This is a genomic window from Halomonas sp. (genome assembly GCF_034520545.1).
Classification (GTDB): domain Bacteria; phylum Pseudomonadota; class Gammaproteobacteria; order Pseudomonadales; family Halomonadaceae; genus Halomonas.
Genome location: NZ_JAXHNN010000014.1, coordinates 1 through 188,182 on the forward strand (window position 1 = coordinate 1; position 188,182 = coordinate 188,182).

The 188,182-nt window shown below is 63.2% G+C and carries 168 protein-coding genes, 12 tRNA genes and 5 pseudogenes; 72 read left to right on the top strand and 113 right to left on the bottom strand.

Annotated elements, in window-relative coordinates; genetic code table 11:
- Positions 1-383 precede the first annotated feature (383 nt).
- Positions 384-460 (bottom strand) — tRNA-Ile (locus tag U5L98_RS15100).
- A gap of 158 nt (positions 461-618) precedes the next feature.
- Between U5L98_RS15100 and U5L98_RS15105 the strand changes: the two genes are divergently transcribed.
- Both U5L98_RS15105 and fhuF read left to right on the top strand, forming a co-directional pair.
- Positions 619-801, top strand: a complete 183-nt coding sequence (locus U5L98_RS15105; RefSeq protein ID WP_322559134.1) for a hypothetical protein — start codon at positions 619-621, stop codon at positions 799-801.
- Positions 802-909: 108 nt separating this feature from the next.
- Positions 910-1,626 (top strand): siderophore-iron reductase FhuF, encoded by a 717-nt coding sequence (gene fhuF, locus U5L98_RS15110; protein WP_322559135.1) that lies wholly within the window; start codon positions 910-912, stop codon positions 1,624-1,626.
- Here fhuF and U5L98_RS15115 read toward each other — a convergent pair.
- From U5L98_RS15115 to U5L98_RS15130, 4 genes are all read right to left on the bottom strand, one after another.
- The gene (locus U5L98_RS15115) at positions 1,546-2,232 is read right to left on the bottom strand and encodes a mechanosensitive ion channel domain-containing protein (protein WP_322559136.1); all 687 of its coding nucleotides are present in this window, start codon (positions 2,230-2,232) and stop codon (positions 1,546-1,548) included. The genes fhuF and U5L98_RS15115 overlap by 81 nt on opposite strands.
- Positions 2,233-2,265: 33 nt before the next feature.
- Complete coding sequence (locus U5L98_RS15120) at positions 2,266-2,400, bottom strand: hypothetical protein (RefSeq protein ID WP_322559137.1); 135 nt, start codon at positions 2,398-2,400, stop codon at positions 2,266-2,268.
- 60 nt (positions 2,401-2,460) lie between these two features.
- Positions 2,461-4,665 carry a TonB-dependent siderophore receptor gene (locus U5L98_RS15125; RefSeq protein ID WP_322559138.1) on the bottom strand — a complete coding sequence of 735 codons (2,205 nt, stop codon included), beginning with the start codon at positions 4,663-4,665 and terminating at the stop codon, positions 2,461-2,463.
- A 114-nt stretch (positions 4,666-4,779) separates the two neighbouring features.
- Positions 4,780-6,585, bottom strand: a complete 1,806-nt coding sequence (locus U5L98_RS15130; protein ID WP_322559139.1) for an ABC transporter ATP-binding protein — start codon at positions 6,583-6,585, stop codon at positions 4,780-4,782.
- Positions 6,586-6,731: 146 nt separating this feature from the next.
- Here U5L98_RS15130 and U5L98_RS15135 point away from each other — a divergent pair, with 146 nt between their 5' ends.
- The 11 genes from U5L98_RS15135 to U5L98_RS15185 all read left to right on the top strand — a co-directional run bounded on the left by U5L98_RS15135 (position 6,732) and on the right by U5L98_RS15185 (position 19,159).
- Entirely contained in the window at positions 6,732-7,502 is a 771-nt protein-coding gene (locus tag U5L98_RS15135; RefSeq protein ID WP_322559140.1) for an ABC transporter ATP-binding protein, read from the top strand.
- Complete coding sequence (locus tag U5L98_RS15140; protein ID WP_322559141.1) at positions 7,495-8,379, top strand: ABC transporter substrate-binding protein; 885 nt, start codon at positions 7,495-7,497, stop codon at positions 8,377-8,379. Before U5L98_RS15135 ends, U5L98_RS15140 begins: the two co-directional genes overlap by 8 nt.
- Positions 8,369-10,342 carry a Fe(3+)-hydroxamate ABC transporter permease FhuB gene (fhuB, locus tag U5L98_RS15145; protein WP_322559142.1) on the top strand — a complete coding sequence of 658 codons (1,974 nt, stop codon included), beginning with the start codon at positions 8,369-8,371 and terminating at the stop codon, positions 10,340-10,342. Before U5L98_RS15140 ends, fhuB begins: the two co-directional genes overlap by 11 nt.
- Before the next feature lie 116 nt (positions 10,343-10,458).
- Positions 10,459-11,031 (top strand): PRC-barrel domain-containing protein, encoded by a 573-nt coding sequence (locus tag U5L98_RS15150; protein ID WP_322559143.1) that lies wholly within the window; start codon positions 10,459-10,461, stop codon positions 11,029-11,031.
- A gap of 215 nt (positions 11,032-11,246) precedes the next feature.
- Positions 11,247-12,122, top strand: a complete 876-nt coding sequence (locus tag U5L98_RS15155) for an AEC family transporter (protein WP_322559144.1) — start codon at positions 11,247-11,249, stop codon at positions 12,120-12,122.
- A gap of 136 nt (positions 12,123-12,258) precedes the next feature.
- Positions 12,259-13,398 (top strand): PQQ-dependent sugar dehydrogenase, encoded by a 1,140-nt coding sequence (locus tag U5L98_RS15160; RefSeq protein WP_322559145.1) that lies wholly within the window; start codon positions 12,259-12,261, stop codon positions 13,396-13,398.
- Between the two features lie 277 nt (positions 13,399-13,675).
- On the top strand, positions 13,676-14,947 hold the full coding sequence (locus U5L98_RS15165; protein ID WP_322559146.1) for a glycine betaine/L-proline ABC transporter ATP-binding protein: 1,272 nt from the start codon (positions 13,676-13,678) through the stop codon (positions 14,945-14,947).
- A 5-nt stretch (positions 14,948-14,952) separates the two neighbouring features.
- Entirely contained in the window at positions 14,953-15,786 is an 834-nt protein-coding gene (locus U5L98_RS15170) for a proline/glycine betaine ABC transporter permease (RefSeq protein WP_322559288.1), read from the top strand.
- 75 nt (positions 15,787-15,861) lie between these two features.
- Complete coding sequence (locus U5L98_RS15175; RefSeq protein ID WP_322559147.1) at positions 15,862-16,734, top strand: glycine betaine ABC transporter substrate-binding protein; 873 nt, start codon at positions 15,862-15,864, stop codon at positions 16,732-16,734.
- A gap of 265 nt (positions 16,735-16,999) precedes the next feature.
- The gene (locus tag U5L98_RS15180; RefSeq protein WP_322559148.1) at positions 17,000-17,425 is read left to right on the top strand and encodes a universal stress protein; all 426 of its coding nucleotides are present in this window, start codon (positions 17,000-17,002) and stop codon (positions 17,423-17,425) included.
- 54 nt (positions 17,426-17,479) lie between these two features.
- The gene (locus U5L98_RS15185) at positions 17,480-19,159 is read left to right on the top strand and encodes a BCCT family transporter (RefSeq protein ID WP_322559149.1); all 1,680 of its coding nucleotides are present in this window, start codon (positions 17,480-17,482) and stop codon (positions 19,157-19,159) included.
- Between the two features lie 103 nt (positions 19,160-19,262).
- Here U5L98_RS15185 and U5L98_RS15190 read toward each other — a convergent pair whose 3' ends face one another.
- The 5 genes from U5L98_RS15190 to dctP form a co-directional block, all read right to left on the bottom strand.
- Complete coding sequence (locus tag U5L98_RS15190) at positions 19,263-19,988, bottom strand: 3'-5' exonuclease (protein ID WP_322559150.1); 726 nt, start codon at positions 19,986-19,988, stop codon at positions 19,263-19,265.
- 7 nt (positions 19,989-19,995) lie between these two features.
- Positions 19,996-21,900, bottom strand: coding sequence for a DUF294 nucleotidyltransferase-like domain-containing protein (locus tag U5L98_RS15195; RefSeq protein WP_322559289.1), 1,905 nt, complete (start codon positions 21,898-21,900; stop codon positions 19,996-19,998).
- A 152-nt stretch (positions 21,901-22,052) separates the two neighbouring features.
- The gene (locus U5L98_RS15200; protein ID WP_322559151.1) at positions 22,053-22,439 is read right to left on the bottom strand and encodes a DUF4168 domain-containing protein; all 387 of its coding nucleotides are present in this window, start codon (positions 22,437-22,439) and stop codon (positions 22,053-22,055) included.
- 145 nt (positions 22,440-22,584) lie between these two features.
- Positions 22,585-24,783: a TRAP transporter large permease subunit gene (locus U5L98_RS15205; protein ID WP_322559152.1), complete on the bottom strand. Its 2,199-nt coding sequence runs from the start codon at positions 24,781-24,783 to the stop codon at positions 22,585-22,587.
- A gap of 146 nt (positions 24,784-24,929) precedes the next feature.
- On the bottom strand, positions 24,930-26,099 hold the full coding sequence (gene dctP / locus U5L98_RS15210) for a TRAP transporter substrate-binding protein DctP (RefSeq protein WP_322559153.1): 1,170 nt from the start codon (positions 26,097-26,099) through the stop codon (positions 24,930-24,932).
- A gap of 419 nt (positions 26,100-26,518) precedes the next feature.
- Between dctP and U5L98_RS15215 the strand changes: the two genes are divergently transcribed.
- On the top strand, positions 26,519-27,433 hold the full coding sequence (locus U5L98_RS15215) for a DMT family transporter (protein ID WP_322559154.1): 915 nt from the start codon (positions 26,519-26,521) through the stop codon (positions 27,431-27,433).
- Here the strand turns inward: U5L98_RS15215 and mtgA are convergent.
- The 4 genes and pseudogenes from mtgA to U5L98_RS15235 all read right to left on the bottom strand — a co-directional run bounded on the left by mtgA (position 27,415) and on the right by U5L98_RS15235 (position 31,353).
- The gene (gene mtgA / locus U5L98_RS15220) at positions 27,415-28,116 is read right to left on the bottom strand and encodes a monofunctional biosynthetic peptidoglycan transglycosylase (RefSeq protein WP_322559155.1); all 702 of its coding nucleotides are present in this window, start codon (positions 28,114-28,116) and stop codon (positions 27,415-27,417) included. The genes U5L98_RS15215 and mtgA overlap by 19 nt on opposite strands.
- A 119-nt stretch (positions 28,117-28,235) precedes the next feature.
- Positions 28,236-29,090: an S-formylglutathione hydrolase gene (gene fghA, locus U5L98_RS15225; protein ID WP_322559156.1), complete on the bottom strand. Its 855-nt coding sequence runs from the start codon at positions 29,088-29,090 to the stop codon at positions 28,236-28,238.
- A gap of 103 nt (positions 29,091-29,193) precedes the next feature.
- On the bottom strand, positions 29,194-30,303 hold the full coding sequence (locus U5L98_RS15230) for an S-(hydroxymethyl)glutathione dehydrogenase/class III alcohol dehydrogenase (protein WP_322559157.1): 1,110 nt from the start codon (positions 30,301-30,303) through the stop codon (positions 29,194-29,196).
- Between the two features lie 95 nt (positions 30,304-30,398).
- A pseudogene (locus U5L98_RS15235) lies at positions 30,399-31,353 on the bottom strand (IS1595 family transposase).
- Positions 31,354-31,490: 137 nt separating this feature from the next.
- Between U5L98_RS15235 and U5L98_RS15240 the strand changes: the two are divergent.
- Positions 31,491-32,381 (top strand): LysR family transcriptional regulator, encoded by an 891-nt coding sequence (locus U5L98_RS15240; protein WP_322559158.1) that lies wholly within the window; start codon positions 31,491-31,493, stop codon positions 32,379-32,381.
- Positions 32,382-32,440: 59 nt separating this feature from the next.
- On the opposite strand, the gene U5L98_RS15245 is transcribed toward U5L98_RS15240, so the two are convergent.
- The 6 genes from U5L98_RS15245 to U5L98_RS15270 all read right to left on the bottom strand — a co-directional run bounded on the left by U5L98_RS15245 (position 32,441) and on the right by U5L98_RS15270 (position 38,876).
- On the bottom strand, positions 32,441-33,424 hold the full coding sequence (locus tag U5L98_RS15245; protein WP_322559159.1) for a branched-chain amino acid ABC transporter permease: 984 nt from the start codon (positions 33,422-33,424) through the stop codon (positions 32,441-32,443).
- A gap of 4 nt (positions 33,425-33,428) precedes the next feature.
- Entirely contained in the window at positions 33,429-34,316 is an 888-nt protein-coding gene (locus tag U5L98_RS15250) for a branched-chain amino acid ABC transporter permease (protein ID WP_322559160.1), read from the bottom strand.
- A 58-nt stretch (positions 34,317-34,374) separates the two neighbouring features.
- Positions 34,375-35,595, bottom strand: coding sequence for an ABC transporter substrate-binding protein (locus tag U5L98_RS15255; protein WP_322559161.1), 1,221 nt, complete (start codon positions 35,593-35,595; stop codon positions 34,375-34,377).
- A 90-nt stretch (positions 35,596-35,685) separates the two neighbouring features.
- Entirely contained in the window at positions 35,686-36,432 is a 747-nt protein-coding gene (locus U5L98_RS15260; RefSeq protein ID WP_322559162.1) for an ABC transporter ATP-binding protein, read from the bottom strand.
- On the bottom strand, positions 36,429-37,205 hold the full coding sequence (locus U5L98_RS15265) for an ABC transporter ATP-binding protein (RefSeq protein ID WP_322559163.1): 777 nt from the start codon (positions 37,203-37,205) through the stop codon (positions 36,429-36,431). The genes U5L98_RS15260 and U5L98_RS15265 overlap by 4 nt, the downstream gene beginning before the upstream one ends.
- Positions 37,206-37,496: 291 nt before the next feature.
- Entirely contained in the window at positions 37,497-38,876 is a 1,380-nt protein-coding gene (locus U5L98_RS15270) for an L-serine ammonia-lyase (RefSeq protein WP_322559164.1), read from the bottom strand.
- Positions 38,877-39,041: 165 nt separating this feature from the next.
- Here U5L98_RS15270 and U5L98_RS15275 point away from each other — a divergent pair, with 165 nt between their 5' ends.
- Both U5L98_RS15275 and U5L98_RS15280 read left to right on the top strand, forming a co-directional pair.
- A complete protein-coding gene (locus U5L98_RS15275; RefSeq protein WP_322559165.1) occupies positions 39,042-39,980 on the top strand; it encodes a LysR substrate-binding domain-containing protein in 939 nt (312 codons plus the stop codon).
- Between the two features lie 94 nt (positions 39,981-40,074).
- Positions 40,075-40,338: a hypothetical protein gene (locus U5L98_RS15280; RefSeq protein WP_322559166.1), complete on the top strand. Its 264-nt coding sequence runs from the start codon at positions 40,075-40,077 to the stop codon at positions 40,336-40,338.
- A gap of 94 nt (positions 40,339-40,432) precedes the next feature.
- Here U5L98_RS15280 and rpoD read toward each other — a convergent pair whose 3' ends face one another.
- From rpoD to rpsU, 3 genes are all read right to left on the bottom strand, one after another.
- Positions 40,433-42,274, bottom strand: a complete 1,842-nt coding sequence (gene rpoD / locus U5L98_RS15285; protein WP_322559167.1) for an RNA polymerase sigma factor RpoD — start codon at positions 42,272-42,274, stop codon at positions 40,433-40,435.
- Between the two features lie 250 nt (positions 42,275-42,524).
- Complete coding sequence (dnaG, locus tag U5L98_RS15290) at positions 42,525-44,351, bottom strand: DNA primase (protein WP_322559168.1); 1,827 nt, start codon at positions 44,349-44,351, stop codon at positions 42,525-42,527.
- A gap of 117 nt (positions 44,352-44,468) precedes the next feature.
- Positions 44,469-44,684: a 30S ribosomal protein S21 gene (rpsU, locus tag U5L98_RS15295; RefSeq protein WP_013333229.1), complete on the bottom strand. Its 216-nt coding sequence runs from the start codon at positions 44,682-44,684 to the stop codon at positions 44,469-44,471.
- Between the two features lie 278 nt (positions 44,685-44,962).
- Here rpsU and tsaD point away from each other — a divergent pair, with 278 nt between their 5' ends.
- Entirely contained in the window at positions 44,963-45,991 is a 1,029-nt protein-coding gene (gene tsaD, locus U5L98_RS15300) for a tRNA (adenosine(37)-N6)-threonylcarbamoyltransferase complex transferase subunit TsaD (RefSeq protein ID WP_322559169.1), read from the top strand.
- Positions 45,992-46,080: 89 nt separating this feature from the next.
- Here tsaD and plsY read toward each other — a convergent pair whose 3' ends face one another.
- Entirely contained in the window at positions 46,081-46,668 is a 588-nt protein-coding gene (gene plsY / locus U5L98_RS15305; RefSeq protein WP_322559170.1) for a glycerol-3-phosphate 1-O-acyltransferase PlsY, read from the bottom strand.
- Positions 46,669-46,840: 172 nt separating this feature from the next.
- On the opposite strand from plsY, the gene folB reads away from it, so the two are divergent.
- Complete coding sequence (folB, locus tag U5L98_RS15310) at positions 46,841-47,206, top strand: dihydroneopterin aldolase (protein ID WP_322559171.1); 366 nt, start codon at positions 46,841-46,843, stop codon at positions 47,204-47,206.
- Positions 47,206-47,724, top strand: coding sequence for a 2-amino-4-hydroxy-6-hydroxymethyldihydropteridine diphosphokinase (gene folK, locus U5L98_RS15315; protein ID WP_322559172.1), 519 nt, complete (start codon positions 47,206-47,208; stop codon positions 47,722-47,724). Before folB ends, folK begins: the two co-directional genes overlap by 1 nt.
- Positions 47,725-47,727: 3 nt before the next feature.
- Here folK and U5L98_RS15320 read toward each other — a convergent pair whose 3' ends face one another.
- From U5L98_RS15320 to U5L98_RS15355, 8 genes are read right to left on the bottom strand one after another with little or no spacing between them, the layout of a single operon-like run.
- Positions 47,728-48,888 carry a polynucleotide adenylyltransferase gene (locus U5L98_RS15320; protein ID WP_322559173.1) on the bottom strand — a complete coding sequence of 387 codons (1,161 nt, stop codon included), beginning with the start codon at positions 48,886-48,888 and terminating at the stop codon, positions 47,728-47,730.
- 3 nt (positions 48,889-48,891) lie between these two features.
- Positions 48,892-49,215 carry a thiosulfate sulfurtransferase GlpE gene (gene glpE / locus U5L98_RS15325; RefSeq protein ID WP_322559174.1) on the bottom strand — a complete coding sequence of 108 codons (324 nt, stop codon included), beginning with the start codon at positions 49,213-49,215 and terminating at the stop codon, positions 48,892-48,894.
- 27 nt (positions 49,216-49,242) lie between these two features.
- On the bottom strand, positions 49,243-50,067 hold the full coding sequence (locus tag U5L98_RS15330) for a symmetrical bis(5'-nucleosyl)-tetraphosphatase (protein ID WP_322559175.1): 825 nt from the start codon (positions 50,065-50,067) through the stop codon (positions 49,243-49,245).
- 57 nt (positions 50,068-50,124) lie between these two features.
- Positions 50,125-50,523: a Co2+/Mg2+ efflux protein ApaG gene (gene apaG / locus U5L98_RS15335; RefSeq protein ID WP_322559176.1), complete on the bottom strand. Its 399-nt coding sequence runs from the start codon at positions 50,521-50,523 to the stop codon at positions 50,125-50,127.
- Positions 50,520-51,338: a 16S rRNA (adenine(1518)-N(6)/adenine(1519)-N(6))-dimethyltransferase RsmA gene (gene rsmA, locus U5L98_RS15340; protein WP_322559177.1), complete on the bottom strand. Its 819-nt coding sequence runs from the start codon at positions 51,336-51,338 to the stop codon at positions 50,520-50,522. Before rsmA ends, apaG begins: the two co-directional genes overlap by 4 nt.
- A 16-nt stretch (positions 51,339-51,354) precedes the next feature.
- Positions 51,355-52,473: a 4-hydroxythreonine-4-phosphate dehydrogenase PdxA gene (pdxA, locus tag U5L98_RS15345; RefSeq protein WP_322559178.1), complete on the bottom strand. Its 1,119-nt coding sequence runs from the start codon at positions 52,471-52,473 to the stop codon at positions 51,355-51,357.
- A complete protein-coding gene (locus U5L98_RS15350; RefSeq protein WP_322559179.1) occupies positions 52,473-53,132 on the bottom strand; it encodes a SurA N-terminal domain-containing protein in 660 nt (219 codons plus the stop codon). Before U5L98_RS15350 ends, pdxA begins: the two co-directional genes overlap by 1 nt.
- Before the next feature lie 32 nt (positions 53,133-53,164).
- A complete protein-coding gene (locus U5L98_RS15355; RefSeq protein WP_322559180.1) occupies positions 53,165-55,612 on the bottom strand; it encodes an LPS-assembly protein LptD in 2,448 nt (815 codons plus the stop codon).
- Positions 55,613-55,778: 166 nt separating this feature from the next.
- On the opposite strand from U5L98_RS15355, the gene U5L98_RS15360 reads away from it, so the two are divergent.
- The 3 genes from U5L98_RS15360 to U5L98_RS15370 all read left to right on the top strand — a co-directional run bounded on the left by U5L98_RS15360 (position 55,779) and on the right by U5L98_RS15370 (position 58,100).
- Positions 55,779-56,804 (top strand): aminoglycoside phosphotransferase family protein, encoded by a 1,026-nt coding sequence (locus tag U5L98_RS15360; protein WP_322559181.1) that lies wholly within the window; start codon positions 55,779-55,781, stop codon positions 56,802-56,804.
- Positions 56,801-57,463: an N-acetylmuramate alpha-1-phosphate uridylyltransferase MurU gene (murU, locus tag U5L98_RS15365; protein WP_322559182.1), complete on the top strand. Its 663-nt coding sequence runs from the start codon at positions 56,801-56,803 to the stop codon at positions 57,461-57,463. Before U5L98_RS15360 ends, murU begins: the two co-directional genes overlap by 4 nt.
- Positions 57,464-57,680: 217 nt before the next feature.
- A complete protein-coding gene (locus U5L98_RS15370) occupies positions 57,681-58,100 on the top strand; it encodes an OsmC family protein (protein ID WP_322559183.1) in 420 nt (139 codons plus the stop codon).
- Between the two features lie 49 nt (positions 58,101-58,149).
- On the opposite strand, the gene coq7 is transcribed toward U5L98_RS15370, so the two are convergent.
- The 6 genes from coq7 to phaR all read right to left on the bottom strand — a co-directional run bounded on the left by coq7 (position 58,150) and on the right by phaR (position 62,380).
- The gene (gene coq7, locus U5L98_RS15375; protein WP_322559184.1) at positions 58,150-58,788 is read right to left on the bottom strand and encodes a 2-polyprenyl-3-methyl-6-methoxy-1,4-benzoquinone monooxygenase; all 639 of its coding nucleotides are present in this window, start codon (positions 58,786-58,788) and stop codon (positions 58,150-58,152) included.
- 47 nt (positions 58,789-58,835) lie between these two features.
- On the bottom strand, positions 58,836-59,177 hold the full coding sequence (locus U5L98_RS15380; protein WP_322559185.1) for a histidine triad nucleotide-binding protein: 342 nt from the start codon (positions 59,175-59,177) through the stop codon (positions 58,836-58,838).
- Positions 59,178-59,207: 30 nt separating this feature from the next.
- Complete coding sequence (locus tag U5L98_RS15385; protein WP_151443188.1) at positions 59,208-60,080, bottom strand: phosphoribulokinase; 873 nt, start codon at positions 60,078-60,080, stop codon at positions 59,208-59,210.
- Positions 60,080-60,514 (bottom strand): thioesterase family protein, encoded by a 435-nt coding sequence (locus tag U5L98_RS15390; protein ID WP_322559186.1) that lies wholly within the window; start codon positions 60,512-60,514, stop codon positions 60,080-60,082. Before U5L98_RS15390 ends, U5L98_RS15385 begins: the two co-directional genes overlap by 1 nt.
- A 38-nt stretch (positions 60,515-60,552) precedes the next feature.
- Positions 60,553-61,848: a phosphoribosylamine--glycine ligase gene (purD, locus tag U5L98_RS15395; RefSeq protein WP_322559187.1), complete on the bottom strand. Its 1,296-nt coding sequence runs from the start codon at positions 61,846-61,848 to the stop codon at positions 60,553-60,555.
- 70 nt (positions 61,849-61,918) lie between these two features.
- Positions 61,919-62,380 (bottom strand): polyhydroxyalkanoate synthesis repressor PhaR, encoded by a 462-nt coding sequence (phaR, locus tag U5L98_RS15400; RefSeq protein WP_322559188.1) that lies wholly within the window; start codon positions 62,378-62,380, stop codon positions 61,919-61,921.
- Between the two features lie 99 nt (positions 62,381-62,479).
- Between phaR and U5L98_RS15405 the strand changes: the two genes are divergently transcribed.
- A complete protein-coding gene (locus tag U5L98_RS15405; protein WP_322559189.1) occupies positions 62,480-63,193 on the top strand; it encodes a 16S rRNA (uracil(1498)-N(3))-methyltransferase in 714 nt (237 codons plus the stop codon).
- 15 nt (positions 63,194-63,208) lie between these two features.
- Here U5L98_RS15405 and U5L98_RS15410 read toward each other — a convergent pair whose 3' ends face one another.
- The 12 genes from U5L98_RS15410 to U5L98_RS15465 form a co-directional block, all read right to left on the bottom strand.
- Positions 63,209-63,763, bottom strand: a complete 555-nt coding sequence (locus U5L98_RS15410) for an ATP-dependent zinc protease (protein ID WP_322559190.1) — start codon at positions 63,761-63,763, stop codon at positions 63,209-63,211.
- A 22-nt stretch (positions 63,764-63,785) separates the two neighbouring features.
- Entirely contained in the window at positions 63,786-65,060 is a 1,275-nt protein-coding gene (locus tag U5L98_RS15415; protein WP_322559191.1) for a lytic murein transglycosylase, read from the bottom strand.
- A gap of 69 nt (positions 65,061-65,129) precedes the next feature.
- Complete coding sequence (locus U5L98_RS15420) at positions 65,130-65,585, bottom strand: DUF3429 domain-containing protein (protein WP_322559192.1); 456 nt, start codon at positions 65,583-65,585, stop codon at positions 65,130-65,132.
- On the bottom strand, positions 65,582-66,880 hold the full coding sequence (locus U5L98_RS15425; RefSeq protein ID WP_322559193.1) for a DASH family cryptochrome: 1,299 nt from the start codon (positions 66,878-66,880) through the stop codon (positions 65,582-65,584). The genes U5L98_RS15420 and U5L98_RS15425 overlap by 4 nt, the downstream gene beginning before the upstream one ends.
- On the bottom strand, positions 66,877-67,029 hold the full coding sequence (locus tag U5L98_RS15430) for a DUF2256 domain-containing protein (protein WP_322559194.1): 153 nt from the start codon (positions 67,027-67,029) through the stop codon (positions 66,877-66,879). Before U5L98_RS15430 ends, U5L98_RS15425 begins: the two co-directional genes overlap by 4 nt.
- A gap of 143 nt (positions 67,030-67,172) precedes the next feature.
- Positions 67,173-67,568, bottom strand: a complete 396-nt coding sequence (gene mnhG / locus U5L98_RS15435) for a monovalent cation/H(+) antiporter subunit G (protein WP_322559195.1) — start codon at positions 67,566-67,568, stop codon at positions 67,173-67,175.
- On the bottom strand, positions 67,561-67,797 hold the full coding sequence (locus U5L98_RS15440) for a monovalent cation/H+ antiporter complex subunit F (RefSeq protein WP_416208269.1): 237 nt from the start codon (positions 67,795-67,797) through the stop codon (positions 67,561-67,563). Before U5L98_RS15440 ends, mnhG begins: the two co-directional genes overlap by 8 nt.
- A 50-nt stretch (positions 67,798-67,847) precedes the next feature.
- Positions 67,848-68,321, bottom strand: a complete 474-nt coding sequence (locus tag U5L98_RS15445) for a Na+/H+ antiporter subunit E (protein WP_322559197.1) — start codon at positions 68,319-68,321, stop codon at positions 67,848-67,850.
- On the bottom strand, positions 68,318-69,835 hold the full coding sequence (locus tag U5L98_RS15450) for a Na+/H+ antiporter subunit D (protein WP_322559198.1): 1,518 nt from the start codon (positions 69,833-69,835) through the stop codon (positions 68,318-68,320). Before U5L98_RS15450 ends, U5L98_RS15445 begins: the two co-directional genes overlap by 4 nt.
- Positions 69,832-70,179 (bottom strand): Na+/H+ antiporter subunit C, encoded by a 348-nt coding sequence (locus tag U5L98_RS15455; protein WP_322559199.1) that lies wholly within the window; start codon positions 70,177-70,179, stop codon positions 69,832-69,834. The genes U5L98_RS15450 and U5L98_RS15455 overlap by 4 nt, the downstream gene beginning before the upstream one ends.
- A 9-nt stretch (positions 70,180-70,188) precedes the next feature.
- On the bottom strand, positions 70,189-70,623 hold the full coding sequence (locus U5L98_RS15460) for a Na+/H+ antiporter subunit B (protein ID WP_322559200.1): 435 nt from the start codon (positions 70,621-70,623) through the stop codon (positions 70,189-70,191).
- Positions 70,616-72,958 carry a putative monovalent cation/H+ antiporter subunit A gene (locus U5L98_RS15465; protein ID WP_322559201.1) on the bottom strand — a complete coding sequence of 781 codons (2,343 nt, stop codon included), beginning with the start codon at positions 72,956-72,958 and terminating at the stop codon, positions 70,616-70,618. The genes U5L98_RS15460 and U5L98_RS15465 overlap by 8 nt, the downstream gene beginning before the upstream one ends.
- 260 nt (positions 72,959-73,218) lie before the next feature.
- On the opposite strand from U5L98_RS15465, the gene U5L98_RS15470 reads away from it, so the two are divergent.
- From U5L98_RS15470 to U5L98_RS15495, 6 genes are read left to right on the top strand one after another with little or no spacing between them, the layout of a single operon-like run.
- Positions 73,219-76,053 (top strand): monovalent cation/H+ antiporter subunit A, encoded by a 2,835-nt coding sequence (locus U5L98_RS15470; protein WP_322559202.1) that lies wholly within the window; start codon positions 73,219-73,221, stop codon positions 76,051-76,053.
- Entirely contained in the window at positions 76,053-76,397 is a 345-nt protein-coding gene (locus U5L98_RS15475) for a Na+/H+ antiporter subunit C (RefSeq protein WP_322559203.1), read from the top strand. Before U5L98_RS15470 ends, U5L98_RS15475 begins: the two co-directional genes overlap by 1 nt.
- Entirely contained in the window at positions 76,394-77,902 is a 1,509-nt protein-coding gene (locus U5L98_RS15480; RefSeq protein WP_322559204.1) for a monovalent cation/H+ antiporter subunit D, read from the top strand. Before U5L98_RS15475 ends, U5L98_RS15480 begins: the two co-directional genes overlap by 4 nt.
- Positions 77,899-78,396 (top strand): Na+/H+ antiporter subunit E, encoded by a 498-nt coding sequence (locus tag U5L98_RS15485; protein WP_322559205.1) that lies wholly within the window; start codon positions 77,899-77,901, stop codon positions 78,394-78,396. Before U5L98_RS15480 ends, U5L98_RS15485 begins: the two co-directional genes overlap by 4 nt.
- Positions 78,390-78,659 (top strand): K+/H+ antiporter subunit F, encoded by a 270-nt coding sequence (locus tag U5L98_RS15490; protein WP_151443168.1) that lies wholly within the window; start codon positions 78,390-78,392, stop codon positions 78,657-78,659. Before U5L98_RS15485 ends, U5L98_RS15490 begins: the two co-directional genes overlap by 7 nt.
- A gap of 8 nt (positions 78,660-78,667) precedes the next feature.
- Complete coding sequence (locus tag U5L98_RS15495) at positions 78,668-79,060, top strand: Na+/H+ antiporter subunit G (protein WP_322559206.1); 393 nt, start codon at positions 78,668-78,670, stop codon at positions 79,058-79,060.
- Positions 79,061-79,066: 6 nt separating this feature from the next.
- Here the strand turns inward: U5L98_RS15495 and hemH are convergent, their stop codons facing one another.
- Complete coding sequence (hemH, locus tag U5L98_RS15500; protein WP_322559207.1) at positions 79,067-80,155, bottom strand: ferrochelatase; 1,089 nt, start codon at positions 80,153-80,155, stop codon at positions 79,067-79,069.
- A 107-nt stretch (positions 80,156-80,262) separates the two neighbouring features.
- Between hemH and U5L98_RS15505 the strand changes: the two genes are divergently transcribed.
- Entirely contained in the window at positions 80,263-81,849 is a 1,587-nt protein-coding gene (locus tag U5L98_RS15505) for a cryptochrome/photolyase family protein (protein ID WP_322559208.1), read from the top strand.
- Entirely contained in the window at positions 81,846-82,253 is a 408-nt protein-coding gene (locus tag U5L98_RS15510) for a DUF393 domain-containing protein (RefSeq protein WP_322559209.1), read from the top strand. Before U5L98_RS15505 ends, U5L98_RS15510 begins: the two co-directional genes overlap by 4 nt.
- 2 nt (positions 82,254-82,255) lie before the next feature.
- Here U5L98_RS15510 and U5L98_RS15515 read toward each other — a convergent pair whose 3' ends face one another.
- The 9 genes from U5L98_RS15515 to rnr all read right to left on the bottom strand — a co-directional run bounded on the left by U5L98_RS15515 (position 82,256) and on the right by rnr (position 90,006).
- On the bottom strand, positions 82,256-82,558 hold the full coding sequence (locus U5L98_RS15515; RefSeq protein ID WP_322559210.1) for a DUF6482 family protein: 303 nt from the start codon (positions 82,556-82,558) through the stop codon (positions 82,256-82,258).
- Positions 82,559-82,697: 139 nt separating this feature from the next.
- Positions 82,698-82,991: a hypothetical protein gene (locus tag U5L98_RS15520; RefSeq protein WP_322559211.1), complete on the bottom strand. Its 294-nt coding sequence runs from the start codon at positions 82,989-82,991 to the stop codon at positions 82,698-82,700.
- A 72-nt stretch (positions 82,992-83,063) separates the two neighbouring features.
- Complete coding sequence (gene dnaB, locus U5L98_RS15525) at positions 83,064-84,452, bottom strand: replicative DNA helicase (protein ID WP_322559212.1); 1,389 nt, start codon at positions 84,450-84,452, stop codon at positions 83,064-83,066.
- A 188-nt stretch (positions 84,453-84,640) separates the two neighbouring features.
- Positions 84,641-85,087 carry a 50S ribosomal protein L9 gene (gene rplI / locus U5L98_RS15530; protein ID WP_322559213.1) on the bottom strand — a complete coding sequence of 149 codons (447 nt, stop codon included), beginning with the start codon at positions 85,085-85,087 and terminating at the stop codon, positions 84,641-84,643.
- 16 nt (positions 85,088-85,103) lie between these two features.
- Positions 85,104-85,955, bottom strand: a complete 852-nt coding sequence (locus U5L98_RS15535; protein WP_322559290.1) for a hypothetical protein — start codon at positions 85,953-85,955, stop codon at positions 85,104-85,106.
- Between the two features lie 14 nt (positions 85,956-85,969).
- Complete coding sequence (gene rpsR, locus U5L98_RS15540; RefSeq protein ID WP_089712195.1) at positions 85,970-86,197, bottom strand: 30S ribosomal protein S18; 228 nt, start codon at positions 86,195-86,197, stop codon at positions 85,970-85,972.
- 33 nt (positions 86,198-86,230) lie between these two features.
- The gene (gene rpsF, locus U5L98_RS15545; RefSeq protein WP_322559214.1) at positions 86,231-86,608 is read right to left on the bottom strand and encodes a 30S ribosomal protein S6; all 378 of its coding nucleotides are present in this window, start codon (positions 86,606-86,608) and stop codon (positions 86,231-86,233) included.
- A 138-nt stretch (positions 86,609-86,746) separates the two neighbouring features.
- Positions 86,747-87,604: a 23S rRNA (guanosine(2251)-2'-O)-methyltransferase RlmB gene (rlmB, locus tag U5L98_RS15550; RefSeq protein ID WP_322559215.1), complete on the bottom strand. Its 858-nt coding sequence runs from the start codon at positions 87,602-87,604 to the stop codon at positions 86,747-86,749.
- Positions 87,604-90,006, bottom strand: a complete 2,403-nt coding sequence (gene rnr, locus U5L98_RS15555; RefSeq protein WP_322559216.1) for a ribonuclease R — start codon at positions 90,004-90,006, stop codon at positions 87,604-87,606. Before rnr ends, rlmB begins: the two co-directional genes overlap by 1 nt.
- A 235-nt stretch (positions 90,007-90,241) precedes the next feature.
- Between rnr and U5L98_RS15560 the strand changes: the two genes are divergently transcribed.
- From U5L98_RS15560 to U5L98_RS15570, 3 genes are all read left to right on the top strand, one after another.
- Positions 90,242-90,328, top strand: a tRNA-Leu gene (locus U5L98_RS15560).
- Positions 90,329-90,405: 77 nt separating this feature from the next.
- Positions 90,406-90,492, top strand: a tRNA-Leu gene (locus U5L98_RS15565).
- Positions 90,493-90,533: 41 nt separating this feature from the next.
- Positions 90,534-90,620 (top strand) — tRNA-Leu (locus tag U5L98_RS15570).
- Between the two features lie 80 nt (positions 90,621-90,700).
- On the opposite strand, the gene U5L98_RS15575 is transcribed toward U5L98_RS15570, so the two are convergent.
- From U5L98_RS15575 to U5L98_RS15585, 3 genes are all read right to left on the bottom strand, one after another.
- The gene (locus U5L98_RS15575) at positions 90,701-91,567 is read right to left on the bottom strand and encodes a DNA/RNA non-specific endonuclease (RefSeq protein WP_322559217.1); all 867 of its coding nucleotides are present in this window, start codon (positions 91,565-91,567) and stop codon (positions 90,701-90,703) included.
- A 43-nt stretch (positions 91,568-91,610) separates the two neighbouring features.
- A complete protein-coding gene (locus U5L98_RS15580; RefSeq protein ID WP_151443155.1) occupies positions 91,611-91,886 on the bottom strand; it encodes an Lrp/AsnC family transcriptional regulator in 276 nt (91 codons plus the stop codon).
- Positions 91,887-91,998: 112 nt separating this feature from the next.
- Positions 91,999-92,469, bottom strand: coding sequence for a methylated-DNA--[protein]-cysteine S-methyltransferase (locus tag U5L98_RS15585; RefSeq protein ID WP_322559218.1), 471 nt, complete (start codon positions 92,467-92,469; stop codon positions 91,999-92,001).
- Positions 92,470-92,687: 218 nt separating this feature from the next.
- Between U5L98_RS15585 and U5L98_RS15590 the strand changes: the two genes are divergently transcribed.
- Complete coding sequence (locus U5L98_RS15590) at positions 92,688-93,002, top strand: high-potential iron-sulfur protein (protein ID WP_322559219.1); 315 nt, start codon at positions 92,688-92,690, stop codon at positions 93,000-93,002.
- Positions 93,003-93,079: 77 nt separating this feature from the next.
- Here U5L98_RS15590 and U5L98_RS15595 read toward each other — a convergent pair whose 3' ends face one another.
- The 10 genes from U5L98_RS15595 to U5L98_RS15640 form a co-directional block, all read right to left on the bottom strand.
- Entirely contained in the window at positions 93,080-94,630 is a 1,551-nt protein-coding gene (locus tag U5L98_RS15595) for a SpoVR family protein (RefSeq protein WP_322559220.1), read from the bottom strand.
- A 30-nt stretch (positions 94,631-94,660) separates the two neighbouring features.
- Positions 94,661-95,947 carry a YeaH/YhbH family protein gene (locus U5L98_RS15600; RefSeq protein WP_322559221.1) on the bottom strand — a complete coding sequence of 429 codons (1,287 nt, stop codon included), beginning with the start codon at positions 95,945-95,947 and terminating at the stop codon, positions 94,661-94,663.
- Positions 95,948-95,962: 15 nt separating this feature from the next.
- Complete coding sequence (locus U5L98_RS15605) at positions 95,963-97,885, bottom strand: PrkA family serine protein kinase (protein ID WP_322559222.1); 1,923 nt, start codon at positions 97,883-97,885, stop codon at positions 95,963-95,965.
- Positions 97,886-98,150: 265 nt separating this feature from the next.
- Positions 98,151-100,163 (bottom strand): NADPH-dependent 2,4-dienoyl-CoA reductase, encoded by a 2,013-nt coding sequence (locus tag U5L98_RS15610; protein ID WP_322559223.1) that lies wholly within the window; start codon positions 100,161-100,163, stop codon positions 98,151-98,153.
- A gap of 176 nt (positions 100,164-100,339) precedes the next feature.
- Positions 100,340-100,416 (bottom strand) — tRNA-Asp (locus tag U5L98_RS15615).
- A gap of 3 nt (positions 100,417-100,419) precedes the next feature.
- Positions 100,420-100,496: transfer RNA gene (locus U5L98_RS15620), tRNA-Val, on the bottom strand.
- Between the two features lie 38 nt (positions 100,497-100,534).
- Positions 100,535-100,611, bottom strand: a tRNA-Asp gene (locus U5L98_RS15625).
- Between the two features lie 28 nt (positions 100,612-100,639).
- Positions 100,640-100,716, bottom strand: a tRNA-Asp gene (locus U5L98_RS15630).
- Positions 100,717-100,762: 46 nt separating this feature from the next.
- Positions 100,763-100,838 (bottom strand) — tRNA-Val (locus tag U5L98_RS15635).
- Between the two features lie 136 nt (positions 100,839-100,974).
- On the bottom strand, positions 100,975-101,565 hold the full coding sequence (locus U5L98_RS15640) for an alpha/beta family hydrolase (RefSeq protein ID WP_322559224.1): 591 nt from the start codon (positions 101,563-101,565) through the stop codon (positions 100,975-100,977).
- A 295-nt stretch (positions 101,566-101,860) separates the two neighbouring features.
- Between U5L98_RS15640 and ccoN the strand changes: the two genes are divergently transcribed.
- The 11 genes from ccoN to fnr all read left to right on the top strand — a co-directional run bounded on the left by ccoN (position 101,861) and on the right by fnr (position 112,885).
- Entirely contained in the window at positions 101,861-103,285 is a 1,425-nt protein-coding gene (gene ccoN, locus U5L98_RS15645; RefSeq protein ID WP_322559225.1) for a cytochrome-c oxidase, cbb3-type subunit I, read from the top strand.
- Between the two features lie 23 nt (positions 103,286-103,308).
- Complete coding sequence (ccoO, locus tag U5L98_RS15650) at positions 103,309-103,917, top strand: cytochrome-c oxidase, cbb3-type subunit II (RefSeq protein WP_322559226.1); 609 nt, start codon at positions 103,309-103,311, stop codon at positions 103,915-103,917.
- Between the two features lie 2 nt (positions 103,918-103,919).
- Positions 103,920-104,135 (top strand): cbb3-type cytochrome c oxidase subunit 3, encoded by a 216-nt coding sequence (locus U5L98_RS15655; RefSeq protein ID WP_322559227.1) that lies wholly within the window; start codon positions 103,920-103,922, stop codon positions 104,133-104,135.
- Positions 104,132-105,061: a cytochrome-c oxidase, cbb3-type subunit III gene (gene ccoP / locus U5L98_RS15660; RefSeq protein ID WP_322559228.1), complete on the top strand. Its 930-nt coding sequence runs from the start codon at positions 104,132-104,134 to the stop codon at positions 105,059-105,061. Before U5L98_RS15655 ends, ccoP begins: the two co-directional genes overlap by 4 nt.
- A gap of 136 nt (positions 105,062-105,197) precedes the next feature.
- Positions 105,198-106,631, top strand: coding sequence for a cytochrome c oxidase accessory protein CcoG (gene ccoG, locus U5L98_RS15665; protein ID WP_322559229.1), 1,434 nt, complete (start codon positions 105,198-105,200; stop codon positions 106,629-106,631).
- On the top strand, positions 106,631-107,143 hold the full coding sequence (locus tag U5L98_RS15670; protein WP_322559230.1) for a FixH family protein: 513 nt from the start codon (positions 106,631-106,633) through the stop codon (positions 107,141-107,143). Before ccoG ends, U5L98_RS15670 begins: the two co-directional genes overlap by 1 nt.
- A gap of 19 nt (positions 107,144-107,162) precedes the next feature.
- Positions 107,163-109,643 carry a heavy metal translocating P-type ATPase gene (locus U5L98_RS15675; protein WP_416208265.1) on the top strand — a complete coding sequence of 827 codons (2,481 nt, stop codon included), beginning with the start codon at positions 107,163-107,165 and terminating at the stop codon, positions 109,641-109,643.
- Positions 109,640-109,855, top strand: a complete 216-nt coding sequence (ccoS, locus tag U5L98_RS15680) for a cbb3-type cytochrome oxidase assembly protein CcoS (protein WP_322559231.1) — start codon at positions 109,640-109,642, stop codon at positions 109,853-109,855. Before U5L98_RS15675 ends, ccoS begins: the two co-directional genes overlap by 4 nt.
- Positions 109,855-110,553 carry a sulfite exporter TauE/SafE family protein gene (locus tag U5L98_RS15685; protein ID WP_322559232.1) on the top strand — a complete coding sequence of 233 codons (699 nt, stop codon included), beginning with the start codon at positions 109,855-109,857 and terminating at the stop codon, positions 110,551-110,553. Before ccoS ends, U5L98_RS15685 begins: the two co-directional genes overlap by 1 nt.
- 96 nt (positions 110,554-110,649) lie before the next feature.
- Positions 110,650-112,026 carry an oxygen-independent coproporphyrinogen III oxidase gene (gene hemN, locus U5L98_RS15690; RefSeq protein ID WP_322559233.1) on the top strand — a complete coding sequence of 459 codons (1,377 nt, stop codon included), beginning with the start codon at positions 110,650-110,652 and terminating at the stop codon, positions 112,024-112,026.
- Positions 112,027-112,141: 115 nt separating this feature from the next.
- Entirely contained in the window at positions 112,142-112,885 is a 744-nt protein-coding gene (fnr, locus tag U5L98_RS15695; RefSeq protein ID WP_322559234.1) for a fumarate/nitrate reduction transcriptional regulator Fnr, read from the top strand.
- A gap of 79 nt (positions 112,886-112,964) precedes the next feature.
- On the opposite strand, the gene ttcA is transcribed toward fnr, so the two are convergent.
- From ttcA to U5L98_RS15710, 3 genes are all read right to left on the bottom strand, one after another.
- A complete protein-coding gene (gene ttcA, locus U5L98_RS15700; RefSeq protein WP_322559235.1) occupies positions 112,965-113,885 on the bottom strand; it encodes a tRNA 2-thiocytidine(32) synthetase TtcA in 921 nt (306 codons plus the stop codon).
- Between the two features lie 81 nt (positions 113,886-113,966).
- Entirely contained in the window at positions 113,967-114,593 is a 627-nt protein-coding gene (locus U5L98_RS15705; protein ID WP_322559236.1) for a 3'-5' exonuclease, read from the bottom strand.
- Between the two features lie 43 nt (positions 114,594-114,636).
- Entirely contained in the window at positions 114,637-116,460 is a 1,824-nt protein-coding gene (locus tag U5L98_RS15710; RefSeq protein WP_322559237.1) for a putative nucleotidyltransferase substrate binding domain-containing protein, read from the bottom strand.
- Between the two features lie 530 nt (positions 116,461-116,990).
- On the opposite strand from U5L98_RS15710, the gene U5L98_RS15715 reads away from it, so the two are divergent.
- The 4 genes and pseudogenes from U5L98_RS15715 (at position 116,991) to U5L98_RS15730 (ending at position 123,698) form a co-directional block, all read left to right on the top strand.
- Complete coding sequence (locus tag U5L98_RS15715; RefSeq protein WP_040185430.1) at positions 116,991-117,251, top strand: DUF4212 domain-containing protein; 261 nt, start codon at positions 116,991-116,993, stop codon at positions 117,249-117,251.
- 6 nt (positions 117,252-117,257) lie between these two features.
- Positions 117,258-119,063: pseudogene (locus U5L98_RS15720) on the top strand (sodium:solute symporter family protein).
- 101 nt (positions 119,064-119,164) lie between these two features.
- The gene (locus U5L98_RS15725; protein ID WP_322559238.1) at positions 119,165-119,680 is read left to right on the top strand and encodes a hypothetical protein; all 516 of its coding nucleotides are present in this window, start codon (positions 119,165-119,167) and stop codon (positions 119,678-119,680) included.
- A gap of 76 nt (positions 119,681-119,756) precedes the next feature.
- Positions 119,757-123,698, top strand: a complete 3,942-nt coding sequence (locus U5L98_RS15730; RefSeq protein ID WP_322559239.1) for a NahK/ErcS family hybrid sensor histidine kinase/response regulator — start codon at positions 119,757-119,759, stop codon at positions 123,696-123,698.
- 162 nt (positions 123,699-123,860) lie between these two features.
- Here the strand turns inward: U5L98_RS15730 and U5L98_RS15735 are convergent, their stop codons facing one another.
- From U5L98_RS15735 to U5L98_RS15745, 3 genes are all read right to left on the bottom strand, one after another.
- The gene (locus tag U5L98_RS15735) at positions 123,861-124,523 is read right to left on the bottom strand and encodes a response regulator transcription factor (protein WP_322559240.1); all 663 of its coding nucleotides are present in this window, start codon (positions 124,521-124,523) and stop codon (positions 123,861-123,863) included.
- Positions 124,524-124,744: 221 nt separating this feature from the next.
- Positions 124,745-126,694, bottom strand: a complete 1,950-nt coding sequence (acs, locus tag U5L98_RS15740) for an acetate--CoA ligase (protein WP_322559241.1) — start codon at positions 126,692-126,694, stop codon at positions 124,745-124,747.
- Between the two features lie 179 nt (positions 126,695-126,873).
- Positions 126,874-127,422, bottom strand: coding sequence for a SprT-like domain-containing protein (locus U5L98_RS15745; protein WP_322559242.1), 549 nt, complete (start codon positions 127,420-127,422; stop codon positions 126,874-126,876).
- A gap of 76 nt (positions 127,423-127,498) precedes the next feature.
- On the opposite strand from U5L98_RS15745, the gene U5L98_RS15750 reads away from it, so the two are divergent.
- A complete protein-coding gene (locus U5L98_RS15750) occupies positions 127,499-128,155 on the top strand; it encodes a YecA family protein (protein WP_322559243.1) in 657 nt (218 codons plus the stop codon).
- Between the two features lie 68 nt (positions 128,156-128,223).
- Here the strand turns inward: U5L98_RS15750 and U5L98_RS15755 are convergent, their stop codons facing one another.
- Complete coding sequence (locus tag U5L98_RS15755) at positions 128,224-129,345, bottom strand: phosphatidylserine/phosphatidylglycerophosphate/cardiolipin synthase family protein (RefSeq protein ID WP_322559244.1); 1,122 nt, start codon at positions 129,343-129,345, stop codon at positions 128,224-128,226.
- Between the two features lie 127 nt (positions 129,346-129,472).
- Between U5L98_RS15755 and plsB the strand changes: the two genes are divergently transcribed.
- A complete protein-coding gene (plsB, locus tag U5L98_RS15760; protein ID WP_322559245.1) occupies positions 129,473-131,926 on the top strand; it encodes a glycerol-3-phosphate 1-O-acyltransferase PlsB in 2,454 nt (817 codons plus the stop codon).
- A 2-nt stretch (positions 131,927-131,928) separates the two neighbouring features.
- Here the strand turns inward: plsB and U5L98_RS15765 are convergent, their stop codons facing one another.
- The 6 genes from U5L98_RS15765 to ampD form a co-directional block, all read right to left on the bottom strand.
- Positions 131,929-132,687 carry a class I SAM-dependent methyltransferase gene (locus U5L98_RS15765; protein ID WP_322559246.1) on the bottom strand — a complete coding sequence of 253 codons (759 nt, stop codon included), beginning with the start codon at positions 132,685-132,687 and terminating at the stop codon, positions 131,929-131,931.
- On the bottom strand, positions 132,684-133,388 hold the full coding sequence (gene tsaB / locus U5L98_RS15770) for a tRNA (adenosine(37)-N6)-threonylcarbamoyltransferase complex dimerization subunit type 1 TsaB (protein ID WP_322559247.1): 705 nt from the start codon (positions 133,386-133,388) through the stop codon (positions 132,684-132,686). The genes U5L98_RS15765 and tsaB overlap by 4 nt, the downstream gene beginning before the upstream one ends.
- Before the next feature lie 105 nt (positions 133,389-133,493).
- Positions 133,494-134,150, bottom strand: a complete 657-nt coding sequence (gene adk / locus U5L98_RS15775; protein ID WP_322559248.1) for an adenylate kinase — start codon at positions 134,148-134,150, stop codon at positions 133,494-133,496.
- A gap of 235 nt (positions 134,151-134,385) precedes the next feature.
- Complete coding sequence (aceF, locus tag U5L98_RS15780) at positions 134,386-136,539, bottom strand: dihydrolipoyllysine-residue acetyltransferase (RefSeq protein ID WP_322559249.1); 2,154 nt, start codon at positions 136,537-136,539, stop codon at positions 134,386-134,388.
- A gap of 76 nt (positions 136,540-136,615) precedes the next feature.
- A complete protein-coding gene (aceE, locus tag U5L98_RS15785) occupies positions 136,616-139,288 on the bottom strand; it encodes a pyruvate dehydrogenase (acetyl-transferring), homodimeric type (RefSeq protein WP_322559250.1) in 2,673 nt (890 codons plus the stop codon).
- A gap of 335 nt (positions 139,289-139,623) precedes the next feature.
- A complete protein-coding gene (ampD, locus tag U5L98_RS15790; RefSeq protein WP_322559251.1) occupies positions 139,624-140,187 on the bottom strand; it encodes a 1,6-anhydro-N-acetylmuramyl-L-alanine amidase AmpD in 564 nt (187 codons plus the stop codon).
- 77 nt (positions 140,188-140,264) lie between these two features.
- On the opposite strand from ampD, the gene nadC reads away from it, so the two are divergent.
- Entirely contained in the window at positions 140,265-141,116 is an 852-nt protein-coding gene (nadC, locus tag U5L98_RS15795) for a carboxylating nicotinate-nucleotide diphosphorylase (RefSeq protein ID WP_322559252.1), read from the top strand.
- Positions 141,117-141,125: 9 nt separating this feature from the next.
- Here nadC and U5L98_RS15800 read toward each other — a convergent pair whose 3' ends face one another.
- On the bottom strand, positions 141,126-141,683 hold the full coding sequence (locus U5L98_RS15800) for a GNAT family N-acetyltransferase (RefSeq protein ID WP_322559253.1): 558 nt from the start codon (positions 141,681-141,683) through the stop codon (positions 141,126-141,128).
- Between the two features lie 93 nt (positions 141,684-141,776).
- Between U5L98_RS15800 and tsaA the strand changes: the two genes are divergently transcribed.
- Positions 141,777-142,523, top strand: a complete 747-nt coding sequence (tsaA, locus tag U5L98_RS15805; RefSeq protein WP_322559254.1) for a tRNA (N6-threonylcarbamoyladenosine(37)-N6)-methyltransferase TrmO — start codon at positions 141,777-141,779, stop codon at positions 142,521-142,523.
- A 41-nt stretch (positions 142,524-142,564) separates the two neighbouring features.
- Here tsaA and purC read toward each other — a convergent pair whose 3' ends face one another.
- The 4 genes from purC to dapA are packed head-to-tail and all read right to left on the bottom strand — an operon-like array spanning position 142,565 to position 146,009.
- On the bottom strand, positions 142,565-143,278 hold the full coding sequence (gene purC, locus U5L98_RS15810) for a phosphoribosylaminoimidazolesuccinocarboxamide synthase (protein WP_322559255.1): 714 nt from the start codon (positions 143,276-143,278) through the stop codon (positions 142,565-142,567).
- Between the two features lie 36 nt (positions 143,279-143,314).
- On the bottom strand, positions 143,315-144,109 hold the full coding sequence (locus tag U5L98_RS15815; RefSeq protein ID WP_322559256.1) for an MBL fold metallo-hydrolase: 795 nt from the start codon (positions 144,107-144,109) through the stop codon (positions 143,315-143,317).
- Positions 144,109-145,077, bottom strand: coding sequence for a lipoprotein, NlpB (locus U5L98_RS15820; RefSeq protein WP_322559257.1), 969 nt, complete (start codon positions 145,075-145,077; stop codon positions 144,109-144,111). The genes U5L98_RS15815 and U5L98_RS15820 overlap by 1 nt, the downstream gene beginning before the upstream one ends.
- Positions 145,078-145,124: 47 nt before the next feature.
- Entirely contained in the window at positions 145,125-146,009 is an 885-nt protein-coding gene (gene dapA / locus U5L98_RS15825) for a 4-hydroxy-tetrahydrodipicolinate synthase (protein WP_322559258.1), read from the bottom strand.
- 190 nt (positions 146,010-146,199) lie between these two features.
- Here dapA and U5L98_RS15830 point away from each other — a divergent pair, with 190 nt between their 5' ends.
- Positions 146,200-146,673, top strand: a complete 474-nt coding sequence (locus U5L98_RS15830; protein WP_322559259.1) for a peroxiredoxin — start codon at positions 146,200-146,202, stop codon at positions 146,671-146,673.
- 51 nt (positions 146,674-146,724) lie between these two features.
- Here U5L98_RS15830 and U5L98_RS15835 read toward each other — a convergent pair whose 3' ends face one another.
- Both U5L98_RS15835 and U5L98_RS15840 read right to left on the bottom strand, forming a co-directional pair.
- Positions 146,725-147,825: an AI-2E family transporter gene (locus U5L98_RS15835; protein ID WP_322559260.1), complete on the bottom strand. Its 1,101-nt coding sequence runs from the start codon at positions 147,823-147,825 to the stop codon at positions 146,725-146,727.
- Entirely contained in the window at positions 147,822-148,070 is a 249-nt protein-coding gene (locus tag U5L98_RS15840) for a sulfurtransferase TusA family protein (RefSeq protein ID WP_322559261.1), read from the bottom strand. Before U5L98_RS15840 ends, U5L98_RS15835 begins: the two co-directional genes overlap by 4 nt.
- Positions 148,071-148,214: 144 nt before the next feature.
- Here U5L98_RS15840 and U5L98_RS15845 point away from each other — a divergent pair, with 144 nt between their 5' ends.
- The gene (locus U5L98_RS15845) at positions 148,215-149,720 is read left to right on the top strand and encodes a M48 family metalloprotease (RefSeq protein ID WP_322559262.1); all 1,506 of its coding nucleotides are present in this window, start codon (positions 148,215-148,217) and stop codon (positions 149,718-149,720) included.
- A 6-nt stretch (positions 149,721-149,726) separates the two neighbouring features.
- Here U5L98_RS15845 and nadA read toward each other — a convergent pair whose 3' ends face one another.
- A complete protein-coding gene (nadA, locus tag U5L98_RS15850) occupies positions 149,727-150,755 on the bottom strand; it encodes a quinolinate synthase NadA (RefSeq protein WP_322559263.1) in 1,029 nt (342 codons plus the stop codon).
- Between the two features lie 429 nt (positions 150,756-151,184).
- Here nadA and U5L98_RS15855 point away from each other — a divergent pair, with 429 nt between their 5' ends.
- Positions 151,185-151,343, top strand: a complete 159-nt coding sequence (locus tag U5L98_RS15855) for a YqaE/Pmp3 family membrane protein (protein WP_322559264.1) — start codon at positions 151,185-151,187, stop codon at positions 151,341-151,343.
- Between the two features lie 158 nt (positions 151,344-151,501).
- Here U5L98_RS15855 and U5L98_RS15860 read toward each other — a convergent pair whose 3' ends face one another.
- Entirely contained in the window at positions 151,502-152,359 is an 858-nt protein-coding gene (locus U5L98_RS15860; protein ID WP_322559265.1) for an ion transporter, read from the bottom strand.
- A gap of 434 nt (positions 152,360-152,793) precedes the next feature.
- Between U5L98_RS15860 and U5L98_RS15865 the strand changes: the two genes are divergently transcribed.
- Together U5L98_RS15865 and U5L98_RS15870 are read left to right on the top strand one after the other, a co-directional pair.
- Positions 152,794-153,747 carry a peptidoglycan-binding protein gene (locus U5L98_RS15865; RefSeq protein WP_322559292.1) on the top strand — a complete coding sequence of 318 codons (954 nt, stop codon included), beginning with the start codon at positions 152,794-152,796 and terminating at the stop codon, positions 153,745-153,747.
- A gap of 10 nt (positions 153,748-153,757) precedes the next feature.
- Positions 153,758-154,126 carry a hypothetical protein gene (locus U5L98_RS15870; RefSeq protein WP_322559266.1) on the top strand — a complete coding sequence of 123 codons (369 nt, stop codon included), beginning with the start codon at positions 153,758-153,760 and terminating at the stop codon, positions 154,124-154,126.
- Positions 154,127-154,248: 122 nt separating this feature from the next.
- Here U5L98_RS15870 and U5L98_RS15875 read toward each other — a convergent pair whose 3' ends face one another.
- The 8 genes from U5L98_RS15875 to purL form a co-directional block, all read right to left on the bottom strand.
- Complete coding sequence (locus tag U5L98_RS15875) at positions 154,249-154,962, bottom strand: Crp/Fnr family transcriptional regulator (protein ID WP_322559267.1); 714 nt, start codon at positions 154,960-154,962, stop codon at positions 154,249-154,251.
- Between the two features lie 235 nt (positions 154,963-155,197).
- Positions 155,198-155,273 (bottom strand) — tRNA-Lys (locus U5L98_RS15880).
- A gap of 37 nt (positions 155,274-155,310) precedes the next feature.
- A tRNA-Lys gene (locus U5L98_RS15885) sits at positions 155,311-155,386 on the bottom strand.
- 70 nt (positions 155,387-155,456) lie between these two features.
- Positions 155,457-156,314, bottom strand: coding sequence for a 23S rRNA pseudouridine(2605) synthase RluB (gene rluB, locus U5L98_RS15890; RefSeq protein WP_322559268.1), 858 nt, complete (start codon positions 156,312-156,314; stop codon positions 155,457-155,459).
- A complete protein-coding gene (scpB, locus tag U5L98_RS15895) occupies positions 156,314-157,171 on the bottom strand; it encodes an SMC-Scp complex subunit ScpB (protein ID WP_322559269.1) in 858 nt (285 codons plus the stop codon). Before scpB ends, rluB begins: the two co-directional genes overlap by 1 nt.
- Positions 157,168-158,103, bottom strand: coding sequence for a segregation and condensation protein A (locus U5L98_RS15900; protein ID WP_416208266.1), 936 nt, complete (start codon positions 158,101-158,103; stop codon positions 157,168-157,170). Before U5L98_RS15900 ends, scpB begins: the two co-directional genes overlap by 4 nt.
- A gap of 77 nt (positions 158,104-158,180) precedes the next feature.
- Positions 158,181-160,055, bottom strand: coding sequence for a DEAD/DEAH box helicase family protein (locus tag U5L98_RS15905; protein ID WP_416208267.1), 1,875 nt, complete (start codon positions 160,053-160,055; stop codon positions 158,181-158,183).
- Entirely contained in the window at positions 160,055-164,008 is a 3,954-nt protein-coding gene (purL, locus tag U5L98_RS15910; RefSeq protein WP_322559271.1) for a phosphoribosylformylglycinamidine synthase, read from the bottom strand. Before purL ends, U5L98_RS15905 begins: the two co-directional genes overlap by 1 nt.
- Positions 164,009-164,164: 156 nt before the next feature.
- On the opposite strand from purL, the gene mltF reads away from it, so the two are divergent.
- Together mltF and U5L98_RS15920 are read left to right on the top strand one after the other, a co-directional pair.
- Complete coding sequence (mltF, locus tag U5L98_RS15915) at positions 164,165-165,628, top strand: membrane-bound lytic murein transglycosylase MltF (protein ID WP_322559272.1); 1,464 nt, start codon at positions 164,165-164,167, stop codon at positions 165,626-165,628.
- A gap of 79 nt (positions 165,629-165,707) precedes the next feature.
- A complete protein-coding gene (locus tag U5L98_RS15920; protein ID WP_416208268.1) occupies positions 165,708-165,983 on the top strand; it encodes a GGDEF domain-containing protein in 276 nt (91 codons plus the stop codon).
- On the opposite strand, the gene tadA is transcribed toward U5L98_RS15920, so the two are convergent.
- Entirely contained in the window at positions 165,975-166,445 is a 471-nt protein-coding gene (gene tadA / locus U5L98_RS15925; RefSeq protein WP_322559273.1) for a tRNA adenosine(34) deaminase TadA, read from the bottom strand. The two genes, U5L98_RS15920 and tadA, sit on opposite strands and share 9 nt — an antisense overlap.
- A gap of 85 nt (positions 166,446-166,530) precedes the next feature.
- Between tadA and U5L98_RS15930 the strand changes: the two genes are divergently transcribed.
- From U5L98_RS15930 to U5L98_RS19080, 5 genes and pseudogenes are all read left to right on the top strand, one after another.
- Positions 166,531-167,346: an acyl-CoA thioesterase II gene (locus U5L98_RS15930; RefSeq protein WP_322559274.1), complete on the top strand. Its 816-nt coding sequence runs from the start codon at positions 166,531-166,533 to the stop codon at positions 167,344-167,346.
- 42 nt (positions 167,347-167,388) lie between these two features.
- Positions 167,389-167,464, top strand: a tRNA-Thr gene (locus U5L98_RS15935).
- 397 nt (positions 167,465-167,861) lie between these two features.
- Positions 167,862-167,954 (top strand): hypothetical protein, encoded by a 93-nt coding sequence (locus U5L98_RS19075; protein WP_416208270.1) that lies wholly within the window; start codon positions 167,862-167,864, stop codon positions 167,952-167,954.
- Positions 167,955-167,999: 45 nt separating this feature from the next.
- A complete protein-coding gene (locus tag U5L98_RS15940) occupies positions 168,000-168,476 on the top strand; it encodes a transposase (RefSeq protein WP_322559275.1) in 477 nt (158 codons plus the stop codon).
- Positions 168,477-175,534: 7,058 nt separating this feature from the next.
- Positions 175,535-175,777 (top strand): annotated as a pseudogene (locus U5L98_RS19080) (DUF6957 family protein); the annotation flags it as partial.
- 181 nt (positions 175,778-175,958) lie between these two features.
- On the opposite strand, the gene U5L98_RS15945 reads toward U5L98_RS19080, so the two are convergent.
- Positions 175,959-176,222, bottom strand: coding sequence for a hypothetical protein (locus U5L98_RS15945; RefSeq protein ID WP_322559276.1), 264 nt, complete (start codon positions 176,220-176,222; stop codon positions 175,959-175,961).
- A 713-nt stretch (positions 176,223-176,935) separates the two neighbouring features.
- Here U5L98_RS15945 and U5L98_RS15950 point away from each other — a divergent pair.
- The 3 genes from U5L98_RS15950 to U5L98_RS15960 all read left to right on the top strand — a co-directional run bounded on the left by U5L98_RS15950 (position 176,936) and on the right by U5L98_RS15960 (position 179,325).
- Positions 176,936-177,250 carry a hypothetical protein gene (locus U5L98_RS15950; protein WP_322559277.1) on the top strand — a complete coding sequence of 105 codons (315 nt, stop codon included), beginning with the start codon at positions 176,936-176,938 and terminating at the stop codon, positions 177,248-177,250.
- Positions 177,251-178,531: 1,281 nt separating this feature from the next.
- Positions 178,532-178,768 carry a hypothetical protein gene (locus U5L98_RS15955; RefSeq protein ID WP_322559278.1) on the top strand — a complete coding sequence of 79 codons (237 nt, stop codon included), beginning with the start codon at positions 178,532-178,534 and terminating at the stop codon, positions 178,766-178,768.
- On the top strand, positions 178,765-179,325 hold the full coding sequence (locus U5L98_RS15960) for a hypothetical protein (protein ID WP_322559279.1): 561 nt from the start codon (positions 178,765-178,767) through the stop codon (positions 179,323-179,325). Before U5L98_RS15955 ends, U5L98_RS15960 begins: the two co-directional genes overlap by 4 nt.
- Before the next feature lie 764 nt (positions 179,326-180,089).
- Here U5L98_RS15960 and U5L98_RS19085 read toward each other — a convergent pair.
- A pseudogene (locus U5L98_RS19085) lies at positions 180,090-180,179 on the bottom strand (hypothetical protein); the annotation flags it as partial.
- Between the two features lie 892 nt (positions 180,180-181,071).
- On the opposite strand from U5L98_RS19085, the gene U5L98_RS15965 reads away from it, so the two are divergent.
- Together U5L98_RS15965 and U5L98_RS15970 are read left to right on the top strand one after the other, a co-directional pair.
- Positions 181,072-181,617, top strand: a complete 546-nt coding sequence (locus U5L98_RS15965) for a class I SAM-dependent methyltransferase (RefSeq protein ID WP_322559280.1) — start codon at positions 181,072-181,074, stop codon at positions 181,615-181,617.
- 102 nt (positions 181,618-181,719) lie between these two features.
- Entirely contained in the window at positions 181,720-181,944 is a 225-nt protein-coding gene (locus U5L98_RS15970; RefSeq protein WP_322559281.1) for an amphi-Trp domain-containing protein, read from the top strand.
- Between the two features lie 800 nt (positions 181,945-182,744).
- Here U5L98_RS15970 and U5L98_RS15975 read toward each other — a convergent pair.
- The 7 genes and pseudogenes from U5L98_RS15975 to U5L98_RS16000 all read right to left on the bottom strand — a co-directional run bounded on the left by U5L98_RS15975 (position 182,745) and on the right by U5L98_RS16000 (position 188,095).
- Entirely contained in the window at positions 182,745-183,386 is a 642-nt protein-coding gene (locus tag U5L98_RS15975) for an ATP-dependent endonuclease (RefSeq protein WP_322559282.1), read from the bottom strand.
- Between the two features lie 137 nt (positions 183,387-183,523).
- Positions 183,524-183,781 (bottom strand): annotated as a pseudogene (locus U5L98_RS19090) (ATP-dependent nuclease); the annotation flags it as partial.
- Between the two features lie 166 nt (positions 183,782-183,947).
- Complete coding sequence (locus U5L98_RS15980) at positions 183,948-184,166, bottom strand: hypothetical protein (RefSeq protein WP_322559283.1); 219 nt, start codon at positions 184,164-184,166, stop codon at positions 183,948-183,950.
- A gap of 154 nt (positions 184,167-184,320) precedes the next feature.
- Complete coding sequence (locus U5L98_RS15985) at positions 184,321-184,533, bottom strand: AAA family ATPase (RefSeq protein WP_322559284.1); 213 nt, start codon at positions 184,531-184,533, stop codon at positions 184,321-184,323.
- 412 nt (positions 184,534-184,945) lie between these two features.
- Positions 184,946-185,503 (bottom strand): hypothetical protein, encoded by a 558-nt coding sequence (locus tag U5L98_RS15990; protein WP_322559285.1) that lies wholly within the window; start codon positions 185,501-185,503, stop codon positions 184,946-184,948.
- Positions 185,504-185,995: 492 nt separating this feature from the next.
- A complete protein-coding gene (locus U5L98_RS15995; protein ID WP_322559286.1) occupies positions 185,996-186,277 on the bottom strand; it encodes a nuclease-related domain-containing protein in 282 nt (93 codons plus the stop codon).
- Between the two features lie 1,245 nt (positions 186,278-187,522).
- Positions 187,523-188,095 carry a hypothetical protein gene (locus U5L98_RS16000; protein ID WP_322559287.1) on the bottom strand — a complete coding sequence of 191 codons (573 nt, stop codon included), beginning with the start codon at positions 188,093-188,095 and terminating at the stop codon, positions 187,523-187,525.
- Positions 188,096-188,182 lie beyond the last annotated feature (87 nt).

The following is a 188,182-nucleotide window of genomic DNA, read 5'->3' on the forward strand; positions in this document are numbered from 1 at the left end:
TCCCCGCCAGGAGAGCCGCCACAACGTAGATCTGAATCCGTGAGACCGGGATCTCAAAACGCTTCAAACCTGCTGATGGTGATGAGTGCCAGCCATCATCCACAGCGAGGGGGTGGCCACTAAGTGGCCGGGAGGGACGAGAAGGTCACGCGACGCAGCCCAACATCAATTCGGTTTCTGGTCGTCCGAAAGCTGGTGATGAGGCTGTTCGGGTGCATTTTCGCCAATCAGTACCGGCTTATCATCCTGCCAGACGACCGCATAGTGGCCAAGGCGACGCTTGCGCTCGAGGATTTCGGCAGCGGTAGCACGCAGACATTCCAGCATTTCCTGGTTATCGGGGGAGAGCTGCGTTATGGGAGAAACGATAACGAGGTAGTCATTGGTGGGCCCAGCTGGACTCGAACCAGCGACCAAGGGATTATGAGTCCCCTGCTCTAACCAACTGAGCTATAGGCCCTTGCAGCGGATGACGCCGAGCGGCGCCGCCGTATGATAGCGAATGGCGAAGGAAGTGACCATAGCCGGCCGCCCTTTGCTGGCCGAATCTTCCGCTGTGGCACTTCCTCACCCCCCGGCCGTGGTCTGCAGGTGGCCTGTCCTTGTGGAGATCGACCGGTGCAACTTCGCCCCTTCTGCCGTTTCCCTGCCATTGGCACTGCCCTGTTCGCCCTGCTGCTGGCCCTGCCGGCAACTGCCGCCTGGGAGCTGGACCCCGAGCGCTCTTGGGTGGCCGCCACCGTGGTGCAGATCGCCGACGAGGTACCGGTCCTTCTCGATGCCATGCTGGTGCGGCGCTGAGGGCCTGCTCCGGCAGGCCGTGGCCTTCCCATGATGTCCGCATCGCCCTTTATCGATAATGATTATTGTTTGTATAATAAGGCTTTCCACGTATCCGGTGGTCTCGACATGCCCTCTTCCCTGGCCCGGCTCTATGTCGGCCCTCTGCAGCACCTCGCCCCGCCGGCAATCGCGACCGTGGCGCCCGCTGGCATGCCGGCCCGAGAACTGCTCGAACCGGCCTATCTGGATACGCTGCTCGAGCGGTTCGGCGCCCAGTACCCCCAGGGCGACCGCCGGGCGGTGGCCTCGCTGTGGTCCAAATGGCACTTCAGCAGCCTCTGCGGCCACGGCCTGGCGGCCAACCTGCTGCTCAAGCGCGACCTGCCGCTGGGCCTGGACGAGCTCCATCTCCAGCAATCTCCCGAGGGACAGACCACCGGCCTGGTGCTGCGCCATGCCGGCCGCCCCCTGGCCGAGCTCGACCCCGCCTCTCGCTTCGCGACCCTGCTTGACGGCCACCTGACGCCACTGGTAGAGGCGCTGACCGCAGCCACCGGCGCTTCGCCCAAGGTGTTCTGGAGCAACGCCGGCAACTATCTCGAGTACTTCGCGGGCGCTCTTGTGGATCACCCCATGGCCTCGCCAGGACTTGCCGAACCGGCCCGGGAACTGATGGAGAGCCGCACCCTACCCGACGGCCGTCGCAATCCGCTCTATCGCCCGGTGCGTTACGTCCAGGGCGATGATGGTACCCCCCGGCGGCTACGCCGCCTGTGCTGCATCCGCTACCTGATCGACGACCTGGGTGTCTGCGGCAACTGCCCGCTGGAGTGCCACGTGTAACGTCGCCACCTCTTGCTCCAGTGCCGGCAGCACAGATCGCATGTCCACATCGGGCTCCAGGACGACGCAGACTTCGAGATACACCCACTTCTTGAAGAAGTTCTGGTTCTGGACCGGGGTGGTCAGGAAAACGCTGTTGGGAACCACGATGGTCTTGCCCGAGTATTCAAAGCGTCCCACGGGCCCGCCGATTTCCTGCAGGGTCGTTGCCAGCATGGTCTCGTCGACCACCTGGCCACGCAGGTTGCCAATCTCGACCCAGTCTCCAATCTCGAAAGGCTGGTTGACAACGCGCAGTACGGTGCCCGACAGACAGAGGATCAGCTCCTTGGTGGCGATAACTAACGCTACGGCGAAGGCGGTGATGGACAACGCGAAGGCATGCAGAGAAGGCAACCAGATCAACACCAGGCCGACCAGGGTGAGAACCACAGTGGCGTTCCGGATCCGGGCTAGCCACACGCGGCGCGAATCGGACAGAATCTCTTTCCGGCCGCGTATGACGCGCACCGCAAGGATGCGCAACGTGACGAGAACAGCCACCAGCGCTACCGAACTCACCCCGCGGTTGCTCAGCAGTTCCACCCATAAGGAATCCTCAGGCATGGCGGTTTGGCTCTCCTCCGTGCAGATCAATGGTCAGACATGACTTTGGCATAGCGACGCTGCGGCGTCGATCGGCGGAGCCGGCAGCGCCTTCAGCGTGTTCGTGGCCACCGCTATCATCACGGGCAGGTCGAAACCGAGCATGGCCGGCAAAAGGGCGATGCCCATAGCGAGACCTGCCTGGTCGTCGATGGCGGCCTTGAGGCTGACCGCCAGGTCCGATGAGCTTCAGTAGGTCCAGGTCAGGTTGGCCATCACATGGCGCGGGGCGCCTTGGAAGGCCTGGTCCCACTTGAGGCTGGTCAGGTACTTTTCATCGGTGACGTTGTTTACGTTCAGTGAACCGGTCAGGTTGTCGCTGAAGTCGTAGCTGGCCATCAGGTCGATCAGGGCATAAGCATCCTGGCGGGTCTTGCCATCGTCGAAGTCGCGTTCGCGCTCGATATCGTCCTGCCAGCGCAGACGTGCACCCACCTTGAGGGCGTCCAGGGCCGCCGGCCGATAGCTGGTGGTGGCACGCACCAGGTGGCGCGGGATGTAGGTGTTGGTGGCCTCGCCGTCGGCGTCCTCGATCTCCAGGTAGGTATAGCCGACGCTGGCCTGCCAGCCCGGGGCCAGCTCGCCGGCGAGCGTGGCCTCCACCCCCTCGCTGGTGATGCCGTCTCCGCCCGTATAGAAGGCGGTGCCATCGGGCCGAGTGCCTGCCGGCTGGGCCACGTTGTTCTGCTCGGTACGGAACAGTGCCAGCGAGGCATCGGCGCCGCCTTCGAACAGCTCGGCCTTGAGGCCCACTTCCTGGCTCACCCCGTCGACGGGGTCGAGATAGTCGCCGTTGCGGTCGATCTCGGTCTGGGGCTGGAATATCTCGGTGTAGCTGGCGTAGAGGGACGCCCGGTCGGTGACGTCATAGATCAGGCCGGCATAGGGGGTCAGAACCCGGTCGTGGTCACTGGCCTGGGAGACACCGTACTGCTCGCCGGTAGTGTCGGCCCAGCTCAGCCGGGCGCCGGCGACGGCGGTCCAACGCTCGGCGAGGTCCAGCTTGGCGGCGCCATAGAAGCTGCGCTCCTTGACCGTGGCATCGCCCTGGGTGGTCGGGTAGGCGATCCAGGCATCGGGTTCGGGGTAGGAACCGTTCCAGTCGTCCAGCGGCGGAAGCCCCTGGCCGCCCGCATCGAAGTCCGCCGTGGGGTAGCGGGACTCCTGCTGGTTGCGGCTCTGGCTCCAGTCCGTGCCCACCACCAGCTGGTGGCTGCGCCCGAAGGCATCGACGTCGCCCTTGGCATGCAGGTCGGCCACCCACTGCTCAAGGTGGCGGTCGTACTTGCTCAGGGTCAGCTGGTCGTCGGCGATGCGTCCTGTCGTGGCATCCGGCGTCCTGTAGATATAGAACAGTTGGGTGTCGGAGAGCATGTCCAGGTGGGTCAGCGTCCCCTTCAGCGACCAGCGATCGCCGAGTGCCTGCTGCACCTCGAGGAAGCTGCGCCGGGTCTCCACGTCCCAGTAGGACCAGTCCGGCGCGGATGATGTGCTGCGATCATAGTCGGTCGGGTTGCCGGCCGAGTCATAGAGCGGCAGCGAGCCCCACATATTGCCGTCGGTGTTGTTCTGCTGCCAGGTGTGGCCGAGGGTCACCAGAGTGCTGTCCGTAACATCGGCTTCCAGCACGCCGTAGAGCAGCCCTCGCTCGCGGCTCAGCCGGTCCAGGTAGGAGTCGCTCTCCATCCCCGCGGCCACCAGGCGCCCGCGAACGCGCCCCTCACCGTCCAGCGGCCCCGAAACGTCGGCCTCCAGGCGCCGCTGGTCCCAGGAGCCGACGCTCGCCGAGACCGAGGCCTGGGGTTCATAGGTGGGCCGCTTGCGCACGAAGTTGACCGTGGCCGCCGGATTGCCCGAGCCGGACATCAGGCCGGTCGCGCCCCGCACCACCTCCACCCGGTCATAGATCGCGGTGTCCACGTCGCCGTGTACGTTGTTGTAGGGCATCGGCACGCGCACCCCGTCGACCTGGAAGTTGGAGATCTCGAAGCCCCGCGCCGTGTAGTAGGTGCGATCCGTCTCGAGGCGCTCCACCGTCACCCCGGGTGTGCTCTCCAGGACGTCGTTGGTGGTATCGAGGTTGAAGTCCTCGATCTGCGCCCGGGTCACGGTCGAGACGGACTGGGGCGTTTCGCGAGGCGTGAGGTCAAGCCGCGTGGCGGTACTGGTGAGCGGGACCCGGTAACGCTCCGTGCCCTCGGTGATGACCGACAGGGCCTCGGCCTCGACGGTAAGGGTCTCCAGATCGGTGGTCGTATCCGGGGCTGTGGTTCCCTGCTGGGCCAGGGCAACCGGGGCGAGCAGCAGGCTGCCGGCGGCGGTCAGGCCCAGGCAGCCACGGATGGCGCGGGTCAACGGATGGATATCGCCGCGGCGGCGGGAAGGGAACGGCATGGTGGGACGAGCCTCGTGTCATGGATTCGAATAATTATGATAATGATTCGCATCACATTTAACAACGATGATTCACGCACCTCGTGACACTGGGCCATGCCGGCCCCAGTGCCGTCATGCCAGGGGAACGTCCGCCGCCTCGATCTCGCCGGTCTGCACCCGCCACTGGGCGGCATAGCGCCCGTTGCGTGCCAGCAGCTCGCCATGTGTGCCGCGCTCGACCACCCGACCGCCGTGGACCACGGCGATCTGGTCGGCATGGACGATGGTCGAGAGCCGGTGGGCGATCATGATCACGGTGCGCTGGTGGGCAATTCGCTTGAGAGAGCGCTGGATGGCCGCCTCGGTCTCGTTGTCCACGGCGCTGGTGGCCTCGTCCAGTACCAGGATCGGCGGGTCCTTGAGCAGCGCTCGGGCCAGCGAGAGGCGCTGGCGCTGGCCGCCGGAGAGGCGCACGCCGCGCTCTCCCACCGGGGTGTCGAGCCCCTGGGGCAGCGCCTGAATGAAGTCCCAGGCCTCCGCCGTCTGCGCCGCGGCGATGATGTCGGCATCCGGGGCGTCGGGGCGGCCGTAGGCGATGTTGTCGCGCACCGGGCCCTCGAAAAGATAGACGTCCTGGCTGACCAGGCCGATGGCACGGCGCAGCGAGGCCAGCTCGAGCTCGCGGACCGGCTGGTCGTCGATGCGGATCTCGCCCGCCTGGGGGTCGTGGAAGCGCAACAGCAGCTTGATCAGGGTCGACTTGCCCGAACCGGTGGCGCCGACCAGCGCCAGGGTATGGCCCGCCGGCACGTCCAGCTGAATATCACTCACGCCCTCGCCGCTGCCCGGGTAGCGGAAGCTCACTCCGGCGAAGGCCACCTCGCCACGCACCGGCTCGGCCAGCGCCCGCCCGCCGTCGTCACGCACCTGGATCGGCGTGGCCAGCAGGTCGAGGATGCGCCGCGTGCTGGCCATGGCACGCTCGAAGAGGTCGATCACCTGGGCCAGGCCGGTCAGCGGCCACAGCAGCCGCTGGGTGAGGAACACCAGCACACCATAGGCGCCAACGTTGAGATCGCCCTTGAGCGCCATCATGCCGCCCACGGTAAAGGTGGCCAGGAAGCCGGCCAGGATCGCCATGCGGATCACCGGGATGAAGGCCGAGCTGATGCGGATGGCCCGGCGATTGGCCTCCACGTAGGCTTCGCTGGCCTGGCGCAGCCGCTCGGCCTCGCGGGCCTCGGCGGTGAAGCTCTTGATGGTGGCGATGCCGGCCAGGTTGTTGGAGAGCCGGCTCGAGAGGTCGCCGACCCGCTCGCGCACCTCGGCGTAGAGGGGCCCGGCCTTGCGCTGGAAGTAGAAGGCCCCCCACACGATCAGCGGGATCGGCGTGAAGGCAAGCAGCGCGATCAGCGGCGAGAGCACGAAGAACACCGCCCCCACCGCCACCACGGTGACGCCGACCTGAATCATGGCGTTGGCACCGCCGTCCAGGAAGCGCTCGAGCTGGTTGACGTCGTCGTTCATGGTCGCCACCAGTTGGCCGGAACTGCGCGACTCGAAGAAGCCCATGTCGAGCCGCTGGGCATGCTCGTAAGCGTCCTGACGCAGGTCGGCCTGCAGCCGTTGGGCGAGGTTGCGCCACAGCACCTGGAAGAGGTACTCGAACAGCGACTCCCCGACCCAGATGAAGAAGGTCAGCGCCCCCAGGATCAGGATCTGTTCCCGGGCCGACTCGAAGCCCAACCCCGCCACGAAGCTCTGCTCCTGGTTGACCACCACGTCGATGGCCACACCGATGAGGATCTCCGGGGCGATGTCGAACAGCTTATTGATGACCGAGCAGGCGCTGGCGGCGATGATCCGGCGGCGGTAGCCGCGGGCATAGCGCAGCAGGCGCGCCAGGGCCCGGAAGCTGGAGGTGGTGGCGTCTGGCATGGTGAACGGGGTCCTGAGCAATGAAACGCCACAGCATACCGATTAGATGGCCGCGCCGAAACGGATCATATTGATAACCATTATCACCGGAGGTAAGGTAGCGCCCACTTCCGCCCCATCCGGGGCCCGCCGAAGGAGCGACCTGCATGTTCGAACTGCGCGGAGCCGGTTTCAGCGTCGCCGACCAGTCGCTGCTCGCCGCCACCGACCTGACCCTCGAGGGCGGCCAGGTGCACGGCCTTATCGGCCATAACGGCTCGGGCAAGTCGACCCTGCTCAAGCTGCTGGCGCGCCAGCAGCCGGCGAGCCGGGGCGAGCTGCACTTCGCCGGTCGCCCCCTGGCCCGCTGGGGTCATCGCGAGTTCGCCCGTCGGGTGGCCTACCTGCCCCAGCAGCTGCCCGCCACCGAGAACCTGCTCGGCCACGAGCTGGTGGGCATGGGCCGCTACCCCTGGCGGGGCCTGCTGGGTCGCCACACCCGCGAGGACGCGGCGGCCATCGAACGGGCCATCGGCGCGACCCACACCGAGGCCTTCGCCGACCGCCTGGTCGATACCCTCTCCGGCGGCGAGCGCCAGCGGGTCTGGCTGGCCATGCTGCTGGCCCAGGGCAGCGACTTCCTGCTGCTCGACGAGCCCCTCGCCGCGCTGGACATCGCCCACCAGGTGGAGATGCTGGCGCTGATCCGCCGGCTCAGCCAGACGCTGGGGCTCGGCGTGGTGATCGTCCTCCATGATATCAACATGGCGGCGCGCTATTGCGACCACCTGATCGCCCTGCAAGGCGGGCGCGTGCTGACCCGGGGCACCCCGGCCGAGCTGATGGAGGAGGCCACCCTGGAGGCGATCTACGGCATCCCCATGCGAGTAATGCCGCATCCCGCCAGCCAGCATCCGGTCGCCCTGGTCCATGCATAACGTGCCCGCCTGCCGGCTTCGCGGCGTCCTCGCCGTGCTGCTTGTGTCCCTGACCCTGGTGCCGATACCTCGCGCCCTGGCCCAGCCGGCCATTGCCACCCTCGACTGGACCCTGGCCGAGACCCTGGTGGCGCTGGGCGCCACGCCGGCCGGCGTCGCCCAGGTCGATGCCTACCATGCCTGGGTGAGCGCGCCGCGCCTGCCCGCCGCGACCGTCGATCTCGGCCTGCGCAGCCAGCCCAACCTGGAGCTGCTGGCGAGCCTCGCGCCCGAGCGCATCCTGATCTCGCCGATGTTCGCCAACCTGGCACCGCGCTTGTCGCGCATCGCCCCGGTGACGACCCTGCCGCTCTACACCCCGGGGCGCGAGACCTGGCCCCAGCTACGCGAGCTGACCCGCGAGGTGGGTCGCCTGGCCGAGCGGGAAGCGGCCGCCGAGCGGCTGATCACCAAGACAGAGGAGCGCCTGGAAGCCCTGCGCCGTCGGCTGCCCGCGCAAGTGCCGCCGCTGCTTGTGGTGCAGTTCATGGACGAACGCCATGTAAGAGTGTTCGGCGCGGGCGGCCTCTACCAGGCCGTGATGGCACGCCTGGGGCTGGACAACGCCTGGCGCGGCGAGACCAACGCCTGGGGCTTCTCGCTGGTGGGCATCGAGCAGTTGGCCGGCCTTGAGGCGCAACTCGTGGTGGTCGAACCCTACCCGGTGGGCGTCGAGGCGGCGCTGGCCGACAGCGGCCTCTGGCAGCAGCAGCCCAGCGTGCGCGACGAGGCCCTGATCACCCTGCCGCCAGTGTGGAGCTTCGGCGCCCTGCCCTCGGCGCAACGCTTCGCCGATCACCTTGTCACCGCGCTGGAGGACACTGCCCATGGCGACTGAGGCTGTCCGCCGCAGCGCGCCAGCGCTGGTCTGCCTGCTGCCGGGCCTGGCGCTGCTGGCCCTGGTGCTGGTGTCGCTCGTCGAGGGCGGAGTGGTCGAGGGCCTGCGGGCACTGGCCACGGTGACGCCGGAGAATGCCGAGGCATTGGTGCGCCACTACAGCTGGTGGCCGCGCCTGGCCATGGCGCTGCTGGCCGGCGGCGGGCTGGCCTTGGCCGGGGTGCTGATGCAGCAGGTGCTGCGCAACCCGCTGGCCGCGCCCACCACCCTGGGGGTGGCCAGCGGCGCCAACCTGGCGCTGATGGCCGCAACCCTGCTCGCCCCGGGCCTGCTGCTGGCCGGGCGCGAATGGGTGGCCCTGGCCGGCGGCGGCGGTGCCATGGCGTTGGTCTTCGCGCTGACCTGGCGCCGCGGCCTCTCCCCGGCGGTGGTGGTGCTCGCCGGCCTGGTGGTCAATCTCTACGCCGGGGCCCTGGGCATGGTGCTGCTGCTCTTCCACCAGGAGACCCTCAAGGGGCTGCTGATATGGGGCGCCGGCTCGCTGGCCCAGAACGGCTGGGGCGACGCCGCTTTCCTGGCCCCGCGGCTGCTGCTGGGCGGCCTGGCGGCCTGGCTGCTGTTGCGGCCGCTGACGGTACTCGAACTCGACGACGCCAGCGCCAGGAGCCTGGGCGTCTCGCTGAAGCACCTGCGCCTGGCGGGGCTGGGCCTGGCGGTCTTCCTCACCGGCTGCGTGGTCAGCGTGGTAGGGGTGGTCGGCTTCATCGGCCTGGCGGCGCCCAATATCGTGCGCTTGGCCGGCGCGCGCCGCCTGGGGCCACGGCTTTTCTGGTCGACGCTGCTCGGCGCCCTGCTGCTGGCCACCACCGACCTGCTGCTGCAGCGCTTCGCCGGCACCCTGCCCACCTTGATCCCTACCGGAGCCACCACCGCCGCCCTGGGGGCGCCGCTGCTGCTGTGGCTGATTCCCCGGCTGCGCCTCGAGGCCGGCCGGCCACCTGCCGCCACGGCTCTGGCGCCGCGCCATCCCGCTCCCGGGCGTCTGGCCGCGAGACTGGCCCTGGGCCTCGCCGCCGCGACACTGCTCGCCCTGCTGCTGGGCCAGGCGGCCGGCGGCTGGTTCGCCACTATTGATGAGGCGGTGCTGGCGTGGCGCTGGCCGCGACTGCTGGCCGCCGCAGGCAGCGGCGTCATGCTGGCCATCGCCGGCACCCTGATCCAGCGCGTCACCGCCAACCCCATGGCCAGCCCCGAAGTACTGGGCATCAGCGGCGGCAGCGCCATCGCCCTGATGGCGGCACTCTTCCTGCTGCCTGCCCCCGGCAACCTGACCCTGGTCGCCGCCGGCACAATGGGGGCGCTTGCCAGCCTGGCGGTGCTGGTCCTGCTCAACCGGCGCAGCGGCTTCGTACCCGAGCGGCTGCTACTCAGCGGCGTGGCGATCACCGCGCTGTTCGATGCCGTGCGCGCCATCGTGCTGGCCGGCGGCGACCCCCGCGGCCAGCAGGTCATCGCCTGGCTCTCGGGCTCCACCTACTACGTCGATCCCGTCAGCGCGACGGTCGTCGCGGGGCTCGCCGTGGTGCTGGCACTGGCGGCTCGCCCCTTCGCCCGCTGGCTGGACATCCTGCCACTGGGCACCGCCACGGCCGCGGCGCTGGGGGTGCGTGTGGAGCGCGCGCGGCTGGCGCTGCTGCTGCTGGTCGCGCTGCTGACCGCCTGCGCCACCCTGGTGGTGGGCCCGCTCTCCTTCGTCGGCCTGCTGGCCCCCCATATGGCGCGGCTGGCGGGCTTCTCCCGGGCCCGCGCGCATCTGCTGGGGGCCGCGCTGATCGGCGCCCTGCTGATGGTGCTGGCGGACTGGCTGGGCCGCCAGCTGCTGTTTCCCGCGGAGATACCCGCCGGCCTGGTCGCCTCGTTGCTGGGCGGCGCCTACTTCATGTGGGGCCTGAGACGCCGATGACCGGCCTGCTGCGAGTCGACCATTGAACTCGCCGGCCGTTGACCACACTAACCGAGTGAGGCGTCGACAGGCGCCACCGATCACATGGACCTTCACGGGTCACAAGGAGTGAACGCATGGCCCAACGCAAACCGCTCAATCACGCCATCAAGCAGGCCACCCTCGGGGCGCTGATCGCCGGCGGCCTGGCCGTCTCCGGCAGCGCCATCGCCCAGCCCCAGGGCCTCTACTCGGCCGACGAACTGCTCGATGCCAGTGTCTATGCCACGTCCAGCAGCGACCAGATAGGCGAGGTGGAAGACATCCTGCTCGACAATGACATGCAGGTTCGTGCCCTGGTCATCGATACGGGCAATCTGCTCGACTTCAAGGGCGAGCAGCATTTCGTTATCGAATCCGAAAAGTTCAGCGTCGAGACCCAGGATGGCAACAGCCTGGAGGAGATCGAGTATCGGGTGAATGTCGATCTGAGCGAGGAAGAGATCGCCCAGCAGCCGCAATACACCAACGAATGGTGGGAGAATGCCCGTCAAGTTGCCCAGCGAGCCTGGGAGGACACCAAAGAGGGCGCCGCCAGCGCCTGGGAGACCACCCAGGAGGGGGCATCACGGGCCCTGGACCGCATCGGCGAGGCCCTGGAGAACGTCGGCCAACGCACCCAGGAGGCCGCCGACCGCTCCTCCGAGTGATGCCGAAATCACTATCCCCCCGCCAAGCCCGGTCATCGACCGGGCTTTTTGCTGGGTGCTCCCTGCGCGTCATCTATGAAAGCGCTGGCGTTTCAATCCTTGGCCCTGGGGCGTGCCGGGGCTTTTCATGCCGGCGAGGCGCCTGAGTTGCCCCAAGGGGCCAGCATTCATGACAATACGCGGCTTTCCCCCACCGCCACGCAAGGACGTCGCCCATGCTCGCCGAACTCTTCGCCGTGATGGCACCCGTGCTCACCGGGGCGGGGCTCGGTTTCGCCTGGGTGCGTCTCGGCCACGACTTCCCGGTGGCCTTCGTTACCCGGCTGGTGTTCAACATCGGGACCCCGGCCCTGGTGATCGCCTCGCTCGCCGGCGCCGAGATCGACGCCGGCAGCTTCGGGCGCACCATGCTGGCCACGGCGCTGGTGCTCACCGCCATGGCCGGCCTGGCCTTCCTGCTGGCTCGGCTATTGGGCAAGGACTGGCGGGTGCTGCTGGCCCCCACCATGTATCCCAACACCGGCAACATGGGTCTGCCGGTGGTGCTCTATGCCTTCGGCAACGCCGGCTTCGTGTACGGCATCACCGTGATGGTCACGGTCTCGCTGTTTCAGTTCACCCTGGGCACCGTCATGGCAAGCCACGGTAACCCGCTGAAGGCGCTGGCGAGAACACCGGTGGTCTATGCCATTTTGATCGCCCTGTGGCTGCTGCTCACCGATACCGACCTGCCACTCTGGCTCGCCAACAGCGTCGATCTGATCTCGGGTTTCACGGTACCGCTGATGCTGATCACCCTGGGCGTCTCGCTGGCGAGCATCCAGGTGAGGAGCCTGAAGTCCGGCATCGGCTTCAGTGTGTTGCGCACCCCGTTGGCCGCCGGAGTCGCCTGGAGCATTGGCACCCTGCTGGCGCTAACGCCCATGGCGCTGGCCATCCTGGTGCTGCAGATGAGCATGCCGGTGGCGGTGTTCAACTACCTGTTCGCCCAGCGGGCAAAGCGTGAGCCCGAGTACACGGCGAGCCTGGTCTTCTGCTCGACGCTGCTATCGCTGATCTACCTGCCGATCCTGCTGGCGATCCTGATGTAGCCCACAGCCCGGCGATGAACCGGCGGGGAACACCGCTATCCCGGTAGAGTCCTTGTGTAAGGTCTTTGCGTAGAGTCCTTGTGTAGAGTCCTTGTGTGGAGCCCTATCCGAGAACAACCTTCGAGGGAGAAACCGCATGCACACACCACGTCACGCACTTTCGACTGCCCTGCTGCTGGGCGGTGCGCTGATCACCGGCCCGGGTATGGCCGCCGAGGTGGTCGAGGAGCGCATCGCCACCGACCACCTTGAGCTGCGCCTGGAGCGTGTGGCCTCCGGTCTCGAGCACCCCTGGTCGGCAGCCGAGTTACCCGACGGCCAGTGGCTGGTCACCGAACGCCCCGGCCGCCTGGCACGGGTCAACGAGGATGGCGAGGTCACCCGCCTGTCGGGTCTCCCCGAGGTTTCCACGCGTGGCCAGGGTGGCCTGCTCGATATCAGCCTGCACCCCGACTACACAGAAGGCAGCGACTGGGTCTACTTCACCTGGAGCCAGGCCCGCGGTGGCGTCAGCGCCACCACCCTCTCCCGCGCAAGGCTCGAGGGCGACAGACTGGTTGATGTGAAGGAACTCTTCGTCCAGGACCGCTTCTCCCGGCCGGGCCGCCACTATGGCTCACGGCTGGCGTGGCGGGACGACGGCACTTTGTTGATGACCATCGGCGAACGCGGCAGCCCCGAGCGCGCCCAGGATCTCGGCGACCATGCCGGCAGCGTTCTGCGCCTGACCCAAACCGGCGGCGTCCCCGACGATAACCCCTTCGTCGGCGACGGGAACGCCTTGCCCGAACTCTTCACCTACGGCAACCGTAACCCCCAAGGGCTGGTAGTGAGTGCCGACGGCACCGCCTGGTCCACCGAACACGGCCCGCGCACCGGCGACGAGCTCAACCGCCTCGAGGCCGGGGTCAACTACGGCTGGCCCCAGGTGAGCCGCGGCAACGACTACGCCACCAACCTGCCCATCGGTCTCGACAGCGCCCCCGGCATGCGCGACCCCGTGCATGTCTTCGAGGGACGCTTCGCCCCCTCGGGCCTGGCCCAGGTAACCGGCGACGCCTTTCCCGAGTGGGAGCACGACCTGCTGGCCGGCGGCCTGGCCAGCGAGAAGCTGGTACGCCTCGCCCTGGACGGCGATGAGGTGATCGAGCGCGAGGTGATCCTTGAGGGCGAAATCGGCCGCATCCGCGACTTGCGCCAGGGTCGTGACGGCGCCCTCTACCTGCTCAGCGACCATGCCGATGGAGGGCTATATCGCCTGGCTCCCGCCGATTAGCCACGACGAGGGCCGCTGCAGACGCGGCCTATCGCGGGTCGAGAAGTTGTCAGATTCGACATGAAGCTCACCCTTGCGCCATCCTCCACGGCTTGGGTACCTCGCGCTTTAACTTGAATGGTCATTCAAAAAAAGCTAGGGTAGGATTCACTCCATCGTCATCCGATGCCGCTGTCAACGCTGCAGTGATGCATCGTGACGCCGTGTTTTATGTCACGACACTCGACCCTTCGGCGCTACCCGCACCACGACGGGGAGCCGACAAAAGGCAGAGCCAATGAACGAAAACCGAAACGTCAAGATTCGGGTACGCAACCTGAGCAAGGTCTTCGGCAACCAGCCGAAGAAAGCGCTCGAACTGCGCGAACAGGGGCTGAAGCGCCCCGAAATTTTCGAAAAGACCGGCCTGACGCTGGGTCTTTCGAACATCGACTTCGATGTCTATGAAGGGGAACTGCTGGTGATCATGGGGCTGTCCGGCTCAGGCAAGTCGACCCTGATCCGCTGCCTCAACCGCCTGATCGAGCCCACCGAGGGCGAGATCGTCATCGATGGCGAGAACATCCCGGCCCTCAGCGAAAAGGAATTGCTGGAGTGCCGCCGCCGTCACTTCTCCATGGTCTTCCAGAACTTCGCACTCTTCCCCCATCGCACGGTGCAGCAGAATGCCGAGTTCGGCCTGGAGATTCGCGGCGTGGACAAGGCAGAGCGGACCAAGGTCGCGCGCGATGCCCTCCACCATGTCGGCCTGGACGGCTGGGAAGATGCCTACCCCAATCAGCTCTCGGGCGGCATGCAGCAGCGGGTGGGGCTCGCCCGGGCACTGGCCAACGACGCCACGGTGCTGCTGATGGACGAAGCCTTCTCGGCGCTGGACCCCCTGATTCGCGGCGACATGCAGCAGGAACTGCTCGAACTTCAACATCGCATGCAAAAGACCACGGTGTTCATCACCCATGATCTGGACGAGGCGATCAACATCGCCGACCGCATCATCCTGCTCAAGGATGGCGAGATCGTGCAGATTGGCTCGCCGGAAGAGATCCTTACCCATCCCGCGGACGAATACGTGGCCCGCTTCATCGAGGGAGTCGACATGTCTCGAATCCTCACCGCCGAACATGCCATGCGCCCGGTGCGTGCCACGGCCCGTGAGGAAGATGGCCCGCGTACCACCCTGCGCAAGATGAATGAAAACGGCATCGACTCCATCTACGTCACGACCCGCGATCGCAAACTGATGGGCCTGGTCGAGGTGAACGCGGTGGAGCAGGCCGTAAAGGAGGGCAAGGAGAGCATTCGCGACTTCATGACCCAGGACTTCCGGAGCGTCGGTCCCGACGAGCCGCTACACAACCTCTTCGCCATGTTCAGCGAGAAGAGCTTCCCCATCGCCGTGATCGACGACAACCGCAAGCTGTTGGGCGTGGTGGTCAAGGGCGCCGTTCTCGACGAACTCGCCCGGGCCGCCGAGCCCAACAAGATGCTCGACGACACGAATGGGAACGAAGACGCGAGCGAGACCATGGCAGCGGCAGGAGACGCATGATGGCTATCGAGATTTCAAGCATTCCGCTGGGCGATTGGATCGAGGGCGGCCTCGACTGGCTGACCAGCGAATACTCCGTTGTCACCCGCGCGATCTCGCGGGTGACCCAGACCGGCATCGATGTCCTCAACGAGGGCCTGATGTGGCTGCCGGAGTGGGGCCTGCTGGCGATCGTCGTCGCGCTATGCTGGTGGGTGGCAAATCTTCGCCTCGGCATCGGTGCCGCCCTCGGCCTGGCACTGATCTGGAACCTGGGCCTCTGGGAGCCGATGATCGAGACCCTCACCCTGGTGGTGATCGCCACCCTGGTGGCAGTGGTATTCGCGCTGCCGGTGGGTATCGCCGCCGCGCTCTCGGAACGGCTCTACAAGACGATCATGCCGATTCTGGACTTCATGCAGACGATGCCGGCATTCGTCTACCTGATCCCGGCGATTCCCTTCTTCGGCATCGGCTCGGTATCGGCGATCTTCGCCACGGTGATCTTCTCCATGCCGCCGGCGATTCGCTTCACCACCCTGGGCATCCGCCAGGTACCGGTGGAGCTGATCGAGGCCGCCGACGCCTACGGCGCCACCCGCAGCCAGAAGTTGTTCAAGGTGCAACTGCCGATGTCGCTGCCTACGGTAATGGCCGGCATCAACCAGACCATCATGCTGGCACTCTCCATGGTAGTGATTGCAGCCATGATCGGTGCCGATGGGCTGGGCAGCGAAGTCTGGCGCGCCATCCAGCGACTGCGCCCGGGCGACGGCTTCGAAGCCGGTATCGCCGTGGTGATTCTGGCAATGCTGCTCGACCGCGTGACCCAGTCACTGCGCAAGGGCCGAAGAACCTGAACATTTAGGCGACTCCTTGAATTTACCAGGCGTTACCTCCAGTGTGGTCATTGAACTTCAATTAAAGGGAACACGATGAAAAAGCATCCGCTGAACCGTCGCATCCATCTCGCCAGCCTCGCCGTGGCCGTTGGCGCTGCGCTCACCGCCGGTGCCGCCCAGGCGCAGGACAAGGGCAACGTGCACCTCGCCTACGTGGAATGGGCCTCCGAGGTCGCCTCCACCAACGTGATGCGCGCCGTGCTGGAGCAGGAAGGCTTCGAGGTCGACATGACCTCCCTCTCCGCTGCCGCCATGTGGCAATCCGTGGCCACCGGCGATGCCGATGGCATCGTCGCTGCCTGGCTGCCCACCACCCACGCCGACTACATGGAGCGCGTGGGTGATGAGGTCGTCGACCTCGGGCCCAACCTGGACGGCACCAAGCTCGGCCTGGTGGTCCCGGCCTACAGCGACGTCGATTCCATCGCCGATCTCAATGCTCATGCCGACGCCTTCAACGGCGAAATCATCGGTATCGATCCGGGCGCCGGCATCATGGGCCTGACCGAAGACGTGGTCGACGCCTACGACCTCGAGCTTCGTCTGCGTAGCGGCAGCGGCGCTACCATGACCGCCGCACTGGACAACGCCATCAAGAATGAGGAAAACGTCGTGGTCACCGGCTGGACGCCGCACTGGAAGTTCGCGCGCTGGGACCTCAAGTACCTCGAAGATCCCAAGAACGTCTATGGCGGCGCCGAGCAGATCCACACCATCGTCCGTGAAGGCTTCGAGGAGGATATGCCGGAAGCCTATGCCATTCTGGATGCCTTCGAGTGGACCCCCGAGCAGATGGGCGAAGTCATGCTGATGAACCAGCAGGAAGACTCCGATCCCTACGAGAACGCCAAGCAGTGGGTCGCGGACAATCAGGACGTGGTTCAGCAATGGCTGCCAGAGTCGTAAAGGCGTAACAAGCCTCGCGATGATCGCGAGGCTTTCTGCCTCAAAGTCAGGGGGCCACCGAAAAGTGGCTCCCTTTTTTGATTGGCGCTTTGCGACACCCGCGCCTCTTGACACGACAGGTTAGCTGTAATTCTTAACCAGGATCAGTAGTATGGCGACGCAAGCCGCTCAGTGCCGCCGTTGAATCCTGGCCTGGCAAGCTGTCGCAGAACGACCACAATGCACTGAGGCGCTGCACCTCTGCGGCCAACAAGGAGATACAGGCATGTTCCACAAGATCATGGTGCCGGTCGATCTGGCACATCTCGATGTGATAGAGCCGGCACTGGAAAAGGTGGCGGACCTTGCTCGCCACTACGATGCCGAAGTCTGCTATGTGGGCGTTACGTCCAATGCGCCGAGTAGCGTGGCGAGAACCCCCCAGGAATACGCGCAGAAGCTCGAGGCCTTTGCAAAGGAACGGGCCGAGGCACATGGTCAGCCGGTCAGCACCAAGACGATCAACAGCCCCGATGTGATCGCCGATCTCGATGACATCCTGATCAAGGCCATCGATGAGGTCGGCGCCGACCTGGTCGTCATGCCGACCCATCCACCCAAGCACCTGGACGTCATCATGCCGTCCCACGGTGGCAAGGTGGCCAGCCATACCAAAGCCTCGGTATTCCTGATCCGACCCTCAGACGCCTAATACTGATGAGCTTACCGACGAAATCCAACCCGATGACAGCAAGGGAGATGTCTCGTGGCTAAAGATCCTCAAGATCAAGACGAGAAACCCCAGGAGCCTAACACCGGCTCCGAGGGCATTCCCGCCCCGCAGGGGGCGGCAAACCTCATTGATACCGACTACGTGATCGGTCAGGACAACATCACAACGACCAAGTTTGGCGTTGACTTGGACCTGCACGGCAAGGTCTTCCTCTTCTCCTCGATCGTGATCCTGCTGTTCGTGATCCTGACGCTGGCGCTGCAGGATCAGATGGAGCCGATCTTCAACAGCATGTTCAGCTTCCTGACCACCAACCTGGGCTGGTTCTTCATTCTTGGCGCCAACGTCTTCGTGGTCCTGGCGCTAGTACTGATCTTCACCCCCATGGGCAAGGTGCGCATTGGCGGCGCCGATGCCACGCCGGACTTCGGCTATCTGGGCTGGTTCTCGATGCTGTTCGCCGCCGGCATGGGCATCGGGCTGATGTTCTATGGCGTGTCGGAACCGCTGGGCCACTACGGCACCGCCTTTGGTGGTATCAGCATGGGCGAGGATGGTGTACGCACCGACTGGGCGCCGCTGGGTGCTGCTGCGGGAGACCAGGCCGGCGCCATTGACCTGAGCATGGCCGCCACCATCTTCCACTGGGGGTTTCACCCCTGGGGTGCCTACGCCATCGTCGGCCTGTCGCTGGCGATCTTCGCCTTCAACAAGGGCCTGCCGCTGACCATGCGCTCGATCTTCTATCCCATTCTGGGAGAGCGGATCTGGGGCTGGCCCGGGCACGTGATCGACATCCTGGCGGTGTTCGCCACCCTGTTCGGCCTGACCACCTCGCTGGGCATCGGCGCCACCCAGGCGGCCGGGGGCCTCGAGTATCTGTTCGGCATCCCCGCCGGCGATATTACCCTGGTGTTTCTGATCATGGGGATTACCCTCGTGGCCCTGGGCTCGATCATGCTCGGCGTGGACAAGGGCGTGCAGCGCCTCTCCCAGTTGAACATGGTGCTCGCCGCCCTGCTGCTGCTGTTCGTGATTGCCGTGGGTCCGACGCTGATGATCGCGACCGGCATCGTCGAGAATCTGGTTGGCTACGTGACCCACCTCCCGGCATTCTCCATGCCGTTTGGGCGCGAGGACGCCAACTTCAGCCAAGGCTGGACGGCCTTCTACTGGGCCTGGTGGATCGCCTGGTCGCCCTTCGTCGGCATGTTCATTGCCCGCGTCAGCCGCGGCCGTACCGTGCGTGAGTTCCTGATCTCGGTGCTGCTGGTGCCGACCATGGCCTCGGTGGTGTGGATGACCGCCTTCGGTACCACGGCCATCGACCAGGTGGTCAATAACGGCATCACCGAGGTGCAAGATGCCGCGCTGGAGCTGCAGCTCTTCACCATGCTGGAGTACCTTCCGCTGACCGCCATTACCTCCTTTGTCGGTATCACACTGGTGATCGTGTTCTTCATCACCTCCTCGGACTCCGGTTCGCTGGTGATCGACTCGATCACCGCCGGCGGCAAGGTGGATGCTCCCAAACCACAGCGCATCTTCTGGGCGCTGATCGAGGGGGCGCTAGCCATCGCGCTGCTGCTCGGCGGCGGGCTCGCCGCGCTGCAGACGGCCGCCCTCACCACCGGGTTGCCGTTCACCCTGGTGCTGCTGGTAGGCTGCTACGGCATCGTCAAAGGCCTGATGAGCGAGCCACGAGCCAAATAGTGGCAACGTTCATGCCGGCGCTAGAGGTGCCGGCCCGCAACCAGGAAGGCGGCCCAAGGGCCGCCTTCCTGGTTTTCGTTTATCCACTTCCCAGATACGGCCTTCAGCTCCAGAGAGCCCTCAGCGGGGTCTCAGGGCTGTAGTGGTGAGCCACCTGGGCCTGTAGCAGTTCGGCTGTGGCCAGTGCATCGCTCAGCGCATGATGCCCCGAATAGGGGGGCAGACCGTAACGCGCGCGGCTGTCGTAGAGGCGAATGGACGCTGGCGGCCGGCCGATCCAGCGCCTGAAGCGGGCCAGCATCGACTGGCGGTGGATGCGCGCCTCCAGCGACATCGTGTCGATCACCGGAAACATCACGCCCTCTCCCACCCGCGCCTTCACTGCGGCGTCCAGAAAGGGGCGCTCGATATGGCGAAAATGCACCACAACCAGACGACCCGCCAGGGCCTCGAGCAGTTCGTCCAGAATCTCGTCGAGGTCCGGAGCCTTGGCGATATCCGCATGGGTGATGTGATGGAAGGTCACCGATGTACCACTGAGCGGCCGTGGGGGGCGCAGAACCCAGTGATGACGACGCGCCAGAGCGATGCGTCCCAAGGTGAAGGGCACCACGCCGATGCTGACGATCGCGTGCTGCCGCTCGTCCAGGCCGGTGGTCTCCATGTCCATGGCCACCATCGGCACCTCGCCGATAGGGGTATCGGGGTCTGGCAGGCCGGCGGAGAAATAGCGAGCCAGGCGTGGGTCTCTGGCCGTTTCGGCGCGGCCAGCCAGATAATCCGGCCAGCCCGGCTTGGGAGGTGACGCTCGCGGACGCAGACGAATCATGGCCATCTCAGCGGGACCGTGACGGCATGGGGTAACGGAACTTGAGAAACTTCTGGGCGTTGCTCAACACCTGGAAGGCATCCTTGAGGTTGTGACGTTCAGTATCGGAGACGCTCTCGGGTTCAATGTTGTTGTCCGGGATCCGCTCGTGCTCGATATCGATCACATGGTGGCGGATACGAGATATCGACAGGAACTCGTGAGCGTAGCGCAGCTTCTGACTCACCCCGGTGGCCAGCAGCTGGGTTCGGTCGATGTCGTCGAGTCGTGCGAAACTGTTCTGGGCCCGCGAACCGCAGGCCAGGGCATGCACACGGATCAGATCGGTCATCGGCGCCGTACCGCGGCGCTTGAGGTTGATGGAGTTGTTCTGCTTGCCATCCTTCTCCATCACGAAGGTCCGGAAGAAGCCCAGCGGCGGGGTGCGGTTCAGGGCATTGCGGGCCATGGCGGCCAGGAACAGCGGGCTCTTCGGGGCACGGCTGGCCACCAGGTCCTGAAGCTCCTCGACGAAGGCATTCTCACCGTAGACGGCATCCAGATCGAAGAAGATCGAGCTATGCAACAGACGCTCCGGGGAAGGATTATCGATCCACTCCTGGAAGTACTGTTTCCACACCGAGAGGGGCTGCCGCCAGCGGGCATTGGTGGCCATGATATCGCCCTTGCAGTAGGGGTAACCGCAGGCATCGAGGCCGTCGCTGACCCGCTGGGCCAGCTTGAGAAAATAGGCGTCGTGGCGCTCAGGGTCGAAGTCGTCGGCGAGTACCAGGGCATTGTCCTGGTCGGTGACGATGGACTGCTCGTTACGGGCCATGGAGCCGTTGACCATGAAGCAGTAGGCTACCGGCGGAGGGCCCAACTCGTCCTCGGCCAGTTCCAGCAGCCGGCGCGTAAAGCTGCGCCCGATAGTGGAGAGCGCGCTGCCCACCATGCGCGAGTCGGCACCCTCCTCGACCATACGCACGAAAGCGGCACGCGCGTCGATCGTCAGCCGCGCCAGCCCCTCGACGCTGGACTGGTGAAAGATATTGCTCACCAGGTAGAGGCTGCTGCCGGTCTCGTAGCGAATGATGTCGGAGAGATGGACGATGCCCACGGGATGGCGACGGTACATTACCGGCAGGTGATGGATATTGTTGCGCAGCATGCACAGCATCGCCTCGTGCACCGACTCATCGGACTGGATGGCGATCAAGCGCTTGCCTATCACCTCCCCCACCGGTGTCTCGGGGGGGCGTCCCTCGGCGACAACGCGTTTGCGGAAGTCGCTGTCGGTGAGGATGCCCCGCACCTGCCAGTAGCGATCCTGGCTGTCGCGGAACGTGTAGCGAGGAGCATCCGCGGGAGCATCGAGTACCAGCACCGCCGATGCTCCGGAGTCGGTGATCTGACGAGCGGCCTCTTGCACCGTGCTGGACGCCTCGACCATCACCGGATAACGCGTCAGCAGCTTGCGCACCCGGGTGATCATCATGTCGCTGTTCTTCTTGTGCTCCTTGACCGTGGACTCCAGGCGCGGGCGTTCGAGTTCGACGAAGTCGGCAAAATTGTCATCGGCCTCGCAGAGCCGCTGAAAGACGGCCTCGGGGATGAAGTAGATCAGGCTGTCTTCCATGGCTTGGGCCGGGAAGCGGGCACGATGATTCCGCAGCAGGCTGAAGTGGCCGAAGATATCGCCCTCACTCAGGCGGTTGTAGAGTTCGCCGCCGCGACGATAGACCTCAACCGCCCCGCTGCGGATATAGCAGAACTCGTGAACCTCCTGATCGAGCACCAGGATATCGCTACCGGCCTTGAAGTAGGCCACTTCCACGCTGCCGGCCACCTCGTCGAGCAGCTCATCGGACAGGCCCTCGAAGGGTGGAAAACGCGCCAGGTGCTGGCGGATCTCAAGCAGTTCCACATCCATGCGTCGCGCTCCCACCCGTATCATGTAGTGCCACCAGTCTGGAATGCCCGCGCGAGGGTGTAAAGAGGCTGAGCTGGCTGCCAGACGCAACGAGGGCCACCCCGTGGAGTGGCCCTCGTCTGACGGTTGCTGTGTCGGAAATGAGGCCGGTCTTACGACTCGGCCATTTCCTGCACGCGCTGCATCATCTCCGGGTCCTGCTGGATAGCCTGGCCGATGGCATTGAAGGTATCCACTTCAAGACCGCTGTTCTGGACAGCCTTGACCATCTCGTCGTTAGCTTCCTTGCGAACGTCCTGCTGGGCCTGCTCACCTTCTGCCGCCTGCAGTTTCTGGGTGTACTCCTGGGAGATCACGGCAATCTCCTGAGAAGCATCGGCGAACATCTGGAGCTGGTCGTCGGAAAAGTCTTGGGCTGGCGCTTGAGCCTGTCCTGTGGCAGCCGAATCCTGGCTCTGCTGTGTTTCCTGAGCTTGTACAGTGGCAAACAGGCCGAGAGAGAGAAGTGCGGCCGAGAACAGAGCAGTCATCCTTTGCATGAATACCTCCAAGGTGTTGCATTGGGAATGTGCTCCCCTGTGACGCCAGGCGTCACGGCGAGTTCACAGCGTGTAGTAACAGGTTGTAAAAAAGCGCTCCCCGCAGGGAGCACCTTCAATACCTCAACGGTTAAAGCAGCTGACGTCAACCATAGGCCAGGTTGGGCAGCCAGGTGACCAGCGCCGGGAAGAGGATGACCAGCAGCAATCCCAGCGCCTGGATGCCCAGGAAGGGAAAGGCAGAGCGGAAAATCTGGGCCATGGTAATGTGCGGCGGACAGACACCCTTGATGTAGAAGAGCGCATAGCCGAACGGCGGGCTGAGGAAGGACATCTGCATGTTGACCAGGTAGATGACGCCGAACCACAGCGAGACATCGGTGGCATCGACGCCAGGCAGCCCGAACAAGCCGTCGAAGGAGAGCCCCTGGATCAGCGGCACGAAGATCGGCACCGCCAGCAGCAGGATCCCCACCCAGTCGAGGAACATCCCAAGGGCCACCAGCAGTACCATCATCAGCAGCAGTACCGCATAGGGGCCAAGACCCGCGCCGGAGATCAGCTCCTGCACGAAGGTCTGGCCGCCCTGCAGGATGTAGAAGCCGACGAAGATGCTGGCGCCAAATATGATCCACATCACCATCGCCGAGGCCACCAGGGTGCTCATGCAGGCGGCATGCAGGTTGGGCCAGGTCAGGCGCTTGTGCATGGCCGCCACCACCAGCGCGCCGAAGGTGCCAATACCGGCAGCCTCCACCGGTGTGGCGATACCGGTAAAGATGATACCCAACACCAGGATCACCAGAATTATCGGTGCCAGCATCTTGCGAAGAATGCGCAGCTTCTCTTTCATGTCGACCCGGTCGTCGACCGGCATCGGCGGCGCCAGCTTGATGTTCAGGGTGCCTCGCATCCAGCAGTAGAAGCCGTACATGAAGGCCAGCAGCAGACCGGGAATCAGCGAACCCAGGTAAAGCTCGCCCACCGACTGCTGGGCGATCACGCCATAGATGATGGCCAGGATCGAGGGCGGGATCAGGATGCCCAGGGTTCCACCCGCCATGATCGAGCCGATGGCGATTTCCGGATCATAGTTACGCTTGAGCATCGCCGGCAAGGCGATCAAGCCCATGGTCACCACTGCGGCACCGATCACGCCGACCATGGCGGCCAACAGCGTGGAGGCAATGATGGTGGCGATGGCCAGCCCCGCCTTGAGGCCGCCCATCCACTTGTAGACGACATCGAACAGCTCCTCGATGATGCCGGCCTTCTCCAGCACCGAGGCCATGAAGATGAACAGCGGAATGGCAGAGAGCTGGTAATTGGTCATCATCGGGAAGATGCGCGAGGGCATCAGGTTGAGCATGGCCTGGTCGCCGATCGTATAGAGGAAGACCACCCCCAGACCACCGGTGACGAAGGCCAGCGGCAGGCCAGCCACCAGCACCACCATCAGTGAGCCGAACATCACCAGCGTCAAGGCACCGATGCCCACGGAGCCAAGGCTGCCCGAGATGCTACCCGCCAGACTCTCGTAGTCAGTCACCGCGATATTGACCATCTCAAAAAATAGCCAGCCCGCCAGTAATACGGCGATGACCAGCAGCACGCGGGCGAAGGTCCTACTACCCTCATGCAGGCGCCAGTGATAGCGATACGCTTGGGCATCACGAATCAGCTGGCCAAACCCCTGGAGCAGTAGCAGCACAGCGCCGAAGAAGAGCATGAACTTCACCGGATAGAACTGGATGGCCCATTCGGTGAAGGAGGTCTCATTGGCGTAGCTCGAGCCGAAGAAGTACGCGTCGCTCACCGACTGGGAGAAGAACTTCCAGCCGGTCGTCAGCAGGGCGATGGTGAAGATGAAGAAGAAGATCGAGGTCAACAGATCCAGCGCCGCCCTATTAAGGGGTTTGGCGCGCTGGTAGAGGATGTCGACACGCACATGTCCGCCTTCCCGCAGGGCATAGGCGCCGGCTATCAGGTACTGCATGCCGAACATCAGGGTCATCGATTCATGAGCCCAGTTGGTCGGCGAATTGAAGGCGTAGCGCACCAGCACTTCGTAGGTGAAGATGAAGGGGGCGATCAGCGCCCAATACGCCACGTAGCGGCCGGAAAACCCCGAAAGACGGTCGACAACGTTAGTGAACAGATTACCGGGGGGCTGATAGGCCACCTCGACCTCTTGGCCAGGCGGCACCTCGGCGGTGTCGCCACCGTCGATGGTCCCGCCCCGTCGAAAACTGCGATCGACGAAGAACATCACCACCAGCGGCAACACCAGCAGCACCGACCAGTAGAGCCAGTGCGGAAGAACGAATTCAATATCAAGATTCATGGGCACTCCTCCGCGACACCATCGCTTCCCGGCGATGGCTACGGATCATCAAGTCGACGGGATGCGGGATTAGTAAGTGGTTACCCTACCCAAACCGGGTGTTGCGGCCCATGGCCCACAACACCCGGTCTGGTCGTGCAGGTGGATCAGCCGTTGAGTTCGTAGCCCTTGATGTCCTCCTCGGTGATCAGTGCCACCGCGGGATCCATCATGGTATCCAGGTGCGCCTTGAAGAGCCGTGCGGCATCCGCATCCTTGTTGGCCCACTTGAACCACAGCGGGATAGCCGCCTCGCGGAAGCGATTGCCGTCCTCCTCGGTGAGGTGGATGATCTCCACACCCTTCTCGCGATACTTCGGCCAGGCCTCGGCATTGGCTTTCTGGATCGCCGCGTAGTGCTCGCGGGAATACGCGGCCACCAGATCATGCATGAGGTCCTGGGTCTGCGGCGTCATGCGCTCGAAGGTGCGACGATTGACGGAGATATCCATGAGGTCGACGGCCTGGTGCAGGCAGGGCGTGGAGGGCGGGCCCATGATGATGTAGTCGGCGACCTGCCAGAAGCCCAGTTCGAAGTTCACCGCGGCGCCGACGTAATCGGCGGCATCGATGGTGCCCTTCTCCAGTGCCGGATAGACCTCGGAGCCCGGCAGCAGGGTGGTCTGGGCGCCGATGGAGGCGAACGTCTCGGCCACGATCCCGCCCGGCATGCGCAACTTGATCCCTTTGAAATCGTCGAAGCTGCGTAGCGGTTTCTTGGAGTGGATCAGGTTCATGTCGTGGTGGACATAACCGAGCAGTTCCTGGCCCTGCTTACGGTAGAGGTCCTTGGCGATGCCGAAACCGCCGTAAGCGCCAAACATCATGTCCCACTGGTGGGGTACGGAGAGCCCCATCGGGTAGGCAGTCAGGAATACGCCGGCCGGCATCTTGCCGGGCCAGTAGACGGTGAACCAGTTCTGGCCGTCGAGGACGCCGTTACGCACGGCATCGGCCACCTCAAAGGCCCCGGCCACAGCACCGGCCGGGAAGGGCTCGATGCGTACCTCGCCACCCGTCGCCTCGGCGACGCCGGCGGCCCACTCCTCGAAAACCCTGTAGCCGGTGGTACCCGGCTGCCAGGAGGACTGCATGCGGATACGGATGCCCTCCTGCGCCTGGACATTGCCGACCCAAGGGGCCGCGACGGCTGCTGCGGAACCAACGGCAGCGGCCTTCAGGAAGTTACGCCGGCTCGGCGTCTTGAACTGCTCGAGAACTTTGGTGTTGTCGGTGTCGACGGAAGAGATGCTTGACGGCTGCTTGTCGTCTTGCATGGCATGAACTCCTGGTTGGATAGTGCGCCCGCACTCAGAAGCGGACAGCAACGGGATCTTGTTGTTGTCATCCATGGCCCATCACGCACGCCAGTGTCCTCTGAGGATTCACCGGGCGGCTAGTACCGCTTTCCCTGCGGGCTCAGGAAGGTCTCGTTAATCTGGAAACGACTTCCAATATTAAAAGTAGCGAAAAGACCGGCCCCGGCCAATAGCGACTTTCAACGCAGAAGGTCTTCGAATATTGGTCAGACCAAGCGATTAAAACAGGCAACACCCTGTCCAACCAGGCAAAAACTTGGTCTTACCAATTTTCCACCGAGGCTTCGCCTACGACCAAAGCACGAGCCATGAAATTGGCATCGCCTGCGCCTTACCGCGATGATGCCCCCATCCCCTGATCCTGGAAGCTCCTTGCCATGACATCGGAACGTCACCGCCAAGCCTTGCTGACCGCCATGCCCATCCTTTTCGTGGCCCTGTGGAGCACCGGCTTCATTGGCGCCAAGTTCGGCCTTCCCCACGCCGAGCCTTTCACCTTTCTTTTCGTACGCTTCGTGCTGACCCTTGCCCTGCTGGTACCGCTGGCACACTGGATTTCCGATGAGTGGCCGCAAGGTGCGAGGCTCTGGGGACATATCGCGATATCCGGCCTGCTGGTCCACGGCGCCTACCTGGGCGGCGTCTTCTACAGCATCTACCAAGGCATGCCGGCGGGGCTGGCCGCCCTGCTGGTGGGGTTGCAACCACTGCTGACCGCAGGGCTTGCCGGCCCTTTGCTGGGGGAACGGCTGGGACGCCTCCAGTGGCTGGGGCTGGTGATGGGACTCGCCGGCATCACCCTGGTGCTCGGCGGCAAGCTCGATCCGGGCGAGATGCTGTTCCAGGGGTTCGGCCTTGGGGCATTGGCGAGCGTCACGGTCGCGCTGGTCGGAATCTCGCTGGGCACGCTCTACCAGAAGCGCTTCTGCACCGGCATGCCCTTGCTTTCCGGCACCGTGGTGCAATATCTCGGCGCCGGGACGGTGCTGGGACTGGGTGCGCTGCTGTTCGAGACTCGGGAGATCGACTGGGCCCCCACCTTCCTGCTGACCCTGGCCTGGCTGGTGCTGGTGCTCTCAATTTCCGCCATCCTGCTGCTGATGGCACTTATCAAGCGTGGCGAGGCGTCGCGGGTGGCCAGCCTCTTCTATCTGGTCCCGCCGGTAACGGCGCTTGAGGCATGGTGGCTGTTCGACGAGCGCCTGCCGCCCCTGTCGCTGGTCGGCATGGCGATCGCTATCGCCGGGGTGGTGCTGGTAGTGAGAAGCGGCCCTCAGAGCCGATCGAGATAGGCGGCACCACCGAGGTTACGCATCTGCTGGCGGATCCAGACGCTGCGACGCTCCACCTGAGGGCTCGGATGCGCCGCATCGCGCCCGCGGGGATCGGGGAGGATCGCCGCCAAACGACTGGCCTGGACGTTGTTGAGCTGGCCGGCGGAGACACCGAAGTAGTGGCGGGAGGCGGCTTCGAGGCCGAATACTCCGTTGTCCCACTCGACGATATTGAGATAGACCTCGAGGATGCGCTGCTTGGGCCACAGCACCTCCATGAGCACGGTGAACCAGGCCTCGAGGCCCTTGCGCACCCAGCTGCGCCCGGTCCACAGGAAGAGATTCTTGGCGGTCTGCTGGCTGATGGTGCTGGCCCCGCGCAGGCGACCCCCGTTGCGGCTGACCTCCCAGGCGCGGCGCATTTCTCCCAAGTCGAAGCCGTAATGGAGCGGGAAGCGCTGGTCCTCGGCGGCGATCACCGCCATCTTGGCGCGGTCGGAGAGGTTCTCCCAGGGCTGCCACTGGTGGCGAATGTCGAGGGACTCCCCGGCGATCCAGGACTGAACCTGGCGCTCCACCATCACCATGGACCCGAACACCGGCACCACGCGAAACAGCAGTACCAGCATCAGGGAAACAACCACGAAGCCCAGCACAGTTCGCCATAGCACCCGCCACGCCAGCTGCCACCATCCCCTCATTGCGCCTCTCGCTCGACCATGGGCTCCCCTCGCTACTGCATGAATGTCCGCCAGTATAGCGACACCACTATCCCGAAGGGAGGCTGCCTGTCGTCACTCTGGTGCGAGTTTTTACCCACTCAACGCTTGTTCAGACGTTCGGCATGGTAGCGCAGGTGCTCCTCGATGAAGGTGGCGATGAAGAAGTAGCTGTGGTCATAGCCCGGCTGGCGCCTCAGGGTCAGCGGGTGGTCATGCTCGGCGCAGACCGCCTCGAGGCGATCGGGACAGAGCTGCTCCTCGAGGAAGTCATCGGCTTCGCCCTGGTCGATGAATAGCGGCTGGCTCGACGCCCCGCGGGCCACCAGCTCGCAGGCATCGTACTGGGTCCAGAGGCCGCGGTCCTCTCCCAGGTAGGCGGAAAAAGCCTTCTGTCCCCAGGGGCACTCGCTGGGATTGACGACCGGCGCGAAGGCCGACACCGAGCGATAGTGGCCGGGTCGCCGGAGCGCCAGGATCAGCGCCCCGTGCCCACCCATGGAGTGGCCGCTGATCGACTCACGGCCGTTGACCGGAAAATGTTGGCGCACCACCGAAGGCAGTTCCTCGGCCACGTAGTCATACATGCGGTAGTGCTTCTTCCAGGGCTGCCGGGTGGCGTTGACATAGAAGCCGGCCCCGCTACCGAAGTCATAGCTGTCGTCCTCGCCCGGCAGGTCGGTGCCTCGCGGGCTGGTGTCGGGGCAGACGATGGCCATGCCGAGCTCCGCGGCGACCCGATGGGCACCGGCCTTCTGCATGAAGTTCTCGTCGGTGCAGGTCAGCCCGGAAAGCCACCACAGCAGCGGCACCCTCCCCGCCTCAGCCTGGGGTGGCAGGTAGATGGCGAAGGTCATCTCGCAGTCCAGCGCCCGGGAGCGATGGCGATAGCGCTTGTGCCAGCCACCGAAGCTCTTGTTGGCCGATAACAGCTCGAGGTTCTCGGTCATGGTCATAACTCCCTCCAAGCGCTCAAGTGTTGAGCCCTTCGCGTGTTACGCAGCGTCGGGCGTGAGAGAAAGCGGCGCGTATTGGCCGTTCGCATTTTTCAGCCACGTATCAGTAATGAAGCACGGTACGGATACTCTCGCCCCGGTGCAGCAGCTCGAAGGCCTCGTTGATCTGCTCGAAGGGCATATCATGCGTGATGAAATCATCGATGTTGATCTCGCCCTTCATGTAGCGCTCCACATAGCCCGGCAGCTCGGTACGCCCCTTGACGCCGCCGAAGGCGGAGCCCTTCCAGACCCGACCGGTCACCAGTTGGAAGGGCCGTGTGCTGATCTCCTCACCGGCGCCGGCCACACCGATGATCACCGACTCGCCCCAGCCCTTGTGGCAACATTCCAGCGCCGAGCGCATGACCTTGACGTTGCCGATACACTCGAAGGAGTAGTCGACGCCGCCATCGGTCAAGTCGACGATCACCTGCTGGATGGGATCGGAGTGGTCCTTGGGGTTGACGAAGTCGGTGGCACCGAACTGCTTGGCGAGCGTGAATTTGTCCGGATTGACGTCGATGGCGATGATCCGCGAGGCCTTGGCCATCACAGCACCCTGGATCACCGCCAAGCCGATGGCGCCCAGGCCGAAGACGGCAATGGTAGAGCCCGGCTCCACCTTGGCGGTGTTCATCACCGCACCGATACCGGTGGTCACGCCGCAGCCCAGCAGGCAGATCTTGTCCATCGGTGCCGCCTTGGAGACCACGGCCAGCGAGACCTCGGGCAGCACCGTGTATTCGCTGAAGGTGGAGGTGCCCATGTAGTGGTGCAACATCTTGCCGTCCAGCGAGAAGCGTGAGGTACCATCCGGCATCACACCCTTGCCCTGGGTGGCGCGGACAGCACCACAGAGGTTGGTCTTGCCCGAGAGGCAGAACTTGCACTGGCCACATTCGGCCGTATAGAGCGGAATGACGTGGTCACCGGGGCGCACGCTGGTGACGCCCTCACCCACTTCCTGAACAACGCCAGCACCTTCATGCCCCAACACCGCCGGGAAATTGCCCTCCGGGTCGGCGCCGGAGAGGGTATAGGCATCGGTGTGGCAGACGCTGGTGGCGGCGATCTTCACCAACACCTCGCCGGCCTTGGGGCCCTCGACGTCGATCTCGACCAGTTCCAGGGGCTTGCCCGCTTCCAGGGCGACGGCGGCACGTGACTTCATGGCGCTTTCCTCATTCGATGTGTAGTGGACCTGAGGACAGTCTAGGCAATTCGGTGCCCTGGGATAAACTGCATCAAACTCATCACATTACCTGATTAGCAATGAAGCTCAGCCGACCGAATCACCCGCTGGGGCCGCGGCTTGCAGCGTACTGCGGCGATGAGCAGCCGTGTCGGCAGCACCCTGAGGTCGAAGCGGCGGTTGAAGCGATAGCTGAACGCGGCCAGATAGCGCGCCGCATATTTCTGGAAGCCGAAGGCATGGTACGCCCCTGAGAGGCTGGTCTTGAGATTACCGAGCACCGTATTGATCCAGTGAAACTCGGGCATGTCCTGGGGTTTGCGTCCCGCAACGACGGTGGGCTGATGCGTACATCCTGCGCTGGTGACGGCACCGAAGCAGGCCAGGCCATCGGAGTATACCGTGCTGCCAGGCCGCAGCGTCGTCTTGGCCCACTCGGCAATCGCCTCACGGCTGAAGGCCGCCACGGGGGTGAGCCTGACGAAGCGCGGATGGCCCGCGTCGTTGAGCGAGACGGCGGCCACGAAAGGCACCTTGTTCTCCGATCCGCGTCCCGGCCTTGCCGCCACGGTGCTCTCCGCCCAGGTAGGCATCGTCGACCTGGACCGGACCCTCGAGGACGTAGCGCGCCTCGCGCTCCGCCATCGCCTCCATCACCTTGTGGTGGATGAGCCAGGCCGTCGGGTAACTCACCCCGAGGTCACGCTTGAGGGCGAGCGACGACAGCCCGGTCTTGGCCTGGCTGATGAGGTGGATCGCCAGGAACCAGGTGGTCAACGGCAGCTTGGTGCCCTGCATCAGGGTGCCGGCGATCAGCGAGGTCTGGTGGCGACAGGCGCGGCACTGGAACAGCGTATGGTGGTGCCGGCGCACCCGGGAATAGGATGTGCCCTCGCAGCGCGGGCAGCGAAAGCCGTCCGGCCAGCGCGTCTGCTCCAACGCCGCCGTACACTGCGCTTCGGTCCCATAGCGCTCGAAAAACTCGGGCATCGACAGGCCGGGCTGAAACTGGATGGGGTTCATGGCCATGACGTCATCCTCCGCCTGAAAGCTATATACATATACAGTATAGCTTTTGTCGTCATGAGGGCAAACCGGGCTGACGATCATTGCTAATCAGGTCACATTATTGCCATACGGCAACAATAGCGTCGAAAGGAGTCAACATGCAGCACTGGGACCGGATCGAGGCCTTCATCGAGGTGGTGCGTGCGGGCACCTTTGCCGCGGCGGCCCGCCGCCTAAAGGTCTCCAGCTCCCATGTCAGCCGACTGGTCAGCCAGCTCGAGAACCAGCTGGGCACCACCCTGCTCTACCGCACCACGCGTCAGATTCGGCTCACCGAGGCCGGCACCCTCTACTACCAGCACTGCCATCACCTATTCGACAGTTTCCGCGAGGCCGAGGCTGCCGTGAAGGACCTTCAGGCGCGCCCCAGCGGGACCCTCAGCCTGACCTGCGCCACCACCTTCGGGGAGCGCTTCGTCGCGCCCCTGGTCAACGACTTTCAGTGCCGCTATCCACTGCTGGGGGTGCGCCTCCACTTAACCAATCGGCCGGTCGACCTGATCGACGAGGGCTTCGACATCGCGATCCGCATGGGCCATCTGGAAGATTCCTCGCTGATCGCCCGGCGGCTCTGCGAACGTCGCGAATACGTGGTCGGCTCGCCGGCCTACTTCACCCGGATGCCCCAGCCCCACTCGCTATCGGAGCTCTCCCGACACCGTTGCCTGGTAGGCTCGCGAGACCACTGGCGCTTCGCCGTCGAGGGCGTGCGCCGCGAGGTAAGGGTTGCGGGCACCTGGGAGGGTAACTCGGGGCCGGCCCTGCTGGACGCAGCCCTCAAGGGCCTGGGGCTTGCTCAGCTGCCCGACTATTACGTGGATCCCCACCTGACAAGCGGCGAGCTGGTCTCGGTCCTCGATGCCTATCGCCACGACGACACCGCAGTCTGGGCCGTTTATCCACACCATCGCCACCGTTCGCCCAAGGTGCATCAATTTATCGATTACCTGGTGACGCATATCCATGGACTTTTGCCCATGCGCCGCTGAGCCTCCCTACGACAACGGGCGCCCCGAGGGGCGCCCGTTGTCGTTCTGGCCGTTCAAGCCTATTTGAAGTTCTTGCGCACCATCTTCTGGATCTCGCCGACGATGCCGCTGCGGAAACTCAGCACGCAAACCACGAAGATCAAGCCGAGGATCACGCTCACCCAGTTGCCCATCGGCGACTGGGCCAGTTGATGTTGCAGGCTCACCACCAGGCCGGCACCCACCGCGGGGCCGAAGAGAGTGCCGACGCCGCCCAGCAGAGTCATCAGGATCACCTCGCCGGACATGTGCCAGTGGGCATCGGTCAGCGAGGCGAGCTGAAAGACCACCGTCTTGGTGGAACCTGCCAGGCCCGCCAGGCCCGCTGAGAGCACGAAGGCCACCAGCTTGTAGGCATCCACGTTGTAGCCCAGCGAGACTGCCCGCGGCTCGTTCTCGCGAATCGCCTTCAACACCTGGCCGAAGGGGGAATGCACGGCGCGCTGGATGATGGCGAAGCCGATCACGAAGACCGCTAACACGAAGTAGTACATGTTGAGGTTGTCGCGAAGGCTGATCAGCCCGAAAAGCTCGCCCCGCGGCACGCCATGCAGGCCGTCTTCGCCGCCGGTGAAGGGCGCCTGGATGAAGAAGAAGAACATCATCTGCGCCAGGGCCAGGGTCACCATCGCGAAATAGATCCCCTGGCGGCGGATCGACAGCACCCCGAAGAAGGTGCCGAGCACCACGGCGGCGAACGTGCCGACCAGGATGCCCAACTCCGGGGTCAGCCCCGGGTAGCTCGCCAGCATAATGCCGGTGAAGTAACCACCGGTGGCCAGGAAGGCAGCGTGCCCGAAGGAGAGCAGGCCGGCATAGCCAAGCAGCAGGTTGAAGGCGCACGCGAACAGCGCGAAGCACAGCAGTTTCATCAGGAACACCGGGTAGATCGCAAACGGCGCCAGCAGGCCAATCACGATCAGCACCAGGTAGAGGGTGTTACGACGCAGCCGGGCGTTGCGCTGCCGCTGCATGGCCGGGGTCAATTGTTGGGTCGTGGCCATCACGTCATGCCTCCTTGCCGAAGAGTCCCGCGGGGCGCAGCAACAGCACCAGGATCATCACCAGGAAGATCACGGTGTTGGCCGCCTCGGGGTAGTAGACCTTGGTGAGGCCTTCGATCAGGCCCATGGCCAGGCCGGTGATAACGGCTCCCAGGATGGAGCCCATGCCGCCGATTACCACCACGGCGAAGACCACGATCAACAGACTCGAGCCCATGGTCGGCGACACCGGATAGAGCGGGGCGGCCAGCACACCGGCGAAGGCGGCCAGCGCCACGCCGAAGCCGTAGGTCAGAGTGATCAGCAGCGGCACGTTGACTCCGAAGGCCTGCATCATCGCAGGGTTCTCGGTGCCGGCCCGGAGGTAGGCACCGAGACGGGTGCGTTCGATGACGAACCAGGTACCCAGGCAGACCACCAACGCCGCCACCAGTACCCAGCCGCGGTAGGTGGGCAGGAACATGAAGCCCAGGTTCATCCCGCCCTGCAGGGCCTCGGGTGTCGGATAGCTCGATCCCGACACCCCGAAGAAGTTGATCAGGGTGCCCTCGAAGATCAGTGCCAGACCGAAGGTCAGCAGCAGCCCGTAGAGGTGATCGAGATGCGCGATACGCCGCAGGATCAGGCGCTCGATCAGCATGCCGAACCCGCCCACTACCAGCGGCACCAGCAGCAGCGCTGCCCAATAGTTGAGCCCCAGATATTGCAAGCCCATCAGCGCGACGAAGGCCCCCAGCATGTACTGGGCCCCGTGGGCGAAGTTGACGATCTTCAACAGGCCGAAGATGATCGCCAGGCCCAGGCTGAGCAGGGCATAAAAGGCACCGTTGATCAGGCCCAGCATCAGCTGGCCCATGAACACCATCAACGGCACCCCAAAAATCATTGTCATGTCATGGACCTCCCGTCAGAGGGGCGGCGGCCGAAGCCGCCGCCAGTTCCGCCCGTGCTCAGTTGTTGACCAGGTCACATTGGCTCTCAGAGAGCGGCCTGTAGGCCTCCTCAGCGGGGATGGTGGCGAGAATCTCGTAGAGATCCCACTCGCCGGTGGACTCCTCCGGAGACTTCACTTCGGCGAGATACATGTCGTGGACCATGCGACCATCCTCGCGGATGCGACCATTGCGAGCAAAGAAATCATTGATCGGGCCATCGGCCATCTGCTCCCGAACCGCCTCGGCGCTGTCGGTGTCCGCGGCGTCCACGGCCTTCAGGTAGTGCATGGTGCTGGAGTAGACCCCCGCCTGGACCATGGTCGGCATGCGTTCAGTGCGCTCGTAGTAACGCTCGGCCCATTCGCGCGCCTGGTCATCCATGTTCCAGTACCAGCCGGTGGTGAGCAGCAGGCCCTGGGTTTTTTCGAGGCCCAGGGAGTGGACGTCGTTGAGGAAGATCAGCAGGCCGGCGAGCTGCTGACCGGCCTGAACCACGCCGAACTGGCTGGCGGTGGTAATGGCGTTGACGGTATCGGAGCCAGCATTGGCCAGGCCGATGATGTCGGCACCGGAGCCCTGAGCCTGCAGGATGTAGGACGAGAAGTCGTTGGTCGGGAAGGGGTGACGGATCGTGCCGACGATCTCGCCGCCGTTGTCTTCCACCACCTTGGTCACGTCGCCCTCCAGGGCGTGGCCGAAGGCGTAGTCGGCGGTGAGCATGAACCAGGTTTCGCCGCCCTGCTCGACCACCGCCTTGGCCGTGCCGTTGGCCAGCGGGTAGGTGTCGTAGACCCAGTGGATATGGTTGGGCGTGCAGTGCTCGTTGGTAATGCTGGAGGCTGCCGAGCCGGAGATGATGGCGAGGCTGTCGCTGCCGTCGAGCAGCTTGGTCACGGCGATGGAGACCGAGGAGGCCACCATGCCGGCCACCAGGTCGACATTCTCCTGGTCCAACCAGCCGCGCACGGTGTTGGCGCCCACGTCGGCACTGTTGCGGTCGTCGGCGCTGAACACCTCGATGGGCACGCCATTGACCTCGCCACCGAAATCCTCGACGGCCATCATCAAGGCTTCGAGACCGCCGGGCCCGGCGAGATCCCGGTAAGTACCAGACATGTCGGCCAGATAGCCGATACGTACTTCATCGTCACTCATCTGGGCCTGAACACCGCTGGCCATCAGAGTGGCGGCGGCAAGGGCGATGCTGCTGGCAAGTGTCTTCTTGTTGAAGTTCATGGTCTCATCTCCGTAGCCCCAATAGGGGCGGGTTTGTTGTCGATGCGAGTTGCATTGCGGTGGATGAACTGCAGGGAGGACGGCGAGCCGTCATACCCCCAGCAGGGAGTTGAGGTGCTCGCGCCGCGAGGGCAGCTCGGCGGCACTGATCTCCTCGATGATGGTACCGTGCTCCATCACGAAATGGCGGTCGGCCAACGGCGCGGCAAAACGGAAGTTCTGCTCCACCAGCACGATGGTCATGCCACGCTCCTTGAGCTTGACCAATACCTCGCCCAGCGCCTGGACGATGACCGGGGCCAACCCCTCGGTGATCTCGTCGAGCAGCAGCAGCCGTGCACCGGTACGCAGGATGCGCGCCATGGCCAGCATCTGCTGCTCGCCCCCGGAGAGCCGGGTGCCCTGGCTGCGGCGGCGCTCATAGAGGTTGGGGAACATCGCGTAGATGTCGTCGAGGGACATCCCTCCGGAGCGCACGGTGGGCGGCAGCAGCAGGTTCTCCTCGACGTCGAGGCTGGCGAAGATGCCGCGCTCCTCGGGGCAGTAGCCAATGCCCAGCCGCGGGATGCGATGGGGCTTCATGCCCAAGGTCTCGTTGCCGTTGATCATGATCGAGCCGGTGCGCCGACCGACCATGTTCATGATCGACTTGAGGGTGGTGCTACGCCCGGCGCCATTGCGCCCCAGCAGGGTCACTAACTCGCCGCGCTTCACGTCGAAATCGACGCCGTGGAGGATATGCGACTCGCCATAGAAAGCGTGCAGGTCGCTAACCCGCAGCATCTCGGCACCGTCATGGTCTTGATACTCGCTAATCGCCTCGGCTGCCTGACTCATGCGCTGGCCTCCTCTTCTTCTGCCGCATCGCTGCCCATGTAGGCCTCGCGCACCAGGGGGTTGCGCGATACCTCCTGGTAGTCGCCTTCGGCCAGCACGCTACCGCGCGCCAGCACGGTGATGCGGTCGCACAGCCGACTCACCACGCTGAGGTTATGCTCGACCATCAGCACGGTACGGCCTTTCGAGACGCGCCGGATCAGCTCGACGATGCGGTCGACGTCTTCGGCCCCCATCCCCTGGGTGGGCTCGTCGAGCAGCATCAGCGTGGGATCCAGGGCCAGAGTGGTCGCCACCTCCAGGGCCCGCTTGCGCCCATAGGGCATCTCGACGGTAAGCACATCGGCGTACTCGCGCAGCCCTACCTCCTCGAGGAGTTCCAGGGCGCGGTCATTCAGGTGATCGAGGCTCTTCTCGGATTTCCAGAAATGGAAGGAGGTGCCCAGCTTGCGCTGCAGCGCGACCCGCACGTTCTCCATGGCAGTCATGTGGGCGAACACCGCCGATATCTGGAAGGAGCGTACCAGTCCTAGCCGGGCGATCTCGTTGGCCTTCATGTTGGTGATAGGCTTGCCGCGATAGAGAATCTCGCCGCGGGTGGGCGGAAGAAACTTGGTAAGCAGGTTGAAGACGGTGGTCTTGCCGGCCCCGTTGGGGCCGATCAGGGCATGGATATGCCCGTCTCGAACCTGCAGGTTGACGTCGTCCACGGCGGTGAAGCCGCGAAATTCCTTGGTCAACCCGCGAGTTTCCAGTATGAACTCCTGGGTCATGTTTCGTCCTCTCTGGATCGCTCGGGCGATCCGCCGTGGATGCTGTTGTCGTTGTTGTCGGCCATTGTCGTTGTTGTGCCGGTTCCGGTACCGAGGGCCCGGGTGACACTTTACGTTAACGTAAGCTAGAGGACTGACCGCGGCACGGCAACAGGAGAAGCACCGAACTCGACCAATGGTGTAGACACCCGCGTGATCAATAGCTTGCAAACTGTCGGGCAAAAAAAGGCGCGATACCCCTTGCGGGGCATCGCGCCTGGTCTGGCTAGGGCCGGTACTACCCGGCAGCCGTCAGCACTCTATGGCATTGACAGCCAGGCCGCCGCGGGAAGTCTCCTTGTACTTCTCCTGCATATCGGCACCGGTATCACGCATGGTGCGGATGGCATGATCCAGGGAGACGAAGTGCTCGCCGTCGCCGCGCAGGGCCATTCGCGCGGCATTGATGGCCTTGACCGAGGCAATGGCGTTGCGCTCGATGCAGGGCACCTGCACCAGACCACCGATCGGGTCGCAGGTCAGCCCCAGGTTGTGCTCCAGACCTATCTCGGCGGCATTCTCCACCTGGCCCACGCTGCCGCCCATCACCTCGGCAAGGCCGGCGGCGGCCATGGCGCAGGCCGAGCCGACCTCTCCCTGACAGCCCACCTCGGCACCGGAAATCGAAGCATTCTTCTTGCACAGGATCCCCACGGCCCCGGCAGTTAGCAGGAAGTCCACCACTTCGCGTTCGCAGGCATCGGGCTGGAACTTCATGTAATAGTGCAGCACCGCCGGGATGATCCCCGCCGCGCCGTTGGTCGGGGCAGTGACCATGCGGCCGCCAGCGGCGTTCTCCTCGTTCACCGCCAAAGCGTAGACGTTGACCCAGTCCATGGCCGAGAAGGTCGAGGCGATCAGGCTTTCATCGCCATCCAGGGCCAGCAGTCGCCGGTGCAATGATGCCGCCCGGCGCCGGACCTCGAGCCCTCCGGGCAGCACGCCCTCGGCGGCAAGTCCCTTCTGCACGCAGGCCTGCATGGCCTGCCAGATCTTCCACAGACCGGCGCGCACTTCAGCTTCGCTGCGCCATGCCTTCTCGTTCTCCAGCATCAACTCACTGATGCGCAGGCCATGCATCCGGCACAGCGCCATCAACTCGGCGGCGGAATGGAAATCGTAGGGCAGGGCCGTGGTGTCGCTGTCCAGTTCCCCGGAACTCGCCTGAGCCTCGTCGACCACGAATCCCCCTCCCACGGAGTAGTAGACGTTGCGATGGAGCATATCCTCGTTGCCATGAGCGACCAGAGTCAGAGCGTTAGGATGGTAGGGCAGGCTCTCGTCATGCCACTGCAGGTCACGGGTCCAGTGGAAGGGAATCGGCTGGTGGCCATCGAGCTGCAGGGTCCGGGACTCGAGCAGCGTCTCGATGCGAGGAGCGACGATAGACGGGTCGATGTGCGATGGATGTTCGCCCATCAGCCCCATGATCACCGCCCGGTCGGTGCCGTGGCCCTTGCCGGTAGCGGAGAGTGAGCCATGCAGATGAATCTCGAGGCGCGTCACACGCTCAAGCAGGTCGCGACCCTTCAGCACCTGGACAAAATCATGGGCCGCCGCCATCGGGCCCACGGTGTGGGAGCTCGAGGGTCCGATGCCGATCTTGAACAGGTCGAAGACACTGATTGCCATGGGAAAAGCCTCGCGTTACTGACTGGGTGGCCTGGACGGAAGGTAGCCGTCAGTTCAGCGTTACTGAACATTGCTGGCCTTGGATAAGCCTTGAGCCTATGCTGGTGCGCCACGCCTTCGATGGCAAACCAGAATATCTTGCCTACAGTATAGTCACGCTAAACCATGAGCCGACTTCTGCACGCCCAGACCCACGCCTGGCTGAAGGTCTTTGCCGTCAGCGCCCGCCACCTCTCCTTCACCCGGGCGGCGGAGGAGCTGCATGTCACCACCGGCGCGGTGAGCCAGCAGATCAAGCAGTTGGAGGAGCGCTTGGGGTTCAAGCTGTTCCGGCGCCTGCCCCGTCGACTGGAGCTGACCGAGGAGGGACGGCGATTGGCCACGGTGGTGGACGAAGCCTACCAGGCCGTGAGCCTGGAAGTGCGACGACTGCGCAGCGGGGTGATGAGTGGGGTGATCCGCCTACGCTCGGTACCCTCCTTCCTGCACAAGTGGCTGATGCCGCGCCTGCCCAGGCTGCAGGCACGCTTTCCCGACATCGAGCTGCATGTCAGGGCCGAGGACAGCAGCCTCTCGCTACGCGACGGGGATTTCGACCTAGCCCTCGACCTCAATGACGGCCACATCCCGGGACTCGCCATCACGCCATTGATGGAAGAGCGCATCTTTCCGGTCTGCGCTCCCGCCCTGTTGCGGGGCCGCCCTCCACTTCGCCATCCGGCCGATCTGGCCTGGTACCCGCTGTTGCACGACGTCACCGCCTGGCGCGGCAGTCACGAGCATGCCGAGTGGGAGCGCTACCTCGAGGCCATCGAGGCCCCGCCCCTCAACCTGCGACGTGGCTACACCTTCAACCGCAACCACCTGACCATGGAGGCCGCCATCGCCGGCATGGGGGTGGCCATCGCGCGTCAGACGCTGATACGCGGCGAACTGCAGAACGGAACGCTGATCGCCCCCTTCGCGCAACGGGTGCCCACTGGCATGCGCTACGGCATCGTGCATGCTCCAGGCGTCCTGGACGATCGTAGGGTGGCGGGGGTGCATGACTGGATCGTCGAGGAAGCACGCCGGAGCGCCTCGGCAGGCGTGCCGGTCGAGTAGGCACACCAAAGGCCAGGGCGCTACAATGTCAGACACTTGGACGTCATGATTGAGCGGATTCACGATGCATTCCCGCCCTCCCCCAGAACGCCCCATGCCGATCGGTTTCGCCGCAACTTGCCTGAGGGCCACACTGTATATCCTGCTGGTGGTCGGTATTGCCCAGGGCGTCTACTACGAGGCGCTCACCCTGCCCGAGGACCGATTCTCGGAACGGGGCTTCATCGAACTGGCCCAGACGGGCCTGCTGTTCCTCTCGACGCTCCTGCTGCTCTATGTGAGAGCCGGGCTTCGCGAACTACCGAAAGTCAGCCTGCTGCTGGCCCGCCGCTGGGCCCTGGCGCGTCGCGCCGGCTGACGCGACGAGGCTCCCCCGATGCAACAAGCCCCGCAGGTGATGCCTGCGGGGCTTGTCGTTTGAGGCGGGCGTGATGCCCTGTGCTTTGTCGCCGCTACTCGTCGAGGAAGGAGCGCAGCGGCTCGGAGCGGCTGGGGTGACGCAGCTTGCGCAGCGCCTTGGCCTCGATCTGGCGAATCCGCTCGCGGGTGACGTCGAACTGCTTGCCGACCTCCTCGAGGGTGTGGTCGGTGTTCATGTCGATGCCGAAACGCATACGCAACACCTTCGCCTCGCGAGCGGTAAGACCGCCTAGCACGTTGCGTGTGGCCTCGATCAGCCCCTCGCCGGTCGCCGAGTCGATGGGCAACAGGATGGTACCGTCCTCGATGAAGTCGCCCAGATGCGAGTCGTCGTCGTCACCGATGGGCGTCTCCATGGAGATCGGCTCCTTGGCGATCTTGAGCACCTTGCGCACCTTGTCCTCGGGCATCTCCAGACGCTCACCAAGCTCTTCCGGGGTCGGTTCACGCCCCATCTCCTGCAACATCTGGCGCGAGACGCGATTGAGCTTGTTGATGGTCTCGATCATGTGCACCGGAATGCGGATGGTGCGCGCCTGATCGGCAATCGAACGCGTGATCGCCTGACGAATCCACCAGGTAGCGTAGGTGGAAAACTTGTAGCCGCGGCGATACTCGAACTTGTCCACCGCCTTCATCAGGCCGATATTGCCCTCCTGGATCAGGTCCAGGAACTGCAGGCCGCGGTTGGTGTACTTCTTGGCGATGGAGATCACCAGGCGCAGGTTGGCCTCGACCATCTCCTTTTTGGCCCGCCGCGCCTTGGCCTCACCGATGGAGAGCCGACGGTTGACCTCCTTGATCTCGGTCACCGGCAGCTGGATCATCTCCTCTTCGAAGGCGATCTTGCGCTGGGCCCGCTGGATGTCGCCTCGCAGCGGTGCCAAGCGCGCCGCATATCTCGGGCTGGCGGCGCTGAACTCGTCGAGCCACTCGGGATTCGACTCACTGCCCGGGAAGGCCTTGATGAAGGTCTTGCGCGGCACCTTTGCCTTCTTCACGCACAGCTGCAGGATCGCTTTTTCCTGGGTCCGCACCTGCTCGACGCTGATGCGTACCTGCCCCACCAACCGCTCGAAATGCTTGGGCACCAGCTTGATCGGAGAGAACAGCTGGGCGAGACGCGCTAGCTCTTCCTGGGCCTCCTTGGAACCACGCCCCTGGGCCTCGATGGCGGCCTGCGCCGCGGCGTTCTGCTCGCGGATCTGCTCGAAGCGCGCTCGAGCCTCCTCGGGATCGGGGCCGCCGGTGGTCTCCTCCTCGGCCTCGTCATCCTCGTCGTCGGCATCGCCTTCGGCCTCGTCGCGAGGCTCCTCTTCGGGAACCTCCGCCTCGGCCACGCCGGGAATGCCCTCGTCGGGATCGATGAAGCCGGAGAAGAGATCGGAGAGACGCCCGGGGGCCTCCTCGTCCTGGGTGGCATCGTAGGCCTCGAGAATGGAATCCACGGCACCGGGCAGGTAGGCCAGCGCCGACATCACCTCGCGAGTGCCCTCCTCGATCCGCTTGGCGATCTCGATCTCGCCTTCGCGGGTCAGCAGCTCTACCGTTCCCATCTCGCGCATGTACATGCGCACGGGATCCGTGGTGCGGCCAACGTCGCTCTCCACGGCGGCGAGCGCGGCGACGGCTTCTTCAGCGGCCGACTCGTCCGTGGAGTGATCCGACATCATCAGAGTGTCTTCATCGGGAGCTTCCTCAACGACACTGATACCCATGTCGTTGATCATGCCGATGATGTCTTCCACTTGATCCGGGTCGGCGATATCCTCGGGAAGGTGGTCGTTGACCTCGGCATAGGTCAGGAAGCCCTGTTCCTTGCCGCGCGCGATCAACTCCTTCAGACGTGACTGCTGCTGCGCATTTCCAGCCATAGAAACCCTATCTCGACGAAGAAGAATGAAGCACCTGAAGCACTGAGGCGGTAAAAACTCGATAAGCCGAACAGTATAGCGGGTGAAACCACCTTTCTGCCAGTTCGGTGTATTTGCGCGGTCATTCAGGTGTGTTAGGTTGTCAGGTTGTGCCGTTCATGGGCATTTGATCTTATGTGGTGATAGTAGGAGAGAATTCAACCCTGCCGCCAATTTCCCGAGGCAGGAAAGCGCCTTTATCACTCCTGCATCACCCCTTTAGCTCGGTGAGCAGACCCATCAGGCGCTGACGCTCTTCCTGCGAAAGCCGCTCTCCCCGCTGCTGCTTTGACAGCAGGGCGTCGACTTCCTCCTGATGCGACGGCCTGAGACGGTGTCGCCGGAAGTGCTCCACCAGTCCGTCCAGCTCAGCGGCCCGCGCGCCCGGCGAAAGCAACAGCTCACGGCGCGCCAGCTCAGCCAGACGCTCGCCCTCCGGGGTGCCGTGGAAGTGGGCCAGCAGCACCTGGGCACTACGGTAGCGTCCCGCCCGCAACAGCCGCTCCACCTCATGGCAAAGCCCGGCCTCCGGGTCCTCCGCAGGATACCAGTCGCTTTCCTCGGGCAGGCGCTCCACCAGCCGCGGCTCATGGACAAGCAACTGCAGCACACGCCCCATCAGGCTCAGTGCCCCGCCTGACGGGTAGCCACCTTGCTCCGGCAGGGATTGAGGCCCCTTGCCATCTCCGAGCGGCTCATCTTCCGCGAGTGACGGCTCGGCCTCCGGCACTTCACGGGATGCGACCAGCATCTCGAAGCGCGACTGGTCGACGCCGGTACGCCGCGAGAGTTCCGTCAGCAGCAGCGACTTGAGCACGCCTTCCGGCAATTTGCCGATCGCCGACAGCACTTGGCTGGCGAAGCGCTCGCGGGCTTCGATCGACGCCAGATCACGCCCCTCGGCGGCATGATCGAAGAGGAATTCCGACAGGGGACTGGCGCAGGTGATGCGATCCTCGAAGGCCTCCGCCCCCTCCCGACGCACCAGGGTATCGGGATCCTCCCCTTCGGGCAGGAACATGAAGCGCGCCTGGCGCCCGTCGATCATCTGCGGCAATACCGTCTGCAGCGCCCGGGCCGCGGCCTGACGGCCGGCACGGTCGCCGTCGAAGCAGAACACCACCTCGCCGACCATCCGGAACAGCCGTCCCAGGTGCTCCTCGCTGGTGGAGGTGCCGAGGGTGGCCACGGCATTGCGGATGCCGAACTGGGCCAGCGCCACCACGTCCATGTAGCCCTCGACGATCACCAGCCGCTCGAGCCGCGAGTTGGCCTGGCGCGCCTCGAAGAGACCGTAGAGCTCGCGCCCCTTGTGGAACACCGGGGTTTCGGGCGAGTTGAGGTACTTGGGCTTGGCGTCGCCCAGCACCCGCCCGCCGAAGGCGATGGTGCGCCCGCGGATATCGCGGATCGGAAACATCACCCGGTCACGGAAGCGGTCATATGTCCGCCCGCTGTCCTCGCGATGCACCAGCAGGCCATACTCGATCTGCACCGCCTCGGCGACGCCGCGCTCCGAGAGGTGACGCTTGAGAGCGTCCCAGCCGTCCGGGGCATAGCCGATGGCAAAGTCCTGCTGCACCTCCGATGACAGTCCCCGCTCGTCAAGGTACCGGCGGGCGGCCTCCCCTTCGGGCATCTTCAGACGCTCGCGGTAGTAGCTGGCGGAGAGCTCCAGCAGGTTGACACCTTCCTTGCGCTTGCGCTCGCGAGCCTGCGCACGAGGGTCATCGGCCCCTTCACGCGGTACCTCCATGCCGAGCCGTGCGGCTAGCTGTTCCACCGCCTCGGGAAAACGCAGATTCTCGTACTCCATCAGAAAGCGCAGGGCATTGCCGTGGGCGCCGCAGCCGAAGCAGTGATAGAACTGCTTGTCGGCGCTAACGGTAAATGACGGCGACTTTTCCTGGTGGAAGGGGCAGAGTCCAGAATGGTTGCGGCCGGCCTTCTTCAGCTTCACGCGCTCGCCGACCACCTCGACCACGTCGACACGGGCCAGAAGGTCATCGATAAAGCGCTGAGGAATCTGACCGGACATTCGGACACCCTGCGATAAATGGGAAGAGACCAAAAACAAGCGGCCACCGTTAGGCGGCCGCTTGGCGTCCCTCTTGAGGCGGCATGGACTGTATGCCCCTACCGACTCCAGTACGGATCAATAGAGCCGTTCGAAACGCTTGCGCTCACGCTGAAGCTTCTTGGCATGACGCTTGACGGCAGCGGCCGCCTTGCGCTTGCGCTCTGCGGTCGGCTTCTCGTACTGCTCGCGACGACGCACTTCCGAGAGAACACCGGCTTTTTCACAGGAACGCTTGAAGCGACGCAGCGCGACGTCAAACGGCTCGTTATCACGTACTTTGACAGAAGGCATTAAGCACTCACCTACCTTGAATAACTTGAGTTCGGTTTGTACGCACACCTTGCGAGTACTATTCGCCTTCACGCAACTATGGCCGGAATCGCCAGGCGAACCGGAACGATGCGAGAAAAGCGAAGAGCCACTCCTGGGTGCACGACCCAGTCTTGCAGCGGACAATATTCTAGACCCCACATCGAACGCGTGCAAATCGTTTCCGCACTGCGTCCACACTGCGCGGGCCTGGCAAAACGCGTAGAATGCCGCCTTCCACGTACCATCGAGCCATCATCATGCGCGTACTGGGCATCGAGACCTCCTGCGACGAGACCGGCGTCGCCCTTTTCGACACCGAGCGCGGCCTCGTGGCCGACGCACTCTACAGCCAGATCGCCATGCATGCCGAGTATGGCGGCGTGGTCCCGGAGCTCGCCTCTCGGGACCACACGCGCCGCCTGCTGCCGCTGATCCAGCAAGTGCTCGACGAAGCCGGCCTGACACGCACCGATATTGATGCCATCACCTACACCGCTGGCCCGGGACTGGTCGGCGCGCTAATGGTCGGGGCCAGCACCGCCCACGGCATGGCACGGGCACTGGAGATCCCGGTACTCGGCGTCCATCACATGGAGGGCCACCTGCTGGCCCCCATGCTGGAGGACGAGCCTCCCGGCTTCCCCTTCGTCGCCTTGCTGGTCTCCGGCGGCCATACCCAACTGGTCGAGGTGCGTGGCCTGGGCCAGTATCGTCTGCTCGGCGAGTCCGTGGACGATGCCGCCGGCGAAGCCTTCGACAAGGCGGCCAAGATGCTGGGGCTCGACTATCCCGGTGGACCCCAGGTGGCGAAGCTTGCCGAGGGCGGCGACCCCGGCCGCCTGCGCTTCCCGCGGCCGATGACCGACCGCCCGGGGCTCGATTTCAGTTTCTCGGGGCTCAAGACCCACACCCTTACCGCCATCCGCAAGCTCGAGCAGGTCGACGAACTCGACGACCAGGCCCGTGCCGACGTGGCCCGCGCCTTCGAGGAGGCGGTGGTCGATACCCTGGTGATCAAGTGCCGCCGCGCGCTGGATGCAACCGGCCTCAAGCGCCTGGTGGTGGCCGGCGGCGTGAGCGCCAACGTACGACTGCGCGAACGGCTGGAGGTCGAGTGCGCCAAGCGCAATGCCCGGGCCTACTACCCTCGCGGGCGCTTCTGCACCGATAACGGTGCCATGATTGCCTACGTCGGTGCTCAACGCCTGATGGCCGGCGAACACGACGAGCCAGGCATCATGAAGGCAGTGCCACGCTGGCCGATGGATACCCTAGGCGAGCCGTAAGCTGGAAGGCAGCATGATCCCGTTTCCCCTGGGGCCAAGGGTTTTCTTCCGGCTTCCAGGAGCGAAGCGACGCTCTTCAAGCTTTCAGCTTAAAGGGGCGGCTCGTCGCCGCGCCCCATTCGCCGGATATTGAGTACGTGGCGCGCCAGCACCAGCAGGGTGAAGACGATCACCACGCCGGCGAAATCCGGCGCCAGCCACAGGCTAGCCAGTGGTGCCATGGTGGCACTGGCCAACGACGCCACCGAGGCGGTGCGCACCCGCCATACCAGCAGCATCCAGAATGCAGCGCAGCAAAGCGCCACCCAGGGCGTGAGCACCAGCATCACGCCGAAGGCACTGGCAACGCCCTTGCCGCCCCGGAAGTGATGCCAGGCCGGGTAGCTGTGACCCAGCAGCACACCTAGACCCACCAGCCCCAACCCCCAGGGCGGGAGGCCGAACCGCATGGCCAGCCACAGCACCGGCATGCCCTTGACCACGTCCACCACCAGGGTAGCCAGAGCCAGGCGACGGCCGTGCAGACGCAGGACATTGGAGAACCCCGGATTACAGGAGCCGGCCAGCCGCGGATCCCCCACGCCGGCCAGGCGGCACATCGTCAGCGCGCCGAGCCAGGTACCGCTGAGATAGCCTAACGCCATCAGCGGGAGGATGAGGTCGAGTGGCGCCTCCACGGGCGGCCTCCTGTGGGGTCAAACCGTGATTCTGCCAGCCATGGGCGGGGCTTGACAGGCCGGGGGTCGTCCTCCGGTGTCGCCCGCGGCCCGGCTGGCGTACAATCTTCCGCCTGCAGGCGGACCCTTTGTATCACTCGGTCCGCAACCTCCAATGGCCCGTGGAGCCCCGATGGATCTAGTGCTGATCGAAGCGCTCGAGGTGGACACCGTGATCGGCGTCTATGACTGGGAGCGCACCATCACCCAGACGCTGCGGCTTGACCTGGCGCTGGGCACCGATATCCGCCCCGCAGCGGCCGATGACGACATCGGCCTGACGTTGAACTACGCCGCCATCAGCGAGCGCGTTAACGCCTTCGCAAACGAGCATGAGTTCGCCCTGGTGGAAACCTTCGCCGAGCGCCTGGCCGAGACCCTGCGCGACGAATTCGCTATCCCCTGGCTACGCCTCACCGTGCGCAAGCCCGGCGCCGTGCCTGCAGCCGCCGCGGTGGGCGTCTGTATCGAACGCGGCCAACGGACGGGGGGCACCTGATGGCCCGGATTACTGTCAGCATCGGTAGCAACATCGAGCGAGACCGCCATGTCCGGGCCTGCCTGGATGCCCTAGCCACGACTTTCGGGTCGCTCGCCATCTCGCGAGTCTTCGAGAGCGAGCCGGTGGGCTTCGAGGATGGTCGCAACTTCTACAATCTGGTGGTGGCCTTCGACAGCGACTGGCCGGTGGGCGAGCTGCAAGCCTGGTGCAAACGGCTGGAGTTCGCCAACGGCCGCCGCAAGGGGGTACCCAAGTTCAGCCCCCGGACACTGGACATCGACCTGCTCACCGTGGGCGACCTGACCGGCACGTACGATGAGGTCGAACTGCCCCGCGACGAGATCCTGAAGCATGCCTTCGTGCTGAAGCCGCTGGCCGAGCTGCTCCCCGACGCCCGCCACCCCCTCACCGGCAAGACCTATCACGCCCACTGGCGCGAATTCGAGGCCGGCCAGCAGCGCCTCTGGCCAGTGGACTTCGTCTGGCAGGAGCGGTGCATTTCCGCGAAGGACTGAGCCTCAGGACTTCGTCCCGGGGCTGGCGAGCGCGCCGTCTATGGCTTCCCAACGTCGCCGGGCCAGCTCATCGCCCAGTTCGCGTCCACGGTAGCCCTCGGCTACCAGCGCCTTGGGCAGAACCTGCTGGGCCAGGCGCCAGGCCAGAGCCAGGTCCTCGGCCAATTCCGGGGCCTCAAGGCTCACCAGGCTGATCAGCGGTGCCACCCGATCGCTGCGGCGCCAGGCGTCGACGCCGTCGAGCCAGGCCATGACCCGCGCCCCGTCCAGACCGTACCGTGCTACCCGCTTCAGCAGCGTGCGGGTTCGTGCCGCCTGGGTGGACAACTCGCGATGGGCCCGGGGCAGACGCAGCCGCTCGGCCAGGACCTCGCGGTCTTCGTCATCCATATGCTCCACCAGCCGCGCCCATCGCCAGCGGGCCTGTGACTCGGCCTCGATGTCTTCCGGTAACCGATGCAGACGCCCCAGCGCCTCGTCGAAGGCCGCCGGATCCGCCGCCAGCTCCGGCATCAGCACCTCCAGGGCGCCGCAGTCGTCCAGCACCTGGAAGTAGACCTCCGGCCAGGGCTCACCAAGCGCCTTTTCGGTCTCGGTCCAGACGCGCTCGGCCACCAGGTGAGCCAACTCGCCACTCTCCGACAACTCCCGCATCAGCCGGCGGGTTTCATCGGCGATGATAAAGCCGAGGCCGGCGTAGCGCGCCAGGAAGCGTGCGGTGCGCAACACCCTGAGCGGATCCTCGACGAAGGCCGGCGAGACATGACGGAGCTGGCGTGTCTCGAGGTCAGCCAAGCCGCCATGGGGGTCCACCAGAGTGCCCTGCGGGGTCTCGGCCATGGCATTGATGGTCAGGTCACGGCGCGCCAAGTCCTCCTCGAGGGTCACCTCGGGGCTGGCATGAACCTCGAAGCCGGTGTAGCCATGTCCTGACTTGCGCTCGGTGCGCGCCAGGGCAAACTCTTCGTGGCTCTCGGGGTGCAGAAAGACCGGGAAATCGCGACCCACCGGCTTGAAGTCCCGCCGACGCATCTCTTCCGGGGAAGCACCCACCACCACCCAGTCGGTGTCCTTGACCGGCCAGCCGAGTCGGGCGTCGCGCACCGCGCCGCCGACCCGGTAGACATCGAGCCCCTGCAGGTAGGGGTCCTCGGCCTCGGTCATGGTTCAGGACTCCACGCGATCGGGGTGGCGAAGCTGCCAGTCGGTGAAACCGCCATCGAGGCTATAGACCTCGGCGAAACCCTGGCCGGCCAGCCAGGCCGCCGCCTGCTGGCTGGAGTTGCCGTGGTAGCAGACAACCACCAGAGGCGCCTCGCGGGACGCCTCCTCGATGAAGGCACCCACCGTGTCATTGTCCAGGCGGCGGCTGCCGGGAATATGACCCTGGGCGAAACTCTGCGGATCGCGGATATCGACCAGGGCCAGTGCGCGTCGCTCGTCGAGCCAGTCGGACAGGGTCGGGATATCGAGATGCTGGAAGGTCGTCATGTCAGCCTCGCGGTGGAAGGGAGAAACTCAGCGCATATGGCTCGGGACGCTGATGCGCTTACCGCTATCGAGGTTCAGAGCGGTCAAGCGGCTGCCCCAGATACAGCCGGTATCCAGGGCCTCGGCACGCACCCGGCTCGCCGGTGTCTCACCCTGCAGCGCGGCCCAGTGTCCGAACAGCAGCCAGGGGTCATCGTCACGGGAAAACTGGAACCAGGGGGCGAAGCCTCCCGGCGCGCTGTCGAGCCCCTCCTTGGCGGCGAAGTCGAGACATCCGGCGGCATCGATGAAGCGCATGCGAGTAAAGACATTGATGATCATCCTCAAGCGGTCGATGCCATCGAGGTCGTCGCGCCAGCAGGCCGGCGCGTTGCCGTACATCTGCTCGAGGAAAGCGCCGGCATGCTCGCCGGTGAGGCGCGACTCGGCTTCGTTGGCCAACCCCGCAGCCTGCTCGACCGACCACTGCGGCAACAGGCCGGCGTGGATCATGACGGTATCGTCCTGCTGCCCCGAACGCCGGCGCACCAGCAGGGGACGCGACTGAAGCCAGTCGAGCAGGCGCTCACGGTCCGGAGCGGCCAGGATCGTCGCAAGCGTGTCCTTGCGGTTCTCACGTCCCCCTCCACGAGCCACCGCCAGCAGATGCAGGTCGTGGTTGCCGAGCACGGTGAAGGCAGACTCGCCCAGCGCCATCACCTCGCGCAGGCAGGCCAGCGAGCCGGGGCCACGATTGACCAGGTCACCAACCAGCCACAGGTAGTCGCTGCGCGGATCGAAGTCGAGTTTTTCAAGCAGGGCGACGAACTCGTCGTGGCAGCCCTGCAGATCGCCGACGGCATAGGTGGTCATCATGGCTCCCCGGGGTCGGTGAGATAGGGTCGATTAGCTAGGATCGATGCTGTGGGGTCAGTGTACCTGGTTGGGCCCGGCCAGCCGGAAAGGGGCGACGGCCACCTCGAAGGGCCGCTGGCTAGCGGTATCGACGCAGGTATAGGCGCCCTCCATCACCCCTACCGGGCCGTCGAGAATCGCCCGGCTGGTGTAGCGGAAGGTCTGGCCGGGGCCGATCATCGGCTGCTGACCCACCACGCCCTTGCCGCGCACCTCCTGCACCTTGCCGCTGCCCTGGGTAATCCTCCAGTAGCGAGCGAGCAATTGCACGCTGTGCCGGGAGGTGTTGTGCACCGTGACGGTATAGCTGAAGACGAAGCGCTGCTCGTCAGGCGCAGACTCTTCGACGCGGAAATCCGGCGCCACGTCGACGCGGATCGCATGGTCGAGCGCTTCCGGGGTGGTCAGGGTCATGAGGCCTCTCCTCGCTCGGCCGCGGCCAGGTGGTTGGCGATACGCACGAACTCCTCGATGTTGAGTGTCTGGGGACGGCGTCCCGGGTCGATGTCCAATGATTCGAGGGTCGCGGCGTCAATCCGGCCCTTGAGATTGTTGCGCAGGGTCTTTCGCCGCTGGCCGAAGGCCTCGCGCACCAAAGAGAAGAGCAGCTCCTCGTCACTCGCCGGATGCGGCAAGGCCTGGTGGGGGGTTAAGCGGATGATGGCTGACTCCACCTTGGGGCGCGGCACGAAAGCCTCCGGCGGCACCGTGAACAGTGCGTCGACCCGGCAGTGGTACTGGGCCATCACCGAGAGCCGCCCCCAGTCGGGGCCACCTGGGACGGCGGCAAGGCGCTCGACCACTTCCTTCTGCAACATGAAGTGCATATCGGCCACGGCGTCCCCGGCCTCGAGGAGGTGCACAATCAACGGCGTGGAAATATTGTAGGGCAAATTGCCCACTACCCGCAGCGCAGCGCCCGCGCCCTTCAGGGCCCGGAAGTCCACCTTGAGGGCGTCGCCTTCGTGAATGACGAAACCGGGCTTGTCGAAGAACTGCACCCGTAGACCGGGAATCAGGTCGCGGTCGAGTTCGATCACCTCGAGATGGCCATCGGCCGCCTCGAGCAGCGGCTCGGTCAGCGCCCCCTGGCCAGGGCCGATCTCCACCAGCCGGTCGCCGGCACGGGGCCCGATGGCGCGCACGATGCGCGAGATGACGCCAGGGTCGCGCAGGAAGTTCTGGCCAAAGCGCTTTCGGGCCCGGTGAACCGGGGAGGGGGATGCCATTCAGGGTCGTCCTTGCTCAGGTTGAGCGTTGACGGCGACAATCTCGAGCGGCCTCGAGGCGCTGACGACTCATGACGCTGCGCCTTCCTGGCGTAGGTCTCGCTTCGGCCATCTCGGCGGCCAGGGCCACCGCGACCCGCAGGCTGCCGAGGTCGGCGCGCCCCGTGCCGGCCAGGTCGAGGGCGGTGCCGTGGTCCACCGAGGTGCGCACCAGCGGCAGCCCCAGGGTGATATTGGCGGCGCGTCCGAAGCCGGCATATTTCAGCACCGGCAGCCCCTGGTCATGATACATGGCCAGCACCGCATCGGCGCCCTCGAGGTGGCGCGGGGTGAACAGGGTATCGGCGGGCAGCGGGCCGTCGAGAACCAGCCCCTCGGCCCGCAGCTCCTCCAGGGCCGGAATGATGATATCCAGCTCCTCGCGGCCCAGGTGGCCCCCTTCTCCGGCGTGGGGATTGAGGCCGCAGACGGCGATGCGCGGTGCCATCACGCCGAACTGGCGCTGCAGGGCATCGTGGAGGATGCGCAGCAGGAGTTGGAGCCGGGGGGCGGTGATGGTGTCCGCCACCTCGCGTAGCGGCAGGTGTGTGGTGGCCAACGCCACCCTCAGGGCTGCTTCCCCTTGCCAGCCCTCCTCGCGGGCATGCAGGGCGCTGTCGGTGGCGAGCATCATTACCACCTCCTCCACTCCGCAGGCATCCCGAAGATACTCGGTGTGGCCGGTGAAGCCGGCATGGCCTGCATCGAGGATCACGCCCTTGTGCAGCGGGGCCGTGACCATGCCGGCGGCTCGGCCGGACCGGCAGGCGTCGATCGCCACATCCAGGGTCTCTAGTACATGGTCGGCATTGGCGGTGTCGAGCACACCGGGATGCGAGGGGGCCCGCAGCGCCACGGGCCAGACCGGCAACATCCCGCGGCGCGGTGCCGGAGGAGTCTCATCAGGCGCGAGCTCCCGAATATCCAACTGGCGGTCAAGCATGGCGGCGCGCTCGGCCAGCAGGGCCGGGTCACCCACTGCCACCACTCGAGCAGGAGGCGACACATCGGCCGCCAGCATTACCGCAAGTTCCGGCCCGATGCCTGCAGGCTCGCCGCAGGTCAAGGCCAGCACCGGGGCGTCGTCCAAGGCCATCAGCCCTCCGCGAGACGGTTGTCGACGAATGCCCGGCTGCGGATCTCCTGGATCCACTCCTCCATTTCGGCGTTGACCTTGCGCTGGAACAGGGCCTGGCGCGCCTGCTCGCGGCTGGCACCCTCCTGTTCCACGAAGCGATCCACCTCTCGCTCGGAGATGTTGACACGACTGGCGACCTGACGCTGCTGTAACTGGCGCATCATCAACTCACGGCGGACTTGGTCACGGACCACGGAGAGCGAGAGGCCATCGGCCTCGAGGGCGTCGGCGAACTGGTCCAGCGTCATGCCATTGTTCTCGGCGATGGCTCGCACCTGGCCGTTGAGTTCGGTGTCATCGATGCTCAGGTTGGCGTCACGAGCCAGCTGCAACTGAATCTCCTCGACGATCATGCGGTCCAGTACCTGCTCGCGCAGGACCCTGTCGCTGGGGGCTTCCTGCTGTTGGCGAGCGATCTGACTGCGCGTCTGGTCGACGCGCTCTTCGAGCTCGCTGTGCATGATGGCATCATCGTTGACCACCGCCACGATGCGATCCAGCATCTGGCGACCCGGCGTATGGGAATCCGTGAGGCCGGCATCCTGAGCCTGCCCTGCCAAGGGCAGGGCGGCCAGGCACAAGGCCAATGCCAGGGTGGCGATATGTCGACTGCGCATGTCTCTCTTTCCTCTCATCATTGTCGAATGTCTCAGAGCCGACCGAGGGCAGTGGCCCGATACCCCGGGATCGCCTCCTCGAAGTAGCCGTCGGCCTCGCCGCCGACACCACCTAGCCCCTTGAACACGAAGCGCAGGAAGACCCCCCGATCGGTGAGATCGTCCTCGATGGTGTTCGCAGTGTCGTTGTCGTCGATCCACTCGCGCCAAACCAGCTGCAGACCATAGCAGCAGTCATTCCACTGAACACCTGCCAACTGCTCCAGGGCACGGTCGTTGGTGTTGTCGTAGAGCAGCCGGCCAATCAGATCCAGGCGGCGGCTGGCCTTCCAGGCGAACGAGACGTCGTACTCTCCAAGGTTGTAATTGACCGCGTCCTCGTCCTCCTGGGCGGGGTCGAAGCCTTCGAGTTGCCAGCGGTAGCCGAAGTTCAGTACGTGGCCGGCATCGGCGCGATACTGCACGGCAAGCGAGGTGCTCTCGGTCTGTTCGAGGTGGTCGTCGTAGAGCCACTGCCACCGCGAGCGCCATTGGTCGGTGAGCCGCCAATCGACCCGGGTGACCAGCGGCGAGCGATCGCGCGTCGCCCGATAGTAGCTCTTGAAATTCGCGTAATCATCGCGCTCGGACTTGTCGGGATCGCCATCCATATCGATGGCGCGATCTTCCAGGTAGTAGGCTTGCCCTACTCCGACCGAGAGCCGCTCGCGACCGGTCGCATCGGCCAGCAGCTGCGACTCGAGGCCCAGCGAGACGCGATTGAGGTCACCCACGCGGTCGCTCCCGGAGAAGCGGTAGGGAGACCAGAGCTGGTTCCAGGAAAAGGCCTGTTCCGCGGTATCGAAGTCCGGGAACTCGGTCTGATCCCGGGCCGGCACATAGGAATAGTTGATGCGTGGCTCCAGGGTCTGGCGATAGCCGCGGCCGCCGAGCTCCAGCTCCCGTTCGAAGACCAGGCCCCCGTCGAGGGTGGCGACCGGCACGCTGCGGGTCAGTCCCTCGTCGCGTTCGGTCTCGCGCTCGCCGTAGTCGAGCTGGTAGGCGGTGGCGAGCCACGCGAGACGCGGCTCCAGGTGCCCCCAACTCTCCTCGAGGCGCCAGCCCGTGACCGGCGAGAGGTGCAACCGGGTGCCGTTGGCTGCCTCGCGAATGGGCACCTTCGTTTCGTCCACGTCACGCCAGAAGTGAGTGACATTGGAGCGCCACTGCTGGTAGAAGCCGCTCTCCTGAGCCCAGCGGGCATTGGCGGTCAGACTGGGCAGCCGATAGAAGGGCTTGTCGCGCTCGAGCAGCGGGTCGTCGAGCTTCTGGTAGCCCTGGGCCCTTGCCTGCAGCTGCCAGACGTCGCCGCGATGGTCGAGCTGGGCGAAGCGCGGCATGCTGGCGGTGCTGTCCTCGCCGAAGCCGCGCCCGAAGTCGTCGAAGTAGCGCCCGTCGCTTGCCGCCCCGTAACGCAGCCGGTAGCGGGTGCGTGCGTCGAAACGGCCCGCATGACGATAATCGAGGTACCAGCGGGCATCACCGCTCTCCAGCGCGGAGGTGTTGGAGGCCTCCTCTCCCGCCGCCTGGTCATCGACGATATAGGCCCCCTCGATCTGCCCCGCATCCTGCTTGAACAGGTAGCGGTACTCACCGCCCAGCAGCAGGCCGCGGTCGCTGATCCAGCGTGGCGTGAGGGTGGCGTCGTGGTTCGGGGCGATATTCCAGTAGAAGGGCTGGGAATAGTCCAGCGAGTCGCTGGAGAGGCCGATCGTCGGCCACAGGAAACCCGTCTGACGGCGTTCGTCCAGTGGGAAACGCACCCAGGGCCAATACAGCACCGGCACCTTGCCCACCTCCAGCCGGGCATGGGTCGCGGTTCCGACACCGCGCTCGCGGTCGAGCAGGATGTCACTGCCCACCAGACGCCAGAAGTCACTGCCCGGCTCGCACGTGGTGAAGCTCGCCTCGGTGAGGCGATAGCGGCCATCCTCGAGGCGGGCCAGGCGCACCGCATCGCCGCGCAGGCGCTGTTCATGGACCACGTAATGGGCCATGTCGATGCTGGCGGCATCGCTGGTCAGCGAGAGTTCGGCGGCGTCACCGCGCACCAGCAGGCCGCTGTCGCGCAGTGTCAGAGGGCCTTCGGCATAGGCGATCTCGCGACTGCCAGGGACGCGCACCCGCGGCGCCTCGAGCTGGGCATTGCCGCGGCGCAGAAGGACCTCCCCCCCGAGGGTCGTCTCGCCCTCTCTCCCGTAGTCGGCGAGGTCTGACTCGCTGGTGACCTTCCCGCCGGGAGGTGGCGGCAGCCGGTAATCCGGCATCACGTAGCGACCGCGACACAGCTCGCCGGCCGGGCGCGCATCACCCCAGGGCTGCCAGTCCAGCTGGTCGGCCGGCAGCGGTTCGGGCGGCGCCGCCAGCAGGGGCCCACTTGCCAGGCCGGTACAGGCCAGGCCTGCCAGGGCCGTCCATGTCCACGAGAATCGCTTGCCCATGCTCCACGATGTCCTTGGCGGGATGAATCGGTATTATACAGGCCGCATCCGGCCTGTCCTGCCGGCATGAGCCCTTGCCATCGCCGACACTGTCGGGAACTCAGCATGCGGGGCCTCCAGGGGGCCGTCAACCGCCCCCGCTTCTCACACAAGGAGCCAGACGACGATGCCAGAGGCCACCACCCCCAAGCGACAGGATCGCCTTCGCCAATGGGCCGCCCGCCGCCACGCGCTCCCCCCGTCCGCCATCAGGGTGCGGCTCGCGGCCGGCGACGCCAGCTTCCGACGCTACTTCCGCCTGCAGCTGCCCGACGGCACCACTCGCATTCTGATGGATGCCCCACCCGACCGGGAGGACAGCCGACCCTTCGTGGCCATCGCCGAAAAGTGGCGCTCGGTCGGCCTACCGGTGCCCGCCCTGCATGGCGTGGACCTGGCGGAGGGCTTCATCGAGCTCGACGATCTGGGCGATACCCCGCTTCAGGCGTGCTTCCAGGGCGATGATAACCCCGACACCCTGGCCTGGCACGAACGCGCCCTCGAGCTGATCCACGCGCTACAGAATCACGCCCCCGTCGAGGAGCTGGCCGCCTATGACGCCGCCCTGCTCGGCCGCGAGCTCGACCTCTTCCCCGACTGGTGCCTGGGGGAGTGGCTGGGCATGGCGCCTCCGCCAGGCTGGGAAGCACTGCGCGACTCTCTGATCGCCGAGGCTCTGGATCAACCAGTGGTCGCGGTGCATCGCGACTTCGACGCCATGAACCTGATGGTGTGCGGCGACGCTCTCCACCTGATCGACTTCCAGGACGCCGTGGCGGGACCGCTCAGCTATGATCTGATCTCTCTGCTGTGCGGCCGCTACTGCCGCTTCCCTCCGGCCCGCTTCGCCTCCTGGGTGGAGACCTTCCGGGTGCGCGCCATCGCCGATGGCCGGCTCCTCGCCGATGTTGATCCCGCGACCTTCCATCGCCAGGCACAGGCCATGGCCGCTCAGCGCTCGCTCAAGGTACTGGGCATCTTCTGCCGGCTGACCCTGCGCGACGCCCGCGAGGGCTACCTCGAGCGGCTACCGCACTTCCTCGGCCACCTGGAGGACAGTCTCGCCGACCTGCCCGACCACGCCAACATGCGTACCTGGCTCGCCGACACCTTCCGCCCGGCGCTAGCGGCGCGCCTGGAGGCCGGCATATGAAGGCGATGATCCTGGCCGCAGGACTCGGCACCCGCATGCGCCCCCTCACCGACCATTGCCCCAAGCCGCTGCTCGAGGTGGGGGGCAAACCGCTGATCGTCCACCACCTCGAACGTCTGAGGGCGAGCGGCATCACCGAGGTGGTGATCAACGTCAGCTACCGTGCGGAGCAGATCCTTGCGGCACTGGGTGACGGCAGCGGCTTCGGGATGCACATCGCCTGGAGCCGAGAGGCAACGCCGCTGGAGACCGGCGGCGGCATTCGCCAGGCGCTGCCGCTGCTCGGCGAGAGGCCCTTCCTCCTGGTCAACGGCGACATCTGGTGTGACCTGGACCCCGCCGGGCTTCCCGCGCTGGGCGACGACCTGGCCCGGCTGGTGCTGGTGGACAATCCCGACCACCACCCCCAGGGCGACTTCCACCTGGACGCCGAAGACCGAGTGCACGCCGAGGGCGAGCCACGCCTGACCTACGCCGGCATCAGCCTGCTGGACCCGGCGCTACTGGCCGATGAAGCGCCCGGCGCCTTCGCCCTGGCGCCGCTGCTCCGGCGCGCCATGGCAGAGGGACGCGTCGGCGGCCACCATTACCACGGCGCCTGGGTCGACGTAGGCACACCGCAACGCCTGGCCGAGCTCGATCGGCGACTGCGAGGCTGAGCATAGGAGCCGCAGCTGCTATGCTGGCTGCCTTCGCTTGATCACCCTAGTAGCAGCCTCCAGAGCGAGGGACGCCGGGGACAAGCCGCAGGGGAGGTCCTACGCCATGGACGGCGTCGGTAGCGTACAAGGATGTATTCACAGCGCCTCCCCGCAGGCTTGTCGACGGATCAGACCCGAGCAAGCTGCTTGAGAACCGAGTAAGGATGCCTGCATCATGAAAGCAAGCGTGAAATGGACTGACGGTCGTCAATTCGTCGCCGAGAGCGGTAGCGGCCACAGCGTGGTCATCGACGGCCCGCCCGACCATGGCGGCCGCAACACCGGCCCGCGCCCCATGGAGCTGTTGCTGATGGGCGTGGGCGGCTGCACCTCCTTCGACATCCTCAACATCCTCGAGAAGGCCCGCGCCGACGTCACCGATTGCGTGGCCAGCCTCGAGGCCGAGCGCGCCGACAGCGTGCCCAGCGTCTTTACCAAGATCCACGTGCACTTCACCGTGAGCGGCAAGGGCCTGAAGGAGAAGCAGGTGGCGCGCGCCGTGGAGCTCTCGGCCGAGAAGTACTGCAGCGCCTCCATCATGCTGGTCAAGGGTGGGGTCGAGATGACCCACTCCTTCACCATCGTCGAGGAGTAGCGCCTAGCGCTACTGAGCAGCTTGGCGCTAGGCGCTTGCAACTCGGCGCTTAGAGTCGATAGACGCTCTTGGTCATCACCTTCGACATCAGCTTCATGCCCAGCTTGACCGGGGCGGGGAAGCGGGCGCCACCGGCCTCCAGCGCCAGCTGGGCATGGTGGGCCTCGTCGATGGCCATCTGGCGCAGCACGGCCCGAGAGCGCTGATCAACCGGCGGCAGCTTGACCAGGTGATCTTCCAGGTGGTGGCCGACCTGCTCCTCGGTAGCAGCCACGAAGCCCAGACTGATCCGGTCACCCACGGCGCCGGCTGCGGCGCCAAGGCCGAAAGAGGCCGCATAGAACAGCGGGTTGAGCAAACTGGGCCGGTCATGCAATTCCTGCAGCCGCTCGTCGCACCAGGCCAGGTGGTCGACCTCCTCCTGGGCGGCCTGCTCCATCTGGCCCCGCACCTCCGGCAGATTGGCGGTGAATCCCTGGCCCTGATAGAGAGCCTGGGCACAGACCTCTCCGGTATGGTTGATGCGCATCAGTCCGGCAGCATGTCGCCGCTCTTCATCGCTCATCGGCGCATCATGGAGATCCGCGGTGGCCGGCGAGGGGCGCGAGGAAGCCGCCGCGTGGGGCACCAGGGTCCTCAACACGGTATCGAACTGGTGGATCAGGTTGTCGGTGCGGGAAAGGGTCATGGCATGCCTCTCGAGAATGCACCTGATACGTTGTACGCCCGATCGCGCTAGCCAGCCGGCCAGGTGAAGCGACGACCACCCATCAGGTGCATATGAATATGGAAGACGGTCTGGCCACCCTGGTCGTTGCAGTTCATTACCACCCGGTAGCCCTCCTCGGCAAAGCCCTTCTCCGCCGCCAGCTTCGCCGCGGTGTACTGCAGCCGGCCGACCAGCGCCAGATCGCCCTCCTCGATGTCGTTGAGGGTGGCGATATGCTGCTTGGGCACGATCAGCATATGGGTCGGCGCCTGGGGATTGATGTCATTGAAGGCCAGCACGTCTTCGTCCTCATAGACGATGTCGGCGGGAATCTCGCGCTCGATGATCTTGCAGAACAGACAATCCATGGGAATCATTCCTCTCGGTCGAGTCTCGGGTCAGCGAAAGCGCCGCTGGGCAAGCAGGTGGCGGACCAGCGGTCCCAGGATCAGTTCCATGGCCAGCGACAACCGCGACCCAGGCACCACCAGGGTATGCGGCCGGCTCATGAAGGAATCCTGGATCATCGCCAGCAGGTAGGGGAAGTCCACCGTGGCCGGGTCGCGAAAGCGGATCACCACGAAGGACTCGGCATCGATAGGGATGTCCTGCACCTCGAAGGGATTGGAAGTATCTACCGTGGGCACCCGCTGGAAATTGATATGGGTGCGCGAGAACTGCGGCTGAATATAGTGCACGTAGTCATTCATGCGACCCAGGATGGTATCGATCACCGCCTCCTGGGAGTAGCCGCGGTGACGCATGTCGCGATCGATCTTCTGGATCCATTCCAGATTCATGGTCGGCGCCACGCCCACCAGCAGATCCACATGGCGGGCGATATCGAGCTCGGCAGTGACCAGCCCTCCGTGCAGCCCCTCGTAGAACAACAAGTCCGTACCAAAGGGCAGCGGCTGCCACTCGGTGAAGGTGCCCACCTGGTAGCCGGCCTCGATCATCTGCTTGTCTTCGGCATGGATATAGTGGCGGTAGGAACCATTGCCGTGTTCACCGTACTCCTGGAATAGCACCTCGAGCCGGTCGAGCAGGTTGGCCTCCACGGCGAAATGGGAGAGCTCATCCTTGCGCTCGGGCTCGTCGAGGGAGATGCGCGCCAGTTCCTGCCGGGTGTAGCGGTGGAAGGCATCGCCGTCGACGAAGGCGGCGTGCACGGCCTCCCGGGCAAACATTCGCTCGAAGGTACGCCTCACCGTGGTGGTACCGGCGCCGGAGGAGCCGGTCAGGGCGATGATCGGATACTCCCGGGACATCAGTTCGCTCCTGCCAGGGCATCCCGCACACCGGCGGGGACCGCTACCGGTCGGCCGCTTTGCGGGTCGATCAGCATCAAGTTGATTCGCGCCGTGGCCACCGTCGTACCATCGGCCTCGCGCAGGATGCGATGGTAGACGCCGATGGCCTTGCGCCCCGGCTCGGGAATGGCCGTTTCCACCACCAGGGCATCGGGCCAACGCGTCTCGGCCTGGTATTGCACGGCGAGATCCGCTGCCACGCAGGGGTAGCCACCGAGGTCCCACTCGCGAAGGTCCCGCGAGGCGAGTGCGGCAACGCGGGCCTCGTGCAGCAGAGACACCAGCGAATCGTGGCCCAGGTGACGGCCGTAATTCATGTCGGTGATGCGCACCGTCAGCGGGTGACGGTGCACCACATCATCCGCGGGAAAGCTCAGTCTGACACGCTCCATCCTCGCTCCTGATCTTGTTGTGCCGCGACCGTGTGCCGTCAGGCATCAGCGCGCTCGCGGGCGATGGCTCGGTGGGCGATATCGCGTCGGTAGAGCATATCGGGCCAGGCGATCTCGGCCACGCCCCGGTAGGCCAGGTCCCGGGCCGACCCGACACCGTCGCCCAGGGCAGTGACGCAGAGCACCCGCCCCCCGGCGGTGACCACCCGGCCCTGGGCATCCTCGGCAGTGCCGGCATGGAAGACCTTGCAGCCGGTGGCCTCGGCAGCCTCCAGCCCCTCGATAACGTCGCCCTTGCGGTAGCTGCCCGGGTAGCCGCCGGCGGCCAGCACCACGCCCACCGCGGCCCGCGGGTCCCAGTCGCAGGCATGGCCGGCCAGTTCACCGCGGGCCCCGGCCAGGCACAGCTCGGCGAAATCTGACGCCAAGCGCAGCATGATCGGCTGGGTCTCCGGGTCGCCGAAGCGGCAGTTGAACTCGATCACCCTGGGATTGCCCTCGGCGTCGATCATCAGACCGGCATAAAGGAAGCCGGTGTAGGCATGCCCCTCCTCGGCCATGCCACGCACGGTGGGCCGGATGACCCGCGCCATGATGCGCTCGAAGACCTCGTCGGTGACCACCGGCGCCGGGGAGTAGGCGCCCATGCCGCCGGTATTGGGGCCAGTATCGCCGTCGCCGACCCGCTTGTGGTCCTGGCTGGTGGCCATGGGCAGGATCGTCTCGCCGTCTACCATGACGATGAAGCTCGCCTCCTCACCCTCGAGAAACTCCTCGATCACCACCCGGGCACCGGCATCGCCGAAGGCATTGGCCTCGAGCATATCGCGGACCGCTGTCTCGGCCTCATCGAAGGTCATGGCGACGATGACCCCCTTGCCGGCGGCCAGTCCATCGGCCTTGATCACGATGGGTGCGCCCTTCTCCTCCAGATACTCGAGGGCAGGCGGTACCGCGGTAAAAGTGCGGTAGTCGGCGGTGGGGATGGCGTGGCGTGCCAGGAAATCCTTGGAGAAGGCCTTTGAGCCCTCGAGCTGGGCCGCGCCGGCGCTCGGCCCGAAGATCGCCAGGCCCGCCTCGCGGAAGCGGTCGACCACACCCTCGACCAGCGGCGCCTCGGGGCCGACGATGGTCAGTGCCACATCCTGCTCCCGGGCGAAGGCCACCAGGCCTGCCAGGTCAGAAGCGCCGATAGCGACATTCTCGAGGCCTGGCTCCCGGGACGTTCCGGCATTGCCGGGAGCCACCAGAACGGTCTCCACCTGGGGGGACTGGGCGACCTTCCAGGCCAGGGCATGTTCGCGGCCACCGCCGCCGATGATCAGGACCTTCATCCGCTGTACTACCTCACAACCGTGCCAGAAACGTCGCGGCATTATGTCAGAAACTCGCCCGGCACGCCGCTCAGGGCTTGCCGCTGCCCTTGTCGTCGTCCGGAGAATCGGCCTGGTTGATGGTCTTCTGCCAGAACTTCATGTTCTCCTCGGCCAGTTCGCGCATGAACTCCATGGGCGTGTGCCGTATGGCCTGCTGCCACTGATCCTGCATTCTCTGCTGCTGTTCTAACATCAGCTTGGTGCCCTGCTCCAGGTAACGAGACAGAGGCAGTGGCTGAGCCATGTCATAGACGCGGATGAACTGGGCGAGCAAGTCGTTGGAGAACACCTGTGCATCGCCGTCAGCCTGTTCCTGCTCGATGATGATCGACAGCAGGATGGTGCGAGTCAGGTCCTCGCCGCTCTTGGCATCCTCCACGCGGAAGGGCACCTCGTCGAGGATCAGGCCACGCAGATCCTCGAGGGTCACGTAGCGGCTCTGTTCGGTATCATAGAGCCTGCGGTTGGCATACTTGCGAATCACGCGCACGGCGCTGCTCCTTGTTATACGAAGGGGCGGCTGCCCCTGTACGGCCATTGTGCACCGCGACACCATCCATGCAAGGCATAGCCGCCAACGCGAGGTCACATGAACCTGATTCTGCTGTCTCCCGATGATATCGAGAACGACCGCCTGGCCCGGATCCGCGACCCGCGGCGCCTCGCTCACCTGCGCGAGGTGCACAGTGCGCATCCCGGCGATAACCTGACGCTGGGCATCGAAGGGGGACGCCTGGGGCGCGGGGAGCTCCTGGCCTTGAACGACGAAGAGGCACTCTTCGACATCGCGGCCCTGGATCAGCTGCCACCGCCGGCACTGCCGGTGCACCTGGTGCTCGCCCTGCCCCGCCCGCGGATGCTGGCACGTAGCCTGGAGCACGTCACCGCGCTCGGCGTGAAACATATCACCCTGCTTAACACCCGCCGCGTGGAGAAGAGCTACTGGCAGTCGCCGGAGCTCGGCGAGGAGAAGATTCACCGTCACCTGGTGCTTGGCCTGGAACAGGCCCGCGATACCCGGCTGCCGCAGGTTACCCTGGCCAAGGGCTTTCGCCCCTTCGTCGAGGATCGACTGCCGGCGCTGCTGGCGGAGCGCCGGGGCCTGGTGGCCCACCCCGGCATGCCGAACGACTGCCCCCGCGGCCTCGACGAACCCGTACTGCTGCTGGTGGGGCCCGAGGGCGGCTTCATCCCCTGGGAAGTGGAACAGCTGCTGGCAGCAGGCTGCGAGGGCATCCACCTGGGCCCGCGCATCCTGCGGGTGGAGACGGCGGTGACGGCCCTGCTCGCACGGCTCTTCTGAGCCCGAGCCGAGAACCTAGTCGTCCTCGTCCGGATTGTGGGCAACAAAGGGAGCATCGTCGTCGCAATCGGGCTCATTGAGGAAAGTCTCGCGCACGTCGAGCAGCCCCAGGTGACCGATGGAGCGACGCCCGAGCAGCAGCGGGTAGTTCATCTCCTCGCGGTCGCGCAGGCTGAACTGCTCCTCATACACGGTGTCGCCCAGGCAGACATTCATCAGCACAACTGGTCGACGATCGGTGCCGCCGGCACCGCGCAGCCGAAGGTTGCGGTACAGTGGCAGCGTCATGCGCTCGGTGAAGGTCTCGCCGCTGGCTTCGTCCTTGAGCCTTAAGCGAAAGCTCACCCAATCCTCGCCATCCTGCTCAAAGCGCTCGATGTCGCGGGCGTCCAGCGACGAGGTCAGGGCACCACTGTCGAGCTTGGCCTTCACCTCGACCCCCCCGGGCTCCAGGGTCGCCTTCTCGACCCAGCCGAAGACCTTGGTGTCTTCCGAACTGGCAACGGCCGGGATGGCGACGCTCATCAGCAGGACGGCAAGCAATGACAGGCAGGATCGTGACAGGGGCATGGGCTCCTCGGCGTTCATGGGCTCAAGGCCGGAGGCGTTCGAGCAGTTTAAGGGTGGCAAAGCCATCCGGCGTAGTGCCGATAGCAGCCTGGAATTCACGCAGGCCTCGGCGGGTGTTGGGGCCCATGATTCCATCCGGCGCCCCCACCTCGAAACCACGCTGATTGAGCAGGCGCTGCATCTCGCGCACCTGGCTTCGGCTCAATGGCTGCTCCGCCCGGGGCCAGCTCTGCACCACACCCTCTCGGCCAGCAATCTCATCGGCCAGGGTGCCCACCGCCAGGGCGTAGCTGGTGGCGTTGTTGTAGCGCAAGATGGCACGGAAGTTAGGGCCCACCAGGAAAGCCGGGCCCTTGGCGCCACCGGGCACGATCACGGAGGACGCATCGAAGTCGGGCAGCGGCGCCCCGTCCAGGGTGCTCACGCCGCGTTCGTCCCAGTCGCGGCTGGGGCGACGCGTGGAAAGCTCGGTCTCGGCATAGTCGAAGTCGTCGGGGAGTCGCACCTCCACGCCCCAGGGCTGCCCTGCCTGCCAGCCGGCGCGGTCGAGATAATTGGCGGTGGAGGCCATCACGTCCGGGATGCTGCCCCAGATGTCACGCCGCCCGTCACCATCGCCGTCCACGGCATAGGCCTCGAAGCTCGAGGGAATGAACTGGGTGTGACCCATGGCACCGGCCCAGGAGCCCTGCATGCGCTCGGGGGAGATATCGCCCGCATCCAGGATACGCAGCGCCGCGAGAAGCTCGCCGCGGGCGAAATCGCGACGGCGGCCGTCGTAGGCCAAGGTGGCCAGGGCCTCGAGGGTCGAGAAGTTGCCGAAGTTGCTACCGTAGTTGCTCTCGATGCCCCAGATGGCAACGATCACTTCGGCGGGTACTCCGTAGCGCCGCTCCATTTCCCGAGCCGTGGCTCGATGTCGATCCAGGCGCTCTCGTCCGGTGGTCACCCGGTTCGCCGAGACGGCGCTGTCCAGGTACTGCCAGATCGGCCTCACGAACTCAGGCTGGGAGCGGTCGAACTCGATCACCCGAGGACGATAGCGCAGACCGTCGAGGGCTCGTGACAGCGTTGCCTCGCGTATGCCCTCTGCCCGCGCCTCGCGCCGAAAACCAGCCAGCCAGCTCGCGAAATCCGCCGGAGCTGCCGGCTCGTTGGCCACTGCCTCGGCCATGGCAACGGTCGTCTCGCCGGCGCCGGGTTCAGCTTCCTCGGCCACGCTAGCCTCGCTGGGGGGCGAGGCCTGACAGCCAGCCAGCAAAGCCAGCAGCAGGGGGGTGGTCAGCATCCGTCTCATCGTCGCTCCTGCAGGACGTTTCCATGATCCGCCGATCATCGCCCAGAACCGGACGCCAGGCCAGCCCGTTCAACCTCCCCAGAGCCGCCAGATCAACAGCGCATGGCAGGCCAGCACGGTCAGCGTGAGGCGCATACGCAAGGAGTGGTACCAGTCCGGCAACCCCGCTCTGCCATTCGCGGACAGCTCATGTAAGCGCACCAGCACGAAGCCGATGGCAAGCACCCAGGCACCGGTGAGGGGATGAAGCAGTAACGCCGGCCAGGCGATCAGACTCGGCGCCATACTCAGCAGCAGACGGACACGGAAGCCAGTGCTGCTCAGCGACTCCAGCGACATGGCAACGCCCCACTGCACGCCACCCAGAAACGACAGGATCACCGCGCTGTAGTACAGAAAGGCGTCGACGGCGACTACCTGCCAAACCACGGGGGCCAGCCAGGCCGATGCCGCGGTGGCGACGAAGGGAATCAGCCCGGCCAGGCCCAGCCACAGTGGCAGAAGAGGAATCGATCTTCGGCTCATGGGACCTCCCGGTGAACACATAAGGACGGTACCAGCCAGAGGGCCGCGTAGGCACCATCGGGATCGTATCTCTCGGCCTGGTCGTGGACGTCCAGGGCACGCGGACGGGTATCACGCCCCACCCCTGCCACGTAACGCCAGTTCCCCCAGTTGCTGGCGACGTCATAATCGATCAGGCAGTGCTCGAACCAGGCCGCACCGAGACGCCAGTCACCGCCGAGATCGCGCACCAGGTAGCTTGCCGCGTTCTGGCGCGCCCGGTTCGAAAGCCAGCCGGTAGCGGAGAGTTCGCACATGGCGGCATCCACGAAGGGAACGCCGGTACGGCCATCGCACCAGGCGCGAAAGCCCTCGCTGGGCGCCGGCAGCTCACGTTCACCGAACAGCGAAGCACCTTCCTGCCGCGCCGCCCAGTGGAAATAGTCACGCCACAGCAGCTCAAAGATCACCCAGTAGCTCGACTCGTTGGCCCCGTGCCTAGCCTCCCAGGCGCGCACCTCCTCGAGGACCTGGCGAGCCGACAGGCAGCCGTGAGCCAGCCAGGGCGAGAACCGCGTGGAAAAATCAGTACCCACGAGGCCGTTGCGGGTCTGCTTGTAGCGCGCCACGGCGCCGCTCTCCCACAGATAGTGATCGAGACGCGCCCATCCCGCCGCCTCACCGCCGGAAAAGGCAAAGCCGCCACGCTCATCCGGTGCCCAAACGGCCGCGCTACTACAGATCTTGCCCAGCGGCGGGAAGCCTCGCGGTGCATTGGCCGGCCAGCTGGGCAAGGTCACCGGCGCCGGAACCGCATCGGGGATCACCCAACGACGTTCCACCTTGCGCCGAAACGCCGAGAAACTGGGGGGAATGTCCTCCACGGCCATGGGCAGAGAGGCTTCGTCAAGCAGCGTACCGCTTTGATGGCATGTCAGGTTCACCTGACTACCCAGCCGCTCGGCCAACTGCACGCTGGCCTGCCACTCCTCCCAGCCCGCATCGGCGCGCACCCGCACTTCGTCGATGTCATGGGCCTCGGCCAGCTCAGCAACCGCCTCGACGGGGGAGCCGATACGCACCAGCAGGTCGCTGCCTCGCTTGAGCAGCTCGCCGCGCAGGGCGATCAGGCTTTCCCAGAGGAAGCGCAGACGCGCCGACCCTATGCGAGAGGCCTCTAGCCCTGGCAGAGGGTCGAGCCAGGCGTCATCCAGAACGAAGACACACAGCAACGACTCGGGTGGTGTGGAAAAGTGGAACAGGGGGTTGTCGGCCAGGCGCAGATCACTGCGCAGCCACACCAGCATTCGGCTCATCGCGATCTCTCCTGACGTCTAGCCTCACGGCGGCAGCGCTCGCTGCAGTGGCGAATCTCTTCCCAGCACCGCGTCCATTTGCGTCGCCAGACAAAGGAGCGTGCGCAGTGTGCGCAGACCTTGTGCGGAAGATGCGGCTTGCGATGCATGGAGGGAACCTCAAAAGTGGACAGAACGACTTAATAGTACAGTATTTGTACAATTAAATACCGTTCACTGCCACCCCCGGGGTTACAAACGACTGGGGCCGCTCCAAGGCGGCCCCCAATGCGAAGGATGTGATGGCGAGGCGTTATTCCCCATCGGGCTCCCGGCGTGCGTTGGCCTCGGTCTCCCGATGGCTCTTGAGCTGATGCGTGAGGGGGTCGTAATTGGGCTTGAGCTCGTCCTTCAGTGTGCCGCTCCACAGCCGGGCACCGACGAAATAGCCTGCGCGGCCGATCACATGGGCCGCCACTGGTGCGGTCATCATGATGAAGAGAATCACGCCGAAGGCCCGCGCCACCACCGCCACCTGGGCGAAGTGCAGGGCTACCGCCAGCATGATCAGGGTGGCCCCCAGGGTCGCGGCCTTGGTGGTGGCGTGCATGCGCGTCAGCAGATCGGGAAGGCGTACCACACCGAGGGCCGCCAGGAACATGAAGATCGACCCGGCCAGTATCAGCCCGCCCTTGAGCAACTCAATCATCCCGGGGCCCTCCGCGTTCCAGGAAGCGGGCGAAGCCGATAGCAGCCATGAACGCCATCAGCGCCATGACGATGGCCACGTCCAGCAGGCTCGGCACGTCGGTGGCAATGGCGACCACCCCGATAATGCCGACGAGGATCGACGAGAAGAGCTCCAGGGCCACTACCCGGTCCGGCAGGGTGGGGCCACGGTACAAACGCACGAAGGCCAGGCACAGGGCCAGGCTCATCACCGCCAGGCTCAGCAGGATGATGTTAGACACGTGGCCACCTCCTTTGATTAGTGAAACAGATCCAGCGCCCGGCGCTCCAGCTCCGCGAGGCTGCGCCTGAGCTCCGCTTCGTCATCCAGGAACATGGCATGGATGTAAAGCACGCGGCGATCGTCGGAGACATCCAGGCTCAGGGTGCCCGGGGTCAGCGAGATCAGATTGGCAACGAAGGCGATCTCGAACTCGGTGCTGGCCTTGAGGGGCATGGCGATCACGCCCGGCTTCATGTACCAGGGCGGGGTAACGATGTCGTAAGAGACCTTGAGGTTGGCCATTACCAGCTCCTTGAGGAAGAAGCCGACGAAGCGGATGAACCGCGGCAAGCGCTGGGCATGCCCGGCCAGGGCCGGTATCTGGGGCTGGATCAGCGCGAGCACCAGGTAGCCGAAGAGCAACCCAGCCAGCAGGTTGCGGCCGCTGAAGTCACCGGTGAGCACGATCCAGGCGAAGCCCAACAGCAGATTCCAGGCGGCACCGATCATGGCATCACCTCCCCTGCCTCGCCGAGCACGGCCTCGATGTAGCGTTCGGGCGCCAGCAGCTGGCCGGCCGAGGCCTCGGCCAGGGCATAGATGGGCTCCGCATTGAGGCCGATGAACAGGGTGCACAGCGCCAGGCCAACCACTGGCGCCGACATCAGCCACATCTCGCGCGGATTGAGTTCAGGATAGGGGTCGACGTCGCCCTCAGGCGGCGTCGACTTCCAGAACACCTCGGCCCAGATCTTGATCATAGAATAGAGGGTGAGCAGCCCCACCAGCAGGGCGATGAAGGTTATCCCGTAGGCCTCGGCCTCGATGCCGGCACGGATCACGATGAACTTGGCGAAGAAACCCGAAAGTGGCGGCATGCCGGCCAACGACAGTGCCGGAATAAGAAACAGCACGGCCAGCCAGGGGTGGCTGCGATAGAAGCCACCCAGCGACTTGAGCTGGTAGGTGCCGCGCAGCCGGTGGATGATGCCGCTGACCAGGAAGAGGTTCGTCTTCACGATGATGTGATGCATGATGTAGAAGACCCCACCGATGATCGCCAGAGGGGTGAACAGCGCCAGCCCCAGGATCATGTAACCGATCTGGCTAACGATGTGGAACGATAGGATGCGTCGGAACTCGAACTGCGCCGCCGCCCCCAGCACCCCGGAAAGCATGGTGAACCCCGCCCCCCACAGAAGGATCTCGTGGGTATAGCCCGGGCTCTGGTGAAAGATCAGCGTGAACACCCGGAACAGCGCGTAGACCCCGACCTTGGTCAACAGACCGGCGAACAGCGCCGAAACGGCCACCGGCGGGGTGTGATAGGAAGCCGGCAGCCAGAAGAACAGCGGGAAGGCCGCCGCCTTGATGCCGAAGGCGACCATGAACATCATCGCCAGGACATCGACCATGCCGTTGTCCTCAAGGGTCGCCAGGCGACGTGCGATATCGGCCATGTTGAGCGTGCCCACCATGCCGTAGAGCAGCCCCACCGCGACCAGGAAGATCACCGAGGAGACCAGGTTGAGGGTGACATACTTGATCGCACCTTCCATCTGCGCCTTCTCGCTACCCAGGATGAGCAGCGCGAAGGACGCCACCAGCATCACCTCGAACCACACGTAGAGGTTGAAGATGTCGCCGGTGAGAAAGGCCCCGGCAACTCCGGCCAGCAGCAGATGCATCAGCGGGAAGTAGCCATAGGCCTCGTGGCCGCGGCCCACCGTGGCCAGCGAGAAGAGCGCCACGGCGAAGCCGATGATGCCGGTAAGCACCACCATGATCGCCCCCAGCAGATCGGCCACCAGGCTGATGCCGAAGGGTGCCGGCCAGCCACCCATGTGCATCACCAGGATGCCGTCGCGGCTGACCGTCGTCAGCAGCCACAGGCTGGTCAGCAACAGGCCGGCGGTACCGGCCACGGCAAAGAACCGCTGCATGCTCCGGGAGCGCCAGAAGACCAGCGACACGGACCCCGCCAGCAGCGGGATGAGGATGGGCAGCGCGATCTGAGGATTCACGTGTCGGTATCCTTCATCTTGTCCAGGTCATCGGCACGCACGATCTCCCAGGCACGACGCACCAGCACCACGGCGAACGATAGCACGCCGAAGGCAATGACGATGGCGGTGAGCACCAGGGCCTGAGGTAGCGGGTCGGCCACCGCGCCCTCGGGCGCCGTCAGGCCCTGGGGGACCAGCGGTGGTGCGCCGCGCACCATGCCCGCCGTGACAAAGATCAGCAGGTTGGCGGCATTCGAGAGCAGCATCAGCCCGATCACCAGCTTGACGATGGAGCGGCGCAGCATCATGTAGATGGCGGCGGCAAACAGAATGCCGATCGTGATGGCCATCAAGGGTTCCATGGAGTCTCCTCAGCGTTCGTCGTCTTCCTGATCGGTCTTGACCAGGGCGGTTATCGCCGTGAGCACCGAACCCACCACCACCAGATAGACGCCGATGTCGAAGATCAGCGGCGTCGAGGCCTTGAAGTCGATGATCGGAACGGTCCACCACTGGGCCGTGAAGAAGGGCTCGCCGACCCACCAGCCCGGCAGTGTCGACAGCACCCCGAGCAGCAGCCCCATGGCGATCAGGTCATGGGGCGACACCTTGAGCATATCGTTGAGGGCGCGGCGCCCACAGGCAAACAGATAGAGCGCAAATCCCCCCGCCGCCACCAGTCCAGCGATGAATCCGCCCCCTGGTTCGTCGTGCCCGCGCAATAACAGGAACAGCGAGAAGAGCAGTTGCAGCGGAAGCAGCAGTCGCGCCGCGGCATTGAGAATCAGGGTGCCCGATCTAACCATCGTCGCTCTCCGACGGCGGTGCATGGTGCCTGGCATCATAGGCCTCGGCATGGAAGCGCAACATGGCATAGACCCCGATGGCCGCCAGCGCCAGCACGAACATCTCGCCCAGGGTATCCAGCGCCCGGAAATCGACCAGGATGACGTTGACGATGTTGTGGCCATGGCCCAGCGGCTGGCTGTTCTCCACCATGTAGTCCGAGATCCGCGGCAGCCGCTCGCCGGAAAGCACCGAGAGCATCAGCAGGGTGATCAGGCCGCCGGTGAGGCTCGCCACCGCGAGGTCGCGCAGCCGCTCGACGGGTGTGGAGAGGGTGGCGAAGCGCGGCAGGCGGAACAGCACCAGCACCAGCAGGATCACCGTCAGAGTCTCCACCAGCAATTGAGTGATCGCCAGGTCCGGGGCACTGAACAGCACGAAGGTCAGCGCGATGGAGAAACCCATGACGCCAAGCGCCGCCACCGCTGCCAGACGCGAGCGCATCACGCAGGCCGCCACGGCGCCGGCGACCATCAAGCCAGCGACCACGGCCTCGTGGAGATAGAGCGAGAGGGCGAAGTCGAGCTCGAGGGTATGCCGGAAGAAGAGCGCATGGCCGACCAGGCCCAACAGCACCAGCAGCGTCATTACCAGGTAGTTGCGGATATGGCCATTCTGCAGAATGCGGGTCTGCCAGCCGGCGACGGCCACCATGCCGGCCATCAGCGCCTCGTATCCGGCCTCCGGGCCGCGGGCCATGAGGGGTTCGAGGCGGGCCAGCCTTGCCCGCAGGCGATCCCAGTGACGGTAGGCCAGCAGGCCCAGCAGCAGGCTCGCCATGGACAGCAGCAAGGGCAGATTGATCCCGTGCCAGAGCGCCAGGTGTACTTCGCCTTGGCTCTCCCCGGTCCCCACCCCGATGCCGGCCACCGTAGCACCCACCAGGGGATCGAGCAGGCCCGGCGACAGACCGAACAACAGTGACAGAACAGCCAACAAGGCGGGCCCCACAAGCATGGCGTATGGCGCCTCATGGGCCGCCCTGGGGGTCTCGCGCGGAGCACCGAGGAAGGGGCGCAGGGCGACGATGGCTGCCACGGCCAGCGTCAGGAAGGCCGCAATGAAGGCGAGTAGCAGGATCAGGGGGCGCCAGGCATCGGCCGCGAGAACCGACTCGAGCATAAGCTCCTTGCCCACGAAACCGAGCAGGGGCGGCAACCCGGCCAGCGACAGGGCGGCGAGTCCAGCCACGGCGGCGGTAAGCGGCATCACGCGACGCAGCCCCCCCATGGCGGTGACGTCCTTGGTGCCGGTCTCGTGATCGAGGATGCCGGCCACCATGAACAGCGCCCCCTTGTAGAGCGAGTGGCCCAGCAGGAAGACCACGAAGGCGACGAGCGCCCCCTCGGTCCCGATTCCCAGCAGCATGATCAGGGTGCCCAGTGCCATCACCGTGGAGTAGGCCAGCAGCTTCTTGACGTTGGTGTGCTGTATCGCCAGAAAAGCGCCCGTCGCCATGGTCAATGCCCCCACCAGGGAGAGGGTGATCACCCAGCCGTCCGTGCCCCCCAGGGCAGGATGCAGGCGGGCAAGAAGGTAGACCCCGGCCTTGACCATGGTCGCCGAGTGCAGATAGGCGGAGACCGGCGTGGGTGCCGCCATGGCGTTGGGTAACCAGAAATGGAAGGGAAACTGTGCCGACTTGGTGAAGGCGCCTATCAGGATACAAACCATTAGCGGCGTGTAGAGCGCATGCTCGCGTAACGTCTCGCCGCGGCGGGTGAGCTCGGCCAGCGACCAGCTATCGCCGGCTACCGCCAGCATGGCGAAGCCGGCGAGCAGTGCCAGACCGCCCCCCGCAGTGACGAGCAACCCCTGAAGTGCCGCCTTGCGGGCGGCAAGATCGGTATGGTTAAAGCCGATAAGGAGGTAGGAAGTGATGCTGGTGAGCTCCCAGAACACGAAGAGCGTTACCAGATTGTCGGCCAGCACCAGGCCAAGCATCGACATCATGAAGGCGGTGATCACCACCAGAAAGCGCGGCAGGTCACGATGGCCACGCAGGTACTCACCCGAGTAAATCAGCACCAGGGTGCCGATCACCGTGATCAGCATGGCGAACAGCCAGGCGAGGCCGTCGATCAGGAAGGTCAGGGTGATATCAAGCCCCGGCACCCAGGCCCACTCAAGCAGCAGGACATCGCCGGAAGCGATTGCTGACCACTGGCCCACCAGCCAGGCTGCCAGAGCGGCGGGCAGCAGTGACATCACCAGCGGCGTCCGGGCCCCGAACCAGTGATGCAGCAGTGGCGCCATGCCCGCCACCACGAAGCCTCCCAACACGGCAAGCTGCATCGTGCACCCTCCCCTGTCGTGACGGGGTCCGCAGCACAGTCGCCGCCCCCACCAGGTAGAGCTGACAACTCTATAGAGACAAGGTGTTGAAAGGCAAGGAGGCGGCGAGCGCGGCCCCTTTGGGTTAGAGTGTGGGGGAGCCAAGCCATGGGGGCCGACCCGACCCAGGGACGGGGTGCGATCGCAGGTCGCTTGCATCATTCTGTCCCAGCGGCAACCGATGCCTTCCCGTTTCTGGACCCGCGCAGGAAGACCGATCGATGACACTGCTGTTGATAGCCCTGTTGCCCCTGCTGGGGGTACTGGTGCCCGCGTTCACCGAGGGACGCGGGCGACGTTTCTGCTCACTGGCCACCGCGGTACTGCCCGCGCTGGCACTGCTGATGATGCTCGGCCAGCTGCCCGCTCTGGCAGCCGGTGAGACGCTGCGCTTTGCCGTCGGCTGGGTGCCCACCCTGGGCCTGGACCTGGCCTTCCGGCTGGACGGCCTATCGGTGCTGTTCAACCTGCTGATCCTGGGGATTGGCCTGCTGATCCTGCTCTACGCACACTACTACCTGTCGCCGGAGGAGCCCTTCGGGCGCTTCTATGCCTACCTGATCCTTTTCATGGCCTCCATGGTCGGCATCGTGATGTCCGACAACCTGCTGCTGCTGTGGCTCTTCTGGGAACTCACCAGCATATCCTCCTTCCTGCTGATCGGCTTCTGGTCGCACCGCAGCGATGCCCGCAAGGGGGCACGTATGGCGCTGACCGTGACCGGCGCCGGCGGCCTGGCACTGCTCGCCGGCCTGCTGCTGCTGGGTGACATGGTCGGCAGTTACGACATGAACGTGGTGCTCGCCAGCGGCGATGCCATCCTCGCCGACCCACGCTATCCCATGATGCTGGTGCTGGTGTTGCTGGGCGCCTTCACCAAGTCGGCACAGTTCCCGTTCCAGTTCTGGCTGCCCCATGCCATGGCGGCACCCACGCCGGTCTCCGCCTACCTGCATTCGGCGACCATGGTCAAGGCCGGCATCTTCCTGATGGCGCGCCTTCACCCAGCCATTGCCGGCAGCGAGCTGTGGTCAGTGATCGTCTCCCTGGTCGGCATGGCCACCCTGCTCTACGGTGCCTGGTTCGCCCTGCTCAAGACCGACCTCAAGGGTATCCTGGCCTTCTCCACGGTCAGCCACCTGGGGCTGATCACCGTGCTGCTGGGGATCGGCACGCCCATGGCGGTGCTCGCGGCGCTCTTCCACATTCTCAACCACGCCACCTTCAAGGCGGCGCTGTTCATGAGTGCGGGCATCATCGACCACGAGACCGGCACCCGCGAGCTGGGCCGACTGGGCGGGCTGCGCCGCGCCATGCCGGTCACCGCGGTACTGACCAGCGTGGCGGGGGCGGCCATGGCCGGCGTGCCGCTGCTCAACGGTTTCCTCTCCAAGGAGATGTTCTTCACCGAGACGCTGACGACCCCGGTACTGGGCGGGCTGAGCTGGCTGATGCCGGTACTCGCCACCCTTGGCGGTATCCTCTCGGTAGCCTACTCGCTGCGCCTGGTGCACGCGGTCTTCTTCAAGCCGGCCAGCGCAGCTCCTCCCAAGTCGCCCCATGAGCCGCCATGGTTGATGCGTGCCCCGGTGGAGCTGCTGGTGGTGCTGTGCGTGGTCGTGGGCCTGGCCCCGGTGCTGGCGGAGAGCCTGCTGGGCCTGGCCCTGCAGGCGGTACTGGGCGAGGCGTTCGAATTCCACCTGGCGATATGGCACGGCGTCAACCTGCCGCTGTTGATGAGCCTGGTGGCGCTGGTCGCCGGCATTGCGACCTACTGGCGCCATCCCGACCTGCGCCGCTTCCTCAAGGGTTTTCGTCCGGTGGATGCCCGCCTGGTGTTCGAGGCCGCCGTGCAGCGGCTGGGGCGCAGCGCGGAGGCGGGTCTGGCCTGGTTCGACGGGGGCTCGCTGCAGCGCTACATGACCTGGCTGCTGCTCGCTGCCCTGTTGATGGGCGGCCTGGGCCTGGCACGCATGAGCGGGCTGGGCGGTGATCTGGAAAATCAGCCTCTCGATGGCGTCCTGCTGCTGGGGGCCGGGCTGCTGATCTTCGGCGGCATCGCCACGGCCGCCACACATCGCTTCCGCCTGATATCGCTGTTGATGCTCTCGGTGGTGGGGCTGGTGGTAGCCCTCACCTTCGCCCGCTTCTCTGCGCCCGACCTGGCACTGACTCAGCTCTCGGTAGAGGTGGTGACCATGATCCTGCTGATGCTGGCGCTGTTCTTCCTGCCCCAGAAGACACCTCGAGAGTCTTCGAATCGCCGCAGCCTGCGCGACGTGGTGCTGGCCGGCGCCCTGGGCATGGTAGTCGCCAGCCTCAACTATGCGGTGTTGACCCGTGACAATGCGCCTATCTCCGGATTCTTCCTGGAGAACAGCGTGCCCGGCGGCGGCGGCCACAATGTGGTCAACGTCATCCTGGTGGACTTCCGCGGCTTCGATACTCTGGGCGAGATCACCGTGCTGGCGCTTGCAGGTCTGGCGATCTTCAAGTTGCTCAACCGGCTGCGGCTGTTCATCCCGCATAGTGACGGCAAGGGTCGACTCTGGTCACCGGACCGCTATCCGGCGATCCTCACCTCCATCTCGATGGCACTGCTGCCGCTGGCCCTGCTGGTATCAGCTTTCATCTTCCTGCGCGGCCACAATCAGCCCGGCGGCGGCTTCATCGCCGGGCTGGTCACCGCCGTGGCACTGATCCTGCTCTACATGGCCCGCGGCGTGGACTGGGTCCAACAGCGCCTCGACTTCCCCTATCAACCGGTGGCGATCGCCGGGGTGGCCGTTGCCACCCTGACGGGCCTCGGCAGCTGGCTGTTCGGCCACCCCTTCCTGACCTCGGCCTTCGGTCACTTTCACCTGCCACTGGTCGGCGACTTCGAACTGGCCACCGCCATGCTCTTCGACCTGGGCGTCTATCTGGCCGTGGTGGGGGCCACGCTGATGATCCTCGCCAACCTGGGCAAGGTCACCACCCCCCACCGTCCGTCCAAGGAAGCCGCCGGCAGCATCGACACCGCTCCCACTTCGCGACCCGGCAAGGAGAAACGCTGATGGAAAGCCTCTACGCCATCACCACCGGCGTGCTGACCGCCTGCGGGCTCTACCTGGTCTTGCGCGGCCGCACTTTCCCGGTTGTGGTCGGCCTTACCCTGCTCTCCTATGCGGTCAACCTTTTCCTGTTCTCCATGGGCGGGCTGACCACCGACGGGGCTGCTATCCTCGACGGGCCATCGAACTATGCCGACCCGCTGCCCCAGGCACTGGTGCTCACCGCCATCGTGATCGGCTTCGCCATGACCGCCTTCGTGGTGATCCTGGCCATGCGTGCCCGCAGCGAAGCGGGCAACGACCATGTCGATGGCCGCCACCATGAAGACGGGGAGGAGCGCCCGTGATGCAGCATCTGATCGTCCTGCCCGTGGTGCTGCCGCTTGTCGCCGGCATCCTGCTGCTGTATCGCCGCCAGGGGGCTACCCGAGCCAAGCGCCTGATTGCGGTCATCGCCACGGCCCTGCTGGTGGTGGTCGGCATTGCCCTGGTGGCTCGTGCCACCAGCGGCGAGGTCACCTACTATGCCTTGGGCGACTGGCAGCCGCCCTTCGGCATCGCGCTGGTCCTCGATCGTCTCTCGGCGCTGATGGTGCTATTGACCGCGGTGCTCGCGCTAGGCGCTGTGGTATTCGCCTGTGCCGGCGACGACGAGCGCGGCAGCAACTTCCACGGCCTCTTCCAGTGGCAGCTGATGGGCATCAACGGCGCCTTCCTCACCGGTGACCTGTTCAACCTCTTCGTGTTCTTCGAGGTGCTGCTGCTGGCGTCTTACGCCCTGCTGATGCACGGCGGTGGCAAGGCGCGCATCCAGGCCGGCGTGTACTACGTGGTGCTCAACCTGGCCGGCTCCTCGCTGTTCCTGATCGCCGTGGGCGTGCTCTACGGCGCCACCGGCACCCTCAACATGGCCGACATGGCGGTACGCCTCGGCGAGCTGCCCGCCGAGCGGGCTGGCCTGGTGACCGCCGGTGGCTTGATGCTGCTGGTGGTGTTCGGTCTCAAGGCGGCGATCCTGCCGCTCTACTTCTGGCTACCGCGCGCCTATGCCGCTGCCCCGGCGCCTGTCGCGGCGCTGTTCGCCATCATGACCAAGGTCGGCATCTACGCCATCCTGCGAGTCTATTCGCTGGTCTTCGGCGAACACGCCGGGCCACTGGCGAACCTCGAGCAGGCCTGGGTATGGTGGCTGTCGCTGGGCACCCTGGTGGCAGCCGGGGCCGGCGTACTGGCCGCTCGGGACCTACGGCTACTGGTCGCCTACCTGGTGCTGGTCTCGGTGGGCACTCTGCTGGCCGGCATCGGGATAGGTTCGCCGGCCGCCGTCTCCGCCCTGCTCTACTACCTCGTGCACACGACCCTGATCACCGGCGGGCTCTTCCTGCTCGCCGAACTGATCGGCCTGCAACGTGGCAAGGCCGGTACCCGGCTGGTCAGGGGTCGCCCTCTGCACCAGGGCGGCTGGCTGGCCGGACTATTCTTCGTTGGTGCCGTGGCAGTGGCCGGTTTGCCACCACTGTCCGGGGCCATCGGCAAGGCCCTGCTGATGGCCTCGGCCGAGGGGATGCAGCGCGCCTGGCTGTGGCCGATCCTGCTGGGTACCGGCCTGTGCGCGCTGCTCGCCCTGTCACGGGCCGGCTCCACGCTGTTCTGGCGTAGCCAGGGGGAGCCGATGGGCATGCCTCTCCCGCGTCGCCAGTGGTTCGGGGTTGCCTGGCTGCTGGGCGCCTCACCGTTGCTGGTGGTCCTGGCCGGTCCGGTCAGCGACTACACCCAAGCCACCGCCGACCAGCTGGCCAATCCCCAGGTGGTGGTCAACGCCTTGCTGAACGATGCTGGAGGCACGCCATGATCAAGCCCCGTCCCTGGCTGCCGACCCCCTTGCTGTCGATCCTGCTGCTGGCGGTCTGGCTGTTGCTGGTACGCAGCACCGCCTTCGGCCAGTTCCTGCTGGGCGGTTTCCTGGCAGTGGTGATACCGCTGGCCACCCAACGCTTCTGGGATGCCCAACCCCATGTGGCCCGGCCCTGGCTGCTGCTGCGCTTCGTGGTGCGCGTGCTTGGCGACATCCTCATCGCCAACATCGAGGTGGCCTGGCTGATCGTCAATCCCTTTCGCCGGCTGCGGCCCCATTTCGTGGAATACCCACTGATGCTGGAGGATCGCTTCACCATCACCCTACTGGCCAACACCATCAGCCTGACGCCGGGCACAGTATCGGCCAACCTGCGCATGGACGGCCGGACGCTGCTGATCCACGCCCTGGACGTGGAGGATGAGGAAGCGCTGATCGCGCATATCCGCGAACGCTACGAGCGGCCGCTGAAGGAGATCTACGAATGCTAGACCTTGCCCTGTGGACCAGCATGGCCCTGGTGGTGGCGGCCTTGCTACTCAACGTCTATCGCCTGACCGTGGGGCCGGACATGCCGGACCGGATCCTGGCACTGGATACCATGTACGTGAATTCCATCGCGCTGATCGTGCTGATGGGTTTGTGGCTGAACACCAAGACCTACTTCGAGTCGGCGCTACTGATCGCCATGCTCGGTTTCATCAGTACCGTGGCGGTCTGCAAGTACCTGCTACGTGGCGACATCATCGAATAGGAGGCCCCATGACACTGTATGTGCTCCTCGAGGGCGTGATTGCCTTCCTGCTGATCGCCGGTGGCGCCTTCGCCTTCATCGGCTCACTCGGCATGGCCCACCTGCGCGACTTCTACATGCGCCTGCATGGCCCAACCAAGGCCACCACCCTGGGGATCGGCTGCATGCTGGTGGCCTCGATGCTCTATTTCTGGGTGATCGATGGCAAGCCCGACATCCAGGAGATGCTGATCACGCTATTCCTGTTCATCACCGCCCCGGTCAGCGCTCACCTGATGGCCAAGACCGGCCTCCACCTGCAGCTGCGCCATGAGGACAAGACCCGCGGCAACCCACCTGAGCTCCGCGACGAGGAGATCGGCGATAAGCCGGTGCCGCACCCGGATCGCGGCCACGGCTGACGAGACCTACACCCAGCCGCCCAGTTCGTTGTCGATGATCGAGAGCAGCGCGGCAATATGGTCATCGCGGTCATTCAGGCACGGGATGTAGGTGAAGGTCTCGCCCCCCGCCGCCAGGAAGCTCTCGCGGATCTCCTCCTCGATCTCCTCCAGGGTCTCCACGCAGTCGGAGGAGAAGGCCGGCGACACTACCGCGATGTGCTTCTTGCCCTGTCGGGCCAGCTCGGCAACATGTTCGACAGTGGCCGGCCCGACCCACTCCTCGGGGCCGAACTTGGACTGGAAGGCGGTCTGGATCGCCTCCTCCTCCCAGCCGAGCCGCTCGCGCAGCAGGCGCGTAGTCTTCTGGCACTGGCAGTGGTAGGGATCACCTTCCAGCAGATAGCGTTTGGGAACGCCATGGTAGGAGGCAACCAGGACCTCGGGCGGCGTCTCGGCGGCGTCATAGGCCTCGTGCACCGAACTGGCCAGGGCGTCGAGGTACTGCGGGTGTTCGAAATAGGCGGGCACGGTGCGAATCGCCGGCTGCCACTTGAGTTTCATCAGGGTGCGGAAGGCCTGGTCGTTGGCCGTGGCCGTGGTCGGTGAGGCGTACTGCGGATAGAGCGGGAAGAAGAGGATCCGCTCGCAGCCCGCGGCCTGCATTCGCTTCAGCACGCTGTCGGTAGAAGGATTGCCGTAGCGCATGCAGAAGTCCACCGCCACATCCTCCCCATGAGCCGCGTGCAAGCCATCGGCAATCTTGCGTGTCTGGTCACGTGTAGTCGTCAGCAGAGGGCTCTCGTTCCTCTCGGTGTTCCAGATGCCGCGATAGGCCTCGCCGGACTTGAAGGGGCGTCGCGAGAGGATGATCAGCTGCAGCAGCGGCTGCCATTTCCAGTCCGGGTAGTCGACCACCCGCTTGTCGGAGAGGAACTCGCTAAGGTAACGACGCATCGACCAGTAGTCGGTGGCATCCGGCGTGCCCAGATTGGCCAGTACCACGCCGACCTTCTTTCGCGGCATCGGCGGATGATCGGACGGGGCATGGGCCAGCCGTCCACTGCCCGGTGATTCCAGATCTCGGGACGCCTTGTCCGGGTTCGGGGGGGTCATGCGGCAACTCCTTATGATCGATGATGAAACTAGTTTATCAGCCCGCTCGTCCAGAGTGGGATGAAGTTGTACTATATGGATAATTTGTACAGCTTGAGAGAAAGATCATGTCCCGACCGCTTGTGCTGCTGCTCGGCGACCAACTGAGTCACGACATGGCCAGCCTGCGCGACCTGCCGGATGACGCGGTGATCGCCCTGTGCGAAGTGGCCGCCGAAGACACCTATGTACCGCACCATCCCCAGAAGATCGCCCTGATTCTCTCCGCCATGCGCCATTTTGCCGCCGAACTTCGCGACAGGGACCATCGGGTGCATTACAGCGCCCTGGACGACCCGGACAATGTCCAGTCGCTGGTCGGCGAGGCAGAGCGCCTGGCCGGCCTCTACGACTGCCAGGAGATTCGCGTGGTGCGCCCCGGCGAATGGCGGCTGTGGCAGGCGATGCGCGAGCGCCAGGACGCTGCCCTGCCCTGGCGCCTGATGGAAGATGAGCGCTTCTTCACCACACCTGAGGAGTTCGCCGCCTGGGCCAAGGGTCGTAAGGCGCCACGGATGGAGCACTTCTATCGGCTGATGCGAAAGCGGACAGGGCTGCTGATGGAAGATGACCAGCCGGCAGGTGGTCAGTGGAATTTCGACCATGACAACCGTGAGCCGCTGTCGACAGATACCCATCCACCTGCCCCGCCCCGTCACGGCCAGGACGAAACCACCAGGACCGTGCTGGCGCTAGTGGCGGAACATTTTGCCGAGCATTTCGGCAATCTGGAAAACTTTCATTGGCCGGTAACGCGCCGCCAGGCACTGATAGATCTGCGTCACTTCCTTGAGCATCTGCTCCCCGACTTCGGCCGTTTTCAGGACGCGATCAGTGACACCGACCCCTTCCTCTTCCATTCACGGCTCTCCGCGGCCCTCAACCTTGGCCTGCTCTCGCCTCGGGAGGTCTGCGAGGCGGTAGAGCGCGAATATCACGAGGGCCGCGCCCCGCTCAACTCGGTGGAGGGTTTCATTCGCCAGGTACTGGGCTGGCGAGAGTATGTGCGCGGCCTCTACTGGACGCGGATGCCCGACTACAAGCGTCGCAATGCCTTGGAGACGAGCCGTGGCCTTCCGGCCTTCTACTGGAGCGGTGACACCGACCTGCACTGCCTGAAGCGTGCCATCGAGATGACGCGCGACCATGCCTATGCCCACCATATCCAGCGGCTAATGGTCACCGGCAACTTCGCACTGCTCTGCGACGTGGCGCCCGAGGCACTGTGCGACTGGTACCTGGCCGTCTACGCCGATGCCTGCGAGTGGGTGGAGCTACCCAACACCCTCGGCATGGTGCTGCACGCCGATGGCGGACTGATGGGCTCCAAGCCCTACTGCGCATCGGGAAAGTACATCGATCGCATGTCGAACCACTGCCGGCACTGCCGCTTCAACCCGAAGCTAGTGACAGGGCCAGATGCTTGCCCCTTCAACAGCCTCTACTGGGCCTTCCTGGAGCGCCACGCCGATACCCTGAGCGGCAACCCGCGCATGAAGCTTATCTACGGCAGCCTACGGCGCATGAACGACGACAAGCGGGCGGCCATGCGCGAGCAGGCCGAGGCCTTCTTGGCGGAGCTCGAGACCGCGCCTGCCTACGGACAAGGCGAGCATCTGGCAGGCTACGACGCCGCTCAGGAGACGACACCATGACACGAGGCGATACCCTCGAGGCCCGCCCTCCAGTGACGCTCTATCACGATGGTCACTGCCCGCTCTGCCAGCGCGAGGTGACCTGGCTGGAGGGCCATCCGCGCCGCGCGCACGTCAGGCTGGTGGATATACAGGCACCAGACTTCGATGCCGCGTCGCTGGGCACGAGCTTTGAGGCGATGATGGGCCGGCTTCACGTGCAGGATGCGGAAGGTCGTTGGTACATCGGCATGGATGCCAGCCGCGCGCTCTATACGGTACTGGGCTATCGTCGGCTGGTATGGCTAAGCACCCTGCCGGGGATCACGGGTATGATGGATGCGGGATATCGGTGGTTTGCCCGCCGCCGCCTGCGCCTGGGGCGCTGGCTAAAACGGCGGCGGCAAGTAAGGGATAGGGGATAGGGTCAGAAGTCTAGCGGCATGCGCGAAGTCAGGGGATCCTGATAGTGGGTCTCGCGGCCGACAACTTCATCGTGGGGCACCTGCTGTACCAGATAGGCGCGGTGGATACCGGCGCGCTTGAGCTCCAGGTAGACGTCATCCAGCGCGCGAAACAGCACCGGCTTGCCCTGGCGAGTCAGCATATGGCGCTGTCCCTCGATGTCCTCCAGTTCGATCTGATAGAACCGGCTACCGGCATGGCCGATAACGCGGATCTCGAAGTTGTCGTGACGGGCCACGAAGGCCTTCAGTTCCTGAAATTCCATGGGTCCTTCCTCCTGCTCCTGTTGTCCGGATCGCCGATGTCGAGATAAAAGTTCGACCACAGCTTGACTGCAACCGATGACAGTACCGTGTCATCGACAATACCTGTTGTGACCTTGACCACTTCGTCAGGTTCCAGACTTACTGATATTCGGAGGGATCGATGGCCTTGCCCAGCGAGTTGCGGTCCACCCAGTTGCCGGCCTTGGTCTCCTTGTAGCGGAACACCACCCGGTCGCCAACCTGGACCGGCAACTCGGTATCCTCGGTCTGATAGCTGTAGGCCTCGCCGTCCACCACCAGGTGGTAGCGATAGAGATCGGGCATTCCCAGCCACTCCTTGAAGGGGCCTTCACGCTCCATCGACTGGAGCTCCCCTCGCCCTTCGAGCTTCGGGGTACGCCGGCGATTGCCGCGTCGGAATCCGCCTGCCATGCTGCCTCCTTCCTGTGTGATTCGAGGGGTCGGCATTATACGGGGCCGGTCCCGGGACTCAAGGGTGCGCCCTCACCCGCCGAAAGCCTCGCGGTAGCTGTCCGGGGCCAGGTCCTCGAAACGGGTATACTTTCCTATAAACGCCATGTGTACGGTGCCGATGGGGCCGTTCCGCTGCTTGCCGATGATCACCTCGGCCAACCCCTGGTTATCGGGATTATCCGGATTGTAGACCTCGTCACGATAGACGAAGCCGATGATGTCAGCATCCTGCTCGATGGCACCCGACTCGCGCAGGTCCGACATCACCGGACGCTTGTTGGGGCGCTGCTCCAGCGAGCGGTTGAGCTGGGAAAGCGCCAGCACCGGACAGCCGAACTCCTTGGCCAGTCCCTTGAGCGAGCGCGAGATCTCGGAGATCTCGCCGGTGCGGTTCTCGGAGAAGCCGGGAATCTGCATCAGCTGCAGGTAATCGATCATGATCAGCGACAGGTTGCCGTGTTCACGCACCACACGGCGAATCCGCGAGCGCATCTCGTTGGGCGACAACGCGGCGGTATCATCGATGAACAACTGCTTGTCCTTCAGCAGGTTGACTGCCGAGGTCAGGCGCGGCCAGTCCTCGTCCTCCAGCTGGCCGGTGCGCACTCGGGTCTGATCGATACGCCCCAGCGATGAAAGCATGCGCAGCATCAGTGAATCCGCGGGCATCTCCATGGAGAACACCATCACCGGCTTGTCGCTGGCGATCACCGCATGTTCGACCATGTTCATGGCGAAGGTGGTCTTGCCCATGGAGGGGCGGCCCGCGATGATCACCAGATCCGAGGGTTGCAGCCCCGATGTCATCTCGTCCAGGTCGCGGAAGCCGGTGGAGAGTCCGGTCATCTCGCCCTGCAGGTTGAAGAGCTCGTCGATGCGATCCACTGCCTTGGTCAAAAGCTCACTCATGCCGATCGCCCCCCCCGACTTGGGACGCTCCTCGCTGATCTGGAACACCAGCCGCTCGGCCTCGTCGACCAGCTCATCGGCGGGGCGCCCCTGGGGGGTGAAGGCGCCATCGGCGATCTGGCTGGCCGCACGGATCAGCTTGCGCAGAGTCGCGCGCTCGCGGACGATATCAGCATAGGCGCGGATATTGCTCGCGGACGGGGTGTTCCTGGCCAGCTCCGCCAGGTAGGCCAGGCCACCCACGGTATCGAGCTGGTCGCGCCCTTCCAGCGCCTCGGAGAGGGTTACCACGTCCAGCGGGCGTCCCGCCTCGGCCAGGCGGGCCATGACGTTGAAGATCAGCCGGTGCTCATAACGATAAAAGTCATCCGCCACCAAACGTTCGGCCACGTTGTCCCATGCCTGATTGTCGAGCATCAGACCACCGAGCACCGATTGTTCGGCCTCCAGCGAATGCGGCGGCACCTTGAGGGCGGCAGTTTCCCGGTCGAGGGTGAGGGGTTCGTTCATGGTGCACGGACCTTCAAGGAGAAAGGGGGCAGATTCATTCTACGCGAAGGCGCGCTACGACCCCATGCCCAGGCAGGACGACGGGGCCTGTTCATGACACGACGCACGACGCAAAAGGGGACGAGGATTCACTCCTCGCCCCCCTTTTCGATGCACGCCCACCAGGGCGTGCCGACACGCTGACCTTCTTATTCGGCCACGACCACCACACGGACGGTGGCATCGACTTCGGCATGCAGGTGCAGGACGATGTCGTACTCGCCGGTCTGGCGAATCGGGCCCTGCGGCATACGAACTTCGCTCTTCGCAACCTCGATCCCGGCGCTGGATATGGCCTCCGCCAGGTCACGCGGACCGATCGAACCGAACAGCTTGCCCTCGTCACCAGCCTTGGAGACCAGCGACAGTTCGATGTCGTTGAGCTGTTCGGCACGCGCCTCGGCGACCGCCTTGCGCTCGGCGGCCTGCGCCTCGAGCTCGGCACGCTGGGCCTGGAAGGCCTGGATGTTCTCCTTGCTGGCCGGCACGGCCAATCCATAAGGCACCAGGTAGTTGCGGCCATAGCCGGGCTTGACGGTGACCTGGTCACCCAGACCGCCCAGCTTGCCAATCTTGTCGAGCAGAATGACGTCCATTCTCGTAAACCTCTTGTCAGTGGCTGCGGGCCAGTCGTCCGCGGAAGTCCGCGAACGTGTCGATGAAGGCCACGAACAGCACGATGAGAATCATGGGCCAGGTGGTGATCAGCAGCACATAGAAGGCGACCAGCCACAGCCCGTTCATTCCCTTCAATCCGATAAAACCATGCACCAGCGCGACGCCGGCCACCAGCAGTGGCACCCAAGCCAACATGCCCAGGGCCGGAAGCCCCAGCACTGCCCCCAGCACACCAAGCGCTACCAACATGGCGAGTTCCCGGGGCGCCAGGCGCAGGCCATGGAACTCTTCACGGAACCCGCCCGGGTTGTAGAGCCCAGCCTGCCAGCCGCGCGCCAGGGCCAGGCAGGCCACAGCGGCGAGCAGCACGATCAGCCCGGTCACGCCACTGATCAACAGCCCGGCCAGCTGCTCGGTGTCCATGCCCTGGCGAGAGAGCTCGGAGAGCATCTCCGCGATGTCCGGTGAACCCTGTCGCAACTGCTCCAGAACGGGACCGGCCCCGCCCGGCGGCAGGAAGATGTCCAGCTGGATCATCACAGCCCCGGCCAGGGTGCCGGCAAGGAGCGCCTCGCTCCAGCGCAGACGTGAACGCAGCACTACCGCCATCAGCACGACCAGCAGAATACTGGCCAGCGGAATGACGTCTCCCTGGATCCACCACCAGCCGGCCGGTACGGCCGCAGCAATGATCACCGGCAGCGACGCCGCCATACCTTGCCGGAGCGTGGCCAGGGCCGCCACAGCGGCCCCCAGCCAGAATAGCCACGGAATCAAGGTGGCCACGGCCGCCCCAGCGGCGGCGTGGGGGGTGCCGCGCATCATCCAGCGGGCAACGGGCAACATCACGCGCGGGTGCTTTACTGGTGGCTGTCGGTGTAGGGCAGAAGCGCCAGGTAGCGTGCCCGCTTGATGGCGGAGGACAGCTGGCGCTGGTAACGGGCCTTGGTCCCGGTGATGCGGCTGGGAACGATCTTGCCGGTCTCGGTGATGTAGGCCTTGAGTGTGTCCAGATCCTTGTAATCGATCTGCTTCACGCCTTCAGCGGTGAAACGGCAGAACTTGCGGCGACGGAAAAAGCGTGCCATGGGAAGTCTCCTTCAGAGGTGCGATGGGGTGGCTCAGGCGGATTCGGATTCGGTGCTGCGCGGCTTCTCGTCGCGACGGACACGCTTCTCTTCCACCGGCTTCATCATCGGTGAGGCCTCGGTGACGGCTTCCTTGGCGCGAACCACCAGGCTGCGAATGATGGCGTCGTTGAAGCGGAAGATGTTCTCGATCTCGTCGAGGGTCTCGCCGCTGCACTCGACGTTCATCAGCACGTAGTGAGCCTTGTGGATCTTGTTGATCGGGTAGGCCATATGGCGACGGCCCCAATCTTCGAGGCGATGCACTGTGCCGCCATTTTCGGTGACAAGGCTGGTATAGCGCTCGACCATGGCCGGTACCTGCTCGCTCTGGTCCGGGTGGACCATGAAGACGATCTCGTAGTGACGCATGAAATCTCCTTGCGGTTTGGCAGCTTCCTCAGTGGCGATCTCGAATCGCTCAGGGGAAGCAAGGAGTGATTGTCAGAAGACAGAAAGGCCCTCTTGCAAGACGAGAGGGCGCAAGCATTTTAATGATATGCGGCCCGACTAGCAAGTCACAGAAGCGTTGCGCTGACGTGCCGCCTCGAACAGGCAGATACCGGTGGCCACCGAGACGTTGAGGCTGGAAACGCTGCCGGCCATGGGCAGCTTGACCAGGGAATCGCAGGCCTCGCGGGTGAGGCGACGCATTCCCTTGCCTTCGGCCCCCATCACCAGCGCCGCGGGGCCGGTGAAGTCGGCCTCGAAGAGGCTCGCCTCGGCCTCGCCGGCGGTGCCGGTGATCCAGACGCCGAGTTCCTTGAGCCTGGCCATGGCCCGGGCCAGGTTGGTGACCTGGTAGACCGGCATGCTCTCGGCGGCGCCGCAGGCCACCTTGCGCACCATAGCATTGAGCGGTGCCGCCTTGTCCTTGGGCACAATCACCCCGTGCACGCCCGCGGCATCGGCGCTTCGCAAGCAGGCACCGAAATTGTGCACGTCGGTGATGCCGTCGAGCACCAGCAGGAGCGGCGGCGGCGCATGGGGCCAGCCCTCCAGCCTCAACCACAGCGAGGTCTCGCCCTCGAAGGCGAGCGGCGTGGCAAAGGCGATGATGCCCTGGTGAGAGGCACCCTGGGCCAAGCGGTCGAGCTCGTCCCGAGGACGGGAGTGGAGGCGTGCGCCACCCTGGCGTGCCACCTCGGCCAACTCGGCCAGGCGCGTGCCGGCAGAGCCCTCCTGGACCCAGACTTCACGGGGCGCCTCGCCCCGGTCGAGCAGTGCCCGCACCGCATGCACGCCGAACACCGCCTCGAGCCCTCCAGGCGGTGCAGGTGCGCGAGGCGCCTTACCTCCGGCGTGTTTCTGGACCTTGCTTGCCTGCCCCGGCTTGGTGTCGTGCCGGGGCTTGCGACTTGCCGCCATCAGCTGCGTGCCTTCGAGCGACGCGGGCCACGACGACGCCTACCGCTCTTGCCCGACTTGTCGCCGGGCTTGCCACCCCCCGCCTCTGAGGGCTTGCTGCCACCGCCCTCGGCCGACTTGTTGCCACCGCGGCTCTTGCGCGGTTGGCGTTTGGGGCGTGGCTTGTCGTCGGCCAATTCGAAATCGATCTTGCGATCGTCCAGGTCGACGCGGGCCACCTGCACGGTGACACCGTCACCCAGGCGGTAGCTCATGCCGCTGCGCTCACCCTTGAGGCGATGCTTCTCGGGCTCGTAGTGGTAGTAGTCGGAGGGGAGCGAGGTGACATGCACCAACCCCTCCACGAACACCTCGTCGAGGCGCACGAAGATGCCGAACTGGGTCACCGACGCAATGCTGCCGTCGTAGACCTCGCCAAGCTTGTCGGACATGAACTCGCACTTGAGCCAGTCCTCCACGTCGCGGGTGGCATCGTCGGCACGCCGCTCGGTCATCGAGCAATGCTCGCCGAGCTCGAGCATCTGTTCGAAGGTGTAGGGGGCCCACTTGCTGGGGGGTTCCACACTGGCCCCCTCGGCACGCAGCACGGTATTGGTCTGGCGCGGACCACGAATCACCGAACGGATGGCGCGGTGGACCAGCAGGTCCGGATAACGCCGGATCGGCGAGGTGAAGTGCGCATAGGCCGGATACGCCAGGCCGAAATGGCCGTCGTTCTGCGGCGAATAGACCGCCCGACTCATGGAGCGCAACATCACCGTCTGGATGACGTCGGCATCATCGCGCCCCTTGATCGCCTCGGCCAGGTCGCGATAGTCCTGGGGGGTCGGGTCGTCGCCACCACCGAGCGACAGGCCCAGCTCGTTGAGAAACAGGCGTAGCTTGTCGAGACGTTCCGGCGAGGGCTTCTCATGGATGCGGTAGAGGGCCGGCAGGTCGTGCTTGTCGAGGAAGCGCGCCGTCGCCACGTTGGCCGCCAGCATGCACTCCTCGATGATCTTGTGGGCATCGTTGCGCGTGCGCGGGACGATCTTCTCGATCTTGCGCTCATCGTTGAAGACGATGGCCGTCTCAGTGGTCTCGAAGTCAATGGCCCCCCGCTCCACTCGGGCCTCCCGCAGCAATGTATACAGCGAGTGCAGATTCTTCAGCGACGGCACCAGTTCCCGGTACTGCTCGCGTAGGGCATCGCCCTCTTCACCCTGGTCATCGAGGATGGCCGACACCTTGTTGTAGGTGAGGCGCGCATGGGACTGGAACACCGCCTCGTAGAAACGATAGCGGCTGATCGCGCCACTCTGGGAGATGTTCATCTCGCAGACCAGCGCCAGCCGGTCGACGGCCGGGTTCAACGAGCAGAGCCCGTTGGAAAGCAGCTCCGGCAGCATCGGCACCACCTGGCCCGGGAAGTATACCGAGTTGCCGCGGGTAATCGCCTCCTGGTCCAGGGCACTGCCGGGACGCACGTAGTGTGAGACATCGGCGATGGCCACCAGCAGCTTCCAGCTGCCCGATTTGGTCTTCCAGGCACAGACGGCGTCGTCGAAATCCTTGGCGCTCTCGTCATCGATAGTCACCAGCGGAACGTCGCGCAGGTCGATGCGGTGAAGCTTGTCCTGCTCGGCTACCTCGGCGGACATGCCGGCGATCTGGTCGTGGACATCCGGCGGGAACTCGGCGGGAATCTCGTAGCTGCGGATGGCGATGTCGATCTCCATCCCGGGGTCCATGCGCTCGCCGAGCACCTCGACCACCTCACCCACCGGCTGCACCCGGGTCTCTGGCTGCTGGACGATCTTCGCCGAGATCACCTGGCCATCCTGGGCACCGCCACAGGCACTGTGGGGAATGATGACTTCCTGCGTAATGCGGGCGTTCTCGGGGATCAGCACCCCGAATTCCGGAGTATTCGCGCGGTATACCCCAACGATGGTCTGGGTGTTGCGCGCCAGCATCTCGACGATGGTGGCCTCGTCGCGACCCCGGCGATCACGGCCACTGACTCGCACCAGCACATGGTCGCCATGGAAGACGCGGCGCATCTGTCGCGGCGGCAGCACCAGGTCGGGCTTCTTGCCGTCATCACGCAGCAGGAAGCCGAAGCCATCGCGGTGCCCCAGCACCTTGCCCTTGATCAGGTCGAGCTTGTCGATCAGTGCGTAAGCGCCACGACGGTTGCGCAGCACCTGCCCATCGCGTTCCATCGCCGCCAGGCGCCGACGCACCGCTTCCTGGAGCTCCTCGTCCTCGAGGCCTAGCTGCTGGCTCATCGCTTCATGAGTGAGCGGCTTGCCGGCCTCCTCCAAACGGGCGAGCAGGTATTCACGGCTGGGAGCGGGCTTGTCGTACTTATGGGCTTCGCGTTTAGCGTGCGGATCGTCGCTGAGCGTCCAGTGGGTCATGCAGTAGGCATCCTTGGCGGCATCGGGAGCAGCGTGCTCGAAAGGGCGCGGGGACGACGTCCGGCGCGTGGCATCTGGCATTTCAGGTGTATTGTCATGTGTGCAGTATAGCGCCGGAGCCCGCATCACCCAACCGCGGCAGCGCAGGCTAAACAGGGAAGTCGACAAAAATCCGTCGCGCCGCAGCCAGATCCGCTTGCATCGGCGAACGAATCCGGTAGCATACGCCTCGCCTGCCCAGATGGCGGAATTGGTAGACGCGCTAGCTTCAGGTGCTAGTGTCCTTATGGACGTGGAGGTTCAAGTCCTCTTCTGGGCACCAACGGTATACCGTCGCACTCGAACGGGTACCAGGGAGTTTACTCCCACGCTCTTTGTCAGCTCGAATCGCTCGTGTTCGCCCAGGTGGCGGAATTGGTAGACGCGCTAGCTTCAGGTGCTAGTGTCCTTATGGACGTGGAGGTTCAAGTCCTCTCCTGGGCACCATCGCATACACGATGACCGCGAACACGACGACAGCATGATGCGCCCAGGTGGCGGAATTGGTAGACGCGCTAGCTTCAGGTGCTAGTATCCTTATGGATGTGGAGGTTCAAGTCCTCTCCTGGGCACCATTCGCGTCGTGCAGACGAGTCAACATTGCAGCCTCACAGGAAACCGCGAACATGGCGTCGCGGTTTTTTGTGTCCGCCGTTTAGAATCGGCCTGGCAACCTGGACACGGCCTCGAGCCCCCAGCCCGCGGTCTCTATCTCGGCCTCCAGTTCCACGGCAGCCGCTTCAGGGAGCTGCGGGAAGAAATCCAGGCCGGTAAGCGCCTCCACCTCATCGATGCTGACCAGGAAATCATCCAGCGGCTCGTCGCCCGTGACGCGCTGCGGCATGAGGAAGGCCAGGGCACGCGGCTCCTCACCCGGCACCACCAGGATCTTGTAGAAGGCCTCAGGCACCTCCACCAGGCCGACCCGGTTGAGCACATTGCTCCGGAACGGTGCCGGGAATACCGGGCCGGTGATCACCTGGAGGATACCTAAGCGTGGCACGAAGCGATCCATCACCACCTCTTCCAGGCGTTGCCATAGGCGCCGGTTGAGCTCGGGTCGCTGGGGCGACATATTGCTCATGTAGAAGGTGTCGAGCTGGGCATCGCGGCCATGGACCGCGGCGATCGCATAGTTGGGAGCGAGGTGCCCCCGGTCATAGCCGCTACCGAAGTAGCTATCCGGCGAGATCGGCCACAGGGTCCGCCAGTCGCGCTGGAACCCGGGGCGCGGCCCGGCGCTCGGGTCCTCGACCTCGTGCAGCAGATAGCTGACCCACAGCGCATTGACCCGCACGTCGGACCACCCCAACAGGAAGCCGTCGTTGCGCAGCACGCGATGAAAGCTCAGCGGGGAGAGCTCCTGCCAGGTAGTGACGCCCTGCCAGCTGAGTCCGTCGCGGAGTTCACGCTCCTGGAAATGCCAGAGCCCCGTAGCCACCACCACGAACAGTGCCGTGATGCCGAAGCGACGCACCCAGCGACGCCAGCGGCTGGCGATGCGCCTTCGTCTTGCTGCCATGCACGAACCTTCCCTGTCCCAACCTATTGAGAGCTGCGACTTCTCACCAGCCCAGGGAGAACATGGTCTCCAGATCGTGGCGGGAGTGGACCTGCATGGCATTGAGCGTCTCGGTGTCGCGAATGCCCTCGACGGCATTGAGCCGCCCGGTCACCAGCTCCGCCAGGCTCTCGAAATCACGGGTGCGCGCGATGGCCACCAGATCATAGCGGCCACAGGTGGAATAGACTTCGCTGATTCCCTCGATATCGGCCAACCGCTCGGCCACGGCCTTTACCTGGCCCTTCTCGGCATTGATCAGAATCACTGCGTTCTGCATCGGACGTCTCCCTGCTCCAGGCGCTTGCGCGCGTATCGTTCTACGGCCGACCCGGCGACCACAACAGCTGGCGCGAGTATAGCAGCGACATCGAGGGCGCTGAACCGAGGCGTCACTCCTGGCTGAGGCTCCCCTCCAGGACCAGCAGCCGGCGCTTGAGCTCAAGCCCGCCGCTGTAGCCTCCCATGCCGTCAGCGGCCACCAGGCGGTGGCAGGGAATCAGCAGCGGCAAGGGATTGGCGCCACTGGCCGCGCCGATGGCACGAGCGGCCCCTTCCCGACCCATTTGGCGGGCCAGCTGGCCATAGGTACGTGTCTCACCATAGGGAATCCTCAGCAGTGCCGACCACACTTGTCGCTGGAAGTCACTGCCCCCGGGGGCCAGGTCAAGGCTGAAGTGGCGCCTGCGGCCTGCGAAATAGCCGAGCAGCTGGTCACGCGCCTCACCAAGAGCTTCGTCGTCCCGGACCACCTCTCCCGGATCCGGCGTCTGCTCGGCCGCCAGCACTAACCTCTGCAGCCCGTCTGCGTCACCGCACAGCAGTATCTCGCCGATCGGCGAGGAAAATCGAGTGAACGCCATAGCCTACCTCCTTCTGGAACGGCAACGTTGCGGCGAAACGCCGCACACGCCTCGATCGGTTCGCGATGCCCCCATCAGTTTACTACTATAGGTAAAACGAACTCCGCAGGGATGCACCTGTCGGAAACAAGAAGTGGATTGACCACTCGCCAAGAAAAACGGGCATCGTGATTGCCCCACCGTGACCTCTAGACCCATAGTGATGACAAGGAGAGACCATGGCCGACCATAGCCGTCGTGATTTCATGCGCAACAGCCTGCTGGGCCTTGCCGCCCTACCCCTCGGTGCCGGCATCCTGTCGAAAAGTGCCTTCGCACAGGACCTGCCGCGGCTCGACCCGAGCGCCGACCAGGCCCAGGCCCTGAACTACGTCGAGAATGCCAGCGACGCCAGCGACCATCCGGCCTACGAGGAAGGCGAACGCTGCGACAACTGCATGTTCTACCAGGCCGATAGCCAAGGCTGTCAGCTCTTCCCGCAGAACAGCGTCGAACCCGGTGGCTGGTGCCAGTCCTGGACGGCCCAGGCCTGATCGACGCCAATTGGCCGAATGCAGGCTGGATAATACAAGACCCGCGCCATGGCGCGGGTCTTGTCGTTCGGACAGCATCAGTCGCGCCGTTCCTCCTCGGGTAAAGGCCAGTGATAACGGCGTGCCACCTCCTCACCCTGCACCGACTCCAGCCGCACCGGGAAGCCCCACAGCTGATAAAGGTGACGGATCACCGGGTAGACGCTACGCGCCAACGGGCGCCGGCTATCCTGGACGTGGCGCAGGGTCAGCGAACGATCGCCACGGATGTCCGCCGAGTAGACCTGGATATTGGGTTCACGTACCGCCAGGGCGTACTGGGTGGCGAGGGACTCGCGAATGCGCCGATAGCCGCGTTCATCATGTATCACCGCCACCTCCAGCATCTCCTCCTGGTCGTCGTCGACCACCATGAACAGCTTGAGGTCGCGAATCACCTTGGGCGACAGGTACTGCTGGATGAAGGATTCGTCCTTGAAGTTGCGCATGGCAAAATGCACGACTTCCAGCCAATCGCTTCCCGCGGTATCAGGGAACCACTCGCGATCCTCCTCGGTGGGCGCCTGACACATGCGCTTGATGTCGCTGAACATGGCGAAGCCCAGCGCGTAGGGGTTGATGCCACTGAAGTAGGGGCTGTCGAAGGCCGGCTGGTTGACCACCGCGGTATGTGACTGCAGGAACTCCAGTATCAGCCCTTCATCCACCAGGCCTTCATCGAAGAGCCGGTTCATCAGGGTGTAATGCCAGAAGGTCGCCCAGCCCTCGTTCATCACCTGGGTCTGACGCTGGGGATAGAAGTACTGGGCCATCTTGCGCACGATGCGCACCACCTCGCGCTGCCAGGGGGCTAGCAGGGGGGCATTCTTCTCGATGAAGTAGAGCAGGTTCTCCTGCGGCTCCGGGGGATAACGCCCGCCCTCGCGAAGGCCGAGCGGGTCCTCCTCGTCGTGGCCCCCTACCAGCACATCCGCCGGAGCCCGGCCGGGAATGGTCCGCCACAGCGTGTTGACCTGGGCCTGAAGATGCTCTTCGCGCTCCTTCTGCCGGCGCGCCTCCTCGGCAGCGGAAACAGGCGAGGGGCGCTTGTAGCGGTCGACGCCATAGTTCTGCAGGGCATGACAGGCGTCAAGCAGTTGCTCCACTGCGGCCACACCGTGGCGCTCCTCGCACTCGCTGATGTACTTCCGGGCGAATACGAGATAGTCGACGATGGACGAGGCATCCGTCCAGGTGCGGAACAGATAGTTGCCCTTGAAGAAGGAGTTGTGGCCATAGCAGGCGTGGGCCATGACCAGCACCTGCATCATCAGGGTGTTCTCCTCCATCAGGTAGGCGATGCAGGGGTCCGAGTTGATCACCAGTTCATAGGCCAGCCCCATCTGACCACGCCGATAGGCCTGCTCCACGGCCAGGAACTGCTTGCCGAAGGACCAGTGGTGGTAGCCCACCGGCATGCCCACGCTGGCGTAGGCATCCATCATCTGCTCGGTGGTGATGACCTCGATCTGATTGGGATAGGTATCCAGGCGATATTCATCCGCCAGGCGTGCGATCTCGTCCTCGAAGGCGTGGAGGATCTCGAAGCTCCAGTCGGAACCGGTAGCGATGGGCTTGCGTGGGGTCATGCTGCCTCCTCGGGCCGCCTGATCTGATGGTCAAGTGCTGGCAATGCGGCGCTTGAACAGCTCGCGAAAGACCGGATAGATGTCTCCCGCATCGACGATCTGGCGCATGGCGAATCGCTCGGCATATTCGGCTTCCACCCGCTCGTACTCCTCCCACAGCGCCTGGTGAGCGTGGGGGGTGATCTCCACGTAGGTGAAGTACTGCAGCCGTGGCATCAGCCGTTCGATGAGCAGGTCGCGACAGGTAATGGAATCGTCGTCCCAGTTGTCGCCATCCGAGGCCTGGGCCACATAGAGATTCCACTGCCCGGGGGGATAGCGAGCCTCGATTATCTCGTCGACCATCGTCAGGGCACTGGAAACGATGGTGCCGCCGGTCTCGCGGGAATAGAAGAACTCCTCCTCGTCGACCTCCTTGGCCGCGGTATGGTGGCGAACGAAGACCAGTTCGACCTTCTCGTAGTTACGCTCCAGGAAGAGATAGAGCAGCAGGAAAAAGCGCTTGGCGATGTCCTTGTGGGCCTGGGTCATGGATCCCGAAACGTCCATCACGCAAAACATCACCGCCTTGCTGGACGGCTGGGGCTGGTCGATAAGATTGTTGTAGCGCAGATCGTAAGTGTCGATGAAGGGTACTGCCTTGAGGCGCCTCTCCAGGCGCTCGATCTCCGCCTTGAGCTCGGCGATACGGGCGGGGTTGCGAAGCACCGGATCCTTGCGCTCCTCGTCGGTCAATGCCTGGGCGGCCTCGCGCAGCGCTCGGCGGATCGGCGCGCGCATGGCGATGCGTCGGGCCTGGGCCTCGCGCATGGAGCGCACGATGTTGATGCGCGCCGGCACGCCTTCCTTCGACACCCCGGCCCGCACCGGGCGCACCTCCTCGAGGTCCACCAGGGCCTTGCGTTCCAGATGCGGCAACTCCAGGCCGTCGAAGACGAAGTCGAGGAACTCCTCGCGACTCAGGGTAAAGGCGAACTCGTCCATGCCCTCGCCCTGGTTGGAAGCGCCACCCTCCCCGGCACCGTCGCCGCCACCCCCGCCGCCGGGACGGCGCAGCCGGTCCCCCTCGACAAACTCCTTGTTGCCCGGCGCGACGATGGCGCGCTTGCCCCCCGGGCCATGCTGGAAGACCGGCTCTGAGATATCCCGAGCAGGAATCGAGACCTTCTCGCCACGCTCCATGTCGGTGATCGAACGGCGATTCACCGCTTCCTCGACCGACCGCTTGATATGGGTGCGGTAACGATCGAGGAAGCGCTGGCGGTTGACCGCACTCTTGTGCTTGACATTGGCTCGGCGATCGATGAAATAGGTCATGTCGACCTCCTCGGCCTACTGCGACTTGCGAACCCGCAGGTACCACTCGGAGAGCAGGCGCACCTGCTTCTCGGTGTAGCCGCGATCGACCATGCGTGCCACGAAGTCCTCGTGCTTCTTCTGGTCCGCCGTCGAGGCCTTGGCGTTGAAGGAGATCACCGGGAGCAGCTCCTCGGTATTGGCGAACATCTTGTGCTCGATTACCCCCCGCAGCTTTTCGTAGGACTGCCAGCTGGGGTTCATCCCGTTGTTCTGAGCACGCGCCCGCAATACGAAGTTGACCACCTCGTGGCGGAAGTCCTTGGGGTTGGAGATGCCTGCCGGCTTCTCGATCTTCTCCAGCTCCTCGTTGAGAGCCTGACGGTCGAGGAACTCGCCGGTCTCGGGGTCCCGGTACTCCTGATCCTGGATCCAGAAGTCGGCGTAGGTGACGTAGCGGTCGAAGATGTTCTGGCCGTACTCGGAATAGGATTCGAGGTAGGCGGTCTGGATCTCCTTGCCGATGAAATCAACGTAGCGCGGAGCCAGGAACTCCTTGATGAAGCGCAGGTAGCGCTCGAAGGTCTCCCGAGGGAGCTGCTCCTGCTCCAGGCGCTGCTCGAGTACGTAGAGCAGGTGAACCGGGTTAGCCGCTACCTCGTGGTTATCGAAATTGAACACCTTGGAGAGGATCTTGAAGGCGAAGCGCGTCGAGAGCCCCTCCATGCCCTCGTCCACCCCGGCTGCGTCGCGATACTCCTGGATCGATTTGGCCTTGGGATCGGTGTCCTTGAGGTTCTCGCCGTCATAGACCCGCATCTTGGAGTAGATGCTCGAATTCTCTGGCTCCTTGAGCCGCGAGAGCACCGAGAACTGGGCCAGCATTCGCAGGGTATCCGGGGCACAGGGCGCCTCGGCCAACGAGGAATGCTCGAGGAGTTTCTTGTAGATGTTGATCTCTTCGGTAACGCGCAGGCAATAGGGCACCTTGACGATGTAGACCCGGTCGAGAAAGGCCTCGTTGTTGCGATTGTTGCGGAAGGTCTGCCATTCGCTTTCGTTGGAGTGGGCAAGCACCACGCCATCGAAGGGGATCGCGCCCATGCCCTCGGTGGGGTTGTAGTTGCCTTCCTGGGTCGCTGTCAGCAGCGGATGCAGCACCTTGATCGGCGCCTTGAACATCTCGACGAACTCCATCAGCCCCTGGTTGGCGCGGCACAACCCGCCGGAGAAGCTGTAGGCATCCGGGTCGTCCTGGGAATAGAGCTCGAGCTGGCGGATATCCACCTTGCCCACCAGCGATGAGATGTCCTGGTTGTTCTCGTCACCGGGCTCGGTCTTGGAGATGGCGATCTGGTTGAGCCGCGAGGGATAGAGACGCACCACCCGGAACTGAGAGATGTCGCCCCCGTATTCCTTGAGACGCTTGGCGGCCCAGGGCGACATCACGCTCTTGAGGTAGCGCTGGGGAATGTTGTACTCCTTCTCCAGCAGTTCGCCGTCTTCCTCCGGTGAGAACAGACCCAGCGGGGACTCGTAGACCGGTGAGTCCTTGATGGCGTAGAAGGGCACCTTTTCCATCAGCAGCTTGAGCCGCTCGGCCAAGGATGACTTGCCACCCCCCACCGGCCCCAGCAGGTAGAGAATCTGCTTGCGCTCCTCTAGCCCCTGGGCGGCATGACGGAAATAGGCGACGATCTGCTCGATCGCCTCCTCCATGCCGTAGAACTCGGCAAAGGCCGGATAGCGACGGATCACCTTGTTGGAAAAGATACGGGACAGCCGCGGATCCTTCGCGGTATCGATCACCTCAGGTTCTCCGATGGCCTCCAGCATCCGTTCGGCTGCCGTGGCATAGGCCACAGGCTCCTGGCGGCAGAGTTCCAGATACTCCTGCAGGCTCATCTCTTCCTGCTGGACGCGAGAGAAGCGGTTCTGCACATGATCGAAGATGCTCATCGATGCCTCCTGTATGCCCGGATCCCCGGCCACTCGACATGGCAATGACAGGCCGGGGTGGGGTCTCATCAGCGTAGACAGCATCAGCGGATAACGGCTTGCCTCACCAATCAACGCACCCGAGCCCTCACCTAGTAAGAGTTCGGCGGACGTCACTCGGTTCATAAGGAATTGCGAAGGATTAAACGGTGACACAACGCCGCCCCAACGGAGCAGGCTGGCGAGTGGTCAGCGCCAGATCGACGCAGGCGCCCAGCCAAGGACGTCAGAGCTCTGCAGCCACACGAGTTCCCTGTTCGATGGCCCGACGGGCATCCAGCTCAGCCGCCTCGTCGGCGCCGCCGATGACATGCACGGCCATGCCGGCCGCCTGAAGTGGAGCGAGCAGCTCCCGCACCGGCTCCTGGCCGGCACAGACCACGATGGTATCGACCTCGAGACAACAGGGTTCGCCGTCGATGCGGATATGCAACCCCTGGTCATCGATGCCGAGATACTCGCAGCCGACCAAGGTCTCGACCCCGCGATGCTTGAGCGAGGCCCGGTGTACCCAGCCGGTGGTTTTTCCAAGCCCCTTGCCGGGCTTGGTGGTCTTGCGCTGCAGCAGGGTGACCTGCCGAGGTGCCATAGGTCGCTGGGGCGCCTTGAGCCCACCACGATGCGTCACGCACAGGTCTACCCCCCACTCGTCGCACCAGGCGGTGATCGCCTGAGTGGTATGGCCAACGTGGGTCAGCAGCTCCGCCACATCGAAGCCGATGCCCCCTGCCCCGATAATCGCCACCCGCCTGCCGACCCGCTCGGGATGGGTGATCGCCGTCGGGTAGCCGATGACCTTCGGGTGGTCGATACCCGGCAACTCGAGCCGGCGCGGCCGCACCCCGGTGGCCAGCACCGCCACATCGAAATCGCGCAGGGCCTGCATGTCTGCCTCGGTCCCTAGCCGCAGCGTGACGCCCAGCCTGTCGAGCCTTGTTCGGTAGTAGCGCAGAGATTCCTCGAACTCCTCCTTGCCGGGTATCCGCCGCGCATGGTTGAACTGGCCACCCAGTTCGTTGCTACGCTCGAACAGGGTCACGGCATGGCCGCGCTCAGCAGCGGTGACCGCGGCCGCAAGGCCGGCGGGACCACCCCCTACCACCGCGATGGCCTTCGGTGCAGCGGCCGGGGCAACCACCAGCTCCGTCTCGTGACAGGCGCGCGGATTGACCAGACAGGAGGACACCCGCCCCTGGAAGATCTGGTCCAGGCACGCCTGGTTGCAGGCGATGCAGGTATTGATCTCCTCGCTGCGTCCTTCCGCCGCCTTGCTCACCCAGGCCGGATCGGCCAGGAAAGGGCGTGCCATGGAGACCATGTCGGCATGCCCCTCGGCGAGCACCCGCTCCGCCACGTCCGGCATGTTGATCCTGTTGGTGGTGATCAGAGGGACCGAGAGCTCGGCCCTCATCCGCCTGGTGACCTCGGTGAAGGCAGCCCGCGGCACGCTGGTGACGATGGTGGGGACGCGCGCCTCGTGCCAGCCGATGCCGGTATTGATCAGATCGGCGCCGGCGGCCTCGAGGGCGCGACCCAGGGTAACGACCTCCTCGAAGGTACTGCCTTCCTCCACCAGGTCGATCATCGACAGCCTGAAAATGAGCAGGAAATCGTCTCCCGCTGCCTCACGAATGCGCCTCACGATCTCTACCGGGAAGCGAATGCGATTCTCTAGACTGCCGCCCCAGGCATCACTGCGCCGGTTAGTACGGGGACAGATGAACTGGTTGATGAGATAGCCTTCCGACCCCATGACCTCGACGCCATCGTAGCCGGCCTCCCTGGCCAGTGTTGCGCAGCGCACGTAGGCCTCAATGCGCGGTTCGACCTCGTCACTGACGAGTTCGCGGGGTGTGAAGGGATTGATGGGCGCCTGAAGCGCCGAGGGCGCTACCAGCTCCGGCGTATAAGCGTAGCGCCCGGCATGCAGGATCTGCAGGCAGATGCGCCCGCCGGCCGCGTGAACGGTCTCGACCACACACCGATGATCCGCCACCTGCTCGGGCCGCTCGAGCGTCGCTGCCCCCTGGAAGACGGCGCCCTCGGGATGCGGCGCGATACCGCCGGTGACGATCAGCCCGACGCCTTCCCGAGCCCGCTCGGCGTAGAAGGCCGCCAGGCGCTCGAAACCGTCCGGGGCTTCCTCGAGGTTGGTGTGCATGGAGCCCATCAGCACACGGTTGGGCAGCGTCAGGTGGCCAACCTTCAGGGGTCGGAACAGTTGGGGATAAGCACTCACGGCAGGATCCTCACGGTCGGAACAGCGGGTTGTTCAAACAACTGTATGATAGTTGCGGCAGACGACGCAAAGGACCACGAACCCATGATAGCGGAGAGCACAACCGAAAAGCCTGGTAACCAACGAAACAACCCCGAGGCATGAAAGGCCTCGGGGTTGAAGAATTCGAGTGCAGATGGCGGACCGGACGGGACTCGAACCCGCGACCTCCGGCGTGACAGGCCGGCATTCTAACCGACTGAACTACCGGTCCGCGTGGTGGGTGATACCGGACTCGAACCAGTGACCCCCAGCATGTGAGGCTGGTGCTCTAACCAACTGAGCTAATCACCCACGCGTTACTGCAAACTTGCTGCTGTCGACTTCCATCATGGCGGACCGGACGGGACTCGAACCCGCGACCTCCGGCGTGACAGGCCGGCATTCTAACCAACTGAACTACCGGTCCGCAAGATGACCTGCGACTGGGAAGATGATGGCGGACCGGACGGGACTCGAACCCGCGACCTCCGGCGTGACAGGCCGGCATTCTAACCGACTGAACTACCGGTCCGCTGCTATCTTCCTTGCTGCTACATGATCGGGCATCACCGAAGCGATGGTGGGTGGTACAGGGTTCGAACCTGTGACCCCCAGCTTGTAAGGCTGGTGCTCTCCCAGCTGAGCTAACCACCCCCGGTCACGTGGCGCTGCATTCTACAGGGGCCCGGACCAATGTCAACGCTTTTCACATCCCCGCGAAGGCATGCCCGTGAGCAAAGAACCACTGCCCTTTCATCGACTTGCTCGCACCACCCGCATAATAGGAGTTTCAGGAGTTGACCATCATGAAGTCGGCGATTGCCGCCGCTCCCTCATCGATCAGCTGCGACTGAGTCCTGCCCGAGGCGAGACGCGGTTTCCATTCGTGGTCGCCGTCCTCGAGCCAGTGTAGCCGTGCCGTCACGGGGAGCTCATAACCCGCCACTTCATCGAGCGTCCCGAAGGGATCTCGACTGCCCTGTACCACCAGGCATGGACACTCCAGCAGCGGCCAATGGCTGAGCCGCAGGCGTTCGGGTTTACCGGGCGGATGGAAGGGGTATCCGCATAGCACCAGCCCGGGAGCACCGTCGCGAGCCGCCAGCAAACTGGCGACACGCCCGCCCATCGACTTACCCCCGAGCCAGGGTGGCGAAAGGTCGCGATGCGACATGCCGTCGCACCAGCGAGCCAGCTCATCGACCAGACGCTCGACCCTAGGCGGCGGTCGTCGTCGCCCCTCAGAACGCATCTGCTGCAGGTAAGCGAACTCGATGGCCAGTGTCTGGACACCCAACTCGGCCAGTGCACCACGCAACCGTTGCAGAAAGGTTGAATCCTGCCCCGCGCCGGCGCCATGGGCCAAAATCAGCCGTCCCACCCGACACTTTCCACGTACTTCCAGGGGACCGAGCCCCTCGATATTCAAACAGCCCGAATCACCATCCTGCAGCAATCGGTGCAGGGTATCGCGCCCTATAGAAGGTAAAACCCGACGAAAATACTCTGGCAATTTCAGCCTCTCCGCATTCATGAATCAACACATTGGAGTGTTCAGCTTGTCGCACGCCTGCGCTAGAATCATCGTTGGTTAAAGACCTGCATCATCCTGCGGAAGTAAACCGAGGCAGAGTGTCGCGGGACAACCCCCAAACCGCGTTCGATGGGAAACTGACATGAGCACAGCATTTGAACACCCGACCTACAACTACAAGGTAGTTCGGCAGTTCGCGATCATGACGGTGGTGTGGGGCATCGTGGGCATGCTCCTCGGTGTCATCATTGCCGCACAGCTGGTATGGCCGGAACTGAATCTAGGACTGCCGTGGACGAGCTTCGGCCGGCTGCGGCCCCTTCACACCAACGCCGTGATCTTCGCCTTTGGCGGCTCGGCGCTGTTCGCCACCTCCTACTACGTGGTGCAGCGGACCTGCCAGACCCGCTTGTTCGGCGACAAGCTGGCGGCCTTCACCTTCTGGGGCTGGCAGGCGGTGATCGTCTCCGCGGTGATCTCACTGCCGCTGGGCATGACGACCACCAAAGAGTATGCCGAGCTGGAGTGGCCGATCAATATCCTGATTGCAGTGGTATGGATCAGCTATGCCATCGTGTTCCTGATGACCCTCAAGCAACGCAAGACCTCCCACATCTATGTGGCCAACTGGTTCTTCGCTGCCTTCATCCTGACCGTGGCCGTGCTGCACATCGTCAACAACGCCGCCATCCCGGTCACTCCCATGTATTCCACCTCCATCTATGCCGGCACCATCGATGCCATGGTGCAGTGGTGGTACGGCCACAATGCGGTCGGTTTCTTCCTGACCGCTGGCTTCCTGGGGATGATGTACTACTTCGTGCCCAAGCAGGCCGAGCGCCCGGTCTACTCCTATCGCCTCTCCATCGTCCACTTCTGGGCGCTGATCATGGTCTACATGTGGGCCGGCCCGCACCACCTGCACTACACCGCGCTGCCCAACTGGGCCCAGTCGCTGGGCATGATCATGTCGATCATCCTGCTGGCACCCTCCTGGGGCGGCATGATCAACGGCATGATGACCCTGTCCGGGGCCTGGCATAAGCTGCGCACCGATCCGACCCTGCGCTTCCTGGTGGTGGCCCTCTCCTTCTACGGCATGTCCACCTTCGAGGGGCCGATGATGGCGGTGAAGACCGTCAATGCCCTCTCCCACTACACCGACTGGACCATCGGCCACGTGCATGCCGGCGCCCTGGGCTGGGTGGCAATGATCACCATCGGCTCCATGTACCACCTGATCCCGCGCCTGTTCGGCCGCACCGAGATGCACTCGGTGAACCTGATTGCGGTGCACTTCTGGCTTGCCACTATCGGCACCGTGCTGTACATCGCCTCCATGTGGGTCAACGGCATCCTGCAGGGGCTGATGTGGCGCGCCATCAACCCCGACGGCACCCTGATGTACACCTTCGTGGAATCCGTGGAGGCCAGTGGCCCCGGCTACATCGTACGCCTGATCGGCGGCCTGTGCTGGGTGGCAGGCATGTTGATCATGGCCTTCAATGTCTACATGACCGTGCGGCGCGGCGAAGGCGCCCGCCAGCCGATTCCGCAGACTGCCTGAGCTAACCGGGGAAACCGTCACCAATGAGACACGAGATCGTCGAAAAGAACGTCGGCCTGCTTGCCGTACTGATCCTGGTGGTGATCAGTTTCGGTGGCCTGGCCGAGGTCGTGCCGCTGTTCTTTCAGAAGCAGACGACCGAACCCGTCGAGGGGCTCGAGCCGCTCTCCGCACTGGAACTGGAAGGCCGAGGCATCTATCGCCGCGAGGGCTGCGTTGGCTGCCATTCGCAGATGGTCCGCCCTTTCCGTGCCGAGACCGAGCGCTACGGCCCCTATAGTGTCGCTGGCGAACAAGTCTACGAGCACAACTTCCTGTGGGGCTCCAAACGGACCGGGCCGGACCTGGCCCGCGTCGGCGGACGTTACAGCGACGACTGGCATCGCGCGCACATGTACAACCCGCGTGACGTGGTGCCCGAGTCGATCATGCCCGCCTATCCGTGGCTGTTCGAGAACACCCTGGATGGCGAGGACACGCCGAAGAAGATGCGTGCCCTGCGGGCCCTGGGCGTGCCCTATACCGACGAGCAGATCGAGAACGCTGGCAGCGAAGTGCGCGGCGAGCAGGAGATCACCGCACTGGTCGCCTATCTGCAACAGCTTGGCACCGTGCTCAAGAGCAACCGCTAATCATGGATACCGGAACCTTTCGCGGCATCATCACAGGCATCCTGATCATCGCCTTCATTGGGCTAACGCTGTGGGCCTACTCGAAGCGACGCAAGAAGGACTTCGACGAGGCGAAAAACCTGCCCTTCGCCGACGAGGATGATGCACCGGTGAACCGTGACACGAGCGCCTCGCGCGAGACCGATTCCCGTCAAGACAGGGGAGACAAGAACACATGAACTATTTATGGGGTGACTCCCTTTCTGGCTTCTGGAGTGCCTGGATCATCGTCATCACGCTGGGCTCCATCGGCATTGCCTTCTGGCTGCTTTACGCCAACCGCAAGACCGACAAGACCCCGGATGCCGAGGGCAACGTCGAAACCACCGGCCATGCCGCCGACGAGATCGAAGAGTACGACAATCCGCTGCCACGCTGGTGGTTGCAGTTGTATGTCGGCACCATCATCTTTTCGCTTGGCTATCTGCTGCTCTACCCCGGCCTCGGCAACTTCGCTGGCCTGCTGGGCTGGAGCCAGGAAAGCCAGTGGGAAGAGGAAGTGGCGCGTGCCGAGGAGCGCTTCGCGCCGATCTTCGCCCAGTACCAGGAGGTCCCGATCCCTGAGCTGGCCAAAGACGGCGAGGCCATGCAGGTCGCTGAGCGCATCTACCTCAACAACTGCGCGGTGTGTCACGGCTCTGGCGCGCGGGGCGGCTATGGCTTTCCCAACCTGACCGACGACGCCTGGCTGTATGGCGGCGCGCCGGAGAACATCGTCCAGACCCTCACCAACGGCCGCAACGGCCTGATGCCCTCCTGGCAGCAGCTGGGTAGCGAGAACATCGAGAACGTCACCCAGCACGTGCTGTCGTTGTCAGGCCTCGAGCACGATGCCGAGCGTGCCGAGAGTGGCGTGGCAACCTTCGCCTCAGTATGCGCGGCTTGCCATATGCCTGACGGTACCGGCAACCAGGCGCTCGGGGCACCCAACCTGACCGATGAGGCCTGGCTATACCAGGCACCGGGGCAAAGCGTGGCCGACTCCGTGCGTCAGACCCTGCGCAACGGCCGCAACGGCCACATGCCGGCCCAAGCTGCTTACATCGGCGAGGACAAGGTGCATCTAGTAGCTGCCTACGTGTACAGCCTGCGCTACGACAACTGAGCATATCGCCCACAACGAGAAAGGGTGCGGCCTCCGGTCGCACCCTTTCTCGTTGAGAGGCCACATCGATACAATGGGCGCACCATCAGAGGCCCCCTGATCGGCCCTGTCCCTCCTTGCCAGCCGTGAGCCTGCCATGAGCGAAAAGATCCCGACCCGCAATGTCACCCCGGATCCCGTGGAGCATCACAGGCCGCAGGAAGCGGTCACCCAGCACATGTACGCCAGCCGGCGGCATCTCTACGTGCGCGAGATCAAGGGTTTCTTTCAACGCCTACGCCGTGCGTCCAACTGGGCGCTGATGCTGACCTTCTTCCTGCTGCCCTGGGTGCCCTGGGGCGACCGACCGGCAATCTGGTTCGACCTCCCCGGCCGGGAATTTCACATCTTCTCGGCGACCTTCTACCCCCAGGAGTTCATGCTGCTCTCCTGGCTGCTGATCATCTGCGCCTTCGGCCTGTTCTTCATCACGGTGTTCGCCGGTCGCGTCTGGTGTGGCTATACCTGCCCGCAGAGCGTCTGGACCTTCCTTTTCATCTGGGTCGAGCACCGCCTGGAGGGGTCGCGCAACCGCCGCATCAAGCTCGACAAGCAGCCGATGACTACCGACAAGCTGAGACGCAAGTCGGCCAAGCACGCCATCTGGCTGTTGATCTCCCTGGCTACCGGGGTCACCTTCGTCGGCTACTTCACCCCTATCCGTGACTTGGTGGTAGAGCTACCCACCTTCGAAGCTCACGGCTGGTCCTACTTCTGGGTCGGCTTCTTCCTGGTCTTCACTTACCTCAATGCCGGCTGGCTGCGCGAGCAGGTGTGCATCTACATGTGCCCCTATGCGCGCTTCCAGTCGGTGATGTTCGATGCCGATACCCTGATCGTCTCCTATGACGCCAACCGCGGCGAGCCCCGCGGTCCCCGCAAGAAGAGTCTCAGCCATGCCGAGGCGCGTGCTGCCGGCCATGGCGATTGTATCGACTGCGACCTCTGCGTACAGGTCTGCCCCACCGGCATCGACATCCGTGACGGCCTGCAGTACGAGTGCATCACCTGCGCGGCCTGCATCGACGCCTGCGACAGCGTGATGGACAAGATGGGCTATCCCCGCGGCCTGATCCGCTACACCACCGAGAATGCCCTGGAGGGCAAGCCGACCCACATCCTGCGACCACGCCTGATGGGCTACCTGGCCGCCCTGGTGGTGATGATCGGTGTCTTCGCCTGGGCGGTGGCGGACCGCACGCCTCTGGGTTTCGACGTGGAACGTGATCGCAATCAGATGTTCCAGATGACCCGAGACGGCCGGATCAGCAACGTCTATACCCTGACTGTGCGCAACCTCGACAATCAGGCGCATGACTACCGGCTGGAGGCCTCCGGCCTTCCCGGCCTGACGCTGGATACCCATGAGGTCAGCGTGCCCGCCAGCGATTCGCGCCAACTGGTGATTCAGGCCAGCGTGCCTCCCGAGTCCATCGACCGGCCCAGCGCCGAGATCATCCTGCGGCTGGAAGCCCTTAATGCCGACATTGCCGTCGAACGCGACATCCGTTTCATAGGAGAGACCCGTTGATGAGCGCGGAACACGAGAGTATCCCGCCCTGGTACAAGCAGTTCTGGCCCTGGTTCCTGATTGGCCTGCTGGCCTCCTCGATCACCTTCAGCCTGATCTATCTGACGCTGTCGATCCGTTACTACGACGGCTCGGTGAGCGGTGACTACTACGAGCAGGGCCTGGCCATCAATGAGCAGTTGGCCAAGCAGGAGCACGCCCAGGCGCTGGGCCTCGAGGCGATCATGCGCGTCGACGACCGCACCGGTGACATCGTCGTCGACCTGCAGGGGGAGCGCCGTCCTGAACGCCTCCACCTGGCCCTGATCTTTCCCACCGACAGCGACCGTGACCGCTCGCTCACCCTGGAACATGTCCGGGAAGGTCGCTACGTGGGCATGGTCGACGAGCGGCTGAACTACCGCTGGTACCTGCAACTGCAGCCCGCCGAGGGTCAGAATGCCGAGTGGCGTCTCACCGGCGAGGCCCGCTTCCCAAGTGACGACGAGATCGCCCTAATTCCCGGGCTCTAAGGTTTGCCAACGAGACACCATGACCCAGAGTCCCCGGACGCCTGACATGACACCCGCCTGCTATCACTGTGGCAGCCGGGTGCCGGCGGCTGCACCCTGGTCGATCACCCTCGACGAAGAGCGCCACCCCCTCTGCTGCCCTGGCTGCGAAGCCGTGGCCCATGCCATCGTCGATGGCGGCCTGGCGAGCTACTACCGTTTTCGCACCGAGCTTCCCGAGCGGCCAGATGACCGCCAGGCGGCCAGGGCTGAAACCTGGGCGGTCTTCGATGACCCCGGGCTGCAGGCACGCTTCGTGCATCCCGGTGACGATGGAACGGTGCATGTCACCCTGGCTGTGGACGGCATCACCTGTGCGGCCTGCGCCTGGCTGATCGAGCACCGACTCAATGCTCTGGACGGAATCGCTACCAGCGCCGTCAACCTCTCACACCATCGCCTGCGGGTCAGTTGGGACCCCGAACGGGTCTCTCTGTCACGGATCCTGGCCGAAATGGCCGCCATCGGCTATCCGGCCCAGCCCTGGGAGCCCGATGCGGCCCAGCAGCGACTGCAGCACGAGGAACGCATGAACGTGCGCCGCCTGATCATCGCCGCCGTGGGCATGATGCAGGTGATGATGTTCTCCATCCCCATCTACGTATCCGGACCCGACGAAATCAGCGCCGACTTCCTCGCCCTCTTCCACTGGCTCTCCTTTGCCCTGGCAACCCCCGTGGTGCTCTTCTCGGCGCAGCCCTTCTTTCGCAACGCTCTGCGCGACCTGCAGACGCGGGTGCTGGGCATGGACGTGACGGTGTCACTGGCCATCGGCGGCGCCTACCTGGCCAGCGGCTATGCGGTAATCACTGGCCACGGCGACGTCTATTTCGACTCGGTGGCCATGTTCACCTTCTTCCTGCTCTTCGGCCGCTACGTGGAGGGGCGGGCCCGGCGCCGCAGCGGGCATAGTGGCAACGCCCTTGCCGGCGCCCTCCCCCTCTCGGCGATCCGCCTTACCGAAGCAGGCGAGGAGCGCATCCTTCCCGCCAGCGAGCTCACAGCCGGGGACAGGGTGCTGGTCAAGCCCGGCCATGGGGTGCCGGCCGACGGGGTGATCGAGTCCGGCGAGTCGAGCCTCGACGAGTCCATGCTCACCGGGGAGTACCTGCCGGTGACCCGCGGGATCGATGACCGCGTGACCGGCGGCAGCCAGAATATCGAGAGCCCATTGACGATACGCGTCACCCACGCCGGCGCCGATGCCCGGGTGGCCAGCATCGTCGACCTCACCGACCGCGCCTTCGCCAGCCGCCCCCGTATCGCCCAGCTGGCGGCGCGCATGGCCCACCACTTCGTTCTGCAGGTGCTGCTGATTTCCCTCGCGGTAGCCTTGGCCTGGTGGTTCATCGACCCGGACCGGATGCTATGGGTCACTCTCTCGGTGCTGGTGGTCACCTGCCCCTGCGCCCTGGCACTGGCCACGCCCACGGCCCTCACCGCCGGTCATGGCCGCCTGCACCGCCGCGGGGTGCTTATCACCCGCGCCGATGCCATGGAAACGCTGTCGCAGCTCGACCGTGTGATCTTCGACAAGACGGGCACCCTGACCAGCGGGGAAATGAGCCTCGTCGAGACTTGCACGATCGGCGACCCGGAGAACGCACTCGATGAAGACCGCGCACGCAGCGTGGCGGCCGCCCTGGAAGCCCAGTCGGAACACCCCATCGCGCGTGCCTTCCGCCCCTTCCGCGAGGCCACCGTCACCGCCGGCGATGTGCTCAGCCGACCCGGCCAGGGCTTGGAGGGCCGGATCGACGATCGTCGCTGGCGGCTCGGCAGGCCCGAGTTCGCCGCCCCCGAGGCGCCGCCGGCACTGCCTGGCGAAGGGCAGTGGCTACTGCTGACCGAGGAGGGCCAGCCGCGGGCCTGGTTCAGCCTCCACGATCGCCTCCGGGAGGATGCCCGAGAGACGGTCATGGCCCTGCAGGAACGGGGCCTGGCGGTGGAACTGCTTTCCGGCGACACCGCTGTCACGGTAGCGGACATGGCCCGGCGACTAGGGATCGATACCTGGCAGGCGGCAGCCACTCCCGAAGAAAAGCTGGCCCGCCTCCAGGCCCTGCAGGATGGCGGAGAGCGGGTGGCGATGGTCGGTGACGGCATCAACGACGTTCCGGTACTGGCCGGCGCCGACGTAGCCATCGCCATGAACGGCGCCACCGACCTGGCGCGTACGCGGGCCGACGCCATCTTGCTCAGCCCACGCCTGGGGCGTATCGTCGAGGCCATCGAGACCGGCCGAGCCACCCGGCGGATCATCCGCCAGAATCTGACCTGGTCGCTGGTCTACAACATCTCGGCACTGCCACTGGCAGCCATGGGATTCGTGCCGCCCTGGCTGGCGGCCATCGGTATGTCGGCCAGCTCCCTGGTCGTCGTCGGCAATGCCCTGCGCCTGACCCGCGACACTCCCTCACGGCAGGCCGAACGCGATGCCCCACGGTTGGTGAACGCATGAGCATCCTCTACCTGCTGATACCCCTCTCGCTGACCCTGTTGGGATTGGCCGTCTGGGCCTTCTTCTGGGCCGTCAAGCACGACCAGTTCGAGGACCTGGAGGGGCCCGCCTATCGCATCCTCTTCGACGAGGATGATAACGACCGCCCCAAGCAAGACCGGAAAGAAACCGAGCGCGACGCTCCCTCCGACGACGAGGAACGCCGCGACTGATGGACCCCACCGGCCTCGACCTTCCTCCGCTGGCCGCCGCCTTCGTCTTCGGCTTGCTCGGCGGCGCCCACTGCATCGGCATGTGCGGCGGCATCATGAGTGCCCTGACCTTTGCCGTTCCGCCCAGCATGCGCAACCCGGCACGCCTTTCCGGGCTGCTGCTGGGCTATAACCTGGGGCGGATCGCCAGCTACATGGTGGCCGGTGCTCTGGTGGCGGGACTCGGCACCCTGGTCGCCATCACGCCCCAGGTACGCCTGGCCCTCCAGGCCCTCGCCGCAGTTATGCTGATCCTGATGGCCCTCTATATCGCCGACTGGTGGAAGGGGCTACTGCGGATCGAGGCCCTGGGGCGCCGGCTCTGGAAGCACCTCGAGCCGCTGGGAAGGCGGCTGATGCCGGTGGTAAAGGTGCCCCAGGCGGTGGCTCTGGGAGCGGTCTGGGGGTGGCTGCCCTGCGGTCTGGTCTACTCCATGCTCGCCTGGAGCCTGGCGATTGCCGAGCCCTGGCGCGGCGCCGCCCTGATGGGCGCCTTCGGGCTTGGTACCCTACCGGCCCTGCTGGCCACGGGGCTTGCCGCTCGTCAGCTCGGTGCCCTGATTCGCCATCCGGCCACCCGAACGCTGGCCGCGCTGTCGATCATTGCCTTCGCTCTCTGGCAGCTGTGGGCGCTGCTGCCCCTCTCATCGGGTCACTGACCAAGAGGCGAATTTCGCTTCGTTTGACGCAGCTCAACGCGGCCCCTGGTGCTCACCGCTAGCATGAAGGCACGTTCAATCTCCGGAGTGCCGGTCATGACTGCTCGAGCAATCATCGACGACTATCCCCAGGGCACCGCCTTGATCCGCGATGCGGGGTTGCTGCGCCGATATGGCCTCGGGCCGCGCTATGTCAGCTACCCCGCCGCCGAAAGCCTCACGACAGGCTTTTCCGATACTGAACTCGCGTCTGCCCTGGCACGCAGCAACGCCAGCGAGCGGGACCTGTCACTCTATATGCACCTGCCCTTCTGCCGCCAAGACTGCCACCAATGTGCCAGTAGCCGGATCACCGTGAAGAACCCCCGCCGCGCCGAACCCTACATCTCGCGGCTCGACCGGGAAATGGTGCTGACTTCGCGGCACCTGGAAAGCAAGCGGGAAATTTCGCAACTCTACTGGGGCGGAACGCCGACCTTCCTGACCCTGAGTCAGATGAGCGACCTGATCGACCGGCTCGACGCACGCTTCGGCCTTTCGAGCTCACGCCAGCGGGACTACAGCATCAAGATCGATCCCCGGGAAGCTGATGTCTTTACCCTGCGCCATCTCCAGGCGCTGGGCTTCAACCGCCTGAGGCTATCGGTTCTGGAGCTGGACCCGCGGGTCCAACGCGCCATAAACCGCTACCAGCCCCAGGTGCTCACTGAACAGCTGATCGACGAGGCTCACCGGCTGGGCTTCCGCTCCCTGGGGCTGGAACTGATGCATGGCCTGCCCGGCCAGACTCGCGAGAGCTTTGCCGAAACCCTGGAGCAGGTGATCGCCATGGCCCCGGCCCGTTTGTCGTTGTTTCACTATGCGCACCAACCCGAGCGCTTCGCTGCTCAGCGCCGAATTCGGGCCGAGGATATACCGCAGGCCGATGAGCAACTCGCCATCCTCGACACCGCACTTTCGATGCTTGCCGACGCCGGCTACGCGCATATCGGCATGGAAGTCTTCGCCCGCCCCGAGGATCCACTGGCCACCGCTCAGGCCCAAGGCAAGCTGTCGCGCAACCTGGACGGCTACAGCGCATTGCCGCCATGCGACCATGTTGGCTTGGGCCTCGGGGCCCTCAGCCGACTGGGCGACTGCGTCACACGCAATCCCATGGCCCTCGGCGATTATGAGGCGCGCCTGGATGCCGGCCGACTTCCCGTGGAACGAGGCCAGCGACTGACCGACGATGACCATCTTCGGGCCCGCGCCATCGAGCGGCTGATGTGCGATATGTGCCTGGACCTGACCGCCCTCGGGAAGGAGTTCGGACTGGATGCCGACAGATACCTCAGCGATGCACTCGCCCGGCTGGCGCCAGCCGAGCGTGACGGCCTGGTGAGGCGACGTGAACAGCGTATCGAGGTCACGCCGACGGGGAGACTGCTGGTTCACCGCCTGGCCGCGGCCTTCGATGCTCGTGCCGCCTGACCTGAGGGGCAAATAGCAACTGGCATTCGCGCAAAGGGGTACCTCCTAAGAGATGCTTTGCCGGTAGACGACAATCCTCCATACTGTCGTTGAGTCATCATCGATGGAGGAGAGCATGCCCGACACCGCGACCGGCAGGCGACGTACACTGCTGAACGAGGCCCACTGCCAGACGTGCAGTTTGAGTTCGCTCTGCCTGCCACTGGCGCTCGAGGTTCAGGACATGGACCAGTTCGACGCCATCATCCGGCGTCGGGCGCCGCTGAAGAAGGGCGAATCGCTGTTTCGCCAGGGCAACCCCTTTACCAGTGTCTACGCGGTGCGCTCCGGCAGCCTCAAGCAGGTCACCACCGAGGGCAGCGGCGAGGACCAGTTGACCAACTTCTACCTGCCCAGCGAGCTGGTGGGCCTGGATGGTATCGACGAGGAACGCTATCCCGGCACGGTCGTGGCCCTGGAGACCACAACGGTATGCGAGATCCCCTTCGACCGTCTCGACTCCCTCTCCGAATCGCTGCCCGAACTTCGGGGGCAAATCTACCGCAGCATGAGCAAGGAGATGCGTGACGATCGCCGCATGATGCGCCTGCTCTCGCGCAAGACCGCCGACCAGCGCCTGGCCACCTTCTTTACCAGCCTCTCGGACCGCTTCCGCCGTCGCGGCTACTCCCCCTACAGCTTCCGGCTCTCCATGTCGCGGGCCGACATCGGCAACTATTTGGGGCTTGCCGTGGAGACTGTCAGCCGTATTCTGGGCCGTTTCCAGTCACAGGGACTGGTGGCCGTCTCGGGTCGCGAGGTGAATATCCTCGACCTGGAAACGCTCATCGAGGTGGCCGAGGAAGAGGGCACGCACTAAAGCTCGAAGCCAGCCTGAATCGAATCGCCCCCGTGACAAGGTCACGGGGGCGATTGTCTTGCCGATTACGGCTTAAAGCTTAAAGCTCCTGATGGATATCGATGCGGCTGGCCTGCCGCCGAGCCTGCTTCTCCTCGAGACCGGCGAAATCGAAGAGTTCGCGGTCGGCCAGCTGCGAGGGCGCCACCTTGGTGACCGCCTTGAACATGCTCTCGAGACGGCCGGGATGGGACTTCTCCCACTCGGCCAACATTTCCTTGACCACCTGGCGCTGCAGGTTGGGCTGGGAACCGCAGAGATTGCAGGGAATGATCGGGAAGTCCATCAGCCGGGCGAACTCGGCGATATCCGCCTCCCTACAGTAGGCCAGCGGACGGATGACCATGTTCCTGCCATCGTCGGAGAGTAACTTGGGCGGCATCGCCTTGAGGCTGCCGCCGAAGAACATGTTGAGAAACAGCGTTTCGAGGATATCCTCGCGGTGGTGTCCCAGAGCCACCTTGGTGGCTCCGATCTCTTCCGCGAAACCATAGAGCGAGCCCCGCCGAAGCCGCGAGCAGAGGGCACAGGTGGTCTTGCCCTCGGGCGTCTTCTCCTTGACCACCGAGTAGGTATCACGCTCGAGGATGTGGTATTCGACCCCGATGCCCTCCAGATAGTCGGGCAATACCTGCTCAGGAAAGCCAGGCTGCTTCTGATCGAGATTCACCGCCACCAGAGAGAACGTCACCGGGGCATTACGCTGCAGGTTGCGCAGAATCTCCAGCAGCGTATAGCTGTCCTTCCCCCCGGACAGACAGACCATCACCCGATCCCCCTCATGGATCATACCGTAGTCGATGATCGCATTACCCACCTGGCGACGCAGGCGCTTCTGCAGCTTGTTGAACTCGCGCTTGCCTCGAGCATCGAGACCCTCACGGGTCGATGCGGGCTCGGTGGGGGACGGGCCATCGGGTGCGGCGGTGTCACGGGGGTCGAACATCAGGGCGTCTTGCATGGTCTCGGGCACTGCCTGGGGGGCTTGAAATGACGGACACTATCCTACCACCCTCACCATAGCCAGGCGAAGCGCGCCCGATCAGCAGAAACGCGCCGCCAGCATGGGACCCCGCGCCAGGCGAAGGTGAATCAAGGCCGTGGTGACGGCGTCGCCCAGGGCAGTGTGGCGTCCCATGACCGGCACGCCCAGGTGCTCGGCTACCTGTTCGAAGCGCGGTCGGACATCCACCTCGGGATGGCTGAGGCGTAGCTGACGGCGATAGGTCTGTGCCACGTCGATGCCGGCGTTGGGCAGTTCGAAGCCGAAGAGAGGACGAAGTTGACGGTTGAGCATCGCCAGGTCGAAGTCCAGGCACCAGCCGACCAGCGGGCGATTACCGATGAAGTCCAGGAGTCGTGTCAGGGCCTCCTCGATATCCGTACCATCGGCCAGGTCGATGCCACGCAGGCCGTGGATGCGGATCGAATCGCCGGAGAGACTCGCCGGCCTTGCCAGGCGCAGATCCAGCGAATCGCTGGTCAGGACACGGTCGCCGCGGATACGCACCGCCGCCAGCGATACCAGTTCGGCGTGGCGGGTATCGAGCCCAGTGGTCTGGCACTTGATGGCAATCATCTCGTCCCCGGTATAGGGGGAAAAGAGCCAGCCATAGTCGCCGTGGACCTGTCGCCGGCGATCGGCGGCACGCCGCAATGCCCTGAGCATGGATGAACCTCCTGTTGTTGTCGTTCCCTGACCCGCTCGGGTCTCACGAGTACTCGAGGTGGAAGCGGTGCGACAGCCGCTGCTTGAAGTCCTTGACGATATGCAGCGCCTCACGCAGCAGATCCCGCTCCAGCGACGAGAGCTCCTGGACGACCACCCGATCGGTCTCCTCGCCCCGACCTTCCGGGTCGTCGAGGCGTTCGATCTGCTGGCGCAGGCGCAACTCGGTGAACAGCGAGAGCGCCTCCCCCAGGTCCTCGGCGAAACGCTCCTCCAGACGACCATCGGCCACCAGCGCCTCGAGCCTTTCCAGAGTGGAGGTCGCGGTGATGCGACGCTCCAATGCCAGGGTGCGCACCCCGTGGACGATGGGGAAGATGCCCCCCTTCTTGATGTCGACGCCGTGCTGCGGCTTCTTCAGAGAACCGAAAAGCGTCAGCGGTGTGGAGAAGCGCAGCGCTGTGCGCGCGAAGTAGGAGAGCAGGATCTCGTCACGGCTGCAGCGCTCGAAGAGCTCCTCGCGCAGCCGCTCGAGCAGGGCCGGATTGCCGGCCACGGCGTGGGAGTCGAGCATGATCGCCAGCCGCATCAGGCTATCGCCGTCACGACTCCCCGCCCATTGCGCGATGCGCCCGCGCCACTGAGTCTCGGTGCCAACCCACTCCGGGTTTGAGACCATGATGTTGCCCGGGCAAGGTGGATAGCCCAGCTCGATGAGCGTCTCGGTGAGGCGCTGCATCTGCTCGTGGCAGTCGGGCCACTCCAGATCGTCGGCGAGAATCAGGCCATTGTCCTGATCAGTCTTGAGAATCTGCTCGCCACGCCCTTCGCTGCCCATCACGATCAGGCAACTATCGGAGTGGTAACGCTCATCGATCAGAAAGCCCCAGGCCTTGTTCATGATGCGCCCATTGAGGGCCGCCAGCAGCCCCATGGCGAAACGCAGCTTGACGCCCTGGGCCATCAGCGCCTGCACCAGCTCCGGTGTACGGCGGCTGGCGGAGGCCAGCGCCTCCAGGCTGTTGGCCTGCTCCACCTGCAGGCTGACCACGTAACTGCGACTGGAGAAGTAGCTGAGCACGTCGGTCAACTCCACCACCCCTACCGGCGCGCCATCTTCCATCACCACCACTCGCTCCACCTTGAAGCGGGTCATCTGGACCAGGACTTCGAACAGGTACTGTCCCGGCGTTGCCGTAATCAGCTCAAAGTGGGCAACCGCCTGCACCGGTCTATCCTGGGCCAGCTCCTCGAGCACCAGAGCATTGAGCAGGTCGGTCTTGGTGACCATGCCCGGCCCGTCCTCGCCCTGCACCAACAGGCTGTCCGCATGGCTGTCGTTCAGGGTATGAACCGCCTCGGCAATGCTGGTCGTATCCTCGACGAGTAGCGGGTCACGCATGCATTCGCTGACTCGGGCGAGCATGAAGCCGGCCATGGTCACGCCGCCCTCGGCGCGGTGTTCGGTGAGCAGCCGCGTCTTCTGAGCCAGGCGCTGGCGGAAGAACTCGGAAAAGGGCGGATAGGCCTCGCAGAGCTGTTTGAACAATCCCTTTGGCAACAGGTAGCAGAGACTCTCCTGCTCGGCCCGGAAGCGGTAGCGACTCTTGCCATTGAGGATACTGATGGCCCCGAACAAGTCACCGGCGGTGTAGTGGCCAATACGTGACTGGGCGCCCGGCAACGTCGGGTCCAGCTCAGCGACTTCACCCTTGTGGATCAGGAAAACATATTCACCGGGCTGGCCAGCATCGAGGATGATCTCGTCACGATCGAAATAGGCCAGATCGATGCCGCTACGTACGCGCTCCCGGCCTTCGTCGTCCAGCAAGGTGAAAGGCGGCTGTGAAAGTTCAACATCGACCATAGGACTGCCCTCATAGCGCTGCGGTCATGACACCGCTGGCTTGGTTGCGCCTCGCCTCCAGCGAAAGTCCAAGATAGCAAAGTCGGGTTTCAGTGAATAACCTAGACAATCGTCCTATCCTGGCGATCTTAGACCATCGTCAAAGACAATCAGGAACCAAGGTTTAACTGCTCTGGAATTCGAGGCTATACCATCGTCCTATGCGCGCTCCCGTGGCGTCGAAACATTGGCCACAAGATAAGGTTAATATACTGATAAAAAAGAGTTTTTATAAAGGACCTTCCATCGGTATCTTTTCATGATACGAAAGTCTGGGATTTATTTTAGGCGTTTGCTGCCCACTATTGGCCGTGAGCCATGCAGGACAATCCCGCGTCGACATTGCACTTCGACTAGGGGCGGGCAACCTGATGACAGGCTGACCCAGCCTGCGCAGGCTAAGGCTGGCTCCGCCGACACGACTGTCCTGATGAGTAACCTAAACGCTCTGGGCAACTTCCCAACCTGAACAACTAGTGGAGAGCAACACTATGGCAGACGACAAAGCCAATGCCGCTGCTTACTGGAAGGCGAACGTACGCCTGATCACGGGGTGCCTGATCGTCTGGGCCCTGGTGTCCTACGGCTTCGCCATCCTCCTTCGCCCGCTGCTTGCCGGCATTCCCGTTGGCGGAACGGACCTGGGCTTCTGGTTCGCCCAGCAGGGTTCGATCCTCACTTTCATCGGCATCATCTTCTTCTACGCGTGGAAGATGAACCGGCTCGATAAACAGTTCGGACTCGGGGAGTAAGCCAGCATGAGTCAGTTTGCAATCAACCTGCTGTTCGTAGGGGCCTCCTTCGCCCTCTACATCGGCATCGCGATCTGGGCCCGCGCGGGCTCGACCAAGGACTTCTACGTCGCCGGCGGCGGCGTGCATCCGATCACCAACGGCATGGCCACCGCCGCCGACTGGATGTCCGCTGCCTCCTTCATCTCCATGGCCGGCCTTCTGGCCTCCGGGGGCTACGCCAACTCCACCTTCCTGATGGGCTGGACCGGCGGCTACGTGCTGCTGGCCATGCTGCTGGCGCCGTACCTGCGCAAGTTCGGCAAGTTCACGGTGCCCGACTTCATCGGTGACCGCTTCTACTCGCAACACCGCGCGCCTGGTCGCCGTGATCTGCCTGGTGGTCGCCTCAATCACCTACGTCATCGGCCAGATGACCGGTGCCGGCGTGGCCTTTTCCCGCTTCCTGGAAGTCTCCAACACCTGGGGCATCTGGATCGCGGCCTTCATCGTCTTCATCTACGCCGTACTCGGCGGCATGAAGGGCATCACCTACACCCAGGTGGCCCAGTACATCGTGCTGATCATCGCCTACACCATTCCGGCAGTGTTCATCGCGATACAGCTGACCGGCAACCCCATCCCGCAGATCGGGCATGTTCGCGCACCGCACGCCGAATGCGGTGTGCCAGCTGCTGGTCAACGCTCAACTGGACCAGTCGCTGATGGCTCGGCTTCGCCGACTACACTGCCGACGTCAGCAACAAGCTGAACATGGTGCTGTTCACCCTGTCGCTGATGGTCGGTACAGCCGGTCTTCCCCACGTCATCATCCGCTTCTTCACCGTGCCGAAGGTCGCCGATGCTCGCTGGTCGGCCGGCTGGGCCCTGGTGTTCATCGCCCTGCTCTACCTGACCGCCCCGGCCGTGGCGTCGATGGCTCGCCTGAACCTGATGACGACCGTCTATCCGCAAGCCGCCGGTCAAGTCGAAAACTATGACGACGCCATGACCAACCCTCTTGCCTACGAGGATCGGCCAGAGTGGATCAGGACCTGGGAGGAAACCGGCCTGATCACCTACACCGACAAGAACGACGACGGACGCATCCAGCTCTACAACGATGGTAATGAAGACTTCGCCGAGACCGCTGAAGCGCGTGGCTGGGAAGGCAGCGAACTGGACGTCAACAACGACATCCTGGTACTAGCCAACCCGGAGATCGCCGACCTGCCCCCCTGGGTCATCGGTCTGATCGCCGCCGGTGGTATCGCGGCTGCCCTGTCCACGGCGGCAGGCCTGCTGCTGGCTATCTCTTCGGCCATCAGCCATGACCTGATCAAGACCATGATCAACCCGAAGATCACCGAGAAGGGCGAAATGCTGGCGGCGCGGATCTCCATGGCGGGCGCCATCCTGCTGGCGACCTACCTGGGCCTGAATCCTCCGGGCTTCGCTGCGCAGACAGTAGCCCTGGCCTTCGGTATCGCCGGCGCCTCGCTGTTCCCGGCGCTGATGATGGGCATCTTCTCCAAGCGGGTGAACAACAAGGGCGCGGTTGCCGGCATGCTGACCGGTCTGATCGCCACCCTGCTCTATATCTTCACCTACCTGGGCTGGTTCTTCATTCCGGGAACCGAAATGCTGGCCAACACGCCGGACAACTGGATCCTGGGCATCTCGCCGCTCTCCTTCGGTGCAATCGGCGCAATGTTCAACTTCGCCGTGGCCTTCCTTGTCTCCAACGCGACCGAGGAGCCCCCGCAGGAGATCCAGGACCTGGTGGAAAGCGTCCGCTATCCGAAGGGTGCTGGTGTGGCAACCGGGCACTGAGCCATAATGGCCACCTGGCCCGGCTAGCCGGGCCAGTCAAACCACTACCGATCGGGCTTCCTCAGGGAAGCCCGATCGCTTTCTTTAAGGACGCATGAATCATGATATGGCACCTGATAGCAGCGATCTTCGCCGGCCTAGGTGCCGCAGGGGTCGGCCTGATCCTGCGGCTGGCCAGCGGCAAGCGACTGCCGCGCTGGTTCATCCCGGCGTGCGGTGGCCTGGGAATGCTCGGCTACCAAATCTACAACGAATACACTTGGTTCGAGCACAAACAGCAGCAGTTGCCCGAATCGGCAGAGGTAGTTTCCGTGGAGGAGGGCCAGATGTTCTTTCGTCCCTGGACCTTCGCTTTTCCCATGACCACCGCCTTCACCATCGTGGACCTCGACAATCTTTCAGTAAGCCGGGGAGATGACGGCCGCCTGGTCGAGTTCATTCTCTATCGCTTCGAGAAGGAGTACGTGGACCAGGTGAGCCACCAGGCCTACCTGATGAACTGCGCAACCCGGGAAATGCTGCCCCTGGAAGGGGAATCGCGGAGCCCCCGCACCGAACAGATGCGCCGCGTCAAGGATTCCAGCCCGCTCTACCGCGCCATTTGTACGGCAGACTGACCCGGCGCCCTTTGCTGCCCTGCCTAGAAGGGCGGCCTTAACCTAGAATGGGCGCATCCGGAAGGGAGAAAAGTGCATGTTCGCTGGCTGGTTGCTGATCGCCGTTTCACTGCTGTATATCAGCGTGCTGTTCGCCATCGCCTGGCGGGGCGATCGTCACGCCCGGGAGCATGGGGCAAGCCGACGTCGCCCGGTGATCTACAGCCTGGCGCTGGCCATCTACTGTACCTCCTGGACCTTCCACGGCGCCGTCGGCCAGGCAGCCACGGCGGGCTGGTCCTTCGCCAGCATCTTCGTCGGCCCCATACTCACCCTACTGCTGTTCTGGCCGGTACTGGCCAAGATGATCCGCGTCGCCAAGCACCAGAACGTTACTTCCATCGCCGACTTCATCGCCTCGCGCTACGGCAAGACCCAATCATTGGCGGCCTTCGCCAGCCTGGTGGCGCTGATCGGAACCCTGCCCTACATCGCCCTGCAGTTGAAGGCGGTTTCCACCTCCTTCAGTGTGATCACCGATGCCGGCGACATCACCCAGGCGCCGCTGTTTGGTGACACGGCTTTCTATGTGGCGATGGTGATGGCGGCTTTCGCCATTCTCTTCGGTACCCGTCACACCGACGCCACCGAGCATCACGAGGGCCTGATCCACGCCGTGGCCTTCGAGTCGCTGGTCAAGCTTATCGCCTTCCTGGCACTCGGAGCCTACGTTACCTGGGGCATGTTCGACGGCCTGAGCGACCTGCTGGGCCGCGCCGAGACCCAGCTAGAGCTTCAGCGACAGCTTGCCGACCAGGACTTCGGCCAGAGCTTCTGGGCCCAGACCCTGCTGGCCATGCTGGCCATCCTCTGCCTGCCCCGCCAGTTCCATGTGGCAGTGGTGGAGAACATCCACCGTGATGACGCCACCAAGGCCCGCTGGCTCTTCCCGCTCTACCTGCTGGCTTTCGCCTTCTTCGTCATTCCTATCGCGGCGGCCGGCCTGACCATCTTCGCCGGCAGCGGCATCGAGCCGGATACCTATGTGCTGGCGCTGCCCATGGCCGCAGGCAATGAATGGCTGACGCTGCTGACCTTCATCGGTGGCTTCTCGGCGGCTACCGGCATGGTCATCGTGGCCGCGGTGGCGGTCTCGATCATGATCTCCAACGAGATCGTCATCCCCGCCCTGTTCCGACTACGCTGGTTCGATACCAAGCCGCGCGACTACGGCCGGCTGGTGCTGCAGGCGCGGCGTGTCACCATTGCCGTGATCCTGGCCATGGCCTACGGCTTCTACCAGCTGATTGGCGAGTTCAGCTCGCTGGCCAACACCGGCATGCTCTCCTTTGCCGCCGCGGCCCAGTTCGCCCCGGCATTGATCGGCGGCCTCTACTGGAAGCGTGGCAACCGCCTGGGCGTGATCGTCGGCATGAATGCCGGCTTTGCCATCTGGGCCTACAGCCTTCTGATGCCCACCCTGATCGGTGCCGGCGTGCTGCCAGGGAGCTGGCTCGATGGTGGCCCGCTGAGCGTAGCCTGGCTGGCCCCCACCTCGCTATTCGGTCTCAACGTTGGCGACAGCTTCACCCATGGCGTAATGCTCTCCCTGGGCGTGAACCTCTTCTGCTATATCTTCGTCTCCCAGGTCACCGCCCAGCGGGTCGTCGAGCGCATCCAAGCCTCGCTGTTCGTGGACAGCGTCGAGACCCGCCAGACCTCGGTGAACCGACCCTGGACCGGCGCCACCACCGTGGGCGACCTCAAGGTGCTCTGCGAGCGCTTCCTAGGCGCCGGCCAGGTGAACCGCGCCTTCGAGGATTATTCCCGGCGCACTGGCACCCACCTGGAGGACAACACCCGGGCTTCCATCGATGTCATCCAGTTCACCGAGCGCTTCCTTGCCTCGGTCCTCGGCGCCTCCTCGGCACGGATCGTCGTCAATTCGGCCCTTCAGGGGCGCGGCATCGGCATCTCGGACGTGATTTCCATCGTCGACGAGGCCTCCCAGGTGCTGGAGTTCAACCGCGCCCTGCTGCAGGCCACCATCGAGAACATCAGCCAGGGCATCAGCGTGGTCGACCAGAATCTGCGTCTGGTGGTATGGAACCAGCGATACTTGGAGCTGTTCCGCTTCCCCGACCATCTGATCCGCGTCGGCGCCCCGATGGACAAGATCTTCCGCTACAACGCCCACAACGGCGAGTACGGCCCCGGCGATCCCGAGGAGCACGTGCGGCTGCTGATCGACAACATCCGCGAGGGCCACCCCCACCGCTACGTGCGCTACCGCCAGGACGGCAGCGTATTGGAGGTTCAGGGCAACCCCATGCCGGGGGGCGGCTTCGTCTACACCTACCAGGACATCACCCAGCAGAAGCGCATCGAGGAAGCGCTGATTCGCTCCGAGAACAACATCCGCATCTATACCGACAACGTGCCGGCGCTGATCGCCTATTTCGACAAGGAGTGCCGCTACCTCTTCACCAACCGCGCCTACGAGCAGGCCTTCGGCATCGATCGCAACGCAGTGATCGGCAAGCGTGTGGAAGAGGTAATGGACCCCCGCATGGCACGCGAACGGGCGCCATGGATCGAGCGCGCCCTGACCGGTGAGCGGGTCAATTTCGAGGTCTCGTTGCCCATCGGCGACGAACGACGCTATATGCTGGTCACCTATACCCCTCATTTCGGCGACAGCGGGTCGATACTGGGTTTCTTCGCTCTCTACCAGGACATCACCGAGCGACGCCTGGCCGAGATCGCTCTCGAGGAAACCAATGAAACCCTGGAAGAGCGGGTGCGCGAGCGCACCCAGGCCCTCTCCGAGGCCAACGCCGCCCTGCGCCAGGAGAACCGGGTGCGTGCCGAGGCCGAGCTCGCCCTGCGCCAGGCCAAGCAGCTGGCCGAAGATGCCAATGCCTCCAAGACGCGCTTCCTGGCAGCCGCCAGCCACGACCTGCTGCAGCCGCTCAATGCCGCAAGGTTGTTCACCTCGGCCCTCGCCCAGGAGATGGAAGCGGACGACATGAAGCGCACCATCGGCCATATCGACAACTCGCTGCAAGCCGCCGAGGAGCTGCTGAGCACGCTACTCGACATCTCGAAGCTGGATGCCGGTGCCCTCACCCCGCGACGCAGCCACTTCGCCTTGGCCGACATCATCCGCCCGCTGCGCGCCGAGTTCGAGGTGATGGCCGAGGAGCGTGGCCTGGACCTGGTGGTGGTGCCGACCCACCAGTGGGTCGATAGCGACCCCCAGATGCTGCGCCGGATCATCCAGAATTTCCTCTCCAACGCCATCCGCTACACTCAGGCAGGCCGGGTACTGCTCGGCTGCCGCCGCCATGGCGAACGCATCACCATCGAAGTATGGGACTCAGGCCCAGGGATCCCCGAAGCCAAGCAGCTCGAGATCTTCCAGGAGTTCCGTCGCCTCGATCAGGCCACGCGGCACAAGGAGAGCGAGAAGGGCCTGGGCCTCGGTCTGTCCATCGCCGACCGCATGGCCCGAGTGCTCGATCATCCCATCCGGGTACGTTCGAAGGAGAGCTTTGGCACCATGTTCTCCGTCAGCGTACCGGTGGTCGCACCCCGCACCGCAACACAGCAGGCCGAAGACGCCACGCCGAAGCGCGCCGGCAACAAGCTCGCCGACACCCGGATACTCTGCATCGACAACGAGTCGCTGATACTCGAGGGCATGAAGGCGATGCTCTCGGGCTGGGGCTGCGAAGTATTCACGGCTACCACCATCGGCGGCGCCAAATCGGTAATGCGCCACCTGGACGGCGCTCCGGACGCGATACTCGCGGACTACCACCTGGACAACGAGGTTACGGGGCTGATGGCCCTGGAGGCACTCGGCGAGCGGCTGGAGGGTGCAGTGCCCGGCATCGTGATCACTGCCGACCGTACCGAGGAAGTGGCCGAAGAGGTCAGACGCGCCGGCTATCAGCTACTGCTCAAGCCGGTGCGCCCCGCCGCCCTGCGCGCCCTGCTGACCCGCACCCTGCAGGCCAGCCGCGCAGCGCAGTAGTAACTGCAAGCTGCAAGCTGCAAGCTGCAAGCTGCAAGCTGCAAGCTGCAAGCTGCAAGCCAGTAAGGGTATGTGCTTACTGCAAAAACCCACCGGTCGGTGGGTTTTTGCGTTTCCTTGAAGCTTGCGTCTTGACGCTTGCTCCTTCGGGCGAAGCCAGACTCAGGATTCTACCTTCGGTGGCTCGACCTCGAGCTTCTGGGCGGCGATCACCGCCTGAGTGCGGGAATGCACGCCGAGCTTGCGAAGGATGGCGGTGACGTGGGCCTTGATGGTGGCCTCGGAGACGCTCAGCTCATAGGCAATCTGCTTGTTGAGCAGGCCCTCGGTGAGCATGTTGAGCACCCGAAACTGCTGAGGCGTCAGCGAAGCGATCGCCTCGGCAAACTTGGTCTCCTCCTCGTTGGACTCGCCCAGCGCCTCGGCCATCTCGGCCGGCAGCCAGACCTCGCCATCGAGGATCTCGCCCACCGCCTCGGCAATCAGCGCCAGAGACGAGGACTTGGGAATAAAGCCCGAGGCCCCGTAGTCGATGGCGCGGCGCACCACATAAGCCTCGTCGCTGCCGGAGACCACCGCCACCGGGATATCGGGTGTCTGGCCACGCAGCTGGATCAAGCCGGAGAAGCCGTGGGCACCCGGCATGTGCAGATCCAGCAGGATCAGGTCTGCGTCGGGATGCCGGGTGACCACCTCGGTGGTCGCTTCCATCGTGTCGGATTCGACGATCTCGGCCTGGGGCGCCAGCTGACGCAGCGCCTGGGTCAGAGCCGCTCGGAACAGCGGATGGTCATCGGCAACGATGAATTTCTGGGCAAAGGCCATGGATCTTCCTCCGGTTCCTCGAGCAGCGCACCGAAGCCGCCACGCTGGGCTCTACATTTGTCGCCTGTATGGTACCCCATGGCCAAGGCGATTCCCAAGGGCTCTCGAGTATCGTCGACACTGCGCCTGCCACCTACGAAAAAGCCGGCCCCGAGGGGCCGGCTTTTGACATGCCATGAGGCGACAGGCGATGGTCACCTGCCACTGAGTGGGCAGTGCCCTCAGCGGTTGACGCGATGCTCGATCAGCTCATCGACCACCGACGGATCCGCCAGGGTGCTGGTATCGCCCAGGCCATCACACTCGTTGGCAGCGATCTTGCGCAGAATCCGACGCATGATCTTGCCCGAGCGGGTCTTGGGCAGACCCTGCGCCCACTGGATGACGTCAGGCGAAGCGATCGGACCGATGTCCTTGCGAACCCACTGGGTCAGCTCCTTCTTGAGCTCGTCGCTTTCCTCGAAGCCATCGGCCAGAGTCACATAGATATAAATGCCCTGCCCCTTGATGTCATGGGGGAAGCCGACCACCGCCGCCTCTGCCACGGCCTCGTGGGCCACCAGTGAGGATTCGATCTCCGCGGTACCCATGCGGTGGCCGGAGACGTTGAGCACATCGTCGACGCGACCGGTGATCCAGTAGTAGCCGTCCTCGTCGCGACGGCAGCCGTCACCGGTAAAGTACACACCCTTGAACGCCGAGAAATAGGTCTGAACGAAGCGGTCGTGGTCACCCCAGATGGAGCGCGCCTGGCCCGGCCAGGAATCCAGGATCACCAGGTTACCCTCGGTGGCACCCTTGAGCTCATTGCCCTCATTGTCGACCAGCGCGGGCACAACGCCGAAGAACGGCAGGGTAGCGGAGCCCGGCTTGAGATCAGTGGCCCCGGGCAGCGGCGCGATCATGATGCCGCCGGTCTCGGTCTGCCACCAGGTATCGACGATGGGGCACTTCCCGTTACCGATCACCTGATGGAACCACTCCCACGCCTGGGGGTTGATGGGTTCGCCCACCGAACCGAGCACGCGCAGGCTGTCGCGCTTGCTGGAATCCATGACGTCGTCGCCATGGGCCATCAGGGCACGCACCGCGGTAGGCGCGGTATACAGAATGTTGACGTTGTGCTTGTCGACGATCTCGCCCATGCGGCCATGGGTCGGATAGCTGGGTACGCCTTCAAACATCAAGGTGGTGCCGCCATTGGCCAGCGGACCATAGACGATATAGCTGTGGCCGGTGACCCAGCCCACATCGGCGGTGCACCAGTAGACCTCGCCCTCCTGATAGTCGAAGACATACTGGTGGGTCATGGCGGCATGCAGCAGGTAGCCACCGGTGGTGTGCTTCAACCCCTTGGGCGCCCCGGTCGAACCGGAGGTGTAGAGGATGAACAGCGGATCCTCGGCCCCCATCTCCTCGGCCGGGCAATCGGTGGACTGCTTGGTGACGACGTCGTCGTACCAGACGTCGCGCCCGTCCTTCCAGTCGATCTCACCACCGGTGCGCTTGACCACCAGCACCTTCTCGCAGACATCGGTACCGTCGCGGGTCAGGGCGGCATCGACGTTGTCCTTCAGCGGCACTTGCTTGCCACCGCGCACGGACTCGTCGGCGGTGATAATCAGCTTGGACTTGGCCCCGATCACGCGTTGGGCCACTGCATCCGGGGAGAAGCCGCCGAATACTACCGAGTGCACGGCACCGATGCGGGCACAGGCCAGCATTGCCACGGTGGCCTCGGGAATCATCGGCATGTAGAGCGTGACGACATCACCTTTGCCAACGCCCAGTTCCTTGAGGCCGTTGGCCATCTGGCAGGTCTTCTCATAGAGCTCCCGGTAAGTGAGCGTCTTGTCATCCTTGGGATCATCGCCCTCCCAGATGATCGCCGGCTGGTCGCCGCGCGTCTCGAGGTGGCGGTCGAGGCAGTTGACGCTGGCATTGAGAGTACCGTCCTCGAACCAGCGGATATCCACGTTGTGCGAATCGAAGGAGGTATGCTTGATCTTGGTCGGCGCCTTGATCCAGTCGAGGCGCTTGGCCTGCTCACCCCAGAAACCCTTGGGGTCATCAACCGACTGCTTGTACATGGCCTCATAGGTGGCCTTGTCGGCGTGGGCCTTGGCGGCAAACTCTTCGCTTACGGGATAGACTTTCTGGTGTTCGGTCATGGATATGCCTCTGTCCAAAGGGGGTGGACACCCTCCAGGTGGATGTTGCCGACCACGTTATAGTTGGACGGGCCGGCCCCATAAAAGGGTGTTAACAGCATATACGTCAGCACGCGGCCTTCCCTTTAGACATTGGTAGCAACATTTTTTCTATAAATCACAATGACTTACAAGAAAATTCAGGAAGCGGTATAACCGCGATAGACCAAGGTCTGAGCGCAGTGCCGGCAACGGTACTCTCGCCCCCGCCGTGCCAGGGCATGCCGCCGAGCGGTAAAGCCATGTTCTTGGCAGCCGCAGCGATAGCGGTAAGGCGCCGGGCTCGCACGCTCGGTATCGAAACGATGAGTGGTCCGTGGCTCCACGCCGAAGAGGCGACGCATCACGGTCTGCCACTCGTGGCCATGGGGGCGCGCCTGGTGGCCATCCTCCAGGTGATGCACCAGCCAGTGGGCCATCTCGTGAGGCACCACCTCGACCAGAAAGGCGAGGCGGTTCTCCTCCAGGAGCAACGGATTGAAGCGCAGCCCGCCCCGTCCGAAGTGGGCCTGGCCGGCACACTTGCCCCGCAGATCAAGCCAGACCGTCGGTCGCGGCAAGGCGGTATGCAGTTCACAACACAGACAGTAGGCCGCTTCGACCCGCTCGAGAAGGGCAAGGCGAAGGGCGGCCCGGTCGAGCTCATCGAGTCGAGCGAGGTCGGGGGCGGGAAGCGCGGGTATCGTCATGGGATGATAGAATGGCGCCTTCGTGTCGAGGCGTAAAGCCTTCCCCCATGCCCACGTTTTCCCTGTGAGAGCCGTCATGTCCGATGCCGAAGCGCCCATCCCACAGCCGCTCCTCGAGGACGAGGAGCTCGACCTGCTCGACGACTTCCTCGACTCCGAACGGGTCGACGCCGACGCCCTTGACCTGATCGGCGCCCACGGCTTCCTGATGGCCCTGGCCGTGGCCCCGCGCGACATGCCTGCGGCGGCCTGGATCGCCGAACTGTTCCATGGTGAACCGACCTTCGCAGACGACGCCGAGCGCGAGATGATCCTGGGGCTACTCGAGCGACTCAGGCGCAACGCCATCGAGGTACTGGAGGCGGGCGGCCTACCGGAACTGCCCTTCGAGCTCGAGTTGGGCGACAGCGCCCCTGAGGAGACGCCGGTCGGCGACTGGTGCGCCGGCTTCATGGAAGGTGTCTTCCTCGATGAAGCCGCCTGGTTCACCGACGACGAGGAAGCCGCCGCTACCTTGCTGCTGCCCTTCATGCTGCTTTCCGGGCTGTTCGATGACGAACCCGACATGGCGGAGCTGTCCGGCGATACGACTCGGCTCGAAGGCCTCGTCACCCAGTTGCCGGAACTGGTGCTGGACCTCTATCTGCACTATCGCGTCCCCCCGGAAACGCCCAAGCCCAAGCCACGCCGCAAGCAGCCCGCCGGGCGGAGCAAGGGCAGCCGTAAGCCGTAAGCCGTAAGCGAGACTGTGGTTTTCTTACAGTTTAAAGCTGACAGCTTATAGCTCGCGGCGCAGCCGCGTCAGCGCAGCCGCGTCAGCATTCCGTCCAGGATCCCGTAGAGCCACTCGCGCAAGCGCTGCAAGCGTGGCCGCCGTGACCAGGCCACGGGGTCGATCTCACGACTCGACGCGAAATTGCGCTCGAACAGCCCAACGAGCTCGGTGGCGAAGCGGCGGTCTTCTACCTCCTGATTGGCTTCCAGGTTCCACTGCAGACTCCAGTGGTCGAAGTTGCACGAGCCAAGGCTGACCCAGTCATCGGCCAGCGAAAACTTGGCATGAATGAAGGTGGGCTGAAATTCGAAGATGCGCACCCCTGCCCGCAGCAGACGGCCATAGAAGCGCTGACCGGCATAGCGCACGCCGGGATGGTCATGGATCTCGCCCGGCAACAGCAGGCGCACGTCAACGCCGCGCCGCGCCGCCCGAGCCAGGCGCCTGCGCAGAGTAAAGGTGGGCGCAAAGTAGGGCGTACAGAGCCACAGCCGCTGAGAGGCCGTCGAAACCCGATGATGCAGCGAGTGACGAATCGCCTGATAGCGGTAACCCTGCCCCCAGACCACCCGACCCCGCATGCCGCGGAAACCCTCGCGGGGGCGTGTCGCGAGCTCCAGGCCCCGCACCAGCGAAGCCCTGCCGGGCCCGCGACTCATGGGGGAGTCCCAGAGCCGGCAGAACAGCCGCACCCAGTCGGCCACCACCGGCCCCTCGATGCGCATTGCCACCTCGTACCAGGCATCCAAAAACTCGTCCACGGCCCCGAAGCCCCCGGTGAAGGCCTCTGCACCATCGACCACCACCAGCTTGCGATGATCCCGGGTCAGGTTACGCACCAGCGACTGAACGCCCAAGGGATTGAAGAAGCGCAATGCCACTCCCCCCTCCTCGAGACGCTGGCGGTCGGCACTGGCCAGCCCCATGGCCCCATAGCCGTCGAGCAGCAGCAGTACCGACACACCACGCTCGACGGCGCGCAACAGCGACCCGATCAGTGCCGTGGCGAGCCGACCGGATTCCATCAGGTAGAGCTCGATAAGCACGGAGTGACGCGCTCGATCGACGGCCTCGAACATCGTAGGCAGGAAGAGGGCCGCCTCGGGAAGCAGTTCGAAATGGTTGCCGTCTCGCCACATACCGTGCATGGCATCGTCTCTGTCACATACCGTTACAGCATTGACGCATGTTTGCCGGTCCGGGAAAAGCCCGGACCCCTGACTATCGGCAATCGTGCCGCTATACTGACGCTTTGCACTCAGCAATGGCGACCTGATGGGCCTTGCACACATGCTGAGCGGCGCTTTGCGCGCGCCGCTAAAGCGACTGATGGCCCGCTGGGCCCAGATCCGACTGATCGAGCCCGACCCTGGCGCGTTCCCTCTGGAGCCAACGCTCCCGACTCTCTATGTACTGCCGCATCCGGCACTCTCCGACACCCTGCTGCTGGAATCGTTGACGCGACATCATGGTCTACCGCCGGCCGGCGGCCGTCGGACCATCGGCACGATCTCCCTGCCCGCCAGCCTGCCGCTACCCGGTCAAAGCCGCCGCCTTTGGCGCCGCACGCGACGACCGGAGGCGCCCTTCCTTTCGCTGATCGAGCAGTGCCGCCTGGACCCCGCCCGTGACGTTCAACTGGTGCCGGTGAGCATCTTCTGGGGGCGTGCCCCAGGCAAACGCTTCGGCTTTTGGCAACTGCTTGCAGCGGACAGCTGGCAGCTCACCGGACGACTTCGCCGTCTACTGTCGGTGATCATCAACGGCAAGGATGTGGAGGTCCATCTCGGCACCCCGCTCAGGCTCAGCGACCTCCTGGACGAGCGAGAGGCAAGCCTCACCAATCGCAAGGTCGCCAGGCTGCTGCGGGTGCACTTCCGACGCCTGCGCACCCGGGTGCTGGGGCCGGATCTCTCCCATCGGCGAACCCTGATCGAGGGCGTCGCGGCGAGTCCCGGGGTGCGCCGCATCATCCACGAAGTGGCGACCGCGGAGCAGCGCTCACCGGCGCGCCTCGAGGATCGGGCCCGCCGCTACGGCCGCGAGATCGCCTCGAACATGACCTACCCGGTGCTACGCTTCATGGCCGGCCTGCTGCGGCGTCTCTGGAACCGCCTCTACGACGGCGTGACAGTGAAGGGTCTGGAGCGGGTCAAAGACATCGCCGGCGACCACACCCTCGTCTACGTCCCCTGCCACCGCAGCCACATCGACTATCTACTGCTCTCCTACGTGCTTTATCGCGACGGATTGATGCCTCCGCACATCGCTGCCGGACGCAACCTCGACATGCCGTTGATCGGCCCGCTGCTGCGTCGCGGCGGCGCCTTCTTCATGCGCCGCAGCTTCCGCGACAACCGCCTTTATGCTGCGGTCTTCAACGAGTATCTGCACCGCCTTATCGCCCGCGGTCACCCGCTGGAGTACTTCATCGAGGGTGGACGTTCGCGCAGCGGCCGCATGCTGCCGGCCCGGCCGGGCATGCTGTCGATGACCCTGCGCTCCTACCTGCGCAACGCCAGTGGCGGTGGCCAAGCACTGGTGTTCATACCGGTCTACATCGGCTACGAGCGCATCCTCGAGAGTGGTAGCTACCAGCGTGAGCTGCATGGCGGCAGGAAGCGCAAGGAGAGTCCATGGGGACTGCTGCGGGTAATCGGCCAGCTCCGCCAGCCCTTCGGGCAGGTGACCGTCAACATCGGCGAGCCACTGTCATTGCGGGACTTCCTGGACCAGGAAGTACCCGGCTGGCAACAACGGCTCGACGACCCGCGCCCGCCCTGGCTCACCCGGGTCGTGCCCCGCCTGAGCGAGACCCTCTCGCGGTGCATCAACGCGGCGGCCGCTCTCAACCCAGTCAATCTGGTGGCCCTGGTCCTGCTGGCCACACCGCATCATGCCATCGAGGCCAGTCTGCTCAAGCGCCAGCTGGCGTTGCTTGTGACCCTGCAACAACGTCTCCCGGGAGGCCGCCATGCCAGCCTCCCGGACGGTACACCCGATGCCTGGCTCGAGCGGGTGCTCGCCCTGGAGATGGTCGAGCGCCGACCGCACCCGCTGGGCGACATCATCGTCGCCGACGAACGCCGGGCCGGCCAGCTGGGCTGGTATCGCAACAACGTGCTGCATCTCTTCGCGCTCGCCGGGCTCACCGCCTTCGCCTTCCGCCACCAGGCATGCCACGACCTGGATGACCTTGAGGCCCTGCTCTCCCCCGGCTGGCCGATCCTGACCCGAGAGCTGATGATTCCTGCTCCGGCTTCGCTGCGAGAGGACCTGGCCTCAATGCTCGACGTCCTGGTCGAAGCGGGGCTGCTGGAACATCACGCCGGCGGCTGGCGACGGCCTCGAGAGTCGCTGGAGGCCGGGGAGCAGTTGCGCATGCTGGGTGGCTTGATGCAGCCGTCGCTCGAGCGCGGCTACCTGCTGCTGTCGGTGCTTTTGAGCGAGCCTGCGGGGCACTTCAAGGCCGATGAGCTGACCGTACGTAGCCGCGAGTTCGCCGAGCGCTTGGCACTGCTCTCGGGGCTGGATGCACCGGAATTCTTCGATACCCGGCTGTTTTCAGGGCTGGTGGAGAGCCTGGAAGCTGAGGGATGGCTGTACACCGATGACGGCCGCCTGTTTTTCGACGACCGCCTGCGCGAGGCAGCCCAGCGGAGCCGGGCGCTGTTCGATCCGGCACTGCGCCATCGGCTGCAGCTAGTCAGTCGCACGGACGAAGAATGAAGTCAGGCATCCAGGCGGCGGTGGACGTAGAGGTCATAGCGGCTGGTCCTGTCCTCGATGACGTGACGGGGCCGCGGCCCCTCGATGGAGGGGGCCTTGCGGGGCCGCTTGACCACCACCCGATGGGAGGCTACGTCCAGTGCCGCCTCCAGCAGCCGCGGGGCATCCGGGTCATCCCCGGCCAGGGTGCGGAAGAGTCGCATCTCCTTCTTGACCAGCGCGGACTTGTCACGATGAGGGAACATGGGATCGAGGTGGACCACCTGGGGTGCTACCGCGCGGCTCGCCACCAGCGCCTCCAGCCCAAGGGCCGCATCGCCGTGGACGAGTGCCATGCGGGCGGCGATACCGCGAATCTCGGGATCGACACGTGCCCGGGCCAGGCCGTCCTCCAGTAACGCAAAGATTGCCGCGACCCGCTCGATCAGAAGCACCTCCGCCCCCAGGCTCGCCAGCACGAAGGCATCACGCCCGAGCCCCGCGGTGGCATCCACCACCGAGGGCGTGACGCCCTTGGCCAGGCCACAGGCGCGGGCGACCAGCTGACCACGGCCGCCGCCGAAGCGACGCCGATGAGCGGCACGCCCGGCGACGAAATCCACGGCCAGTGGATGACCATAGCGCTTCGGATCGCCGGCCAGCACCAAGCGGTCACCCTGGCGAACCAGCAGCAGCTCGGCCTCGCCCTCCACGGCCCGAGGCAGGCCGAGGCGCGCCGCCAGGGCCGGGTCCTCCACCCCCACCGGCACGGCAGGCCTCATCGGCTTTTCTGCCAGGCGACTCGGTCGCGCAGATAGACCGGCTGGGCAAGATGAGCTGGCTGGCCTCGTCCGGCCTCCAACTCGCGCATGGCCAGCAGGGCCATGTCGGCGGCATCGGCTTCAGGTTCGGTCAGGCAGAGCCCCATGCCGGCCTGCACATCGGCGGGCATCTGGTGCCACAGGGTCCATCCGGAGCCGATACCGATCCAGTCGTGGTCGTCATGGCCGGCGGGCAGACTCAGCCGTTCCGGCGGCATCACGACTTCCTCGGTCAGTGCCATGAGCCTGCCTTCATGGCACTGCCAGGCCGCCACGTAGATTTCGCCCATGCGCGCATCCAGCGCGGTGATCAGCCAGCGGTAATGGTGGCGACGATGGGCGCCGAGGGCCAGCGCCTCGAGGGTCGAAACGCCAACCAGCGGTCGGTCGAGGCCGAAGGCGAGCCCCTGGGCGACTCCAGCGGCAATGCGCAGGCCGGTAAAGGAGCCCGGCCCTCGGCCATAGGCCACGGCGTCCAGCGCAGAGGCCGGCAGACCGGCCTCTGCGAGCACCTCATCGACAATCGGCAGCAACCGCCGGGTGTGCTCCCGCGGGGTCAGGGCGAAGCGTGAGATCAGTTCGTCGTCGAGGCCTTCGCGGCGGCGCAGCAGGGCGGCGGAACAGGCGCTCGAGGAGGCATCCAGGGCCAGCAGGGTCGGCATGGGCAAGCGGTCACGGCGAGAAGTGTCGGAGCATTATACGTGCACCACCGCCAACGACGAAGGCCCGCGCATGGCGGGCCTTCGGTAACAAAGGGTGACAGTTGCTCAGCCTTCCAGCGCCTCGATCACCTGGGCAGTGATGTCGTCGATGCTGCCCACCCCTTCGACCCGATGATATTCCGGCGCCGCCTCGGGGTCTTCCTTTGCCCATTGCCGATAGTAGTCGACAAGCGGCGCCGTCTGCTCGTGGTAGACCGCCAGGCGGTTGCGCACGGTGGACTCGCGGTCGTCGTCGCGCTGGATCAACGCCTCGCCGGTGACGTCATCCTTGCCCTCTTCCTTGGGCGGCTGGTACTCGACGTGATAGACCCGGCCAGATCCCGGGTGCACACGCCGACCGGCCAGACGCTGGACGATCTCCTCGTCGTCCACGGCGATCTCCAGCACGTGATCGATCTTGACCTCGGCATCCTTCATGGCCTGAGCCTGGGGGATGGTGCGCGGGAAACCATCGAACAGGAAGCCGTTGGCGCAGTCGGGCTGGCTGATGCGCTCCTTGACGAGAGCAATGATGATGTCGTCGGACACCAGGCCCCCGCTGTTCATGATCTCCTTGACCTTGAGCCCCAGGTCGGTGCCTTCATTCACCGCGGCACGCAACATGTCGCCGGTTGAGATCTGCGGGATATCGAACCGCTCGCAGATGAACTGGGCCTGGGTGCCCTTGCCGGCACCGGGGGCGCCCAACAGGATCAAACGCATCTGACTGCTCCTTGAAATGTGACTCTCGTACACGAGGAAAGGGGTGATCCGAACGATAACCGTGCCGTCAGGCCCAGACAAGCGACGGAGCCACCAGCACGTCGTATAAATCAGAAAAAGTACAGCATATCAGACCATTGGGGCCGAATAGCACTTTGGTCTGCCCTGCGCGATAACGCCGATCAAGAACGACAACGGCGCCTTGAGGCGCCGTTGTACCACCCAGGGTGCCGTGCTACAGCAGCAGCCGACGGATATCCGTCAGCACCTGGCCCAGGAAGGCGGTGAAGCGCGCCGCATCGGCGCCGTTGACCGCCCGATGATCATAGGAGAGGCACAGCGGCATCATCAGCCGCGGCTGGAACGCCTGGCCATCCCACACCGGCTTGGTCTGCGCCTTGGAGATGCCAAGGATGGCCACCTCCGGGGCATTGACGATCGGCGTGAAGGCGGTGCCCCCGATGGAACCCAGGCTGGAGATGGTGAAGCAGCCACCCGTCATTTCCTCGCGCTTGAGCTTCTTCGACTGGGCCTTCTTGGCCAGCTCCATGGACTCCTTGGCCAGCTCGATCAGCGACTTCTGATCGGCATCGCGGATCACCGGCACCATCAGGCCATCCGGGCTGTCCACGGCAATACCGATGTGCACGTACTTCTTGTGAACCACCGTCTCGCCGTCACTCCTCAGGCTGACGTTGAACTGCGGGAACTTGCGCAGCGCAAAGGCACAGGCCTTGATCAGGAAGGGCAGCGGCGTGAGCTTGGCGCCCTGTGCCTCAGCCTCGGCCTTCATCGACTTGCGGAACGCCTCCAGTTCGGTGATGTCCGCCTCGTCGAACTGGGTGACATGGGGCAGGTTGACCCAGCTGCGATGCAGGTTGGTGGCGCCCATCTTCATCAGGCGGCCCATGGGTTTCTCTTCCACCTCGCCGAACTGACTGAAGTCCTGATCCGGGATCGGCGGAATACCGCTACCGCCTGCCGCCGGCGCCGCCGCGGCAGGTGCCTCAGCCTTGCCGGCCATTACCTGCTTGACGTAGGCATGGACGTCCTCCTTGAGGACGCGATCCTTCGGGCCACTGGGCTTGACCAGCCCCAAGTCGACACCCAACTCACGCGCCAGCATGCGCACCGCCGGGCCGGCGTGAACCAGCTTACCGTCGCGCGGCTTGTGAGCGGCCATCTGAGCCTCGGGGCTCGGCGAGCCGGCAGGCGTCGACGACTTGGGCTTCTCGGCCTTGGGCGCCTCGCTCGCCTTCTCCGTGGGCTGCTTGGTCGACGACTTGTCTCCGGCCACCGGAGTGCTGGCCACCGGAGTGCCGGCCACCGGAGTGCCGGCCACCTCGATATAGCCGATCAGGTCGCCCTCGGAGACGCTATCGCCCTCCTTGACGGTCAGTTCGACCAGCTTGCCCTTGTAGGGACTGGGGACGTCCATGGAGGCCTTGTCGGACTCCAGGGTGATCAGCGGATCCTCCTCATCGACCTCGTCACCAGCGCTGACGGCGATCTCGATGATCGGCACATTGGCAGAGCCTGAGAGGTCCGGCACACGAATCTCCTTGCGCTCGGGCTCGCCACTGCCGACGCCCTTCTCCTCGGCCGGTGCTTGATCCTGCGCGGTGCTGGCCTGAGGCGCCGGGGAACTCTCGGCAGCGGGCTCTGCGTCGCCGCCATCCTCATCGGCACTCGCGTTCACGATCTCCATGGTGCCGATCACGTCGCCCTCGGAGACGGTGTCACCCTCCTTGACGGTGAGAGAGACCAGCTTTCCGGCATGGGGGCTCGGAACGTCCATGGAGGCCTTGTCGGACTCCAGGGTGATCAGCGTATCCTCGGCGGCCACCTCGTCGCCCTCGGCCACCGCCACCTCGATGATCTCTACATCCGCTGAGCCGCCCAGGTCAGGAACCTTGACCTCCACGGTGCGCTTGCCACCGCCAGACTTGGCCGCGGGTTTCTGTTCGGTAGCTTTCTCCGGGCGCGGTTCAGACTGCTGCTGTGTCTCGGAGGCCTCACTCTTCTTCTCGGCTTCGCTTTCCTCCTCGGCCTCGCTTTCCTCCTCGGCCTCGCTTTCCTCCTCGGCCTCGCTTTCCTCCTCGGCCTCGCTTTCCTCCTCGGCCTCGCTTTCCTCTTCAGCGTCGCCGCCTCCCTCGGCTTCGATCTCGACGATATCGTCGCCCTCGGAGACGGTATCGCCCTCCTTGACCAGCACCTTGACCACCTTGCCGCCCTTCGGCGCCGGCACGTCCATGCTGGCCTTGTCGGACTCCAGCGTGATCAGGGTGTCCTCGGGAGCGATGACATCGCCCTCGGCCACCGCGATCTCGATGATTTCCACATCGGTATCGCCACCGATGTCCGGAACTTTGATGATTTCGCTACTCAAGGTCGCGCTCCTTCAAACTCTTGACGGGGGCGGGCCGCGTGGGCCCGCCATGCCACCGTTTCACTCGATCGGCGCCTTACACCTCAAGCGGGTTGGGCTTGGCCGGATCGATGCCGTATTTCTTGAGCGCCTCGCCGACGACCTTGCGATCCAGTTCGCCACGGTCGGCCAGCGCCTTGAGTGCGGCCACGGTCACGAAGCGGCGGTCGACCTCGAAGAAGGCGCGAAGCTTCTCGCGGGTATCGGAGCGACCGAAGCCGTCGGTTCCCAATACATGGTAGTTGGTCGGCACCCAGGCGCGGACCTGGTCGGCGAACAACTTCATGTAGTCGGTAGCAGCGATCGCCGGTCCCTTCCGGTCTTCCAGGCAGGCGGTAACGTGAGGCTTGCCCGGTTCGGCTTGGGGATTGATGAAGGCCTGGCGATCGATCTCCAGGGCCTCGCGGCGCAGCTCGTTGAAGCTGGTGACGCTCCAGATATCAGAGCCCACGCCCCACTCATCGGCCAGCATCTCGGCGGCAGCCTCGACCTCGCGAAGGATGGTGCCCGAGCCCATCAACTGCACATGACCCTTGTCGCCCGAGGTCTCGCGCAGCAGATACATGCCCTTGATGATGTCCTCCGCCGGCACCGTTTCGAGCTCGGGGTGCTCGTAGTTCTCGTTCATCACCGTCAGGTAGTAGAAGCAGTTTTCCTTGTCGGAGAACATGCGCTTCAGGCCGTCCTGGACGATGACCGCCACCTCATGGGCATAGGTGGGGTCGTAGCAGCGGCAGTTGGGGATGGTCGAGGCCAGGATATGCGAATGACCATCCTGATGCTGGAGACCTTCACCATTGAGCGTGGTCCGCCCGGCGGTGCCGCCGATCAGGAAGCCTCGCGCCTGCATGTCGCCGGCCGACCAGGCGAGATCGCCGATGCGCTGAAAGCCGAACATCGAGTAATACACATAAAAGGGCAGCAGCGTGATGTTGTTGTTGGAGTACGAGGTCGCCGCAGCGATCCACGCCGACATGGCACCGGCCTCGGTGATGCCCTCCTCGAGGATCTGACCCTTCTGATCCTCGCGATAGAACATGATCTGGCCCTTGTCGACCGGCTCGTATTTCTGCCCCTCTGAGGTGTAGATGCCTAGCTGGCGGAACATGCCCTCCATGCCGAAGGTACGTGCCTCGTCGGGAATGATCGGTACGACTCTGGGTCCCAGCTGCTTGTGCTTGACCAGGCCGTTCAGCACACGCACGAAGGCCATGGTGGTGGACACTTCACGGCCCTTGGAGCCGCCGGTCTGCGAGGCGAAGATCTTGTCATCCAGCGGCGGAATGTCCAGCGCCTCGAAGTCGCTGCGCCGACTCGGCACGTAGCCACCCAGCCGCTCGCGCTGGAGGTGCATGTACTTGAGCTCGGGAGAATCATCCTCGGGCTTGTAGTACGGCACTTCCTTGAGCTGCTCGTCATTCAACGGAATGCCGAAACGGTCGCGGAACGTCTTGAGCGCCTCGTACTCCATGGTCTTGACCTGGTGGGCCTCGTTGGCGGCCTCACCGTCGCCGCTACCCATGCCGTAGCCCTTGACGGTGTGCGCCAGAATCACGGTGGGGCGGCCGTTGGCATTCTGAGTCGCCTCGTGATAAGCCGCATATACCTTGAAGGGGTCATGGCCGCCCCGGTTGAGCTTCCAGATATCCTCGTCCGACAGGTCCTTGACCATCTCCTCGGTTTCGGGATACTTGCCGAAGAAACGCTCACGGGTGTAGGCGCCGCCGTTGGACTTGAAATTCTGGTACTCGCCATCGACGGTCTCGTCCATGACCTTCTGCAGGACGCCCTTCTTGTCCTTCTCGAACAGCGGGTCCCAGAGGCGGCCCCAGACGACCTTGAGAACGTTCCAGCCGGCACCGCGGAAGACCCCTTCGAGCTCATCCATGATGCGGCCGTTGCCGCGAACCGGGCCATCCAGACGCTGCAGGTTGCAGTTGATGACGAAGATAAGGTTGTCGAGCTTCTCGCGGCTGGCCAGATGAATGGCGCCCAGGGACTCCGGCTCGTCACATTCTCCATCGCCCATGAAGCACCAGATCTTGCGATCGTGCATGTTCTTGAGCTCACGGGCATCCAGATACTTCATCACGTGAGCCTGGTAGATGGCCTGAATCGGCCCGAGGCCCATGGATACGGTAGGGAACTGCCAGAAGTCCGGCATCAGCCAGGGGTGCGGATAGGACGAGAGGCCGTCGCCATCGACCTCCTGGCGGAACTTGTCCATCTGGTCTTCGGTGAGCCGGCCCAGCAGATAGGAACGCGCGTAGACGCCCGGCGCCACATGGCCCTGGATGTAGACCAGGTCGCCCTCGAAGTCGCCATTCGGGGCGCGGAAGAAGTGATTGAAGCCCACATCATAGAGAGTCGCCGCCGACATGAAGCTGGCGATGTGACCACCCAGCCCCGGGTTCGCGCGATTGTTGCGAATCACCTGGGCGATCGCGTTGTAACGGACCAGCGAACGAATCCGCCGCTCCATGAAGATATCCCCCGGCAGTGGCGCCTCCCGATGCACCGGGATGGAGTTGCGATGTGGGGTGGTCACCGAGAAGGGTACCTGCATGCCATCACGACGTACGCGGTCGACCAGGCGCGTCATCAGGTACCGGGCACGATCCTCGCCCTCGCGATCCAGGACCGACTCCAGGGAATCAAGCCATTCCGTGGTTTCGACCGGATCGAGATCTTCTCTTGTTTCCAGACTCATAGACGTCTCTCCGAATGACGGTAAGGGCTACAGCCCCCGAAGAGGGGCGAGTGGAGCTCATGTACGTTAATGGGGGCCGAACGCATCAGGCCTGTAGTTATTTTACAAGAAGTATGTAATGCCGCTGCCGTTGGCGCGAAGATACCGTAAACGCCGGCTTCTGCCAATTCAAGATAGAATGGAAAAATATTCCATATAAATATATTGCACCGCAGCACAGTAGATTAGGTGCCCCCTACCCATCGAAACCGACCCATCTCAGACAGTTGTAGCTAAACTACCGTATGAAGCGAGCGTGCCATTCGGCACGGTCATTCACACCTCTTTAGCATCCTTCAGGAACGTATTCTTTCTATTTCCTGGCGGAAATAGGCCCAGTCGAAGGCGGGGCCCGGGTCGTTCTTGCGCAGTGGCGCTACCCGGGCATGGCTGGTGATGCGTGTCTCGTCGAGGGACGGATAGGCACCGAGCAATGCTCGTGTGACGGCTGCGAGCACTCGGTACTGTGCTCCCGTATAGGGGCTGATCTCGTCGCCCTCCAACTCGATGCCCAAGGCAAAATCGTTCAATGCCCGGCGCTCGACCTCTCCGTCCCGCCACCGCGAGCGGCCGGCATGCCAGGCCCGCGCCTCGAAGGGCACGAACTGCACGCATTCGCCGCCCCGCCGGATCAGCAGATGGGCCGAAACGCGCAGGTCAGCGATGGCCGCGAAGAAGGGGTCTGCCTCGGGATCGAGCCGGTTAGTAAACAGCCGCTCGATATGCTCGCCCCCGAAGACACCGGGCGGCAGGCTGATGGCGTGCAGCAACAGCAGTGAAACCTCACCGGTGGGGCGCTCGTCCTGGTTGGGCGAGGGAACCCTGCGGGCTCCCTGTAGCCAGCCGTTGTCGATGCACATGGTTTTTCCCTGACGTCGATGCATGGGTTTCCCTATAATGACGGTCTCACGCTTTCCCGCACAGAGATGGACACGCCATGCATTACCAGGATGCCCTCGCCGAAGAGATCCGTGACAGTGCCGCCCGGCTGCTGGCCGAGGATGTCGGCCCCGGCGACATCACCGCTCAGCTGATTCCCGACAAGCAGATAACCTGGGCTCGGGTGATCACCCGGGAGGCAGCGGTGCTGTGCGGCGTGGCCTGGGTCGACGAACTGTACCGACGCCTCGATGCCCGAGTCGCGCTGCACTGGCAGGCCGCCGACGGCGACGCCCTCGCGCCAGGCCAGGCCTTCCTCGAGCTGGAGGGCCCTGCGCGAAGCCTGCTTACCGGGGAGCGAGCTGCGCTCAACCTGCTGCAGACCCTCTCCGCCACGGCAACCCGCACCCGTCGCTACGTGGACCTGCTCGAGGGGACCGGGGTGCGCATGCTGGATACTCGCAAGACGCTGCCTGGCCTGAGGCTCGCACAGAAATACGCGGTGACCTGCGGCGGCGGCCACAATCACCGCATCGGCCTCTATGATGCCTTCCTGATCAAGGAGAACCACATCGCCGCCTGCGGCGGCATCGCGGCCGCCGTGCGCGAAGCGCGCAGCATCGCCCGCGACCTGCCGGTGGAGGTGGAGGTGGAAACCTTCGAGGAGCTGGACCTGGCGCTCGCCGCCGGGGCCGACGTGATCATGCTCGACAACTTCAGCCTCGATGACATGCGGGAGGCAGTACGACGCACTGCCGGACGCGCCACCCTGGAGGCCTCGGGAAACGTCGATGAAGGCACCCTGCGCACCATCGCCGAGACCGGGGTGGACTGCATCTCCAGCGGCGCCCTGACCAAGGATATCCAGGCCATCGACCTGTCGATGCGTATCCTCGAACGAGAGGCCTGAACGACGCCCTCAGGTCTCGACCGCGACGAGCGCCTTCTCGAGGCGCTGCCGGTAGAGTCGCTCACCGCCGCGCTCTACCCAGTCCTCCCCCAGCGACGTCCAACCACGATGCACCAAGCCATCCACCAGCACGGCGCTGGCCATGATACTGACCCGGGTCACGCCATGCTCCAGCAGCAGGCGCTCGGCATGCACCAGCAGAGTCGAGCCGATCCCGCGCCGACCCAGCGACGGCCAGACATAGAGGGTCTCGATCCGCCCGCGGGGGATATCCAGTTCCAGGAACCCCACGCAGCGGCCTTCACAGTCGGCAACCAGGGTCGTATAGAGCGCCTGGCGCGCCGCCCAGGCACAACCATCCCGCGGCAGCACCATCGCCCATGCCTGGCGCTCGGCCAACGAGTAGTGTCCCGACGCGCCTTGCATCACGGCATGATGGAAGACCTCGGCCTGGTCGACGCCATCACGAGACCGTGCCTTGCGATAGACGATTCGCGGTCCACGACGCTGTCCGGACGGGGACTGCTCGGCCGTCTCGGAACCTTTTTCGATATCGGCAAGACCCATGCGAGATTTTCCTGAAATGATGACCCGAACCGCAGACTACCCAAGCCACGCCGCCGGGCCAAGCCCCGCGGCTGAACACCGTCAGGATATGCCATGAACGACCCGTCCGACGCCTTCCAACTGAGGACCATCGGCATCATCGAAAGCGACTTCCCGGACAAGTTCGGTATCCCCCGCCAACCCGGGCTGGCCACGGCGGCCCGAGCGACCCTGGTGATGGTCCCTCCCTTCACTGACCCCCTGGCGATGCGCGGCCTGGAAGCCTTCAGCCACCTCTGGCTGACCTTCGTCTTCCACCTCAGCCCGGAACCGCACGACCCAGCGGACTGGACCCCGCTGGTCCGCCCACCTCGCCTAGGCGGCAACTCTCGGATGGGGGTTTTCGCCAGCCGCAGCACCCACCGACCCAACCGTCTGGGGCTGTCGCTGGTGGAACTGGTCGACATCGACACCTCTCACGGAGTACGCCTGCGGCTTCGCGGCGTCGACCTGGTCGACGGCACCCCGGTGCTCGACATCAAGCCCTATCTGCCCTGGGTGGAATCCCGCCCCGAGGCCCTCGCCGGCTTCGCTCCTGAGCCGCCACCGACCCTTGCGGTCAGCCTCTCGCCCGAGGCCGAAGCCGTGCTGGCCGGGCGCTCCGACGGTGACACACTGCGCGAACTGATCCACCAGGTGCTAGCCCAAGACCCCCGCCCTGCCTACCGCAGGCGTGCTGAAAAGCGGATCTACGGCGTCAGGCTGCGCGATGTGGATGTGCGCTTTAAGGCGCTTCAGGAGCCAGCCGGCCCCACCACCCTAAGGGTGGTCGAGCTCGTTCAGACCAAAACCAAGACGTGAAAAGGGCCCCGCAGGGCCCTTCTCGCGACACGCCTGTGGCCTCAGTCGAAGTCGATGCCGATACGACGACCGACCTCCTCGTACGCCTCGATCACACCACCCAACCCCTGGCGAAAGCGGTCCTTGTCGAGCTTCTCGCGGGTCCTGGCGTCCCACAAGCGACAGCCGTCCGGGGAGAACTCGTCGCCCAGCACGATCTCGCCTTTGAACAGGCCGAACTCCAGCTTGTAATCCACCAGCAGCAGGCCACCGTCGGCAAACAGCTGCTTGAGCACCCCGTTGACCCGGAAGGTAAGCGCCTTCATCTCGGCCAGCTGTTCGGGGGTCGCCCAGCCGAAGGTCTCGGCCAGCGACTCGTTGATCATGGGGTCGTGCAGAGCATCATCCTTGAGGAACAGCTCGAAGGTGGGCGGATCGAGCGCCTGACCCTCTTTCACGCCAAGGCGCTTGACCAGGCCACCGGCGGCGATGTTGCGCACCACACACTCCACCGGGATCATCTCGAGTCGCTTCACCAGGCTCTCGGTGTCGGAGAGGCGCTGGTCGAAATGGGTGGGGATGCCCGCCGCCTGGAGCTTCTCCATGATGAAGGCATTGAAGCGATTATTGACCATCCCCTTGCGGGCCAACGACTCCATGCGCTCGCCATCGAAGGCGCTGGTGTCATCGCGGAAGGTCAGGATCAGGCGATCGGGGTCGTCGGTGGCATGGACCGACTTGGCCTTGCCGGCATAGAGTTCTTGGCGCTTTTCCATGGGGGCCTCCAGAGGCGCGGATAAGAGTCAGAATGGTCAGCCGAGGGTCTGCCACGCCACGCCAGCATCCTGAGCGGCGACCCTCAGCCGTGATTCATCGCCGTCGAGCAGCGGCACCAGAGCCTCCAGGGCCAGCTCGGGACGGTTGTTTTGGTCGGAGAGATGGGAACAGACGATACGCTGCAGGCGGTCGAGCCCCAGCCGCTGCAGCAGCCAGGCCGCCTGACCATTAGCCAGATGCCCCCAGTCACCGCCAACCCGACGCTTCAAGTTCGCGGGATAGGGTCCCTCGGCGAGCAAGCGCGGGTCGTGGTTGCACTCCAGCACAATGCCATCACAGCCGGCAAAGGCCTCGACCACATGCGCACTGGGATGCCCCAGGTCGGTCAAAAGCCCGAGACACCACTTACCGGCCACGATGCGAAACTGCACGGGCTCCCGGGCGTCGTGGGGCACGGTGACGGGATCGATGGTCAAGCCCTTGATTGCGAACTGGCTTTGAGGGGTGATCCAGTGGCGCTGGGGCAGCTCGCCGAGCCGACCCGACAGCCAGGTGCCCGGCGTCAGGTAGACCGGCACCCCATGACGCCGGGCCAAGGGGCCGACGCCCCGCACATGATCGCCATGCTCGTGGGTGACCAGCAGAGCATCGAGTTGGCGGGGATGCAGCCCCAGGCGGGCCAGGCGTCGTTCGGTCTCGCGCAGGGTGAAGCCACAGTCGACCAGAAGGTGCGTCTCGCCATCGCTGACCAGAGTGGCATTGCCCTTGCTGCCGCTGCCCAGTGAGGCAAAGGAGAGGCGCCCTTGCGCGCCCCGCACCATGCCACTCATCAGCGCAACAGACCCGCCACCCGCTCGAGAAGCTCGCGCTGGTCCTCGGTGGAGAGCGGCTCCTCGTCGGCACTCAGCGCCTTGAGCACGGTCTCCTCGGGTCCATACGCCTCCAGCACCAGGCGGACCTGCTGGGGAGAATCCCCCAAGTTCAGAGTGGCCAGCGAACGCAATAGGCCTCGCTGCCGTTCACTACGAGTCAGGTAGCTCACCAGGAAACTGCGCGACGCAGGATCACGCTGGAGCAACTCGCGACGTCCTTCGACGGCGAAGGCTAGCTCCAGCTGGTGGCTGAACTCGGACCAGAGACGGTCCGCCTCGAAGGGCAAGACGACCTGCCAGTCGTCGCCACGCTGCTCGAACCTCGCACGATCCTGGGTCTCGGAACGCTGCACGGCCAGCGAGGACGCGCTCGACGACATGCTGAGTGCCTCGAAGTGTCGTTCCAGCGCCGTCAAGCAGGACCCCTGGGGGGTCCCGCCCTGCTCACAGCGTATCTCGCTGTCGCCACTGCGCAGCGCCGGACGGACGCTGAACCTGGCCTGATCGGTATCCAGGATGCCGCGGCGGGAATCGCTGGCGGTGACGGTCAGGCCACGGCTGCGCACGAAACGCTCGAGCTCCGGCCAGACCGTTGCCGGTTCGGCGCCCACCACCAGCCAGCGCTCGTCGCCGATTGCGCGACGCTCGACATAGCCTCGCTCCATGCTGCCCCCGGGCGTTAGGGCCTGGGGAAGAGGTGCCTCCACGACGCCATTCTCGGCGGGGCGCGCACCGCCGACCTCGGGAACCGGCATGGCATCCCGGTAACGCTCGACTTTGCGGGCGTTTGGCAGCACCAGGGGCGCACTCTCCTCGGCCTCGTCATAGTCGAGGTTGCGGTCATGATAGTAGCCATCACGGGCACAGCCGGCCATGGCCAGGACGATGACCGCCACAAGCGGCATCCCTTTCAGCGCAGAGTTCATGCATCCACCTTGCCTAATGTTGTGCGGAGTGCGGTGTCGGGCACCGCTCAGTCGTCGATCAGGCCCGCCAGCTGCAGGGCCTCGCTGACGGTGGAGTGGTACTTCTCGGAGAGCCAGGTCAAGGGCAGCCGGATGCCAGGCTCTATGTGACCCATGCGATACAACGCCCACTTGACTGGAATCGGATTGGACTCGATTCCCAGGTTGGTATGCAGCGGCATCAGGCGTGTGTTGATCTGGTGAGCCCGATCAGCCCCTCCGGACACGGCAGCCGTGCAAAGCTCGTGCATGGCCCGCGGAGCCACGTTGGCGGTCACCGAGATGTCGCCATGGCCACCCATCAGCATGAAGTCGCAGGCGGTGGCGTCGTCTCCGGAATATAGCATGAAGCCGCTACCCTCGAGGCGCGCGATCAGGTCTTCGGCACGCTCCAGGTTGCCGGTGGCGTCCTTGAGCCCGATGATCTTGTCGACCTCGGCCAGGCGCAGCACGGTCTCGTTGTAGATGTCCGAGCAGGTGCGCCCCGGCACGTTATAGAGAATGACCGGCAGGTCACTACTCTCGGCGATGGCCTTGAAGTGCCGGTAGAGCCCTTCCTGCGTAGGCTTGTTGTAATAGGGCGCCACGGTCAGACAGCAGTCCGCACCGACCTCACTGGCATAACGGGCCAGTTCCACCGCCTCGGTGGTATTGTTGGAGCCGGTGCCGGCAATGACCGGGATCCGCCCGTTCACCTCCTCAACTACGGTACGGATGACATCGAAATGTTCGGCGAACGACATGGTGGTTGGCTCACCGGTGGTGCCGGCTGCCACGATCGCGTCGGTGCCGTTGTCGAGATGAAAGTGTACCAGGCGGCGCAAGGCCTCCCAGTCGATATCGCCGTTGACCTTCATCGGCGTCGCCAGCGCGACGATACTGCCAGTGATCATCCTCTCGATTCCTCTCGATTCGCCTGCATTCGCGGCCTCTCGGGCCTCGGGCAACACCCCGGAAGCTGCCCCGGTACCAGGGGCCAGATGGTACTCAGGCCTCGCGAGCCTGTACAGCCGCGACTTTACAGTTCGCCACGGGTTACGTGTAATCAGGGTTCATTCTCTCATCCACGACAGGAGCACAACCATGAGCGTCAGTCTCGGCGAGCCCGTACCGGACTTCACCGCCACTGCCACCGGCGATACCACCGTCACCCTCTCCGAGCTGAAAGGACAGCAGGTAGTGATCTTCTTCTACCCTAAGGCGAGTACCCCAGGATGCACCACCGAAGGCGGCGACTTCCGCGACCGCAAGGAGATCTTCGATGCCGCCAACACCCTGATCTTCGGCGTCTCTCGGGACGGCATCCGCGCCCAGGAGAACTTCAAGGCCAAGCAGGGCTTCAACTTTACGCTGATCTCCGACAAGGACGAATCAGTCTGCCGGCTGTTCGACGTCATCAAGCCAAAGAAGCTCTACGGCAAGGAGCACCTGGGGATCGAGCGCAGCACCTTCCTGATCGATGCCGACGGCAAGCTTGCCCGCGAGTGGCGCGGTGTCAAAGTCAAGGGCCATGCTCAGGAGGTGCTGGAAGCCGCCCAGGCACTGCACGACGGCTGAACGCTCTCACCGCTTTGCTTCACGCAAATGACCTTCCGCGCCTCGCCACGCTCACCGCTCGGCAGGCGTCTCGGTCGATTCCTGAAGGTGACGCTGTTTGATGCCCCGTGGCCAAGCGTAGACCAGCGCCTTGATCAGGGTCGCCAGGGGGATAGCGAAGAAGACCCCCCAGAAGCCCCAGATCCCGCCGAAGAAGAGGATCGCCAGGATGATCGATACCGGATGGATATTGACCGCCTCGGAGAACAGGATCGGCGACAGGACATTGCCGTCCAGCGCCTGCAGCACACCATAGGCAATCAGCACATAGACAAACTCATCCGTCAGGCCGAAGTGGAAACCGGCGACCGCCGCCACCGGCAGGGTGGTTACCGCCGCCCCGATATAGGGCACCAGCACCGACAGGCCCACCACCACAGACAGTAGCGCCGTGTAGGGAAGCCCGAAGTAGGTGAAGGTGAAGAAGGCCACGCTGCCGACGATGATGATCTCGATGACCTTGCCACGCACGTAGTTGGCGATCTGGTCGTCCATCTCCTCCCAGACGCGCGTCATCAGCTCGCGCCGCTGGGGCAGCAACGATGTCGTAAAGCCCACCAGAAGATCGCGATCCTTAAGCATGAACAACACCAGGATCGGCACCAGGATCAGGTAGACGATCAGTGTCAGTACGTTGCCCAGCGAGGCCAGTGACAAGGTCAGGGCCCGCTGGCCGAGTTGCGTCACCTCGCGGCCAGCTACGTCGATCCAGTTCTGCATCTGGTCGGGAGTAATCAGATTGGGGTAGCGCTCCTGGAGGTCGTCCAGTAACCGCTGACCGCTGGCAAACATGCGCGGCGCCTCCTGGACCAGACCCACCAGCTGGTTCCAGATCAGCGGCATCAGGATGAAGGCCAGCGCCAGCAGTATCCCGATGAAGGCGAGAAACACCACGAATACCGCCAGCAAGCGCGGCATCCTGCGCCGTTCCATCCAGCTCACCGGCCCCTGCAGCAGGAAGGCGACCACCAGCGCAGTGAGAAAAGGCGCCAGCATGCGTCCGAACAGGATCACAGCCGCAAACCCCAGCACCAGCACCACCAGCAGGATCACCGCCTCCTCATCCGAGAAATAGTGATCGATCCAACCCTTGAAGACCGACCTCAGCGTCATGAAGCCGGCTCCCCACCCTTGCGGATCCAGTAATGGTAGACGTCACCTCGCTCTTCCCTGGCTGGCATTTCGTGCACACTCTGGGCAACGAAGGTCTCGAAGTCGCGCCAGGAGCCCGCATCGGTGGCCATCACCTCCAGCAGTTGGCCAGGCACGAGGCGTGCCAGGGACTGCTTGGCCTTGAGCAGCGGCAAAGGGCAGGGAAGACCGCGGGCATCGAGCAGGTCATCGGGTTGCAGCGCCATGGTGTCTCCCGGGAAAATGCAGTCAGGACATGCCGGCCCATCAGGCCGCACGCAAGTTCCTGCGATTTAAAGGCACTTTGCAGGCCGAATCAATGTCAGAGCAGGTTAACTGCCACTGTTTTCGCCCCCTTGACGAGGACGGTCATGCTGCGTCGAACCGGATATTGTCTACCCGCCTGCGCCCTGAGCCTGGTACTCGTTCTGCCGTCCCAGGCCCAGTCCCCCGACCGCTACGAGGCACCCGGCCTGACCCGTAACCCGGCGACCACGTCCGGGGGTGATTACGGACTGCCCAGCCTGTCCGGCAGTGGCAGCCAGGCCATCAGTGGCGAGGAATACCGCCTGGGTCGCGCCTGGCTGCGCCAGTTTCGCGCCCGGGCCCCCGAATGGCAGGATGACATCGCCCAGGACTATGTGGAGTCACTGGTGGCCCGCCTGCTGCCTCACAGTGGTCTGGGAGACGCCCGAATCGCCGTTACCCTGGTAGAGAGCCGTCTGCTCAATGCCTTCGCAGTGCCCGGCGGGGTGATCGGCGTCAATGCCGGACTGTTTGCCTTCGCCGAACGTGAAGCCGAGCTGGCCTCGGTGATCGCCCACGAGCTCGGCCATCTTTCCCAGCGCCACTATGCTCGCGGCCAGGAACGCGCCGAACAGACTCAGATCCCGGCCATGGCGGCCATGCTCGCCGGGATGCTGATCGCTGCCGGGGGCGGCGGCGATGCCGGCATCGCCGCCGCCATGGGCTCACAGGCGGCCCTCATCCAGGACCAGCTGAGCTACTCGCGACGCTTCGAGCAGGAGGCCGACCGCGTTGGCCTGCAGGCCATGGCCGACGCCGGCTATGAACCGGACGCCATGGTGAAGATGTTCCGTGCCATGCAACGCATGGTGAGCCTGCAAGGGGGCACCCCCCCTGAATTTCTCCTCACTCACCCGGTAACCGAGTCACGCATCAGCGATACTCAGGCTCGCGCCGACCAGATCACCGTGACGGCACCACGCAGCACAGATCATCACTATCAGTTGGTGAGAGCCCGGGCGCTGCTGACGGTCCATGACCGCGACCCGCAGCAGGCCATCACTCGCCTGGCACAGGATCAGGCCCCGGAATCGGCCAAGCGCTACCTGGCCGCGCTGGTCGATGCCCGGGCCGGGCGCATCGACAGGGCTCTCGGCGAGCTTGACGCCCTGGCACGAACACTGCCCGACCTGGCCATGCTTCCTGCCTCGGCGGCCCAGGTCGCCTTCGAGGCCGGCCGCATCGACGAGGCCATCAACCGCAGCCGTCGCCAGCTACGGTTGATGCCGGATTATTCGCCGGCGAGCCGGCTATTGGGGGAGGCACTGTTGCAGCGCAACGCCGACGAGGCCTATCGCGTGCTGCGCGACCTGGCCGACGCCCGTCCCGAGGACCCGCAGGTGTTCACCCTGCTCGCCGAGGCCGCCGGTCGCAGCGGCCGCGAGGCCTGGGGCCACCTGGCCCGCGCCGAGCAGTTGCAGCTCACTGGCCATATCGACCGCGCCATCCGCCAGCTCGAGGTGGCGAAGGACGTAGCCGAAAGCGAAGGCGACAACGCCGCGTCCAGCCAAATCGAGCGGCGTCGTGAAGCTTTTATCGGTTACCGGGAGACGCTAGAGAAATTTCAATAGGCGCTATTAAGTCTGGAAGTTGAGCATTCGCTCCAGCGGCTTGAGGGCCGCCAGACGAAGCGCATCATCCACGAATATCTCGCCAGAACCATCTCGCAGGGTACCCGCCAGATTGTCCAGGGCGTTCATCGCCATCCAGGGACAATGAGCGCAGCTCTTGCAAGTCGCACCATTGCCGGCGGTAGGCGCCTCGAAGAGTGTCTTCTCCGGAACCGCCTGCTGCATCTTGAAGAAGATGCCGCGGTCGGTGGCGACGATCAGCTTGTCGTTGGGCAATTCCTTGGCGGCCTTGATCAGTTGGGAGGTGGACCCCGTCACGTCGGCCAGCTCGACCACCGAGGCCGGTGACTCCGGGTGCACCAGCACCGCGGCTTCGGGATAAAGCCCCTTGAGATCCTCGACCCCCTTGGCCTTGAACTCCTCGTGGACGATGCAGGCACCGTCCCAGAGCAACATGTCGGCACCGGTCTGTTTCTGGATGTAGCCACCCAGGTGTTTGTCGGGCGCCCAAAGGATCTTCTCGCCCCTGGCCTGGAGGTGCTCGATCACATCCACGGCGATCGAGGAAGTCACCACCCAGTCGGCCCGCGCCTTTACCGCCGCGGAGGTATTGGCATAGACCACCACGGTACGGTCGGGATGGGCATCACAGAAAGCGCTGAACTCATCGGCCGGACAGCCCACATCCAGCGAGCATGTCGCCTCCAGAGTGGGCATCAACACGCGCTTCTCCGGGGAGAGTATCTTGGCGGTCTCGCCCATGAAGCGCACGCCGGCCACTACGAGGGTGTCGGCCTCGTGGCGAGCTCCGAAACGGGCCATCTCCAGGGAATCAGCCACGCAACCGCCCGTCTCCTCGGCCAGCTGCTGGATGGCATCGTCGGTATAGTAATGCGCCACCAGCACGGCATTGTTGGCCTCGAGCAGATGCTTGATCTCCGCGATGCGCGCCTCGTCATCGGCGGGAATACGGGTGGGGCAATAGGTGCGTGCGAGCTGCTCGCGCAGATCTACACGGGAAGTCATGATTGTCATCGTGTCTACCACTGTGACCGGCAGGGGCTCCCCCTGCATTACACCAGGTGCCGCCGCTCATGCGCTCCGCAAGGGGGGCAACACACCAGAGGGTCAACCGCTGCGTCTCTCGCGATGGCCGACCCAACACCATTCTAGACCATATCGCCGAGGAAATGTTCGCCCTGCACCATCAAGACGGCTCATTGTCGTGACGTCCAGGTAGTCTTGACGCACAGTGCCGACTCACTTTCGATGCGCCGAACGGCTATGTGTGCTATGGCACCGACCCGGCAGCCCTCGTTACTTATCATTAAACACTCAACTGGCCGGCATATGCAGCATTGCGGAAAATCAGCATGACGAGATGCTGACGTCAACGCACTGACACTGACGAATGCCGCGAAATAGCGCCGAAACGGCATCCCATCTCACTCAGGAGCCTAGCCATTGGACCTGTTACGCATCATCGTCGCAATCCTCTTGCCGCCGCTCGGCGTCTTCCTGCAGGAAGGTATCGGCAAGCATTTCTGGATCAACATTCTTCTGACGCTACTCGGCTATATTCCGGGCATCGTTCACGCCGTGTGGATCATCGCCAGACGATGAACACGTCGAGGCCGCCAGCAGACGTACCGCAGCGCCGGGCCGCCGAAGCTCGCATGCGCGTTCACCGGCTCGCATCCAGTGATGGTGGAAGAATTGCGCAGGGCCCGGCCATGGCCATGCACAGCAGGCAAAGCGACCTGACAGTTTGGCAACGCGGGTCAGCGATCTTCCTGGGGCGGGCGAGGCGCCAGGCCCTGAATATCTTCGCGCAGCGCAGTCAGCTCGCGTCGAAGAGCCGCCAGCTCCCGGGCGCCCGCCAACTCGGCCTGATCATTTTCGGCGTCGCGGCCGACGAAGAAGGTCGCGAGTGTCGCCGTCACGTAACCGAATACGCCGAAGGCATACAGCGAGAGAAGGACGCACAGCAGGCGTCCCTCGAAGGTCACCGGCCAGTACTGCGAACCCATGGTGGTCATGATCATACCGGTCCACCACAGCGCCTCCCCATAGGTGTCCAAGCCGTCGGGCACGTCGCTCTCGAAGGCGAACATCCCGGCCGCACCAGCTAACGCAACCAACACCGTGAGGGCCAAAATATAGCCGAAACCGCGACGCTGCAGGCTCGCGCCGAGGGCGCGCATACCGCGATTGAGCGAACTGACGACGCGAAACAGACGCAACCCACGCCCCACACGCGCCACCCGTAACAACCGGACCACACGAAAGACCCGAAAGATCCGCAGCGCCGGCACCAGCAGCGAGAGAACGGTCAGCCAGTTACGTTTGAGGTATACCCGTTTGCCCGGGGCGAGCAAAAACTCCACGGCGAAGTCGAAAATGAATACGCCCCAGATGAGCGTTCCGACGATCTCGAACGACAAGCTCTCGCCCCAGACCAATTCTCCGACCAATAATGCCAGCCATACGAAAGCGAGGATCAGCATCGGCACTTCGAGCCAATTTCCCAGGCGTTGCAAAAGCTCATGGCGCTCTTTTTCCAACGCCTCCTCGACGGGGGCCTGGGGGACTTTCAAGGCTTGTGGGCCCTGCCGGTCGCCGGTGCTATCAGTACTCATCACGCCTCCTTGCGGGACGCGCCGCGTTGTGCAAAACGTTAGGAAAAAAGCAAGTTCGATATACGATAGAGCAGAAACACGCAATTATTATGTCCGCCAGCGCACAGACTGGAAGGCCCACCGAGACATAGGATCAACAGTATGGACGGCAAGGAAACCTCCTATACAGGAAGTTACCCTTCGCGTCACATGGATTGCGACGCCATCATGACATGAATCCCATCGCCATCCTGAAACTGGGAAATACACCACAGAGGATAATGACTTGAATAATATTGTGTATATTGTCGGTGCAATCGTCATCGTGCTGGTGGTGCTTTCCGTTCTCGGCCTTCGCTGAGACAAGCGAGGAGCGAGTCGAGAGACAAGACAGTACGGTGAGGCACCGAGGCGGCAGATAAAATGCCGCCTATCTTCATTGGAGACGCCCCGTGATGATTATCAAAGGATTCGTATTTCTTTTGCTCCTGTCCAGTCACATTGCGCTGGCCAACGCCGATTATGCCGGCGCCATGCGTAACTACGAGCGGCAGCAATACCGAGAAGCCATCCAGGAATTCCGCGAGCTCGCCCGCGGTGAGGACGCTGATGCCCAGTACATGCTGGGTCGCATGCACGAAGCCGGCAACGGCACCCCCCAGAATTTCGTCGAAGCGCATAAGTGGTACAACCTGGCGGCTTCACGAGGCCATCGCCATGCGGCTGAGGCGCGCAACGCGGTCGCGGAGCGAATGACCACACAGCAGATCGCCGAGGCGCAGCGGGCCGCGCGCGGCTGGCGACCGGAAACGGCATCTTCTTCACAATCGACACCGGCATCGACGCAGGCGACAACAGCATCGCGGCCCGCCATCGAGACCCTCTCCGATCGGCAAGGCGTGGCCGAGATTCAGCGCGAGCTCAATCGACTCGGCTATGACGCCGGCCCGGCAGATGGCCTCATGGGAAGCCGAACCCGCAGTGCGATACGCCAGTACCAGACCGACGCGGGTCTTGCCGTCAATGGCCATGCCACATCCGACCTGCTGAAGCGCCTGCGCCAGACGGAGCGACAGGAACAGGAAGTGGCGGCGCCCGCCCAGCCGCAACCCACAGCCTCGCCTCGGGTCGCCCTGCAGGACGATTTCAGCGACGGTGACTACCGCCGAAACCCGGCCTGGACAGTTCTCAGCGGGCGCTTCAGCGTCGATCGAGACGGTTTGCGCACTGTGGTCGAGATCCCGGACGAGAACGCCTCGACGACACCCAGCCTGCGCTCCGATCGGCCGGAGGACATCGGCCTGGCCATGTTGCAACTGATCCTCGAGCAGACGGGCAACGTGCAACCCGAGGCAGCGCCAACAGCCACGCAAATCCGCCAGGATCTTCGTCTCTTCTCCGATCCGTAACGCCTTCGAGATGGAACTTGAGCTAGCCTCCCGTCTGAAGGAAGGAAGCCTCGAAATGGGTGTCTTCCAGGGCAACCGTCCGGGCGGCGGATACCGGCTGGTCTATCACCCGAATTCAAATCCCGGCATGAGCCTGATGAGACTGACCAGCAACAGCAGCGAAGTGATCGCCAGCAGCAATGACTCCCTCAACCTCGAGGACGGCAGCTTCCACACCCTGGCCTGGACCCGCAACCAGAACGGCGACATGCGAATCAGCGTAGATGGCCGGCGCGTCATCCAGGCACGGGACACGAGCTTTCGTGAGCCCTTCCAGGGGTTCGTCCTCGCCAATCATGGCGGTGACTACAGCCTGGGCCGGATTCGCGTGGAGGACTGAAGATAAGGCAGGATCCACAGCGACATACCAGAAAGGACCCATCCGGGCCCTTTCTTATGCCGAAGGTTTCTTCACTACCTGCCGAGATCAGGTCCCGACCGGCATCGACTGCCATTGCGCTTTCAGGTAGCGGTCAACACCTTGTCATAGAGCGCACGATCGGCGTTATAGCATCCACAAGAAGTCTCGATCAAACCCTCCCGGTCAAGCACCTCGATTTCACCACGATGATAACGAATCAGACCCCGCGTCTGCATGGCGATCGCTGTCAGGGTGATGCCGGCCCGCCTGACCCCGAGCATCATGGCCAGGAATTCATGGGTCAGCTGCAGCCGGTCGGAACCAGCGCGGTCCTGGGTCATCAACAACCAGCGGGCCAGACGGGCCTCGACCCGATGGAAGTGGTTGCAGGCCGCCGACTGCGCCAGTTGATTCATCACGACATAAAGATAGCGGTCTAGCCGCTTCTGCAATGCAGGACTCTTGTGCAGCAGGCGCTGGAAGTTGGCTGCATCAATGCGCAGGGCTGTCCCCGCCCCCTGAACCAGGGCCAGCAGCGGCGCCTCCTCGATACCGAGCAACAGGGAGATGCCCATCATGCCCTCTCGACCCGCCATCGCGACTTCCAGCCGACTGTCGGGTTCGAGGATGACGATCAGTGAAATGAAGCTGTCGAGGGGAAAATAAACGTGGGTGACCGGCTCGCCTGGCTTGACCAACACCTCGCCGAACACCAGCTCCACGGGCTCGCAGGCGGCCATGAAGGCGTCTCGCTCGCCGACGGGAAGCTCGGCGAGCAATTGATTATCAACGGGAAGATATTGAATAGGCGACATATACCGCTCCGGTTGAAAGAACCTGGCAAACGGCACAATGAAGGATTAGCTCATTTCGATGTCGGCTGCAGATCAGGGACGTCGTCTATCCTGTGACGTCAGCTCGAAAGAGTAGCATTGAGTGAAACACGCGTCGGCGCGCTAACGAACATAGCTCGAGAATTACTCTCAGGCGTCTGGCCCTGCTCAAGCAAAAACGCCCTCGCTTCCTGAGAAGCGAGGGCGTTTGCATGACTGGTGGGTCGTGTAGGATTCGAACCTACGACCAATTGGTTAAAAGCCAACTGCTCTACCAACTGAGCTAACGACCCCGCACACGACGCTGGGCGCCACGTGTTCGGGTCCGGATGGTGGGTCGTGTAGGATTCGAACCTACGACCAATTGGTTAAAAGCCAACTGCTCTACCAACTGAGCTAACGACCCCTTCCGAACGGGAGCAGATACTACTGATCTACCCCCGTCGTGGCAAGCGCTTTTTGCCTTTGGTCGCAGCTCAGCGCCCGCGCTGGCCCTTGGGCGTACGCATGGCCTGCACCGGCCGGCGCTTGTGCTTGTCTCGGCTCCAGCGGTTCTTCTCGTCCGGGGTCAGCTCCGGCACCTTGCGCGCCTCGAGACCCGCCGTCGCCGCCAGATCATCGATCTCGTCCTGGGAAAGCTCCACCCACTCGCCGGCCTTGGTTCGCTTGTCGAGGAAGATGTTGCCATAACGCACCCGCTTGAGGCGGCTGACGGTTAGCCCCTGGGATTCCCACAGCCGACGCACCTCGCGGTTGCGGCCCTCCATGATCACCACATGAAACCAGGTGTTGATACCCTCGCCGCCGAACTCCTGGACGTCGGTGAAGCGCGCCGGGCCGTCCTCGAGCATCACGCCCTCGACCATGGCCTTCACCTGCTCCTTCTTCACCTCGCCCATCACGCGCACGGCATATTCACGCTCCACCTCGGTGGAGGGGTGCATCAGCTTGTTGGCCAATTCCCCGTCGGTGGTGAACAGCAGCAGGCCACTGGTGTTGATATCGAGGCGACCGATGGCGATCCAGCGCTCGCCCTTGAGTCGCGGCAGGCGATCGAAGACGGTGCGCCGCCCTTCCGGATCCTTGCGGGTGCAAAGCTCGCCTTCGGGCTTGTTGTACATGATCACCCGGCGCGGAACCTCCTCGGCACCGCGCAGGGTCACCGGGCGGTCGTCGAAGGCCACCCGGTCGCGCATCTCGATGCGGTCGCCCAGGGTCGCCACCTTGCCGTTGACCTTGACCCGGCCATCGGCGATGGCCGTTTCCATCTCGCGGCGCGAGCCCAGCCCGGCACGCGCCAGGACCTTCTGCAATTTTTCGGTGGTAATGCTCATCAATCGTCGTTCTCACTGGGTGTGGATTCCGTCCCCGGGACGGCGTCATCGGCGACGCGGTCCCGGGCACGTTCGGACAGGCGAGCCTCCAGATCGGCGAAGCTCAGCCCTGCCCGCTCGGACGCCTTCCCGGCGTGGTCATCATCGTCGGCCTTCCCGGCCGTCGTGTCGGTGGTCTGAGATTCCACCTCGCCGCCCGCCTCGGGCGACGCTTCATCTTCTGCCTCGCCTATCTCGGACGATTCGTCGACCCCCTCGTCCGCCTGGGCCAGCAGCTCCTGCTGGGGAGGCGGTGCCTGCTCTTCCAGAATTGGCTCCTCGAAGTGCTTGAGCTCGTGCATCGGCGGCAGCTCGTCGAGAGTCTTGAGACCGAAATTGTCGAGGAAGCTTCGCGTGGTGGCGAAAACCGCCGGACGCCCCGGCACGTCTCGGTGGCCCACCACGCGGATCCAGCCGCGATCAAGCAGGGTGCGCATGATCGAGCCGCTCACCGTGACGCCACGCACCTCCTCGATGTCACCCCTAGTCACCGGTTGGCGATAGGCGATCAGCGCCAGGGTCTCGAGCAGCGCCCGAGAGTATCGCTGGGGCCGCTCGTCCCACAACCGGGACACCCAGGGCGAGAGCCGCGGCCGGATGCGCAGCTGGTAACCCGAGGCGGTCTCGATCAGCTCCATGGCCCCCCGCTCGTGGCGGAGGCCCAGACGCTCCAGGGCCTCGCGCAGGTCGCGGCGCGGCGGGCGTTCGTGGTCGTCGAAAAGTCCCTCCAGGCGCTCCAGCCCCAGCGGCTCCCCGGCCGCGAGCAGCGCCGCCTCGAGGATATCGTCCAGGGTATCGGGATACTCCATGGCGGTCATGGCGGCTCGCCCCCCTCCGGATCATCCCGGGGATGGTCTTCGAAGGCGCTCTCGCCGCCCACCTCCTCGAGAAACGCCTCTTCGGGCCCCTCGTCCCGGCCGGCCCTGGCCCGTACATGGATCGGCGAGAGCGGAGCATTCTGCACGATCTCAATCATCGCCTCCTTGGCCAGCTCGAGGATCGCCATGAAGGTGACGATCACTCCGGCCCGACCCTCCTCGACGCTGAAAAGCGCCTCGAAGGCGGTATAGTGCTCGTGGTCGAGGCGCTCCATAATCGCCAGCATGCGCTCCCGGGTCGAGAGCCCCTCGCGGCTGATATGGTGGGCCTGATTGAGCTCGGCGCGGCGCAGGATGCCAGCCAGCGCCCCGAGCAGCTCATCGAGCCCCACGTCGGGGTGGATCACCCTTGCCTCCAGAGCCGGCAGTGCCGCCCGGGCCGGGAACCAGTCACGCCCCAGCCGCGGCAGCTCGGCCAGCGACTCGGCGGCGTGCTTGAGCCGCTCGTACTCCTGCAGCCGTCGGATCAGCTCGGCCCGCGGGTCCTCCTCCTCGTCATCTCCCCCCTCTTTCGGTGGACGCGGCAGCAGGGTACGCGACTTGATCTCGGCCAGCATGGCCGCCATCAGCAGGTACTCGCCGGCAAGCTCGATCTCCATGGCCTTCATCAGCTCCACGTACTCGATGTACTGGCGGGTGATGGCGGCCACGTCGATGGCCAGGATATCCAGGTTCTGGCGGCGGATCAGGTAGAGCAGCAGGTCCAGCGGCCCCTCGAAGGCCTCGAGAAATACGCGTAGCGCCTCCGGCGGGATATAGAGGTCCTCCGGCAGCTGGGTGATCGGCTCATCGAACAGCCGCCCCAGCACCTCGGCGTGGCCGGCCGCGGCATCGGTCTGTTCGGGGCTGGCGGTATCGGGGGTGGCGCTCACGCGGCGTGCCTCTCCGGGGACGCAGGATCAACGGCGCAGTCTAGCAAGAGCGCGGCTCAGGAGACAGCTCTGACGCCTTACTCCGCAGCCTCCGCGCGGCGATAGCGCCCGGTGTAGTCGAAGAGCTTCTCGCGCACCTGCCAGTAACGACCCACCTTACGACCCACCACGAAGTCCGGGTGGCGAAGGCGCCGACGCTCCGCGAGCACCTCCTCGGGGGTGGTAGGACTAAACGGCACGCCAGGGGCCCGCAGGTGGTCGCGCAGGAAGGCCGCAGCGAAGGCAGCACGCTGGGCTGGAGTCTCCAGCGCGAACCACTCGGAGAGCGTGGCACCATCCTCATCGTGATAGATCACCTTGAGGCGGGCCATGCCACGGCCGTTGACGGTGGCCTCGAGCTGCATGCCGGCGACCCGCAGCACCCGGGCGTCGCGCAGGCGCAGCGCCTCCTTGAGCTTGTCGTCGGCGTCCACCAGCAGCCTCGCGCAGCCGTGACAGCTCCGGGCAGCGATATCGTTCTCGGCGCCGCAATCGGGGCACACCTTGAAGCGAAACCGGAACGAACATTGCGTCATCGCTGACGTTGTCAGACTTGATTTCATGCTTTCAGCGCCGGTTCGGGCGCTATCGACAAGTCCCTGGCAGCGGCGGCCGAAGTGCTCGATAACCAACTCGCCGTCGCGACGTCCCCAGAAGAGGTTGGCGTGGCCGCAAGCCGGACATTCGACCTGCACCGGCTCGGCATCGCTGGCAGGCTTCGGCGATCCCACTTCCGGGGCGTAGAGATCCCAGGGGTTGCCGGCATAGTCGAGGACCAGACAGTCACGCTTGCCCGGCGAGAGACGCAGACCGCGGCCGACGATCTGCTGGTAGAGGCTTACCGACTCGGTGGGGCGCAGGATGGCGATAAGGTCCACATGGGGCGCATCGAAGCCGGTGGTGAGCACCGCCACGTTGACCAGGTACTTGAGCTCGCGCGCCTTGAAGGCGCTGATGAACCGTTCGCGTTCAGCGGAGGGCGTCTCTCCGGCGATCAGCGCCGCCCCACCCGCCGGCAGGTAGCCGAGGATCTCCTCCGCGTGGGCCACACTGGACGCGAAGAGCATCACACCCTGACGCTCTCGGGCTCGCTCGACCACCTCGGCGATGATCCCCGGGGTGGCGCGGTGCCCCGCCACCACGCGGTTAAGCTCCTCCTCGCGGAAGAGGCCACTGGACGCAGGGCGCAGTGCCGAGAAATCGTAACGCAGCTCTTGACCTTCCTTGAAAAGCGCGGCGTCGACCCGCACCGGTCTCGCCAGATAGCCCTGCTTGACCATCAGCCGCAGCGGCTGCTCGAAAACGCAGTTGCGAAAGAAGGCATCTTCTTCACCGCGCACCATGCCGTGATGGTGACGGTAGTAGATGAAGCCCTGGCCCAGCCGATAAGGGGTCGCCGTAAGGCCGAGGATCTTGAGGCGCGGATTGGCCGCACGCAGGCGATCGATCACCTGGCGGTAGCTGGAGTCTTCCGCTGGCGACACCCGATGGCACTCGTCGATCACCAGTAGAGTGAAATTTCCATCGCCAAAATGCTCCAGCCCGCGCACCACCGACTGCACCGAGCCAAACACCACCTGGCGGCCGGCTTCCTTCCGCCCCAGTCCGGCGCTGAAGATGTCGGCCTCGAGCCCGTAAGCCCGGTATTTGGCGTGGTTCTGCTCCACCAGTTCGCGCACATGGGCCAGCACCAACACCCGCCCCCGGGCCAGCCGCGCCAACTCGGCAATCACCAGCGACTTGCCGCTACCAGTAGGCAGCACCACTACCGCCGGATCAATGGAGCCGCGAAAATGCTCGACGACCCTGCGTACGGACTCCTGCTGGTAGGGGCGCAGGACCGGGGGCACGGAGCCAGAAGGCTCGGAAAACGGCCTGGCGGCCGTTTTCACGCCATGCCGGCCGGCAGGCATCAGCCCAGCCAGACCCGCGCGTTGCGGAACAGGCGCATCCAGGCACCGTCATGGGCCCACTCGGCGGGACGCCAGGAGTTGGTCACCGCACGCACCACCCGCTCGGGATGCGGCATCATGATGGTGACGCGCCCGTCGGGTGTGGTCAGGCCGGTAATGCCGGAGGGCGAACCATTGGGGTTGGCCGGATAGCGGGTGGTCACCTGGCCATGGTTGTCCAGGAAACGCAAGGCAACCTGGCTGCTGCCCTGAATGCTGCGCAGGTGGGCGCTGTCACGGAACTCGGCACGGCCTTCGCCGTGGGCCACGGCAATGGGCAGGCGCGAGCCCTCCATGCCGGCCAGCAGGATCGATGGGCTCTCCTCCACCTGCACCATTGAGACCCTGGCTTCGAACTGCTCAGACTCGTTGCGCACGAAGCGCGGCCAGGCCTCGGCGCCGGGAATCAACTCACGGAGCTGGGCGAGCATCTGGCAGCCGTTGCACACCCCCAGCGAGAAGCTGTCGTCGCGAGTGAAGAAGGCCGAGAATTGCTCACGAGCGCGCTCGTTGAACAGCACGGACTTGGCCCAGCCGCCACCGGCCCCCAGCACGTCGCCGTAGGAGAAGCCGCCGCAGGCCACCAGGCCCTTGAACTGTTGCAGGGAGATGCGCCCCTCGAGAATATCGCTCATGTGCACGTCCACGGCCTCGAAGCCTGCCCGGTCGAAGGCCCAGGCCATCTCCGACTGGCCGTTGACGCCCTGTTCGCGCAGCACCGCCACTGCGGGGCGGGCCTTGTTCAAGTAGGGCGCGCCGATATCCTCGTCGACATCGAAGGTCGGTTGGGCAGAGAGCCCGGGGTCGCGGCCATCGAGCAGGCCGTCGAACTCGCTCTTGGCGCAGTCGGCGTTATCACGCAACGCCTGCAGGCGGAAGCTGGTCTCGGCCCAGGTCCGCTCAGCCAGCAGCCGGGTGGTCTCCAGCAGCGGCTCCTCGAAGAGGGTCACCCGCACCTGGTCGTCGTAGCGCGGCCGGGCGATGACACCGCAGGTCTCGATGCCGGCAGCGGCGAACTGGGCCAGCACCGCTTCGGTGTCCTTGCGGTTCACCTGGATTACCGCGCCGAGCTCCTCGGCGAAGAGCGCGTTGAAGGCGTCGACGGGCTCGTCGCTCAGCCAGTCGAGCTTGATCTCGAGGCCCGTATGGGCTGCAAAGGCCATCTCCAGCAGAGTCACCAGCAGGCCACCGTCGCTGCGGTCATGGTAGGCCAGCAACTTACCCTCGGCGTTCAGCCCCTGGATTACCGCGAATAACGCCTTGAGATCCTCGGGATCATCCAGGTCCGGACACTCGTTGCCCACCTGGCCGTAGACCTGGGCCAGGGCCGAGCCACCCAGGCGGTTCTGTCCGCCGCCCAGGTCGATCAGCAACAGGTCGGATTCATCCTGCTCCAGGTTGATCTGCGGGGTCAGGGTCTTCATGGCATCGGTGACCGGCGCGAAACCGGTGATGGACAGCGACAGCGGCGAAGTGACGCTTTTCTCCTCCATCTCGCCCTGCCCTTGCTCCTCACCAGAGCCCTTCTCCTCCTGCCAGGCGGTACGCATGGACATTGAGTCCTTACCCACCGGGATGGCGATGCCCAGCGCCGGGCAGAGTTCCATGCCCACGGCGTGGACAGCGTCATACAAGGCCTGGTTCTCGCCCGGGTAGTCGGCGGCGCTCATCCAGTTGGCGGAGAGTTTGATGTCGGAGAGCTTGTCGATCGGCGCGGCGGCCAGGTTGGTGATCGCTTCGGCCACTGCCAGGCGGGCGCTGGCGGCCGGGTCGATCAGCGCTACTGGCGGGCGCTCGCCCATGGCCATGGCCTCGCCGGCATGGGTGTCGAAGCTTGCCGTGGTCACGGCGACGTCGGCCACCGGCACCTGCCAAGGGCCGACCATCTGGTCGCGGGCCACCTGGCCGGTGATGGAGCGGTCGCCGATGGTGATCAGGAAGCTCTTGGAGGCCACGGCGGGCAGGCGCAGCACGCGATCCATGGCCTCGCGCAGATCGAGGTTGTCGAGCATCACCCCGGACAGCGTATTGGCCCGGCGGTGGAATTCTCGGGTCATCTTTGGTGGCTTGCCGAACAGCACGCTCATCGGCAGGTCGACCGGCTGACTCTGGAAGTGGCCGTCTGTCACCGCCAGGTGGTGGGCCTCGGTAGCTTCGCCCACCACGGCGTGGGGGCAGCGCTCACGCCGGCACAGCGCCTCGAAGGTATCGAGGTCCTCCGCGGCCACCGCCAGCACATAGCGCTCCTGGGCCTCGTTGCACCAGATCTCCAGCGGGCTCATGCCCGGCTCGGCGTTGGGCACGGCACGCAAGTCGAACAGGCCGCCGCGATCGCCGTCCTTGACCAGCTCCGGCAGTGCGTTGGAGAGGCCGCCAGCCCCAACATCATGAACGAAGCGGATGGGGTTCTTCTCGCCCAGTGCCCAGCAGCGGTCGATGACCTCCTGGGCGCGACGCTCCATCTCGGGGTTGCCACGCTGCACCGAAGCGAAGTCCAGGTCGGCGCTGGAAGCCCCCGAGGCCATGGAGGAAGCCGCGCCGCCGCCCAGGCCGATCAGCATGGCCGGGCCGCCCATCACGATAAGCTTGCCGCCGACCGGGATCTCGCACTTCTGGACGTGGCCGTCGCGGATATTGCCATAGCCGCCGGCGAGCATGATCGGCTTGTGGTAGCCACGACGCTCGATGCCCTCGTGCCCCAGGGTGTCCTGCTCGTAGGTCCGAAAGACCCCGGCGAGGTTCGGGCGGCCGAACTCGTTGTTGAAGGCGGCACCGCCGATGGGGGCTTCGAGCATGATGTCCAGCGCCGACTGGATACGCTCGGGCTTGCCGTAGTCGAAGGCCTCCCAGGGCTGGACGAACTCGGGGATGCGCAGGTTGGAGACGGTGAAGCCAGTCAGACCCGCCTTGGGCTTGCCGCCAATGCCGGTAGCGCCCTCGTCGCGGATCTCGCCACCGGCGCCGGTAGCCGCCCCCGGGTGCGGCGCAATGGCGGTCGGGTGGTTGTGGGTCTCCACCTTCATCAGGATCTGGATCGGCTCCCGGGCGCTGCCATAGACGGCGCGCTCGCCCTCCTTGCCGGTGAGCGAGGCGGGAAAGAAGCGCGGTGCCTCACAGCCCCTGATCACTGCGGCGTTGTCGCTGTAGGCGGAGAGGATGTCCCCGGGGGAACACTCGTGGGTGTGCTTGATCATCCCGAACAGCGAGTGGCGCTGCGCTTCGCCGTCGACCACCCAGTCGGCATTGAAGATCTTGTGGCGGCAATGCTCGGAATTCGCCTGGGCGAACATCATCAGTTCGACGTCTGTGGGGTTGCGGCCCAGGTCGCGAAAGGCATCGACCAGGTAGTCGATCTCGTCCTCGGTCAACGCCAGTCCCAGCTCGGCGTTGGCGGTGGCCAGCGCCTCTCGGCCTCCCTCGAGTACGTCGACACTACCCAGCGGCGCCGGCTCGTGGTGAGCGAAGAGTTTGGCGGCGTCGGAGGCGTCGGCGAGTATGCTCTCGGTCATGCGGTCGTGTAGGACCGCCTTGATCTGCTCGAAGGCATCCTCGCTGAGGGTGCCGGCGACCTTCACCCGATAGGCAACGCCGCGCTCGATGCGCTGCACCCTGGCAAGCCCGCAGTTATGGGCGATATCGGTGGCCTTCGACGACCAAGGCGACTGAGTGCCGATACGCGGCACCACCAGGAACAGCTGGCCTTCAGCGCGGCCTTCTTCCTCGTGCGCCGGGCCGTAGTCGAGCAGTTGCTCGAGAAGGCGACGTTCGTCGTCCCCCAGGTCGCCGTCATGGTCGACGAAATGGACATGGTCGGCGTGCAGGGACTCGACCTCGGGAACGGATGCGCGCAGGGCGTCCAGCAGCTTGGCATGACGGAAAGCAGATAGGGCGGGCGCGCCTCGCAGTTCGAGCATATCCTGGAGCCTCTGAGACAGGGGAAATTCGGGGCCGCGGCCGGCGGCAACGAGGGCACATGATACTGGAAAGCGCCGAGCGCGAGAAATCGGCTCAGGTGACAGCCGCAAGCGAGCTGGTTAAGGTTAAGGGCCTTATCGCCGCTCATCGCTCCTATGCCCGCATTCGCGACCGACACTGCCCGGCGCCACTGGCGCGGGACTGTCCTCCTGTGCAGTGCCTTCCTGCTGGCGCTCTTACCCGGGCGTCCCGGCTCGTCCGAAGGCCCGCATCTGAGGGAGATACTGGCGCGCGATTTCATCAGCGTGCACACCCGCAACACTCCCACTACCTACTATGAGGGACGCCAGGGGCCCACCGGCTTCGAATACGAACTGATGCGGCGCTTCGCCAACCACCTGGGGGTCAGCCTGACCCTGAACGCCGACCATCACATCCAGGGGGTGCTGGACGCCGTGCGCGAGGAAGGCGACCTCGGCGCTGCCGCTCTGCCCCTGAACCCGATGCTGGAGGGTCTGCTCTTCAGCCGGCCAATCATGCTGCTGCAACCTCTGCTGGTCTATCGACGCGGCCTGCACCCGCCGGAAGCGATCGAGGAGCTCGAGGGACTGGAGATTGGCACCCTGCGCGGGTCCGGAACCGACCGGGTGCTTCGCGAACTGCAGGCCGAGCACCCCGGGCTGAGCTGGAAGGAATCGAGCGAATTGGAAGTGGCCGAGCTGCTTGGCCAGGTGGCTGAAGGCACCCTGGATGCCGCGGTGATCTTCGAACATCAGTTCCGGCTCAACCGGCTGTTCTTTCCCGAGGTCGAGGACGGTTTCACCCTCGGCAAGCCGCTTTCCCTGGCCTGGGCCTTCCCCGCCGGACGCGGCCTGGGGCTGGTCAATGCCGCCAACCGTTTTCTCGATGACCTGCGCCGCGAAGGCGAGCTCGATGCCCTGGTGGCCAACTATTTCGGCCATGACGACTACCTCGAGTATGTCGGAGCGCGCACTTTCATCCAACAAGCCCGCGAGCGCCTGCCGCGCTTCACAGAGCTGTTCCGCGAGGCAGCCCGCAACTCCGGCTTCGACTGGAAGCTGCTGGCCGCTGTTGGCTACCAGGAGTCGCACTGGGATCCCGAAGCCACCTCACCCACCGGGGTGCGCGGGCTGATGATGCTGACCAATGCCACTGCCGGCGATCTCGGCGTCGACAATCGCCTCGATCCCGCCCAGAGCATCCACGGCGGTGCCCGCTACCTTCGGGAATTAAAGAATCGACTGCCCGAGTCGATAACCGGAGAAGACCGGCTCTATATGGCCATGGCGGCCTACAACGTCGGCCTAGGCCATCTCTACGATGCACGCAAGATCACTGAACAGCGAGGCGGCGACCCTGACCGTTGGCGCGATGTCCGCGAGTCCCTGCCACTGCTCCAGGAGCGCGAGTGGCATAGCCAGACTCGCCATGGCTATGCTCGTGGTGGCGAACCGGTGATCTATGTGCGTAACATCCGCCGCTACTACGATATCCTGGCCTACCTTGACCGCAGCCAGGAGCAGTTTCACGAACTCAATGCCCGCCTGCCGGATGGAGTGGACAGCGATGTCTTTCAGCTTGTCCCTCCCAAGACTTGATCGAGCTGGACCGTGGTGAGCCGACCTTCCGCGAGTCCATCCCGCCAACGCGACCAATCAGCCCAATCGTCGACAGTTCATGAGGGTCCTGGAACGCCATGGCCAAACACGTCCGCTGAGCCTGCTGATCTGTGACATCGACCATTTCAAGCAGATCAACGACGCCTTCGGCCATCTGCAGGGCGACCACTACCTCAAGTGCATCGGAGAACTGGGAAGAGACATCATCGAATCGGTCGACGGAGTCTTCGCGCGCTATGAAGGCGATGAGGCGCTCTACGCGGCCAAGGCTGGAGGACGCAACAGGGTGATCGTCGCGCCGCCGCCCTCGCCATCGAAAGAGTCGTTACCCTGATGACGTCCCTTCGCGACGCGTCGCGAAGAATTCCCTGAGCAGGCGGGAGGCCCTGGATGCCAGAATGCCGCCCCGGACCTCGACATGGTGGTTGAACCAGGGCTGGGCGAAGAGATTGGCCTTCGACTCCACCATGCCGCTGCGCGGCTCGGCGGCGCCGTAGAACAGCCTCGCCAGGCGGGCATGGATGATCGCCCCGGTACACATCAGGCAGGGTTCCAGGGTCACGTAGAGAGTGCAGCCATCCAGCCGGTAGTTGCCGAGACGCTCGCCGGCATCGCGCAGGGCACGGATTTCGGCATGGGCGCTGGGGTCGTGTTCTCCTACCGGGGCATTGAAACCGGCGCCGACGATTTCGCCCGTGGCGTCCACCACCACGGCGCCCACCGGCACCTCACCGGCGGCGAGCCCCCGCCGGGCCAGGTCCAGCGCCCGGTGCATGTAGAACTCGTCACTGCGCAATTTCGTGAACTCCCGTAGACTGGATGGGATTTAAGACGATCGTATGATAGCGATGGCCGGCATACCATCGCCTCGGAGGAGAAAGATGAAGCCCGACGCCCTGAACGCCCTGGTGGAACTGCTCGGCCTAGAGGCCCTGGAAGAGAACCTGTTTCGTGGCAGCAGTCAGGACCTCGGCCTGCCCCAATTGTTCGGTGGCCAGGTACTGGGCCAGGCGCTCTCGGCGGCCAGTCAGACCGTCGATTCGGTGCGGCGGACCCACTCCCTGCATGGCTACTTTTTGCGCCCTGGTGACCCACATCGCCCGGTGGTTTACCAGGTTGATGCAGTGCGCGACGGCGGCAGCTTCTCTACCCGACGTGTCACGGCCATCCAGAAGGGGCGACCGATCTTCTTCTGCAGCGCCTCTTTCCACGGCGAGGAGCAAAGCATCGCCCACCAGCCTGCCATGCCCAAGGTCGACCCGCCCGAGACGTTGGAAAAGAGCGATAGCCGTCCCGAGCACTTCCCCGGCCATCCCATCGAATTCCTGCACCTCGGCAATGAGGCCGAAGCGGGCCGCCCGGCACGCAAACGTCTCTGGTTCCGGCTGGCCGGCGACCTGCCCGATGATCAGGCGCTGCATCGCTACCTGCTCGCCTACAGCACCGACTTCAACCTGCTGACCACCGCCCTGGTACCCCACGGCATCGACTTCCGAGATCCACAACTGCAGATCGCCAGCCTCGACCATGCCCTGTGGTTCCATCATGACGTCAGGGTCGACGACTGGCTGCTCTATGACATGGACAGCCCCTGGGCCGGCGGAGCACGGGGCTTCGCCCGCGGCAGCATCTACGACCGCCAGGGCCGGCTGGTCGCCTCCAGCGCCCAGGAAGGGCTGACCCGGCTACACCGCTGACGTCTGGCATCAGGCCGAAAGCGACGCTACCATGCCACGGTCGCCGCAATAGCTCAGTTGGTAGAGCAACGCACTCGTAATGCGTAGGTCGGAGGTTCGAATCCTCTTTGCGGCACCAGAATTCTTCGAAATTTCACACAGTTACCCCGAAAATAGCATAACGAAACAAGCAGCCTTCCAGAGCCTGACTCCAGACAGACTCCACTTACTAACCAAAACCAGCTACAACCAGCCTCTTTACGGGCTCTTCGTCATTGGGTGTGGAATTCGCCCCCTGAGCTGGGCCAGGGTATGGCCTCCACGACGACAAGAGGCATGGCATGGACGGCACCCAGATTCTGACCCTCGGCCTTGGCCTGGAAGCACCTTGGGTTCTAAGGATCAGCACCTTGATACCTCCGTGTCGCCGCTCGTCTAGATCTATATGTCGAGGCTGAGCGAGTAGCCTCTACCCCTGCCCCGCGTGAGGCAACACCTGCTCGGCTCACGACTTTGCCGACAGGACCTGGCGGCATCTGAACTTCTTCCAGCACCACTGCTATCTGCACGCCCGCGCGGCCCGCACCAAGTGCCCCGAGCATAGCGCCGAGCGCATCGAGGTGCCCTAGGCGCAGCCTGGCAGCGACTTCACCTTGCTGTTCGAGTAGGCGGCCATGTCGCTCGTCAAAGTGATGCCGGTGCTGTCCGTCTACCGGCAACTGGACATCTCTGACAAGCGCCTGTGGCGCAGCATGCACCACAACGTGGGCTGCATGATTGTCGAGTTGGAGCTGTCGCGCGAGACCGCTGTCGGCGTTGACGAATTATCCTCCCGGCGCTGCCAGCGCTACGTCACGGTGTTCCTCGACATGTGGCGTCAGCAGGAGCCGGTTACTCTCCGCCCCGGGCATGGCAAGGGCACCATCACGCCCTTCAGCGCCTTCCTGGCGGGGCAAAGCGGCGAACCGGACAACGTGATCGAGGTGGTCTGCGACATGTCTCAGACCTTCCCAGAGCAAGTCACCGAGAACCTCTCCAACGCCGAGGTGACGGTCGACTGGTTCCACATCGTTAAAAACTTCACCAAGGTGCTAGACGCGGTCCGCAGGAAAGATCACCGTGAGAAGGGGCATCTCAAAGCTCTCCGGTAGGCGGTCTTAAAGCGCCTGGATCACGGTAACCTAACGGCCAACCGGATCAGCGCCCTCCAGGAGATGGTAGCCGACCAAGGGTCACCGGCGATGCCTCTGCCATCAAGGAATGGTTGTGCTAGATCCAGAAGGCACCGAGGCAGCGTGAGACCCGGTGGCGCATCACGAACTGCCTCAAGGTCGTGGGAAGCCGTCACCGGCCAGGCATTGCTCAAGCCGATGGCGAAGGTCCTGAGCGAGCGCTGCGACGGCAGTACCGAGCAGGTGGAGAGGCGCTGGATCTCGGGCCTGGCCAACGCACGTCTGGAAGGTATAAACGGCTTGCTCCAAACGGCCCGATCACGCGCCACGTGGATACCGGAACGAGGCCAACCTCATCGCGATGATCTGCCTGTCCGGCAGTCCCCTAGGGCGCCTGCTCGATCAGGCAAAATCCACATGAAACATCAGTGGGATGACCTTCGCGAAAGGGTGCGGGCTCACACCCGACGAGCTTTTTCTAGCTGGCGCCCTCTACAAAAACCGGTTTCACGCCAAGCCATACTCAAGAGAGCATTGCAATCACGCCTATGGTCGTTGACAAAATTCATCAACGGGAGCGCTGCCCTTTCAGCCAGACCGTCACTTGCAATACAACTGCCTTTTCAATTTTCCCACTCACACACCCATACCAAAAGGTCAGCAAAATGGCTCAAAATAAAGGAAATATTTGATTTTCTATTCCTACCCCTACCCTACCCCTTCCCCCTAGACAAAACCCATAAAATAATTTTGTTAAAAGTCAGTAGGGATATAGTGACATACATTTATCTTTTACTTGTTCACTACCACCTTGAACCAGTGAGAATCATCAGACCCCGATATAACAATAGCGATATCTAAAATGTAGAATATATCTTTAATGACTCTATCAAAAAATTATCTATTACTATCATCCTAGGCATCTAAAACAAACTAGACAGCACGTATCCTTACTTGACATTATATATTAGATAACACTGAGATATAGTATAAGCTAATTATGATGGCACTATATATAACGCTAAAACCTACAGGTTTTAGATATTAAACAATTTACAATAAGAGAACATACAATCTTACTATTAGCCAAAAAAACAAAGCAAAATAAATCATGAAGCCCTGCACCAAGGCCAACTTGAACCAAATATCACTAATTGGCACAGGGCAATAAAAACCTTACAACAACTCAGCCTCCAAGCTCAACGAGAACCCAGTCTTATCTTTAAATCTCTTCTTCTCCCAATTCTCTTAAGGTCCGGCTTAACCTGCGCCGTCACCCCATCATGCTGGAGTAGAACAATATTATCTTTCAACTCCTCAATCATTACCCTCATAGCCTCCGACTCAGCACCCTGCAAAATATGCGACAGGATTTTCCGCTGAGGACTCGTGCATACAATTCCCTTTCCAGCATCATTCACCACGACACCGCCCTTCTTCCTGGTCCGCTTTCTGTAATACTCAACAACCCCCAACGTCGGCCCTGCCCTACTCAAATCTCAAGCAAGCCTTCCAGCACCGGGTGACCAGCCAACCTCTCCACCACATCCCTACCAAGCTTGGCCTCAATCGCATTCTTTTTGTCAGCGAAATGAAATCCCTGGAGCCTCGGCACGGCAAAACAGCGCCGTTAGATAGATACGAAATCAAAACAAATTTGGCATCATCGATCGTGATGCCGGCAACAACTCGTACGATCTCACTTCTAACCATTTGTTATTCAGGTAATAAGGAATGCTCGGGGTATCGATACCGATCCCGCCGGTGCGGCCGTCTAGAAAAGTATTGACCAGTGGCAACTCTCTATATCAACGTCGTGGCGTCCCTGTAAAGCTAACCGACGCACTTCGCCCACGCAACGCTGGAGATTGACATGCCCCATAGCATAAAGCCGTCCAGCTTTGCTTTCAGAATAAACCGTAGGAATGAACATACGCTCACTCTTACTTAGATTGGCTATTAACAACATAAAAAACGCTTGACGGTACGCCAACAGAACACGACTATATGACTTCTGATGACCGTAACACCGTTTGCTGCTCATCCCAGTGAGATTCCAACCATCCTAAATGTTCTGGGAATATAGTCCCCATTCAGCCAACGCTCTGACGCACCAAGCAGGTCCAGAGATTACTGTGAATTTATTTTCACAAGAGACGACATGACATTTCGAGGAAACCGGCATTTTGCCCCTGTCGCCGTCGTACTTCGAAACGCAGCGCCCTGGAGTACGGTAAGGAGAAGCCTGCTGCGTCGATCAGATCCGGTTACTCAATCATCATGCTTTGCGGCTAGCACTCGCGAGGAATTCGAGGAAAAAACCAGGGTTGCGACCTTGTAGCCGTGATCGGTCAGCTTCCAGCCAGATGCCCACTTCCCCTTAACCCCCTTCAGCTCTTTTTCAAACCATCCTAACGAGCCATTGATCTCATCGAATCGAGCCGCCGAACCGAATATAGCTTTTTTTGCTTTCCAATGTATGGGGGTCAGATCGTCCACAGATGTGATTTATGGGGAATGGCCTTAGCATACATCGCCCACATAAACGCAGGCTATCCCACGCTTCTCTCTTTCGAGAAGAGATGCAAAGCATGGGTATTGAGATAAATAGATATCCCAGAATTTTGGCCGAAAATGAAAAAAGCTGATGAGTGCCTGATGGGCTTTGGACTTTGTGTTGGTAGGCATTTTTTGAGGTGATTGTGTTCCATATGGTATCACAACAATCAAAACAATCACAACAATCACAACAAGAAACAGTCGTTTGAACGATCGCTGTACAACACATCAGCCTTGTGCAGAGCTGGGCAGAACCAACGCACGGTGTCGCAGGATCAGGTGCCCGCCATCGAGGAAATCCTTCCGCGCGCGACAGCTCGACATCTACAGCTTTGTCCATTAATGGACAGCGCACGGCCAGGCGGTCGGCTCAGGCATGGCCATCGCCAGTGATTCCTTCATGGAGTTTCACAACAGGCAGCCCGCCCCATCCTGCACATCAGCCTTGTCCAGCAATGGATATGACCAGAACCTGGAACAAGACCCGGTACCGGCGCAGATCCCTGACATCAGGTACACACTTTGTTTTCGCGTCTGCTCAGCAGCTCTACACCAACGGCCTTGTCCATTAATGGACAGAGCACCGTGCCAGCGGTCGGCTCAGGCTCGGCCATCGGCAGTGATTCACACGTGGAGCTTCCGACGGCAGCCCGCCCCGGCATGAATATCTACCTTGTGCATCAATGGACAGCGCATGGGCCAGGCGGCAGGCTCAGCATCACAATCGGCAGTGATTCCCTCGTGAAGTTACACGCCAGGCAGCACGGCCTAGCCTGCACATCAGCCTTGTCCATTAATGGACAAGGCCAGCCGCCAGTACCGGCGCAGATCCCTTCCTATATCAGTGCGGCAGATAGGCATCGAAGGCTTTGTCCATTAATGGACAGAGCGCGGGCCAGCTGGTCGGCTCAGGCATGGCCATCGGCAGTGATTCACACGTGGAGCTTCCGACGGCAGCCCGCCCCGGCATGGATATCTCCTTGTCCATTAATGGACAGAGCATGGCCACGCGGTCGGCTCAGGCATGGCCATCGAGAGTGGTTCCCTCGTGGAGTTACCCGCCAGGTAGCACGCCTAGCCTGCACATCAGCCTTGTCCATTAATGGACAAGGCCAGCCGCCGGTACCAGCGCAGATCCCTTCCTATATCAGCGCGGCAGATAGGCATCAAAGGCTTTGTCCATTAATGGACAAAATCAGCAGACAGAGCCGGACCTGCTCCCCACCATCGATTACACTCTGTGTTAACGCCCGTTCGCCCGCTCGGCATGGACGGTTTTGTCCATTATGGACAGAGCACGCGACGGCATCGACTCTGGCATGGCTATCGGCAGTGACACCTTCATGAATCCGCGCATCCAGCAGCACGCTACCATCTCGCACATCCGACTTGTCCATTAATGGACAGGAGACAGCACCCTGTGCCAGCGCATATCCCCACTGGTGGAGATATCCTGTATGGACGCGGCAACTCTTCAACATCGACGGTTTTGTCCATTAATGGACAGATCACGGAACGGCTTGATTGAGGAACGGCCATCGGCAGTGACACCTTCATGTATCCGCGCACCCATCAGTACGTCCCCATCCCGGATATCCGACTTGTCCATTAATGGACAAGGCCAGCAGAAAGAGCCGGTTCAGTTCCCCACCATCGGTGACACTCTGTGTCATCGCCCGTTCGCCAGCTCGGCATGGACGGTTTTGTCCATTAATGGACAGAGCACGGGCCGGAAACGACTCAGGCATGGCCATCGGCAGTAACATCTCTATGGATCCGCACGCACAGCAGCCCGCTCCCATCCCGCACATCCGACTTGTCCATTAGTGGACAAGGACAGCAGACAGAGCCGGACCAGATCCCGACATCGGGGACACTCTGTGTAATCGCTCGCTCGGAAGCTCGGGACTGTTTTGTCCCGTAATGAAAAAGCCTCCGAAAGGAATCGGATCAGCCATCGCCATCGCGAAGGACACCTTCGTGGAGGCACCTGCACAGCATTACGCCCCCACCCTAAACGTAACTCTTTTCCTGTATTGGACAGGGGTAGGCGCCTGGCGCCGGCGCAACCCAACGGCGGAAGGGATCCTTGTATGTGTTAGGCACCTCGTCGGCATCAACCATTTTGTCCATAAATGGACAACGCATCGATATCGGAGCAGCCATCGCCGGTGATACCTCCGGATAGCCACCGGCACAACAGCAGCCTACCGTCCAGAAAAGCTCGTGTTGTCCATTAATGGACAGAGACACCGACAGGTATCGGATCAGCCATCAGCCAGGGATACGTCCGAGTAGCCACAGGCACGGCAGCAGCCGACCATCCAGGAAAGTCAGTTTTTCCATTAATGGACAGAGCCACCGACTTGCACCGGATCAGCCAGCACCATCGGCCGTGGTACCTCCGGGTAGTCACCGGCACGGCAGCAGCCGCCCACTCAGAAAGCCAGGCTTTGTCCATTAATGGACAGGGACAGCACCCGGTGCCAGCGCAGATCCCCACTGGTGGGGATATTCTGTATGGACGCGGCAACTCTTTGACATCGACGGTTTTGTCCATTAATGGACAGAGCACGGGCTAGGCGTCGGCAGGGGCATTGCCACCGGCAGCGGCAATTTCGCGTAACTGCCACACGACAGCAGCCGCCCTCTCGAAAGGTAGGTTTGTCCATTAATGGACAGGGTCACTGACTGGCATCGGCTCAACCTTCGTCAGTGATACCTCCGGGTAGCCACCGGCACGGCAGCTGCCGACCATCCAGGAAAGTCAGATTTGTCCATTAATGGACAGAGCGACCGACTGGCATCGGCTCAACCTTCGTCAGTGATACCTCCCGCTAGCCACCGGCACGGCAGCAGCCGCCCTCTCGAAAGGCAGGTTTGTCCATTAATGGACAGAGCCACCGACAGGAATCGGATCAGCCCTCGCCCATGATACGTCCCGCTCAGCCACCGGCACGGCAGTAGCCGACCATCCAGGACGTCAGATTTGTCCATTAATGGACAGAGCCACCGACAGGAATCGGCTCAGCCCTCGCCCGTGATACGTCCGGGTAGACACCAGCTCGGCAGCAGCCGCCCTCTCGAAAGGTAGGTTTGTCCATTAATGGACAGAGCCACCGACTGCCATCGGCTCAACCTTCGTCAGTGATACCTCCGGGTAGCCACCGGCACGTCAGCTGCCGACCATCCAGGAAAGTCAGATTTGTCCATTAATGGACAGAGCGACCGACTGGCATCGGCTCAACCTTCGTCAGTGATACCTCCCGCTCGCCGCCGGCACCGGCAGCAGCCGCCCTCTCGAAAGGCAGGTTTGTCCATTAATGGGCAGAGCCACCGACAGGAATCGGATCAGCCCTCGCCCATGATACGTCCCGCTAGCCATCGGCACGGCAGTAGCCGACCATCCAGGAACGTCAGATTTGTCCATTAATGGACAGAGCCACCGACAGGAATCGGCTCAGCCCTCGCCCGTGATACGTCCGGATAGACACCAGCTCGGCAGCAGCCGCCCTCTCGAAAGGTAGGTTTGTCCATTAATGGACAGGGTCACTGACTGGCATCAGCTAAACCTTCCTCAGTGATACCTCCGGGTAGCCACCGGCACGACAGCAGCCGACTATCCAGGAAAGTCAGATTGTCCATTACTGGACAATGAACCGCCGAACGCGGATCAAGCATGGTCATCATAAGTAACAGCTTGGTCAAGACTACCCACACGGCAACACGACCACATTCTGAACATCACCCTTGTCCAGCGATGGACAAAGGTAAGCCGGCAGAACAGACACCTGCGTCAAGATCAACCTATGCCGGCACATCATCTCGGCATATTGTCTCCACTAGTTTTGTCCATTGCTGGACAGTACCAACGCACTGTCCAGCAGGATCAGGTACCCGCCACCGAGGACATATCGTGGCGGCTTAAAAGCCAGCCCAATGCCCTTATTCCATTAATGGACAAAGCCATCGTTTGATGCTGCATCAGGCCATTATCACCGATAGTTGACGATGGAGTGCTAAACGGCTCTCTCGACAAGTGAGAAAAATCCCTCAAAAACGGCAGTTGATATATGACCACATACCCAAAATAGACCACGAACTGGCATGCTCAAAAACATGAACAAACACCTACTTCGATTTATGATCAGAAAGACTTGCGTGTCTCTTGACTCACACCTATTATACATAACCTATAGATAGGAGATAAAAATGATGCTCAGCCAGGATGACAAAGAGACAAGAAAAGAGGAAGTATTACGCGAGCGCTACCAAAACAAGTTCCCACCTGATAGGTTGGAAGCCCCTCATTGAGCAGTTGCACGTACCGGAATTATCCATGCAAAACCCACTTGGGCAGTGGCAGATGAAGGCATAGATAAAAGATCTTGCATCGTAAAAGACTAGGAAGTCGTAGATGTCGTAGATGTCAACAAACCTATGCAGCTATTGTTTTCTGACCATGTTTATCAGACTACAAAGCTCGCTTCATGCGTGGTGGCTATGTCTGCACCAGCCTCATCATTCATTTCGATGAAGAAACTGGTTTGGTTCAAACCAGAAATTCACTTTACTGTCTGGAAGGTGACGGAAAAGAAGTCAATGCCACACTGCGAGAAGCCTACAACATGCGCTCTCTGGGACAGTCCCTGCACGTGCTGAGGAATGTAGAGGGCCAACTAGGGCCAGATGCATTTTTCACTGGGCCTGATGATGACTGAGAGGCACTGCCAAGTCCATGGCTTCGATCATGGCGTCATACTCCTGTCCTCCGCACTGGACATGGAGCCCGGGAGCCTACAGGCAACTAGGCTATCGACTCGTCTACAAATGAGTTTTCCCATCGCACATGGCAGAAAGGTCGAGCACGATATCGGCACCATACAAGATCCCACCGAGTAGTCAGGCATAACCTCTATGCTCAATGTGCTCAACATAGCTCAGCACGTCAGCCACCCTCCCCCGGGCGACCAACTGCTGGGCCGTGAGGTCCCCCAGCGCGGGAATTGGTGTCTGCCTATACCATCGATAAGCCTCTTTTCTAGAGCCCGCCCGGGCCTCGATACGCGAAAAAATGACTTCCTCATCTGCATCCTCGCCATGCAACTGGCCGATGCGACGATACAAGAACGCCAGGATCTCATCAGGATCGCGGATCTTATGCATTCGGGGAGGCCTGACGGGTGATCGGGGCCTTGGACGCTGACGTAGAACCCGGCGTCTGAGAATGCTGTCGTTACCGTGATGGTGTAGTGGTTTCCCTGTGCGTCCATTGTCCGGAGGAATGCCTCGCGGCTCCAGAGATCTAGGTCGACGCCCTCCTCCACAAAGTAACTTCTGCGAGATTCCAATGCGCGCAGAAGCCGTTTCTCCATCTGCCGCCGCATTCGCATAGACCAGTGGGGCATAGTCAGCTAGCCTTTATAGAGAAGATAACTCAATCACTTCTTTCGTGTAATCCAGTAAGCCGCAAAGGCAACCGCCACTGCGAGGATAAGCAAAGGTGAAGCAACCACAATCATTTCAAGGTGCTCATTCATACTCTACCTGCTCATGCGGCACAGCCGCGATGTGTTCATCAAGGCGAGGGTTCAAACTGTATCTTCGGTATCCTCGGACATTAATCAGTACCTATCATGCGGGAAGTACTTGCACGCCCTGACTCTCAACCCGTGTCCGATGAGCGACGAATTAGTGCCTGATGTCGACATTGATCAGCCCCTCACCTGCCTGCTTTGAGCGACGGGGCATGTACTCTTTGAGCAGCTCAAAATCCAGCTCTATTGTGGACACAGACTGCGTCACCATCATCTCGGCTTTCTACTATACTTGCTTGTACACAGTGTATACCCCGCCAGCAGTTACAACCAGGAGTTGCTATGAAAATTCAGCTTGCCCGGCAGGGTGATAATCTTAAGGTCGATATTGATGAGATCAGCATCATACGCGGTGGTTACCGTGGTCGATCGCTGAGCTTCACCATGAGGCGCTTAGCCCCTATAATTAATATTGACACGTTGTTTTGTGCCTCCAAAAACCTGGATGATGGTAAAACAGCTGTACTCGAAGTCACAGATCAAATGGTTCTAGAGAACAATATAGATAGAGCTATACGCGACACGATGAACAAAATACCCAAAGAGAAAAAGCGTAAATGGCTGAATGAGAGCATAGCGAAGTCATTCCCATGGTGAGTCAGGGTTGTATAAAAGCCAACCACTTTAGCTTGCTACTTTTTCAGTGGCGGCGGGATATGCTTTCCATTAGCATCTACTGCCACAACTCTCAGTATCCTCAGGGTCAACTCCGTAGCGGACGGGGCTTCCAGTCACTATATTTGGAAGACGTCCGGAATTTCTATCTTTTTCAAGAGTACTTCATATTTTGTCGGCATCAGTGGTTTTCAGACAAACACTTTTGGTCCCATGACCATAATCCTCCACATGGACTATAGCTACAAACGTAGCATAAAATATCACTTACTCATCCCATTTTCGCCCACTGCAGAGACCGTCATGAAGATTCACCGTCAACATCGATGATGACCTGTATCAGCAGGCCATGGCGCTATCTGACCCGCGAATTCAGAAGCCGGCAGATCTCATTCATGAAGCCATCAGGACCTGGATGTTCGAGTCCAAGCGGCACGAAGCCTGTCGGCCCTGGGTGGTAAGGCGCCAGACATGGCGGACATTCCGCGTCTAAAATAGGTGCTCAACACCGAAGAAACCCTGACAGCCTCGGGGTGTCTTTGGGTTCAAAATTTCTTCATAAGGACTCATCCTACTGAGACTCATCGCGACCTAACGCCATTAATTGTAGGTACCACACATGCGAGCAAGGATGGTGACTTCCCCACTAGGTGTTTGCTATCATCAATCATCGGCAACCCTCAAAAAGCTGTGGAATAAGGTTAGAGTGGGCATGAAGCCACCTCAGTGTGACCGAATACGCTTGAGAGCCACGCTTCCAGGGTCAATGGCGAAAGCGCAAAATCTGTTGATGTGGTTTGCGATCACCCACTAAGTTTAATGAAGAGAAATGAGAATAGGACACATGGCGTGCGTTGAAGTGATACAAAAAACGATGAAAGCAAGCAACCATCTGCCCCCTCCTCGATGTCGTACCATAGACGGTGACTTTTGATGAGCAAACATGTCTTCTCAGTTACGCACCCGGACAACCCTTCGGTGTAGCCGTTACCTTCAAGCATTTCGCGTCAACGATGCATGAAAGCACAACGGAGCGGGACTCGATACTGAATGCATTGACAGCAACCATTGCTCGCGCATTCAATGAGCTATCAACTTAGATGCTTCAGTGCATCCACGGAGCAGGGGCTAACACTGAAATATCGTCCCGACGTTATCCTGAAGCTCTTGACGGCTACCATTTTTATCACCGTGGTAGACGTGAGATGATGCAGCGATGGCATTATTCAATTGAAATGACAAAAACCAACAGGATAGTTCGACATGCCCGAATTCCGCGATTCCCGCTTTGGCATCCGCAATGCTTCGCTGATACTTGGGGTCACTGTTACCGAGCTTCGAGAGGCCATCCTCTCCGGAACCAAGATTCATGGCGTAATACCACCTAATCCATTGTTCAACGCCGGCCAGCGAAAATCTGAGATGATGTTCAAAGCAGGAGATATCTTGGATTGTGCTGAAGCCATACAAGCCCTCAAAACCAAAGGAGAAGCTGAATGACAGATCTGCAAGCCTTCGAAGAAGCGTTATTGTCATCACGGGATGATTTTGTCGAGAAGCACAATCGTTCAGTTCAACGCGCTCAGGAACAGTTTGGTAAGCGGCGTGTCTCAGCAAAGGAGATCAATCTTCCGCAACAAAATCCCAAGAAAGCTCCTCAAGAAACCAAAGATAAAACTTACACAGGCATCGCATATAAAACCGGTCACATCGTCAAACTTGTCGTAAGGAAAAAGCGAATGAGCTTGCTTGATGAGGTGTTCGAGTACCAGTCTTCAAAAATTTCTGAAACCTGGAAGCACGCATCGATGCAGAAAAAAGCCGCGAAAGCGGCAGGCTATCCGGATCATTTATGGCTATGTTCAATGTACTGGGAAAGCTGTGATGCATTTCAAACATGCAAACGACAGACACACGCCAAAGTTCACAATACGATGAACGACAAGCAAAAGGCCGAGTTGGATGACGCCATAGACCAGCTTGGAGCGCCAGGTCATGGTGGCTGGCGGTCGCGCTCTGCGATCAGCAAACACCAAGGCTCTGGGAGGCATGCGTGAGCCGAGGTTGCGCCCGCTTGTAAGCCGTGCGCGACGGCGAGCACCCCGATCTGGACTCAAGACTCGGGACTTCACGCTAGGATCTGGCCGATCTCCATCGAAGCGATCCCCTTTCTGCTTCGCTGGCCAGAATCATCGGACCTCGCACCAAGAATTAGAAGAGACCCAGGCAGATGCTCCTGCTGGCAAAAAGCTCAGTGAAGAATCTCTGCGCACTGTGCCTGCTATACGACGCTGTCTACGCCAGATGTTGATGCAGAGCATCTGAGGCCTTCAGCGACCCGATGCTTGCGCGCACCGTCAAGGTGCTGTGTTTACCATGCGGGCCGTGTGTGCCGGATGGAGCTGACCGAGCCACTGCTGCTCCGCGAGTGCCCCCAGAGTCGTAAAGGCCGCTATGCTGGAAGTGCGTATGGAAAGCATGTCCGGGTCGCAGCTTCAAGCTATGGGCAGAGCCAGACTGCGGGCACATTTCCAAATGGACGGTAAGGAACTTTCCGCTAAAGCTGGGTAGCTCTGCCCAATACGATCCCGGTGATATGGAATCTGTACCAAGCTTGTAGATGCAACTACCCTGCCCCGATCCTCAACCGCTGCTGCTTCATTGATGCCTAACGTTTGACGCCAAAAATCGATACGACGGTTGCCAGCTTTCTTGGGGGAAGTCAACCATCTTCACACAGGCCCTAGAAAGCGGAAACCCCACACCGCTGAGCGTATGTGGGGCTTCATGATCAAGCCCAGGCGGCTATCGCCGTGCTGCATCAGTCCTCGGAGTACGGACCAGCGCAGGGACTCGACGGGCTCGATCTGCCGTGCTCTTCCTTCCAGGCCTTGAGCGTCTTCTGGTTACCACGACGGGGCTCAACGACTTCGCCCGTGTTCGGGGTTCTTGTAAATCTTCAGCTTGCGCTTACGACGCTGAGTGGGACGCCTGAGGAGATCGATGCAGCACGATGTGGAGCCGAAATGTGCGGCGCATCCGCAGCACTCTTGCCGCATTCCTGCATCAGAGCCTCAAGCTGATTTTTGAACTCAATTTCGGCTTGGAGGCGCGGGTCCTCTTCCATTTTTTTAAAGCTTTTCCGCCAGCTCTTTCATTTGTTGTTCTTGCTGGGCGTATGTTGTCAGGAGGCTTGACATAGAATCGGTCTTCTAACGGGTGAATTTACATGCGGCATGATAATTAACGAGAAATAAGAAACGCAACGATATTCTTGCTTTCATCCCTTTTGTCGGAGGTACAGAAGAGATGGCGGTGCGCGCACGCGGCCGGAACTCACTTCAGCTAGGCCTGGGCCGCTATCGAATGACTCCTCTCAAGAGCCCGACCGTGGTTCACATTTACGCTGCCACTGCTAAGTACGTAAGGATAGTTAGACACAGTTCTTTTGTCCGATGCCGTGAATCCGACCAGTAAACCGGCTTGACGCCGTCCTGCCTGGGTAACGACCAGGGAGGTCTCTATTTTGGCGTCATAGGTTGTGGCAATGGGTTACGCTGAAACGGATATTTTCATCGATCTTCCTTTTCGTGATGCTCCTCTTCCCTTTCGCGGCGATGGCTGGAAGAAGTTGAGAACGCGGGTTGCGCTACGGAAATAAACCAGCAAAGTTAGCCCTGGACCGGCGTGCCGCACGAGGCGATAACAGCCGGGAGGGGTACGAGCGGGTAAAGAAGGACCCCGAATGACGATACAGGACTGCATGTTTCCCGCCACCGCCATGCCCGACAGGGACTGGTGGCATGCGCTATGGCCTGACCCTGACATGCGGCATCAAGGCCTTGCGCATCGAGCAGGGGATGAAGGTCGTTGATCTGGGCTGTGGCGATGGTTATTTCACCGCCGCCATCGCCCGCCAGGTAGGCGCTGGGCGCGTCATCGGTCTCGACCTCGACCCAGTCATGCTCGAGCAGGCGCAAGCTGCCTGCGAAGGGATGTCGAATTGCAGCTGGCTACTTGGGGACGCCATGGCGCTGAGCCGTCTGCTAGATGCATCGGTGGACTATGTGCTGATTGCCAACACTTTTCACGGCGTGCCGGACAAGACAGCCCTGGCACGGGAAGTCGCTAAGGCCCTGAAACCGAACGGCCGCTTTGCCATCGTCAATTGGCATCCCCTACCACGGGAACAGACGACTGTTCTTGGGCAGCCGCGAGGCCCCAAGACCGCAATGCGCATGTCTGTGGAACAAACCCGGACGGTGGTCGAGCCTGCCGGCTTCAGACTGGAGACGCTGGTTGAGCTACCACCCTACCACTACGGGGCTGTTTTCATCCGTGCCATCTGATCATCTGAGACACCACGATTAGCGTGGGTGACCTGCTAGACTGGATGCGAGCCTGCTTGCGCCACAGGCGCTGGCGGTACCGACGTCACCGAGGAGAGAAACATGGGATCCAAAGACGAGAGAGACGTAGAAAAAGGCTACCCGAAGGCCGACTTCGTGGCCAAGCTACGGCGACTGGCGGATGCCATCGAGAACGGCGAACGTTTCGATATTCAGATTGCCGGCGAGCGCATCTATGTCCCCGTCAGAGCAAAATTCACCATCGAACACGAACGATCAGATGATGAAGAAGAGATTGAATTTCAGATCAAATGGCAAAATGAATAGATTAGATCATCTGATGGGGATGTCGTACCTCGCTCAGCGATAGAAGTGCGACAAGGTCGGTAGCAGCTGGACAGTGGCTACCAGATTATAGAGCACATCGTTGTGCTCGTTCATTCGGTAGCCATGGCCAAGAAGGCCCCCGCAGGTTGGGCTATGTGAAGTGGATCTTCTAGGGCGGCCTGAATTTTTTAATAAGGTACTACTCACGGGAAGATAGCGGCCAGAGGCGAAGTTAAACTATTGATAATATAACGCCTGAAGAATGCACGCCCATAAAATTGAGGCGATGCGACAATGTAGTAGTCGTCGTCGTGCCTGGCCTTGTCAAAGTTTTCATAGGGTAACTCCGAACATCGGAGCAACCACCCAAGCCACAACAAGAACTAGAACGCCTGCAATGACAGCCTCCGCGATTTTGATTAGGGACATGCGGTTGTTCACGATTGGCTTTGTTTGTCCCTCGCTTCCAGAAGGTTCGGCTTCTGGTTTTTGGGAACACCTTGCTTGGCATCTTTTCGTCGTTTTTTGGCTTGAAACGGAGAACTTTCATTACTAACACTTGAATCCTTTTTGTCGTAATTTTCAATAATTGCACTGACTTCGTCGATTTTCTTTCGAGAATCAGTCGTCTTATAGGGTCATCCTCTATGACCTGCTCAGTCCTAAGTCTGGCGACTTCATTTTTCAGGAACTCGATTTTATCGGTCATGATGAACACTAATGCTGTCAGCACTCGCGATTATGTAGTGTAGGTGGAGCCGCAACGGAAAAGCCGTCGCTATGCCTGGCCTTGTTATGTGTTACGTATTCCTGATCCAGTCAAAGCACGCCTTGAAGTCGGGCATTTGTTGTTCGATCTTGGCCGCGCTCATGTCACGCAGCCGCTGTTCTTGTTCGATAATGGCGTCTTCACCCTTGTCGTCAGCCCCGGTCACTTGCTCGATACAACCTTGCGACCATGCCCAGACGCTGACCTGTTTCAGAGCGTCATGGCTGGCTTCGGCAATTGGCTTGCCTTCTTCATCCGCCGCAAAACAGGCCCAAACATCGGCAGCCAGCCAACCGGCTTGCTTGTCGGTCTGAGGCAGTCCGTTGCCGTTGAGTGTAAAGCCGTGGTCGGGTTGCAAGCGTGCCAGTATACGTCTGGCATCGGCCATATCCTCCGCGTCCCGGTCCAGTAGGCCACCCTTGCGGGCGTGGGTGTAGGCGAAGTCTAAATCAGCCACGGCGCAGGAGCGAATCCCCATGGCCGCTAGCACTGGCAGTGCCTTGGGAATGTCCGCGCAGGAACCCAAAGACACAAAGGCGATATGGTCCAGTTCCGGCGCCTGTCCGTAAAGGCGCTCGTAGGCCAGCGGCAGCAGGCGGCGATCCGTCTTACCCTCGCAGAGAACCACTCGTTCAGCGAAATAGATTTCAGCCAGGTTGCTAAGCTCAAACAAGGTGCGCGACTGGCTTTCCGCGCCTTGCGATGGCTTCGTTGACGGCTTGCTCGCAGGGGCTTACGGGCGGTGACGCCTTCGTCCGCGCTCTTGCTCACAATCACCGTATCGGTGGCATTGTCCCGGCTAAGCATCAGCGGCGAATGAGTGGAAAAGACGACTTGAAATCCTGCCTGAGCCAGGCTGGCCAGCGCCTGCCGCAACCGCCGCACGCCTTGGGGGTGGAGGTACAACTCAGGTTCGTCAATCAGTAGCAAGCGGCGCGAGGGCTGTCGCCGTTCGTCCCGCCGGGTCTCCGCAAGATAGCGAATCAGGGCCATCTGGATGGCCCGCTGAGCGCCAGTGCCCATCTGGTCAAACCGCCGCCGATCACCCGTACGTTTTGTCCGTGACATGCAGGTCACCGGCCTTGAAGAACTCCTTTACATCAAGTACCTGTAAATCAAGATCCAGCGCGAGACCGGGAAAAAGCGCTCTAGCGCACCGCTGGCATCGATATCAAACTGCTGCAAGTGGTCTGAACGATGATCGCCATCGGCAGTCAAGAGGTGACGGATAGTATCAAGGGCGGTGTTCAATTCCCGCACGAGCCTGAAGCAACGGCCCCATGATCTCATCGAGGAGGCTCTTTATCGTCGTGCCAGCCTTGGCCTTGCCTAAATCCTCGCCGATATCGTGCATAGCCTGCACAAGCAAAGGCTCCGGCAGCAAGGCAGAAACGGCTTGCGGGAGACCGGTAGGATAATCTCGCCAGTGTACCGGTTCACCATTCTCCGGCATTGCTCAATATCCCATACTTCCTTTCTCAGCGCTTTGGTGGTGGTTCCTGTTGCCGAGGGCTCGAATCCACAAGCGGCCATCACGGCAATAGGGAGTTATTGCTTTGCGATGTTTCTCTTCGGGAATTCGGCCGAGAACTTCATCATTAATGCCATCAATGCAAGCAACCACTTCGCACCGGCTGGTCCGGATCATGAAAATCCTTGACCGGAAGCGCAGCCGGCTTCAGCACCCAACTGAGCGCCTGAAGAATGGAAGACTTACCGGTGTTGTTCTGACCGACCAAAGGGGTGTACCCCTCCAACGGCAACGAAACATCTTTGCAAGCGCGAAAGTTTTTGATCCGGAGGTGGCTGAGGCGATGCATTTGGAGTCCTTCTATTACTTTTAGATATCAGCAGAGACAGTGTGGTGCGTTCATATAACGCCAAATCTAGGCCACCGCTTTAGCGGTCGGCTGAAGCGCCTTGTTGCCCGTTTTTCCGTGCTTGCTCAATTACTTCGATACCAAGGAGGTTTTTGAGAGGTAATAGCTTTTCTGGCAGCAAACCCTCGAGCGCCAGTATTACCCTCACATTCTGCGGCACTCCCTCAGCCAACTGCATTGCCTCTAGAACTGCTGTGTACTTCACGCATTGGAATAATCCACGGGTTATATCGATCTCCACCAGAGATTGATGATTTAACCTCAATTCCAATCAAATCTTTATTTTTTTTGAAATACACATCAAGATTGTCTCCAGAGGGCGAGCCCAAACTCAGTAGCACCTTCATGTGTGTTAGAACTTAGATTGACGGCAAGACCGGGATTTCGGGCATACAACACCCTTGAACTTTTTGTGGGCCTCACTCTCACCTTTGCCACCAAAACCCGATGCTTCGGCGAGTTGGTAGGAATAGTCTCTCTTCACAGGCTCAAGGCCCAGCTCTGACAACACTTCCCCCCAGTGGTTGAAGGAGAAAATGTGCTGTAACTCAGCCTCCACTAAAGCCCGCTGCTGCCTCCGACTGAGAGAGGTAAAGTCTTCTTTTTTTACGGAGAAACCAGCCAACACCCTCTCCAGGAAGACCCGCACTCCCTGCTCTACTACAAGGCATTGAATGGGCGGCACCTTTTCATTCCATGCCTTGGATAGGTTTTCAAGGGTACTTCCAATACTTCCCAAAACGTAGTTAAGGTTTCTTGGGTTTGGAATCCCAGCTTCCCGCGCAAGGTCAGAGTAATAAATGGGACTGCCAGCTTCAGCCTGGCGCACAAGGATCGGGAGCACCTCTCGAGCCCTTGTTTGATATAATTTATCGCCCGAAATCGGTTCTACAATCTTTGCCGTTTCCATACGAGTTCCTTCTTTGAATTTGGCTACCTGTTCAACAACGCATGAACGATCCAGCTGCCCCTTTCCGGAATGTCGGCTTAGGCTCGATAGCAGTCAAACCTTTCACGACTTCTAATACGCCAGAATCTAGCAGATCTCCTGCACTACCCGGCACTTTTCGGGTACCCGAGAACACCCCCAAAAACTGATGCTCCCCCAGCACTCCTACCTCCTGTATGTCCGCTGAAACCATGCCGCCACCACACTTGGGACATTTTCGCTGAGCATTAGGAATCAGACAGACGAAGCCTTGAGCCTGTGCCACGTGCTCTCGGTGGGTCTTACGTGTGGGGACTAGTCTCCCACTGTGGATTTTCGTGAAGGCCTCTTTCACCTCCGCCTCGGAGAAGAGAACGACTTCCTGAAACGACTTGATGTAAGTTACATACCCGCCGCCGCGTGTGACGTTGTTCGGCATCGTGGACTTTAGCTTCGCACTGCCAGTAAAAACCACTACCGAATCGAATGACTTCCGCAGGAACATCGAGGGCTTTTCTCCAAACTTTTTACATGCTTGTAGTTCTGCCGCAACGGATTCTGGAACCTGAATGACTTACGATAGATCTTTTGGGTCCATTGTGCCTGGTCCTTGTCACCAAAGATCCAACCTTTCATGTTCTTTGTCTCCACGACGAAGATCCCGAATCGGGACACAAAGATATGATCAATCTGCGTGGACCCGTCAGGGGTAGGTAACGTGACATTGTGGATCGGTTTATATGTCTCTGCTGGCAATCGAAACCTGGCAGCCGCCTTGACTAAGGCTTCTCCAACACAAGCCCTTGAACCAAGGAGACTTAACGAGACCTATCAGAAATGCTACAGGAATCAGCCACCACAATGGCCTCAAGACTTCATTTAAGAACAAAGAATTATCCAAAGATTCTATCTCACTGGAGAATCGTTGGCTCAGGCACCCTGTTGAGGTTGCCAGTTTTTTTAAAGGGCCCTGACTGTTACCGCTCTTGGTGCTCTAGCGCCTCATAGCGCACACATCCCTTCTTGCGGGCCTCTCTCGTCTGCCGATTGCTGAAGAACCAGTCTGTTGCACTCCCCTCTCGCCAACTCTAAGCGGGTGAGCTCGTCTGGCAGGGGCAACAAAAGCAATCGTAGGATTGAAGGAGTTGGACGCTGCGCAGTACATGTTCTTCTTCTTGTCATATCTCAATCCGCTTCCGCGACTCTCTCGAAGATAGCGACATGCATCGGCAAAGAATTCCTTTGCTGCCAAGGTGCACTTTGAGAACTCGGCCATTCTATCTTTCTTATCTGCACAGACTGATTCGTCTCGTATGCGCCACAACTGGTGCTGGAACGAAATGCGCTGATCGTTTTGATCAACAGTGACAGTTTTTGCCTCTGTGCCTAGGGACTCTTGCATGTGATCGCTTATAGCACTTGAAGTGCTATCCAATACCGCTGCGAACAGGGCTGAGATTGGGTCCATACGCTTTCTCGACTGGGATGCCTGACAGTTTATTTTAGAGCATGCCCGGAAATCGAATGAGCGCGCATTTTGCACCACGTAAAATTCTTTTTATGTTTCCAGATGCCCTAATAAATTTATGAGAATAGGCTAACGATCTTCATTCGGCCAAAAGCTGAGCTTCAAATAAAGTTAGTATCGCCCCACTACCGGGGGAATTGACCTTGAGCGGCTTCATTCAACGAATATAAATATATCGTGGCTCGCTTCGTTCTCAATATCTACCCATATTTGATAGCCGCGCATCGTACCATGTCTCATAACACTACCCAAAGGACGATGAGGCCTACAATAACGATGATGCAACCACGGAAAAGGGTTGCCCTGGTTTCTCATCAGATGACCTAGGGACTGGTGCATTGCGAGAGACCGAAGACCCTCTGGGCGAATTCTTGACGCTGGTTTTGAATCCAAACTCAGCATCAACTAAATCCGCAGCAGCTTTGTACCCAGCAGTTCTTTTGCTGCCGCCCTGCCGCGTGTATCCGTCACTATCAGTTCTTCTCTCCAAACCAAAGCAAAGTGCTTTCTGAATAGCGTTTGATGGACTGCATGGCCTTCGTGTCTGCTACAAGATTAGATGCCACTGAAGACAGGCGTGCATCGTCTGGGAAAGCAATTGAAGTGCATCGCGCCCCTGCGCGATCTTTCAGGACATTGAAAGCAAACCAAGCAGCCAGTTCTTGTTCACGGCCGGCGACCGACAACGCTGAAAAAATACGATCGTATAAGGAACGCTCACCTGTGTATCGAGTGGTTTCAATGCTGTAATCGTCAGCAAGTCTTATAAGCTGCGGCGAAGCTGTCGAATCCTCATCGACCTTGCAAGATATAAGATCGCTAATTTCATCTTTTGTAACGCCATCTGGAATCTTAATCCCTAAACCTTTGGCGTATGCGATCTGCCCTTCGGTCGGTGGGGCTGGCGGTAGTTTCTCGACCTCATCTACCGTAGTGTCGTCAGCCTCCGCCTTCGCCCGGGCTGAGATTTCATTTTTGGCTTTATAGGTTCGTGTTCTTGAACGACCTGAATCTTTTCCTTTGCCTCGGATTTTATATTTCGGCATTTCAGCCTCTCTTTTAATCGCCTAACATAAGATATACTGATTTCCCTTGCCAAAATGTAGGCTTCGGGGCGACAACTTATTAATATT

Excerpts from the sequence above, each read along its gene's own strand:
- U5L98_RS15165 (WP_322559146.1), top strand. The coding sequence starts at position 13,676 with ATGAACGAAAACCGAAACGTCAAGATTCGGGTACGCAACCTGAGCAAG.
- fhuB (WP_322559142.1), top strand. The coding sequence starts at position 8,369 with ATGGCGACTGAGGCTGTCCGCCGCAGCGCGCCAGCGCTGGTCTGCCTG.
- fhuF (WP_322559135.1), top strand. The coding sequence starts at position 910 with ATGCCCTCTTCCCTGGCCCGGCTCTATGTCGGCCCTCTGCAGCACCTC.
- ccoG (WP_322559229.1), top strand. The coding sequence starts at position 105,198 with ATGAGCGAAAAGATCCCGACCCGCAATGTCACCCCGGATCCCGTGGAG.
- U5L98_RS15355 (WP_322559180.1), bottom strand. The coding sequence starts at position 55,612 with ATGGGCAAGCGATTCTCGTGGACATGGACGGCCCTGGCAGGCCTGGCC.
- U5L98_RS15585 (WP_322559218.1), bottom strand. The coding sequence starts at position 92,469 with ATGGCGTTCACTCGATTTTCCTCGCCGATCGGCGAGATACTGCTGTGC.
- U5L98_RS15465 (WP_322559201.1), bottom strand. The coding sequence starts at position 72,958 with ATGCAGCTTGCCGTGTTGGGAGGCTTCGTGGTGGCGGGCATGGCGCCA.
- U5L98_RS15495 (WP_322559206.1), top strand. The coding sequence starts at position 78,668 with ATGACACTGTATGTGCTCCTCGAGGGCGTGATTGCCTTCCTGCTGATC.
- U5L98_RS15710 (WP_322559237.1), bottom strand. The coding sequence starts at position 116,460 with ATGGTCGATGTTGAACTTTCACAGCCGCCTTTCACCTTGCTGGACGAC.
- tsaA (WP_322559254.1), top strand. The coding sequence starts at position 141,777 with ATGAACGACCCGTCCGACGCCTTCCAACTGAGGACCATCGGCATCATC.
- U5L98_RS15230 (WP_322559157.1), bottom strand. The coding sequence starts at position 30,303 with ATGAAGTCACGTGCCGCCGTCGCCCTGGAAGCGGGCAAGCCCCTGGAA.
- nadC (WP_322559252.1), top strand. The coding sequence starts at position 140,265 with ATGCATTACCAGGATGCCCTCGCCGAAGAGATCCGTGACAGTGCCGCC.
- coq7 (WP_322559184.1), bottom strand. The coding sequence starts at position 58,788 with ATGACCCTTTCCCGCACCGACAACCTGATCCACCAGTTCGATACCGTG.
- U5L98_RS15430 (WP_322559194.1), bottom strand. The coding sequence starts at position 67,029 with ATGCATCGCAAGCCGCATCTTCCGCACAAGGTCTGCGCACACTGCGCA.
- hemH (WP_322559207.1), bottom strand. The coding sequence starts at position 80,155 with ATGACCCCCCCGAACCCGGACAAGGCGTCCCGAGATCTGGAATCACCG.
- U5L98_RS15120 (WP_322559137.1), bottom strand. The coding sequence starts at position 2,400 with ATGGGCATCGCCCTTTTGCCGGCCATGCTCGGTTTCGACCTGCCCGTG.
- U5L98_RS15655 (WP_322559227.1), top strand. The coding sequence starts at position 103,920 with ATGGATACCGGAACCTTTCGCGGCATCATCACAGGCATCCTGATCATC.
- U5L98_RS15240 (WP_322559158.1), top strand. The coding sequence starts at position 31,491 with ATGCAGCACTGGGACCGGATCGAGGCCTTCATCGAGGTGGTGCGTGCG.
- U5L98_RS15930 (WP_322559274.1), top strand. The coding sequence starts at position 166,531 with ATGAAGCCCGACGCCCTGAACGCCCTGGTGGAACTGCTCGGCCTAGAG.
- rplI (WP_322559213.1), bottom strand. The coding sequence starts at position 85,087 with ATGGACGTCATTCTGCTCGACAAGATTGGCAAGCTGGGCGGTCTGGGT.
- U5L98_RS15725 (WP_322559238.1), top strand. The coding sequence starts at position 119,165 with ATGATATGGCACCTGATAGCAGCGATCTTCGCCGGCCTAGGTGCCGCA.
- U5L98_RS15380 (WP_322559185.1), bottom strand. The coding sequence starts at position 59,177 with ATGGATTGTCTGTTCTGCAAGATCATCGAGCGCGAGATTCCCGCCGAC.
- U5L98_RS15270 (WP_322559164.1), bottom strand. The coding sequence starts at position 38,876 with ATGGCAATCAGTGTCTTCGACCTGTTCAAGATCGGCATCGGACCCTCG.
- U5L98_RS15360 (WP_322559181.1), top strand. The coding sequence starts at position 55,779 with ATGCCAGAGGCCACCACCCCCAAGCGACAGGATCGCCTTCGCCAATGG.
- U5L98_RS15250 (WP_322559160.1), bottom strand. The coding sequence starts at position 34,316 with ATGACAATGATTTTTGGGGTGCCGTTGATGGTGTTCATGGGCCAGCTG.
- dnaB (WP_322559212.1), bottom strand. The coding sequence starts at position 84,452 with ATGAACGAACCCCTCACCCTCGACCGGGAAACTGCCGCCCTCAAGGTG.
- U5L98_RS15215 (WP_322559154.1), top strand. The coding sequence starts at position 26,519 with ATGACATCGGAACGTCACCGCCAAGCCTTGCTGACCGCCATGCCCATC.
- U5L98_RS15735 (WP_322559240.1), bottom strand. The coding sequence starts at position 124,523 with ATGGCCTTTGCCCAGAAATTCATCGTTGCCGATGACCATCCGCTGTTC.
- U5L98_RS15755 (WP_322559244.1), bottom strand. The coding sequence starts at position 129,345 with ATGCACGGTATGTGGCGAGACGGCAACCATTTCGAACTGCTTCCCGAG.
- U5L98_RS15840 (WP_322559261.1), bottom strand. The coding sequence starts at position 148,070 with ATGGCGCTGCAACCCGATGACCTGCTCGATGCCCGCGGTCTTCCCTGC.
- tsaD (WP_322559169.1), top strand. The coding sequence starts at position 44,963 with ATGCGCGTACTGGGCATCGAGACCTCCTGCGACGAGACCGGCGTCGCC.
- U5L98_RS15440 (WP_416208269.1), bottom strand. The coding sequence starts at position 67,797 with ATGAGCCTGGCCCTGTGCCTGGCCTTCGTGCGTTTGTACCGTGGCCCC.
- U5L98_RS15835 (WP_322559260.1), bottom strand. The coding sequence starts at position 147,825 with ATGACGCTGAGGTCGGTCTTCAAGGGTTGGATCGATCACTATTTCTCG.
- U5L98_RS15370 (WP_322559183.1), top strand. The coding sequence starts at position 57,681 with ATGAAAGCAAGCGTGAAATGGACTGACGGTCGTCAATTCGTCGCCGAG.
- U5L98_RS15860 (WP_322559265.1), bottom strand. The coding sequence starts at position 152,359 with ATGAGTACTGATAGCACCGGCGACCGGCAGGGCCCACAAGCCTTGAAA.
- mnhG (WP_322559195.1), bottom strand. The coding sequence starts at position 67,568 with ATGATTGAGTTGCTCAAGGGCGGGCTGATACTGGCCGGGTCGATCTTC.
- ccoO (WP_322559226.1), top strand. The coding sequence starts at position 103,309 with ATGAGACACGAGATCGTCGAAAAGAACGTCGGCCTGCTTGCCGTACTG.
- U5L98_RS15415 (WP_322559191.1), bottom strand. The coding sequence starts at position 65,060 with ATGAGACGGATGCTGACCACCCCCCTGCTGCTGGCTTTGCTGGCTGGC.
- rpsR (WP_089712195.1), bottom strand. The coding sequence starts at position 86,197 with ATGGCACGCTTTTTCCGTCGCCGCAAGTTCTGCCGTTTCACCGCTGAA.
- U5L98_RS15815 (WP_322559256.1), bottom strand. The coding sequence starts at position 144,109 with ATGAGTGGCATGGTGCGGGGCGCGCAAGGGCGCCTCTCCTTTGCCTCA.
- tsaB (WP_322559247.1), bottom strand. The coding sequence starts at position 133,388 with ATGCCGACCCTGCTGGCCCTGGATGCCTCCTCGAGCGCCTGTTCCGCC.
- U5L98_RS15460 (WP_322559200.1), bottom strand. The coding sequence starts at position 70,623 with ATGGTTAGATCGGGCACCCTGATTCTCAATGCCGCGGCGCGACTGCTG.
- U5L98_RS15475 (WP_322559203.1), top strand. The coding sequence starts at position 76,053 with ATGGAAAGCCTCTACGCCATCACCACCGGCGTGCTGACCGCCTGCGGG.
- dnaG (WP_322559168.1), bottom strand. The coding sequence starts at position 44,351 with ATGTCCGGTCAGATTCCTCAGCGCTTTATCGATGACCTTCTGGCCCGT.
- purL (WP_322559271.1), bottom strand. The coding sequence starts at position 164,008 with ATGCTCGAACTGCGAGGCGCGCCCGCCCTATCTGCTTTCCGTCATGCC.
- purC (WP_322559255.1), bottom strand. The coding sequence starts at position 143,278 with ATGGAAAAGCGCCAAGAACTCTATGCCGGCAAGGCCAAGTCGGTCCAT.
- U5L98_RS15405 (WP_322559189.1), top strand. The coding sequence starts at position 62,480 with ATGAACCTGATTCTGCTGTCTCCCGATGATATCGAGAACGACCGCCTG.
- U5L98_RS15155 (WP_322559144.1), top strand. The coding sequence starts at position 11,247 with ATGCTCGCCGAACTCTTCGCCGTGATGGCACCCGTGCTCACCGGGGCG.
- dctP (WP_322559153.1), bottom strand. The coding sequence starts at position 26,099 with ATGCAAGACGACAAGCAGCCGTCAAGCATCTCTTCCGTCGACACCGAC.
- U5L98_RS15280 (WP_322559166.1), top strand. The coding sequence starts at position 40,075 with ATGCCGATCGGTTTCGCCGCAACTTGCCTGAGGGCCACACTGTATATC.
- plsB (WP_322559245.1), top strand. The coding sequence starts at position 129,473 with ATGGGCCTTGCACACATGCTGAGCGGCGCTTTGCGCGCGCCGCTAAAG.
- U5L98_RS15595 (WP_322559220.1), bottom strand. The coding sequence starts at position 94,630 with ATGACCCCACGCAAGCCCATCGCTACCGGTTCCGACTGGAGCTTCGAG.
- hemN (WP_322559233.1), top strand. The coding sequence starts at position 110,650 with ATGACTGCTCGAGCAATCATCGACGACTATCCCCAGGGCACCGCCTTG.
- U5L98_RS15870 (WP_322559266.1), top strand. The coding sequence starts at position 153,758 with ATGGAACTTGAGCTAGCCTCCCGTCTGAAGGAAGGAAGCCTCGAAATG.
- U5L98_RS15670 (WP_322559230.1), top strand. The coding sequence starts at position 106,631 with ATGAGCGCGGAACACGAGAGTATCCCGCCCTGGTACAAGCAGTTCTGG.
- U5L98_RS15845 (WP_322559262.1), top strand. The coding sequence starts at position 148,215 with ATGCTGCGTCGAACCGGATATTGTCTACCCGCCTGCGCCCTGAGCCTG.
- U5L98_RS15705 (WP_322559236.1), bottom strand. The coding sequence starts at position 114,593 with ATGCTCAGGGCATTGCGGCGTGCCGCCGATCGCCGGCGACAGGTCCAC.
- U5L98_RS15960 (WP_322559279.1), top strand. The coding sequence starts at position 178,765 with ATGACAGATCTGCAAGCCTTCGAAGAAGCGTTATTGTCATCACGGGAT.
- aceE (WP_322559250.1), bottom strand. The coding sequence starts at position 139,288 with ATGAGTCTGGAAACAAGAGAAGATCTCGATCCGGTCGAAACCACGGAA.
- rluB (WP_322559268.1), bottom strand. The coding sequence starts at position 156,314 with ATGAGCATTACCACCGAAAAATTGCAGAAGGTCCTGGCGCGTGCCGGG.
- glpE (WP_322559174.1), bottom strand. The coding sequence starts at position 49,215 with ATGACGACCTTCCAGCATCTCGATATCCCGACCCTGTCCGACTGGCTC.
- U5L98_RS15330 (WP_322559175.1), bottom strand. The coding sequence starts at position 50,067 with ATGACCACCTATGCCGTCGGCGATCTGCAGGGCTGCCACGACGAGTTC.
- mltF (WP_322559272.1), top strand. The coding sequence starts at position 164,165 with ATGCCCGCATTCGCGACCGACACTGCCCGGCGCCACTGGCGCGGGACT.
- U5L98_RS15190 (WP_322559150.1), bottom strand. The coding sequence starts at position 19,988 with ATGATTCGTCTGCGTCCGCGAGCGTCACCTCCCAAGCCGGGCTGGCCG.
- U5L98_RS15275 (WP_322559165.1), top strand. The coding sequence starts at position 39,042 with ATGAGCCGACTTCTGCACGCCCAGACCCACGCCTGGCTGAAGGTCTTT.
- apaG (WP_322559176.1), bottom strand. The coding sequence starts at position 50,523 with ATGACCCTGACCACCCCGGAAGCGCTCGACCATGCGATCCGCGTCGAC.
- U5L98_RS15470 (WP_322559202.1), top strand. The coding sequence starts at position 73,219 with ATGACACTGCTGTTGATAGCCCTGTTGCCCCTGCTGGGGGTACTGGTG.
- U5L98_RS15510 (WP_322559209.1), top strand. The coding sequence starts at position 81,846 with ATGACACGAGGCGATACCCTCGAGGCCCGCCCTCCAGTGACGCTCTAT.
- U5L98_RS15180 (WP_322559148.1), top strand. The coding sequence starts at position 17,000 with ATGTTCCACAAGATCATGGTGCCGGTCGATCTGGCACATCTCGATGTG.
- U5L98_RS15985 (WP_322559284.1), bottom strand. The coding sequence starts at position 184,533 with ATGCATCGCCTCAGCCACCTCCGGATCAAAAACTTTCGCGCTTGCAAA.
- mtgA (WP_322559155.1), bottom strand. The coding sequence starts at position 28,116 with ATGAGGGGATGGTGGCAGCTGGCGTGGCGGGTGCTATGGCGAACTGTG.
- nadA (WP_322559263.1), bottom strand. The coding sequence starts at position 150,755 with ATGACAATCATGACTTCCCGTGTAGATCTGCGCGAGCAGCTCGCACGC.
- U5L98_RS15875 (WP_322559267.1), bottom strand. The coding sequence starts at position 154,962 with ATGTCGCCTATTCAATATCTTCCCGTTGATAATCAATTGCTCGCCGAG.
- adk (WP_322559248.1), bottom strand. The coding sequence starts at position 134,150 with ATGCGTTTGATCCTGTTGGGCGCCCCCGGTGCCGGCAAGGGCACCCAG.
- ampD (WP_322559251.1), bottom strand. The coding sequence starts at position 140,187 with ATGTGCATCGACAACGGCTGGCTACAGGGAGCCCGCAGGGTTCCCTCG.
- rlmB (WP_322559215.1), bottom strand. The coding sequence starts at position 87,604 with ATGGCGGCAAGTCGCAAGCCCCGGCACGACACCAAGCCGGGGCAGGCA.
- U5L98_RS15140 (WP_322559141.1), top strand. The coding sequence starts at position 7,495 with ATGCATAACGTGCCCGCCTGCCGGCTTCGCGGCGTCCTCGCCGTGCTG.
- folK (WP_322559172.1), top strand. The coding sequence starts at position 47,206 with ATGGCCCGGATTACTGTCAGCATCGGTAGCAACATCGAGCGAGACCGC.
- U5L98_RS15730 (WP_322559239.1), top strand. The coding sequence starts at position 119,757 with ATGTTCGCTGGCTGGTTGCTGATCGCCGTTTCACTGCTGTATATCAGC.
- rpsU (WP_013333229.1), bottom strand. The coding sequence starts at position 44,684 with ATGCCTTCTGTCAAAGTACGTGATAACGAGCCGTTTGACGTCGCGCTG.
- U5L98_RS15905 (WP_416208267.1), bottom strand. The coding sequence starts at position 160,055 with ATGCCTGCCGGCCGGCATGGCGTGAAAACGGCCGCCAGGCCGTTTTCC.
- ccoN (WP_322559225.1), top strand. The coding sequence starts at position 101,861 with ATGAGCACAGCATTTGAACACCCGACCTACAACTACAAGGTAGTTCGG.
- U5L98_RS15675 (WP_416208265.1), top strand. The coding sequence starts at position 107,163 with ATGACCCAGAGTCCCCGGACGCCTGACATGACACCCGCCTGCTATCAC.
- rpoD (WP_322559167.1), bottom strand. The coding sequence starts at position 42,274 with ATGGCTGGAAATGCGCAGCAGCAGTCACGTCTGAAGGAGTTGATCGCG.
- ccoP (WP_322559228.1), top strand. The coding sequence starts at position 104,132 with ATGAACTATTTATGGGGTGACTCCCTTTCTGGCTTCTGGAGTGCCTGG.
- U5L98_RS15590 (WP_322559219.1), top strand. The coding sequence starts at position 92,688 with ATGGCCGACCATAGCCGTCGTGATTTCATGCGCAACAGCCTGCTGGGC.
- U5L98_RS15920 (WP_416208268.1), top strand. The coding sequence starts at position 165,708 with ATGAGGGTCCTGGAACGCCATGGCCAAACACGTCCGCTGAGCCTGCTG.
- U5L98_RS15410 (WP_322559190.1), bottom strand. The coding sequence starts at position 63,763 with ATGCCCCTGTCACGATCCTGCCTGTCATTGCTTGCCGTCCTGCTGATG.
- U5L98_RS15485 (WP_322559205.1), top strand. The coding sequence starts at position 77,899 with ATGATCAAGCCCCGTCCCTGGCTGCCGACCCCCTTGCTGTCGATCCTG.
- U5L98_RS15195 (WP_322559289.1), bottom strand. The coding sequence starts at position 21,900 with ATGGATGTGGAACTGCTTGAGATCCGCCAGCACCTGGCGCGTTTTCCA.
- U5L98_RS15175 (WP_322559147.1), top strand. The coding sequence starts at position 15,862 with ATGAAAAAGCATCCGCTGAACCGTCGCATCCATCTCGCCAGCCTCGCC.
- U5L98_RS15750 (WP_322559243.1), top strand. The coding sequence starts at position 127,499 with ATGTCCGATGCCGAAGCGCCCATCCCACAGCCGCTCCTCGAGGACGAG.
- U5L98_RS15990 (WP_322559285.1), bottom strand. The coding sequence starts at position 185,503 with ATGGAAACGGCAAAGATTGTAGAACCGATTTCGGGCGATAAATTATAT.
- U5L98_RS15800 (WP_322559253.1), bottom strand. The coding sequence starts at position 141,683 with ATGGGTCTTGCCGATATCGAAAAAGGTTCCGAGACGGCCGAGCAGTCC.
- U5L98_RS15205 (WP_322559152.1), bottom strand. The coding sequence starts at position 24,783 with ATGAATCTTGATATTGAATTCGTTCTTCCGCACTGGCTCTACTGGTCG.
- U5L98_RS15445 (WP_322559197.1), bottom strand. The coding sequence starts at position 68,321 with ATGATCGGTGCCGCCTGGAATCTGCTGTTGGGCTTCGCCTGGATCGTG.
- U5L98_RS15125 (WP_322559138.1), bottom strand. The coding sequence starts at position 4,665 with ATGCCGTTCCCTTCCCGCCGCCGCGGCGATATCCATCCGTTGACCCGC.
- U5L98_RS15520 (WP_322559211.1), bottom strand. The coding sequence starts at position 82,991 with ATGGCAGGCGGATTCCGACGCGGCAATCGCCGGCGTACCCCGAAGCTC.
- murU (WP_322559182.1), top strand. The coding sequence starts at position 56,801 with ATGAAGGCGATGATCCTGGCCGCAGGACTCGGCACCCGCATGCGCCCC.
- U5L98_RS15830 (WP_322559259.1), top strand. The coding sequence starts at position 146,200 with ATGAGCGTCAGTCTCGGCGAGCCCGTACCGGACTTCACCGCCACTGCC.
- U5L98_RS15600 (WP_322559221.1), bottom strand. The coding sequence starts at position 95,947 with ATGACCTATTTCATCGATCGCCGAGCCAATGTCAAGCACAAGAGTGCG.
- U5L98_RS15955 (WP_322559278.1), top strand. The coding sequence starts at position 178,532 with ATGCCCGAATTCCGCGATTCCCGCTTTGGCATCCGCAATGCTTCGCTG.
- U5L98_RS15320 (WP_322559173.1), bottom strand. The coding sequence starts at position 48,888 with ATGACCGAGGCCGAGGACCCCTACCTGCAGGGGCTCGATGTCTACCGG.
- U5L98_RS15160 (WP_322559145.1), top strand. The coding sequence starts at position 12,259 with ATGCACACACCACGTCACGCACTTTCGACTGCCCTGCTGCTGGGCGGT.
- U5L98_RS15745 (WP_322559242.1), bottom strand. The coding sequence starts at position 127,422 with ATGACGATACCCGCGCTTCCCGCCCCCGACCTCGCTCGACTCGATGAG.
- U5L98_RS15265 (WP_322559163.1), bottom strand. The coding sequence starts at position 37,205 with ATGACCCAGGAGTTCATACTGGAAACTCGCGGGTTGACCAAGGAATTT.
- U5L98_RS15255 (WP_322559161.1), bottom strand. The coding sequence starts at position 35,595 with ATGAACTTCAACAAGAAGACACTTGCCAGCAGCATCGCCCTTGCCGCC.
- U5L98_RS15940 (WP_322559275.1), top strand. The coding sequence starts at position 168,000 with ATGTCGCTCGTCAAAGTGATGCCGGTGCTGTCCGTCTACCGGCAACTG.
- ccoS (WP_322559231.1), top strand. The coding sequence starts at position 109,640 with ATGAGCATCCTCTACCTGCTGATACCCCTCTCGCTGACCCTGTTGGGA.
- U5L98_RS15115 (WP_322559136.1), bottom strand. The coding sequence starts at position 2,232 with ATGCCTGAGGATTCCTTATGGGTGGAACTGCTGAGCAACCGCGGGGTG.
- fghA (WP_322559156.1), bottom strand. The coding sequence starts at position 29,090 with ATGACCATGACCGAGAACCTCGAGCTGTTATCGGCCAACAAGAGCTTC.
- U5L98_RS15490 (WP_151443168.1), top strand. The coding sequence starts at position 78,390 with ATGCTAGACCTTGCCCTGTGGACCAGCATGGCCCTGGTGGTGGCGGCC.
- U5L98_RS15715 (WP_040185430.1), top strand. The coding sequence starts at position 116,991 with ATGGCAGACGACAAAGCCAATGCCGCTGCTTACTGGAAGGCGAACGTA.
- U5L98_RS15515 (WP_322559210.1), bottom strand. The coding sequence starts at position 82,558 with ATGGAATTTCAGGAACTGAAGGCCTTCGTGGCCCGTCACGACAACTTC.
- U5L98_RS15970 (WP_322559281.1), top strand. The coding sequence starts at position 181,720 with ATGGGATCCAAAGACGAGAGAGACGTAGAAAAAGGCTACCCGAAGGCC.
- U5L98_RS15820 (WP_322559257.1), bottom strand. The coding sequence starts at position 145,077 with ATGAACTCTGCGCTGAAAGGGATGCCGCTTGTGGCGGTCATCGTCCTG.
- U5L98_RS15200 (WP_322559151.1), bottom strand. The coding sequence starts at position 22,439 with ATGCAAAGGATGACTGCTCTGTTCTCGGCCGCACTTCTCTCTCTCGGC.
- U5L98_RS15385 (WP_151443188.1), bottom strand. The coding sequence starts at position 60,080 with ATGTCCCGGGAGTATCCGATCATCGCCCTGACCGGCTCCTCCGGCGCC.
- U5L98_RS15605 (WP_322559222.1), bottom strand. The coding sequence starts at position 97,885 with ATGAGCATCTTCGATCATGTGCAGAACCGCTTCTCTCGCGTCCAGCAG.
- U5L98_RS15130 (WP_322559139.1), bottom strand. The coding sequence starts at position 6,585 with ATGCCAGACGCCACCACCTCCAGCTTCCGGGCCCTGGCGCGCCTGCTG.
- scpB (WP_322559269.1), bottom strand. The coding sequence starts at position 157,171 with ATGACCGCCATGGAGTATCCCGATACCCTGGACGATATCCTCGAGGCG.
- folB (WP_322559171.1), top strand. The coding sequence starts at position 46,841 with ATGGATCTAGTGCTGATCGAAGCGCTCGAGGTGGACACCGTGATCGGC.
- rpsF (WP_322559214.1), bottom strand. The coding sequence starts at position 86,608 with ATGCGTCACTACGAGATCGTCTTCATGGTCCACCCGGACCAGAGCGAG.
- rsmA (WP_322559177.1), bottom strand. The coding sequence starts at position 51,338 with ATGGCATCCCCCTCCCCGGTTCACCGGGCCCGAAAGCGCTTTGGCCAG.
- U5L98_RS15350 (WP_322559179.1), bottom strand. The coding sequence starts at position 53,132 with ATGCGCAGTCGACATATCGCCACCCTGGCATTGGCCTTGTGCCTGGCC.
- U5L98_RS15150 (WP_322559143.1), top strand. The coding sequence starts at position 10,459 with ATGGCCCAACGCAAACCGCTCAATCACGCCATCAAGCAGGCCACCCTC.
- U5L98_RS15965 (WP_322559280.1), top strand. The coding sequence starts at position 181,072 with ATGCGCTATGGCCTGACCCTGACATGCGGCATCAAGGCCTTGCGCATC.
- U5L98_RS15865 (WP_322559292.1), top strand. The coding sequence starts at position 152,794 with ATGATTATCAAAGGATTCGTATTTCTTTTGCTCCTGTCCAGTCACATT.
- U5L98_RS15950 (WP_322559277.1), top strand. The coding sequence starts at position 176,936 with ATGAAAATTCAGCTTGCCCGGCAGGGTGATAATCTTAAGGTCGATATT.
- dapA (WP_322559258.1), bottom strand. The coding sequence starts at position 146,009 with ATGATCACTGGCAGTATCGTCGCGCTGGCGACGCCGATGAAGGTCAAC.
- U5L98_RS15765 (WP_322559246.1), bottom strand. The coding sequence starts at position 132,687 with ATGAGGCCTGCCGTGCCGGTGGGGGTGGAGGACCCGGCCCTGGCGGCG.
- fnr (WP_322559234.1), top strand. The coding sequence starts at position 112,142 with ATGCCCGACACCGCGACCGGCAGGCGACGTACACTGCTGAACGAGGCC.
- U5L98_RS15455 (WP_322559199.1), bottom strand. The coding sequence starts at position 70,179 with ATGGAACCCTTGATGGCCATCACGATCGGCATTCTGTTTGCCGCCGCC.
- U5L98_RS15245 (WP_322559159.1), bottom strand. The coding sequence starts at position 33,424 with ATGGCCACGACCCAACAATTGACCCCGGCCATGCAGCGGCAGCGCAAC.
- U5L98_RS15575 (WP_322559217.1), bottom strand. The coding sequence starts at position 91,567 with ATGGCAGCAAGACGAAGGCGCATCGCCAGCCGCTGGCGTCGCTGGGTG.
- ttcA (WP_322559235.1), bottom strand. The coding sequence starts at position 113,885 with ATGCAAGACGCCCTGATGTTCGACCCCCGTGACACCGCCGCACCCGAT.
- U5L98_RS15390 (WP_322559186.1), bottom strand. The coding sequence starts at position 60,514 with ATGGAGCGTGTCAGACTGAGCTTTCCCGCGGATGATGTGGTGCACCGT.
- U5L98_RS15945 (WP_322559276.1), bottom strand. The coding sequence starts at position 176,222 with ATGCATAAGATCCGCGATCCTGATGAGATCCTGGCGTTCTTGTATCGT.
- pdxA (WP_322559178.1), bottom strand. The coding sequence starts at position 52,473 with ATGGCCTTGGACGACGCCCCGGTGCTGGCCTTGACCTGCGGCGAGCCT.
- rnr (WP_322559216.1), bottom strand. The coding sequence starts at position 90,006 with ATGACCCACTGGACGCTCAGCGACGATCCGCACGCTAAACGCGAAGCC.
- acs (WP_322559241.1), bottom strand. The coding sequence starts at position 126,694 with ATGACCGAACACCAGAAAGTCTATCCCGTAAGCGAAGAGTTTGCCGCC.
- U5L98_RS15420 (WP_322559192.1), bottom strand. The coding sequence starts at position 65,585 with ATGAGCCGAAGATCGATTCCTCTTCTGCCACTGTGGCTGGGCCTGGCC.
- U5L98_RS15980 (WP_322559283.1), bottom strand. The coding sequence starts at position 184,166 with ATGCCGGAGAATGGTGAACCGGTACACTGGCGAGATTATCCTACCGGT.
- U5L98_RS15535 (WP_322559290.1), bottom strand. The coding sequence starts at position 85,955 with ATGTTGCCCGTTGCCCGCTGGATGATGCGCGGCACCCCCCACGCCGCC.
- U5L98_RS15425 (WP_322559193.1), bottom strand. The coding sequence starts at position 66,880 with ATGAGCCGAATGCTGGTGTGGCTGCGCAGTGATCTGCGCCTGGCCGAC.
- U5L98_RS15685 (WP_322559232.1), top strand. The coding sequence starts at position 109,855 with ATGGACCCCACCGGCCTCGACCTTCCTCCGCTGGCCGCCGCCTTCGTC.
- U5L98_RS15135 (WP_322559140.1), top strand. The coding sequence starts at position 6,732 with ATGTTCGAACTGCGCGGAGCCGGTTTCAGCGTCGCCGACCAGTCGCTG.
- U5L98_RS16000 (WP_322559287.1), bottom strand. The coding sequence starts at position 188,095 with ATGCCGAAATATAAAATCCGAGGCAAAGGAAAAGATTCAGGTCGTTCA.
- purD (WP_322559187.1), bottom strand. The coding sequence starts at position 61,848 with ATGAAGGTCCTGATCATCGGCGGCGGTGGCCGCGAACATGCCCTGGCC.
- U5L98_RS15580 (WP_151443155.1), bottom strand. The coding sequence starts at position 91,886 with ATGCAGAACGCAGTGATTCTGATCAATGCCGAGAAGGGCCAGGTAAAG.
- U5L98_RS15260 (WP_322559162.1), bottom strand. The coding sequence starts at position 36,432 with ATGAGTCAGGCAGCCGAGGCGATTAGCGAGTATCAAGACCATGACGGT.
- U5L98_RS15505 (WP_322559208.1), top strand. The coding sequence starts at position 80,263 with ATGTCCCGACCGCTTGTGCTGCTGCTCGGCGACCAACTGAGTCACGAC.